This is a genomic window from Rothia sp. 11254D007BW (assembly GCF_053548195.1).
The window spans coordinates 1,030,598-1,261,283 of sequence record NZ_JBPWPK010000001.1 but is presented as its reverse complement, the minus strand read 5'-3'; the positions used below and the strand labels follow the sequence as shown (position 1 = coordinate 1,261,283).

Sequence of the window (230,686 nt, the reverse complement as noted above, 5' to 3'; positions counted from 1 at the left end):
GAAGCTGCCTGCTCAGCGAGAGCGGTACGCGGTGCAACGAATACCTTGACGGTGGTGTTCTCGCGGGCCATGAGCACAAGATGGTTGCGGGAGAACTTGAAACCCTCTAGGCGGACGTCCTCGCGGTGGGGAACCAGGGGAATCCAGCTAGCCTTGAAATCGGCAAAGGGCACGTACTCTTCCCGCAGGGGCGCCAGTACGATTTCACCGTTGGGGGCCTCGTGGTTATGGCCGATGACCAGATAGCCGGTGCCCTCCACGTCGATGATATCGGTGGAGTACTCGATACCGGCGTCCCGCTTCATAATGAGGGTGGGTTCTAGCTGACCAAGCTCATGAATGTTGATAATGCGGGTCTCTGAGTACTCAGAGTTGGATGAGGTAATGACCACGTGGGTACGGGAGGACGACATCCCAGCACCCAACCAGAGGCCGTTATCGTCTTCGCGGTAGAGGGCAAAATCTTCAGAGGCATTGGTGCCAATGGCGTGAGCGCGCACTTCGTAGGGGCGCCAGGACTCATCGGCTACCGAATAAATCAGGTGCTTGGCTCCAGAGGCGAAGAAGGCCCCTGCAAAGACGTCCTCAATTTTCTCTTCCAGAATCTCACCGGTATCGAGGTTCTTGAAGTACTGGGTGTAGCGCTCATCGCCTGAATCGTCCACACCGAAGGTCAGCAGGGAACCGTCGCGGGTGACCTGGAAGGAACCCAGGGAGAAGAAGGCCATATCACGGGCAAACTCGTTGCAGTCCAGCACCACCTGCTCGCCGTCGAGTGGTTCACCGGGGCGGACGACCGGCGGCCGGTAGCGCTCTTCCACACTGCCCTCGGTCAGGGCAGGGACGCGGCACATGACCGGGTACTGCTCACCGGCAACCGTGCGGTTAAAGTACCACCAGGCCCCGCGGCGGGAGGGCACCGACATATCGGTCAGCTGGGTACGCCCCTTAATCTCTTCAAAAATAGCATCGCGAAGGGGCTGCTGATCTTCAGTGACCGCCTCGGTAAAGGCGTTCTCAGCGCGCAGATGCTCTAGAACCTCATCGCTCTCTTTATCACGCAACCACTCATAGTGATCAATAAAAATATCGCCGTGATGGGTACGCTCAACCGGGACACGCTTGGCAAGAGGAGGAGTCAGAGACATCGTCAGCCCTTTCGTAATAACTCACTTCCCACCATTCTAAATGACGGCCATAGAACGTAACGTATGCAATACAAGGACACATGCTGAAACTTTAGAGCCCCATCTTGACGCTCCCCGGGCACTCAAGCCAGACTAGAGGCAGGTCAAGAGAACCAGCGCTAAGCCCCAGCTAGCTGGTCGGCAACCCTCCACTCGCGGTGGGGTGCCCTGGGTGAAGACCTGGCGTACCCACCGAGAACCAGGTACGCAAGCGCGGGACCGATGTGCCTCTATCTTCTGCGAGGGCATCAGATTCTTTTCCTCCTTACCCGGGCGGAAGATACGGCATGCGGCCCGTTTCAACTAAACACTGAGACAAACCTTCATTAAGGAGTAACCGCATGACCACCGAGAACACCGTTCCCACCCCCTCAAACCCCACCGGCTGGAAGTTCGAAACCCAGCAGATTCACGCGGGCCAGGAGCCCGACGCGGTAACCGGCGCTCGCGCCCTGCCCATCTACCAGACCACGTCCTTTGTCTTCAAGGACTCCGCCCAGGCAGCAGGCCGCTTCGCCCTCTCCGAGCTGGGCCCCATCTACTCCCGCATCAACAATCCCACCCAGGAAGCGGTCGAAAACCGCATCGCGGCCCTGGAAGGTGGCGTCGGTGCTCTGCTCCTTGCCAGTGGCCAGGCAGCCTCCACCTTCGCGATTCTGAATATCGCAGGAGCCGGTGACCACGTTGTTGCTTCCCCCTCCCTCTACGGCGGTAGCTTCAACCTGCTCAAGTACACCCTCAAGAACCTGGGTATTGAAACCACCTTCGTCGATGACCCCGCCGACCCTGAATCCTGGCGAGCTGCCGCCCGCGAGAACACCAAGGCCTTCTACGCAGAAACCCTGCCTAACCCCCGCGGCGATGTGCTTGATATTGAGGCTGTTTCGACCGTGGCTCACGAGGCTGGGGTACCGCTCATCGTCGATAACACCATTGCCACCCCCTACCTGCTCAACCCCATCAAGCACGGAGCTGACGTGGTCGTCCACTCAGCCACCAAGTACCTTGGTGGTCACGGCACCTCGGTCGGCGGCGTCATCGTTGATTCCGGCAACTTCGACTACGGTGCTTACCCCGACAAGTACCCCCTCTTCAACCAGCCCGACGAAAGCTACCACGGCCTGGTCTATGCCCGTGATCTCGGTGCAGATGGGGCTTTTGGGGTCAACCTCTCCTACATCCTCAAAGCCCGCGTCTCTCTGCTGCGCGACCTCGGCTCATCCATCTCACCGACCAACGCCTTCAATATTGCCATCGGTCTTGAGACCCTCTCCCTGCGCGTCGAGCGCCACGTAGAGAACGCCCTCAAGGTTGCCCAGTTCCTCAAGGACCACCCCCAAGTCGAATCGGTCACCTACTCCGGTCTACCTGATTCCCCCTACTACGACCTGGCCCAAAAGTACCTGCCCAAGGGGGCTGGCGCCGTCCTCGGCTTCACCCTCAAGGACGCCGACGCCGAAACCGCCCAGAAATTCGTGGACTCCCTCTCCCTCCACTCCCTGCTGGTCAACATCGGTGACGTGCGCTCGCTGGCCGTACACCCGGCGTCCACTACTCACAGCCAGTCCACCACCGAAGAGCTTGAAGCTATCGGCATCAACCCCGCCTTCATCCGCCTCTCGGTAGGTATCGAACACATCGACGACATCCTCGCCGACCTCGAACTCGGCTTCACCGCCATCCGCTAAGGAAAGGTAGCCCAATGACGACCGCCCGCCCCGCTGAGACCACCCCCACCCGCACCGATGGCGTCCTCACCTACGCCAAAGTCGGCGATCTGACCCTCGAATCAGGGGCAGTACTGCCCGACGTCACCATCGGATACGAAACCTGGGGAACCCTCAACGAGGCGGGCGACAACGCCGTTTTGATCCTGCACGCCCTGACCGGTGACACCCACGTCTCGGCAGGGCGAGTAGGGGCGGACGCCAGCGAGCAAGACCGAGAGGCCGCCGAAGCCGCCGGGTGGTGGCCCACCGCCGTCGGCCCCGGCCGTGTTATCGACACCGACAAATACTTCGTCATCTCACCCAATATGCTCGGCGGCTGCTACGGCACCACCGGCCCAGCCTCACCCGCCCCGGCCAGTATCGACCCCGAACAAAAACCCTGGGGCTCCCGCTTCCCCCTCGTGACCATCCGCGACGGCGTCCGCGCCGAAAAACGCCTGCTCGACCAGCTCGGCGTTACCTCCCTCCACCACGTCATCGGCGGCTCCCTCGGCGGTGCCCGCGCCGCCGAATGGGCCGTCACCTACCCCGAGCTCGTCCGCTCCTGTGCCGTCATCGCCTCCGGCCCCGCCGCCACCGCCGAACAAATCGCCTGGGGCCACATGCAAAACCTGGCGATCCGCCAAGACCCCGCCTTCGCCGGCGGCGACTACTACCCCGGCCCCGGCCCCGTCACCGGCCTGGCCCTGGCCCGCCGCATCGCCCACACCACCTATCGCTCCGCCGCTGAACTCCACTTCCGCTTCGGCCGCGACGCCCAAGACGGCCACAACGTCCTGCACCCCGTTTCCGCAGAACGCGGCCGCTACCAGGTCGAAAACTACCTCGACCACCACGGCACCAAACTCACCAACCGCTTCGACGCAGGCTCCTACCTGGCCATCAACGAAGCCCTACTCTCCCACGACCTCGGCCGCGACCGCGGCGGCCTCGAAAAAGCCCTTGCCCGCACCACCTGTAACTGGACCATCGCCTACGTCGACTCCGACCGCCTCTTCTTCCCCTCCGACTCCCACATCCTGGCAGCCTCCCTGCCCAACCCCGTAGAGCCAGCCGTTATCCACTCACCCTGCGGCCACGACGGCTTCCTCATCGAGCACGAACAGCTCGAAAGAATTCTCGCTACCAGCATCGAAACCCAGGACGCCGCCGACGAAGCAAAACCGCAGGGGCGCAAGCACCTGTGGGCAGTGGCCTAGGCTGGCTCTGCCGGTGGTAAGTTGGGGGTTATGAACCAGTACACTGTTGAATATTCAAAGGCAGAACCCTTTCGCCGGGGTACCCACCTGGTTGTCCTTCTGCACGGCTACGGCTCCCATGAACGCGACCTGCTGGGGCTCACCCCCTATCTGCCCAGCGAAAAGGTGACCTACGCGTCCGTCCGCGCGCCCCAGCCCGTTGGCTACCAGCTACCGGCCGATGCCGACTCCGCCTACGTTGAAGGCCCCGCCATGGGTTACCAGTGGTGGCCCCTCAACCAGCAACTAGAAACCGTGGGCTTTACCGCCATTGAACTGGCCGTTGACTACCTGCTGGGCTGGCTCGAACCCATTGCCGCTGACTACACCAGCGTGACCCTGCTGGGCTTCTCCCAGGGCATGGCCCTTGCCACCTCGGTGGCCCGCGCCCGCCCCGATCTCATCAAGGCCGTGGTGGGGCTCTCCGGCTACGCCGTGGCCGGGGGAGAGCACTACTTCAAGGACGCTCAGCTAGCGGATGAGCCCCTGCCCCTCTTCTGGGGCCGCGACGAAGCCGACCCCATCATCACCGCCGACAAAATCGCCTACACCCGCGAATGGGTAGCCGGGCACACCGACCTCACCGCCCACACCTACGCCGGCATCGGGCACGGAGTCGCCGCCGCAGAACTCACCCACATCACAGCCTTCCTCAATGAGAAAGTGCTTGCCGAATAATGATGTGTAAGGACTGCGGGCTCACCTTTAACGCGCTAGGAGAGCCCGCAGATCAAACGCGAAAATAATTGCCTGGGCCAGCTGTTTTTCCTGAGCCTCCGTGAGGTAACCAAGCGTCCGGCCAAGGGTATCCTGACGGACCGTCAGAATGTTATCCGCAGAAATAGCGCACTCGCGGTCAAGACCGTTAGCAGGCCCTAGCAAGACTTCGCTCGATAGCCCCTTAATCGTTGAGGTGATAGGAGCGATGGTCACCTTAGTCATCGCAAACCGCGTAGGCTCACGGGTCAAAACAACTGCCGGTCTTGTCTTATCGAGATGGACTAAACAAATTTCGCGCACGGTTCAACACCTACTGCTGAGACGAAGGTGTGCCGCTGGCCCAGTCCACTAACTCATCCAGGTCATCCTCTGGGCCCAGAGAAGCCAGAATAGCTGCATCAACTAAAGCCGCCCGGCGTCGCCTCTCATGCTCAAGAGCCTCAGCAACAATCTCAGCGCGGCTTCTAGCCTGGCCTTCCTCAACCTCATGATCAAGAAAGGCCACCAAATCATCGGGTAAACGGACTGCAATCTGAACTGTCATAACCCGAGAATACCAATATGGGATTCGCTTAGCTAGAGGTTATTCAACCTCCACCTGCACGGTCACGCCGTTCAGCTCAACGGTATCGCCAGCATGCAGCTGACGGCCGCGCTGCTCACAAATCTCACCGTTCACCTTCACCAGGCCGTCCTGAATCACCTCACGGGCATGCACCCCGTTCTCCACCAGATTCGCCAACTTCAAAAACTGGCCCAGACGAATCATCTCATCACGAATAAAAACAGACTCAATACTCATACCCACCACTCTACCCGCGCCAACACTCGCACCCCTACGTACGGTAGTCTTAAAGACGAGTGCGCCACCCGGCCCACTTTCTTTTTACATCCAAGCACGCCACAACCGGTGGCGCAGGCTCATAGGAGAAACCAAAAACCATGGCACCGAAGTCCAAACTCGACAACGTTATTTCACTGGCCAAGCGCCGCGGATTCGTCTTCCAGGCAGGTGAAATCTACGGAGGATCCCGCTCAGCATGGGACTACGGCCCGCTCGGTGCCGAACTCAAAGAAAACATCCGCCAGCAGTGGTGGCAGACCTTCGTACGCGGCCGCGAAGACATGGTCGGCCTCGACTCATCCATCATCCTGCCCAAGGCAGTCTGGGAAGCCTCAGGCCACGTCGCAACCTTCACCGACCCCCTCGTTGAATGCCTCTCCTGCCACTCCCGCCACCGCCAGGACCACCTCATCGAAGCCTTCGAAGCAAAGAAGGGCCGCGCCCCCGAAAACGGCATGGACGACATCGTCTGCCCCAAGTGCGGCACCAAGGGCCAGTGGACTGAACCCCAAAACTTCTCCGGCCTCATGAAAACCTACCTCGGCCCCGTCGACAACGAAGAGGGCCTGCACTACCTGCGCCCCGAAACCGCCCAGGGCATCTTCGTCAACTTCAACAACGTCGTCACCGCCGCCCGCAAGCGTCCGCCCTTCGGCATCGGCCAGATCGGCAAGGCCTTCCGCAACGAAATCACCCCCGGCAACTTCATCTTCCGAACCCGCGAGTTCGAACAGATGGAAATCGAATACTTCGTGCACCCCGACGACGCATCCCTCTACTACGACCAGTGGATTGAAGACTGCTGGAACTGGTTCGTAGACCTCGGCATCAACCCCGACAACATGCGCAAGTTCGACGTGCCCGAAGACGACCGCGCCCACTACTCAGCCGGCACCATGGACCTCGAATACCGCTTCGGCTTCCAGGGCTCCGAATGGGGCGAACTCATGGGCGTCGCCAACCGCACCAACTACGACCTCGGCGTACACAACGAACACTCCAACGCCAAGCTCGAATACTTCGACCAGGGCACCGGCGAACGCTACGTCCCCTACGTCATCGAACCCTCCTTCGGCCTGACCCGCTCCATGATGGCCTTCCTCGTCGACTCCTACGTCGAAGACGAAGCCCCCAACACCAAGGGTGGCGTCGACAAGCGCACCGTGCTCAAGCTCGACCCGCGCCTGGCCCCCGTCAAGGCAGCCGTCCTGCCCCTGTCCAAGAAGGAAGACCTCGTCCCCACCGCCAAGAACCTGGCCAACGGACTCCGCCGCAACTGGAACATCGACTACGACGACGCCGGCGCCATCGGCCGACGCTACCGCCGCCAGGACGAAATCGGCACCCCCTTCTGCATCACCGTCGACTTCGACACCCTCGAAGACCAGGCCGTCACCATCCGCGAACGCGACACCATGACCCAGGAACGCGTCTCGCTCGACCAGGTCACCGCCTACCTGGCAGCCAAGCTGACTAAGTAGGTATCTATAGGTACATAAAAGGACGGACGCGCGTTCGCCTGCTGACCCTCTTGGGGCTCGCGCTGGGGCGCTCACCCCAATTCACGCCAGCCCCGAGCCAGCAGGCTCTCCGCACGTCCGTCCTTTTCCTATACCTCCAACACCTTCGGCGCTAGATTTCTACCCTCTTCAAATCCAGCGTCAAGTGGCCCGATACCGAGCGGGCGGCCTCCCAGTCGCTGCGCAGAACCGACTTGATGACCGCATCGTGGTACTCGCCGTCAATCAGGAAAGCCTCGCGGCGGCGTCCTTCGGGCACAAACCCGCAGGAAGTGTACACGTGCTTGGCCCGCTCGTTGAAGTCCAGCACCTCAAGCTCAATGCGGTGCAGATCGAGCTTCTCAAAGGCGTAATCGACCATGAGCTTAGTAGCCTCGGTGCCGTAGCCCTTATTCTGGCCGGCCTGCCCAATCGCGATACGGTAGTTGACCGAGCCGTTATCGGGGTCGTACTCGTTGAAGGCAACCTCGCCCACGTACTTCTGCTGGTCCAGCGCGTACACCGCTAAATCGAGGCGGTTCTTCTTCTCGTTGCGGCGGGAGTACCACTCACGGGTCTTAGTCTCGTTGAAGGGGTGGGTCTCTGTTGAGCGAGAGTGAACGGTTCCGGTCTTAATCAGAACGTCGGGCTCCTGCAGAATACCGATCATGGCGTCAATGGCATCGGCGTCGAAGGGGCGCAGCTCAACGCGGGAACCTATGAGGGTGGGCTTGTGGGCAAGGGGAGAAGTCATAACACCACGCTAAACAATAGAGTCAAACAAACTTTAAGCCCTTAAAGTCTAGCCGGTAACGGGCCGGTGAAATCAAGGTGCCGCTCTGCCGGTTCACGCTCAGCGTTCAGATCTTCCCCGCAGCGGACGCCCGTAACTTAGGCAGGGGCGCTAAAGTAGATGGGTACACCCCACCGGCTACCCGAAAGGCACCACCGTGAGCACCGCCGAGAACACCTATACCCTGCGCCCCTGGCGAGAGGGCGACACCCTAGCCCTGCTCGAATACTGGCACGATGCCGAAAACCGGCAGGTAGCCGCCTTCCGCTCGTCCTTCGGACCCGACTCCGATAGCCGCTTCTCCCGCACCCTCATCGCCGAGCACCAGGGCGTTCCCGTAGCCGCAGGTACCGTTTACGAGACCGACCTGCACCCCAACAGGCTCTGGTCCTACATCGAAGTAGCCCCCGAGCATCGCCGGGCAGGCCTGGGCAGCCTGCTCCTAGAGGCCCTGAAGGACGCCGCCGCCTCATCTTCTCGCGGCGTTTCGGCTTTCCGCGCCACCGTGGAGCCAGAATCCACCGGCCTAGACTTCGCCTTAGCCCGTGGTTTCAAGGCTGCCCAGCGCTCGCGCATGGTGCGCATTGAGGCCGGGGCAGTGCCGTCCGTACCCCTGCGCCAGGATGACTCCGAACGCATCACCCAGGCCATCGAAGACCTAGCCACCGGGTCAGTGGAACTGACCCAGCGCTTCTGGGACTTCTACCGGGCTGTGCACACCTGGGATGAGCCCGCCGACCTGCCCATTGGCCGCGTTAACCGCCTCTTCCTCTCCGACGAAGCTGAAGCCCTGGGCGCCGTCGTGCTGCGCGACGATGTGCTGCGTGCCCAGGCCAACGGGAAGAAGGGCGACATTATCGCCTTTGCTGTGAGCTACCGCCCCATCGAGGTAGATGCTGGCCAGATGCCCGTCTCTGAAGATGATGCCACCGAAATTACCATCGGTTACCGGGTGGGCCACCCCGGCGCCCGCGAGGCTATCATGCAGCTGCTCTCGGTACTGACCGGCTCCTACGCTGTGCAGATCGAGGTCGATGACTCTATGGAGGATCTGGCCGTGCTGATTGACCAGTTGCTGAAGATGGGGGCTGCCACCGTGACCAGTGAGTCCCTGGTGCTGGTTGACGGCTAAGCAACCATGGACGATACACGTGTAGAGAGAATCTTGCGCGTGGTTGAGTGCGTGCCTGCCGGGCAGGTTGCTACCTACGGGGACGTCGGTGCGGTCGCCGGTGAATCGCCCCGGCTGGTGGGGCGCACCCTCGCACTCTGGGGGTCGAGCGTGCCCTGGTGGCGCATCTGCAACGCCCGCGGTGAGATACCGGGGCACCTAGAGCAGGCGTGCTCCCATTGGCAGGACGAGGGCACCCCGCTACGAGTGGACGGCCGGGTCGCTCTGGGTGCTGCCCGTATGGACGCGGACGCCCTTGCTCGCCTCTCTGCGCAGCGCTTAGCTGAGCTGGGGGAGGGCTAGGCAGGAGCTAGACGCCGATGTCGCGGGCTTTGCGCCTCTGAGCTGAAGCCTCTCGTTCACTGTAACTTGTACTGAGGTACCCAATGAGTGGCCAAGCAATAGCGTGTTGGACTTCCATATCCCACACGGTATTGAGAATCGCCCAAAAAACCCAGGTGAACGTTAGTGCCATGGCAAACAGTCCAGGTCGCCATATCACGGTACGGCTGCCCTTGGGGCGCAGGAACCACTGAGTAAGCACTGTTCCAACAGCTACGAGACCAACTGCCCAGAGGGCCAGGGCTAGTTCATGGCTGAGATACCAGGTGATACAACCGTGGAGACCCCACAGTCCCACCATGATGAGGGGGGCGTAGATGCTGTTACCAGGGGAGGGGCGTCGAGTCGTCATTGAAGATCACCAATCCTGTTACTTTGCGGGCTGAGTTGAATGAGAGTTGGCCGACCGGCTCTCCATGTTCGTGGCGCAGCCGGTAGGTGAGAGTAAAGCCGGAGCCTGCCTGCTCCACTACCGTTTTCTTGACTTCGACAAAGGGGCCATTTGCCTCAAGCACCTGCTGCCAGGTTTTTAGAATCTTGCGTTTAGACAGTAACCGGGTGGTCGTGTAGGTCATGTGGCTGTGTACATGCTCAATGTCTTCGTGGGCAAGTGCGGCGAAGAGGGCCTCGGTGACTTGTTCCAGTTCCACCTGAATCTGTGAGAGAGACCGGGCGTTGTAGACAGTCTCTGAAAAGCGCTGGGCAGCAGCTTGCTTAGTCACGCCGATAGCCGAGCCGATGAGCTGCCAGGTGGCACCGCCTGCGCGGGCTGCCTGCACAGCGTCCTCAAGCGCACGGGTAGCCTGGGTGACCTGCTTGTTGGCGGTGCGGACGGCAGTAATACGCGGGTCATCGGACTGCATAGGGCCTCCTCAACTAGGTTTCGTCAATGAGTGTTGACTTATCACAAGTCTCGGGAAAGAGTGTGGGGCTGTCAAGAGGATTTGACGATTCACGAGTATGGGCGGGGTGGTGTGCTCTTTGGGGAATGTAGATTGGGAAAATGTTTACTTTAAAACTAACCCCCTGTTATCTTCTTGTGTTTATCTGTCAAAAATGACATGACTAGGCATGCTATAGAATGACATGCCTAGTCAGGGTGGTTTTTAGTCTCAGAGTGAAATACTGTCTTTTTTCTTAAAAAGCTCGCTTACCACTTGCTTAGCCTGCTGAAAGTATGTAGGATTATGAATAGTTGCTCAGCCTACTGATGGCGCTCATAGGGAGTGCAGGGCTGACGTAACACCCCGTACTGAGAGTCGCAAAGAAAGGCAACAGCTCATGGCTACCAACGAAACCATCGAAACCCTGCGTAACAGCACTGTATTCGGCACTGATGGCGAAAAGATCGGTAAGGTAGGCGAGCTCTACCTCGATGCCCAGACCGGCGAACCCACCTTTGTCACCGTCAACACCGGTTTCTTCGGCACCAACGAATCCTTCATCCCCGTGAACCAGGCCCGCTACGCAGGCGAAGAGATTCACGTTCCCTACACCAAGGAATTCGTCAAGGACGCCCCCAACATCGCAGAAGACGGCGAACTCTCACCCGCAGAAGAGCAGCGTCTCTACGAGTACTACTCACTCACCGCAGATACCGCAACCGCTGGCACTGCCACCGCAGGTGTCGCTAACACCGAGCGTCCTGCCACCGACGCCCACGCAGCTCAGGCCACCGCAACTGCCGAGAACGGCGACGTCGTTGCCCACGAAGAGCGCCTGAACGTTGGAACCGCCACCAGCGCAACCCAGACCGGCCAGGTCCGCCTGCGCAAGGTCGTCCGCACCGAAAATGAAACCGTCGAGGTGCCCGTCCGCAAGGAAGAAATCGTTGTTGAGCGCACCAACCTCAAGGACGGCGAAGTTGTAGAAAACTACGACTTCGACTCCGCCGAGGCACAGGCAGACGTTACTGTCACCGCCCACGAAGAGCGCCCCGTTGTCTCCACCGAAACCGTAGCCACCGAGCGCGTCTCAGTTGGCAAGGAAGTACGCACCGACACCGAGCGCGTCTCAGCAGACGTCCGCAAGGAAGAAATCGTTGTAGAAGGCGACAACAAGTAAGCCTCGCTCTAAGCCCCTAGCGCTGAACCACAGCCTCATGAAGGGCCCCGGGAATGAACCACCCGGGGCTTTTGCTTACTCTCTACCCCTAAGGAAGAAAATGACCGAACTAATTGACCCCCGCAGCAAATACCCCGTCATTGCCCCTCCGAAGCAGACCCAGCCCGAACCCGGCTTAGACGCTGAAATGACCCCCAAAGCCGATTTGGGCATCGACACCTATCAGGGGGCAGGCCGCCTTAAAGGACGGCGGGCGCTCATCACCGGTGGCGATTCCGGCTTGGGCGCAGCGGTAGCCATTGCCTACGCCCGGGAAGGTGCCGACGTGGCCATCGCTTATCTGCCCGAAGAAGAGCCAGATGCCCGCGTCATCATCGAGCAGATCGAAAAAGCTGGCGTCAAGGCACTAGCCCTTCCCGGTGACCTGCGGGAACTTGAGCAGTGCCAGCTGGTTGTTGAGAAGACCGTTGAGGCCTTCGGCGGTCTCGATATTCTTGTCAACAACGCCAGCCGCCAGGTGTGGCACGAAAAACTAGAAGACCTCTCAGACGAGGACTTCGACGCCACCATGAAAGCTAACGTGTACTCGTCCTACCGGGTAACTAAGGCTGCGCTGCCGCACCTTCAGGCAGGTGCATCTATTATTTTCACCTCCTCGATTCAGGCCTACGAGCCCAGCGAAACCCTGCTGGACTACGCCCTGACCAAGGCTGCCCAGAACAACTTCAGCAAGGGTCTTGCCCAGGCGCTCACCCCTCGCGGTATCCGCGTGAACGCTGTTGCCCCCGGCCCCTTCTGGACACCCCTACAGCCCAGCCACGGCCAACCCCAGGAAAAGCTCACCCAGTTTGGGCAAGACACACCCCTGGGTAGGGCGGGCCAGCCCGCTGAAATTGCTGGTGCCTACGTCTTCCTGGCATCGGATGAGGCCAGCTACGTCTCCGGCGAAACCCTGGGTCTCACCGGCGGACGCCCCACCCCGTAGACGCCCAGCACGTCGCCTGAATTACATGGCGCCCGCTTCATCAGCCTCCCCGCCCCGTGCCCTGCCCGGTGCGGGGCAGGAAGGTGGGGCGGGCGTCCTTATCTTTGCTCTAGCTAACAGCGCACCGGGGCCGTTTGTGCCAGAATTGGAAGGTTATGACAGAAGAGACTTTAGAGACCGGCCGGACCCCGGCCCGCGCTAAGCAGCTGAAACTGCCGCCCCTACAGCTGGGCAAGCACACCATCGACACCCCGGTGGTGCTGGCACCCATGGCTGGCGTTACTAACAAGGCCTTCCGCCGGCTCTGCCGCGACTACGGTGGCGGGCTGTACGTGACCGAGATGGTCACAGCGCGGTCCCTGGTGGAGCGCAACCCCGAGTCCCTGCGCATTATTGACCATGACGGTGACGAAAAGATCCGCTCCATCCAGATTTACGGGGTGGACGCCGTCAACGTGGGTAAGGCAATCCGTATGGTGGTCGAAGAAGACCGCGCCGACCATATTGACCTGAACTTCGGTTGCCCCGTGCCCAAGGTGACTAAGCTGGGCGGCGGCTCAGCCCTGCCCTGGAAGACCGACCTCTTTACCGCTATCGTCCAGACCGCCGTGCGCGAGGCCTCCCGCGGGGACGTGCCCCTGACTATCAAGATGCGTAAGGGTATCGACGAGGACCACCTGACCTACCTGGAATCAGCCAAAATCGCTCGTGACGCGGGTGTTGCAGCGATTGCCCTGCACGGCCGCACTGCTGCCCAGCACTACTCAGGTAAGGCTGACTGGGACTCTATTGCCCGCCTGCGCGAATCTATCCCCGACGTGCCAATTCTGGGCAACGGCGATATTTTCTCAGCCGAGGACGCCATCGCTATGGTTGAGCAGACCGGGGTGGACGGCATTGTGGTCGGCCGCGGCTGCCAGGGCCGCCCCTGGCTCTTTGGCGACCTTCAGAACGCCTTTGAGGGCTCGGAAGAGCGCCACCGCCCCAGCGTGTCTGAGGTGGCCGATATGATTTACCGCCACGCTGAGCTGCTGGTAGAGACCTTCGGCGATGAGACCCGCGGCCTACGCGAGATCCGCAAGCACGTGGCCTGGTACTTCCACGGCTACCCGGTGGGCGGTAAGCTGCGCGCCAAGATGTCGACCGTGCCCACTCTTGAGGCCTTCCGCGAGTACCTGGCCGAGCTGGACCACTCCATCGGCTACCCCGGTGCCGCTGTTGAGGGCCCTCGCGGACGTGCTGGCAACCCCAAGAAGCCCCACCTGCCCGACGGCTGGCTGAACTCCCGCGTCCTGGGGGACGCCGAGCGCCTGGGCCTGGTGGACGCCGAGCTGGATATCAGCGGCGGCTAGGGGAGCGGACGCCCGGGCCCGGCTAATCCATGTCGGGCGGTGGAGGGTCGGTGGGGGTTTCGCCCTTCCACAGGTTCATGCCCCACATGATGGAGAAGGGACTCATCATATAGAGACTGTGAAAGACAGCTCCGCACTCTTCGCCGTAGATGTCGCTGGCTGGGTCTGAGGCAGCGATTGCCCGTACCGCCGTGATATTGAGGCAGATAACAAGAATCAGTAGGAGAAGCCCGAGTATCCACTCGTAGACGAGTAGGCTAGCGGCCGCCATGGTGAGAAGGAGTGTCGCCCAGCCTTTGAGAGTATTGCCCAGAAAGAACTCGTGGGTACCCAGGTAACCCTGCCAGCAAGCCATCTGGTAGGCCCTGGACTTGGTGCGAATAAGCCTCTCGTACCGAAAGCGCTCCAGGTCGCCGTAGTTGGGCACATACTTCTCACTCATAGATTATGACTGTACCGCCCGGTAGGTTCTAACACCACAGGTTACGTGAGTGCTTATCAGAATCGCGCAGGGCCCATGAGTGGCGTGGGCGCTGCGCGATTCTTGTGGACACTGGTTTTGCGAAATATAAGTGTGGAGAAATTTATTAACAGAAGCCAAGCGTGTAACCTGTGGCACATGAAGTATTCAGTGGTTATCGTGGGTCTTGGAGCGATTGGTTCGTATCTTGCAGGGGAACTAGCTGCTCGTGGGCATTCAGTGCTTGGAATTGAACAGTACGCCCCGGTGCATGACCGCGGAGGATACTCTGGCGAATCTCGACTTTTTCGTATGGCCTACCACGAGGGAGCTGAATATGTGCCGCTTCTCAAATATTCACGTAACTACTTCATCGACCTAGATACGCGTCATCCCGCAAAACTTTTTCACCAAACAGGGGCTCTTACAATCGGACATCCCAATGGTGCAGGGCTGATTGGTGTTCAAGACTCTATCAACAACTTTCATATTGATTTCGAAGCATACGATGCAGAAGAACTGAGGCGCCGCTACCCCCAACACGCTGATATCACAGATGAAATTGGCATTCTCGATAAGCAAGGCGGGGTGCTGTATTCAGACGCTATCGTGCACCAAATGCAACAAGAAGCGAAAGCGGCTGGCGCGGAGCTGCATACACACGAAGAAGTTGTAGGCTTCGAAGAAACTGCCCGCGGAGTTAAGGTGCGCACTGTCCGAGATACCTATAAGGCTGACCATCTCATCGTCTGTACAGGAGTATGGTCTAAGACCCTTGTGCCAGAACTAGACCCGTACGTGTCGATTGTTCCCATTAGCTTGGGATGGTACATCACTAATGGTGTTACGGACTATGCTCCCAGCTCTTTTCCTGGCTTTATTAGAGAATCAAATGGGTCCCATCTCTACGGTTTCCCTTGTCTCGATGGGATGACCGTAAAGGTAGGTAACGTTGGCAACCGTTCTGAGGTGCCTACCCCGCGGGAGCTTCCACCTCGAGCATCTGGCCCAGCTTTACGAGAACCTGCGCAATTAGTTGCCCGGTATCTGAAAGGGGTCACAGACGGACCTGCCCGCCACTCTATGCACATGGATCTATTTTCTCAAGATCATAGGCCGATTATCGATCGTCTTTCGGGGCGGATTATAGAGGCTTATTCAAAAGTCCCACCCGCAGCCAAAAACACCAACCCCCGCACCACCGCAAACACCCGCCCATACAACCCCAACGGCCGCCTAAACCCCGTATGAAGAATCCGCCAAGTCTTGATGTGAGCGATAACCCGCTCCACCACCGACCGCAGCCGATTCAGCACCCGATTATTCCGCCTCTGCTCCCGACTCAGCCGCTGACCCGGCTTGCGCCTGGCCGGGGTAGCCAACCCCAACCCGATATAGCCCTTATCAGCCACAGTGCTCTCATCAAGATATCTTTCCAAGCCATGATGTTTGAAGGCGTAAGCATCATGCCTGGCCCCGGGCACCGGGTCTGTGATAGCCAGCAACTTTCCATCCAAGGTGCAAATGACTTGGTGGTTGAATCCGGCTCGTTTGTGCTTTCCAGAGAAATTTGTTTTACCAAGTGAACGCCAATTCCACGTGGGTATCAGAGTCCCGTCAACTACTAAGGACCCGGGTGCTTTGAGGCTTTCTTTCAAAGGCTGAGTCAGCGGAGTGAGAATCTTCTCCAGGGCCTTTTCGATGATGTTGATAGCTCGTGAGACTGTCGATTGAGAGACAGCAAAAAGTTCTGCGAGGAGTTCTTCGGTGAGGTTGTGGCGGTGGTAGAGCAGGGTGATTTTGAGGGCTTGGGTGAGGGTTAGCGCTGGTGGTCTTCCGCCTGGTTTTGACCAGGTGAGGTGATGGGTGAGGGCTGTGTGTAGTGTGGCGAATTGCGTGGCTGTGAGGCCGGTTGTACGCTGGTGTAGCAACGGTCTTGTCCGGTATGGCTTGAGGTTATTTGTAGAGATTTAACGCTCATATTTTTGCCGCGGGTGGGGCCGTTGTCTAGTTGGTGGGTGTGGGGTGCGTGTCTACTTTTGAATAAGCCTCTTAGCACAAGGTATTGCTCTACTGCGCATTGTTGACCCGAAACTTAAGTCCCGCACGCTTGAAGATTATGCCTTACTCTCGATTTTTAATCAGAATGAGATTCTGGCAGTTACTTTTATTCCTGCTTTAGTCGTTGCTGGTGCTTCATGGACTGTTGCTGGAATCTGGGGGCTGGTCACAGTGGTTGCTATTGTTGCGCTCTTTATGTTGGCGAGGGGCGGGCATAACGCGCACTCGCGGATGAAGAGATAGCCCTGGAGCTAAGAACACCCTGGATAGAATCATGGTATGCAGATTGAACTGACCCGATTTCGGGTAAAACCGGGCAAGCGACATAAGGTCGATGAGTGGATGCTTTTCCTCAATCAGAACATGGAGGCTGTCAAAGAAACACTAGAGCCTGAGCACATGTATGTTGAGACAATCTTTGCTGAAACACTCGACGGAACCGATTACCTGTACTGGTATTCGGTGCGTGGGGAGGCCGGCTTGGAACAGAAGGTTACTGAGTCTGAGCACTGGTTGGACGAAAAACACGTCGAGTACTGGCGTGAATGTATCGACCCTACGTACCCACCCCAAGATCTGTCGCCGCGTGTGCACATGTTGCCTGACCGCGTCCTGGCATCCATGAAGCCGCTGTCCCAGTAAACAGCGCATACCAGAATCGCGCAGGGCCCACGAGCGGCGTGGGCCCTGCGCGATTCTGGTGGGCGGTAATATGTTGGGCGTTGAAGAGCATGGTCACTCTTACTGCCGATGGATGAGAGAATCAAACCGGTATTGCGAACTGTTTCCTTAGGTTTCCCCAGATGAACGTTATATTTACCGGTGCTAATGTCTGCACCTAGCATGGAGCACATGCTTATTTCAGGTCTCTTTGTGGGTGCCGCCCTAGGTTTTGTGCTTCAGCGCGGTCGGTTCTGCGTCACCGGTGCTTTCCGTGATGTTTGGGTTGCTAAAAATACCTGGTGGCTTGGAGCCCTTTTCGTAGCTATTAGCGTCCAAGCTATAGGACTAGCTCTTTTTAACAGCACGGGCTACCTGCCTACCGAAACCGTAGCTAGCGCCTTTGCTCCTTTCGCTACTGTGGTGGGTGGATTTATCTTTGGAATCGGTATGCTCCTTGCCGGGGGATGCGCGACGGGTACCTACTATCGCGCTGGTGAAGGCCTGGTAGGGTCTTGGTTTGCCCTCATCTTCTATGCTCTCTTTGCCGCTATTTTCAAGTTCGGGCCGCTAGGACAAAGCACAAAAACCGTGCAGTCCTGGGGCGTGACTGAGAATGCAACGATTTACCAGAGTCTTGGCGTTTCTCCCTGGGTTCTCGTTGGTATCTTGGTTCTTATCACCGGAATCTGGGTCTACCGTAACCTCACTCGGCCTAAACTGCCCGTCGCTACCCTGCCTGCCGAAAAGACCGGTTTAGCTCACATCCTCTTTGAAAAAGCCTGGAACCCTTACATCACAGGCGCTATCATCGGCCTCATCGCTCTTATTGCCTGGCCTTTGAGTTGGGCAACTGGGCGTCAATGGGGTCTTGGCATCACCGGCCCTAGCGCTAACCTCACAGCTTTCCTGACAACGGGTGACACCGATTATGTTGACTGGGGCCTTTTCCTTGTTTTAGGGATTCTCCTAGGGTCTTTCATTGCAGCTAAGGCAAGTGGAGAATTTAAAATTCGTGTACCTAGTGCTGACATTATCGTGAAATCAATTCTCGGCGGTGCCTTGATGGGGTGGGGCGCCGCATGGGCTGGAGGTTGCACGATCGGTAACGGCCTGGTTGAAACGTCTATGTTCTCGTGGCAGGGATGGGTAGCCTTTGTAGCTATGCTGCTGGGTGCTGGCCTTGCTTCAAAAATCTTTATCGTCAATCGCTTTCAACTTATCAAAGCCTAAGGAGACATCATGGCACAGCGAATTCTCGAAACAGATGGTCTGATTTGCCCTTTTCCCGTCCAAGAAGCCAAAGCAGCCATGGCTGAGCTTAGCTCCGGCGACGAACTGGTTATTAACTTTGACTGCACCCAGGGCACTGAAGCAATTCCGAGGTGGGCAGCTGAGAACGGTTACGGAACGAAAGACTTTGTTAAACGTGGCCCTGCTGAGTGGAGTATCACGGTCATCAAGGCATAACTGAGCTTATTCAGTTCTGATCAACTTCATCATAGGTATCTGTCGCCGCGCGTGCACATGTTGCCTGACCGCGTCCTGGCATCCATGAAGCCGCTGTCCCAGTAAACAGCGCATACCAGAATCGCGCAGGGCCCACGACGCTCGTGGGCCCTGCGCGATTCTTGTGGGCACTGAGTTCGTGAAGGGTAGGGGCGGGCGGACGCTGCACCCCGCTTCCCTGCCTCTGGGCAGGAAGAGAGGGGGAGGCGTCCGCCCCACTGAGCTGGGTGCACCCTCTAGACTTAAAACATGCACACCCACACCCTGAGCCCTGAAACCCCGGCCGATACCGCAGAAATTCGTGACCTGCTCCTGGCTGCCTTTGAGACCAGCTACGAGGCCGACCTGGTCGATGCCCTGCGCGGCAACCCCAACGCCTGGGAACCGGGAATCTCCCTCACAGCCCGCGACACCGTCACCGGTGCTCTTATCGGCTACATTCTCATCAGCCGCTGCTGGGTGGGGTCCTGGCCTGCCTATGCGCTCGCGCCCCTGGCCGTCCACCCCGATTACCAGGGCAGGGGAGCGGGCACCGCCCTGGCAGGTGAAGCTCTAGCCCGTGCGGCGGCGTCCGCCCAGGTCAGCAATGCACCCACCAGCCTGCTGGTGCTCGGTGAACCCGCCTACTACAGCCGTTTTGGGTTCGAGCCGGCAGCCCGCCACGGGGTACGCGCAGTCATCGAGGGTGTTGAGCCAAATGCCCTGGCAGAAGCCCTGCAACTCGTTAACCTCACCCCCGACTACCCGCCTATCTCAGGCGAGGTCACCTGGCCCGCAGAATACGGCCTCGACCAGGGCGATGACCTCTAAACTGGGATCCCAGGCCTAGATTGAACCGGTAGAGAAAAGACGAGATTCATGAGCAGCACCTTCACCCCAGAACAGGCCCCCACTCCCGGCTATAGCGCAGCGGACGCCGAACGCTGGGTTCCCGAACACCACAAGTTTGTCTACCGCTCGCCCTTTGAACGCGATCGGGCCCGCGTGTTGCATTCTGCGGCTCTGCGCCGTCTCGGCGCTAAAACCCAGGTGGTTGACCCCGATACCGACGACTTCGTGCGTACCCGCCTGACCCACTCCCTCGAAGTTGCCCAGATTGGCCGCGAGCTGGGGCGTATGCTGGGCTGCGACCCCGACGTGGTCGATACCGCCTGCCTCTCCCACGACCTGGGCCACCCGCCCTTTGGGCACAACGGTGAAACCGCCCTCGACCGGCTAGCGGCGGATGCCGGTGGTTTTGAGGGCAACGCCCAGACCCTGCGCCTGCTCACCCGCCTTGAACCCAAGGTGATTAGGCACGACGGCGGTTCTGCCGGGCTGAACCTGACCCGGGCGTCCTTGGACGCAACCTGCAAGTACCCCTGGACCCGCACCAACGCCCCCGCCCGAACCGACGGCAAGCCCAACCGCAAATTTGGCGTCTACACCGACGACCTGCCCGTCTTTGAATGGCTCCGTGCCGGGGCTACCGAAGCCGGGGCTGCCCCCACCCAAAAATGCCTGGAAGCCCAGGTCATGGACCTCGCTGACGATATCTCCTACTCCGTGCACGACGTTGAGGACGCCGTCTTCGGTGGGCACGTGCAGCTCGATGACCTGAAAAAGGCGGACGCCCGCCAGCAGGTTTTCGACAAAACCCGGCTCTGGTACCTGCCCGGGGTTGAGGACGCCACCCTCGACAAAGCCCTAACCCGCTTAGAGAACCTCAACCGCTGGGTGCCGAATATGACGGGGACTCGCTCGTCCATGGCGGCGTTTAAGGCCCTTACCTCTAAACTCATTGGGCGTTTTGCTGCCAGCGCCATGCTGGCAACCCGCGACGTCTACGGGGATGAACCGCTCACCCGCTACCAGGCCCAGCTGGTGGTACCCGAAGAAACTGAGCACGAAATCGCCGTGCTCAAGGGTATCGCCACGGCTTTTGTGATGGCTCCCCGCGATGCGGCAGCCGCTCAAACAACCGAGGGGAACCAGCAGGAGATCCTTGAATTCCTGGTGCACGCCCTCTTTGATAACCCCAACTATCTCGACCCGGTCTTTGCCGCCGACCTGCAGGAGCTGGGGCGCAATGACGATACTGCCCGCCTGAGACTGGTGATTGACCAGGTCGCCTGCCTGACCGATCGATCCGCGGTCGCCCTCTTCAAGCGAATCACAGGAACCCACTGGGCGGTTGGCGATAAACCGCTGTGGTAGATACACACTGCTAAGGACGTGACACATGAGATACAAGAAATCCTTCAAACAGATTTTCATGGCTGCCCTGGCGAGCCTGCTCATCGGCTTGCTCGCCGGGTCGCTGACCGGCCTGTGGATTGTGGGTGTAGGCTCCTTCATCGTAACCCTGTTAATTGCGCTCTCACCGGAATCCTTCGGGCTGGGGCGTACCCGCCCGGGGCCACTCGATGACGATCTCTACAGCTAAACATGTTGGTGCCCACAAGGCATAAAACTCCCGAGTCCCCGGCTTGACGCTCCCGACTAGAATTGAACCCGTGGCAGGCTTAATCAAACGAGAAGACATTGACGAGGTACGCACCCGTACCGACATCCGCGAAATCATCGAAGGGTACGTGACCCTCAAATCCGCCGGTATCGGCTCTTTTAAGGGCCTGTGCCCTTTCCACGATGAGCGCACCCCGAGCTTCCACGTGCGACCCCAGATGGGCACCTACCACTGCTTCGGCTGCGGTGAATCGGGCGATGTGATCAGCTTCCTCATGGAAATGGACCACACCTCCTTCACCGAAACCGTCGAAAAACTAGCCGCCCGCATCGGCTACGAGCTGCACTACGAGCAGGGAAGCGGCATGAGCCGCGAAGAGGTAGGCCGCCGCCAGCGTCTGCTCGATGCCCACAAAATCGCTGCTGAGTTCTTCCAGAAAAACCTCTACACCCCCGCCGCCGTGGAGGCTCAGAAGTTCTTAGGTGCCCGTGGCTTTGACCCGACTGCCACCCAAAAATTTGGGGTAGGCTTTGCCCCGCGCGGCTGGGATAACCTGCTCAAATACCTGATGAACAAGGGCTTCACCACTGACGAGCTCCGCGAGACCGGCATGTTCTCAGAGGGGCAGCGGGGCCTCTACGACCGCTTCCGCGGGCGTATCATCTGGCCCATCCGCAACATCACCGGCGAAACCATCGGCTTCGGCGCTCGCCGCCTCTTCGATGACGACCAGGGGCCCAAATACCTCAACACCCCCGAGACCGCCCTCTACAAAAAATCACAGGTTCTCTACGGGCTTGACCTGGCCAAACGCCCTATCGCCAAGAAGAAGCAGATTGTGGTCGTCGAGGGCTACACCGACGTCATGGCAGCCCAGCTGGCCGGCATCGACACCGCCGTAGCCACCTGCGGCACCGCCTTCGGTACCGACCACATCAAAATCGTCCGCCGCCTTATCTCCGACGACGGCACCGGCGGCGAAGTTATCTTCACCTTCGACGGGGACGCCGCCGGTCAAAAAGCTGCCCTGGCTGCTTTCTCAGAAGACCAGAGGTTCGTCGCCCAAACCTTCGTCGCCGTCGCCAAAGACGGCATGGATCCCTGCGACCTGCGCCTAGCCCGCGGGGACGCCGCCGTACGCTCCCTCATCGCCTCCCGGCGTCCGCTCTTCGAATTCGCCATCGACGCCACTCTCGCCAACTACGACCTGGGAACCCTCGAAGGGCGCGTGCGCGGCATGCGCGCCATCGCCCCCATCATCGCCGGAATCAAGGACGCCGCCCTGCGCCCCGCCTACGTACGGCAAGTATCCGGGCAGTTAGGGCTCGACGCAGCCGAAGTCCAACGAGCTGTGAGCGCTGCAGCAGCCAATCCGCAGGCGTCCGCCAGCCAGCGAGCCGAAGCAGCAGAAGCAGAACGCGCCGCCCGAATCGCAGCAGAAGAAGCCCCCGCCCCCGTAGAAGACCCCTACGAGCTACCCGACCTGCGAGACCCCGCAGCCCGCACTGAGCGCGAAGCCCTCGAAATTGTGCTGCAATACCCCCAGTACCTCTCCCTTGAACAGTGGCAGGAACTAGCCACCGTGCACTACCGCTACCGGGCCCACAGCGGCATCGCCCAGGGCATCATTGGAGCCGCCTCCACCATCGCCCCCGAACCCGGCGCAACCTGGGTCAATACTGTGCGAGCCCACGCACCCGAGCCCGTCCACCCCCTTATCGCAGAACTGACTGTCGCCCCCATCCCAGCCCGTACCGATGACCAGCTCAATCGCTACTCCCGCGACATACTCAACCGCCTCTTCGAACAAGAAATCACCCGGCAAAAATCGGACCTCCTCATGCAGCTCCAGCGCCTATCGCCCCAGGACAACGCCGAGGCCTACCGGGAGATCCAACAGCAACTCCTCACCCTCGAACTCCGCCGCCGCAGCAAAATGCAAGGCCAAGACTAAGGTGTGATGCAGTTAACTCAATCTCGATTTGCACGGGGTGAAAACCCCGTGTAAAGTTATTACTCGTTGCAGCGATGGAAACAAAGCAAACAGCATTCCCCCGTAGCTCAATTGGCAGAGCATTCGACTGTTAATCGAAGGGTTACTGGTTCGAGTCCAGTCGGGGGAGCAAATAAACAGCCCGGTCTTATGGCCGGGCTTTTTTGTATGCTTACGCTCTCTATCTGTGGCGCTGGTCCCCAAATGTGGGTTATAGGCAGAAAAGTGTGTCCCACCCCGGGCGCGTCACCCACCACGACCACCCCAACCACGCCGCACCACCACACCCTCACCCACAACAAACACACCCCGCACCTCATCCAAAGAACGCCCCACAGCAGCCTCCTTCCTCCGACCACCAAGAGCAACCACCGGCACCGGCTCCAACCTAATCACCTCATCAACACTGGCACCCCAAGCCGCATCCACCCACAAGAGCCACCCCACAGCCCGCCACTGATGCTCCACCGGCATTCCACGATGTTCCCGCAACATGGCACGAATTTTCGCGTTATAGCCTTCTATGTGATTCGTGGTACGAGAAATAGAACCCTCCCTGAGCAAATCCGGATCCAGAAAAGTAAACACAACACCTTGCTTCACCAAACGCTCAAGCCTCCTATAGGCAGTACGCACCCGGGGGTGCGTGTACTGCCAAGAACCATCAGCTAACCAGGTTCTCTCCTTGATAAAGCCTTGATACTGCCCGTGCCAGGAGGCTAAAGAAGCTGACCAGATTGCTGCCTCGTCCAAGCTGGTTACTCGTAGAAGAGCCCTAGAAATCTTCAGTAAGGACTTGCCAGCCTCAGTGCGTGGGGCGCTGGTGAGAAGGGTTTTAGTATTCCGGTACACATGCAATAGGCAGCGTTGAATCCGGGTATCTGGCCAACATGTTTTGGCGGCGCTGGCAAAGCCAGAACCGCCATCTACGATGGCTACATCTGGGGCTGGGATGCGTGAGAGTAAAGCTTGGTAGGCTGCGGTGTTCTCGCTTTTAGCCCATTGGTAGTCGATGACACCAACGGTTTGGTTGTAGGCGATGATGCAGACCATGCCGCTGATGTAGATACCGTCGAGTTGGATTTCGTGGTGGATTTGGCCTGTTTGTTTGATGGGTGGGGTGATGTTCCAGCACCAGGCGGTATTGGCGCGGAAGGTTCGTCCTGATATGTACTGGGTTCAGTCCACACCTTCCACCCACACCCCACCGGAAGGAATAATAAAACCATGCCCAACAAATACCCCCAAGAATTCAAAGAACGAGCGGTACGACTCGTCGGTGACCGACTGAACCACCCCGACGCCCCGTCCATAACCGCAGCAATCAAAGACATCGCCCCTCGGCTAGGAATTTCCCACAACACTCTGGCCCGCTGGTGCAACAACGCCGCCCTCGACACCGGCAAAGAAATCACTACTACGAGTGACGCGGCGGCCGAAATCAGACGCCTAAAACGAGAAAACGCGGAACTACGCAGGGCCAACGAGATTTTGAAAACCGCCTCAGCTTTTTTCGCAGCCGAGCTCGAGGCACCGGCCCGATGATGATCCGATTCATCAACACTTATAAGGATCTTTTCGGGGTCGAGCCCATTTGCCGAGTCCTATCCGAGCATCTTGATGGTGGCTTCATGACGGCTAGCGGCTATTACCGCGCAATGAGCCGTGTCGCTTCAGCCAGGTCACTCTCCGACCAGCTGCTCATCCCCGAACTGGTAAGAATCTACCAGGAGAACTATGGAGTCTATGGTGTGCGCAAAATGTGGCAGGCCATGAAACGGGCAGGCTGGGCTATTGGCCGGGACCAAACCTACCGGCTCATGCGTGCAGCTGGTATTCAGGGTGTGCATCGGGGCCGTAAGCCTGTGACCACCAGGGCTACCAAGGCTCCTGATCACCGCCCTGATCTGGTCAACCGCCAGTTCACCGCTAAAGCGCCGAACCGCTTGTGGGTCGCGGACTTCACCTATGTGCGCACAGGTAGTGGCTTCTGCTACACGGCCTTCATCACTGATGTGTTCAGTCGAAAGATTGTGGGTTGGGGTGTTTCCTCGAGTATGCATACGCTGGGGATGCCGCTGATGGCTTTGAAGCAGGCTTTGTTTGAAGCCAGGCGGTCAGGGTCTGATTTGACGCAGGTGGTGCATCACTCGGACCGTGGTTCGCAGTATCTTGCTGATGATTACACGCGTGAGTTGAGGCGGCTGGGTGTTCAGTTGTCTGTAGGATCTACTGGAGATTCATACGATAATGCTTTGGCTGAGTCGGTGAATGGGGCTTATAAAGCTGAGCTGGTGCGTGGCCGGTTCTTTGAATCTGTTGCTCAGTTGGAGGCTACTACGGCGGGTTGGGTGTACTGGTGGAATCAGCGGCGGTTGCATGCGTCTCTTGGTTATCGGACTCCGCAGGAGGTGGTTGATGGTGCGTTAGTCGATGTTGCGTAAAGTATGTGAATCTATTGGGTGGTGAGTGTGACCGAAAGCCAGTACATATCATCCAGCTCCTAGGGTGGTGTGGTGCTGGGTGTTTTTACTGGTGAGCCAGGTGATGAAGGCTGCTAGCTGGTGTTTTCGTGTGCTGGTGGGGCGTTTGATGGTTCTGCTGGCGCCGCAGTGGGTGCAGCGGTAGCGTGTGGTTCCTGCGCTGGTGGTGCCGTTGCGTTTGGTTCGTTGGTTGCATATCAGGCATGTGGGGTTTTTGGGCTCACTTGGTTTAGGTTAGCTTGTGGGGCTAACTTGTGGGGTTGGTTGCCTTGTGTTGATTGGGTTGTGGGGGTGTTGGGGACACACTTTTCTGCCTATTACCCCCAAATGTTACGGCGCCACTGCCACATCTGGGGATCGGTGCCACATTTACTTAAAGCCTTGTCTTGTGTCGACTAAGGGTGGTGGCTTCGCGCGAAGAGGCGTAGTATGTGAACTGTTACATAGTTCATAGATGAAGGAATAGGAAATGTCTGACCAGCAACTTCTAAACGACCTCTACGCCACCGCCGCTCGAAACGAGAAAGACGTCATCACCTGGCGTCACCACCTTCACCAGCACCCCGAACTTTCAAACCGCGAGACAAAAACAGCGGCCTACATCGTTGAATGCCTCAAAGATATGGGCTTCGCAGATACTGACATACAGCAAAACATCGGCGGAACCGGAATCATCGCTACCCTGCGAGGAAGTACCCACTCAGAAAAGGCTGTTCTCTTACGGGCGGACATGGACGGCCTGCCTGTCAAAGAAGAAACCGGCCTGCCCTATGCCTCTGAAGAAGTAGATGAAAACTACCCCGGTGGCCCTTTTCCCGTTGCCCACGCCTGTGGTCACGACTGCCACGTCGCCATGCTTTTGGGTGCAGCGCGTACCTTCGCAGAGCACCGAGAGGAACTCGCCGGAACAATCTACTTCGTATTCCAGCCAGCAGAAGAAGGTGCCCCGGTGGAAGAAGAGGGCGGTGCTGCCCACATGCTGACTGACGCGGCTTTTGACTCCCTTGACCCCCAGCCAACTCTGGCCTTTGGTATGCACGTGATTCCTGCACCAAGCGGCTATGTGGGGTGGGCCTCGGGCGTGCAGCACGCTTCATCTGAAATGGTCAAGATAACCGTGCGCGGTGAACAGGTGCACGGCTCATCGCCGTGGGCGGGGCGAGATCCGATGCCAGCAGCTGCAGACATCATCAGCGCCATGGGGCAAATCTACCGCCAGATAGATGCCAAAGATGCGTTTACTATTTCCATTGGCCATGTTGAAGACCAGGGGCGTTTCAACATCATCGGCGAAAAAGTAACCCTCTGGGGCACCGTGCGCTGTCTCAAAGACGGACTGATGGACGCCGTTAACACCAAGATAGCCCGTACCGCTACCCACATCGCAGAAGCCTATGACTGTACAGCTACCGTTGAGTTCTTGCAGCAAATTCCGGCTGTGGTTAACGCGCCTGAAACGGTCGAGGTCTTGCGCCCTGCTTTGGAAAGCGCAGCGGCAGACCCGGATCATGTCTTTGCAGCGCCAGCGTCACTGGGGTACGACGACGTCTCTGAGTTCATTAACCGGTACACCGGTATGTATGCCCTGCTCGGTGTGCAGGACGTGAAGTTCGGCTCGGGTGCAATGCCAGAACCTGTTGACGGTGGACGCGGGTTTGCTCCCAATCACTCACCGCGTTTCTACGCTAACGACGAAGCCCTCATCACCGGCGTCCGAATGCACCTTGCGGTTGCGCTGGCCCATCTTGAAACAACGCAAGACTAAGAACCAATAATCACATCACAAATCGGGGCGCAGTCGCCACAAGCCCCTAAAAGCCGGTAAACTTACTATTTGGTACACGTAATACGCAAGCACGCTTATCGACACAGAGAGAGGTGGCACATGACCACTCCTAACGACCTGAACGGCTCACGCCGGGCCCAGGGTCTGCGCGCCGGCTTCAACAACATCAAAGCTAGCGTGACGAACGTGGCTGACGCGGGCAAGGTGCTCACCAACCTAGCCCCTAAGCAGCTCAAAGACGAAATCCAGATTGCCAAGATTGAGGTCAAAGAAAAGGGCATCGCCCTGGGCAAGGGCGCCGCGGTTGCCGCAATAGCCCTGGTCTTCGCTCTCTTCATGGCTGTTGCCCTGGTCATCCTGGCCTACGTTGGCCTGGCCTCCATCATGCCTAACTGGGCGGCAGCTCTGGTTCTGTTCGTGCTTTTCCTGCTCCTTGCCGGCATTGCCGGTTTGGTCGGCTTCAAGATGATTAAGGCCCAGCTGCCCTTCAAGCCTGAATCAGCTATCTTTGGTCTGCTTTACGACCTGGGCGTGCTGAAGGAAGGCTCCGCCATGACTTCCAAGCGCCTCAAGCGCGAGCAGGCTGAGAAGGCCGAAGCCAAGAAGGCCGAGCAGAAGGCAGAGGAGAAGAAGGACGGCGGCGAGCAGCAGGCACCTGCTACCCCCGCCCCCAACAAGGAACAGCTCCTGCAGCGCACCAAGCAGCGCCGCGAGCACCTCAAGACCCTGCGCGACGACATCGAGACCTACTCACGCGACGTGCAGGCCGGTGCCCAGGGCCTGGTGCAGAACGCCAAGACCTCCGCAAAGAACGCTCCTGCTACCGCCGTTGACGGTGGCAAGAAGCTGGCCGCAAACGCCTCGAACCCCGAGACCCTGCAGGCCCACTGGAAGTCTTTTGCAACCCTGGCAGCTTCCCTGGGAGCCTTCTTCGTCTTCCTCGGCAAGCTCATTAGCCGCCGCAAGTAAGACCCTGCCCTGCCTCAGATGAGGCGGCACAAGCGTCCTTGCACCCAGGCCCGCCCCGGCAGAACCGCCGGAGCGGGCCTGGCTTTTTGGACCAGTAGGGGGCGCGGACGCCTGTGAGCCCCGCCGAATCCGCCGCCGGGCTGATGCAGAGCTACCGAAAACCCTGTAAGGTCAGTGTGACACTGAACGAAGAGACCTCGAAAGGGCCCCTGCATGGCTGATAAGCCCCTGACCGTCCTCATTGGCGCCGATACCTACCCGCCCGACATCAACGGGGCTGCCCAGTTCTCATCCCGCCTTGCTCACGCCCTCGTGGCTCGCGGCCATACCGTGCACGTGATGGCTCCCAAGCAGGAGAAAGGCGTGACCAGCCGTCATACGGTGGACGGCATCGTGGAGCACCGTATGCGCTCCCACAAGGTGATTACTCACCCCTACATGCGCCTGAACTTTCCCTGGGAGATTTACGCTGAGGCTGATCGTCTGGTGCAGGAGATTCAGCCCGACGTTATTCACATTCAGTGCCACTACATCATTGGGCGGGTGCTGGCCCGTATCGGCGCTAAACGCGGTGTACGAGTTATCGCGACCAACCACGTGATGCCCGAAAACATCACCCCCTTCTTACCGTTCGGTAAGGCTGGTAATGAGCTGGTGGTTAAGGCTTCGTGGGTTGATATGCGCCGGGTGCTCAACCGGGCTGCTGTGGTGACTACTCCCACCCAAATCGGTGCTGACGCCATGGAAAGCGCCGGTAAGTTCCGCCGCCCCGTGATGCCGGTGTCTAACGGCATTCAGAGTTCTGACTATGAGCTTGCGCCGGGGGAGACTGTTGAGAAGTCTGCCGGTGAACTGACGATTTTCTTTGCCGGGCGCCTGGCCGTTGAGAAGAATATCGATGTGCTCATTGAGGGTTTTTCGCTTCTTCCTGCTGAGCTGCGGCAAAAAACTGTGCTTGAGATTGCTGGAACCGGCGAGATTCTTTCTGACTTGCAGGCCAAGGCCGCAGAATGCGGTGTGGCTGACCGGGTGCGTTTCTTGGGGTATGTGTCCGATGAGGAACTTCGCGCGGGCTACCTGCGTGCCGACGTGTTCTGCCAGCCCGGTACAGCTGAGCTGCAGTCGCTTGTGACCCTCGAAGCTATGAGTGCTTCTAAGCCGGTGGTTCTTGCTAATGCTCTGGCGTTGCCGCACCTGGTGGATCAGGGCAAGAACGGTTACCTCTTTACACCGGGAGATACCGTTGAGTTGGCTGCCCGCCTTGCTGATGTCTTGAACTTGCCTGAAGAAGAGCGCAAAGCCATGGGGGAGTACTCCCACCAGATGGTAGCCCGTCATGCCGCTGAGAAAACCTGGGAGACTTTCGAATCCCTGTACGTGTCTGACAACTTGTATCGAGAGTTTCTTGACGGTAGGTGCTAGGTTTATCGAAGAAGCCTAGAAATACCATATAAACACACTACTAGAGGTAACCATTTTGTTCTCTCTCTCTCTCTCTCGTCTTAAGAAAGTAACCACTACCTTTGTAACGACTGGTCTGGCTGTTAGCGCTTTAAGCCTTGCACCAATATCAGAAGCACAAGCCGTAACTACGAATCGGACCTTCGCAACCTTTTCTGCTTACGGTACAAGCTCTCAATACCACGTCTATGCCAACAATATTGACTGGTCACGGCCGGTAGGAGTGGTTTTCTACCTTGATGGTGACTACTGGACTTCAGATCAGTCCAAAGTCTATTTCCCTAACAATGCGGATTTAACTGCGATGGCTCGGGTAGCTAACCAACGGAACATGGTCTTTGTTCCTGTTATCTCACCTGATAAAGACGCTTCAGGCGACGGCATAACCTGGTGGCAGTCGATGAACTACAACGGTGACTGGTTCCGTGCTTTCGCCAAGAACTTTATCGAGTCAGCCGGTATTGACCGGTCTAATGTCTGGACTATTGGCTATTCAGGTGGCGCCGAAATCACCGGTTTTGAACTATTAGCGGACCGGCAAGATTCATGGCGTAGCGGTGGCGGATCCATCATGGTCGGTGGCGGTAACAGCAACGGTATGCAGACGTGGCCTTCCTCCGGGGCAAAGAACTTTTCACTTCGATGGTACGTGGGCGAGCTAGATGGCAAAGGCGTTACCTGGCCAGCAACCTGGTCAGCTTTAGGTGCTGCTCAGGACGGGCATCGCGTGTATAAATCAGCTGGCTTCAATAACGCACAGCTCACAATTTTGCCAGGTACTACCCACTACAACTATAACTTCGCATCCATTCTTGATAACGCTCTTCCCCAGCGTCCTGCAAGTTCCCCGTACGCTCTCATCGGCGCTATCGGTGCCTACTACTACGCCCACGGAGCAGCCGGTACTTTTGGGGCACCCACAAGTGCTGAATTCCGTTTGCGCGATGGTGGTGTAGGCCAGACTTTTGCAAAAAACTACACTATCTACTGGACCCCGCGGACCGGGGCCTACCCTGTTTATTTCTCAGGTGGTATTGGTGCAAGGTACCGTGCCGGTGGTTATGAGAACGGGTATGGGTACCCGGTTTTTGCTGAGACTGCTATCACCGGTGGTGCGATGCAGAAGTTTGCCCTTGCTGATGGGCGTCGGTTCGCTTTCTATTGGACTCCTGAGCATCATCGTACTCATGTGGTGTGGGAGGCCGGTGGTATCGGTGGACGTTTTACTCGAGAGGGTGGCACTGGCACCTATGGCTTCCCCAGTGAGGACGAGACCGCCTATGCTTATGGGGCGCGTCAGACGTTCCGCCTTAACGGGAAAGAAACTCGTTTCTACTGGTCACCTGCTACCGGAACACGGACGATGAACGGCAAGGGTGCTATTTTTAGCCGCTGGGTAGGTTTGGGGCATGCTACCACTCTGGGCTTCCCGCTTACTGACGAAGAGGCTATTCCTGGGGGAGCGCAGCAGGTGTTCAGGGCGCAGAATGGTTGGGAGACTAGGTTGGTTTGGTCACCGGCTACGGGTACTCGTAAGGTGGCTGCTCATGGTGCGCTTTATTGGTATTGGGTCAATAATGGCTATACAAGTACCTTGGGTTTCCCTGTAACTGATGAGACTGTGCAGGCTGATGGTAGTGTGACTTTGAAGTTTTCTAGTGGTGTTGAGCTGCGATGGACTGAGGCTGGTGGGGTGAAACGAGTCCGCTAAGGCTCTCGCGAACCGTGACTTGCTGTTTTTGGTCTCTGCCTGACTTTTCGGTATTCTTAGAGGCAGTGCCAGTTCGCTAGAACCTGGCGCTGTGGGGCTGTAGCTCAGCTGGTTAGAGCAGGGGACTCATAATCCCTTGGTCGCGGGTTCAAGCCCCGCCGGCCCTACTATAAACGCCTTGCTTTTCAGTTTTCAGAAAGGCAAGGCGTTTTTTATGCCCTACCCAGGGCTTGACTACAGCCTACGAACCGTAAACCGGGTGAGGCGTCCTGCTGCCCCCCCATTCCAGGGCGTGGACGACACGCCCCGTTCACCGGCTATTCTCACGCAGTTCTCGCGCTCTTACCGGCCGGGTGCTACATTTGCTGAGGAAAGTTTTTACTTTCCATCACTCGCATCCCACCTAACATCAGAGGAAACTATGTCTTTTTCCCTCAAGCGCGCCGCCGCACCCGTCCTTGCCACCGGTCTGCTGGCTAGCTCCCTGCTCGTTGCTGGTACTACCAGTGCTCAGGCAACCACAAGCACCACCCAGTTCGCAACTTACACCTCAGAAGCTGGTGTGAGCTCTAACTACCACGTTTATGCAGAGAACATCGACTGGTCCCAGCCCGTTGGCGTTGTCTTCTACCTTGACGGGGACTACTGGCAGACTAACCAGTCCAAGGTTCATTCCCCTAATAACTCACAGCTGCTCGGTATGGCCGAGGTAGCGAATGAGCGCAACATGATTTTCGTGCCCGTCATCTCGCCCGATAAGGACGCAAGCGGTAACGGCATCACCTGGTGGCAGTCCATGGACGCTAACGGTGATTGGTTCCGTTCTTTTGCTAGCTCTTTCATTGCTGAAGCAGGCCTGGACTCCTCCAACGTCTGGACCATCGGCCACTCCGGCGGCGCTGAAATCACCGGCTTTGAACTGCTGGCTGACAGTCAGGACGCCTGGCGCACCGGCGGCGGCTCCGTGATGGTCGGTGGCGGTAACAGTAACGGCATGCAGACCCTGCCCTCAGAGACCGCCCAGGACTTCTCCTTGCAGTGGTATATCGGTTCTGAGGACGGCGTGGGCGCAACCTGGCCGATTGCCTGGTCAGCCTACGGGGCAGCAGAAAACGGCTACAACGTCTACGCAGCTGCTGGTTTCAACAACGTAGACTTCACCGTGCTACCTGGCATCCAGCACCACAACTACGACTTCCCTGTGATTCTGGAAGAGGCCCTCGACAAGGTTGAACCCAAGCTTATCGGCGGTATTGGCGCCTACTACTACGCTCAGGGTGGTGCCGATGTCTTTGGCGAGCCGGTAGCTAATGAATACAGCATTGAAGGCGGTGCCCAGCAGCTCTTCCGGTCAGCTGACGGAACCGAAACCCTGCTGGTCTGGTCAGCTGAGACCGGTGCCGTTACTCCGGTAGCTTACGCCCGCTCATAGAGCATGCAACCGGTAACTCCTTCATAACGTATGCTGTGTAGTAACACACACATTTGAGGGAGTAACCGTGGCACGTTCGTCGTTTTTCCAGTCCGTTGCAGGTACTTGTTCCTTGGTGCTTGCAACGGGTTTTTTATTCGCGACCCAACCCACTGTGGCCCAGGCAGCCCCGCCTCAGGGTGCAGGTGGCGACACTGCATTCCAGGGGCAGGTCAGCGGTGGCCCGTCTGCTGGCCCGGCAGGTGAGATGACCACCCGCTACCAGCCGACAGCTGAACCAGATACTGACCGTCTGGTGGTGAAATTTAAGGACGGGGTAGACGGCCAAGAACAGGCCCAGATTCTGAATGAGGTCGCTGATGCCACTGCGGCCGTAGACACCGCAGAGGTCTCCCATGAGACAGTTGAGCAGGCTCAGGTTGTAGATCTTCAGGAGATGATTGACCCGGTCGAGCAGGCTCAGGTTGTTGACTTACTCGAAGCTCAACCAGATGTTGAATATGCTGAACCTGATCTCATCATCACAACCGGCCAGGCAGCCACTCCCCGTAACCCGCCTAACGACCCCTACTTTGCTAGCCGCCAGTGGAATATGCGAGCTATCGACGCGCCCGGCGCCTGGCGGTACGCTACCGGTGAGGGCATCGTCATCGGTATCGCTGATACCGGGCAGACCTGGCACCCCGAGCTGGCTGCTAAAACCTTGCCCGGCTATGACTTTGTCTCGGCTGGCCAGAGCCGGGACGGTAACGGCTGGGACCCCAACCCCAACGATGAAGGCGACTGGGGGCCCCAGGTTCCCCGTTCCATGTGGCACGGAACCCACGTAGCTGGCATTGCTGCCGCCGCAACCGATAACGGGGCAGGAGTAGCCGGTGTAGCCCCTAATGCTCGCATCCAGCATTCCCGCATTATGGGTGTCAACGGCCGCGCCTACACTTCTGACCAGGCAGCGGGCATTGCCTGGAGCGCCGGTGTGCCTGTACCCGGAGCACCTGCTAACCCCACACCGGCTCACGTCGTTAACTACTCCGAGGGCTTCTACTCGGCAACCTGCCCCAGGGTCCTGCAGGACGCCATCAACGCGGCTCATGCACGGAACGTCCCGGTCGTTGCGGCCGCAGGTAACTTCGGGGCAAACGCGGTCGGTACCTCACCGGCTAACTGCCTGGGAGCTATCGTGGTCGGTGCAACCGCAAACGGCAACGTGATGACAGGTTACTCCAACTGGGGGCCCATGCTTGATGTGCTGGCCCCTGGCGGTGCGATTGGATCAGATGTCTGGTCAACTGTGAATACAGGTGCCTACACCCAGGTGGGGCCCGGGTACGGACCGCTCAATGGCACCTCAATGGCTGCCCCTCACGTGAGTGGCATTATCGCTATGATGAAGGAACGCAACCCGAACCTGACCGTAGAGCAGATTCGCACCATTCTTAAGGACACCGGATCAAACGTCAACGGGTACCGTTTTGTTAACGCTCCTCGTGCAGTTTCAGCTGTTGCAGATACCCGCGGTTTCCCGCTGATTGGTGCTATCGGAGCCTACTACTATGCCCACGGGGCAGCCGCTACTTTTGGAACGCCGACGAGTGCTGAATTTCCCCTACGGGATGGGGGAGCGGGGCAGAACTTCTCGCGTAATTTCACGATCTACTGGACTGCTCGTACTGGGGCCTACCCCGTGAACTTCTCGGGAGGTATCGGGGCAAGATACCGAGCCGGTGGCTACGAGAACGGGTATGGGTACCCGCTCTTTGCAGAGACTGCTATCACCGGTGGTGCGATGCAGAAGTTTGCTCTTGCTGACGGGCGTCGATTTGCCTTCTACTGGACCCCTCGACACCATCGAACCCATGTGGTGTGGGAGGCCGGTGCTATTGGCGGCCGGTTTACAGCAGCAGGTGGAACTGCACGCTATGGCTTCCCCGATACCGATGAGCAAGCTGTTCCCGGTGGCGGCGCCCAGCAGCGCTTTACGACGCCTTCAGGTGCAGGCACCTTGTTCGTATGGTCACCTACCACGGGCGCTAAGACTCTGGTGGCAGACGGTGGAATCTACTGGTACTGGGTCAATAACGGCTATACATCATCGCTGGGTTTCCCCACTACCGATGAGGTTTCCCACCCCGATGGGTCAGTGACGGTGAGCTTCACCAAGGGCACGGTTGTGCGGTGGACCGCCAAAGGTGGGGTACAGCGTATCCGCTAGGCAGAGAAATCATCGCCGATAGGCAGTAGCACGCTGGGCTCTTCAAGCCCCAGTAGGAGCAGGGGGTTCGTGTAATCGAGCCCCCTGCGTGCTGTTTCAGAGCCCGGGGCAGATTCCCTCACACCCCAGTGCAGGCAAAAGCGTGGGGCACAGTGCTGAACCTCAGAATCTAGCTGGGCGATGGCGTCCCCGGCCTGCACCCGGCTACCTACCGGTAGGGGGTTCATGACAGGCTCAAAGGACGACCGCCGCCCGTCCGGGTGCTCAAGGGTGAGCACCTGCCGATCCACCACGGTGCCGGCAAAAACTACCTCACCTTCATAAGGAGCAAGGACGTCCCCACCTGGCCCCAGCGCCAGATCAACCCCGCGGTGCCCGGAAGACCAGCGGACGGCGGGTTTCTCAAAGCCGCGCAGCACCTCAAGCTGGCCCTCCACCGGAGCCTGCCAGGGCGGCGTCCGCCCCTCAACAGCAGCAGGTGCCACAGCACCCACCAAGAACAGGGCACACAAGCAGACCCTCAGCACCCTCATACAAGCTCTCGAGGGCGATCCAAGAGCAGACATAGCAAAAACCTCCCGGTTGATTCCCGCCCCTTACCGCTGGCAGCGTCAACCGTCGGTTGCGACTATCTTTACCACTGGAAACCTGCCACCACAAGAGCCAAAACCCCGGTGATTAAAGCCCAATAATGCGGTATAGTTGTTGATTGCAGTTTGCCCCTGCGCCCTGCCCAAAAATAGGCAGTGCAAGGGCAAGGGGAATCCCTTTACATAGAGACCCCTCCTTGGCGAGCCGTTCACGCGAGCTTCACCCAGGGTCTGACGTCGCGTAACGCGAAGCAACTAGCCTTTAGTTGATAAGGAACTTTCGGTCCGGCACAGGCCGGTGAAGGTCTGAGACAGCTTCGTCACTCCAACGAAAAAGTCTGAGCGTTACCAGGGGAGCGGGCCTTGTGCCCACATGCTCCACATGTAAACCGATAACTACTATGCGCGGAGCGGAGCTAGCCTGGAATCAGGGGCCCGCCCGGCACCCCTAATACATAAGGAGACGACATGCCCGTCGTAACTATGCGTCAGCTTCTCGATTCAGGTGTCCACTTCGGTCACCAGACCCGCCGCTGGAACCCCAAGATGAAGCGATTCATCCTCACCGAGCGCAACGGCATCTACATCATCGACCTGCAGCAGTCACTGGCCTTCATCGACCAGGCTTACGAAGCTGTTAAGGCAACCGTTGCTCACGGCGGCACCGTTCTGTTCGTTGGTACCAAGAAGCAGGCGCAGGAAGCCATTGCTGAGCAGGCTACCCGCGTGAACATGCCCTACGTCAACCACCGCTGGCTCGGTGGTATGCTCACCAACTTCGCCACCGTTTCAAAGCGCATCGAGCGCATGAAGGAACTCGAGCAGATCGACTTCGACGACGTTGCAGGCTCACAGTTCACCAAGAAGGAACTGCTGCTTCTGCGTCGCGAGCACGAGAAGCTCGAGAAGACCCTCGGTGGTATCCGTAACCTCACCAAGGCTCCCTCACTGATCTGGGTTGTTGACACCAAGAAGGAACACCTGGCTGTTGACGAAGCTCAGAAGCTCGGCATCCCCGTAGTTGCTATCCTCGACACCAACTGCGACCCCGACGAAGTTTCCTTCCCCATCCCCGGCAACGACGACGCAATCCGCTCCGTCAACCTGCTCACCCGCGTCATCGCGGACGCAGTTGCTGAAGGTCTGCTGGAACGCGAAAACAAGAAGGCCGGCAAGTCAGCTAACGCTTCTGAAGAGCCCATGGCTGAATGGGAGCGCGAACTGCTCGAGCAGCATGAAGCTGCTAAGGCAGAAGCACCCGCTGAAGAAGCTAAGTAAAGCCTCATAAGAGAAACGGCACCCGCCCACATTCGGTGGGTGCCGTTCTCACCTCTTCTGCCGAAGATACCGGCAGGAACCCAATAGATTTCCCTAATCTGTTCAAAATATAAGGAGTTCACCATGGCGAACTACACCGCAGCCGACATCAAGGCTCTGCGCGAAAAGACCGGCGCAGGCATGCTCGACGTCAAGAAGGCCCTCGACGAGGCCAACGGCGACCAGCAGAAGGCAATGGAAATCATCCGCGTTAAGGGCCTCAAAGGCGTCACCAAGCGCGAAGGTCGTGCAACCGCAGAAGGCCTCGTTGCTGCACGCGTAGAAAACGGCGTCGGCTTCATGATCGAAGTTAACTCAGAAACCGACTTCGTTGCTAAGTCCGAGCCCTTCATCAAGTTCGGTAACGACGTCCTCGAAGCAGCAGTTGCCGCTAACGCTTCCACCCTGGAAGAACTCAAGGCAGCTTCTTACGAAGGTAAGACCGTCGACGAGCTCACCACCGAAGCAGGCGCCCTGCTCGGCGAAAAGATCGTTGTTCGCCGCGTAGCTCGCGTTGAGGGCGAGAACGTTGCAGTTTACCTGCACAAGACCTCCAAGGACCTGCCCGCACAGGTTGGCGTTCTGCTCGCAGTAGCTGGCGAGAACACCGAGGAAGTTGCTCACGACGTAGCCGTTCACATCGCTGCAATGAGCCCCAAGTACCTCAACTCAGACTCCATCTCAGCTGAGGACATCGAGGCCGAGAAGCGCGTTGCTGAAGAAACCGCACGCGGTGAAGGCAAGCCCGAGCAGATCATCCCCAAGATCGTTGAAGGTAAGCTCAAGGCTTTCTACAAGGAAAACACCCTGCTCGACCAGGACTTCGCTAAGGACTCCTCAAAGTCTGTAGCTGCAGTTCTCGAGGAGAACGGTGCAACCGCAACCGCTTTCGAGCGTTTCCGCGTCGGCGCCTAATACTCATCAGGTGTGATTGAGCACCAAAAAAGCTCATAGCTCAGGGGAGCCCCGCACAGGGGCTCCCCTTTGCCGTATGCTAGAAACAAAGCGCGCAACGGATGCCGCAAAAAATTTTTGACCTTTTCAGGAGGGCCACCATGGCAGAGTCAACCCGAACCATCCACCGCGACGACACCGGCCGTCGCCGCGTCCTACTCAAGCTCTCCGGCGAGGTCTTCGGTGGCGGCGAAGTCGGTATCTCCACCGAGGTCGTCCGCGGCATCGCAGAACAGATTGCCTCAACCATCGGCCAGGTCGAAGTCGCAGTCGTCGTCGGTGGCGGTAACTTCTTCCGCGGCGCAGAGCTCTCAGAGGCCGGCATGGACCGTTCCCGCGCCGACAACATCGGTATGCTCGGCACCGTCATGAACTCTCTTGCCCTGCAGGACTTCCTTGAGCAGGCCGGCATCGACACCCGCGTTCAGTCTGCCATCTCCATGCAGCAGGTCGCAGAAAACTACATCCCCCGCCGCGCTATCCGCCACATGCAAAAAGACCGCGTCGTCATCTTTGGTGCTGGCGCAGGTCTGCCCTACTTCTCCACCGATACCGTCTCAGCCCAGCGCGCCCTCGAAATCCACGCTGACGAGGTCCTCGTCGCCAAGAACGGCGTGGACGGCATCTACACCGCCGACCCCAACAAGGACCCCAATGCCGAGCGCCTCTACAAGCTCACCTACGACGAAGCCCTGAAGCGCAACATCCGTGTCATGGACCAGACCGCCTTCTCCCTCTGCAAGGACAACAACGTCACCATGCGCGTCTTCGGTATGCAGGGAGAGGGAAATGTGGCTCGCGCCATCCTCGGCGAGGAGATTGGCACCTTGGTTACTGCCTAAAGGCTCCAAGACCACTAGACTAGATAGAGACTACCTATACAGCGCCCACTGACGGGCACAACCCTAAAGGACTAACAACAGATGGTTGAAGAAACCCTGCTCGAAGCCGGCGAAAAGATGGACAAGTCCGTCGAGGCCCTCAAGAACGAATTTGCCTCAATCCGCACCGGACGCGCTAACCCCGCCCTCTTCGCAAACCTCACCGCAGACTACTACGGTGCACCCACCCCCCTGCAGCAGCTGGCGTCCTTCCAGACCCCCGAAGCTCGCACCGTCCTGATTACCCCCTACGACAAGAGCGCCCTCGGTGCCATCGAAAAGGCAATCCGCGACTCCGACCTCGGTGCTAACCCCGCTAACGACGGCAACGTTGTGCGCGTTGTCATGCCCGAAATGACCGAAGAGCGCCGCAAGGAATACATCAAGATGGCAGGCCACAAGGCTGAAGAAGGCCGCGTTGCTGTGCGCAACACCCGCCGCCACGCCAAGACTGCTCTCGACAAGCTGGTCAAGGACGGCGAAATCGGTGAGGACGAGGGCGCACGCGGTGAAAAGGAACTCGATGCCCTGACCAAGAAGCACATCGACACCGTTGATGCGCTGCTGAAGTCCAAGGAAGCTGAACTGCTCGAGGTCTAAATCCGAATGACTGTTCAATCTCAAGAACAGCCGCCCCAGGCCTCTAAAGCCGGCAGGAACCTACCCGCCGCCATCACCGTCGGCCTCGTGCTGGGCGCGTTGCTGGCGGTGGGTTTGTTTTTCGTCCCTCTTATCCTTGTGCTCCTGGCGGCTGCTGCCGTGTCGGTAGGTACCTGGGAGGTCTGCCACGGGCTCAACCAGAAACGCGGCATGGGAATCCCCGTTATTCCTGCCGTTGCAACAGCCTTTGTCATGCCCTTTGCCGCCTACTACGGGGGCGGGTCCTGGCTAATTTTTACCGTGGTCGCCTCGATTTTGGTGCTAATTGGCTGGCGTATCGTGGGGCACCGAGACGGCATGATTATGTCGATTATGGGCTCCATCTTCGTGATGTCATGGGTACCCTTCATGATTTCCCTGGCCCTGTTGCTCTACCGCGAAGAATCGGGCCCCGGTAAGGTGCTCATGATTCTGCTCATGGCTATCGGCAACGACACCTGGGGCTACATCGCCGGCGTGAAATGGGGCAAGACCCCCATGGCCCCCAAAATCTCCCCCAAGAAAACCTGGGAGGGCTTTGCCGGGTCGATGGTGGGCTCCATTATCGTGGGCATTATCTGTTCGCTCTTCATCGGTGACCCCTGGTGGTACGGCCTGATTGTGGCGATTTTCCTGGTCGTAGCTTCAACAGCGGGCGACCTGGGAGAATCCATGGTCAAGCGTGAAATCGGCATCAAAGATATGTCGCATATTCTGCCCGGCCACGGTGGCGTGATGGACCGCCTGGATTCCATCGTGTTCGCTATCGCCATCGGCTACGTGATTTTCTCGGTACTCTCAGCTCTCTTCTAAGAGGCAGAGGGCTGTCAGATATTTGGAGGCTCAATGAAACATCAGGCTGAATCTTCCGGTGAATTCCGCCGGGTTAGTTCCCACGAGAAGGGGTACTCGGTAGCTGCTGTAGATTCCTTCTTCACCCGCCTAGCCGACGACTATGAATTGATGCTTTCCGGCGCAGAGCTGGGCAAGGACATACATACCTCCCGGACGGTGCGTGAAGCCATCTTTAAGGGGGAGAGCGGGGGCTATGACCCGCAGGACGTCGATGCTGCCCTCGATAAGGTTGAAGACCGTTTCTGTGAGCTAGAGAAGCAACTGTATCTGCAGCGGTACGGGCAGCACACCTGGGATCAGGCGGTGCAAGAGTTACGGGAGCTCCTGCTCGGGCGTCTCGAGCGTCCTGCCGGCGAGCGCTTCCGCAGACCCGCTAAAAAGTTGACCAAGGGGTATTTCACGGCAGAAGTCGACGCTCTCTGTGACCGGCTTTTTGCTCACATGGAGGGGGCGGACATCCTCGCCCCCGCTGATATCAGGGCGGCAGCTTTTAGCCCGGCAACGGGGGATATCTGCTACGAGGAAACCCAGGTCGATGCCTTCTTGGATCGAGCAATTGAGTACCTCAAAGACACTGCCCAGTAGGTCAATGAGAGCTGTCGAGTGCGGATCACCTGAAATATTTCAGGTGGTCCGCACTTTTTAGTCTAGATACTTGTGTGTAATGCAGATAACAGGCTAATGTGTGTTCAGTTACACAAAGGAGGTAGTGATGGCACACACATCACCCGAGTCTCACCAGCCCGTTATTGACGCTGAGCACGTTGACTTCCGGGCCGCCCAGAATAGCGGTGAGTTTAAAGAGCTTCGCACAACCCACAGGTCCTTCGTTTTTCCTATGACCGTGGCCTTCCTTGTCTGGTACCTGCTCTACGTGATTCTGGCGGTGTATGCCCCCGGATTCATGTCGACCAAGGTGCTGGGCAACGTCAATATCGGCATCATCTTCGGTCTTTTGCAGTTTGTCACCACGTTTACCATCACCGGCTGGTATGTGGCTTTTGCAAACAAGAAGCTTGACCCGCGCGCAAGCAGCCTTCGCGCTGACATTGAATCAGGGCACTACGCCCATAAGACTCACTAAGGGGTGGATCTCATGACGTCAACAGGAACTCTGCTGGCTGCTGAAGCTAGCACTCAGACCGTGGGCACCCCCTGGGTGAACATGGCGGTTTTTGGGGCTTTCGTTTTGGCCACCATGGTGGTGGTGCTTCGCGCCTCTAAGAACAACAAGACCGCGGCAGACTACTACGCCGGTGGGCGATCCTTTAGCGGTACCCAAAATGGTCTTGCTATCGCGGGTGACTACCTCTCGGCTGCCTCCTTCCTGGGTATTGTGGGTGCTATTGCCCTGCAGGGGTATGATGGCTTCCTCTACTCGATTGGCTTCCTGGTTGCCTGGCTGGTAGCGCTGCTGCTGGTAGCTGAGCCCCTACGTAACACCGGTAAGTTCACCATGGCGGATGTGCTCTCCTTCCGTCTGCGCCAGCGCCCCGTTCGAATTGCTGCCTGTATCTCAACTCTGGCAGTTACCCTCTTCTACCTGCTGGCTCAGATGGCCGGTGCGGGTGCCCTGGTCTCCCTGCTGATGGGTATTAGCTCCAAGGCTGGTCAGTCACTGGTCATCATTATCGTGGGCGTGCTCATGATTGTGTACGTGCTCATCGGCGGCATGAAGGGTACCACCTGGGTTCAGATTATTAAGGCAGTTCTGCTGGTCTCTGGCGTTGCCATTATGACCATCTGGATTCTGGCTATCTACGGCTTCAATTTCTCTGCCATGCTCGGCTCGGCGGTTGAAACCTCCGGCAACCCGGCTATTCTGGAGCCCGGTCTCAAGTACGGTCTAAATGACTTGACCAAGCTGGACTTCATCTCTCTCTCCCTGGCTCTGGTCTTCGGTGCAGCTGGCCTGCCTCACGTTCTGATGCGCTTCTACACCGTTCCCACCGCCAAGGAAGCTCGTAAGTCTGTGGTGTGGGCTATCGTGCTGATTGGCCTCTTCTACCTCTTCACTCTGGTGCTGGGCTTCGGCGCTGCAGCTCTGGTGGGTGCGGATGCCATCAAGGCAGCTCCCGGCGGCGTCAACTCGGCAGCCCCCTTGCTGGCCTTCGAGCTGGGTGGTTCCCTGTTGATGGGTGTTATCGCGGCGGTTGCTTTCGCAACCATTCTGGCCGTGGTGGCGGGTCTGGCGATTACCGCGTCCGCCTCCTTCGCCCACGATATCTACACCAACGTTATCTGCAAGGGCAACGCTGACCCCGCCAAGGAAATCCGCGTTGCAAAAACCACCGTGGTTGTTATTGGCCTGCTGTCCATTGCAGGTGGTATCGGCGCCCAGGGGCAGAACGTAGCCTTCCTGGTGGCTCTGGCTTTCGCGGTAGCTGCCTCGGCTAACCTGCCCACCATCGTCTACTCCCTCTTCTGGAAGGGCTTCAAGACCCGCGGTGCCCTCTGGTCTATGTACGGTGGTCTGGGCATCTCGGTGATCCTGATTATCTTCTCCCCGGTGATGTCCGGTGCTGAGACCTCTATGATTCCCGGTGCTGACTTTGCCTGGTTCCCCCTGGCTAACCCCGGTATCGTAGCGATTCCTGCAGCCTTCCTGCTGGGCTTCCTGGGCTCACTCGGTGGCGATAAGGAAGATGAGGTCAAGCAGGCTGAGATGGAAGTTCGCTCTCTTACCGGTGTTGGAGCCGAAGGAGCTATCGACCACTAAGAGCCGGTAGGCCCGCGCCCGCTGTAAACCCCCATTGCTGGCCACCCGTGGCAGGGTTCGTCGGTGGTGGGGGTTTCTGTGTGAGGTCGAGGGTATAACGCGGGGAAATGGTAAGCCAACACACTTGTAGCTTGCTTAGCTTTATCTTGGAATTTGATATAAACTAGAAGCACACTGAACAATTCGGGCTCATCCCCGTAACCCTATGAAAGAAGGAAAACATGTCAATTTTCGGTTGGATTATCATTGGTCTCCTCGCAGGTGCTATCGCAAAGCTGATTATGCCCGGTAAGCAGGGCGGCGGCATCCTGGTTACCATGGTGCTCGGTATCGTAGGTGCTATGCTCGGTGGCTGGCTCGGTTCCTTCCTGCCCTTCCTCTCAGATGGTATGAGCGGCGGTGTCGGTATTGGTACCCTCTTCACCGCAGTTGTAGGCTCCCTGCTGGTCCTCTGGATCTACGGTGCTATCACCAAGAACAAGGCCTAAGCCCTAGCGGCCTAGCCCTTTAGTCTCTAAGCCCCGGCGGGCGTCCGTCCTTACCCAAGGCGAAGACGCCCGCCGGGGCTTTGTGCTACCCGCGTGGGCAAAAGAACACCGCTCCCTCAACCATGTGGGCGGACGCCGGGGGTAGGGTAGTGGGGCACCACAAGAACACCGGCAGGTAGGGATTTTCATGAAAAGTATCGCCAGAATCGTTAGAGCTACTCAAGAGCTGTGGCCCTACTTCGTAGGAATCATCATCTGTGCGGTGCTTACCAGCGCAACCTCCCTGCTGGCCCCCTTCATTATTTCAGGGGCAACCGATGCCGTCGTGGGGCACCTGAACGGTTCAGCCCCCACCACCGGCACAGCCATCGCCTGGTTCGCGGTTGCCTACCTGGCAGCCCAGCTGGTGAGCGTGCTGACCACCAACATTGGTGGCTACATTGGTGATGTGATGAGTCAGCGCATGCGTACTATCCTGTCGGTGCGCTACTACGAGAAACTGCTCTCCCTGCCCCTGTCCTATTTCGACACCGAGCTGACCGGCACCATTATTGCCCGTCTCAACCGCTCCATCACCGAAGTCACCAACTTCGTCAAGACCATGAGCAACACCTTTATTTCCCTGGTGCTCACTACCGTGTCGGTGATCGTGATTAGCTCCCTCTACTACTGGCCCCTAGGGCTGCTGCTCCTTATTATCTTCCCGGTCTACTTCTGGCTCACCAGCAAAACCAGCGAAAAATGGCAGGTCTGGGAAGGCAAGAAGAACGAGAACATCGACATCGCATCCGGCCGCTTTGCCGAAGTTATCGGGCAGATTCGCGTGGTCAAGTCCTTCGGCCGCGAGCGCCGAGAACTCACTGATTTCGGTGGCCGCTTTGAGAAGACCATCGGGCTCACCCGCGCCCAGTCTAAGTTCTGGCACTCCATGGACGTTGCCCGCCTGTCCTTCCTCAACCTCATTTTCTTCGCCCTCTACCTGCTGATTTTCCTGCGTACCCTGGCCGGGGACTTCACTATCGGCGACATGGTGCTGCTCATTCAGCTTCTGGCCATGGCGGTAGCTCCTATCAATTCGCTCTCCTGGATTGTGGATACCGCCCAGCGCGCTATTGCCGGTTCTAAGGACTACTTCGAGGTCATGGAACGGCAGTCGGACGCCCGCGCCCTGGCCATTACCGCCGGGGCTTCCGGGGCGCGTCCGGATTCCGCTACTGACGCCGCTGCCGCCAGCCTCACTGCTGAACCCGGGGCCGAACTCGTCCGCTTTGAGGGAGTAACCTTCGGCTATGAGGGCGAAGCAGATGTGCTGCACGGGATTAATCTGGCGGTGAAGCGCGGTGAGCGTATTGCCTTTGTGGGGGAGTCCGGCGGGGGTAAATCAACCCTCATGGCCCTACTCGAAGGCCTCTATGACCCGCGCGAGGGCCGGGTACTGGTTGATGGTATGGACATTGCCGGCAGCGACCTGGCGCAGGTGCGCTCGCTGATTGGCATGGTCTTCCAGGACGCTTCGCTTTTCTCGGGTACCATTGCCGAGAATATTGCCTACGGCCGCCCCGACGCTACCCGGGAGCAGATTATCGAGGCCGCCACTAAGGCGAACGCCCACGATTTCATCTCGAAGTTTGCGGACGGCTACGAGTCGCTGATCGGCGAGCGCGGTCTGAAGCTCTCGGGCGGCCAGAAGCAGCGTATCGCTATTGCCCGAGCCATGCTCAAGGACGCTCCGATTCTAATTCTTGACGAGGCTACCAGCGCCCTGGACACTAAGGCCGAGCGGGCTGTACAGAAGGGGCTGGAAGAGCTGATGGAGGGCCGAACCTCCCTCATCATTGCCCACCGTCTCTCGACCATCGCAACGGTGGACCGTATCGTCACCCTCAAGGAGGGGCGGATTGACGAGGTGGGCAGCCCTGCTGAGCTGGCGGCCTCCGGCGGTATCTACGCCGAACTGCTGGGCTTGCAGAACAGCGGCGGTAAGGCTAGCAAGAAGAAGCTGCAGAGCTTCGACATCGTCGGCTAAAAGGGGTAGGTACCATCTAGGTCAGAAATGACCATCAACTAGGTGGGTTTTTCTGACCTAGATGGTACCTACCGGGGTGTAAAACTTAAGGTATGAAGAAAACCACCCTCACCACCTTAGCCAGTGGGCTGGCCCTTGCCACCGCCGGTCACTTTACCTTTTGGGGCTACCAGCAGCACAAGTACGTCCACCCGGAGCTCCGCCACTGGAAGCTCTTTATCGCACCCCGCCCCGGTTACGTCGCCCTGAAAGGACGCCTGAAGCGCGAGCCTCAACGCGCCTTTGCCGTCGTTGCGCCCCCGGCCCCCGGCGTCCGCGTCGAGATGGTCGATGTGGCCCAGCCCGACCTACCCGGTGGCCTGCCCTGTTACCTCAATCTGCCCGAGCAGCGCCAGTATGACGGGGCCGTGCTCTGGATTCATGGGGGCGGGCACGTGCTCGGTTCCGCGGGCCCCGACCAGGCAAAAGTCTCCCAGTTGGCTGCCGACCTGGGCGTGCCCGTCCTCTCCGTTGAGTACCGCAACGCCGGTGAGGCCCCCTTCCCCGCCGACCTTGACGACTGCTACGCCGCCCTGCGTTGGCTGCAGACCCACGCTGAAAAGTACGGCATCAACCCCGCCAAGATTGCCCTGGCAGGTTCTAGCGCCGGTGGCGGCCTGGCTGCCTCCCTGGCCCAAAAAGCCCTGGATACCGGCCACCCGGTCGGCTTCCAACTACTGGCCTACCCCATGCTCGATGACCGCACCGACCGCCCCGCCCAGCCCGGCCAGGGCCGCTGGCTCTGGACCGCCCTCGATAACAAACTGGCCTGGAATACCTACCTGGGCGGACGCGCGGGCGCAGCTTCCCTGCCCGACTACGCCGCCCCTGCCCGCCGCCACAACCTGGCGGGCCTACCGGCAACCTGGATTAGCGTAGGCGATATCGACCTCTTCTACGCCGAGAACTCCTCCTACCACCAGCGCCTGCTGGCCGCCGGGGTCGAAAGCACCCTGTATGAGGTACCCGGCATGTACCACGACGCCCCCGGCCTGAAGCCCACAGCCCCGGTCGTCCGCGAACTTGAAGCTGCCCAGCGGGCCGCCCTGCGGGCCTTCTTCGAGGGCAACTAGGGCCTGTGAGAACATAGAATCATGCGATTTGGCTCAACTCAGCGCTTCGGCGCCTCCCGCGAAACCCTCACCGACCAGCTAGCAGACTTCCTGATAGGTGGGCGGACGGTCACCCTGCTCGGCTCCACCGGGTCCATCGGCACCCAGGGCGTGCAGGTCATCGACCACCTCAACTCCCTGGCAGGAACTTCCACCGGTAGCGACGACGCTCCCGTGCGCGTCCTTGCCCTCTCAGCCGGGTCCCGCTCCCTGCCGCTTCTGGCAGAGCAGGCGGCGCGTCTGCGTCCGCACCTGGTTGCCACCAGCGGCACTGAAGCGGACGCAACCACCCTGCGCTCGCTGTTGGCTGAGCTAGCACCGGGCTACAGCCCCCAGATTGAGTGGGGGGCGGACGCTGCCACCGCAGCTGCCCGGGCCGGGGCGGATGTCGTGCTCAACGGCATCACGGGCTCTATCGGTCTGGAACCCACCCTGGCTGCCCTACAGGCAGGCTCCCAGGTGGCACTGGCTAACAAGGAATCGCTGATTGCCGGTGGCGAGCTGGTTAAGGCCGCCGTGGATGCCTCACCCCTGGACCAGCCCATGGTCCCGGTGGATTCTGAGCATTCTGCCCTGGCCCAAGCCCTGGCTTCGGGCACCGACCGGGAGATTGACCGGCTGGTGCTGACCGCCTCGGGCGGGCCCTTTAGGGGCATGACCTACGAGCAGCTGCGGGAGGTAACACCGGCGCAGGCCCTGGCCCACCCCACCTGGGACATGGGCCTGGTGGTGACCACCAACTCGGCCTCTATGGTCAATAAGGCCCTGGAGGTGCTGGAGGCCCACCACCTCTTCGGCATTGATCTGGACCGCATTGATGTGACGGTTCACCGCCAGTCGGTGGTGCATTCTATGGTGCAGTTTGTGGACGGCTCGACCTTGGCTCAGGCGTCCCCGCCCACCATGCTGCTGCCCATTGCCTTGGGGCTAACCTGGCCCCACCGTATTCCCGGTATCGCGCAGCCCTGCGACTGGTCGCAGGCTACCGAGTGGACCTTCGAGCCCCTGGATAACAAGGCCTTCCCGGCGGTGGAGATGATTAAGCGGGCGGGTCAGCGGGGCGGTACCTTCCCGGCAGTTTTCAACGCGGCGAATGAGGAGGCGGTTGCTGCCTTCCACGCCGGCGCTATTCGTTTTACCGACATGATTGAGACGACCGGGCGGGTGCTCGATGAGCACGCGAGTTCATCGGCCCTGGCCGAATCAGGTTCTCTGACTCTGGAAGCGGTGCTTGAGGCTGAGCGTTGGGCCCGCACCCGTGCCAACGAGATTCTGGGGCAGGCCTAGACCTCCCCCTGCGTAGGCGTATCTAATAGAGATGACCCCCCTTGTTTTTCTCTTGACCCTGAGATAATCCATAGGGTGAAGAGAGAAACGAGGGGGTCATCGTTTGATGTATGGAGTCTAGAAGACGGTGAGGCCGCGGGCGCGGAAGATATCGCGGGCGGCTTCGGTGGCTTCTGTGCTGGGCGGGTGCACGTCCTTGAGCTTGTAGTCGTAGCCCAGGGACTCCCACTTGTCGGTGCCCATCTGGTGGAAGGGCAGTACCTCAACGCGTTCAACAACGTTGCGCCAGCGGCAGACGATGTCGGCGACCTTTTCGATATTGTCGGGGTCGTCGGTGTAGCCGGGCACCAGTACAAAGCGGATCCAGATTTTCTTGCCCAAGGCTGAGAGCCTGTCGCCAAAGTCGATGGTGGGCTGTAAGGCGCGGCCGGTGAGCTCCCGGTATACCTCTTCGGACCCCGATTTAACATCGAGTAGTACCAGGTCTACGTTATCGAGGAACTCGTCAGAGGCATGGGCTCCGAGAAAACCTGAGGTATCGATGCATGTATGGATTCCCAGGGATTTGGCGCTCATGAGGATGTTCTCGGCGAAGGGTCGCTGCATGAGAACTTCTCCGCCTGAGATGGTGATGCCGCCGCCGGTGGCTTTGAAGACCTTGCGCATGCGCTTGATTTTTTTGATGAGGTCGGCTGCCATGACGGGTTTACCGTCCTTCATGTTGAAGGTGTCGGGGTTGTGGCAGTAGAGGCAGCGCAGGGGGCAACCGTTCATGAAGATGGTCATGCGGGTGCCGGGCCCATCAACGGCAGTCACCAGCTCCCAGGAGTGTACTGAACCTAGCTGGCCTTCGCGCATGAGTTTGAGCTGGGCGCTGCGTTCGAGTTCTGTTAGCTCACCTAGGCCCCAGGTTCCGGCCCCGGAATGCCGGTCCGCCGGCGGAGCAAATGCTAGCTCGCCGGCGGTATCGGTTATCTCGTGAGAGATATCAAGTGACATGAAGAATCACTAGGCTCCGTGGTGGAAGGTGCGGGAGAGTACGTCCAGCTGCTGTTCGCGGGTGAGGCGCACGAAGTTGACGGCGTAGCCCGAGACGCGGACGGTCAGGTTGGGGTACTTGTCGGGGTTCTCCATGGCGTCCTCGAGGGTTTCGCGGTTGAGGACGTTGATGTTGGCGTGGTAGAGGCCCTTGGGGGCGGTCTTGTTGGCGCGGTTTGCCTTCATGGAAGCGAGGCGCTCTTCGTAGGTCTTGACGGCCATGATGTTCTCCTTAGTAGTGAGTTGATTGAAATAGGGCGGCAACCCAGGCTCGCGGCGAAGCTGCTGGCTCGGTGGCTGGCGTGAATCGCCTTGTGAGCGAAGCGAACCAGGCGAGAGGGTCGGCAGCGAGCGCGAACCTGGGGAGCCGTTCTGTATTAGTCCTCTTCAGGAATAAATCCTGCGTCCAAGATTCCGACTAGGTTGGTGACCTGTTCTTCCTTGGTGCGGCCGAGGGCGGTGGGGGTGATGGTGTTGGTCAGGGAGATGCCGTCGAGGGCGTCTTCGTAGTCCAGCTTGCCGACCGAGAGCATGGAGGCGACCATGCCGTGGGTGTCCATGCCGTTTTCGGGGTTGGCGCCGGGGGAGAAGGGGGTGCCTGCGCGGTGGCCGGAGGGGAAGTTGCCGGTTGCTTTGCCGTAGACCACGTTGGAGGTGATGGTCAGGACCGACTGGGTGGGGATGGCGTCGCGGTAGAGGGGGATGGCTTTGATTTTCTCCATGACGGTGTGGACGATGGTGGCGGCGATGTCGTCGGCGCGGTCGTCGTCGTTGCCGTAGGCGGGGAAGTCACCTTCGGTGATGTAGTCGACGATGAGGCCAGTGTCGTCGCGTACGGGGGTGACGGTGGCGTACTTGATGGCAGCCAGGGAGTCGGCGACGATGGAGAGGCCTGCGATACCGCAACCCATGGCGCGGATGATGTCGGAGTCGTGCAGGGCCATTTCGATCGCTTCGTAGGCGTACTTGTCGTGGCTGTAGTGGATGATGTTGAGTGCTTCAACGTAGGTGGCGATGACCCAGTCGAGCATTTCTTCGTATTTGAGCCAGACTTCGTCAAAGTCGAGGGGGCCGTCGCCCTTGATGGGTTCGTAGCCTTCGACGATGAGTTTGCCGGTCATTTCGTCGCGTCCGCCGTTGATGGCGTAGAGCAGGGCTTTGGCTGCGTTGACGCGGGCGCCGAAGAACTGCATCTGCTTGCCGATCTTCATGGGGGAGACGCAGCAGGCGATGGCGACGTCGTCGCCCCACTGTTCGCGAATCTGGGGGTCTGATTCGTACTGAATGGAGGAGGTTTCGATGGAGATGGCGGAGCAGAATTCCTTGTAGCCGGTGGGTAGGTTTTCGTCCCAGAAGATGGTGATGTTGGGTTCGGGGGCGGGGCCTAGGTTGCGGAGGGTCTGCAGGAGACGGAAGGAGGTTTTGGTGACGAGGGTGCGGCCGTCGTCGGCGAAGCCGCCGTCTGACCAGGTGGCCCAGTAGGGGTCGCCTGAGAAGATCTGGTCGTAGTCGATGGTGCGTAGGAAGCGGACGATGCGGAGTTTGATGACGAGGGCGTCAATCATTTCCTGGGCGTCGGTTTCGGTGATGAGGCCGGCTGCGAGGTCGCGTTCGAAGTAGACGTCGAGGAAGCCTGAGAGGCGGCCGATGGACATGGCGGCGCCGTCCTGGGACTTGACGGAGGCCAGGTAGGCGAAGTAGGTCCACTGCACAGCTTCTTGGGCGGTGCGGGCCGGGCCGGAGATATCAAAACCGTAGAGGGCAGCCATCTTCTTGAGGCGCTTCAAAGCCTTGATCTGTTCGGAGTGCTCTTCGCGGTAGCGTGCCCAGTGCTCTGAGAAGCCTTGGTCGGCAACGGCGTGCTTGGCGCGTTCTTTGTCGGCGATGAGGTTGTCGACGCCGTAGAGGGCTACGCGGCGGTAGTCGCCGATGATGCGGCCGCGGCCGTAGGCGTCGGGTAGGCCGGTGATGATGTGGGAGGAACGGGCGGCGCGGATGCGGGGGGTGTAGATGTCGAAGACTGCGTCGTTGTGGGTCTTGCGGTATTCGGTGAAGATTTTCTTGATGTTTTCGTCGGGTTCTTTACCGGCTTCGCGGATTGCGGTTTCGACCATGCGCCAGCCGCCGTTGGGCATCATGGCGCGCTTGAGGGGTACGTCGGTTTGGAGGCCGACGATGACGTTGTCGTCGTCTGAGATGTAGCCTGCGGGGAAGGCGTCGATTTCGGCGGGGGTGTGGGTGTCTACGTCGTAGACGCGGTTTTTGCGTTCGACGGAGAGGTAGTTCTTTTCGAGGGTGTCCCAGACGCGCAGGGTCTTGTCGGTGGGCCCGGCGAGGAAGGCGGCGTCGCCTTCGTAGGGGGTGTAGTTTGCAAGGACGAAGCCGCGCACGTCGATGCTGTCTTGCCAGGGGCCGGGGGTGAAGCCTTCCCAGGCGGCGGCGGATTGTTCGTTGACAAAGACTCCCGTAGTGGGGGCTTCAACCTGTGCAGTCATGATGAGTGCTCCTCGTGAAGTGATGGGGGTGGCGCCTTTGCTGAGGCGGCGCGCTTTCTTCTTTTATTCTGCCTAGTTTGCCCCGTAAAACAAAATAGGTATGGTAGATGCTTAAAAACACCAAGGTGTGCAATTGACTTGCATTTCTGCTGGTCATCGCAGATATCGAGGGGTCTTTCCTGCTTTCTGAGCACCTATCGCAGCCTAGATCAGGCCCCAGAAATCCCCTCTTTGACACTTTGTGACGTAAAGGCCTTTTTGACCCAAAAGTAAAGGTAAAAACCACCCCAAAGCCCTGCTCGCCCTCCCTCTTTGTGGGCAAACTCCAAGGCTATCTAAGGCGACAGCTCCCAGCCCCATGGCGTACTCTGGCAGATGACCTGCCCAACCACCACGGGCGCCGCATCTACAAGGAGCACCCCCGCGTGACCGTCCTACTGTTCATCATCGGTGTAGTGCTGATGGCCCTGGCTATCGCCGCATCTATTGCCCTACACGAGCTGGGGCACCTGGTGCCCGCCAAACTCTTTGGTGTGCGCGTACCCCAGTACATGATTGGCTTTGGCAAGACGATCTTCTCCTGGCGGCGCGGGGAAACCGAATACGGCTTCAAGGCCCTGCCCCTGGGTGGCTACATCTCTATGATTGGCATGTACCCGCCCGGCAAAGACGGAGCGGACGGGCGTGCCGGCGGCACCAGCCCCCTACAGCAGCTTGCCCGCGAAGCACGGGCGGCGGACGCTGAACGTATTACCGAGGCAGACCAGGGCAGGCTTTTCTACCAGCTGCCGGTCTACAAGCGCATCATCATTATGCTGGGTGGGCCTTTCATGAACCTGCTCATCGGTGTGGTGGCAACCATGGTGCTGGTTACCGGTTTTGGCTCCTATCAGCCGACCACCAGCGTCCAGACCGTTGCCCAGTGCGTACAAACCGTTGACTCCACCAACGCCGACACCGCTAACTCCACCGAGTGCGGGGCCGAAGACCCCCAATCTCCTGCCAATGCAGCAGGGTTGCAACCCGGGGACACCATTACCTCTTTCGCCGGGCAGGCCATCACCAGCTGGGACCAGCTCACCGAACTGATTCGTACCAACGCCGACACCGAGGTGCCTCTCACCGTTGAGCGCGCCGGGCAGAGCCTAGAGCTCACCATCACCCCCATGTTGACCGTCCGCCCTATCTACGATGAACTCACCGGAACCTACCTCACCAACTCCGACGGAAGCTACCAGACCCAGGAGGTCGGCTTCATCGGCATCGGCCCCACCAGTGAACTAACCCCCGGAACCATTGGCGAGGTGCTACCGACAGTAGGGGAGTCCCTACAACGGATCGGGGCCACCCTCATCAAGCTACCCGCCCGCGTCTACGGGGTAGCCGTCACCCTGGTCACCAACGGCGAGCGCGACGCCAACAGCCCGGTCTCAGTTGTGGGTGTGGGGCGCATTGCCGGTGAAATTGCCGCCCACGACCAGATTATTCTGCGCGATAAGGCAGCCTCCCTGGTGTCCCTGGTTGCCCAGATGAACCTCATGCTCTTTGCCTTCAACCTCATCCCCCTACTGCCCCTCGACGGCGGGCACGTTCTGGGCGCCCTCTGGGAGGGTATCCGCCGCAAGACCGCCAAACTGCTCGGACGCCGCGACCCCGGCCCCTTCGACCCCGTCAAGCTGCTGCCCCTGACCTACGTGGTAGCCGGAGCCTTCCTGCTGATGACCGTGATTTTGGTAGCCGCCGATATCTTCAAGCCGGTGAGTATTTTGTAGGGGATAGAACGGACGAGACGGGGCCGCCCTCTAGCCGACTAACCTTCTTGAGCTCGCGCCGGGGCGCTCGCACTTGAAAATTATTACCGCGCGGCATAAAGTTGGTAGTGCGGATCCCCTCTCCCGTACGTGGAGAATCAGGGGATCTAGCTGTTTAACGCTCTGGTAACTGGATAGGGGCCCTCCGTGGGTCTCTTGCCGCTAGATAGTCTTGGTACCAGTCCCAGGCAAACTCTTGACTTTCATGCCGGTTGATAGCGCTGTAAGCACTCCAGGCTACCAAATCAGCCATCTGAATTAGTTGAGAATTCTTGGAACTCAGCATTACCGGGTCTTCGATGATGTTTCTGTCCTGTAGCTTCAGCTCTCTATGTATGTGGCGATACATATCATCTTCACCATCTAGGTAGATTTGCCCAAGCGAATTATCAATCTTTAGCTGACCATCAATATCTGCTACAAGCAGCCTGTATAGGTCGGTTCTAGTTTGGGCAAAATCTTCTGGCTTCCCCTTGTGATAGCACGCGCCCACACGGATGCCGCGGATGCTAGAAATTTGTTGAAGACATTCTTGAGCAATGAACTTTCCGAAGTCTTTCTTGAAGGGGGTTCCGTCTGGGCCTCGAAATTCATCGGGAAATCTTTTTGACAGGTCGCCACGACCGTTGGCGAATTCAGTGGTATGGAGTTCTTTATCAACAGGAATCTTGTATTGACGCCAAAGATGTTTTCTGAAATTGAGCCAGGCTCTCATGACGTCATGCCATTCATACTGCGAAAATTCAATCCAGCCGTAAACGACCAACCCTGACTGTGGACGTCCAGAGTCATCGATATAAATCATTTTCGGCTCTGATCTAGCGCGCAAAGCACCTCCATCGAAGTGTCGAATATATATCCCATATAACCATATATTAGAACTTATGTTCGATATTTTTAGGTTGATACTTCCAGATCGCGATTTCAATGTTGAACGGCTTCACTTTCCGCCCTCTTGCCTGAGCGGCCTCTCTGCTGTGTGCTTTAGCTCAACCGCTCTTTGAGCTGAAGCGTGGCACAATAGATAGTTGAACAGGTGCGCAAGACCGCACCGCCAAAGAACCTTTGGAGGAAGATTTGACCTCGGTCGCCCTTGGAATGCCCGCTGCTCCGCCGCCCGTTTTGGCCCCGCGCCGTAAAACCCGCCAGTTTAAGGTCGGTAGTGTAGGCGTTGGCTCAGAATCTCCTATTTCGGTGCAGTCCATGACCACCACCAAAACCCACGATATTGGTGCGACCCTGCAGCAGATTGCCGAGCTGACGGCTGCCGGCTGCGATATCGTGCGCGTTGCCTGCCCCACCGATAAGGACGCAGAAGCCCTGCCCATTATCGCCAAGCAGTCCCAGATTCCCGTGATTGCCGATATTCACTTCCAGCCCAAGTATGTCTTTGCCGCCATTGAGGCTGGCTGCGGTGCTGTGCGCGTGAATCCCGGTAACATCCGTAAGTTCGATGACCAGGTTAAGGAAATCGCTGCAGCGGCTAAGGATCACGGCACCTCTATCCGTATTGGTGTGAACGCCGGATCCCTCGATAAGCGCCTGCTGGAAAAGTACGGTAAGGCCACCCCCGAGGCTCTGGTTGAGTCAGCTGTCTGGGAAGCCTCCCTCTTTGAAGAGCACGGCTTCCAGGATTTCAAGATCTCGGTCAAGCACAACGACCCCGTCATTATGGTTGAGGCCTACCGTCAGCTAGCTGCTGCCGGTGACTGGCCCCTGCACCTGGGCGTCACCGAAGCAGGTCCCGCTTTCCAGGGCACCATTAAGTCTGCGACCGCCTTCGGCGCCCTGCTCTCAGAGGGCATTGGTGACACTATCCGCGTCTCCCTGTCTGCACCCCCGGTTGAAGAGGTCAAGGTCGGCTCCCAGATTCTTGAGTCCCTGAATCTGCGCCCCCGCAAGCTCGATATTGTTTCCTGCCCCTCCTGCGGCCGCGCCCAGGTGAACGTGTGGGAACTAGCTGAAAACGTCACCAAGGGCCTTGAAGGCATGAAGGTGCCCCTGCGCGTGGCCGTCATGGGCTGCGTCGTAAACGGCCCCGGCGAAGCCCGCGAGGCCGACTTGGGTGTAGCTTCTGGCAACGGCAAGGGCCAGATTTTCGTCAAGGGCGAGGTTATTAAGACCGTGCCCGAAGAAGACATCGTGCAGACCCTGATTGAAGAGGCCAACCGCATCGCCCGCGAGATGGAAGAACGCGGCGAAATTGACCTTTCAGGCGAACCCACCGTCTCAGTCTCCTAAGTAGCTGAAGAAAAGCCCACCGTGACCGTCTTTTCACGTTTCTCCCGCGGGGCAGAAGATGCCCTGATCCGCCCCCTCACCATCGATGACCGGGCGGAACTTGAAACTATGATTGAGTCGGACCCGGTGGGCTTTCTCTTTGCCGCCGAGCACCTGCACCACTTCGGCCTACCAGCCCCTAGTACCCTGACGTCATTGAAAACTCCCCACGGTTTCATGGGCGTCTTTGTGCCCCGCGAAGTCCCCGGAGAGATGGGACCAAAGGACGCCCCCGCCGGGTCGGCTGCGCATCTCACCGAAACCGTGGGGGAGCGCCTGCCCGCCTGTGTGCGGTCCACCCTTGAGGGACTGTTTGCGAAGGCAACCGCCAGGGTCGGCACCTCAGCTGGAGCCCACTTTGCCGAAGAGGCAGCTGCTCCGCGCACCGCCATGCCAGGTTTGGCAGAGACTCTAGTGCCGACGTCCGCACGTACCCCGGCGGTTGCCGAACCCCGCTACTGCCTGGTGGGGGCCTTCTGGTTGGGAGCTAACTGCGTTCCGCTCACCCTGCCCGAGACCCACTACCGCCAGGTTGCGGCCTATATCTGGCGGCACAACCGGCGCATCGGCTCCATCTTTGGCCACCGCGAACCGGTCATGGGAATCTGGTCGCACCTCGCTTCGCGCATGCCCACCCCCTTTGACGTGCGCGAAAACCAACCCCTTCTAGAATTGCCCGTGACCGCTGACCTGAGCGAGCTCGTCCGCGCGCCCTTGGCCCGCCCCTCCCTCGGGGCTCCCGCCATCACAGAGCCGGTGCGCTGGGCCCGCACCGATGACAGACCCAGCCTGCTGCGGGCGTCCGTCGCTATGTTCACCGAAGAAGTCGGCTATGACCCCATGACGCGTGACCCTGCAGGCTACACCCGCCGTATCGACGAACTCACCCGTACCGGCCGCACCCTGGTGGCCGTCAATAGCGAGAACGTGGTCATTTTTAAAACTGATCTGGGCCTTGCCCACGACTCCACCTGCCAGCTACAGGGGGTATGGCTACACCCTGCCTATCGCGGCCAGCGCCTAGCCCCCGTGCTCCTGGCTCAAGCCTGCCACCTCATTCGCCAGCGCTTTCCCCACCTTTCTCTCTACGTCAATGACTACAACGCCCCCGCCCGCGCCCTCTACGCCGCAACGGGCTGGCAGCAGCACTCAACCTTCGCAACCGTCCTGTTTTAAACAGACATATCCCCCAGTGGGACCACATTTGTCCCCCAAAGGGGCGGTTTTTTACCTGAATGCAAGCTGGTAGTTTTGAGAGTGCACACTTTTTACTCTGCATCGCAGGTCTGAAACCCCACCCACCCTTTTCAGGCGCAGAGCACTTGATCACCACAAACTTTTAGGGAAAGCATTGAAGAGCCTCCGTACACCTCTTGGCGTATCCACTCTCCTCGGTCTCTCACTGACCATGGCGCCCGGCGCCTTCGCCGCAGAAGCCGTGACCGTAGATACCACCACCCCCATCGGCGCATACTGGGAAAAGAACAAGGACGTTCTCGGCGCAGCAACCGGCGAACAGCAGACCTTCGCCAACGGCTCCACCCAGCAGACCTTTGAAAACGGTGTTGTCACCCAGGGCAAGTACGGCGGTGTGCAGGCAGTTACCGGCACAGCCGGCGAAGCTTTCATGAAGGCCGGCGGCGCTGAGAAGTTCGGCAACGCTGAATCAGCCCCCTGGAAGCACAGTCACTGTGGTCTCTCCATCACCACCCACGACGGTAAGACCCGCTGGCTCGTTGTGCTGGACGAAAAGACCCAGGCAGGCTCCTACATCAACCTCAACTCTGCTGAGGCCAAGAGCTGGCAGGCAGAGCGTTCCAAGACCCGCGCTTGCTTCACCAACAATGCTGTTGTTGAAACCACTCCCGTGCTGCCTGAGGCCCCGGCAGAACCTGTCGCACCCGAGACACCCGCTGAACCCGAGACCCCGGTTGCCCCTGAGGTCCCTGCTGAGCCTGTAGCTCCTGAGACTCCCGCTGAGCCCGAGACCCCGGTTGCACCCGAAACCCCTGCTGAGCCCGAGACTCCTGCCGATACCAACTTCGGCGATGCTGCCAACAAGATTGCCGATGCCCGCGCAGTTGCCGCCGCTAACGGTGTTGCCGTAGCTGAGACCGGTGGCGAACTGACCCAGGCAACCGCTGACCTGGTCACCCAGGACTTCGGCGGCAACGTCTCTGCCATCTACTCCGTTGCCCAGGACCGTGCGCTCATGATCAATACCGATGCGCTCGCAGCCTACCTGGCTCAGCCCGCTGAGTACGGTACCTACCTCTACCAGAACGAGTACACCAAGCACTGGAAGACCGGTGCCCTCGAACTGCGTGCCCTCTTCTACAACACCACCGCTGAGAACTGCTCAACCCCCGTCACCTGGGATGACCACGGCTACGCCCTGTACTCCACCGGCACCGCAGTAATCTCCCACTACTTCATCCAGTACGACGACTACGGTACCTGCATCAACTGGGACAACCAGACCACCGCCTCTCCCGTCACCTGGGGTGCGGGTCTGATGGACCGCACCGCTACCGGCACCGAGATCGACACCACCTACGACTGGTCAGCTGCTAAGTACATTCCCCTGCAGCAGGTTCTCGAGCTTCGCGTAGACGCCAACAAGGTTGTCTACATCAAGGCTGACGCCCAGGGTAAGCCCCTGCCAGGTGCTAAGCCCGTTGAGTCCTCAGCCCTGACCGAGGCGCTCAACCTCTCCGACCGCGGCCGTTTCTCCTCCTACAACGACTGGGCAGCTGGCGGTAACTGGAACATCTGGAACGAGATGACCATGCTCGGTGCCCCCGTTGCTGAAGCAACCGAAGCAACCGCTAATGGCACCACTATCGTGACCCAGCAGTTTGAAGGTGGCACCCTGGTCTGGACCAAGGGAACCGCTTTCATGAACGCCGAGCTCAACGACCTGGGCCAGGCCAAGCTGGCTTGGTACACCGCCCTGGGTCTCTAAGCCCCTAGATCGAGCAGATTTTCCTGCGAGGACGCCGGTGCCCACCTACCTGCCTATGGGCAGGGGAGCGGGCGCCGGCGTCCTCTCTTTAAGGCGGGGTACACACCCCGCCGGTTGGCGGTAAACTGGTAGATAAGTATGCCCACCCCGGCCTGCACGGTCGGTGGACGGGCCCCGTACGAGAGAAGCGAGAAACCACTTGGTCCAGCGCCTGTCCCACCTGTTCCTGCGCACCCTGCGTGAAGACCCCGTCGACGCCGAAGTCGCAAGCCACAAGCTCCTGGTACGTGCCGGCTATATCCGCCGTGCCGCCCCCGGCGTCTACACCTGGCTGCCTCTGGGGCTGAAGGTGCTGGGCAAGATTGAGAGCATCGTGCGTGAAGAAATGAACGCGATCGGTGCCCAGGAAGTTCACTTCCCTGCTCTGCTTCCCCGCGAACCCTACGAAGCGACCAACCGCTGGGAAGAATACGGCGACAACCTCTTCCGCCTGCAGGACCGTAAGGGCGCAGACATGCTGCTGGCTCCCACCCACGAGGAAATGTTTACCCTGCTGGTCAAGGACCTCTACACCTCCTACAAGGACCTGCCGGTTTACCTCTACCAGATTCAGACCAAGTACCGCGACGAAGCCCGCCCTCGCGCCGGTCTGCTGCGCGGTCGCGAGTTCATCATGAAGGACTCCTACTCCTTCAACGTCGATGATGAGGGCCTGGAAGAGGCCTACCAGGCCCACCGCGCCGCCTACATCAAGATTTTTGAGCGCCTGGGTCTTGAGATCGCTATCGTCCAGGCCCAGTCGGGTGCTATGGGCGGCTCCCGTTCCGAGGAGTTCCTGCACCCCACCCCGATTGGTGAAGATACCTTCGTGCGCTCCGAGGGCGGCTACGCGGCTAACGTTGAGGCTGTGACCACCGTGGTGCCCGAGCCCGTAGATGCGTCAGCCACCCCCGCTGCCCGCGTTGAGCTGACCCCCGACTCACCGACCATTGAAACCCTGGTTGACCAGTCCAACGCCCTGCACCCGCGCGAGGGCGAGCCCTGGACTGCTGCCGACACCCTGAAGAACGTGGTGCTGGCTGTTATCCTGCCTGACGGCAGCCGTCAGCTGGTTGCCATTGGCGTGCCCGGTGACCGCGCTGTTGACCTGGGCCGTGTCGAGGTCAACGTTGGTGCCCTGCTGGGCGTTGGCGGTGAGGTCGAGGTCGAGGCTGCCAGCGAAGAGGACTTCAAGAAGTTCCCGCAGCTGGTTAAGGGCTACATCGGCCCCGGCCTGACCCTGACCGAGAAGCTCCTGGGGACCGAATCAGCTACCGGTATTCCCTACTTTGTTGACCCCCGCGTGGTTGAGGGTTCCGCCTGGATTACCGGTGCCAACGAAGACCAGAAGCATGTCTACGACCTGGTGCTGGGCCGCGACTTTGAGGCTGACGGCGTGATTGAGGCCTGCGAGGTGCGCGAGGGCGATCCCGCTCCGGACGGCTCCGGCCCCCTGATTGCTGCCCGCGGTATCGAAATGGGCCATATCTTCGCCCTGGGCCGCAAGTACGCAGAAGCCCTGGGTCTGAAGGTGCTGGACCAGAACGGCAAGCTGCAGACCGTCACTATGGGCTCCTACGGTGTGGGCGTGACCCGCGCCCTGGCTGCCATCGCCGAGGGCAACCACGACGATAAGGGCCTGATTTGGCCCCGTAACCTGGCACCGGCCGATGTTCACGTGGTGATGACCGGTAAGGGCACCGAGGTCGTAGACGGTGCAGAAAAGCTGGTTGCTGACCTTGAAGCTGCTGGGCTTGACGTCATGTTCGACGACCGCCCCAAGGTATCTCCCGGTGTGAAGTTCGGCGACGCTGAGCTGCTGGGCGTGCCCACAATCGTGGTAGTCGGCCGCGGTTTTGCCGAGGGCAAGGTTGAAATCAAGGACCGCCGCAGCGGCGTGGCTCGCGAGGTTGCCGTAGCGGACGCCGTGACCGAGCTGCTGGCCGAGATTCAGGGCTAACACCCGCAGTAGGTACCATCTGAGTCAGAAAAGACCACCAACGAGCTGGTCATTTCTGACTTAGATGGTACCTTGTGGTTTAACCGCACTCCCAGGAAGGCATCAGCGTGCTCGACACCCTCGGCTTTGACTCTCTCGGCCTTGAGCCGACCACGCTAGTTTTGTTGCTTCTGGCTGCCCTAGCCGCTGGCTGGGTGGACGCCGTTGTGGGCGGCGGCGGCATGATTCAGCTTCCTGCGGTTCTCATGGTTCCTGGGCTATCACCGGTGCAAGCCCTCGCCGTGAACAAGCTGGGGTCTGTCTTCGGTACCCTCACCAGCGCAGCAACCTACCTGCGGCGCACCCCGGTTGATGTGCGCACCACCCTGCCTGCGGCGTCCTTGGCCTTTGTGACCAGCATGGGCGGGGCCTTGGTCGCCACAGCCCTCCCCGAAGAACTCTTTAAGCCCATCATCGTACTGGCGCTGATACTGGTGCTGGTCTACACGGTGTTCAAGCCTTCACTCGGCGAACTGACCCAGCTCAAACACCAGGGCCTGAAACACCTGATGGTGGGTCTAGGCATCGGTGCAAGCATCGGTTTTTACGACGGTCTGCTCGGGCCCGGTACCGGCTCTTTTCTGATGATGGCTATGGTGTCTTTGATGGGCTATAGCTTCTTGCAGGCAACTGCCCAGACCAAGATTATTAATGCCGCTACCAATCTTGGAGCCCTGGTGCTCTTTGCGGTGGCAGGCCAGCAGGTCTGGGCTCTTGGCCTGCTTCTGGGTATGGCCAATATGGTGGGCGGCTACCTCGGAGCCAGAACGGCTCTGGCCCGTGGAAACGGCTTTATCCGCTGGATGATGATCGCGGTGGTGAGCGCCCTCATTATCAAGCTGGGTGCCGATATTCTGGGGTCCCTTTAAGCGGCAAGCTCCTGGCTGTCGAGGGCCAGAATGAGGGCGAGAGCTTCGATGTCGTCCGCCGAGGTGGCAAGCGTCTGGTCAGCTAGGGTTGCTCTCGCATTCTGCTCAAGAGCCGCGGTGAAGTCGGTGAGTTGCTGGGGTGCGTCCGCTGCTTCGGCGAGGGGGTAGGACGCCGCCGGCGCCTCAAAGGCCCCGTAGCAGGTCAGGACGGGGGCAGCTAGGTGCCCCATATCGGTGGTAGCTGTTGCTAGCTGAGCGGCCTGGGCTGCTACGTCCGCATAGCCCTGCTCGGCACGGGCAGCGTAGACCTCGCTGACGTAGTTGAGCTGATAAATACTCTGCTGCAGGGGCAGTAGGGAGGCGGGCTGTACAGCCTGTTCACTGCCTGAACTATCGGGGGCACCGGCAGCAAGCCCCTCGTCACCGCAGACGTAGCTGCTGATTTGTGCTACCTCATCGGCCAGAGCCTCGGGGTAAGCCGAGGTAGCCAGCCCGTCCTGGCGGGCAGCCTGCCACACATCCACAACGGCGGTGAGAGCCCGAGCCCGATCATCGGCGTCCTGGGCTGTAAAACCTATCTCAAGCAGGGCCGAAACCGTGCTCTGTAGCTGCTGTTCAACAGGCTCGTAGTCCGTGACGGTCACATCTTGAGCCGCAGGCGCAAGGGACTCAAGGGCGGCTTGCGCCGCCTGCCCCAACGCGTCCTGACCCGACTCATCAGCTGCCTGCTGCAGGGCGGTCAGCTGGGCGGCCATTGTGCTCTGGTCGCTAAGGTCAGCGCGTATCTGTTCAGCCTGACGCTGTGAAAACCAGCCCACAGCAAGGAGCACCACCAGCAGGCCAGCTAATAGAGCGGCCACAAGTACCGGGGCTAGACGAACAGAGCGATTCATAGGGAGCAACCTTCCACACGATAGAGGCGGGCTAAAGCCCACCTCCCATTCTGCCAAAAAGTCCTCGCACCTGCCCGCCCTCAGCGAATTCCCGGCGATGGGGGTAGGCGCGAGTGATAGGCTTGAATGAATCTACTTGCCCCTCAACGTCAGGAGTTACGCGCGATGGCATCACCCAAAGCCAGCAAAAAGGACGCCCCCAACGCCCGCGAGCGCCGGGCCGCTGCCCGCGCTGAGCAGGGCATTACCCAAAAGACTCCCGCAGGTAGCTTTGTGAGTGTTGAGGGTGTGCGCGAGGCCATCACCCAGGTCGTGGAGCAGGACTTCAAACTGGTGCTGGAGAAACTGACCGCTAAGGGAAGCGGGGCTAACCGCACCCTGGAGATTGTGGTGGACTACCCCGAGGACCGCACCGACGCCCTGTCACTCGATACTATCGCTGAGGTATCGCAAGCCCTATCGTCTGCCCTGGATGCGGCTGACGATGGCGAAGTGCCCTACTCATTAGAGGTTTCCTCCCGCGGTGTGACCAGCCCCCTGACTGAGACCCGCCACTGGAAGCGGTCTATCGACCGTCTCATCGAGATCACTGAGACCGGGGGAGAGAAGTACCTAGCTCGACTCGATTTTGTGACCGAGGAAGGCCCGGTCCTGCGCCGGAAGAAAGAAACCAAGAAGGGCCAGCCTGAGAGCTACCGCGATGCCGTCACCCTTCCCTGGGCCACAATTTCTGCCGCAAAGGTAGAAATTGAATTCAACCGCTAGCAAGTACTCGCTAGAATAAAGAAACAAGACCACAACTCAATACTTTTGAGGCCGCGTGCCTAGGCGCGCGAACATACACCGCAAACGGTGCCGGAGCTTTTTGCCCCGGCACCGTGTTACACGGAAGGGCCAACCATGGACATTGATTTGAGCAACCTCCGCCTGCTCGAAAAAGAGCGCGACATCTCAATCGACAACCTGATCCCGATGATTGAGAGCGCCATCCTGCTGGCCTACCAGAAGCAGCCCGGTGCCATCCGTGGCTCACGTGCAGAGCTTGACCGCACCAGCGGTAAGGTCACTATCTGGGCTCCTGAACTCGATGAGAACGACCAGCAGATCGGTGAGTTCGACGATACTCCCAATAACTTTGGTCGTATCGCGGCTTCTACTGCCCGTCAGGTCATCCAGCAGCGTCTGCGCGATGCCCAGGATTCAGCCGTGCTCGGTGAGTTTAAAGACCGCGAAGGTCAGCTGATTTCAGGCGTTATTCAGCAGGGCCCCAACCCTCGCATGATCCATGTCGATCTCGGCACCCTTGAAGCTGTTCTCCCTACCGCCGAGCAGGTACCCGGTGAGCGCTACGCCCACAACACCCGCATCCGCGCCTACGTACTAGAAGCCAGGCGTGGTCCCAAGGGTCCTTCCATCGTGCTTTCCCGCTCCCACCCCAACCTGGTGCGTCGCCTCTTTGAGCATGAGGTTCCCGAAATCGCCGATGGCTCAGTTGAAATCATGGCCATTGCCCGCGAAGCCGGCCACCGCACCAAGATTGCTGTACGCGCCACCAAGCCCGGTGTTAACCCCAAGGGCTCGTGCATCGGCGAAATGGGCGCCCGAGTTCGCGCGGTGATGGGTGAGCTCAACAACGAGAAGATTGATATCGTTGACCACTCCGAGAGCCCCGAAGAGTTCATTGCCGCAGCTCTCTCGCCGGCTAAGGTCAGCGAAGTCACCGTCACCGAACGTAAGACCTTCTCAGCCCGTGCTATCGTGCCCGATGACCAGCTTTCCCTAGCCATCGGCAAGGAAGGGCAGAACGCCCGCCTGGCCGCTAAGCTCACCGGCTGGCGTATCGACATCATCTCAGCCTCCAAATACGAAGCCGCAATGGCAGCAGCCCGAGCAGCCCAGGAAGAAAGCGCTGAAGAAGCGCCCGAATCTGACGCTGAATAAGAGAGCTGACTAACATATTTGCCGTTAGCCCCCGCAAGGGGGCTAAACTGGTCTATAGAGGTCACATCACTATAGAGTGCTCATGACTGGTCAGCAGCCAGCCATGCCTGCCAGCTCGCGCTAATGAGCTGGCAGTAAACAGGTCAACAACACGAAGGGAGCGCCCCAGCTGCACACCCCCGTCCGCACCTGCATCGGCTGCCGAACCACAGCACCCGCCCATGACCTCGTCCGTATTGCCCTGACCCAGACTGAACCACCGCGTGCAGTCTTTGACCGGGCCAAAAACCTCCCGGGGCGTGGAGCCTGGCTCCACCACACACCCGAATGCCTTGCCCAAGCGCTTAAGAAAAACGCGCTCGCCAGGGCCTTTAGAACCCGGGTCGAAGCCAATGAACTGGTGATCCCAGCATAATGGGGCACCGGTTCAACCCCGCCAGGGGTGGCGAACCAACAATGTCAACGAGTTTGACGACTTACTGTGTACGAAAGCGAGTCAGAAAACTGATGGAAACCCGATGAGTGCCGCGCAATGAGTACTTTCCTGTGCTCGCCCACCGGCAAAAACCCAGCTGCAACCCAGCTGATACCTCATACAAACTGAAGGTTCGCCCCTGTTCGGTGCGAACCAGAACAGGAGAAAAGTGGCTAAGCCCCGCGTTCACGAGATCGCTAAAGAACTCGGAATCCCCTCAAAAGAAGCTGTCGCAAAGCTTCAGGAACTTGGCGAGTTCGTCAAGGGTGCATCATCTACCCTTGAACCGCCCGTTGTAAAGAAACTCCGCGCCGCCTTCCCCAAGGCTGCCGCCTCTGCTGAGGCTCCCGCAGCCGAGAAGAAGGACGCCGCAGCCCCCAAGGCAGCAGCTCCCAAGCCCGGTGCATCCGCACCTAAGCCTGGCGCAGGTGCTCCTAAGCCCGGTGCCGCAGCTCCCAAGCCTGCCACCCCGGCAGCTCCTGCTGCCCCCAAGCCCGTAGCAGAGCCCGCCCCCGCCGCTGAGAAGAAGGAAGCCGCCGCTAAGCCCGCTGGCCCCCGCCCCGGCAACAACCCCTTCTCAACCACTCAGGGTATGTCTGCTCCTAAGCCGGCAGCTCCCAAGCCCGCGGCCCCCAAGCCTGCTGGCGCTAAGCCCGGCCCCCGCCCCGGCAACAATCCCTTCGCCCCCTCACAGGGCATGGGCAAGCGCAACGACCGCAATGACCGCGGCGAGCGTTCAGGCGGTCCCCGCCCCGCAGGCGGCCGTAACGCCCGTGGCAACAACCCCGGCGGCCCCCGTCCTGCCGGTGCCGGTGGCCCCCGTCCCGCAGGCGGACGCAACAACGCCCCCCGCCCTGCAGGCGCAGGTGCCGGTGGCCCCCGTCCTGCCGGCGGCGCACCCCGCCCCGCACCCGCAGGTGGCGGCAACCGCCCCTCACCCAACATGATGCCCACCAAGATGAGCGGTAACGTCGGCGCCCGTGGCGGCGCCGGTGCCCCCTCAGGTGGCGGCCCCCGTCGCGGCTCGGGCGGCCCCGGCGGCGGTAACGGTGGCGGCGGCTTCAACCGCGGCCCCGGTCGCGGTGGCCCCGGTGGCGGTCGAGGCAACGCCCAGGGTGCCTTCGGTCGCGGTGGCGGTAAAAAGAAGAAGGGCAAGACTAAGTCAGCTCTGCGTCGTGAAGAGCAGCTGCGTCAGCCTACCATCGGTGGCGTAGCCGTACCCCACGGCGACGGTACCACCGAGATCCGTATGCGTCGCGGTGCCTCACTGATGGACTTCGCCGAGAAGATTGGCGCAAACGCCGCAGCCCTGGTAACCGTACTGATTCACCTGGGTGAAATGGCAACCCAGACCCAGTCCCTCGACGAGGACACCTTCGAGCTGCTCGGCGCCGAACTGGGCTACGTCATCAAGATCGTTTCCCCCGAGGACGAAGAGCGCGAACTGCTCGAATCCTTCGACATCAACCTGGCTGCTGAAGCCGAGGCCGAGGACGACGAAGTACTTGAAGTACGCCCGCCCGTCGTGACCGTCATGGGTCACGTCGACCACGGTAAGACCCGCCTGCTCGACGCCATCCGCAACACCAACGTCATCGACGGTGAAGCCGGCGGCATCACCCAGCACATCGGTGCTTACCAGATCCACACCGAGGTCGAAGGCGAAGAGCGCTACCTGACCTTCATCGACACCCCCGGTCACGAGGCCTTCACCGCCATGCGTGCCCGCGGTGCCAAGGTCACCGACATCGCGATCCTGGTAGTAGCTGCGGACGACGGCGTTATGCCCCAGACCGTTGAAGCCCTCAACCACGCCCAGGCCGCAGGCGTACCGATCGTTGTTGCCGTCAACAAGATCGATAAAGAAGGCGCTAACCCCGACAAGATCCGCGGTCAGCTCACCGAATACGGCCTGGTACCCGAAGAATACGGTGGCGACACCATGTTCGTAGAGGTCTCAGCCCGCCAGGGTAAGAACATCGACGAACTGCTCGCAGCCGTCACCCTGACCGCCGACGGCGCCCTCGAACTGAAGGCTAACCCCAACAAGGAAGCCCGCGGCGTAGCCATCGAAGCTAACCTCGACAAGGGCCGCGGTGCCGTCACCACCGTCCTCGTCCAGTCAGGTACCCTGCGCGTCGGCGACGCCATCGTCGCAGGCTCCGCCTACGGCCGCGTCCGCGCCATGTTCGACGAAAACGGCAACAACGTCGAAGAAGCCGGCCCCTCACGCCCCGTGCAGGTACTCGGCCTCAACACCGTACCCCGCGCAGGCGACACCTTCCTCTCCACCGAAGAAGAACGTACCGCCCGCCAGATCGCCGAAAAGCGTGAAGCAGCCGACCGCAACGCCCAGCTAGCCAAGCGCCGCAAGCGCGTCACCCTCGAATCCTTCGACGCCGCAGTGGCAGAAGGCAAGATGGACACCCTCAACCTCATCATCAAGGGCGACGTCTCCGGTGCTGTTGAAGCCCTGGAAGAGTCCCTCATGAAGATCGAGGTAGGCGGCGACGAAGTTCAGCTGCGCGTCATCCACCGCGGTGTAGGTGCTATCACCCAGAACGACGTCAACCTGGCAACCGTCGATAACGCAATCATCATCGGCTTCAACGTCCGCCCCGCCGAACGCGTGGCAGAACTGGCCGACCGTGAAGGCGTAGAAATGAAGTTCTACTCCGTCATCTACCGCGCTATCGAAGAAGTCGAAGCAGCCGTCAAGGGCATGCTCAAGCCCGAATACGAAGAAGTCGAACTCGGCTCCGCCGAAATCCGCGAAGTCTTCCGCTCCTCCAAGTGGGGCAACATCGCAGGCTCTATCGTCAAGACCGGCATCATCAAGCGCAACTCCAAGGCCCGCCTGGTACGCGACGGTGCAGTTGTCGCCGACAACCTCACCATCGAATCCCTGCGCCGCTTCAAGGACGACGCCACCGAAGTCCGCGAAGGCTACGAGTGTGGTATCGGCCTGGGCTCCTTCAACGACATCAAGGAAGGCGATGTCATTGAAACCTGGGAGATGCAGGAAAAGCCCCGCGTCTAGGCTTCTACCTGGTTGATATTAAGGACGTCGGCGGGCGGGGCGCCCCACCCGCCGGCATCCCTTAACGCCAGACCCGGCCAGCCGGCTCTGGGGCGCCCCGCCCCGCCGGGTATGCCGGGTACATAACCTAGCAATCACGCTAAGGCACCCTAGGGTTCGCGCTTGCTGCAGACCCTCTCGCCTGGTTCGCTTCGCTCACAAGGCGATTCACGCCAGCCGCCGAGCCAGCAGCTTCGCCGCGAACCCTAGGGTGCCTTTACACTTAAACATAGAAACCTCTCTAGAGAAGGAGAACATCATGGCAGATCCGGCACGCGCCGCCCGCCTAGCCGACCGCATTAAGGTCATCGTTGCCCAGGCCCTCGAACGCCGCATCAAAGACCCCCGCCTCGGCTTCATCACCGTCACCGATGCCCGTGTCACCAACGACCTCCAGCACGCCACCATCTACTACACCGTCTTCGGCTCCGAAGAAGAGCAGGCCTCTACCAAGGCTGCCCTCGAATCAGCCAAGGGCATCCTGCGCTCAGAGGTCGGCAAGAACATCACCGCGCGCCTGACCCCCACCCTCACCTTCGTCCCCGACGAAGTACCCGTCAACGCAGCCCACATTGAAGATCTGCTGCGCAAGACCAAGGAACGCGACGCCGAACTGGCCGCCGCCCGCGAAGGCGCCGAATACGCCGGTGGCGAGGATGCCTACAAGAGCACCGAAACCGAGGAAGACGAAGCCTAAACCGTGGCCAAGAAAGCACCCACCGGGCCCTCGGGCCTCATCGTCGTTGACAAACCCGCCGGACTCACCAGCCACGACGTGGTCTCCAAAATGCGGTGGATCGCCGGCACCCGCAAAGTCGGGCACGCCGGCACCCTCGATCCCATGGCCACGGGGGTGCTCATCCTTGGCGTCAACAAGGCAACCCGCCTGCTCACCTGGGTCGTAGGGGAGACCAAGACCTACACCGCCACCATCCGCCTCGGCGTCTCAACCCTCACCGACGACGCGGACGGCGAAGCCACCGCCGTCGCTAACGACGGTGCGCTGGATAGTATCAGCGAGGACGCCATCAGGCAGCACATTGCCGCCCTCACCGGCGACATCATGCAGGTACCCTCCGCCGTCTCGGCCATCAAAGTCAACGGGGTACGCTCCTACGCCCGCGTACGCTCAGGAGAAGAAGTCGAACTCGAAGCCCGGCCCATCACCGTACACTCCTTCGACCTGCACGAGGCTCGCCCCACCACCGCCACCTACCAGCTGGGCGAAGAAGAGGTGAGCACCAGCGTCCTTGACCTCGACGTCACCGTCGTCTGCTCAGCAGGCACCTACATCCGCGCCCTAGCCCGCGACCTCGGTGCAGCCCTAGGAACCGGCGCCCACCTCACCGCCCTGCGCCGCACCGCCATCGGCGAAATCCGCGCCGAAGACGCCCACACCCTCGACGAACTCATCGCCGGGCGAGAAGCAGAACAAGCAGCCCCCCTGCTACCCATCGAAGAAGCAGCTCGCCGCCTCTTTGTCGTCCGCAACCTCACCGCAGCCGAAGCCACCGACCTCGCCAACGGCCGCCGTATCACTCCCACAGACGGAGCCATCGGCACTTCAACCCCCAAACGCGGGTCAGTCGGCGGGCACGACAAACCCACCACCACCGGCCTCACCGCCGCCTTCGCCCCCAACGGCACCCTCGTCGCCATCATCGAAAACACCCGCTTCCGCCGCGAAAACGTAGCCGCCCCCGTGCTCGTCTTCGAAGCCGGAACAACCTTCAAGGAAAACTAACCCGTCATGATGATCGCCGGACTCGACCTCTGGTTCTGGGCCATAACCGCACTCGGCCTAGCCTCCTTCCTCATCTGCCTCACCCGCTTCCTACGCGGAGCAGCCCCCGACGACTGGTCCCAAGGCTCCGTCATTCTTCTTGAAGCCTTCCTCATCATCTACCTGGTCGGCTCCATCATCATGCAGGTCACAACGGACGGCCCCAGCGGCGACTGGCTCGAATACTACGGCTACCTGCTCACCGCCATGATTATCCCCGTCGGCACCTTCATCTGGTCACTCTCCGAACGAACCCGCTGGTCAACCCTGGTGCTAGGGCTAACCGGGCCGGTGCTGATTATCATGGTGCACCGTATGAACATGCTCTGGTACTACTATTAGGTCGATGCACTGGGGTGCGGTAGAAAGTGAGCGCAGGGCGTGCGCTCAAGGCCAGAAACGCCAGTAAGAGCAGCATCAACATTGCTTGGGAGATGGAAGAAGACAATGAATCAAAAACAGAACAAAGCCTCCGCTACAAAAAATAGCGGCTTTGGCCGCCTGCTCGTCGTCATCTACGGCGTCTTTACCCTGTCGGCGGGGGCCCGGGCCCTCTACCAGGTCATCCGCAAGTTCGATGAAGCCCCGCTGTCTATCAGCCTTTCAGCGCTCTCGGCCCTCATCTACCTGGTTGCCACTATCGCTTTGGCTAAGAAGGGTGAGGGGGCCTGGAAAATCTCCCTGGCCGCCGTCAGCATCGAAATGGCCGGCGTGCTCATCATCGGCATCTTCTCCTACCTGCAACCCCAGCACTTTGAGCTAGCTTCTGTCTGGTCCCACTTCGGATCCGGTTACGGCTACATCCCCCTGATTCTGCCCATGGTAGGCCTCTGGTGGCTCAACAAAACCCTCCCCAGCCGCACCCGCTAACCAGCAGCGTCCGCCTACCCTCAGCAGAAGGCCCCAAATACGCGTAGTATAGACACGAAGCAACCCAACCGAGGAGCACAGTGAAGCGCTTTACCGATCTCGCCCAGATCCCCGCCGACTTCGGCCCCACCGTGGTCACCATCGGTAACTTCGATGGCGTGCACATCGGCCACCAAAAAGTGCTCTCCACCCTGGTCAACACCGCTAAAGTGCACGGCCTTTCCTCTGTCGCCGTCTCCTTCGACCCCCACCCCGCCCGCGTCCACGGCCCTGCTGGGGTGCACATCGAAATCATGGGGCAGGACGGCCGCCAAAAAATCCTCGCTGACCTCGGCGTCGACTACTACCTGCTGCTGCACTATAACCTAGCCTTCGCCGCCCAAACCCCCGAAGAATTCGTCAAACGAACCTTTGTCGATGCCCTCAACGCCAAATTCGTGGTCATCGGCGATGACGTCCGCTTCGGCACCAACAACTCCGGCGACCTCAACACCATGAAGGAACTCGGCCAAAAATACGGCTTTGAGGTACTCGTTGTTGAAGACCTGCTCGCCCACGATGACCGCCGCTGCTCATCGACTTCCATTCGGCAGTTGCTCGCCGAAGGACGGGTACGCGACGCCGCCTCTATTCTGGGCCGCAACCACTACATGAGCGGCGAAGTCGTGCACGGCGCTGCCCGCGGCCGCGAACTCGGCTTCCCCACCGCCAACATGGACGTCGACTCCGTCGGCCTCGTACCCGGTGACGGGGTCTACGCAGGCTGGCTCATCGACGAGGCAGGAACCCGCCACCCCGTCGCCGTATCGGTGGGCACTAACCCCACCTTCGAAGGCATCACCACCCGTCAGGTCGAAGCCCACGTCATCGGCCGCCCCGAAGAGAAGGTCGAAGACTTCAACCTCTACGGGCAGCATGTCACCCTGGAATTTGTGGACTATCTGCGCGGCATGGTCGCCTACACCGGCGTCGAAGCCCTCATTGAGCAGATGCACGCCGACGTTGAAAAGGCCAAAACTATCCTCGGCATCAGCTAGCGCACAGAGAAAAGTTCCCGGAATAAGAGGTCTTATTCCGGGAACTTTTTACGTGGGATCCTTGCTCTTGCGGGAAAGGGTGGGAAGGGCAGCAGGCTCACAGCGAAGCTGCTGGCTCGGGGCTGGCGTGAATCGCTTGTGAGCGCTAGCGAACCAGCGAGAGGGTCGGCAGCGAGCGTGAGGCTGCCGCCCTTCCGCCTTCTTCCTTCTCCTACATCTCTTCGTGAGTATTCGGGTCAAAGCCGCGGCCCACACCTGCTTCGAGCGCATCGATGCGGGCGACCTGCTCCTCGGTGAGCTCCCAGTCGAAGACCGCCAGGTTTTCTTCCATGCGCAGGGCCTGAGAACTCTTGGGCAGGGGCACCAGGTTCTTCTGGACCTCCCAGCGCAGGATAACCTGGGCCACGGTCTTACCGGCCTCAGCGGCGATAGTTTCGAGGGCGGCGTCCTTGAGCAGGTCGGTTTTGCGGCCCAGGGGCGACCAGCACTGGGTCAAAATGGCGTGGTCGAAGTTATAGGCGGCCCAGTCCTGCTTTTGGGAGTAGGGGTGCAGCTCAATCTGGTTGATGGCGGGGGTTACGCCGGTTTCTTCAATCAGACGGTCGATGTGCTCGGGCAGGAAGTTAGAGACGCCGATGGACTTGACCAGCCCCTCTTCCTGGGCTTTGATGAGAGCCCGCCAGGTATCGACATAGAGGCCCTGGGAGGGGTTAGGCCAGTGGATCAGGTAGGCGTCGAGGTAGTCAAAACCCATACGGCTCAGGGTGCCTTCGAGGGAACGGAGGGCGGGCTCGTAGCCGTGGTCGCGCCCCGGCAGCTTGGACTGCACGAAGATTTCATCGCGCGCAGTGCCTGAGCGCAGGACGCCGCGGGCAACACCCACCTCGTTCTCATAGTTCACCGCGGTGTCGATAAGGCGGTAGCCGCGGGCGATAGCCTCAGAGACGGCGACCTCGGCGTCTACGTTGTTGAGCGGGTAGGTGCCTAAGCCCAGGGGCGGGATTGAGGTGCCGTCGCGCAGGGTATGGTTTTGCATTGGTTTTCCTCTCGGGTGGAGCGGGGCGGACGCGGGTTAGCGGCTGAGCAGGTCAAGCACCAGGGTGGCGCTTCGTTCGGCCACGATGGGGGCGTCCATGTGGAAGTCCTGGTCGGCTGCAGGGCCGCAGAGGTCAGAGATACCGCGTACCGCGATGAAGGGCAGGGAACGACTGGAGCTAATCTGGGCCAGGGCGGTGGTTTCCATGTCGGTGGAAAGCGCCTGGGGGAAGAGCTGGCGGGTGTCTTTGACGTTGTGGGCGGTAACAAAAGACCCACCGGCCAGCATCTGCCCAAAGAGGGCGCTGCCTTCACCGGTGTAGGCCGCTGCGGCAGCGCGGGCCTTCTCAACCAGCGCCGGGTCGGTGGCGTAGGTTGCGGGCATGCCGGGAACCTGCCCGAACTCGTAGCCGAAGGCGGTGGCGTCCGCGTCCGTGTAGGTGTAGTCGGTGCCGATAGCCAGGTCGCCCACATTCACGTCGGCGCGCAGGCCGCCGGCGGTACCGGCAGACACAATGACGCGCGGGGTAGGCACCAGCGCCAGGGCAACAGACAGGGCCGTGGCGGCATTGACCAGGCCAATCTTTGAGCGCACCAGCAGAATCTTCAGCTCGTCAGTGCCGGTGGCAAGCACCCGGGGGTAGAAGAGGGCCTCACCCAGGGCGTAGGCCTCACCGACCGGCTCGGTCTTAGCGAGGAAGGGGGCAGCCTCTTCGTCCATGGCTACCTGCACGATAGCGGCGTTATCAAAGCCGCCAGGAAGAGCAAAAGCCGACACTAGGCCATCACCTGCTCCCACTCGTCCTTCTTCTCGAGGAAAGCACGAACCGCAGCCTGGGCCTCGTCGAGCGAGTGGTTAGCACCCCAACCGCACTGAACCTCGTTAGCGGCCGGAACCTCATCGGCCTGCAGCAGGTCATTCATCGTAGCCTCAAGAATCTGCATAAAATCGGCAGGCTCAACACCCAGGGTCAGGGCGTAGAAACCGGTCTGGCAACCCATAGGGGAGAAATCAATCAGAGCGTCGGTGTGATTACGCATGTGATGGGCGGTCATATGCTCAATCGAGTGAACCGCCTTCATGCCCAGGTGACCCTTGTTCGGCTGGGTGAAACGCACATCGTACTTAATCAGGACGTCCCCACCTGGCAGGGTCTTACGGTCAGCTACGCGCACGTAGGGGGCTGCCACAGCGGTATGATCCAGGTCGAAAGACTCAACATTAGTCTTCTGCTTCTCAAAATTCTCAGTGATTTGCATGCTTACTATTCTCTCGTACTTAGGGAACTCGCGCTAGCTGGAGGAGTAGGCTAAGACATAAGTGTTCACGAACGATTGGAGTACTTCCATGAACGTACTGATTCCCACCGCTGCTGCCTCAGCCGGCCTAATGGGCGGCTACAAGGTTGCCCGTGTTACAAACGTCCGCGCCCTGGGCGGGGTCGCCCTAGCCGCTGGCGGCGCTGCTGCCTTTGCCGGCTGGAAGAAGAACGCGGGAACCGGCACCGCCGCCGCCCTCACCGCCGTCTACCTCGGCGCCTTCGGCTACTCCCACGCCCTGCACAAGAAGATTGGCCCCTGGCCCGCTGTGTGCGCCGTTACCGGTGCTACCGCGCTCGCTTCCCTGGCCTTCGGCCGCGAAAAGAAGTAGCACGGGGAGCCCTCCCTGCCGGCTTGACCAGGTTTGTACCACGCCCTGCCCGCAAACGGTACTAAAAATGGGCCGCGCGCGGTACAAACTGGTGTTGCGGGCACGGCCAAGAGAGCGATGCAGGTGAGCAAGCTACCACCGGGGCCTCTCTTCCCGGTGGCTAGCTTGTGCTGTAGAGTTGACTATGTATGTGACTGCAGTCCGTGGCAGTTACCTGCAGCGGGAAAGCCGCCCACCGGCGTCCTTGCCCCTCAACCCGGCAGCAAAAATGTTGACCGGGCCGCACACGGCACTAACTCTAGGAGTTAACCCATGGCTCTTGATCCCAAGATCAAGCAGGAAATCATGAAGGAATACGCAACCCACGAAGGTGACACCGGTTCACCCGAGGTTCAGGTTGCAGTTCTGACTCGTCGTATCACCGACCTGACCGAACACCTCAAGTTCCACAAGCACGACCACCACTCACGTCGTGGTCTGATGATTCTCGTTGGTCGCCGCCGCAACCTGCTCGGCTACCTCAAGAGCGTCGACATCGAGCGTTACCGCGCCCTCATCGAGCGTCTCGGTATCCGCCGATAACACAAGGTTTGTGAGCGTGAGGGCGACACCGCAACCCGCGCATCCGGCTTAATAGTCGGACGCCGTTGGTCGAGGGTGACGCCCTCACCCACACCTACCACCCACAGAATAGAAATAAGTCGCCGCGTGCTTTGACGGTCCTCGGTAGCGGTTTACAGAAAGCCCTATTGGCGGGGTCTGTGAGCCTCAATCGATGACCGAAGGCGCGGCGCAGACAACAGAAATGGAGGAACCTTGGAAGGTCCCGAAATTCAGTTTGCAGAAGCAATCATTGACAACGGCAAGTTCGGTAAGCGCGTAGTACGCTTCGAAACCGGCCGCCTGGCCAAGCAGGCCGCAGGCTCTGCCCTGGTCACCATCGACGACGACACCACCCTGCTCTCCGCCACCGCAATTGGTAAGAGCCCCCGTGACGGCTTCGACTTCTTCCCCCTGACCGTAGACGTTGAAGAGCGCATGTACGCAGCCGGTAAGATCCCCGGCTCCTTCTTCCGCCGTGAAGGCCGCCCCTCAACCGAAGCGATCCTGGCTGCTCGTCTGATTGACCGCCCCCTGCGTCCTGCCTTCAAGAAGGGCATCCGCAACGAGGTGCAGGTCGTTGTCACCGTGCTCACCATTGAGCCCGACGAAATCTACAACACCGTCGCAATCAACGCGGCATCCTGCTCCACCACCCTCTCCGGTGCTCCCTTCGCGGGCCCCGTCGGCGGTGTGCGCATTGCCCTGATCGACGGCCAGTGGGTTGCCTTCCCCAAGTACTCCCAGCTTGAGAACGCTGTCTTCGATATGGCTGTAGCCGGTCGCGTTGTGACCAAGGCTGACGGCACCGAAGACGTCGCCATCATGATGGTTGAAGCAGAAGCTACCGATAACTCCTGGAAGCTCATCAAGGAAGACGGCGCCACCGCACCGACCGAAGAAGTTGTTGCTGAAGGCCTCGAAGCTGCTAAGCCCTTCATCGCAGCCCTCTGCAAGGCCCAGGCTGACCTGGCCGAGCGCGCCGGCAAGCCCGCCCTGGAGCTGCCCATCTTCGGTGAGCGTGCCGCAGAAATCGACGAAGCAGTCAAGGCTTTCGAGCCCAAGATCGTTGAGGTCTACTCCATCGCCGGTAAGCAGGACCGCGAAACCGCGTCCGCTGACCTGCAGCAGGAAATCGTTGAAACCCTGGCCGCAGAAGGCAAGGAATTCGAGGGCCGCGAAGACGAAGTCAACGCAGCCTTCAACGCCCTGACCAAGCACGTTGTGCGTCAGCGCATCCTCACCGACCAGGTCCGTATCGACGGCCGCGGCCTGACCGACATCCGTCAGCTCACCGCTGAGGTTGAGGTACTGCCCCGCGTCCACGGCTCTGCTATCTTCGAGCGCGGCGAAACCCAGATCATGGGCGTCACCACCCTGAACATGCTCAAGATGGAGCAGCAGCTGGACTCCCTCTACCCGGTCAAGTCCAAGCGCTACATCCACCACTACAACTTCCCTCCCTACTCAACCGGCGAAACCGGCCGTGTGGGCTCACCCAAGCGTCGCGAAATCGGCCACGGTGCTCTCGCTGAGCGCGCCCTGACCCCGGTTCTGCCCTCACGCGAGGAATTCCCCTACGCTATCCGCCAGGTCTCTGAGGCCTTGGGCTCCAACGGTTCTACCTCCATGGGTTCCGTCTGTGCCTCCACCCTCTCCCTGCTGAACGCCGGTGTGCCCCTGCGCGCCCCCGTCGCCGGTATCGCCATGGGCCTTGTCTCCGACGAGGTCAACGGCGAAACCCGCTACGCAGCCCTGACCGACATTCTCGGTGCTGAGGATGCCCTGGGCGATATGGACTTCAAGGTCGCAGGTACCTCCGAGTTCGTCACCGCTATCCAGCTGGACACCAAGCTCGACGGCATCCCCGCTTCCGTCCTGGCAGGCGCCCTGACCCAGGCACGTGAAGCCCGCCTGCACATCCTCGAGGTCATCAATGCAGCAATCGACGCTCCCGACGAGATGAGCGACTACGCACCCCGCGTCATCTCCGTTCAGGTACCCGTTGCCAAGATCGGTGAGGTCATCGGCCCCAAGGGCAAGATGATCAACCAGATCCAGGAAGACACCGGTACTGACATCTCCATCGAGGACGACGGCACCGTCTACATCGGCGCTACCGACGGCCCCTCCGCAGAGGCAGCCCGCGCAGCAATCAACGCGATTGCTAACCCGCAGGTTCCCGAGGTCGGCGAACGCTACCTGGGTACCGTCGTGAAGACCACCACCTTCGGTGCCTTCGTCTCACTGACCCCCGGTAAGGACGGCCTGCTGCACATCTCCGAGCTGCGCAAGCTCAACGACGGCAAGCGCGTGGACGACGTTGAGGACGTCGTCGGCGTGGGCCAGAAGGTCCAGGTCGAGATCTCCAAGATTGACGACCGCGGCAAGCTGTCACTGGTACCCGTCGTAGCCGAAGGCGAAGAGAGCGGCGACGAAGAGTAATGACCGCTCCGTAGCTTCTACCGTACGAAGCAGATAGAGGGGGCAGACACCCGGTGTCTGCCCCCTCTTACTCGTTCAATTTCTTACTTTCCCCATCAGAAAGACCTGACTGATATGCCCGTCCTTCTACCCCTTGAAACCGCTGACCTCACCGATGAGCTTAACTACCGCGTCGGCCGTCTCATCTACGCCGGTGGGGGAGGCAACGAAGTGCGCCGCTCCGTGCTGCCGGGCGGCGTCCGCGTCATCACCGAACGCATGCCATCCCAACGCAGCGTCTCCATCGGCTTCTGGGTAGGGGTGGGCTCACGCGACGAGCAGCCCGGCATGCTGGGCTCCACCCACTTCCTCGAACACCTGCTCTTCAAAGGCACAGAAAGCCGCAGCGCCCTCGACATCGCCCACGCTTTCGACCGGGTAGGTGGCGAATCCAACGCCCTCACCGCCAAAGAGCACACCTGCTACTATGCTCGCGTGCTCGATGAAGACACCCCCATGGCCATCGACGTTATCGCCGACATGGTCACCGGAGCCAAACTAGACCCCGCCCTACTTGAACAGGAACGCGGCGTCATCCTCGAAGAAATCGCCATGGATCAGGACGACCCCACCGACGTCGCCTTCGAGTCCTTCATTGAACAGCTCATGGGCAGCAACCCCCTGGGGCGCCCTATCGGTGGTACCCCGCAGGAAATCACCGACGTTGCCCGCGATAAGGTCTGGGAACACTACAAGAAGTTCTACACCCCCGACCGCTTGGTCATCTCCGCAGCCGGTAGTCTCAACCACTCAGAAATCGTCAACCTGGTCCTTGACTCCCTGGCCAACCGCGGCTGGGACCTGACCGAAGGTGCCCTACCTGCCCCGCGCCGCGTCCGCCAACAGAGCAACATCGTGCCCGGTGCCCGCGAAAAAACCCTCGAAAAGGGCTTTGAACAGACCAACATCGTGATGGGCTGCCCCGGCCTCATCGCCGGCGACGAGCGCCGCTACGCCATGAGCGTGCTCAACTCCGCTCTGGGCGGGGGAATGTCGTCCCGTCTCTTCCAGGAAATCCGCGAGAAGCGCGGCCTGGCCTACTCCACGTTCTCCTTCACCGGCTCTTACTCAGACGCCGGCTACTTTGGCATGTACGCCGGTTGCCTTCCTGCCAAGGCCGGGCAGGTTACCGAGCTCATGCGCTCTACCTTCGACGATTTTGTGCGCGACGGTATCACGCAAGAAGAACTTGAGAAGGTCGTTGGGCAGTTGGGTGGTTCCACCGTGCTGGGAAGCGAGGACGCCGGCTCCCGCATGAGCCGCCTGGGCCGGGCAGAGCTGGACTCGGGTAAGTTCCTCTCGATCGATGAGCTGCTCGATGGCGTTCGGTCAGTAACCGCCGACCAGGTCAACGACCTGGCCCGCTACCTAGCAGACCAGGAGTGGGTCACCACCATCGTCAAATAAACTTTAGGGAGGGCGCCTGCTTATCTGCGGGCGTCCTTCTTTTTTGCGCACTCTACGGGCAGCTCACCGCTTTGTACCGTGCCCTGCCCACTTTCGGGGCTAAATATGGGCAGCACGTGGTACAAAGTGAGGGGAAAGCAGAGCAGGGGGACGGGGCTCCTCCCCGAAACGGGTAAACGACAGCCGGTCAACCCCTGTGGATAGAAGGCGAAACAAAGCGTCTTCACTGCACCAAAAGAACGACCCAAAGACCCCTGGCTAGGCACAAGATTCCTATCTGCTATCCACAAGCTGCCGTATGGTAGAAAACCTCAGACACGGTGAGCCAAACTCACCCTATGCGGATCGCTGAACCTCTAACCTTCGTTTCCACCCGTGCCGAACTTGTAGCCGCCGGCCTATGCAACTCCACCATCACACGCAAAATGCACCGCGGCGAGCTCGTGCAATTACGCCCCGGCATATTCTGCCCAAGCTCTATCTATAACTCTCTGCGACCAGCCGAGCGATACCCCTACGCCATAGCTGCCTATGCAAAACAGAACCCTGATGCTATCTTCAGCCACAGGAGCGCTGCCTGGCTCCATGGCCTTAGCGTCATTGCTTCAGAGAACCTGGTCGATATTCTGGCTGGCTCGAATACTCGAGGCCGCGCTCAAGGAATCATCAAGCATTACACTGTAAAACCTTCTGTGCCTATCGCATACATATCAGGAACAGTGCGAGCAACTAGCCTGCTACAGACACTCGATGACTGTGCGAGATACCTGGAGCTGAGCGAATCGGTGTGCATTATCAACTCGGCTTTGAACCGGCAACTTACAACGAGTGAAGCTGTAGAAGAGCGGCTGTATAGACTCAAGGGCCGGGGAGCACGCCGAGCGCGGGCTACACTTCCGTATCTCAGTAGCCTGTGCGAAAGCCCCGGTGAAACTCTTCTATTGATCGCAATTATTGACGGTGGTCTACCGAGACCTGCACAGCAAGTAAACGTAGTGGTTGGAGGTAGGGTATATAGACCTGATTTTCTGTACGAGGATGAGAAGGTCATTGTTGAGTTTGACGGCCACATCAAATACACGGACTACGGGCCTACTGATCGGGCTGTTATGTCAGAGCGCAAGCGTGAGAAACAGCTGCAGAATCAGGGCTGGATTGTTCTTCGGTATAGCTGGGCGCAGGTGAGAAACCATCCGGAGCAGGTAGCCAGTGAAATTGCTGCAATGCTTGAACTGCGCAGAGGGGCACCGCTCTAGCTACTTTGTACCGCGCCCTGCTCACATTTGGGGCTAAATATGGGCAGCACGTGGTACAAAGTGAGGGGAAAAGCGGGCAAACGCGGGAAGGACGCCGGGAGCCGGGGAACAGCCCGTGACACGGCACAGACCTGACGGCCCGGCCCTGCACGACCTTATCCCGCCAGCGCCTTCGCCACCGCGTCCTTGACGGTCTGAGCATAGACAGTCAGCCCCTCACCCTGCGGGTGCACGCCGTCGGAGACCAGGTACTCGGGGTGGCCCTTGGCCGCTGCCTGCCAGTCGGCAATAAAGACCGTATCGGGGTTCTGCGCCGCGAACTCGCGAATCACCTGGTTAGAGGGCTCAATCCAGGTCAGGTTTGCCGGGCCAACACCGGTCACCAGCACGATCTTGCGCTCCCCGTTAGGCGACACCGATGCCTTGAGCTGTTCTAGCTGATCTACGGTGAAAGTAGAGTTAGCTGTTACCGAGAGTACAAGAACCTCGCGCATCTGACCCGAATCTACCATCTGCTCAATAATGGGCAGGGCAGCGGAGCTAGTGCGGGAAACTTCCGCATTGACCAGGGCCTGGGGCATAGCCTCACCCAGGGCAATCGAAGAAGCCAGCGTGACCGAGTCACCCACAATCGTCACCTGGGACCCATCAACAGCGGCCACCTTCGAAGCAGAAGCACTGGGGGAGGGGCTGGCGCTTTCCGTCGGTTCAGCCGAGGCGCTGGGGCTGTCAGAAGAGCTGGGAGCAGCTGATGCGGTAGTCGGCTGGGGTGCAGGCGCGGACGCCTGCGCGTAGTTGGCACCGGCTGCCACCACGGCTTCAGCCTGGGTCATGGCAGGTGCGGTACGCACTGCAAAAACAGTGGCAATGAGGGTTACACCGGCAAGGACGGCTGCGCCCACCGGCAGGGCCCGGCCAGTCGGTGCCACCATGGCTGAGAACCAGGCTGAGAGCGCCCCACGGAAGCCCAGCTTGCGCACGGGCTGCTCCACGTACATGTAGGAGAGCCCTGCAACGATCAGAGTCAGAAGTAGCACACCAAAGTTCACCCAGGGGGAGCGTGCTGCCCCAAAGGTGTAGTGGGCCAGCACCATCAGGGGCCAGTGCCACAGGTAGATGCCGTAGGAGCGCTGGCCGATCCAGCGCAGGGGAGCTAGAGACAGCAAACCCCGAAATAGCCCGGAGGTGCCGCCACGGACGTCCGGAAGCAGGGCCTGAATCATGCCCATACCCAGGAGGGAACCCACCAGCAGCCCCCAGGGCATTAGCCAGGAGCTGTGGTCTGACAGAGTCAAAGCATAGGGAACCACCGCAACCAAGCAGCCCCAGCCAACCAGCTGGCGGAGCCAGCCCCAGATACCGTTGCCATAACCTACTAGGGGGTAAAGCCGGTCGTCAACGGGCGGGTACATGGACCAGGGAATCATCATGGCCAGTAGCACGCCCAGCATGAGCCCGTAGAGGTGGGTATCGGTGCCGTAGTAGAGGCGGGTGCTAGAGGCACCCAATAGCCCCAGTACGACCGCAGCCAGCAGCGACAGGGCGCCCAAAACGCCAGGAACCAGAGCTCGCTGCCACCACTTAGCGGTAAACATAAAGACAAAGACCATCACCACGGGCCAGAACAGGTAGAACTGCTCTTCAACCGCCAGTGACCAGAAATTGGTCATGAGCTCAGGGGAGGTCTGCGTGAAATAGTCGTTACCGGCCCAGATCAGCAGCCAGTTCGACGAATAGGTAAAAGCACCGAGAATCTGACGGCCCAGGCCGACCTGCGCGTCGCCGCCCACGAGCAGGGCCAAAGAACCTACTACCAGGGTCAGCAGGGCAAAAGCCGGCACCAGGCGGCGCAGACGCCGCACCCAGAAAGAAACGATATCCATCTTGCCGGTGTAGGCACCCTCGCGCAGTAGTAGGGCAGTAATCAGATAACCCGAGATAACGAAGAAAATATCAACGCCAATCATGCCCCCGGGCAGGTACTGGGGCCAGAAATGGTACACCAGCACCAGCAGCACCGCGATAGCGCGTACGCCGTCGAGACCGCGCAGGACAAAGCGTCGCTGCCCCTCGTGGGGGTGCACGGCAGAGTAAAAAACGTGATCGTCTTTCATAGTTCCCTTGGGTTGGTGAGCTGGGGTGCAGGCGCACCTTTCTAGTGTAAGAGCTGGCAGGCTTATCTTGTGTCGCACCCGCCGGGTCTTTTAGCACTCAACGGGCCGAAGGCGGTTTCGGATGCTGAAATACCCCCGCCTACTTTCGGGTATTAGCGCAGGTGAAAGGACGCTTGGGTGCGGCAGAGCGTGCAGCGAGGCTACCCCGTTCGCTAGAGTAGTGTGATGTGGCTTGTTGATGCGATACCTGCGCCAGCCGGTGCTGTGCGCGTGAGCGAGTACCGCCAGGTGCCGCTCGGCACCCAAGCTAACGGACTAACTAAGGGGTATATAGAGGCATGAGCAAGATTTGGAAGGTCGCTGTTGTAGGCGCTGCCGGTCGTATGGGGTCAGAGGCAGTGAAAGCGGTCAACACCGCAGAAGACATGGATCTGGTAGCCGCCCTGGGCAACGGGGACTCCCTGGACCTGCTCGTTGAATACGGCGCCGGCGTCATGATCGACCTGACCGTTCCCTCAGCAACCGAGGCGAACGTACGCTTCGCTGTTGAGCACGGCATCCACGCGGTGGTTGGTACCACCGGCTGGAACGAAGAGCGCCTGGCTTCCCTTGAAGCCCTGCTCGCCGAGCACCCCCGGGTGGGCGTGCTGATTGCCCCCAACTTCGCCATCGGTTCTATCCTGGCCACCGAGTTTGCAGCTAAGGCCGCTAAGTTCTTTGAATCGGTTGAGGTCATCGAGATGCACCACCCCAACAAGGTGGATGCCCCCTCGGGTACCGCCGTCCACACCGCTCACAAAATTGCAGCAGCCCGCGCTGAAGCTGGCGTGCCCGCCTCACCCGATGCTACCGAAACCGATGAGGGCGGCTCCCGCGGCGCCAAGGTCGCCGGCGTCAACGTGCACGCCGTCCGCCTGCGCGGCCTGACCGCCCACCAGGAAATCCTGCTGGGAGACGCCGGCCAGCAGCTGGTCATCCGCCACGACTCCTTTGACCGCACCAGCTTCATGCCCGGCGTCCTGCTGGGCGTCCGCCAGGTCGAACAGCACCCCGGCCTCACCGTGGGCCTTGACCGCTACCTCAACCTGGACTAGCCCGTGACCTCGCTGCGCGCTTTTACCGCCGGGGCAATTACCCTGGCCGTCCTCACCGTGCTCATCCTGCCCCTACCGCTAGGAACCCGCCTCTTCTTGCTCGCGGTCGGTGTTTTCTGCGCGGTATTTATCGCGGTGGACGCCGGTGGGCGGGGGCGCGCCTTCGCCGCCCTCGTCACGGTGGCCCTGAGCCTCTACCTAGTGCTGACCGTTCAGAGGGGCTTCATCTTCCTGCAGAATGCCGGAACCCTGGGCGCACTGTTGGGCGGGGCTCTCATCGTACTGCCCGTCCTAGGAGCCTGGGCCATGGTGCGCGAAATTATCTTCGGCTCCCGCACCCAGTCACTGGGCCAAGAACTCGCCGCAACCGGGGAACTGCCCGAAGACACCCTGCCCCGCACAGAATCCGGCCGTATCGACCGAGCCGCCGCCGACGCTGAGTTCACTCGGGTTGCCGCAGCAACCGAGGCTGAACCCACCAACTGGAAAAACTGGTTCCACCTCTCCCTGGCCTACGACGCCTCCGGCGACCGAAAACGCGCCCGCAAAGCCATGCGCACCGCCATCGCCCTTCACCGCGGCAAAACCCCGGCCCAACTCTCTGTCTAGAAGCTGCCCGCGGGTGTCCGCCCCGCCAAGCCACCTAGCTTTAAGCAAACTCACCCCACCCCACCTAGCCAGATAAGGTAACGTAGTAGATATGTCTGAGACCGCACAGAACACCTCAACCGCAGCAGAACCCGTCTTCGGGCGCCTGCTCACCGCCATGGTCACCCCCTTTGCCGCCAACGGCGAAGTGGACGAACAAGCAACCGCAGCGCTCGCGACCAACCTGGTGGACCGAGGCCACGACGGTCTCATCGTCTGCGGCACCACCGGCGAATACTCCACCATGACCGATGAAGAAAACGAAAACGTCTTCCGCATCGTCAAAGAAGCCGTCGGCGACCGCGCCAAAATCGTAGCTGGCGTTGGCTCCAACGACACTGCCCATACCCTGCACCTGGCCTCCCGCGCCGAAGCTGTAGGTGTGGATGGTCTGCTTGTAGTTACCCCCTACTACAACAAGCCCACCCAGACCGGTCTTGAAGCCCACTTCCGGACTGTCGCTGACGCGGTTAAGACCCCCGTCATGCTCTACGACATCCCCGGTCGCGCCGGTATCCCCATCACCCCGGCCGTCTACCGTGCCCTGGCAGACCACGAAAACATCGTGGCAGTCAAGGACGCCAAGGCCGACTTCACCGCTGCCACCGAGGTCATGGAAACCACCGACCTGGACTACTACTCAGGCGACGATGGGCTGACCCTACCCTGGCTGGCTATGGGAGCCGTCGGCCTCGTCGGCGTTACCTCCCACGTAGCCCCCGAACACTTCCGCCAGCTGATCGACGCAACCGTCGCCGGCGACCTGGCAACCGCCCAGAAACTGCATCTCGACCTGGCCCCGGTCGTCCGCGCCGCTATGAGCCGCGTACCCGGCTGTGTTGCTGCCAAGCAGATTCTCACCTGGCAGGGCATCCTCGGCTCAGCCACCGTGCGCCTGCCGCACGTACTGGCTACCGACGAAGAAGCCGCCCTCATGCGCTCCGACCTCGAAGGCTCCATCATCGCCTCAACCCTGGTCAAGTAAAAACGTACTGCGGGTACCCGGCGGGCCCACCCAAAATCACGGCGATTTTGGGTGGCCCGCTTTGCCCGTATTCAGAAAAGAAAAACGAACGAAAGAGAAACTATGCAAACAGTTGAAAGCCCGCACCTACCTCCCAAACTGAAAAAAGACACTCTGCGCGTTGTGCCCCTGGGCGGGCTGGGCGAAGTCGGCCGTAACATGACCGTCTACGAGATCAACGGCAAACTGCTCGTTGTTGACTGCGGCGTGCTCTTCCCCGAAGAGTCCCAGCCCGGCGTTGACCTCATTCTGCCCGACCTCAACTACATCAAGGATCGCCTGCAGGACATCGTGGCCATCGTGCTGACCCACGGCCACGAAGACCACATCGGTGCTGTACCCTACCTGCTGCGTCTGCGCCCCGACATTCCCCTGGTTGGCTCCCAGCTGACCCTGGCCCTGGTCGAGGCAAAGCTGCAGGAACACCGCATCAAGCCCTACACCATGGACGTCGTTGAGGGCCAGGTTGAGCGTTTCGGCCCCTTCGAATGCGAATTCGTAGCCGTTAACCACTCCATTCCCGATGCCCTGGCAGTCTTCATCCGCACCAAGGCCGGTAAGTGCCTGCACACCGGCGACTTCAAGATGGACCAGCTGCCCCTCGACGGCCGCATCACCGACCTGCGTCACTTCGCCCGCCTGGGTGAAGAAGGCATTGACCTCTTCCTGCCCGACTCAACCAACGCTGAGGTTCCCGGCTTCACTCCCACCGAAAAGAACATCGGCCCGGTTATCTCTAACGTCATGCGCGACGCTAAGCGCCGCGTCATCGTTGCCTCCTTCTCATCCCACGTGCACCGCGTGCAGCAGGTGCTCGACGCCGCCGCCGAGCGCGGCCGCAAGGTCGTGCTGGTGGGCCGCTCCATGGTGCGCAACATGACCATCGCAGAGAAGCTGGGCTACCTGAACGTACCCGAAGGTATTCTGGTCGACCTCAAGAAGGTCGACGACTACCGCCCCGAGCAAATCGTGATGATGTGCACCGGCTCCCAGGGCGAGCCCATGGCAGCCCTCTCCCGTATGGCTAACGGCGACCACAAGATTCAGGTCGAAAAGGGCGACACCATCATCCTCGCCTCATCCCTGATTCCCGGTAACGAAACCTCCGTCTACCGCGTGATCAACGGCCTGATGAAGCTGGGCGCCAACGTGGTACACAAGGGCAACGCCAAAGTCCACGTCTCCGGCCACGCCGCCGCCGGCGAGCTGCTCTACTGCTACAACATCCTGCAGCCCAAGAACGTCATGCCCGTACACGGCGAAGTCCGCCACCTACTGGCCTCGGGCAAGCTCGCTATCGAAACCGGTATTAAGAGCGACCGCGTGCTGATCTGTGACTCCGGTACCGTGGTAGACCTGCGCGATGGCCGCGCCGATATCGTCGGTCAGGTACCCTGCGAATACGTCTACGTCGACGGTAAGTCCGTGGGGCATGTGACCGAGGACGACCTCAAGGACCGCCGCGTACTGGGCGAAGAGGGCTTCGTTTCTATCGTGACCGTGGTCGACCGCGCCACCAAGCGCGTAGTCACCGGCCCCGACATCCACGCCCGCGGCATCGCCGAAGACGACTCCGTCTTCGACGACATCACCCCCAAGATCACCGCAGCCCTCGAGGACGCCCTGCACCGGGCCCCCGAGAAGGTGCACACCACCCACCAGCTGCAGCAGATCGTCCGCCGCACCATGGGTGCCTGGGTGGCCCGCCGCCTGCGCCGCAAGCCCATGATCGTGCCCGTGGTCATCGAGACCCACACCCCCGAGGCTGAAGGTAACTAGCAACCTCTGAACATACCCGGCGGCAGTTTTACCTGCTGCCGGGTAAGCTATTTAAACGCATACCAACGTCAACCAGTATTGGGAAGAATGGCTCCGCGAAAGTCTGCATCGAGTAAATCAGCTCCCCGCTCTACGGGGAGCCGCTCCAAGACGTCCTCACGTCGCTCAACCTCCGCTCAAGGTCGAAGCCGCAAGACCACGTCAGCACCCCCTCAGGAGAGCAACGCCTTTGTACGCGCCCTGGTGGGAGCCTGGCAGCCTCTAGCCTTTACCGTGGGCGGTGCCGTACGCCGAATGGGCGAGCTCCGCACCGATATCGAACTGCACGAACGCCGTGACGGCGGGGCCCTGCTGGTGCTGGCTATTGGCCTGCTCACCGCGGGCGTGGAATGGTGGGGCTGGCGAGCTGACCCCGCTAACCTAGCCTGGTACGAGTGGCCCCTGCACCTGTGGCATATCGCCGTGGGCGGCCTCTTCGGTCAGGGCTCCCTGCTGATTCCCATTCTCTGCCTGATTTTCGCTATCAGAATCTTCCGCCACCCGCTGGAGGTACGCACCAATAACCGCATCGCCATCGGTTTTACCATCATGACGGTTTCGGCTTCCATGATGGGTGCCAAGGTCGCCGGCTACCCCTCCTTCTCATCGAGCTTTGATGAGTTCTGGGGCGGCGGCGGTACCGTGGGCGTCCTAATCGGTACCCCTGCAAGCCGTATCGTGGGCGGCGTGAATGTGCTCGAATGGCTTGTGATTGCCCTGGTCTTCCTGGCCGGTTTGCTGGTGGCAACCGATACGCCCCTGCGCCAAATCTGGCCCAAGGTCGTGCATATTTTCGGCCTGCTCCTGGGCGAAAAGCCCCACGGCTCTGTTGCCGACGCCGGGCGTCCTTCCCGTGCTTCCCGTACCCAGGACGATACCGAAACCCGCGTGCTGGATGGCGAGCACGACCGCTCCTATCTCTATGAGGACGCCCCCGCCCCGGCTCCCCGCCGCCGCGGTGGCCTGCTGAGCTGGCTGGGCTTTGGCTCCCGTGAAGAGAAGGACCGGAGGCTTGACCGCTACGAGGCAGATGAGGCCTACCAGACCGCTATTATCGAGGGCGGCTACGATGCCGAACCTGAAACCGCCCGCGTTGAGCAGGTTCCTGTTGCCCCCCGCCGCGCTGCCCAGAACGCGGCCCGCCCCGTAGAAGCCTTTGACGTTGAGGCCCCCCGCAAGCAGACCCGTAAAGAGAAGAAAGCAGCGGCTAAGGCCGCCAAGAAACAGGGCGAGCTCTTTGACCAGGGGCTATGGGAGAGCGAGGACGAGCTCGCGGCCAGCTACGCCGAGCAGGAGCGTTCGGACGCCCCCGCCCAGCGCCTCGACCAGGCCCGCCAGGCTGCCGCGGATCACGGCTATAGCCCTGAACCGGTAGAAGCAGACCGTGACGACTTTGAGCCCGAGACTGCTGCGCCTCAGCCTGTTAGCCGACCGGCTGCTGCTTCTGCATCAGCACCCGCCACCGCATCAGCCCCTGCTGTGCCCCGCCCCGGCAAGGGGAGCGCGTCCGCCCGCCTGCAAAACAACACCGTGGCAGAGCGAACCGAGCAGCCGCGTGGCGAGCTGGTCGTGGAGTCGTCGACCGGCTCCTACGCCCTGCCCACCGAGTCCATGCTCGAGGCCGGCCCGCCCGCCAAGGAAAGCTCCGAAGCCAACGAACAGGTGGTCGATGCCCTGACCAACGTGCTCCAGCAGTTCAACGTGGACGCCGAAGTCACCGGCTTCTCCCGCGGCCCCACCGTCACCCGCTACGAGATTGAGCTGGGCCCCGGCACCAAGGTGGAGCGCGTCACCGCCCTGTCCAAGAACATTGCCTACGCCGTGGCATCTGCCGACGTGCGCATCCTCTCGCCCATCCCGGGTAAGAGCGCTATCGGTATCGAAATTCCCAACACCGACCGCGAAATCGTGGTGCTGGGCGATGTGCTGCGCTCCGCCAAGGCCCACGCTACCGACCACCCCATGGTCATGGGCGTGGGTAAGGACGTCGAGGGCGGCTTCGTCATCGCTAACCTGGCGAAGATGCCCCACATGCTGGTGGCAGGTGCTACCGGTGCCGGTAAATCCTCGTTCGTGAACTCCATGATTACCTCGATCCTGATGCGCTCAACCCCCGATCAGGTGCGCCTGATTATGGTTGACCCCAAGCGAGTGGAGCTCACTGCCTACGAGGGGATTCCCCACCTGATTACCCCCATCATCACCAACCCCAAGAAGGCCGCCGAGGCCCTGCAGTGGGTTGTGCGAGAGATGGACGCCCGCTACGACGACCTTGCCCACTACGGCTACAAGCACGTGGACGACTTCAACAAGGCCGTCAAGGCTGGCAAGATTCAGCCGGAGCCCGGTTCCAAGCGCCAGATTAAGGCCTACCCCTACCTGCTGGTGATCGTGGACGAGCTTGCCGACCTGATGATGGTTGCCCCGCGCGATGTGGAAGAGTCCATCGTCCGTATCACTCAGCTGGCCCGCGCCGCCGGTATTCACCTGGTGCTGGCGACCCAGCGTCCGTCCGTTGACGTGGTCACCGGCCTGATTAAGGCCAACGTACCCTCCCGCATGGCCTTTGCGACCTCGTCAGTGACCGACTCACGCGTGGTGCTCGATCAGCCCGGCGCCGAGAAACTGATCGGCCAGGGTGATGCCCTCTTCCTGCCCATGGGCGCGTCGAAGCCCATGCGTGTGCAGGGCGCCTGGGTGGGCGAATCTGAGATTCACGAGGTCGTGGAGCACGTGAAGAAGCAGGCCCCCGCGGTCTACCGCGACGACGTGATCGCCGCTGCCCCCTCCAAGAAGATTGACGACGACATCGGGGACGACCTGGATGACCTGCTGCGGGCAGCTGAACTGGTGGTCAACACCCAGTTCGGTTCGACCTCCATGCTGCAGCGCAAGCTGCGCGTGGGCTTTGCTAAGGCAGGGCGCCTGATGGACCTGCTCGAATCCCGTGAAGTTGTTGGCCCCTCCGAGGGCTCGAAGGCCCGCGACGTGCTGGTCCAGCCCGATGACCTGCCCGCCGTCCTCGCTAAGATTCGGGGTGAAGAGCCCCCGGCCCCTGTAGACAGCGACCCCTACGGAGGGGATCCCGTAGCCCACATGAACGACGGGGTGCCGCAGGCCGTTGACTACTACGACGAGGCGGATGACCCCGACAGCGAAGACGCCTGGAACCTGACCGGCCGCTAGCCCTGCCCGCCAACTACCGCCCGCCGCCAGACCCAACCGACCGCGTCCGCCCCGCACACATCAGCGGGGCAACGCCACCCCAAGGAGAAGACCATGGCCGACCAGACCGCAACCGCTTCTAACTGGAACATCCCGAATGCGCTGACCGCCCTGCGTATTGTGATGGTTCCCCTGTTCGTCTGGGCCCTCTGGGCCGGCGGACCCCACGGCGAGGCCAACCTGAGCCTGCGCTGGTGGGCAGCCGCCGTGTTTGTGCTGGCCATGATTACCGACTGGCTCGATGGCTACCTGGCCCGCAAAAACAACCTGATTACCAGCTTCGGCAAGATCGCTGACCCCATCGCCGATAAGCTACTCACCGGGGCTGCCTTCGTGGTGCTGTCCATGCTGGGGGAGCTGTGGTGGTGGGTCACCATCGTCATTCTGGTGCGCGAGTGGGGTATCACGGTGATGCGCCTGTTCATCATCAAGTACGGGGTCATGGCGGCCTCTAAGGGCGGTAAGCTCAAGACCGTGCTGCAGACGGTGGCCCTGGTGCTGATGATTCTCCCGCTGGGGCAGCTGGGCTCCTGGGCTCTGTGGCCCGGCTACCTGGTGATGGCCGCTGTGGTGGTTGTGACCGTGGTGACCGGTATCGACTACGTCATCAAGGCCATGCAGCTGCGCCGCGACTACTTCGCGGCTCAGGGGAAGTAGCCCGGCATGGTAGAGACAAGTGCCCAGGACCTTGAGCGCGCAGCTGCCCGCCTGGTTGCCGCTGCGGTAGCTCGCTCAGCCGATGCGGCGCAGAAGGGGGCGGACGCCGGTGCTCAGCTGGCAACGGCAGAGTCCCTGACCGGGGGTATGGTGGGCCAGCTCATCTGCACCGTTCCCGGGGCATCTGCGGTGTACCGGGGTGGCGTTATCTCCTACGCTACCGAGGTCAAAGCCTCAGTGCTGGGGGTACCTGCCGGTTTGCTGGCTGAGCGGGGAGCGGTAGATCCGGACGTCGCAATCGCCATGGCTCAGGGAGCCGCCCGGGTCTGCGAAGCTGATTTCGGCGTAGCCACCACCGGGGCTGCCGGGCCGGAGCCCTGCGATGGCAAACCGGTAGGGCGCGTCTACCTGGCCGTAGCGCACCCGGCCAGCGGGGGCGTCCGCGTGCTTGAAAAAAACTATGCGGGCAACCGGGCAGAAATTCGCGCCCAAGCCGCCCACGATGCCTTGAACCTGCTTGCAGAGTTTCTTGCTGACACCGCTAAGTAAGCTCCCAGAAAATTTTCAGATGAATTTTTCAGCTAACGGGGAATGAAAGCACAGCCGCGTAGGTTTAGATAGATGTAACAAGAAAAAGTCGTAAGTAAACGAAATATTCTTGAGGTCAGCTGACGAAAGCGCGAACATGCGCTAGGCTGATAACACCCGCTCCTGATATAACGGGAGCATGACAACCAGGAGATTGGTATAAAAATGACTAAGCAGCCCGTATCCGTGAACGGTGTCGTCCGTTGGAAGGATGTGGGTCAGACTGAGAACGCTGCCCCCGCCCAAGACACCGGTAAAGTAATCCTGCTCCGCCACGCTATCGGCGAAGTTCTGCGCGATGTTCGCCAGCGCCAGGGCCGCACCCTCCGCGAAGTTTCCCACTCAGCCCGAGTGTCACTGGGCTACCTCAGCGAGGTCGAGCGCGGCCAGAAGGAAGCCTCATCAGAGCTGCTGGCTTCCATCTGTCAGGCACTGAACATCTCCCTCTCAGCTATGCTGGCCGAAGTCTCAGCCCGCATGGCTGTTGAAGAAGGATTCTCGGTACCTGATACCGTACCCGCTGAGTTCTCAGAACAGTTCAAGCGCGAATACGGTATCGCCGCAACCTCAAGCCGCGATATTCCCGCCGTCGAGCGCCCCCTGGCAACTCGCTAGACGATTCGCTCTTTAGGTAACTAAGAGATGGAGCCGGGCCCCGCAAGGGCTCGGCTCTCTTCGTGTTCTGTGGTGTCTGTGTACTGTGGAGGGAGGAAGAAGATGAAGCTCAGTGAATTTTGGGCGGCGATGGATCATGAGTTTGGTCCGGTCTATGCCCGCCATCTAGCCCGTGATCTGGTGCCTGGGGACTTCGGTGATTTGACGGCCCAGCAGGCTCTGGACGCCGGTGCCAACGTGCGCGAGGTATGGCTGGCTATCTGCCGGGTGCAGGACGTTCCTGTAGAACGGCAGCTGGGGCCCGATATTGAACCGCGGCCCTAGGCTAGAAAATCGTTCGTACTTAATAGAAAATGTGTTCGAATTCCTGTAGGATTGTGGACAAACGACCGGCAGCCCGCGACACATAACCGGGTTATCCACAGATTTTCAAAATCTTCGCGCTGAACCCTTAAAGTGTCAGCCCTAGGTATTACCGTGGTAGCCAGAGAAGAACTCTCGTACCGCGATAAGAAATGAGGAACATACATGGCAGCGAAAACTCGCATGCAGTCAGTAGGTCAGGTGCCCGCCGAAGGGCGCGAAAAGGCGCTTGAGGCCGTCCTTGCCCAGATTGATAAGAACTACGGCAAGGGCTCCGTCATGCGCCTGGGAGACCGCGAGGCCAGCAAGGTCGAAACTATTTCAACCGGCGCTCTGGCCCTGGATGCCGCCCTTGGCATTGGCGGCCTGCCCCGCGGTCGCGTGGTAGAAATCTACGGCCCTGAATCTTCTGGTAAGACCACCGTTGCCCTCCACGCTGTGGCTAACGTGCAGAAGGCTGGCGGTATCGCAGCCTTTATCGATGCTGAACACGCTCTTGACCCGGTCTACGCAGCCAAGCTGGGTGTAGACACCGACGCCCTGCTGGTCTCCCAGCCCGATACCGGTGAACAGGCCCTCGAAATCATGGATATGCTGGTGGGCTCTGGCTCCATCGACATTATCGTGGTTGACTCCGTTGCCGCTCTGGTGCCCCGCGCCGAAATTGAGGGCGAGATGGGTGACTCCCACGTGGGTCTGCAGGCCCGTCTGATGTCCCAGGCCCTGCGTAAGATTACCGGTCGCCTGTCAGCAACCAACACCACCGCTATCTTCATCAACCAGCTGCGCGAAAAGATCGGTGTTTTCTTCGGCTCACCCGAAACCACCACCGGTGGTAAGGCTCTGAAGTTCTACGCCTCGGTACGTATCGATATTCGCCGTATTGAGACCCTCAAGGACGGCGCTAACCCCATCGGTAACCGTACCCGCGCTAAGGTCGTCAAGAACAAGATGGCCCCGCCCTTCAAGCAGGCTGAATTCGATATTCTCTACGGTGAGGGTATCTCCGTTGAAGGTGGCATTCTTGACCTGGCTGTTGAACACAACGTGGTCAAGAAGTCCGGCGCCTGGTTCACCTACGAGGGCGATCAGCTAGGCCAGGGTAAGGAAAACGTGCGCCGTTTCCTCAAGGACAACCCCGAACTGACCGAAGAGATCAAGTACAAGACTATGGTCAAGCTCGGCATCATTGAGGGTGAAGAGGAAGAGCTGGACGAGATAGAGCCCAGCACCTCTGTTGACCCGCTCGATGATATCTCTGAGAACTTCTAAACTCATAACAGCGAGCTAGTAGCCGCCACTACCGGGAAAAGCCCCCGGTAGTGGCGGCTTTCGACATGACACGATGTAGGTAGTAGGAGGGGAATATGAGCGCAGAAAACCCACGAGCCGAAGATTTCCTTGCCCCTGAGGAGTACCCGGCCTGGCACCCGGCGGCACAGGGTCTGACCCAGGACCTGCCGGGGGAGTCTGGCGCCTACGCCAGCACGCAAACCGCTACCCCCTATACCGGCAAAGCATCAGCCGCAGCGGGTAGTAACCGTGACGGTGGGGAAGTCGCCGAGGCTGCGGAACCAGCCCGTCAGGGCAAATACACCCGCCGTCGTAACCCCAACCTCAAAAAAGGGTTCCGCAAGCCGCCCGCCAAATACGCTGCCCGCTCGCCCTTCGCACCCGCTATCGGGGCGGCGTCCGCCCCAGAGAACGAAACTCCCCAGCGCAAGCGCTCGCAGCCCCTCTTCCGTGAAGGCTCAGCCCTGAACGAGCCGGTCACCGACGAAGAGATGCTGGTACAGGGGGTCACTCCCATGCCCGAGAAGAGAGGCCGCGGCGGTAAGGAGCCGGAGAGTGAATTTACGCGGGCTAAAAATATTGTGCTGAATCAGCTTGCTGCGTCACCTAAGTCCCGGGCCATGCTGGAGAAAAAGCTGGTTGAGAAAGAAATCTCGGCCGAGGTTATTGAGGATATCCTGAACCGTTTTGAGGCGGTCAACCTGATTAACGACGCTGAGTTTGCCGATATGTATGTGCGTACTCGAATGAACGTGAAGAAGCTGTCGCGGTCGGCTATCCGGCGGGAGCTGAAAACCAAGGGGGTTGAGGGTGAGCTTGCCGAAATAGCTCTGGAGCAGCGCACCGAGGAGGATGAGCGCGCCGACGCCCACGAGCTGGTGCGCAAAAAACTGCGTCCCTCAATGGACCTGGGGGACAGGGCTGAGAAAGAGAAGGTCATGCGCCGCCTGGTGGCTATGCTGGGTCGCAAGGGCTACCCGGCGGGCCTAGCTTTTAGCGTGGTGCGCGAAGAGGTCGAGAGTTACGCTCAAGAGATGGGCATGACCGCACAGGATAGCTATTCCTACTATGACTAAAAACAGGGGCGTACGGTACAGAGGTATGTACCGTGCGCCCCAGTCTGATATGGCCTGCGGCAGGTTTACGACCAGCCGTTGGGCAGTAGACCAAAAATAGCGGCAACCGAGTAGATAAAGGCAACCGTATAGGTCACAATGAGAATCCCCTGGGCAATGGGGTGAGCTTGCCAGGTCACTGTCCAGACAGGTTCTAGCTCGCCCTTTTTACGGGCGGCTCGAAGCATGAGCACCGGGAGGATAGACATAGCAGCACCGGCAAAGCCGCCGGCGTATGACAGGGCAGAAACGAAACCGCCTAGACCGGCAATAGAGATAGCCAGCGGGGGTAAAACGGTCAGGCCAACAGCGGCGATACGAAGCGGTCCGTGTTCTTCCCAGCGAGTGATATCGAGGATATTACGCATAGCGGTGTAGCCGATAGCTACAAAAGAGGTAAACATTGCCAGCAGGGCAAAGATGTTAGCCAGGTAGTAGGCAAGAGGGCCCAGGGCTTCACCCCAGGAGAGCGTGACAACCTCAGAGACGTTATCACCGAGCAGGCCCAGCGCGACAAAGGGAACCAGAGCGAGGGTGAAACCGGTGGCTGACATGCCGCCAACGAGAGCGGTGGGGATAGCCTTGGGGTTGGCGTCGCCAAGTCCGCGTACCAGCTCAGGGACAACGTACTGAGCCATAAAGGTGAAGACCGCTAGGTTCATAATTGGCACGATGAAGAAGGGGTGCAACTCTACCAGGTTGGAGAGAGTAATGCCGGGGCCAAGAATAGTCCAGAGTGAGAGGGCAAGAATGATCGCTGCCATGCCCGTGGTAATGAGCCCTTCGACAAGACCGGTGGCGTGTAGACCCTTAAACATGATGAAGGAGCCAAGCGCGAAGAAAAGTAGGGTTCCAGCGAGCTGTGGTAAACCGGTGAGATTGTTGAGCAGAGAGCCTGAGCCTGCGGCGTAGGCTATGAGTGCACCGATGGAGTTGACCATGATAGCAGCGAAGATGACCCAGCGGCCGGCCTGACCCAGGTACTTTTCTGCTAGGCCTGAGAGCTGTAGTGGTTCTTTGGTGCGCTGAGAAACCTCGGCGATGTACATCATAGAGAAGGTAGTCAGCAAACCAGCAATGGTGAGGGCAATGGCGAGCGCCAGGAAACCACCGTTGCGGGCGGCGTAGGGCAGGCTGAGGATGCCCGCGCCAATATTGGTGCCGAAGATGAGGGCGATGCCTTGGAGGACACTGAGGGTTGGGGCAGGGCGCTGATAAGCGACTGACCCTGACGGAGCGGACGAGGACATGGAAATCCTTAGGGTAGGGGAACATAAGAAGGGTGCGTACAGTGTGAGGTACTGAAGTAGATAGTACTCCCGGCGGGGCAAAATAAGAGCTATTGTGACTGCTTATGCCCGACAGTTTGTTCCGTTAAGATTGCTTGGAGGGTGAGAACCGCCGAAGCCACGTGCTGATCGTGATCAAAAGCTGCCTGGGGCTGGGGTGAGACTCGCTCGTAGAATTCTTGGGTTTTTGTGTGCCAGGTCAGGCTGCTTAATACTGCTTGCGGTAGTGGCCCCTCAGGCCAGGACGGGAAGCCCAGCAGGAGCTCAGCCACCGGTAACGCCCAGTGGTGCCAGCAGGTGCCCTCAGCGTCGATACCGCGAACCCCCGACCCAGGGGCCGCCTGCTGCAGCAGATTGGCCGGAGAAAAATCGCCGGACGACAGCACCCTCTCACTCGGCGCCGGGTAGATAATGCCCTCCACGGCCTGCTCCATCTGCGTGAACTCAACCGACCCCACGGGCACACCTTCCCTCTCGACCAACAGGTGCAGGCCCTTGAAGGCAAGCTGGGGTGAGGGCAGGGACCCTGGTGCGGACGCCCGCGTGTCAGCGCTCGCAAGCTCAGCGGCAAAAGATGCCTGGGCGGCAGCCTGGGCGGGAGAGCCCAGAATGCTAGCCCAGGTATCTACCCAAGCGTCCAGGGCCTGCGGGGGTGCGGCGTCCGCCCCGGACGACAGCAGAAGCTCACCCAAGCTGATAGCGGATGAGGCGCCGCAGGTGACGTCCTCAAGAATCAGCAGACGGGCATCGTCGTCGGCAGCCAATAGGCGGGGGTAAAGCCCCGGTGCGACCTGCTCCAGGGCAGCAAGGCCGTGTTTTTCGCGCAGGTAGCCAAAACCGCCAGAGTTGCGGGCTGAGTCCTTGCGGCGAAAATACTTGAGCACACAGCTCGCCCCGCGATGACCCCGCACCCGAACCACCACCGACCGCATCCCGCTCGACAGAACCTCGGCATCAGTAACCTGAACGCCGGTCAGTTCCACAGACCGCTCTAAAAGCCCGGCCAGCAGACGCAAAAAAGCGGGGGAATCGACGGGCTGCTCCACCGCGCTAGGGGAGTAGGCACTCGCAGCCTGGGCGGCACGTGATGCAAAGAATGAGGGAGAAGGGCGAACCGGCATAGAGCCCAGAATAGCAACCTAGTAGACTGTACGGGTGAGTATTGACGTGAACACCGACAAGCCCGTGGCAGCACCCAAGACCCGCACCTACGAGGTGCGTACCTTCGGCTGCCAGATGAACGTACACGATTCAGAGCGCATGAGCGGCCTGCTCGAAGCATCAGGCTACGTGCCCGCAGAAGAGGGAACCACCCCCGACCTGGTCGTTTTCAACACCTGTGCCGTGCGCGAAAACGCCGATAACAAGCTCTACGGTAACCTGGGTCAGCTCGCCCCGGTCAAGCGTGAGAACGAGGGCATGCAGATTGCCGTAGGTGGCTGCCTGGCGCAGAAAGACCAGGACGTCATTCTGAAGAAGGCCCCCTGGGTCGACGTGGTGTTCGGTACCCACAACATCGGCTCCCTGCCCACCCTGCTTGAGCGCGCCCGTCATAACAACGAGGCTCAGGCTGAGCTGCTGGAGGCCCTGGAGGTTTTCCCCTCCACCCTGCCGACCAAACGCGACCACGTGTACTCCGGCTGGGTCTCTATCTCGGTGGGCTGCAACAACACCTGCACCTTCTGCATCGTGCCCTCTCTGCGCGGTAAGGAAGAAGACCGCCGCCCCGGCGAAATCCTGGCAGAAGTGCAGGCCCTGGTTGACGACGGCGCTATCGAAGTGACCCTGCTGGGCCAGAACGTCAACTCCTACGGTGTGGGTTTTGGCGACCGCCAGGCATTTTCGAAGCTGCTGCGAGCCTGCGGCGAGATCGAGGGTCTGGAGCGCGTCCGTTTTACCTCCCCCCACCCGGCCATGTTCACCGACGACGTCATTGACGCCATGGCCGAGACGCCCAATGTCATGCCCGTGCTTCACATGCCCCTGCAGTCCGGCTCTGACAAGGTGCTCAAAGATATGAAGCGCTCCTACCGCTCCAAGAAGTTCCTGGGCATTCTGGAGAAGGTGCGCGAGCGCATCCCCGATGCCGTCATCACCACCGACATTATCGTCGGCTTCCCCGGCGAAACCGAAGAGGACTTCCAGGAGACCCTGCGCGTGGTCGAAGAGTCGCGTTTCTCGTCCGCTTTTACCTTCCAGTACTCGATTCGCCCCGGTACTCCGGCAGCGACCATGCCCAACCAGGTGCCCAAGGCTGTGGTGCAGGAGCGCTACGAGCGCCTGATCGCCCTACAGGACCGCATTGCCGGTGAAGAAAACCGTAAGCAGCTGGGTAAGACCGTTGAGCTGATGGTGACCGCAGAATCTGGCCGCAAGGCCGAGGAGACCGGCCGCCTGTCGGGCCGGGCCCGCGACCAGCGCCTGGTGCACTTTACTGTGCCCGAAGGCTGCGAGGTGCCCCGCCCCGGCGACCTGGTCACCCTGCCCATCACCGAGGCTGGTTCCTTCCACCTGATTTCTGACCCCACCGCTGACCAGTACTCGGTACGCCGCTCCCGCGCCGGTGACGCCTGGGACCGTGCCCAGGCCGACTCCTGCGGTACCGGTACCACCCAGGTTCCCGGCACCCCGGTTTCCCTGGGCTTCCCCACCTTCAAGCCCGCCCTCTAACCCATGACAGAGAAGGACGCCGCCAGCAGCTCCCTGCCCATCATCGCCGTGGTGGGCCCCACCGGCTCAGGTAAAAGCGCCCTCGCTATCGAGCTGGCACGGGCTTTGGGAGGGGAGTGCGTCAACGCCGATTCCATGCAGTTCTACCGGGGTATGGATATCGGCACCGCCAAGGTCACTGCCGAAGAAATGCGGGGGGTTCCCCACCACCTGCTTGACACCCTCGATGTCACGGAGGAAGCCTCGGTCGCTACCTTCCAGGCTCAGGCTAGAGCTATCTTTGACGAGATCCGCGCTCGCGGGAACTACCCGATTCTGGTCGGTGGATCCGGTCTGTATGTGCGTGCGGCCCTGGACGTTCTGGAATTTCCCGAAACCGACCCGGCGGTGCGGGCTCGGCTGGAAGCTGAGCTAGCGGCGTCCGGCCCCGGCCCCCTGCTTCAGCGCCTGCGCGCGGTTGACCCCGAATCAGCTGAGCGGGTGAAGGACGACCGCCGCCTGGTGCGCGCTCTGGAGGTCTTTGAGGTGACCGGTCGCCCCTTCTCGTCCTTCATGCCCACCCGCACCTACCACCAGCCTGCCCTGCAAATTGGTCTCAACGGTGACCGTGCCCGGCTGCACCAGCGGCTGCACCAGAGGGTCGTTGCCATGGAAGAAGCCGGGCTGCTGGCCGAGGTAGAAGCCCTCGAAGCCAGGGGACTGCGCCGGGGCAAAACGGCCCCGGCCGCCATCGGCTACCGGGAATTTCTCAAGGTTCTGGACGCCTCCCGCGGCTTGCTGCCTGCCGGTGAGGAATATTCTGTCGCCCAGGCAGTTGAAGATACCGTCACCGCCACCCGCCAGTTCGCCCGCCGTCAGCTTACCTGGTTCAGGGCAGACCACCGGGTGCACTGGCTGGACTGGTCTAGCCCCACTCTGCTGGATGAAGCCCTGGCTCTTATCACCGACTAACAGCCACTAGACTAAGTAAGAAAAGCGCCCCACAACGGAAAGGCAAAACCCGTGGCAACCCACACCGTAGAAACCCCCGTCTGGGGCGATTTGACCGGCAAGACCCTGACCAAGGGCCAGGCAACCGGTAACGACTTTATCTTTGTGACCGATCCCGAAGCTAAGCTAGACCTGCCAGCTGAGCTGATCGCCAAGGTGACCGACCGCCACTTCGGCATCGGGGCCGACGGCTTTATTCGCGCGGTCAAGACCGAACACCTGGACTTTGCCTCCCACCTGCTAGAAGAGGCCCCCGAAGCTATCTGGTTCATGGACTACCGCAATGGAGACGGCTCCATTGCCGAGATGTGCGGCAACGGCGTGCGCGCCTTCGTTGACTACCTGCTGGCCGAAAAACTGGTTGAGCTTGAAGAGGGCGGACGCCTGCTGATTGCCACCCGCGCCGGTATTAAGGCTGTAGGGCGCACTGAGGACGGCTACGCCATCGACATGGGACCCTGGGGCTTCATCAACGGCGATATGGCCCGCGACAACGGCACCGACGCCCAGGTTACCGCCAAGGGCTTGCGCACCCCGCGCGGCGCTCTTTCCATCACCATGGGCAACCCCCACACCGTCGTCATGCTGGGTACCGACGGCAAGCTTGATGGGCTGAACCTGCACGAGGCCCCCAAGGTTTCACCCAACCCGCCTGAAGGCACCAACGTAGAGTTCGTCGTCCCCGAAGAAATCTCAGCAGAGGACGGCGACCCCGCCACCGAAAACATCGGCTCAATTCGCATGCGCGTGCACGAACGCGGCGTCGGCGAAACCCTCTCCTGCGGTACCGGCGCTTGCGCCGCCGCTGCCGCTACCCGCTTCTGGGGTGGCGAGGACGCCCCCGACGAGTGGCTGGTCCGTGTACCCGGTGGAACCCTCGCCGTCACCTTCGTGCTGGGCCCCGACAACCTCGAACACGTCGTCCTGGCAGGCCCTGCCGCTATGACCGGTAAGGTACTGCTGGGCTAAATGACTGAAAACCTAGAAAATTCTCGGGAACTCTGGAACGAGATTTACTCAGAGCGGGAACAGATGTGGTCGGACAAGCCCAACGCCTCACTCGTTACTCTGATTGGAGACCGCGCTCCCGGCTCCGTCCTTGACCTTGGCTGCGGCGAAGGCGGGGACGTGCTCTGGCTGGCAGCCCGCGGCTGGCAGGCTACCGGCATCGATATTTCGGACGTCGCGGTAGGGCGCGCTCGCGCCCGCGCGGCAGCCGAGGGGTTGGAGGCCAGCTTTATCGACGCTGATCTCACCGACTGGTCTACCGACCAGCGTTTTGACCTGATTGTCACTAGCTTCTTGCAGTCTTACGCTGACTTTGACCGCCTGCCCCTGCTTGCAGCGGCCCTGGATCTGCTGAAACCCGGTGGGGAGCTCATATCGGTAGCGCACGCAGGCGCTCCCTCCTTCGCTGACCCCGAGGACGCCCGTAAACACAAGGCCCGCATGGTCAAGGCAGCAGAAGAGGCCCGAGCTCTTACCCAGGGCCGGGATGATATTGAAATCGTACTGGCCGAAGAATGGATTCGGGATATCACCTCACCCGAGGGTGAGCCCGCAACCATTCCAGATGCCGCGATGGTGCTACGCCGGGCGGTGCACCTCTAGGATGCGGAAGCCCTTCGAGGTAGCGTAGCGGGCTACGTCTAGGTCGGGGAAAGTCTCAGCCAGCCACTTCTGTAGGGAGTCTGAGCCCAGGTTTTTCTGCACGACCAGGTAGGCGGTGCCGCCGGGAGCCAGGCGGGGGAGCCAGGTGTGCATGATGCCGTGTAGCACGTCCTTACCTACCCGAATAGGCGGGTTGGACCAGATGGTATCGAAGGTCAGCGACTCATCGAGGGCATCGGGGGCAGCTACCGTCACGTTGGTGAGACCCAGGCGCTCAGCGTTCATCTCGGTGAGCTGGGCAGAACGGGAGTTCACCTCGACCCCGTAGACCTCAGCATCGGGCGCTGCCATCGCCAGGGTCAGGGTAATCGGGCCCCACCCGCACCCGATATCGAGCATACGCGCCCCCTGCGGGGCGGGGGCCTCATCGAGGAGAATACGGGTTCCCTTATCAACCCCACCCGGGCTAAAGATGCCGGAAGCGGTCAGAACCTGCACCCGGCGTCCGCCCAGCTCAACAGTCACAGGCTGGGGCGAAAAATCGCCGGTGGGGTTTTCAGAAAAATAGTGCGCGCTACTCATAGACGTTCATTCTACGCTAAGCCCCTGCCCTTACCGCCCCGGAAAAGCTAGAATAGAAGGACGCCTCAACCCACCTCGAAAGGTACTATGACCGAGACTTCAACCCCCAGCAATGACCCCAAACTTCCCTCAGATGAACAGCTGAGACATACAGTAGACCGCGTGCTGGGGCGGGCACAGGGCAACGGTAGTGTGCTCGATGAGAGGGCCCGCGAACTCTCAGATAACCAGCGTGAACATTCCGAATACGACGGTGACCAGGTAGATCTCGAAGAGCGTCGGGCACTGCGCCGTGTAGCCGGTCTATCAACCGAGCTTGACGACGTTACCGAGGTCGAATACCGCCAGCTGCGCCTAGAACGCGTTGTGCTGGCAGGCGTCTGGTCAGAGGGCACTCTGGAAGAAGCCGAGAATTCCCTGCGTGAGCTGGCGGCTCTGGCTGAGACCGCCGGTTCTGAGGTTCTGGACGGCCTGGTGCAGCGTCGTCTGAAGCCCGACCCGGGTACCTACCTGGGCTCCGGCAAGGTGCTGGAACTCAAAGATATCGTTGAGGCGTCCGGCGCCGATACCGTGATTGTGGACGCCGAGCTAGCCCCCTCCCAGCGCCGAGCCATTGAAGATATCGTCAAGGTCAAGGTCATTGACCGAACCACCCTGATTCTCGATATCTTCGCGCAGCACGCTAAGTCGCGTGAAGGTAAGGCCCAGGTTGAGCTGGCCCAGCTCGAATACATGCTGCCGCGCCTGCGCGGCTGGGGTGCCTCCCTGTCCCGTCAGGCTGGTGGCCGTGCCGCCGGTGGTGAAGGCATTGGTTCCCGCGGCCCCGGTGAAACCAAAATTGAAATGGACCGCCGCCGCCTACGCGCCCGCATGGCCAAGCTCAAGCGAGAGATTGCGGCCATGGCTCCTGCCCGTGAAACCAAGCGCCTGAACCGCAAGCGTAACCGGGTGCCGTCCGTAGCTATTGCCGGTTACACCAACGCCGGTAAGTCCTCCCTGCTCAACCGCCTCACCGACGCCGGCGTGCTGGTCGAGAACGCCCTCTTTGCGACCCTCGACCCCACCGTGCGCAAGGCCCAGACTCCGGACGGCGTAGGCTACACCCTCTCTGACACCGTCGGCTTTGTGCGCGCCCTCCCCACCCAGCTGGTGGAGGCCTTCCGCTCTACCCTAGAAGAGGTATCGGACGCCGACGTCATCGTGCACGTTGTGGACGTCTCCCACCCCGACCCCGAGGGGCAGATCCACTCCGTCCGCCAGGTTATTACCGAGGTCGATGCCCAAAACATCCCCGAAATCATCGTGCTCAACAAGGCAGATGCGGCCGACCCCTTCGTCATTGAGCGTCTGCGGCAGAAGGAACCCAACCACGTTGTGGTCTCCGCCCGCACCGGTGAGGGTATCGAGGAACTACAGCAGAAGATTGCGGACACCATTCCCCGCCCCTCGATTGAGCTCAACCTACTGGTACCCTTCTCAGCAGGTGGCGTGGTGTCCCGTCTGCACGAGTGGGACGCCGAGATTCTGCGCACTGCCTTTGTCTCTGACGGCACCTATGTGCAGGCCCTGGTCCGCGAAGAGGTAGCCTCTGACCTTGCTGAGTACGTACTCGAAGAAGACCTCCTTGAGGTACTGCAACCTGAAATCGACGAAGCTATCGCATCAGGGGCAGTAGAGACCCAGCGCGCATGAACGACCACGTCACCGCACCCACCGGGCAGGAGCTAGAGACCCTGCCCGGAGCTAAGCCCGTCCTACAGCTCCTCGACACCGTCGTGGAGCGCTCCGGCGGCCAGAAGCGCGACGGCCAGCGCACCATGGCAGCCCACGTAGCCCGCGCCCTCGATACCGAAAAACACCTGCTGGTGCAGGCTGGCACCGGCACCGGTAAGTCCCTGGGCTACCTGGTGCCCGCCATTCACGCTGCCCAAACAGCAGAAAAACCTATCGTGGTGGCTACCGCAACCCTGGCCCTGCAATCGCAGATTGTTAATCGCGATATTCCGCGCCTGCTGGAATCCCTGGGCGATGAACCCGAGCACGAAACCGACGTCGCTATCCTCAAGGGCCGCAACAACTACGTCTGCCTGCACAAGCTGGAAGGTGGCTACCCCGAGGACGACGGCGACGCCCTTTTCGATATAGATGCCACTACCGGCGCCACCGGCCCCGCCGGAAAACTGGGGGAAGAGGTTGTGCGCCTTCGCGAATGGGCACAAACCACCGACACCGGCGACCGCGACGAGCTGCTACCAGGCGTAAGCGATAAGGCATGGCGGCAGGTAGCCGTCACAGCCTCAGAATGCCTGGGCAAAAAATGCCCCCTGGTCGAAGAATGTTTCAGCGAGATGGCCCGAACCAGAGCAGCTGAATCAGATATCGTCATTACCAACCACGCCCTTCTCGCTATCAACGCCTTTGAGGGCGCTGCGGTGCTACCCGACCACGACATCGCCATCATCGACGAGGCCCACGAACTGGCTGACCGCGTCACCGGTGCCGTCACCGGGGCACTATCACCGGCCGCTATTACCAAGGTTGCCCGCAGCCTCAAACGCCATACGGATGCTGATCATAAGGCACTGGAGCAGGCAGCGCTCGCCCTCGATGACTCACTCAACGGGGTGCCTGCTGAGATGATGCCCAAGGGACTACCCGACCGGGTGGCAGCTGCTATGGAGCGGGTGCGCGATGCTGCCCGCCAGGCCCTGACCGACACCAAGGGCGGGGATAAGGACGGCGACGCCGGACGTCAGATGGCCCGTGCGGCCCTGACCGAAGTACACGAAACCTCCGAGAAGATGTTGACCGCTGACCCGCTTTATCAGGTCATCTGGGTTTCTCGTACCGGCTCTTGGGAGCCCGGTAGGGGGTATGTGGCGGCAGCTGACGATGACCCCGCCACCCTGAACATCGCACCTATCTCGGTTGCCGGTTACCTGCGAGAGGGGCTTTTCGAAAACCGCACCGTGGTGCTGACATCTGCGACGCTGACGGTGGGAGAAAGTTTTGATGCCGCTGCTGGTGCTCTGGGGCTGATGGGTAAGGACGCTCCGCGCTGGGACGGTATCGACGTGGGCTCACCCTTTAACTACCCCAAGCAGGGCGTGCTGTATCTAGCCTCTGACCTGCCTAAACCTGGGAGGGGAGTTTCGGTAGAGCAGCTGGACCGTATCGTTGAGCTCGTGACTGCCTCGGGTGGCGGCGCACTGGGGCTCTTTTCCTCTAAGCGCGGGGCCGAGCTGGCTGCCGAGTACGTGCGGGAACGCACCGACCTGAACATTCTTCTGCAGGGGGAGTCGTCTCTGCGCGCCCTGGTGCAGGAGTTCACCGAGGACACCGATTCCTGTCTTTTCGGCACCATGAGTCTCTGGCAGGGCGTGGACGTTCCTGGCGACTCCTGCCGCCTGGTCATGATGGACCGCATTCCCTTCCCCCGCCCCGACGATCCGCTGTCGCAGGCTCGCACCCGGGCGGTAGCAGCTGCTGGCGGTAATGGCTTTATGGCTGTTTCTGCCTACCACGCGGCGGTGCGCATGGCCCAGGGTGCTGGCCGCCTGGTGCGATCGGTCGGTGACAGGGGAGTTGTGGCCGTCCTTGACTCCCGCATCGCTACTCAGCGCTACGGTTCCTACCTGGTGAAGTCCCTTCCGCCCTTCTGGACAACAACCCGCAAGGACGTTGTACTGGGAGCGCTCGAGCGCCTCAAACAGTCAATCGACTAGTGAGAGACTAGGTCTTAGAGACTGCGCAGTACGGAGACGACCTTACCCATGATGGTGGCTTTATCGCCCAGGATGGGCTCGTACTGGGTGTTCTGGGGCAGTAGCCAGGTGTGACCATCGCGCTGGCGGAAGGTCTTAACGGTGGCCTCGTCGTCGAGCAGGGCCGCGACGATGTCACCGTTCTGGGCGGTGTTCTGGGCACGCACTACGACCCAGTCGCCGTCGCAAATCGCAGCATCGACCATGGAGTCGCCCTTGACTCGCAGCATAAAGAGGTCGCCCTGACCTACGAGCTGGCGGGGGAGCGTCATGACGTCTTCAATTGCCTGCTCAGCGGCAATGGGTGAGCCCGCAGCAATACGGCCCACCAGGGGAACAGTAGCGAGGTTATCGTCGGTCTGCGCGAAGGTAGGCACAATCGGCAGCGTGATGACGCTGGTTTCAGGCTTTACTTCTTCGGGGGAGGTCTCGCCGGTGAGAACCTCAATGGCGCGAGGACGCTTGGGGTCGCGCCTAATATAGCCCATCTCTTCGAGGCGAGAGAGCTGATGGGTAACAGATGAGAGTGAAGCGAGACCAACAAGGTCACCGATTTCACGCATAGACGGCGGGTAGCCGTGCTCATCAATAGCGCTGGAAATGGCGCTCAAAATTTTTTTCTGGCGGGCAGTGAGGGGGCGAGAGCCCTTGTGGGGCGGGCTTGCCGGAGTCTGCGGAGTTCGTTCGCTCACGGTATCTCGTCTCTGTTGGTTCTTAAAATGTCAGCCACCCGGTGTTCACTATCAAGTGGTCTTCTAAGACTATGTCAAGCAAACAGGTTATTCAAACATTTGTTCTAATTTTTCTCGACTATGTTCGATTTTTCTGATAGAACATAGATACGAAGAATTTTTAGAACAAAGATTCGACTATTGGTTGAATGTTTGAGCGTGAATCAGGAGAAAGACTTATGAGCACCATCGCCTTGCCCGAGTTTATGGCTCGTACTTCTTTGAAGAAGCCCCTTGATCAGGCTGCTACTTTTACCGTCCGTCAGCACCCGCAGGTGCCCGCATCGGCCGGGGCACTGCGGCAACCCCAGTACCGCATTCGTTTTGCGGCACCTGTGTCTGCGCGTCCCGCACCTGTAGCTCCCCTACGGAATCTGTCTTCCCACCCTGCTGCTTCTACCCCGGCTCAGCGGCCTAGCGCGGTAGTAGAACCGCCTCAGAAAGCGAAGACGGGGCGTGGGAAAATCCGTCTGACCCGCCGGGGGCGCCTGGTTTTTAGGGGTCTGCCCCTACTCACCCTCGTGGCTCTTGTGGTTCTCGGTGCCCTGACTTTCCTTGCACCCGGCGAAGCCAAGAGTGCCACTGTTGAACCTGTCGTTCCGGCTAGCCAAACGGTCACCGTTGTGCACGGCGATACTCTCTGGACCATCGCAGCAGATGTGGCACCCGGTGAAGATAATCGCGATGTCATCAATCGCATCATGCAGATTAACGACCTCACCAGCGCACAGCTGGTTCCCGGTCAGGTTCTTGAGGTGCCTGTCTACACTCAGTCACAGTAAGAAAAAGAGCGGTACCCTATGCCAGACTGCGAAACAAGAATGCAGCGTACGGGGCTAGGTCGCTACACTAGGGGAGTGACCGAAACTACCACAGCACTCGAAGCCCTGCCCCTGCGCGAAGATTTGCGGGGCCGTTCACCCTACGGCGCACCCATGATTGATGTTCCGGTAACCCTCAACGTTAACGAGAACACCCACCCCATGCCGCAAGAAGTTATCGATGCCATCACGCGCGATGTAGCAGAGGCCGCCGTAACCCTGAATCGCTACCCCGACCGCGAGTTCGATACCCTCAGAGCGGAACTCGCAGACTACCTGGGGCACGGTCTGACCCCCGAAAACATCTGGGCAGCTAACGGCTCCAATGAGATTCTCCAGCAACTCATGCAGGTCTTTGGAGGCCCCGGGCGCTCGGTCATGAGCTTCGTGCCCACCTACTCTATGTACCCCCTGCTGGCAGACGGCACCAATACCGCTTTCATCGCGGGTACCCGCGCAGCCGACTACTCCCTCACCGCAGCTTCAGCAGTTGAACAGATTGAAGAGCACAAGCCTTCTATCGTTATTCTCTGCTCACCCAATAACCCCACCGGCACCGGCCTGGGGCTAGACGTTATCGAAGCGGTCTACGACGCGGTGGCAGCCTACAACGGTATCGTCGTGGTCGATGAGGCCTACGCAGAGTTTGCCCAAGACCGCACCCAGAATGCTCTCACCCTACTTCCCGGCCGCCCTAACCTGGTTGTCTCTCGCACCATGAGCAAGGCCTTCGCACTTGCAGGTGCCCGCTTGGGCTACTTTGCAGCAGATCCCGCTGTTGCCGATGCCGTCCGCCTGGTTCGCCTGCCCTACCACCTCTCAGCCGTCACCCAGGCAACCGCGATTGCAGCCCTGCGCCACCGCACCCAGCTGCTGGCCAACGTCGACGACATCCGCGCCCAGCGCGACCGCATCGTGGAACACCTCACCGGCCTGGGGCTAGAACCGGCTGTATCGGATTCTAACTTTGTGTTCTTCGGCGGGCTCAAGGACGAAAAAGCTGCCTGGAACTACCTGCTAGAACGCGGCGTCCTGGTGCGCGATAACGGAATCCCCGGCTACCTGCGCGTCACCGCCGGAACCGAAGCCGAGACCAGCGCCTTCTTAGACCACCTCACCGACTACGTGCAAACTTTCGAGCGCTAAGCGCAGCGCGTAGCCCCATCAATATCGGCAGACACCTTAGAAAAAGAGACAGACATGGCAGTACCTACTGAATCATCCACCGGCATCGGCCCCCGTATTGCAAAGATGGAGCGGGCAACCAGCGAGTCGTCCGTCAGCGTCGAAATTAACCTCGACGGCACCGGCGTATCAGACATCGACACCGGTGTGCCCTTCTACGACCACATGCTCACCGCCCTGTCTAAGCACTCCCTGATTGATATGACCATCAAGTGCTCTGGCGATACCCACATCGATGTGCACCACACCGTTGAAGATACCGGCATCGTGCTGGGCGAGGTACTCCGCCAGGCACTGGGCGATAAGGCAGGCATCCGCCGCTTCGGTACTGCCACCGTGCCCCTCGACGAAGCTCTAGCCTCTGCCGTGGTCGATATTTCTGGCCGCCCCTACCTGGTCCACACCGGTGAGCCCGAAGGCTTCGAATACCACCTCATCGGTGGGCACTTCACCGGGTCAATGGTGCGCCACGTCTTTGAGGCTTTCGCCTATCACGCCGGTATCTGCCTGCACATCACCCTGCTGGGTGGGCGCGACCCCCACCATATCGCTGAAGCCCAGTTCAAGGCTCTCGCCCGCGCCCTGCGTCAGGCAGTAGAGCCCGACCCCCGCCACGCCGGTATCCCCTCCACCAAGGGAGCTCTCTAATGAGCGAGACTCTACAGCAGAAGCCCACCGTCACCGTCCTTGACTACGGGGCAGGGAACGTGCGCTCAGCCGTCCGCGCCCTTGAAGAAGCCGGTGCCCGAGTGGTGCTGTCCCGCAAGGAGTCAGACGTTCTGGGTGCAGACGGCCTGGTCGTGCCTGGCGTGGGTGCTTTCAAAGCCGTGATGGACGGGCTCAAAGAGGCGGACGCTATCCGCATGATTGGCAGGCGCGTTGCGGGCGGACGCCCCGTACTCGGCATCTGCGTGGGCCTACAGGTCATGTTCGAAAAAGGCGTTGAGCACGGAGTTGAAGCCGACGGCCTGGGCGAGTGGCCCGGCACCGTCGAAAAGCTCAAAGCCGAGGTCGTGCCCCACATGGGGTGGAATACCGTCCGCGCACCTGAAGGGTCCATGCTCTTTGCCGGTATTGAGAACGAACGCTTCTACTTTGTGCACTCCTACGGGGTGCAAGAATGGACCTTCGATCAGAACAACGAAGCCATGCTGCCGCCCCAGGTCACCTGGGCTAACCACGGCGGCGACTTCATCGCGGCGGTCGAAAACGGGCCCCTAGCTGCCACCCAGTTCCACCCCGAAAAGTCGGGTGAGGCCGGCATCCGCCTGCTCAAGAACTGGATTAACTCCCTGCCCGTAACAGGGCGTCTAGACGGGGCGAAGTAGGGTATGTCAGCTACAACGTCCGGGCTACTGCTCATGACCGTAGGCATGATGTTCATCGGTGGAGCCTACTCCTTCTACAAGCAAAAAATTACCTGGGTGGCCCAGCTTGTACTGCTGCTGGTGGGCCTAGCCTTTGCCGGGTACGGCCTGTACGTCGTGATGAACTACAGCTAGCTAGCTACCCCATAGACCTAGATTTTTACCGTCCTACTCCCAAGGAGAGAACAATGACTGATCGTCTCGAACTGCTGCCCGCGGTCGACGTAGCCAACGGCCAGGCCGTGCGCCTGGTGCAGGGCGAAGCCGGATCGGAAACCAACTACGGTTCCCCCGTCGAAGCTGCCCTAGAGTGGCAGAACGCCGGTGCTGAGTGGCTGCACCTGGTCGATCTCGACGCTGCCTTTGGCCGCGGCGATAACATCGAGATTCTGACCGAGGTAGCTCAGGAACTTTCCATCAAGATTGAGATGTCGGGCGGCATCCGCGACGACGAATCCCTGGAACGGGCCCTGTCGCTCAACCCCGCCCGCATCAACCTGGGCACCGCTGCCCTCGAAAACCCCGAGTGGACCCGCAAGGTCATCGCCGAGCACGGCGATGTTATCGCTGTTGGGCTGGATGTCCGCGGGGACGTACTGGCCGCCCGCGGCTGGACCAAGGAAGGCGGCAACCTCTGGGAGGTTCTCGACCGCCTGAACGACGACGGCTGCGCCCGCTACGTCGTCACCGACGTCACCAAGGACGGCACCCTGCAGGGCCCCAACCTGGAACTTCTGCGCAAGGTCGCTGAACGCACCGACAAGCCGGTGGTCGCCTCTGGCGGTATCGCCACCCTGGACGACATCGCCGCCCTGCGCACCATGGTGCCCCACGGAGTTGAGGGCGCTATCACCGGCAAGGCCCTCTACGCCGGCAAGTTTACCCTCGCCCAGGCACTCGACGTTGCAGGTCGCCCCTAGTGACCGACTTTTCAGATCGCGTGCACCGCGCCCACACCCACGGGCATGGCAACCCCGGTAACCCCAGCGCACCCCGCCGGGAGCTACCTGCGCATATCGCTGCCCAGCTGGCGTCCGCCGGTCAAAAAACCGATACCGGCGGGCAGCCCTGGGAAGGGCGCAACCTGGGGGAAGGCACCAGTCACACCCACCAGTTCCCCGGCGACGACGGCAGAACCGACCCCGCCCTGCAAAAAGTTCTCGATGCTTTTGCCGCGGGCGAAGTCGATGAAGTCGCCGTGGTCGATGCCCTGCGCTCCGTGCGCATCTTTGCCCCGGTCGTAGCCCAGCTATCTCAAGCAGAAATCACCGAGCACGGCCTGGTATCAGACAAAGAATCGGATATGGCGCTGGTGAGTATTCAGGCTCCGGACGGACGCCGCGCCCTCCCCGTTTTCACCAATGTAGACGCCCTCACCGCCTGGCACGACCTAGCCCGCCCGGTTGCCGCAGATATGCGGAAAACCGCCCTATCAGCCGTTGAAGACGAGAACCAGCTGATTGTGGTAAACCCCGGTGCCGACCTCACCTTCGTCGTGCGCCGCCCAGCTTTCTGGGCAATCGCCAAGGGGGAAGAATGGGTGCCCTCCTACCGCAACCCCCGGGTCGCCGAAGAGCTCAGCAACATTGCAGCGCCCCTGTCTGCTGTAGTTGCGGTTGAAGCAGGTCCCGGCACCGGCGTGTACTCGCAGACCGCGAGCGGACGCGTACTGGCAGGTGGTGGGCACGGGCCAGAGCTGAAAATCATGCTCAAACTCCGCCCCGGTCTCACCCAGGAACAGGTCAACCAGACCGTGCAGACCTTCCAGCAGGGGCTCGCTCTCAATCAGGTCATTGCCGAGCAGGCTGACTCAGTGCAGATCGCCTTGGCCTCAGCCTAGAAAACCGGCCCGGTGAACTTTTCGCCGGGTCCCTTGCCGGGGGCGTCCGGGTAGGGGGAAGCCTCACGGAAGGCCAGCTGGAGGGAACGCAGGCCGTCGCGCAGGGGAGCGGCGTGCTGGGAACCAATCTCGGGCGCCGCAGCGGTAACGAAACCTGCCAGGGCGGTAATCAGCTTACGGGCCTCATCAAGATCTTTGAGGTCTTCGGCGTTCTCTTCAGCAGCCAGACCGCACTTGACGGCAGCAGCGCTCATCAGGTGAACAGCAGCGGTAGTAATGACCTCAACCGCGGGAACCTCAGCGATATCGCGCATCTGGGCGTTAACTTCTTCAACCTGCTCGGCAGTCAGGCCATCAGGTAGCGCCTCACCCTGCTCAGCGGAATCTTCAAAACGGTAGCTAGTTTCGTTGCTCATGGTTACTAGAATCTCACACCAACCCTACCGAGCGTGAATCGCCCGTCACACTCAACCCGGCCACCGGCGTCCGCCCCAAGAAAAACAGCCAAAACCCTTGAAAAACCGCCCCTAACCCAGTAATGTTAAGAGCTGTTTGCAAGTGGAACTTAAGTTCCCACCCGCTGCCGCCAACTCTGGCGACCGGGTCAGACCCAGGGGTCCGCAAGGGAAACCTTCGAAGGCTCATGGCGCCGACTATCGGCGTCCGCGCCTTCACCCTGGGTAGGTAACCTAAGCCTCCGCTTGCCAAGCCGCAACCGGGGGCTTTTTTCAACCCCCACAGAAATTCACGGGGATACCCCCACCACAAGCAACAGGAGCTTTGTCATTAGCGATCCACGCATCAACGACCGCATTCGCGTTCCGGAAGTTCGACTCGTCGGCCCCGGCGGTGAACAGGTCGGTATTGTCCGCGTAGAAGATGCACTGCGTCTTGCTCAGGAATCTGACCTCGACCTGGTTGAGGTTGCTCCCAACGCTAAGCCGCCTGTGTGCAAGCTTATGGACTTCGGCAAGTACAAGTACGAAGCCGCAGTCAAGGCACGTGAATCTCGAAAGAAGCAGGTCAACGCTTCTTTGAAGGAAATCCGTTTCCGCCTCAAAATTGACACCCATGACTACGAAACCAAGGTCGGGCACGCACGTCGTTTCCTCGCCGGTGGTGACAAGGTCAAGGCTATGATTCAGTTCCGTGGTCGTGAACAGCAGCGCCCCGAGATGGGTGTGCGTCTGCTTGAACGCATGGCAAACGACCTCACCGAGGTTGGCACCGTAGAGTCCAACCCCCGCGTCGACGGTCGCAACATGGTAATGGTTCTTGCTCCGCTCCGCGGCAAGCAGGAAGCCCGCCGTGAAAGCCAGAAGTCAGGTGGCCGCAAGGGTCGCGAACGCGTCAACACCACTGAGGCAACCCCTGTAACTAACTCCCTGGCAGATGCAATGCCCGAGGAGCTCAAGGCACAGGCGTCAGCCGAATAGGAGCTGTTTAGACAACCAGGCGCGAGCTCGTGTAGGGTTTCGTGCTTGGTCGTCGTTCGCTCTGCCGCTGTTCTTTATTGAAAGATAAGGGCACCGGTGGGCGGGCAGAACACCCTTAAAACTTCCCCGCCCGCCGGGGACGTTGAGTTTTTCAGTTCCTCACCCCGTAACCGGGGCGAGGGTAGAACGTAAGGAGAATCGGCTCATGCCGAAGCAGAAGACCCACTCTGGTGCTAAGAAGCGCTTCAAGCTCACCGGTACTGGCAAGGTTAAGCGCCAGCAGGCCAACCGCCGCCACTACCTCGAGCACAAGTCCTCCCGTCTGACCCGTCGTCTGGCTTCTGACCAGATCGTAACCGGCGGTCAGGCTAAGGTCATCAAGAAGATGCTGGGCAAGTAAGCTCCTTCTTTTTGAAGCTTCGCCCCGAAAGGGCGCACCAAAAGTAGATATTTTCTCTCCTGCACCAGCGCTAGAGTTTTAGCTGGGTAGGACATAGACGTTAGGAGACACACGTGGCACGTGTGAAGCGCGCGGTTAACGCGCACAAGAAGCGCCGAGTAATCCTTGATCGTGCATCAGGCTACCGTGGCCAGCGTTCACGCCTTTACCGTAAGGCTAAGGAACAGGTCACTCACTCACTGGTATACAGCTACGACCACCGTCGTAAGAAGAAGGGCGACTTCCGTCGTCTGTGGATCCAGCGTATCAACGCAGCTGCACGCGCTGAGGGCCTGACCTACAACCGCTTCATCCAGGGCCTGAAGGCTGCTGAGGTTGAGGTTGACCGTCGTATGCTGGCTGAGCTGGCTGTTAACGAGCCTGCTGCTTTCTCAGCTCTGGTTGAAATCGCTAAGAACAACCTGCCTGAGGACACTTCAGCTCCCAAGGCTGCCTAAGTCTTTTTAGGTTTGTCTTTTCCCCACCGAGCAGGTGGGGTGCGGACGCCGCCTCCCGCTTTCCTGCCCCTGGGCAGGGGGGTGAGGGGCGGCGTCCTTGTATTTTTTGCGGTATCTGTTGGGGCTGGAGCGCCGGGCACACAGTGAATGTCCACCAGACTCTCGCAGCGTCTATGAGTTTGATGGGCACAGCGAGAGTTTGGTGGACGGTCCAGGCGTAGCGGGTGTGAGCTACTAGGTTAAAGGCAGCAGAAGGAATGGGCAGAGGCCTTCCAAGTGTAAATTTTTGTGTAAAAAGCACACCCTGCTGCCGTCCTGGTACGGACGGCAGCAGGGTGGGCTAGACGCCGGAATTAGTACTCAAAAGAGGTCTGAATGGCTACCTGTATTGAGCAAGATGAGAACCAGCTGACCTTCAAAGCGTTCATATATAAGTAGCCAGTCTGGTTCGATATGGCACTCGCGAGTATCGGCGTAGTTTCCAGTGAGCGCGTGGTCTTTGTGTTTTGCGCTGAGTTGCTTGCCCTCGGCGAGAGCCTCAACAATATCGGTGAGTTTCTGAAGGTCTTTTCCACGCTTTTTAGCGGCTTTTAGACCCTTTTTGAAAGCATTGGTGGTGATGATCTCGTATCTCATAGGTCGTCAATGAGAGTTTTGAACTCCTCGATTGATGTAATTCGGGGAGTGTCTGGGTTCTGGGCGAGCCGACGTCCTTCTTCGATGGCAGCAATAGTCGTCGCATTGGGGTAGGGGTGCCCAACGGTGAAAGGTATTCTTCTTTCGCGCAGGGCCTGCTTCATGAACATATTGATTGCTGTAGACATGTTTAGACCTAGCTCGTTGAAGAGTTCCTCTGCCTGGCGTTTAGTCTCTTCGTCGGTTCTAACGCTAATGGTGGTGCTCATAGCCGCTCCTTTCCTACATTTGTGCGACATGGTTCTACATTAGCAGGAACTCATTAATAATTGAAGAGTCATCAGGTTCGAGAAAATAGGTGAGCGGAAAGCAAGTGCGAGATGGTCGAGACACCTGGGCATGGTGTGCCGAGGCTTGCCTGCTTACAAAACAGCCCACCCCGCTTTTGTCCGTGGGCGGACGGCGGCGGGGTGGGCTTTTCTTCGTTACTTGAAGTGTGCGGTGGGCTGGGGCCCTGTTAGTTGACCCAGGTAATGACCTCTTCTGCGGGCTTGCGGGTCTGGGGCCAGGGGAGTTCTTCGGTACGGTAGCCGAGAGCGAGCATAGAGACAATGCCTTCGGTTGCGGGATCGATGATGCCGTGTTCAGCCAGGAGGGCGTTGGCCTTGTCAGCGTTGAAGCCTTCGATGGGGCATGAATCGACGCCGATGAGTGCGGCTGCGGTCATCATGTTGCCCAGGGCGATGTAGGTTTGCTTTGCGGCCCAGTCGAAGAGGGCGCGGTCTGTAGTGAGCCCCATGTCGTTGACCTGGAAGCTCTTGTAAGTTTCGAGGGCCTTAGCGTGGTCTTCGGGGGAGAGGTTACGGGAGGCGAGTGACGCCTGCATGTGGGGGCCGTCGTGCTGCATGTTGCGGTTGGCCAGGAGCAGGATGAAGTGGCTTGCGCCGCCGAGCTGGCGGGCTGCACCCCAGCTGAAGGGCTTGAGTGCTTCACGGATTTCGGGGTTCTGAAGGACGACGAAGCGCCAGCCCTGAGCGCCGACGGAGCTGGGGGAGAGACGAGCAATTTCGAGGATGTAGTTGATGTCGTCGTCGCTGATTTTCTTCTCGGGGTCGAAGAACTTGATGGCGCGACGGCGGTGGGCTGCGTCAAGGACGAGCTGCTTGATGTCTTGGTTCTGCACGGTCTGTACCTTTCGTGATAGGCAGAGGACTGCTTCAGTGGCAACAAGCGAGAGAGTAGAGTTATTCCGGACTGTAGATAAAATTGGAAGCTCATTTGCGAGCTAACGATCCCCGTAGTGAGTTCGACAGGCATAAATAATCAGAACGGTACGCCCGTCAAGCTCAGTAACCTCATAGACCAGTCGATGCGTCTGATCAATTCGTCGCGACCATAGCCCAGAGAACTCCCCTCGCAAGGGCTCAGGTTTCCCGATACCAGAAAATGGTCCGTTCCGTGTGATGTCCTTGATGAGGGCATTGATACGTTTGAGAGTCTTTCGATCTTCAGACTGCCAGTAAACATACTGCTCCCAAGCTTCATCTGACCACAGTTTATTCATCAATAAGCTCGCGTTCTGTGAGATTACCTCCCTTAACCTGAGCAACCGACCGGCGCAACATACTCACATTAGCCTCGGAATAAAACGGATCAATCGATACCTCAAAGGGAATCCTCTGCTCCCTAGTCATTTTCTTCGCAAACATCGAAAAGGCAGCAGAAACCGTAATTCCCAGCTCCTGACACAAGATCTCAAGGTCCCTCTTAGTCTGCTCATCCAAACGAACATTCACCACACTAGTAGCCATAACGTCCACCTTTCGTATATTCAACGTGTACTCATTGTATGTCTTACCAGTGGTAACTGGAAAGGGCGCGGCCCATACCTCCTTCTCCTTTCCACTCCACCGCGTCCTTCCCCACAAACCGCTAGAAAGAGGTCTTGCAGGCTGTCCCAATTCGGTGCGCTCTTGCACGGTCGCGCGCTCCCGTCCGTGCACCTCATCGTGAGACAATAGACCCTATGGACTTCAAAGAACGCCTCAGCACCCCCGTCGTCATGGAAAACCCCCAGGCAGACCGCGTCAAAGACATCGCCAAGCTTGCCACCCGGGCAGCCCGCACCAAGACCGGGCACTTCCTGGTCGAGGGGCCGCAGGCCGTCCGCGAAGCCCTCAAAGCCCACCGGATCAAGCCCCTGCTCGACGCCGTCTACATCACCGAACGCGCCTTCGACCGCCACCCCGACATCGTTGATCTGCTCGAAGAAGTGCACGGCAGCCCCACCCCTGAGCCTGGCCGCAAGGTCTTCATGCGCATGGTGACCGAGCCCGTCCTCGCGGCCATGGCCGAATCCGTCAGCCCCCAGGGCATCATCGCCGTCGCCTTCCAGAACGACATCGCCCCCTCCGACATCTGGGGCGAGGGCGCCATCAACCCCAAGCTCATCGCCGTCCTCGCCCGTGTTCAGGACCCCGGCAACGCCGGCACCATCCTGCGCGCCGCCGACGCCGCCGGCGCCGACCTCATCGTCACCACCAAGGGTGCAGTTGACCTCTACAACCCCAAGGCAGTGCGCTCCACTGCAGGCTCCCTCTTCCACGTGCCCGTGATCCAGGGCATCGACCTCGAGGACTTCGCCGAAGATGCTAAGGCCCAGGGCATCGGCGTGCTCGCAGCGGACGGCTACGGTCGAGTCTCCCTTGACGACCTCCAGGACGCCGCCTTCGCCCTGCGCAACGGCGTCGAACCGCGCAAGAAGGTTAAGTACGACCTGGCCAAGCCCACCATGTGGCTCTTCGGCAACGAGGCGGCTGGCCTGAGCGACGAAGAAAAAGCCGCCGCCTCCCTGCGCGTGGCCGTGCCCCTGCGCGGTGCCGCCGAATCGCTGAACGTCGGCATGGCAGCTGGCGTCTGCCTCTTTGCCTCGTCCCTGGCTCAGAACCGCAAGGGCGACTAATGGGGGAGCACACCAACACCGTCTACCCGGTGCAAGTCGTCGGGGCTGCCATCGTCGATTCCCTGGCTACCCCCACCCGCCTGCTGGTCGGCCAGCGCTCAGCCCCGCCCGCGCTCGCGGGCCTCTGGGAGTTCCCCGGCGGTAAGGTCGAACCCGGAGAGGCCTGCGAGGACGCCCTGCTGCGCGAACTGCGCGAAGAACTGGGCATTACCGCCCGGCTCGGAACCGAAATTACCGGCCCCCACCGCCAGGGTTGGGTGCTGAACGAGAAGGCTGCCATGCGGGTCTGGTTTGCAGAAATTACGGACGGACGCGCCACCGCCCTACAAGACCACGCTGAGTTACGCTGGGTTCAGCTTGATGCCACGGTGCTGGAGCTTCCCTGGATTCCCGCTGACTTTCCTATTGTTGAGGAGCTGCTGGCGGGCGTCCGCGCCGCTTAATCTGTAGCGAAGCGTAATAGAACTCGCCTCGGTGAGAATATAAGGTGTCTGACTTTTATCTCCGGTATGATGCGTAGTACGCAACATATCTTTTACATGGAGGTTTAGACATGTCGCAGACACCCTACGGAACTAATGATTACTCCGCACCGAACGACACCCAGGCCATGTATATGGGCGGTCAGCCCGGATTTGGGCAGCAGCCGGTAGCTCCCGACGCTGAGCAGAAGCACAAACGCTCACAGGTCATTCTCTTAGCTACAGCTGTTGTTTACCTGCTGGTGCAGGTACTGGGCTACGTGCTGGCACCCGCAACTATCGATGTGCTCGGTGAGACCGTGCCCACCGACCAAAACCCCGTGACCACTGTGGCGGGAACCGTTATTGGTCTGGCACTTTTTGCTCTGGTGTACTTCCTCATGGCTAAGTACAAAAAGGCTGGTCGTATCACCGGCTATGTTTTCGCGGGTCTGGGAATTCTTGGTGCAGCCTTCTCGGCGCTGGGCTCAATCTATATTTCGATTATTGTTGTTGCACTCTGCGTTCTGTGGCTGGTTCTGGCCATCGTCTGGATTGTTGCGGTATCGAATAAGTCCGTTGCTTCAATCTTGCGCTAGACCTTATCTTCTAGCTGTGATGGGCCCTCCGGTTGACCCGGAGGGCCCATTTCTGTGCGAGCTTCATAATCTTGAACCGTGACCGGCTGGTCGTTACCCTAAAAGAAAGGAGGCTGATGATTTATGAAAGACAAAGAGAAACAGCAACTGGCCTTTAGTAGGGGAGAAGTGCCCACGGTCATCCGAGTAATGCAGGGCATGTTAGTGCTGTCGGGTATCGCTTACCTGACGCTAACGGTTACTTCCCTTGACATCAGCGGCACACGAGGAATCGTGAGTGCTGTTATTTCAATCGCCCTCACCTCCTTGTTATATATCTGGGTTATCCGCCGCACCGGCACCTGGCAAAAAGCAGGAGCCGCTAATCTGCTCGGGTTTGTCTGTACCGTCATCAGCACCGTGTCGCTTCTTTCACTTATCTGGACTATGCCCTCCGATGTAAATCCGGGAATTATGGCCTGCTTCTTGACGTGGTCTCTAGCCAACCTCACCTGGCTTGGCCTAACCTTCACCCCTGTTGCCCGTGCCTTCTTTGAACGGGTTGATGTTATTCCAGCGCCCTAACTGCCTGCTAGCGGTCATTTACCTGCGGGCAGCGTCCGCTCCTTTCCCATCGAGCGCGAGCTTGCTTCACCTTTTTGCACTAAACTATTGTCTTGATGCCCTGGGTGCGGTAAGCGCCCGAAACCCACATTGTGAAGAGAAGTGCAGATGACTGATTCTTTGCCCGAGGCGCCTGAGAACCCCACACCCTTCCAGGTGCTGGCTAATATTCGCGCCATTCTAGAAAAAGACCCCGAGAACGGTCTGGCGACCGTCCGCGAAGCCTTCACCGCCGAGTTTGAGCGGGCTCAGAAGGAAATCGCCGAGAAGACCGCTGACTTTGAAGAACTCAAGCGTGTGCGCCTGGACTTTACCGGCGAAAAGGCCGGTTTTACTCTGGCCAATAAGCAGATGCGCGATCTGCGCAAGGAGCACAAGGCTGAGGTGGGTAAGCTCATGGGCCAGGTGCGCGGACGCCTGACTAAGGCTCTTGAGGTCCGTAATGCTGAGCTGGAAGAAGAGCGTGACGCCCGTATTCTGGTTGAAGAGGCTGTGGACGTCACTGCCCACACTCCCCGCCGCCGTATTGGCGGCCGCCACCCCATCAGCGTCCTGCAGGAGCAGATGTGCGATATCTTCGTGGGCATGGGCTGGGAGATTGCCGACGGCCCCGAACTTGAGTCAGAGTGGTACAACTTTGATTCGCTGAATTTCAAGCCTGACCACCCGGCGCGTGAACTGCAGGATACCTTCTTCGTGGAGCCTACTAGCGCCCACCTGATGCTGCGCACCCACACCTCACCGGTGCAGATGCGTTCCCTGCTGTCTCGTGACCTGCCCCTGTATGTGGTCTGCCCCGGCCAGGTCTACCGCACCGATGAGCTCGATGCCACTCACACCCCGGTCTTCCACCAGATTGAGGGCCTGGCCGTCGATAAGGGTCTGACCATGGCTGACCTCAAGGGCACCCTGGAGCACATGGCCCGTGCCATGTTCGGCGAGGAGGCAAAGATTCGTCTGCGCCCCAACTACTTCCCCTTCACTGAGCCTTCGGCCGAGCTGGACGTCTGGCACCCGGACGCCAAGGGCGGCCCCCGCTGGATCGAGTGGGGCGGCTGCGGCATGGTCAACCCCAACGTGCTGCGAGCAGCCGGTGTTGACCCCGAAGTTTACTCAGGTTTCGCTTTTGGTATGGGCATCGAACGTACCCTCATGTTCCGCAATGGCGTGCAGGATATGCGCGACATGATTGAAGGCGACGTCCGTTTCTCACAGCAGTTCAAGATGGAGATCTAACCCATGCGCGTACCCCTTTCCTGGCTGCGTGAATACGCACCCGTTCCGGCCGACGCAAGCGCCGAAGATGTTATGGCTACCCTGGTCACAGTTGGCCTTGAAGAAGAAGACGTTCACCGCCCGACCGATGAGCTGACCGGCCCCATCGTGGTGGGTCAGGTGCTCTCGATGGAGCCCGAAACCCACTCCAACGGTAAAACCGTTAACTGGTGCCAGGTGCGCGTTGTGCCCGAGGGGCAGAAGCAGACCCTGACCGGTAAGGGCATTGAAGAGTCCGGCGTGCAGGGCATTATCTGCGGCGCCCACAACTTCAAGCCCGGGGATAAGGTCGTTGTCACCCTGCCCGGCGCTGTACTGCCCGGCGGCTTCGCTATTACCGCCCGCAAGACCTACGGCCACAAGTCAGCCGGTATGATCGCCTCCGTCAAGGAGCTCGGCATCGGTGAAGACCACGGCGGCATTCTGGTGCTCTCCACCCTGGGGCTTGACCCCGAGGTCGGCACCGACGCCATGGACCTGCTGGGCCTCTACGACGAAGCCGCTGAAGTCAACGTAACCCCCGACCGCGGCTACGGCTTCTCCATTCGCGGTATCGCCCGCGAATACTGCCACGCCACCGGTAACGACTTTGATGACTTCGTCCTCGACCTGGCCGCTAAGGCACCCGCTGCCAACGGCGCGGGCCTGCCCGTCACCCTGACCGACTCAGCTCCCATTCACGGTAAGGACGGCGCCACCCGCTTTGTTGCCCGCTCGGTCAGCGGCGTCGACGCAACTGCCCCCGTCCCCACCTGGATGTCCTCCCGCCTGCGCCTGGCGGGCGTCCGCTCTGTCTCCCTGCCGGTTGATATCTCCAACTACGTCATGCTCGAAACCGGCCAGCCCCTGCACTTCTACGATGCAGACAAGCTGACCGGCGGCATCACCGTGCGCCGCGCCGAAGCTGGCGAGAAGCTCACCACCCTGGATGAGAAAGAGCGCGAGCTCAACGTCGAAGACCTGCTAATTACCGACGAGTCCGGCCCCATCGGCCTGGCAGGTGTGATGGGTGGGGCTTCCACCGAGGTCTCTGACTCAACCACCCGTATCGTCATTGAGGCAGCCCGTTTCGACGAGGTCTCCATTGCCCGCACCGCCCGCCGCCACAAGCTCTCCTCTGAGGCATCCAAGCGTTTTGAGCGCGGCGTTGACCCCCAGATTCAGGCCGCTGCCGCCCAGCGCGCCGTTGACCTGCTGGTAGAGCTGGCAGGTGCAACCGTCGATGAGGGCGTGACGGACGCCGGTGGCAGCTTCGAGCCCACTGTCATCTCCCTGCCCACCGACTACACCGCAGGCCGCATTGGCATCGACTACACCGAAGAGCAGATTGTTGGCTCTCTGGAACAGATTGGCGCCAGCGTTGAGGTCGCCGAGGGGGCCTACGAGGTTACCGTGCCCTCATGGCGCACCGACCTGGGCGCCAAGGAAGATTTGACCGAGGAAGTTGCCCGCCTGGTGGGCTACGATAAGATTCCCTCGACCCTGCCCGTGGCCCCTCCCGGTCGCGGTTACACCGTCGAGCAGACCCTGCGCCGCCGGGCTCTGAACGCCCTGGCAGCATCGGGCCTGACCGAGGTCTTTGCCTACCCCTTCGTCTCTGATGAAGACAACAACCTCTGGGCGTCCCCTGTCGCCGGTGAAAAGGTGGATTCTATCCGCCTGGCTAACCCCATCTCGTCCGCCCAGGGCTGGATGCGCCGCTCCCTGCTGCCGGGCCTGACCGAGGTGCTCTCCCGCAACCTCTCCCGCGGCTTCAAGAACCTAGCCATCTACGAGACCGGCTCCGTCTTTATCCCCGGCACCCAGCTGGGGTCAGCCTCCATTCCCGGTCTGGGCGTTAAGCCTGCCGATGAGGTTCTGGCAGATTTGAACGCCGGTATTCCCGACCAGCCCCGCCACATCGCCGGTCTTTTCGCCGGTGCTGAGCACGAGGAAACCCCGGGCATTACCGCCCGTGCCTTTGACTGGCGCGATGCCCTGGACTCCGTCCTGCTGGTAGCCGATGCCGCAGGCGTGAAGCTCACCGTTGCAAACGGCGAACACCAGGCCTTCCACCCGGGCCGCACCGCCGTGCTCAAGAACGCAGCCGGTGAGGTCATCGCCTACGCCGGTGAACTGCACCCCAAGCTGCTGGCCAAGCTGAACCTGCCCGAGCGCACCAGTGCCTTCGAACTCAACTTCACCGCCCTCATCGCCCAGGCAGGCGAGGCAGTGCAGGCCACCGGTATTTCCGGCTACCCGGCAGCCAACCAGGACGTCGCCCTGATTGTGGACGCAGCAATCCCGGCTGCTGACCTTGCCGCAGCCCTGGCTGAGGGCGCCGGTGAACTGCTCGAGGACGTCCGCGTCTTCGACGACTACCGCGGCACCGGCATCGAAGAGGGCAAGAAGTCCCTGGCCTTCGCCCTGCGTTTCCGTGCCACCGACCGCACCCTGACCGCTGACGAGGCCTCCGCGGCCCGTGAAGCAGGTGTTGCCCTGGCTGCCGAACGCTTCGGCGCGGTACAGCGAGCCTAAGGCCCGCACAAACCCCAGATTCGGGTAGAGCCCGGCGGACGCGCGTCCGCCGGGCTCTTTGTCTGCGCAACTGGCCTGCCGGGCAGCCGCTTGAGCGAGGACGGGCAGTTTTCTGGGCGGCGGCGCTGAAAAGGCTGGGCGGTCGGTGAGACAGATAAGCCTTTTGGGAGCTGACGCGGTAGAATGGACTTCCGCCTTTGTATAGGCAATCACCCACAACCTCTGGAGATGCACCGTGAGCGATCAGCGCTACCTCGAAGACCACGACAACTTCGACGAAGATGACCGCACCGACGACTTCTTCACCTTCGCAGAAGAGGAAGAAGACTACGAGGAACCCCGCGGCCCGCTCGGCCCCAAGCTGGCAGCTGCCGGCATCATGATTCTCGCGTCAATCTTCGCGATTATCCTGCTGATTGGCGGTATTCGCACCTTCAACGAGGCCCGCGCTAACGAGGGCTACGAAGGTCGCTCCTGGGTGATGACCGGTACGTTTGAAAAGGTCACTAGCGACTTGCAGGGTGATAACAACGTTGCCATCTACACCGGTATTCTGCCCGATAACACCGCTATGACCGGTAAGACCTTCATCTCTGATATTGCCGACCCGGCACAGGTTAACCCGGGCTCTACCGTGGAGTTCCGCGGCTCCCAGACCGGCACCGTCAGTGCTGACTTCCCCGAGACCGTTGATGCCCTGCTGGTGCAGACTGACGATAGCCACCTGACTGTGGCCCGCACCGGTGAAGAGGGGAGCCTGGTGCCGGTGACCGAAGATACCGTTGCATCGCAGAAGCGCAGCGCCATGCTGCGTCTTGCCGGTGCGATTCTGGTCTTTGGCGCCGGTGTCGCCGGTACCTTCATGATGATCCGCAAGCGCAAGAACACCGAGATGCTCGACTAGGTTGAGCTGGTCCCCCTCACCTTCAACACCAAGGGGACCGCATTTTTAAAAAGGGACCGCACATTATGCGGTCCCTTTTTGGTTTTCAGGTCCCCTTGCGGGGGATGGGTAAGGATGGGTGGGCGGGCGGACGCGTGTGGCCGGCTTGGCGCTCGCCGGTTCACATTGCGAAACGTAGTGCATAAATATTTACTGCTATGCAAAAAAATGCAAATATAGTGCTATGACTATTACCGTAGCTGTCACAGGAGCCACCGGGTACGCCGGTGGCGAGATTTTGCGCCTACTGGCTACCCACCCCCACGTTGAGGTAAAAACCGTGGCCGCGCACTCGTCCGCAGGTTCCCGCCTGGGCGATCTCGCCCCCCACCTTCGCGCCTACGCCGACCTGGTCGTTGCCGACACCACCGCCGAGGCCCTGAGCGGGCACGATGTTGTCTTCATGGCCCTGCCCCACGGGGCCAGTGCCGAGGTCGCGGCCCAGCTGCCCGAGAACACCCTGGTCATCGACGCCGGGGCAGATCACCGCCTTGACAGCGCGGACGCCTGGGAAAAGTTCTACGGTTCTGCACACTCCGGCACCTGGCCCTACGGCCTACCCGAACTGCCCACCGCCACCGGCAAACAACGCGATAAACTCGTGGGCACCAAGCGGGTTGCGGTGCCCGGGTGCTACCCCACGGCGTCCATCCTGGCTCTAGCTCCCGGTTTTGCCGCCGGCCTGCTCGAACCCACTGATGTGGTCATCGTTGCCGCTTCAGGTACCTCAGGGGCAGGGAAGAGCCTTAAACCCCACCTGCTTTCAGCCGAAGTTATGGGCGGCATGAGCCCCTACGGGGTCGGCGGCTCCCACCGGCACACCCCCGAAATCGAAGAGAAGCTCACCCACATCGCGGGGGAGCAGGTGCAGATTTCCTTTACACCCACACTGGCCCCCATGCCCCGCGGCATCCTCGCCACCGCAACCGCGCGCGTCCGCCCCGGAGTGACCGAAGCCCAGCTCCGAGAAGCCTGGCAACAGGCCTACGCCGACGAAAAGTTCGTGCACCTGCTCCCCGAAGGGCAGTGGCCCACCACCAAGAGCGTGCAGGGCTCCAACCACGCCGAAATGCAGCTAGCCTTCGACGCACACGCCGGGCGCGTGATTGTCACCAGCGTCATCGACAACCTAGCCAAGGGCACCGCCGGCGGCGCCATCCAATCCATGAACATTGCCCTCGGGCTCCCCGAAAACGCAGGTCTGCTCCAGGAAGGACTCGCACCGTGACCGACACTATCCACCAGATCGAAGGCATCACCACCCAGGGAGTCACCTTCCCCCGCGGCTTCCGCGCCGCGGGCGTCCGCGCCGGAATTAGCGCCATCGAGGGTAAAAAGGACGTCGCTCTGGTCGTCAACGACGGGCCTGTCAAGCACGCTGCCGCCGTCTTCACCAGCAACCGTTTCGCCGCCGCCCCCGTGCTCTGGAGCCAGCAGGTTATCAGCGACGGCCGGGCCGACGCCGTCCTGCTCAACTCCGGCGGCGCTAATGCCTGCACCGGTGCCCCCGGCTTCCAAGACACGCACGCGTCCGCTGAACTCGTTGCTGACCTGCTCGGCGTCTCAGCCGGCGACGTGCTGGTGTGCTCCACCGGCCTCATCGGCGAGCGCCTGCCCATGGACAAGCTCACCGCGGGTGCAAAGGACGCCGCAGCCTCCCTGGGCGTGAGCTCCGGCTCTTCGCTGGCGGCGGCTGAAGCTATCATGACCACCGATACCGTCTCAAAGCAGGCCGCTATCGGCGTGGAAATCGAAGAGGGCGGCTCCTACCTCATCGGCGGTATGGCCAAGGGGGCAGGTATGCTCGCCCCGGGGCTGGCTACCATGCTGGTGGTCATCACCACCGACGCTCTCATCTCACCCGACAACCTCGATACCGCCCTGCGCGAGGCCGTTCGTCTGAGCTTCAACCGGGCCGACTCCGACGGCTGTATGTCCACCAACGACACCGTGATTCTGATGAGCTCCGGCGCCTCCGATATCGAGCCCGACCTGGGCATCTTCACCGAAGCCCTCACCAAAGTCTGCCAGGATCTTGCCCTGCAACTCATCGGGGACGCCGAGGGCGCCAGCCACGACATCCACGTGCGCACCCTGGGCGCCGCCAGCGAAGCGGACGCCGAAGAAGTCTCCCGGGCAGTATCCCGCTCCAACCTCTTCAAAACCGCCATCTTCGGCAACGACCCCAACTGGGGCCGCATCCTCTCCGAAGTCGGCACCACCTCAGCCACCTTCGACCCCGACAAGGTCAACGTCACCATCAACGGCGTGCAGGTCTGCACCGGCGGCGGCATCGGCCAAGACCGCTCCCTCGTTAACCTCGCTGCAGACCGCAAAGTAACCGTCGACATCGACCTGGGCGCAGGCCAGCACGAAGCCACCATCTGGACCAACGACCTCACCCACGACTACGTCCACGAAAACTCCGCCTACTCCAGCTAACCGAAAGATCCCCATGGCAGAGCAAAAAAACGCCCACGCCCGCTTCGACACCGCCCAACAAAAAGCCAAAACCCTCATGGAAGCCCTACCCTGGATCCAACAGTTCCGGGGCAAAATCATGGTCTTCAAATACGGGGGCAACGCCATGATCTCCGAAGAGCTGCGTGCCGCCTTCGCCGAAGACATGGTCTTCTTACGAACCATCGGCATCTGCCCCGTCGTCGTGCACGGCGGCGGCCCCCAAATCACCGCCATGCTCACCAAACTCGGCATCGAAAGCGAGTTCCGCGGCGGCCTGCGCTACACCACCCCCGAAGCCATGGACGTCGTCCGCATGGTACTCACCGGCCAAGTAGCCCGCGAACTCGTCTCCCTCATCAACGCCCACGGCCCCTTCGCCGTCGCCATGAGCGGCGAGGACGGCGGGCTCCTACGCGCCCGCCGCATCGGCACCGTGGTGGACGGCCAAGAAGTCGACCTCGGCCTTGTCGGTGAAGTGGTCGGCGTGAACACCACCGCCATCATGTCCATGATCCAGGCCGGCAAAATCCCCGTCATCTCCTCCGTCGCCCCCGAAATGCACGACCCCGAAAAGTACCCCGAACACAACCACGGGCTTGCCGGGCTCACCGGAGAAATCCTCAACGTCAACGCAGATACCGCCGCCGCAGCCGTCGCCGCCGCCCTCGGAGCCGAAAAACTCGTCGTCCTCACCGACGTCGAAGGCCTCTACGCCAACTGGCCCGACAAAGACTCCCTCATCTCATCCCTCACCGTCAGCGAACTACGCGAGATGCTCCCCAGCCTAGTCTCCGGCATGATCCCCAAAATGAGCGCCTGCCTGCAGGCGGTAGAGCAGGGCGTGCCCAGAGCCTCTATCGTCGATGGCCGCCTGGCCCACTCGCCCCTACTTGAAATCTTTACCGACCGCGGTATCGGCACCCAGCTCACTCCCGACGATGTGGACGACACCCCCTGGCACCACCCGGCCCCTGACTTCCAGGTCAAGCCGGTGACTTATTAGGACTACCCATGACACAAGAAAACCTCCTAGCCGACTACCGGAACGACCTCCTGGGGGTCTTTGGCGACCCCTCCCTGGTGCTGGTCTCTGGGCAGGGCTCACGCGTGGCGGACGCCGACGGGACCACCTACCTTGACCTACTCGGCGGTATCGCCGTCAACGCTCTCGGCCATGCCCACCCCGCCTGGGTAAAAGCCGTCAGCGAGCAGGCCGCAACCCTAGCCCACGTCTCAAACTTCTTCACCACACCCCAACAGATTGCTCTGGCCCACCGCCTGCTGGGCTACCTGGGCACCGAGTCGGGCCGCGTCTTCTTCTGCAACTCCGGCACCGAAGCCAACGAAGCTGCCTATAAACTTGCCCGCCGCCACTGCAACCTCCACGGCAAAGGCACCATCCTAGCTCTGGACCACGGCTTCCACGGGCGCACCATCGGTGCCCTGTCCCTCACCTGGAAACCCGCCTACCGCCAGCCCTTCGAACCCCTCCCCACCGGCATCAAACACATTCCGGCAACCCTCGAAGCCCTGGAAGAAAACCTCACCGATGATGTCGCGGCCCTTATCGTTGAACCCATCCAGGGGGAAGCTGGCGTCCTGCCCCTGCCCGCAGGTTACCTCACCCGCGCCCGCGAACTCACCCGTGCTCGCGGTGCCCTGCTCATCGTGGACGAAGTCCAAACCGGCATGGGTCGTACCGGCCGCTGGTACGAACACTCCCGTGAACTAACCGGCGACAACCTGCCCGACGCCATCACCCTCGCCAAGGGGCTGGGTGGAGGCTTCCCCATTGGCGCCATGATCGTGGTCGGCGACGACAATGTCCGCACCCTCGAAGCAGGCATGCACGGCACAACCTTCGGCGGCAACCCCCTGGCCACCGCAGCAGCCACCGCAACCCTCGAAACCATCGAAGCTGAGCACCTCCTCGACTCCGCCGCCCAACGCGGCTCAACCTTCAGGGCCGCTATCGAAGAAGTAGACGGCGTGGCAGAAACCAGGGGAGCGGGCCTGCTTATCGGCATCGTCCTCACCGACGACACTACCGACTCTGGCGCGCCCCTGGCACCAGCCTTCGTGACCGCCGCCCGGGCAGCCGGCTTCATCGTCAACGCCCCGGACACCCGCACCGTCCGTATCGCCCCCGCCCTCACCATCACCGACGCAGAACTAGCAGAGTTCACCGCTGCCTTCCCCGTGGTTCTGGCTGAGGCGCGACAGCAGTAGATGCACGCTGCGGACGCCCTGTACCTCTATCCATCTATTCACATACTGCATAACTATCAGTAACTATGCATATAATGAAAGGTCAGCTGAAACGCTGCCCCTACCCCTAGGAGAAAACCGTGGTCCGCCACTTCCTCAAAGACACCGACCTCACCCCCGCCGAGCAGGCGCAGGTGCTCGATTTGGCTGCCTCCATGAAGGCGGACCGCTACGGCTACAAGCCCCTGGCTGGTCCCCAGACCGCAGCCGTCATCTTTGATAAAACCTCGACCCGCACCCGCTTCTCCTTCCACGCAGGTATCGCAGAACTCGGCGGCAACCCCCTGATCGTCAACCCCGGCGAAGCCCAGCTTGGACATAAGGAAACCATCTCAGATACCGCCAAGGTCATCTCCCGTATGGTCTCCACTATCGTCTGGCGCACCTACGCCCAGGCGGGGCTCGAAGAGATGGCTGAGCACTCCCGCGTGCCCGTCATTAACGCCCTCTCCGATGACTACCACCCCTGCCAGATTCTCGCCGACCTGCTCACCATCCGCGAGCACAAGGGCAAGCTGGCCGGCCTCACCATGGTTTACCTGGGCGATGCCGCCAATAACATGGCTAACTCCTACCTGCTCGGTGGCGCCACCGCGGGCATGCACGTTCGTATCGCTGGCCCCGAGGGTTACCTTCCCGCCGACTCCATCGTCGCAGAAGCCCAGCAGCGAGCAGCCGAAACGGGCGGCTCAATCCTGGTCACCACCGACCCCGACCAGGCCCTGGCCGGCGCTGACGTCGTCATCACCGACACCTGGGTCTCCATGGGCCAAGAGGACGAAAAGGAAGCCCGCGCCCAAGTATTCAAGCCCTACACCGTCAACACCGAGGCTATGAATAGGGCTGATTCCAACGCTATCTTCCTCCACTGCCTTCCCGCCTACCGCGGCTACGAAGTCACCGCCGATGTCATCGACGGGCCCGCCTCCGTCGTCTTCGACGAAGCAGAAAACCGCCTCCACGCCCAAAAAGCCCTCATGGCCTTCCTGCTCGCCGAGTCCAACCTAGCCACCGACGTCCGCACAGCCCTTAGCTAAACCGACCAGAAAAAGAGAAGAAACAATGGCGATTCCCTCCACCAAAACCGCGCGGCAAGCCCGCATCATCGAGGTGCTCCAAACCCACCGCGTGCGCTCGCAGGCCGAACTAGCCCAGCTGCTCACCGACGACGGGCTCAAAGTCACCCAGGCGACCCTCTCCCGTGACCTGGTGGAAATCGGGGCCGAGCGCGTGCGCGACGAAAAGTCGGGGCTGATCTACGCCGTGCCTAACCACCCCGTCCGTCGTAGTACCCAGGAAGGCCCCGATGCCCGCCTTGTTTCCCTCTTCAAAGAACTGCTCGTGACCGCCGAGGCCTCAGCCAACCTGGTCATCCTGCGTACCCCGCCGGGAGCCGCCCAGTTCCTCGCTTCAGCTATTGACCAGGCAGGGCTAGAGCCCCTGCTGGGATCCATCGCGGGCGACGACACCGTCATGGTCATTACCCGCGACCCCAACGGCGGTGAAAAGGTCGCTTCCCTCTTCCTGGAGTGGGCGGCCTAACCCCGCTGGGCAGGCACCGCACACCACAGTTAAGCCCCGGTCTTCATCGTCGAAGACCGGGGCTGAATTAACGGGGTGGGCGTAGGTAAACCCGGTAGTGATACCGGTCTAACCCATTACCCCTCAAAAAGTTTCTTTATCTCGTCAAGGTCGAAGAACTCTGCCACATCAGCGGGAGTTTGCGACCCCAGGGTTTCGTCGGCGCCAGCATCGAGAAGCATGCGGGCAATCGGAAGGTTGTTACGGAAAGTAGCGCAGACAAGGGCGGTCTGGCCCCGCTCATTGAGACGGTCAAGGTCGGCCCCCTCATTGATCAGGAGCTGAACCATGTCAGCGTGTTCGTGATAAGCGGCCAAAATGAGCAGGGTATCGCCCTTGGCGTTGGTGAGGTCAACAGGTACGCCCTGGTCAAACAGCGATTTGAGGGCTACCGGCTTGTTGTCACGTGCCAGGTCGAACACCGAGTTAAGGAAGTCGATGTCCTGCTCGGTCAGGCTATGGTTCACATCTGTCATACTTTCACTTTCTCAAAAAGTGAGGCACGTTAGCAACCCTGTCTAGACCACCCTACAGCTCATGCCCGCCTTATTTATAACTTTTGTTCAGAAGTTTTGAGGTAGAAGGTGTGAAAGAATGGGCAGGGCTAGCTAGGCTCGAAGAAAGGCAGACCTGTGGATACCAAAGACGCTGACCAGACTCTCGTCGCATCGCCTCAGCACAATATTGCAGCCCTACTTTCGGAGCGGGCAGATGATGATTCCCTAGCCTTAACCTGGGCGGGTGGAACCTTTACCTACCGTCAGCTGAACCTGCTGACGGCTTCTGCTCGTGAATGGCTCCTTCATCGCGGTGTTGAGACCGGCGACCGGGTTGCGCTGGCGCTACCCAACGTACCGGCTATGGTGGGCCTTTACTACGGTGCCTTGTCGCTGGGAGCGATTGTGGTGCCCATGCACCCGCTCCTATCAGCCCGCGAAGCGGCTTATCAGGTTCAGGACGCCGGTGCGCGGCTTTTGGTGGCAGCGGCTGGGACCCGGGTTGGGCAGGAACTAGACCAGGTATCTGCTGAGGTAGGAGCTTCGCTGCGCATCGAGTCTATAGCGCCCGAGGAAACCTTCGAGGTAGATACTCCCACCTTGGGCTCTTGGGCTCCGCAGGCGGTCGCCGGGGATGACCCTGCTGTTATCCTCTACACCTCAGGTACAACAGGTGCTCCTAAGGGCGCTACCTTGACCCATACCAATATGCTGTCGAACGCTAGAACCTGCGTTGACGTTTTTGGCTTCACCGCAGACGACGTTATCTTCGGTGGCCTCCCTCTGTTCCATGCCTTTGGGCAGACCGTATCGATGAATGCGGTACTCGCAGCGGGCGCCGCCATTGCCCTGCTCCCGCGCTTCACCCCGGGTGGGGCAGCCCAGCTGTGCGCCACTGTCGGAGTTACGGTGTTTGCTGCAGTTCCCACCATGTACAGTGCCCTGGCTACCTATCTGGGCACCGACCCTGCTTTGACCGACCAGCTGCGGGGGTGTATCCGCTTCGGCATATCGGGCGGGGCTGCCCTGCCCGCCTCCGTCCACGCTGATATTGAGCGTCTGGTGGCCTTCCCCATCTACGAGGGGTACGGGCTGAGCGAAACTGCACCCGTTGTGTCCTTCAACCGGGCTGAATACGGCCTGGTCATTGGTTCTGTCGGCAGGGCCCTACCCGGGGTAGACGTGAAAGTGGTCGATAGGCAGGGCCAGTCGCTGGCTACCGGTGAAGCTGGCGAACTGTGGGTGGCTGGGCCCAACGTCATGGCCGGGTACTGGGGCCGCCCCGAAGCGAGCACCGAGGTGCTCAAAGGCCGCTGGTTTGCCACCGGTGATGTGGCCCGGTTCGATGAGGCGGGAAATATCTTTATCGTTGACCGCCTCAAAGACATGATCTTGCGTAACGGCAACAGCGTCTACCCGCGGGAAATTGAGGACGTCCTCTACACCCACCCCGCTGTCCAGCTGGCAGCCGTGGTGGGGCAGCCCTCTGAGACCGTGGGCGAAGAAATTGTGGCGGTAGTGGTGCCGCGCGAACCCCTGGACGCTTCGCAGCAGGCTGAGCTGACCGCGTCCCTCGATCAGCTGGCCCGCCGGGAACTTGCCGCCTACAAGTACCCGCGTCGCTATGTTTTCAAAGAGGAGCTGCCGCTGGGGCCCACCGGCAAAATCTTGAAGCGGGTACTGGCAGAGGCCCTCACCCAGGAAGCCTAGGGGAGAGCCTCTACCGTTCACCCGTTAGGTTAGGCGGCGGCCAGCTGCGCCCGGCGGGACTGCATGGACGCCGAGAGCGAAGCACCCAGCAGAATCATGCGGAAGGTGCGCTCTGCCGAGTCGGTCAGCAGCTCTTCACCGTTGACCAGGGCATCTTCAAGGTCCATGGGCAGGGGGATAATCGAGGCGAAAGCGTCGATGCCGGCATCGTGCACGCGGTAGGCCTTCTTACCGATAGAGCCAGCCAGCGCGAGTACCGGGGCGCCCGAACCCTGGGCGCGGGCGGCGATTTCTGCAGGAACCTTGCCCTTGGGGGTCTGGAAGTCGATAGCGCCTTCTGCGGTAACGACCAGGTCAGCGTGGCGGATTTCTTCATCAAGGTTGATGCCGGCCAGGCCGGAGTCGATGAGGGCCTCAAAGCGCGGGGTAAGCTCAGCACCGATGAAAGCCAGCCCTGCCCCCAGACCGCCGGAAGCGCCGGTGCCTGCGCCGGTGTGGAAGTCCATGTGCAGCTTGCCATCGGTCATGGCCTCGTAGGTCTCTTCCAGCAGGTTGGCCCAGTGGGTTAAGGCCGCATCCAGCTGTTCAACCTGCTCGGGGGTTGCCCCCTTCTGGGGGCCAAAGACGCGGGCAACGCCCTTGGGGCCGGTCAGGATGTTGTGCTGGTTGAGAGCCAGGACGATGCGTACCTGGGAAAGGCGGGGGTGTAGACCGGAGTAGTCGATGGACGCAGCCTCGGTCAGGTGGGCGCCGCCCAGGGGGATTTCTTCTCCGGCCTCGTTGAGAATACGGGCACCCAGTGCTGAGAGGGCACCGGCACCGCCGTCTGAGGTGCCTGAGTCGCCGCAGCCTACCAGTACGGTGTGTACGTCTTCGTTATCGAGTGCCGCAGCAATGAGCTGCCCCACTCCGTAGGTGGTGGTTTCAGCGGGGTTACGCAGATCCTTAGGTACCAGGGAGAGCCCTGCGGCCGCTGCCATTTCAACGACCGCGACGCCGTCCTGAGCTCCGCCGAGCAGAGCGTAGTGGGAACGAACCTGCTGGCCTACCGGGCCGGTGACCTTGGTGTGTACGAGCTTGCCGCCGGTGGAGCCAGCCAGCATCTTTGCGGTGCCTTCGCCGCCGTCGGGAATCGGCATGGTCACGGTGTTGACGCCGGGAATGACGCGGCGGATACCGGAAGCAATGGCGTCCGCTACAACATCAGCTTCGAGAGAGCCCTTGAAACCGGAAGGGGCGATTAGAATACGCTGGGGAATGGACATGGTCATGGTGTTTCTCCTTGTAAAGGTGTGGTGATTTAGAGGTAGAGCGGCAGACCCAGGGCCGGCCAGATGAAGAAGGCGAAGCCGGCAATGAGCGCTGCGTGGAGCGGTGCCAGCCAGGCCGAAAGCTTGAGAAGGTCGGACGGGGTGTAGGTGGGGCGGCCGTCAATGGTGGCAAAGAGGGCTACCGGCTTAGCGCTGGAAGTTAGCGTGTGGCAGAAGCCTGCGGCTGCGGTTGAGATAAAGGCGGCTGCTACCGGGTTGACCCCCAGGGGGATGGCGGCGGTGATAATCAGGGGGACGAGCACAGCCGAACGGGCAGAGCGGGACTGAATCACCAGGTGGGCCACCGTCGAGAGGGCAATGACGAGAAGTACAAAGGCTGCCGCGCCACTGCGTCCTAGCCCTGAAACCGGGGCGAAGATTGACTCTGCCAGCCAGGTCGCTGCCCCCGACTCCGAGAGAGCGGTACCGATGGCCAGGGTTGTGGCCATGAAGATGAGCATGGGCCAGGGAGCCTTTTTGAGAGCAGCAGCCAGCTTGACCGAACCGAAACGGGGAGCGCTGGCAGCCAACGCGCCGAGCACAGCCACAATCACCGGGTCTACCCCGTGAAAGGACTCTGTACACCAGAGCAGAATCGCAATGCCGAGTACCAGCGCGATGTTTTTCTCTGCCTGGGTGAGGGGGCCTCGCACAGGAGTGCTGCCTTCGGATTCGAAGTCTGCCAGGTCGATATGGAGTTTTGCCGGGGCGTCATCGCGGGTGGGGAAGAGGATGAAGACCAGCTCGGTGACCAGGAGTGAGGCAAGCAGGCCTAGACCCGAGCCCAGAATGATCCATTCGAGGAAGCCGATGGTTTCTAGCCCGTAGGCCACCAGGATTTCGGCGGTGACCAGGTGGGCACCTGCACCGATAAACGAGGCAACCGCTGAGACCAGGATGGTGGAGGGCGCCAGGATTCCCAGGGCCTTGACCAGCTTGGGGCGGTCGGGCATAGCTTCTGCCATGGCCAGGTAGATGGGCAGGGCGAGGGCTGCTCGGCCTGAAGGTGAGGGGACTAGGTAGACGGTCAGAAAGAGGGCTAGGTTGTAGAGGTGGGCGAGCTGGCGCGGGGTGCGGGCCAGGGCCACAAGTCGGGCGGTGAGACGGCGGGTGAGACCTGAGGCAGTCAGAGCCTGGGCCATCACCACAGCTGCCACCAGCAGCCAGACAGCCGAAGTGCCCAGTGAAGCGGTGAACTGGTCGGTGCTGATAATGCCGGTCAGCACCAGAGCTACCGCAGCTGCGAGTGAGACGTAGGTGTCTGACAGCGGGCTGAACACCCAGGCCCAGATTGCCAGGATGAAGATGGCAAGGGTGAGGGCGCCCTCAATGGAGAGCTCGGTGGAGGTCATCCCGGTGACGGTAGTAGCACCGATGAGGAGCACCGCAACGAAGAACGAGATGAGTAGCTTACCGGTGATGAAACTGGGCTTGACGATGGTCAGCGGCGCGGTATCTACTGCCGGTTCGTGGGCAGGTGCATTGGTTGATGAATATAGAAGTTTCATACGAATCGGTACCCTGCCCCTCGGACGGTGGCGATATAGTCATCACCAATTTTTTTGCGGAGTGCGCGAATGTAGACGTCGACGATGTTGGAGTTAGGGTCAAAGTCCATGCCCCACACCTGGCCCAGGAGCTGCTCGCGCGAGAGCACCTGGTTCTTGTGCCTCATAAAGGTCTCAAGCAGGGCGAATTCACGGCTGGTGAGTTCAGCGATAGTGCCGTTGACGGTGACCTGGCGGGTCAGCACGTTGAGCTCAAGGTTGCGGTGGGCCAGGGTCGAGGCGTTATTTTCTTCGCGGTTGGTGTCGAGCAGACGCAGACGGATGCGGGCTAAGAGCTCAGCGAACTGGAAGGGCTTGGTCATGTAGTCGTTGGCGCCGTTTTCAAGACCTTCGAGGGTGTCTGAAACGGAGTCACGGGCGGTGAGCATGATGATAGGGGTGGTGATGCCTTCAGCCCGCAGGGACTTCATGATGGTAAAACCATCCATACCGGGAAGCCCCACATCGAGGATGATGAGGTCGAAGTCGCTGACCTTAGCCAGGGCGTAGGCTGAGCGGCCTTCGTCGATGAGGGTTGAGGTGTAGCCTGCTGATTTCAGGCCCTTGACGATGAAGGACGAGATGCGCGGGTCATCTTCAACAATCAGGATATGGCTCATGGCGGGGCTTCTTTCTGATGGTGCGGTCGGGTCTAAGAGTTTTATTTGGTCCAGCTGGGGTAGCGTACGCTGGAGACGCTATCTGCTAGGGCATCGGTGTCGTCCTTACCGCTATCCGCTGCGGCAGCTGCTGGCAGGGTGATGCCGAAGATAGCGCCGATGCCATCGTCCGGCTGGGCAATCCAGACGGACCCCTCGTGGGCTTCTGCGATGGAGCGGACGATCGCCAGCCCCAGCCCGGCCCCCACGGAGTGCTTCTTGGCGGTGGCGGGGTTCTTGGCGTTGTTGCGCTTGAAACGTTCAAAGAGGGTAGCCGCGTCTTCTTCGCTGACGCCTGGGCCCTGGTCTCGGACCCAGAGCTTGAGTTCGCGCTGGGGGCCGGTTCCCTCGAAGGTCGAGCCGATGGAAATGGTGGTTCCTTCGGGGGAGTACTGGGCGGCATTGGCGCAGAGCTGCACCATGGCCTGGGTGATGCGCTGTTCATCGAGGTCAGCTTCACCTTCGGCGATGTCGGAAATCATCCAGCGGTGGTCGGTGAAGGCCTGTACCTTTGAGTCGAGAGTAATCATCAGGTCTGCGACATCTACCGGGTGCGGTGAGACAAAGTCCGGACGCTCTGACTTAGCTAGGGTGAGCAGATCCGATACGATTCGCCCCATGCGTTCTAGCTCATCGTCGACTAGCTGCAGGGTTTGGTCCTGTTCTTCGGTGCGGTCCATGAGCTCAAGGTGACCACGCACGATGGTGATGGGGGTGCGCAGCTCGTGGCTGACGTCGTCCATAAACTGGCGTTCAATCATGGCTGACTCCTCCAATCTGTCTAGCATCTGGTTAAAGGTGCGGCCCATGGCGGCCACATCATCATCGCCTTTGACGGCGACTCGACCTGAAAAGTTTTTATCGTTGATGGCTTGGGCTACGGTGCGAAGGCTGCGGATGGGCTTGGTGATGCGGCCTGCGACCAGCCAGGCAATGACCAGGGTGGCTACCAGCCCGCCGAGGCCTACCCAGATCATGGTGACGATGGTGTGCTGTACAGCATCGAGTTCAGGCTGGATATATTCCACAACGATCAGGTGCCCGGTTTGGGTCCCAGCATCGGTGTTGAGACTGACGTGAACTTTGCCCCAGTGCACCGGGCCTGCCGGGGTCTGCTCAATCCCCGACGTCCGTTCATACCCTGTGATGAGGGCTAGTAGGTCTTGGTCCTGGTGGAGCCTGTAGCCGGTTTCTTCTGCGTAGTCCTGCTGTTCATCGATGATGATGACCTGGTTGCTGGTAACGCCAATGAGCTGCTCTGCGTAGCCGGTGAACTGGCGGGACACAAAGGCTGTGAGCAACTGGTCCAGATCTTCGAAGGGGGCAGCGGTGGTGGGGTCTACACCGAGCTCAGCAAAGGTGCGGAACTCTGAGATTTCGCTTTCGGTACTTGCTGCGGCGTTGGTGCCGACCTCGCTGATGAGGATCTCGCGAACCGTGAAGATGAGGCCTGTGATGATAAAGGCTGTCACCAAAACCATCCATGCGACAATGCGAAGTCGTACCGACCCTGTGCGTTGGTTGTTCAGGCGGGAAGAGTCGCTAGAACGCCGCTTGGCCCACAGCTTGGTGAGAGGGTTAGTCATCGTCGCCATCGTCATCGACCTCGTAGTCATCATCAAAGTCATCGTCGTCGGCAGGTGCGGGGGCGGGTGCCGGTGCCTGTTCTACCACGACGGGTGCCGGTGCAGGTGCGGGAGCCTGCTCGACTACAACAGGGGCAGGGGCCTGCTCAACCACTGCGGGGGCCGGGGCTTCAACGATAGCCGGCGCCTGCTCGGCGGGGGCTTCTTCAACCGGGGCTGCTTCCTCAGCCGCTGGCTCTTCGGTGGGCTCAGGGCTGGGGCTCTCGCTGCTAGCTGACGGCGAGGGGGTTGCAGAGGCGGACGCTGACGAGCTGGGGGAGGTGGTGCGGTCGAGGACGATGGGGTCTACCTCGTCACCGAGCTGGCCGCGGAAGCTCATCAGTAGAGCGAGAGCAGCGACCATTCCAACAGCTGCCAGGAGCAGGATTCCGAACATGTATTTCTTGAGCATGTTTCTAGTGTGGCAGTTGTCTTTAAAGGTTCTGTGAGTATTCCATTAAGGTTTTTTCATTTTTGGGCGCGCGTTTCTCTTGCTGGTTCCGGGGCGGCGCGCGATGATAGTAGCGCGTATCACTGGCCGATACGTTTTGCATAATTATGTTTGAGTGTGCATAATTATTTATAGAACCTGCGGGGACCTCCCGCCCCTGAACGTAATATCTCAAGGAGCACCATGAAAGAGCGCATCGTCCTGGCCTACTCAGGCGGTCTAGATACCTCAGTTGCCATCGGCTGGATCGGCGAAGCAACCGGCGCAGAAGTTATTGCCGTTGCCGTTGACGTAGGGCAGGGCGGCGAGGATCTTGAGACTATCCGCCAGCGCGCCCTCGACTGCGGTGCCGTTGAAGCCTATGTGGCGGATGCCCGCGATGAATTCGCCAATGAGTACTGCATGCCGGCTCTCAAGGCCAATGCCCTCTACATGGACGCCTACCCCCTGGTATCGGCTGTGTCCCGCCCCGTCATCACCAAGCACCTGGTAGCAGCAGCCAAGCAGTTCGGCGCCACCACCGTTGCCCACGGCTGCACCGGCAAGGGCAATGACCAGGTCCGCTTTGAGGTCGGCATCCAGACCCTGGGCCCCGAGCTCAAGTGCATCGCTCCCGTGCGCGACCTGGCCCTGACCCGTGAGAAGGCCATCGACTACGCAGAGAAGAACAACCTGCCGATCGTCACCACCAAGAAGAACCCCTTCTCCATCGACCAGAACGTCTGGGGCCGCGCTGTTGAGACCGGCTTCCTCGAAGACATCTGGAACGGCCCCACCAAGGACGTCTACGACTACACCGACGACCCCACCTTCGCTCCTACCCCCGATACCGTCGTCATCTCCTTCAAGGAAGGCATCCCCGTTGCTATCGACGGCCAGGCAGTTACCCCGCTTGAAGCTATCGAGATTATGAACCGCCGCGCAGGTGCCCAGGGCATCGGCCGCATCGACATCGTTGAAGACCGCCTGGTCGGCATTAAGTCCCGCGAAATCTACGAGGCTCCCGGCGCTATGGCTCTCATGGCTGCCCATAAGGAACTCGAAAACGTCACCATCGAGCGCGAGCAGGCCCGCTTCAAGAAGATCGTTGGCCAGCGCTGGACCGAACTGGTCTACGATGGTCAGTGGTTCTCACCGCTGAAGAAGTCCCTGGACGCCTTCATCAACGACACCCAGAAGATGGTCAACGGCGATATCCGCATGGACCTGCACGGTGGCCGCGCCGTTGTTACCGGCCGTAAGTCAGAGACCTCCCTCTACGACTTCAACCTGGCCACCTACGATGAGGGCGACACCTTCGATCAGTCCATGGCCCGCGGCTTCATTGAGCTGTTCGGCATGTCCTCCAAGGTCGCTTCAGCCCGCGACCAGCGCCTGGGCCTCTAAAACTAGCCCCGCTTCAGCCGCCCAACCCCGCGCGTCCTTACCCCACGAGAAGGTAAGGACGCCGGCGGGCGGCTTTTGCCTTACCCCGCACGATTTTCCCAACCCCGCAAAGGTAAAACTATGTCAGCTGAAAAGCACGGTACCAACGATGGCGCTCTCTGGGGCGGACGCTTCGCAGGCGGCCCCTCTGAGGCTCTTGCCGCCCTGTCGAAGTCAACCCAGTTTGACTGGCGTCTAGCGCCCTACGATATTGCAGGCTCCCGCGCCCACGCCCGTGTGCTGGCTAAGGCCGGTCTGCTCACCGACGATGAGCTCACCGGCATGATTGCAGCCCTTGACCAGCTTGAAGCCGACGTCCGTTCTGGCGCCTACACTCCGGCGGAGTCGGATGAGGATGTGCACGGTTCCCTCGAAAAGGGCCTCATCGAACGTGCCGGTGCTGAGCTGGGCGGTAAGCTGCGCGCTGGCCGCTCCCGCAACGACCAGATTGCCACCTTGGGCCGCATGTATCTGCGCGATCACGCCTCCATCATTGCTACCGGCGTCATGGACACCATCGATGCTCTGATTGCCCAGTCCGAGGCTCACCCCTACGCCCCCATGCCCGGCCGTACCCACCTGCAGCACGCCCAGCCCGTCCTGCTCTCCCACCAGCTCCTGGCCCACGCCTGGGCCCTGTCCCGCGACCTTGACCGTTTGCTGGACTGGGATAAGCGCGCCGCTGTATCCCCCTACGGCTCCGGGGCGCTCGCGGGCTCTTCCCTGGGGCTGGACCCCGAAGCTGTAGCCGCTGACCTGGGCTTCAACTCAGCAACCCACAACTCTATCGACGGCACCGCCTCCCGCGATGTCTACGCCGAGTTCGCCTGGATTGCCGCCATGATTTCGGTAGACCTCTCCCGTATCTCTGAAGAGGTTATTCTCTGGGCAACCAAAGAATTCTCCTTCGTAACCCTGCATGACTCCTTCTCCACCGGCTCATCGATCATGCCGCAGAAGAAGAACCCCGATATCGCTGAACTTGCCCGCGGTAAGGCCGGCCGCCTGATTGGTGACCTCACCGGTCTGCTGGCAACGCTGAAGGCTCTGCCCCTGGCCTACAACCGAGACTTGCAGGAAGATAAGGAGCCCGTCTTTGACGCCATTGACCAGCTGGAGGTCCTGCTGCCCGCAGTCTCCGGCATGATTGCCACCCTCACCTTTAACACCGACCGACTGGCTGAACTGGCCCCCCAGGGCTTTGCCCTGGCGACGGACGTTGCCGAGTGGCTGGTGCGCGAGGGCGTGCCCTTCCGTGTAGCCCACGAGCTGGCCGGTGAGGCTGTACGCGTCTGCGAAGAGAAGGACTGCGAGCTGTGGGACCTGACCGACGAAGACTACCTGGCCATTTCCCCGGCCCTGCACGCGGGCGTCCGCGAGGTACTCACCGTTGAAGGGTCGCTGAATTCTCGTAGCGCCCAGGGTGGCACTGCCCCGTCCGCTGTCGCAGCCCAGCTGGAAACGCTCAAGAGTGAGCTAGAACCTGCGCGTGCTTTCGCGGCCCGCCCCCAGGTCATTTCTTAGGGGCCGGGGTAAGACAAGAAGGAAGGGACTTGGCCCAGAGAATTTCTCTAGACCAAGTCCCTTCCTCCTTGTTCTCCACTATTTATTTGTCACCGTGAAGGGTCACAAAGTCAATGTATTTCCGGTGACCGGGGACGTGCTCAGTGACGTCAACATTGATTACTCGAGGGTGCTCCTGAGAAAAACCTCTAAAGCCTGCTGCTGTCTTGCCGAAAGACCCAACCTTATACAGTTTTCTCAATACCTCATCGTTGAGTGAATGATAGTTGAAAACTATGCCGTTGACGCCGTTAGCAAGAGATTCGGTCGCGGTGTTAGCAGGGTAGGCGGCACCGAGGAGATGCACACCAACGACCGGTGTCTGCTCATCACCGTTGGCAAGAGCAGCTGCAGCGGTTGCCATCAAGGCACCGCCAAGGCTATGGCCGATGAGGATAAACCCGTGCTGATGTTCAGTTCTTGCAAGGATGGAGGCAAGAGCAGAGCCTGCCTGCTTGGCTCTGTTTGAAGCTGTGGTCCAAGGGTTGGTAACCAGGCCCAGGGCCGCATTTGCTGCCCCTAGCCCGCCGAGGTTTTTTGCGGCTCGTTTGATGCCCTTAGCAGCAAGCCCCTGTAAGCCCAGGCCGCCAACACCACCAAGACCGCCCATGCCCAGGTACACGCCGAGGTCCTTGAGCTCCTTGGCACCCCAGTAAACCCTGTAGACGGGGTTGTTGGGGTATTCGGTGTCGATTACGCGCTTCCACCGGGCCCACTTCTGGTCATCTTCGGTGGTGAATCCAGAGGCGAAGACTACTGCTGGGCCCTCCCCACCACGGATTGATTCGATGTTGAATGAAGAATCCTTGGACATATAGGCCGATGCGACTCTCATACCGGCAACACCGCCAAGTCCGGAGCCGATTGCGGTAATAACGATCTGGCCACCGGCCATACCCATACCGCCTGCCGCAAGGGAACCACCGCCCAATAGTGCAAGGCCGTGGTTCGCAGCGGCAACGCCATGTAATCCCTTTGCAACGCCAACAGCTGCGCCGATACCGGGGGCCGCAACGTAGGCAAAAGGAATCGCAAGGCTTGCGACGGTGGCAATGGTTGCCCCTCGCTTCGCTACCTTTTTGATATCAGACTTTTCGTACTCAAACAGGGTGTCCCAATGAGAAAGGTCGCTGAGGGTTGCTTTTGCCCGTTCGAAACTGGGTATCTCGTGAGTGTGTTCAGCACACAGAGGAAGCGAAGCTGCCCTCATGCCTGTGCGTCCATAACCTCTGAGGGCGAAGTGCGAGCACCCGGGAACTGAACAACCCACTGTAACCACGTTGCAGTTTTCGCAGACGAAGGCACCTGTCCAGGTCCTCGGGGTTGCTAGTTCCTGATGGTGGGTAAATTCAACACAGGCAGAGCAGTAAGCCTCGTGGAAGCTGTCCTTTTTGGGTCCGAAGGCTAGAAGCTCAGCTAGTTCTAGGAGAGTTTCTTCTGCCTTTTTGGTGTCTTTCCGGAGATTGGCTAGCTTTTCTTCATAGGTCTTTTCAGCAGCTGAGTCGTCCTGGAAATTCGCGTGCTCTTCGTCTGCAGTTTCTTCCCACCGGGGTAGAACATCCTCAGCCGCAGCTTTTTGCTGAGCTTTTTTGTGGATAAGGTAGTCAAAGAATGCAGCTTTAAAAAGGCTATTGTGGATGAAGAATGCATCGCCAGTGAATTGGGGATCTGAGCTTTCGCCCTCCCACATTATGTTGATTGCGGTTGAGGGCGGTACTTGGAGTTCAGCGCTTGCGCCCTCTATTCCCTCGTTTTTGAAGAGCAGGCGTGTTTTTCTGTAGATGGTCGAATTCATTATTACCCTTTAGTGAGTAGCTGGCAGTGCTAGGTTGGTAGTTCCAGCTTACTGACGTAAGAGCGAGCACTTTAACTTCTTGACTATAATTTGGTCACTATTAATAACCAATATGCTATGCGTATACTAGCTGGTGACGTTTTTTGCGTATGAGCGCAACCACTGATGATTGAAGGCGTAACCCTGTCCATGATTAAGCCCGTTGATTCTTCCTTGCCCCTTGAGAAGCAGATTCCTGCTGCCTGCGCGCAGATTCAGGACTACCCCAAGGAGGGCATCCTCTTCTACGACGTGACCACCCTGTTCGCTAATCCGCAGGTGTTCCGGGCGTCCATGGAGGAGCTTGCCCGCCGTTTCGAGGGCCAGTTCGATATCGTTGCCGGTGTTGAGGCGCGTGGCTTCCTGATGGCCTCTGCTATTGCCTACATTGCAGGTACCGGCGTTATGACCGTGCGCAAGGCCGGTAAGCTGCCGCGCGATACCTACATGAAGGAATACTCCCTGGAATACGGCCAGGCTGCGATTGAGATCCATAAGGACGATATCCCGGCAGGTTCGCGGGTGCTGATTGTTGATGATTTGTTGGCTACCGGCGGCACCCTTGAGGCGGCCACCCATCTGATGGAGATGGCTGACCTGAAGGTCGCCGGTATTGGCGTGCTCCTGGAGCTTGAGGGCCTGGGCGGACGCGAGATCCTGGCCGGCCACCGCCTGGAGGCTCTGTCGCTGGTCGCTGAATAGAGAGAGCCTTTACCGTAGTACCCCGGTTTTTGTGCATGTACCCCAGTTTTTACCTGGGGTACATGCACAAAAACCGGGGTATTTTGCCTTCTAGGTCTTAGGCCGGATTATCTGAAGAAACCCTCCCAGTGTTTTGGATAAACTGGTGGTATCACTGTTACCGCACACACATTTTGAGGTTTTCATGGCTAGTAAGCTCCTTGTTTCCTGTACGGCTGTTGCTCTGCTTGGGCTGGTTGCCTGCGGCTCTAACGGCAACCAAGCCGAACCTAGCGAATCGCCCACCACCACGGTTTCTAGCTCAGCGAGTGCATCGGTTTCTACTTCCTCTACGACTTCTGCGCCAGAAGTAGTCAGCAGCTCTGCTGCTGCGTCAGATGAGGAGGAAGTTTTGGCTGAGGCTTCATCTTCTGCACCATCTGAAGACTCTGACCCAATAGCATCTCCCGGTACAAACTGTGGTTTTACAAGTGATGACGGATATGAGTTCAGTCCACGCACATATGTATTTGGGGGTCCTGTTAGCTGTAAAGAAGCCCTTGACACGGTTCGAGAGTATTGGGAAATTCGAGTTGCTACCGGTGCTGACTGGACGCAGACTTTCAGCGTTGGGAACTATAGCTGTACTGGAAACGAACGAATGAGCCCTGTTACCGGTACAACGGTAAGGTGTATTGACCCGGTAAACGGTGGCTATATTCACGAACGTTTGGGTGTAGAACCGATTCCTGGCTATATCGCTGAGCCTGATTCATTTTATGTTGGGCAGAAGGACTCTGATTTCTACTACGCGTGGTCTGCTGATATTACATCAGGCACTCTGGCTTGTGGCACACAGTCTGGAACAGAAGTAACTTGCGAAGTCATTCAGCGAAATCCTGAGGCCAGCGGATATCTGAAGACATGGAAAGTTGTGTTTGGATCAACTGGGGAAATAGATATATCAGAGGGCGGTACACAGGATTCTTTGGCCGGTTTGTACAGTGCTCAGCCCCTAGATATCGGTACGTCTCTGAACTTTATCGGCCTTTCCTGTCAGCCTCAGTCTACAGACATGATGCGTTGCTTGGGAGATAATGGCGCAGGTTTCACCATTTCACCTGACGGCGTGACCCAGCCTTAGCAGCATTTCTGTGCGGACGCCCGCCCCTTCCCTTGCTAGGGGAGAGGGCGGGCGCCCTTTCTTTTTGCCCTAGTGTACGGGTAGAATGGAGGGCTTGAATTTTCCGCGATGAAGGGTTCCCTCTTGACTGAGAACACAACCGCAACCGGTGAGCAGACTGCCGCTGAAAAAGCCTATGAGGCCCAGCTGGCAGGAGAACGAGCTTACGTGGCTAAGCTATACGCCCGCCTTGATGAGCTCCGAGAGATGAATGAGAAGAAGCTCAAGAGCACCCGTAAAAACCAGGCGGTTGGTAGCCACCAGAACCGTTCAGAGCGTGATGCCTACGCCCAGCACTATGAAGACCGCCTGGCCCAGTACAACGCGGTTGACCACCGCCTAGCCTTTGGCCGTCTTGACCTCGATGACGAGGCTATCCGCTACATCGGCCGTATTGGCCTGGCGACCGAAGACCATGAGCGCCTGCTTATTGACTGGCGCGCCCCCGAAGCGGGTACTTTTTACCAGGCCACAGCCTTCAACCGCCAGGGTGTGCGCCGCCGCCGCCACCTCATGCTTGAGCGTCGCGAGGTCACCGGCTTCGAAGATGACGTGCTCGACTCAGCCATGCTCGATGAGGGGGATGAGAACCTGCACGGTGAAGGTGCCCTGCTGGCTGCCCTCAACCGTAAGCGCACCGGCCGTATGGGCGATATCGTTGCCACTATTCAGGCGGAGCAGGACGCCATCATCCGCGCCGACCTGGCGGGCGTCCGCGTCGTGCAGGGCGGCCCCGGTACCGGTAAGACCGCTGTTGCCCTGCACCGCGCTGCCTACCTGCTCTACACCTTCCGCGAGCGTCTGAATAACGCCGGTGTACTGGTCGTTGGCCCATCCGCCTCCTTTATGTGGTACATCGAGCGTGTTCTACCTTCACTGGGTGAAACCGGCGTGGTCATGTCGTCTCTTGCAACCCTGTACCCGGGTATCAAGGCCGTACCCGAAGCCGACCCCGCTGTTGCTAGGGTCAAGGGCGATTTACGCATGGCCGAGGTTATCAAAAAGGCAGTAGCCGACCGTCAGAAAGTACCGGCCAAGCCCGTGAAGATGTATGTGGACTCTACCGCCATCGAGATGACCCCCGGCATGGTCAAGCACGCCCGCAACACGGCGCGTTCAACCGGCAAACCCCATAATGAGGCTCGGGAAACCTTTGTGAAGGTGCTCCTCAAAGAGCTCACCGTCCAGCTCAACGAAAAGCTGGATACCGCCGCTGGCCACGCGGTTGACCGCCCCTACCTGGAAGATGACGTTCGCGGGTCCCTGGACGTCCGCCGGGCCATCAACCTGGCTTGGATGCCCCTGTCACCCGAGACCCTGGTGCGCTCGCTGTTTTCCAAGCCAGAGTACCTGCAGAGCGCAACCGCCGGCGTCCTGACCGATACCGAACGCGATACCCTAGTCCGCGCCGCTAACCTGCCCTTTACCGAGTCCGATGTGCCCCTGCTTGATGAGGCAGCTGAGCTGCTGGGTGATTTTTCCAAGGTCGCCGGTGCCGGGGCTGCTGCCCGCGCTGAGGCTGCCCACCAGGCTAACCTCGAAAATGCGCGTAAGGCTCTGGAGAACGTGGATCAGCAGCTGGCCGATATGGGTGTCGATGGTGTGGTCACCGCCGAGCAGATTGCCGAGCTGAACGAGGAACGCGGCGAGCGTATGACCGCCGCCCGCGCTGCCCAGGCTGACCGCACCTGGGCCTACGGGCACGTGGTAGTTGACGAGGCCCAGGAGCTTTCCCCCATGCAGTGGCGCCTGCTCATGCGCCGCTGCCCCATGAAGTCCTTTACGATTGTTGGCGATATCGCGCAGGCATCTTCGGCAGCAGCGTCGCAGTCCTGGGCGCAGGCTCTTGAGCCTTTTGTGGGGGAGCGCTTCACCCTGGACGAGCTGACCGTCAACTACCGCACCCCCGCCCAGATTTCGGACGCCGCCGTTCAGGTTGCCCGTGCCGCTGGTCTGGATATCTCTGCCCCCCGCGCCGTGCGCGAGGGCAAGTGGGCGCCGTCCGCCCGTATCGTGGGTGAGGACGGCCTCTACCCGGCTGTGGTGAGCACCGTCAGCGATGAGCTGGAGCAGGGCGCCGGCGGCCTTATCGGCGTGATTGTCAGCGAGGAACGCTACCGCGAGACCGCCCTGGCAATTGCTGCCGAGCACAAGGGTAAGCTGGGCACCTCGGCCTCTGCCCTGGAACACCAGGTACTGATTCTGACCCCCTGGGAAGCCAAGGGTCTAGAGTTCGACACCGTGATTATCGTTGAGCCTGCCGACCTGGTGCGTGCAGCTAACGGTTCGGTAGGCGACCTGTATGTCTCCATGACCCGCCCCACCCAGCGCCTGCACCTGCTCGCTTCTCATGAGCTGCCCGCGGGTATCGCCCCTACCGAGTAGCCTGCACGAGAACCCGTAGCGCAAGGACGCTCCCACCCCCCCTTCCTGCCCGCGGGCAGGGAAGCGGGGGAGGGGCGTCCTTTCTCTTTCTCTCAATCAGAGAACACCGGAAGTGCCCGCTGCCCGTCCCGGCGGTGAACTGGTACCTTTGTAGAGGTGGCTTTGCCACTGCTTTTTGTTCATTACTAACCATGGAGTAACCGTGTCTGAAGAGACTCTTGCAGCTCAGCACAACGATGATTCCTTCGAGAATATCTGGCAGGAATTGAAGTGGCGTGGCTTTGTGCACGTCAGCACCGATGAAGAAGCCCTTGAGAAGGCGCTGGCTGAAGAGACCGTGAACTTCTATATCGGTTACGACCCCACCGCAGCTTCCCTGCACCTGGGGCACCTGGTCCAGCTGCTGCTGATGCGTCGCCTGCAGCTGGCTGGCCACCGCCCCTTCGGCCTGGTTGGCGGTGCTACCGGCCTGATCGGGGATCCCCGCCAGACCTCTGAGCGTGTGCTCAACTCCCGCGATGTAGTTGAGGGCTGGGTAAGCCGTCTGCGCGGCCAGATTGAGCGTTTCTTGTCCTTTGAGGGCGAGAACGGGGCCCAGATGGTCAATAACCTGGACTGGACCAGCGAACTGTCTGCCATCGATTTCCTGCGCGAAATCGGTAAGAACTTCCGCGTGGGCACCATGATTAAAAAGGAAATCGTGGCCAAGCGCCTGAACTCTGAAGAGGGCATCTCCTACACCGAGTTCTCCTACCAGATTCTGCAGGGCAATGACTTCCTGGAGCTTAACCGCCGTCACGGCATCACCTTGCAGTGTGGTGGCTCTGATCAGTGGGGCAACCTGACCAGTGGCACCGAGTTGGTCCGCAAGGTGACCGGTAAGTCTGTGCACGCCCTGGGCACCCCGCTCATTACTAACTCTGACGGCACCAAGTTCGGTAAGTCTGAGGGCAACGCTATTTGGCTCGACCCCGAGATGTGCTCCCCCTATGCCTTCTACCAGTTCTGGCTGAATACTGCTGACGCTGACGTAGCTGACCGTCTCAAGGTCTTCACCTTCAAGACCCGCGACGAAATTGCTGCCCTACAGAAGTCTGTGGAAGAAGAGCCCTTCAAGCGCCTAGCCCAGAAGACCCTGGCCTATGAAGTGACCTCTCTGGTACACGGTGTTGAAGCTACCGAAAAGGTAATCGCTGCTTCTGAGGCTCTCTTCGGCAAGGGTGATTTCGCTGCCCTGGACGAGGCCACCCTCAAGGCCGCTACCGCTGAGCTGCCCCACGCTGTGCTTTCAACTGACCAGCTGGACATGGTGACTGTGCTGACCGAGACCGGCCTTTCTGCCTCTAAGTCCGAGGCCCGCCGCACACTTAAGGAAGGCGGTGCAGCAATCAACAACATCAAGGTACAGGGCGAGGACGCCGCCCTCACCGATTCCGACCTGCTTCTCGGCAAGTACGCGGTAGTTCGCCGCGGCAAGAAGAACATGGCAGTTGTTGAGGTTGCCCAGTAAGTTCTGTTGTTGAAAAGCAGGCTCGCGCTCGCTGCGAGCCTGCTTTTCCTTTACCTTGTAGACATGCCTCAGCAAGAACAGCTATTTAGCTATTTGCCCTGGTCAGAGAGGTGAAAGCGAATGAAACCGGAGACAGGGCAGGGTGAGGTTTTGCGAGGCTAGGAAAGTTTTTCAAAATATTTTTGAGAAAATTTAACCCGCTGTTTACTAGGGGAAACATCTTCGTTTGGGTGGGTTTAGGTGGTGTTTTGAGGGAAAAAGAGCCCTGTTCGGGTTGCATGCTTCAAAAAACCTGCGTAAAGTATAACGAGTCGCTGAGGCGCGGGGAACCGGCCGAAAGTGAAAAATAATCGAATAGTGCACCACAAGTTGAGTCGATAAAGACTCCCAGGGAAAGTTGATTGAACTGGTTTTCGGGTTTGAAGCTAAGGCTTTGAAGTAAAGAAAAGAGCTTGTGGTTATCGTCACGCTCTAACGAGTTGCGATGATGAAAAAAGCATTATAGACTGTATGAGTTGCCTAAACGGGTAACACAAAAACTGAGAATGACCGATACGAAACACCGGCCAACATCTGGCTAGGGTTGAGAATGCGGTTTGTTGCTTGAAAACTCAATAGCGTACCAATGTTATAAATAACATTCTTATCGTCCACACTACACACTAGTGTTCACACATGAACACCAGGTAGTGCGGAAATTGAACTGATACCAAATATTTATACAACAACACCATAACCATGTTGTGGTGTTTGAATTTGATAATCAATTGGTTTCAGATTCGTCAGCTCGAACCACACCACCCCGTGGTGAATGGTTCGCTAACAATCAGAGACCAGGATCATCAACTACTTCATTTTTTCAACGGAGAGTTTGATTCTGGCTCAGGACGAACGCTGGCGGCGTGCTTAACACATGCAAGTCGAACGATGAAGCCCAGCTTGCTGGGTGGATTAGTGGCGAACGGGTGAGTAATACGTGAGTAACCTGCCTTTAACTCTGGGATAAGCCTTGGAAACGAGGTCTAATACCGGATACGACCAGTTCCCGCATGGGATGCTGGTGGAAAGGGATATGTACTGGTTTTAGATGGGCTCACGGCCTATCAGCTTGTTGGTGAGGTAACGGCTCACCAAGGCGACGACGGGTAGCCGGCCTGAGAGGGTGACCGGCCACACTGGGACTGAGACACGGCCCAGACTCCTACGGGAGGCAGCAGTGGGGAATATTGCACAATGGGCGCAAGCCTGATGCAGCGACGCCGCGTGAGGGATGACGGCCTTCGGGTTGTAAACCTCTTTCAGCAGGGAAGAAGCGAAAGTGACGGTACCTGCAGAAGAAGCGCCGGCTAACTACGTGCCAGCAGCCGCGGTAATACGTAGGGCGCGAGCGTTGTCCGGAATTATTGGGCGTAAAGAGCTTGTAGGCGGTTTGTCGCGTCTGCTGTGAAAGCCCGGGGCTTAACCCCGGGTTTGCAGTGGGTACGGGCTAACTAGAGTGCAGTAGGGGAGACTGGAATTCCTGGTGTAGCGGTGAAATGCGCAGATATCAGGAGGAACACCAATGGCGAAGGCAGGTCTCTGGGCTGTAACTGACGCTGAGAAGCGAAAGCATGGGGAGCAAACAGGATTAGATACCCTGGTAGTCCATGCCGTAAACGTTGGGCACTAGGTGTGGGGGACATTCCACGTTTTCCGCGCCGTAGCTAACGCATTAAGTGCCCCGCCTGGGGAGTACGGCCGCAAGGCTAAAACTCAAAGAAATTGACGGGGGCCCGCACAAGCGGCGGAGCATGCGGATTAATTCGATGCAACGCGAAGAACCTTACCAAGGCTTGACATATACTGGACCGCTCTAGAGATAGAGTTTCCCTTCGGGGCTGGTATACAGGTGGTGCATGGTTGTCGTCAGCTCGTGTCGTGAGATGTTGGGTTAAGTCCCGCAACGAGCGCAACCCTCGTTCTATGTTGCCAGCACGTAATGGTGGGGACTCATAGGAGACTGCCGGGGTCAACTCGGAGGAAGGTGGGGATGACGTCAAATCATCATGCCCCTTATGTCTTGGGCTTCACGCATGCTACAATGGCCGGTACAAAGGGTTGCGATACTGTGAGGTTGAGCTAATCCCAAAAAGCCGGTCTCAGTTCGGATTGGGGTCTGCAACTCGACCCCATGAAGTCGGAGTCGCTAGTAATCGCAGATCAGCAACGCTGCGGTGAATACGTTCCCGGGCCTTGTACACACCGCCCGTCAAGTCACGAAAGTTGGTAACACCCGAAGCCGATGGCCTAACCCGTTTGGGAGGGAGTCGTCGAAGGTGGGATTGGCGATTGGGACTAAGTCGTAACAAGGTAGCCGTACCGGAAGGTGCGGCTGGATCACCTCCTTTCTAAGGAGCTTCAACAATAGTTGAGCCACGCCGGACGCGAGTGTCGTTTGGGTGGTTTGCTCATGGGTGGAATGTTAGTTCAGGTACTGTGCTTACTCTTTGGAGTTGGTGCTGTGTGCTGATAAGGATTGTGTGTAATGTTGGTGCGCTTTTGGGTTTTGAGGTAACAAGCCATTAGGGTTTGTTGCTCTCAGGTTCCCGGCATGAGAGTAGTGGTCAGGTTTTCTCCTGGTTGCCTCGAGTGGTATCGGGTTGTTGTTTGAGAACTGTATAGTGGACGCGAGCATCTTCGAATTTATTTGAAGAAATCTCAATTCAATTTTTGGATTGTGTTCTTTTGATACTTTTGATTTTGTACTTAGTTAGTCAAGGTTAATATCTTTGATTTTATCTGTGTGTAAGTTATTAAGGGCACACGGTGGATGCCTTGGCACTAGAAGCCGATGAAGGACGTGTGAATCTGCGAAAAGCCTGGGGAAGCCGATAACAGGGCGTTGATCCCAGGATGTCCGAATGGGGAAACCCAGCAAGCCATCATGGTTTGTTACCACCAGCTGAATGTATAGGCTGGTTGGAGGGAACGAGGGGAAGTGAAACATCTCAGTACCCTCAGGAAGAGAAAATAACTAATGATTCTGTGAGTAGTGGCGAGCGAAAGCGGAAGAGACTAAACCTGTGGTGTGTGATACCGGTTGAGGGTTGCATCATGGGGGTTGTGGGAGTACGCATAACAGTTTCAACCGGCTGTTGACGTGATGTTCTAGCATGTAGGTGAACGCCTTGGGATGGGCGACCGGAGAGGGTGAGAGTCCTGTAATCGTAATGTGTTAGACCGCGTGTGTGCCACCCGAGTAGCACGGGGCTCGTGGAATCTCGTGTGAATCTGCCAGGACCACCTGGTAAGTCTAAATACTTTCTAGTGACCGATAGTGAATCAGTACCGTGAGGGAATGGTGAAAAGTACCCCGGGAGGGGAGTGAAATAGTACCTGAAACCGTGTGCTTACAAGCCGTTGGAGCCTTTTGGGGTGACAGCGTGCCTTTTGAAGAATGAGCCTGCGAGTTAGTGTTCTGTCGCGAGGTTAACCCGTGTGGGGAAGCCGTAGCGAAAGCGAGTCTGAATAGGGCGAGTGAGTGGCAGGATCTAGACCCGAAGCGGAGTGATCTATCCATGGCCAGGTTGAAGCGACGGTAAGACGTCGTGGAGGACCGAACCCACTTCAGTTGAAAATGGAGGGGATGAGCTGTGGATAGGGGTGAAAGGCCAATCAAACTCTGTGATAGCTGGTTCTCCCCGAAATGCATTTAGGTGCAGCGTTACGTGTTTCTTGCCGGAGGTAGAGCTACTGGATGGCCGATGGGCCCCACAGGGTTACTGACGTCAGCTAAACTCCGAATGCCGGTAAGTGAGAGCGTAGCAGTGAGACAGTGGGGGATAAGCTTCATTGTCGAGAGGGAAACAGCCCAGACCATCAACTAAGGTCCCTAAGCGTGTACTAAGTGGGAAAGGATGTGGAGTTGCTTAGACAACCAGGAGGTTGGCTTAGAAGCAGCCACCCTTGAAAGAGTGCGTAATAGCTCACTGGTCAAGTGATTCTGCGCCGATAATGTAGCGGGGCTCAAGTACACCACCGAAGTTATGGCAATCAGTTTTTATGACTGGTTGGGTAGGGGAGCGTCGTGTATCCAGTGAAGCTGCGGTGTAAACCAGTGGTGGAGGGTACGCGAGTGAGAATGCAGGCATGAGTAGCGAATCACGGGTGAGAAACCCGTGCGCCGGATGATCAAGGGTTCCAGGGTCAAGCTAATCTGCCCTGGGTTAGTCGGGGCCTAAGGCGAGGCCGACAGGCGTAGTCGATGGATAACGGGTTGATATTCCCGTACCGGCGAAAAACCGCCCATACTGATATTTTGATGCTAACTGTGAGAAGCCGTTTGTAACCTGCACCTTCGGGTGTGGGAGCTTGTGGTGGACTGCAGGACCCGATTTTTGGAGGTAAACGTATTAACAGGTGTGACGCAGGAAGGTAGCCAAGCCACGCGATGGTTGTCGTGGTCTAAGCGTGTAGGGTATCCGGTTGTTAAATGCGCCGGTGTTGGCCTGAGACGTGATGGGACCCCGTTTGTGGGGGATTTGGTGATCCTATGCTGCCGAGAAAAGCATCGACGTGAGGTTTTAGCCGCCCGTACCCGAAACCGACACAGGTGATCAGGTAGAGAATACTAAGGCGATCGAGAGAATCATGGTTAAGGAACTCGGCAAAATGTCCCCGTAACTTCGGGAGAAGGGGAGCCTTGAGCGTGACCCACCTACGCGGTGGTGAGCGTGTATGGGTCGCAGAGAATTGGGGGAAGCGACTGTTTATCAAAAACACAGGTCCGTGCGAAGTCGTAAGACGATGTATACGGACTGACTCCTGCCCGGTGCTGGAAGGTTAAGAGGATTGGTTAGCCCTTTGTGGGCGAAGCTGAGAATTTAAGCCCCAGTAAACGGCGGTGGTAACTATAACCATCCTAAGGTAGCGAAATTCCTTGTCGGGTAAGTTCCGACCTGCACGAATGGAGTAACGACTTCCCTACTGTCTCAACCATGAACTCGGCGAAATTGCAGTACGAGTAAAGATGCTCGTTTCGCGCAGCAGGACGGAAAGACCCCGTGACCTTTACTATAGTTTGGTATTGGTGTTCGGTGCGGCTTGTGTAGGATAGGTGGGAGACTGTGAAGCATGGACGCTAGTTCGTGTGGAGTCGTTGTTGAAATACCACTCTGGTCGCTCTGGATGTCTAACTTCGGCCCGTGATCCGGGTCAGGGACAGTGCCTGATGGGTAGTTTAACTGGGGCGGTTGCCTCCCAAAAAGTAACGGAGGCGCCCAAAGGTTCCCTCAGCCTGGTTGGCAATCAGGTGTTGAGTGTAAGTGCACAAGGGAGCTTGACTGTGAGACTGGCAGGTCGAGCAGGGACGAAAGTCGGGACTAGTGATCCGGCGGTACGTTGTGGAACGGCCGTCGCTCAACGGATAAAAGGTACCTCGGGGATAACAGGCTGATCTTGCCCAAGAGTCCATATCGACGGCATGGTTTGGCACCTCGATGTCGGCTCGTCGCATCCTGGGGCTGGAGTTGGTCCCAAGGGTTGGGCTGTTCGCCCATTAAAGCGGTACGCGAGCTGGGTTCAGAACGTCGTGAGACAGTTCGGTCCCTATCCGCTGCGCGCGTTGGAAATTTGAGAAAGGCTGTCCTTAGTACGAGAGGACCGGGACGGACGAACCTCTGGTATGTCAGTTGTACCGCCAGGTGCATGGCTGATTGGCTACGTTCGGGAGGGATAACCGCTGAAAGCATCTAAGCGGGAAGCCTGTTTCGAGATGAGATTTCCTGGTGGTTTTTGTGCCACGTGAGGATCCCTATAGATGATGGGGTTGATAGGCCAGGTATGGACGCGGGGAATGCCCGTGGAGTTGACTGGTACTAATAGTCCGAAGGCTTACACTTTTATGACTGAGTTTGTTTGTTGTTTGCGTCCACTGTATGGTTTTGAGATAACAACCCTGTTGGGTTTGTTATTGCTGCCCCTGCTTGTGTGTGGGGTGGTCATCGTTGGTTTACGGTGGTTATAGCGAGAGGGAAACACCCGGTTCCATCCCGAACCCGGAAGTTAAGGCTCTTTGCGCCGATGGTACTGCACTGGTGACGGTGTGGGAGAGTAGGTCACCGCCGGTTTTTGATTGGGATACAAGAAGAGCCTGAGCTTTATAGTTCAGGCTCTTTTTGTTTATGGCTCGGAGCTATCGCTCCGAGCCATTTTTTGTTTTAAAGCTACAGGTAAGCGCGGAGCTGTGTGCCTGAAAACGCACCGGTAAGACCAGGCAGCCCCTACGCAAGGTACCCCAAGCCAGATAGACTAGAACCTAGCATTAAAAACAGGGCAGAAAAGAGCCCAACCCCCACCACAAACACCATAGAGGAGCTCACTTGGCTGAATACTCACGTAACCACTCAGATAAAAACCGCGGTGGCTACAAGAAGAACAACGACCGTAACTCCTCACGCCCCTACCGCAGCGACCGCTCCGACCGTAACGAGAGCGGCTACACCAGGCGCGAGGGCGACCGCCCCTTCGGTGACAAGAAGAAGCCCTTTGATAAGAACCGTGGTGGCGGAAAACGTTTCGATGACCGTAAAAATAACGGTACCGGTCGAGGTGAGCGTTCTTTCGACCGCAAGGGTAACGGCCCCCGTAAGAACTTTGACCGCGACCAGAACAAGCGTGGTGGCTATCAGGGCGACCGCAAGGACCGCAACTTTAGCGGTGAAGCGAAGAACCCCAGCGGTGACTACCGTCCGTCAAAGAATGCACCCGAGATCGACACCGACGTCACCGGCAAGGAACTCGAAAACTGGACCCTGCGTGCCCTGCGCCAGCTAGAAGCCCAGAACGCAGACACCGTAGCCAAGCACCTGGTCATGGTCGGCCGTTACCTCGACATCGACCCCGACTTCGCCCTAGAACACGCTGTTGCTGCCTCAAAGCGCGCAGGCCGAATCGGCGTCGTCCGCGAGGTCGTCGGTATCGCAGCCTACGCTGCAGAGGACTTTGAACTGGCCCTGCGTGAACTGCGCACCCACCGCCGTATCTCGGGCTCCAACGAGCACCTCGCGCTGCTCGTAGACTGCGAGCGTGCCCTGGGGCGTGTCGAAAAGGCCCTGACCCTGGCTGAAGAAGCGAAGAACGAAGAGGTACCTGCGGCCGTCCGCTCTGAGGTCGCTATCGTTGTCTCCGGTATCTACAGTGACCAGGGCGAGCTGAAGAAGGCTCTGAAGGCCCTTGAGATTCCTGAGCTGAACCCCAAGCGTGGGTTCGACTACTCACCCCGCCTCTTCAATACCTATGCTGAACTGCTGGAGCAGGACGGACGTAGTAAGGAAGCAGCTCGCTGGGCCCGTCTTGCCCTGATGACCGAGGCCGCTCTAGGCCAGGGCGACTTCGTTGAACCTGAAATCTTCGATATCTTCACTGAGCAGGACCTGCTTGAACCCGAAGAACCCTCCGTTGACCTTGAAGCTGCTGAAGCCCAGGCACCGGCTGCTGAGACTGTAGAGGCAGACGCGGAAGCAGACGCTGCTGAAGCCGCCGAAACTGAGGCTGTCGATGCAGTAACCTCCGAAGAGCCTGAAGCCAGCGAAGACGGCGCCCTTTTTGAGGTCGACGAAACCCTGACGACCACTGAAACCGTAGTAAGTGAAGACCAGGCAGAGGAAGAAGCCCTCTTCGAGCTGTCTGCTGAAGCTGCTGAGGAGGACCGCGACTAATGCTGCTGGCAGCCCACGACGCTATTCTCTCTGACCTTGACGGTGTAGTGTATGCCGGACCCCTCGCTATTGAAGGAGCCCCGGAGGCTCTGAACAGGGCACAGGATGCCGGGGTACCGGTAGCCTTCGTGACCAACAATGCCTCGCGCAGCGTCCAGGCCGTTGCTGATCACCTGGTGGAACTCGGCGTCAACACCGATGCCGACCATGTGATTAGCTCAGCCCAGGCTGCTGCTGAGCTGCTGAAGGCCCAGCTCCCTGCGGGGGCTAAGGTGCTGATTACCGGGGCGCAGGCTCTCGCCGATTGCGTAGCGGCTGCCGGGCTAACCCCCGTCAATAGCCAGGCTGATGAGCCGGTAGCTGTGGCCCAGGGCTTCAATCCCAAGATCGTGTGGGAAGATCTCGCTGAAGCCGCCTACACACTGGCCGATGAGAAGGTGCTGTGGGTTGCCTCGAACACCGATTTCACTATCCCGAAGGAACGTGGCATCGCCCCCGGTAACGGCACCCTGGTGGGGGCTGTAGCGACGGCTACCGGGCGCACCCCGCAGGTAGCTGGTAAGCCGGAGTCGCCTATTTTCGTCACCGCCGCCCAGAAGCTGAACTCTCAGCGTCCTGTGGTGGTGGGTGATCGCCTAGATACCGATATCCAGGGTGGTAACCGGGCTGCGATGGCGACGGCCGTGGTCATGACCGGGGTGGAGACCTACCAGAGCATTCTGGCGGCTATTCCGGTGGAGCGCCCCACCTATATTCTGGAAGATCTCGCCGGTTTCTTTGAGGACTACCCCCAGATTCAGGTGCAGGCAACCGCAACAGGTATGAGCGCCCGGGGCGCAGGCTGGTTCGCTGAGGCAACCGACACCGAACTCACCATCACCGGTGAGGGTAGCGAGATTGATAGCTGGCGTGTGGCCTGCGCAGCCTGGTGGGCTGCCCACCCCGATGCGTCCGCCCCGGTGTCTCCTAGCCAGGTGCACCGTGGCTAAGGGCGCGGACGGGAGCGCCCAGAGCCTCGAAGAAAAGGCCGTTTCGGGGCTACCGACTGAAGAAGCCGAGGCCCTTGACCCCGAGTTCGAGGCGGCGCTGACAGCTGCCCTGGCCCTGGACGCCACCGAACGCATCGAGAAGCTGGGCCAGCTGGCGTCCGCCCTCAAAGAAGACCTAGATTCAAGCCGCTAGAGCCGAGTGCGGAGCGGGAAGGAAGAACATGCGACTGGACCAGTACATGGTGCAGGCAAAGATTGCCCGCTCCCGCACGCTGGCGGCCAAGATGGTTGAGGGCGGGCACATCAGCGTGAACGGCCGTACCGTGACGAAGCCAGCCCAAAAGCTGAAGGAGGGGGACCGCGTCCGCGTCCGCCGCAGCGAGCTAACCGAGTACGTGAGCCGCGCCGGGCACAAGCTGGCCGGGGCGCTGGACGCCTTCCCCGAGATCACCGTTGCCGGTAAATTCTGCCTGGACGCGGGCGCTTCTACCGGCGGTTTTACCGACGTGCTCCTGCGCCGGGGTGCCAGCCGGGTTGCGGCGGTTGATGTGGGGCACGACCAGCTGGTCGAGCAGATCAGGAATCACCCGGCCGTTGACGTTTATGAGGGCATGAACGTGCGGCACATGAGCCCCGAAGATATCGGCGGGCAGGTAGCCCTTACGGTCTCAGACCTGAGCTTTATCTCCCTGACCAAGGTCGTTGAGCCGTTGGCTCGGGCAACGGCCGCAGGCGGGGACCTGCTGCTCATGGTCAAACCCCAGTTTGAGGTGGGCCCGGCCCGCATCGGCAAGGGCGGGGTAGTGACCGACCCCCAGGCGCGAGCGGACGCGGTGGCGTCCGTCCGCGCGGCGGCGCAGGACGCCGGGCTGCACGTGCTCGGGGAGCAGGAAAGCCCCCTGCCCGGGCAGGACGGTAATGTGGAGTTTTTCCTCTGGTGCCGTAAGCCGGCGGCGGAGGAATCTGCCGCTCCCTTCGCACCTGAAATCGAATAAATATTCGAAAAATTACGGTGTGTTGGGGGCCGAAAAACAGCAAAATGCTCCGAGGTCAGCTAGCCTAAAAGTGTGAACGCAAGACCTGACACCGCACAGCACCTCCACCAGGCCAAGGAGCCAGGAGAACGCAACATTCTTGTCTTTGCCCATACCGGGCGCCTGGAGGCCAGGAATGCGGCGCGAGCTACCTGTACCCAGCTCCACCGTGCCGGCCTAGTGCCCGTGATGAATCGCGCCGACCTTGAAGCCCTGACTGAAAAATGGGAAAACCCTGTTCCTGTGGCAGTGGCTCACGAGTCTGTGGCTCTCAAAGACATTGAACTGGGCATGGTGCTCGGCGGTGACGGGTCAATTCTGCGAGCCGCCGAGATGATTCGTCACACCCAGATTCCTCTGATCGGTGTGAACCTGGGGCACGTAGGATTCCTGGCAGAAGCCGAGGAATTCGACCTGACCGAAACAGTAGAGCGAGTAGTCTCAGGGGACTACACGGTCGAAGAACGTATGGCTATTGACGTCAAGGTCTGGGACGGCAGCCAGAAAATTCTCGAAACCTGGGCGCTGAACGAAGCTAGCGTGGAAAAGGGCAATCGAGAAAAAATGATCGAGGTGGTCATTGAGGTTGACCGGCGTCCCCTATCGTCCTTTGGCTGCGATGGGGTAGTGCTGGCAACCCCCACCGGCTCAACCGCCTACGCCTTCTCCGGTGGCGGCCCGGTCGTCTGGCCCAGCGTCGAAGCTATGCTCATGGTGCCCCTATCTGCCCATGCTCTCTTTGCCCGCCCCCTGGTCACCGCACCGACCTCCATGATGGCGGTAGAACTTATCTCCACAAACGGGGCAGAAGGTGTGCTCTGGTGCGACGGACGCCGTACCCGAGACCTGCCTCCCGGAGCCCGCGTCGAGGTGACCCGTTCGTCCAAGCCCGTCCGCCTGGCCCGTATGCACCCGGCCCCCTTCTCGGAGCGTCTGGTCAAAAAGTTCGAGCTACCCATTGCGGGCTGGCGCGGCCCCCACACCCCCGGGCCTGCGACCAGCGCCCTGACCGTCATCCGTAACGACTAACCTCGTCAAGAAAGTTTTCCCACGTGATTGAAGAAATTCACCTGCGCGATTTGGGTGTTATTACCGATGCCCGCCTGCCTCTTGAACCCGGCTTCTCGGTGCTGACCGGTGAGACGGGTGCCGGTAAAACCATGGTCGTGACGGCTCTGGGCATGCTGTTGGGCGCTCGCTCCGATGCCTCTAGCGTGCGCAACGGCGCTAAGAACGCCCTGGCTGAGGCCGTTATCCGCCTGCCTCAGGGGCACCGCGCCCTAGCCCTGGCCGAGGACGCCGGTGGTTCGGTTGAGGAACTCGACGGCGGTTCTGCTGAGCTGCTTCTGGCCCGCACCGTCAGCGCCGCCGGTCGCTCCCGCGCCCACGTGGGTGGTGTCTCTGCCCCTATCGGCACGCTGGCAGATATCGGCCATACCCTGGTTGCGGTTCACGGCCAGTCCGACCAGCTGCGCCTTAAGGACGCTGCCGAACAGCGTCACGCTTTGGACTCCTACGCCGGGAAAAAACTTGAAAAGCTTTTAGCGGCCTACACCGTCAACTACGAGCGCTACCGTCAGGCCGCCGGGGAACTTCGCGACGTCCGCGAAAATACCCGCGCTCGCGCGCTGGAAGCTCAGACTCTGCAGGGGGCTTTAGCAGAAATTGATTCGGTGCAGCCTGCCGAGGGCGAAGATGAGGCCCTGCGGGCAGAAAGCCAAAAACTGGCCAACGTTGAGTCCCTGCGTCTAGCTGCGGCGACGGCGTCCACCGCTCTGTCGGGCACCGAATACGGGGACTCGGACGAGCCCAACGTGCTGGGGCTGCTCGATGCCGCCCGCACCGCCCTGGCCGCAGAAGCAGATGCGGACGCCGACCTAGCAGCTCTCGCTGGACGGCTGAACGAGGCCCTGATCCATGTGACCGATATTGCCGAAGAAATCTCGGCCTATACCTCGGGGCTAGATACCGAGGGGCCGGAACGTCTCGCTGAGGTCGAGCACCGACGGGCCCAGCTCAAGAGCCTGACCCGCAAGTACGGGGCTGATATTGCAGAGGTGCTGGCCTGGGCAGAAGAATCCCGAGCCCGCCTGGAAACCCTCTCCGACGACCCGGCCCGCCAGGAGGCCCTGGAAGCCGAACTGCGTCAGCTGCGCGAGACCCTGGGAGAGCAGGCTGCGGAGCTCACCGACCTGCGCACCAAGGCAGCCCGCAAACTGGCTGCTGCCGTCAGCGAAGAACTCTCAGCCCTGGCTATGCCGAACGCCTCGCTGGTGGTTGAGGTAGAAGAAACCGAAAAGTTCCACCGTTACGGTAAGGACGCGGTGACCTTCATGCTGGCTCCCCACGCCCAGGCCGTCCCCCGCCCCCTGGGCAAGGGTGCCTCGGGTGGTGAGCTTTCCCGCGTGATGCTGGCCCTCGAAGTGGTGCTCTCAGAAGTAGACCCCGTGCCCACCTTCATCTTTGACGAGGTGGACTCCGGCGTCGGCGGTAAAGCAGCCATCGAAATCGGACGCCGCCTGGCCATGCTCGCTAAGAACGTGCAGGTACTGGTGGTCACCCACCTGCCCCAGGTAGCAGCCTTTGCCGACCAGCACATCCTGGTGCGCAAAAACGATGATGGCTCCCTCTCTCGTGTGCAGGTTCTCACACCCGAGGAACGAGTTGTAGAGCTTGCCCGCATGCTCTCTGGTCACGACCAGTCGGCAGCAGCCCAGGAACACGCCCGAGAGCTCCTGGCCGACGCCGGTCAGATCTAGCCCCTGGCAGGTGCCCTACCTGCTCAGCAGAAGCCGGGGCAGGCGTCCGCCCACCGGGCCCTGCCCCGCAGCGTTTACACGCGCGAAACAGAAACGGTGATAGGCTGGAATTCCGTGTTAGATACAAACGCATCAAACAACGGTAAAGTCACCCGCCAGATTTTCGTCACCGGCGGCGTAGCATCATCTCTCGGCAAAGGCCTCTCAGCCTCATCTCTCGGCCGACTTCTTCGCTCCCGCGGTCTCTCCGTGACCATGCAGAAGCTCGACCCCTATCTCAACGTCGACCCCGGCACCATGAACCCCTTCCAGCACGGTGAAGTATTCGTCACCGACGACGGGGCAGAAACCGACCTCGACATCGGCCACTACGAACGCTTCCTCGACGAGAACCTCTCCCAGGCAGCAAACGTCACCACCGGCCAGGTCTACTCCCACGTCATCGCTAAGGAACGCCGCGGCGAATACCTGGGCGATACTGTACAGGTTATTCCCCACATCACCGACGAAATTAAGCGCCGCATGCGCCTTCCCGCTGAAGGCGAGAACGCCCCCGACATCATCATCACCGAAATCGGTGGCACCGTGGGCGATATCGAATCCCTGCCCTTCCTCGAAGCCGCCCGCCAGGTCCGCCGCGATGTGGGCCGCCGCAACGTCTTCTTCTTGCACGTGTCTCTGGTACCTTTCATTGGGCCGTCCGGCGAACTGAAGACCAAGCCCACCCAGCACTCCGTTGCTGCCCTGCGCGGCCTGGGTATCATTCCCGATGGCCTGATTCTGCGCTGTGAGCGCGAAGTGCCCGAATCCCACAAGATCAAAATCGGCCACGCCTGCGACGTTGAGCCCGAGGCCGTCATCTCCTGCGCAGATGCCCCCAGCATCTACGACATCCCCAAGACCCTGCACAGCCAGAACCTGGACGCCTACATCCTGGACTACCTGGGCATCGACGCCGAGCCCGTTGACTTCACCCAGTGGGATAAGCTGCTGAGCGCCGTCCACACCCCCAAAACCGAGGTCAACGTTGCCCTGGTCGGTAAGTACATCGACCTACCCGACGCTTATCTCTCGGTCACCGAGGCCCTGCGCGCCGGTGGCTTTGCTAACGACGCCAAGGTCAACATCAAGTGGGTTGCCGCCGACCTCTGCGCGAGCCGCGAGGACGCCGCCCACCAGCTGCGCGGCATGGACGCCATTCTCGTGCCCGGCGGCTTCGGCATCCGTGGCCTCGACGGCAAGATTGGCGCCCTGCGCCACGCCCGTGAACACAAGATTCCTACCCTGGGTATCTGCTTAGGGTTGCAGTCCATGGTGCTTGAATACGCCCGCAACGTACTCGGTATCAAGGACGCCTCATCCACCGAGTTCGACCCCGAGACCGCCTCACCGCTGATCGCTACCATCGAAGAGCAGAAGGCCTTCGTGGACGGCGCAGGTGACCTGGGTGGTACCATGCGCCTGGGCCTCTACCCGGCGACCCTGGCTGCCGGTTCCCTGGCTGAAAGCGTCTACGGGGCAACCGAGGTAGCGGAGCGCCACCGCCACCGCTACGAGGTCAACAACGACTACCGCCAGCAGCTGGAAGAAGCCGGGCTGGTAATCTCCGGCACCTCTCCTGATTCCTCCCTGGTGGAGTTCGTAGAGCTTCCCGTGAGCGAGCACCCCTACTACATCGCCACCCAGGCTCACCCCGAATACCGCTCCCGTCCCACCCGCCCCCACCCCCTCTTCGCCGGACTGATTAGGGCGGCGCTTGAGGCCCGCAAGAACGGCTAGTACTGTTCTAAGGTATGCAACAGAATCTCTCGTATGAGGTGGGGGACGCCCCCCGCCTCGATGCCCCGGCACTCGCCGCAGCCCAGGAAACCATCGCCGATATCGCTAACCCCCGCTATATCACCAGCCGCACCACCAAATTTGAGGGCTACGTCTGGGACGTTATCCGCGAGGGGATAGCACTGGATGAAAGCGCCGAGCCTTTCGAACGAGATTTTCTGTTGCATCCCGGGGCGGTTGCCGTCCTGGCTCTCAACGACAAGAACGAGGTACTGCTCATCAACCAGTACCGCCACCCCGTGCGCGCCAACCTCTGGGAAATCCCAGCGGGCCTACTCGACATAGACGGGGAAGACCCCGTCCATGCAGCTGCCCGCGAACTGGCAGAAGAAACCGACCTCCAAGCCGCTCGGTGGGATACCCTCATGGAGTTCTATAACTCACCCGGTGGTATGGGAGAAACCTGCCGAATCTACCTGGCCCGCGATCTCAGCGAGATTCCTGCCGAAGAGCGCGAAGAGCGGGTTCACGAAGAATCAGAAATCGTGCAGCGCTGGGTGCCCCTCGACGAGGCAGTGCGCGCCGTGTTGGCAGGGCGAATCCACAACGCAGCCTCCACCAACGCGATCCTCGCCGCCGACGCAGCTGCCCGCCGTAACTTCGAAACCCTCTACCCGGCGTCCGCCCCCTTCACCGCCCACCCCGCCCTGCGCGAGGCAAACTACCGCGGCGAAATCCGCCCCGCCGAAGGCCTCTAAGGTGGCCCCCAGCGCCCCGACTGCATCCACCCCGCTCGACAGGGCCATCGAGGCCTACCTCAACCACCTGGCCATCGAACGCGGCCTAGCTGCCAATACCCAGGCAGCCTACCATCGCGACCTCACCCGCTACAGCAGCTACCTGGCAGGCCAGGGCGTCATCGCCCCGGGTACCATCACCAAAAAACACGTGCGAGACTTCGCCGCCCACTGTTCTGCCCCGGGTAAGGACGGGGGAGCAGGCCTCGCAGCGAAATCGGTCGCCCGCATCATCAGCGGCGTGCGCGGCGCCCACTCCTTCTGGTACCGCGAAGGCACCACACCCACAGACCCCGCGGCGACCGTCCGTCCGCCCACCCCCGCCGCCTGCCTGCCCAAGGCTCTACCCTTAGCCGACATCACCCGCCTGCTGGAAAGCCCCGACCCCGCCACCCCCGCGGGGCTACGAGATAGGGCCCTGCTCGAATTCCTCTACTCCACGGGTGCCCGCATCAGCGAAGCCATCACGGTTGATATCGATGACCTGGTCATCGACCGGAACCCCACGGAAGAAAACCCCCAGTTGCCCGCCGTCGTAAGACTCTTCGGTAAAGGCAACAAGGAGAGAGTAGTGCCTGTTGGCTCCTACGCTGCCCGGGCTATCGACGACTACCTGGTGCGCGGACGCCCGGCGCTCGCCTCCCGCGGCAGGGGAAGCGCTGCCCTCTTTCTCAACGCGAGAGGCGGGCGTATCACCCGGCAGGGGGCCTACCTTATCCTTAAAAACCACGCTGAACGGGCGACAATTCGGGCTGAGATTTCTCCGCATACCCTGCGCCACTCCTTCGCAACCCACCTGCTTGAGGGCGGGGCCGACATTCGCGTGGTGCAGGAACTTCTGGGGCATGCTTCGGTGACAACAACCCAGGTCTATACCAAAGTCACCGCCGATACCCTGCGCGAGGTCTTTGCAGCTAGCCACCCCCGCGCCCGCTAGATATACGAGAGACAACGATGAATACTACCCCGCAGACAGACCAAGCCCGCTTAGATACCGCTACCTTTGATGTACTGGTTATCGGCGCTGGCCCGGTGGGAGAGAACCTTGCCGACTACGCCACCCAGGGCGGGCTGAACGTTGCCCTGATTGAGCACGAACTTCTGGGCGGGGAGTGCTCCTACTACGCCTGTATGCCGTCTAAGGCCCTGCTGCGGCCCTTGCAGGTAGCTCAGATTGCCCAGCACCTGCCCGGCCTCACCGGAACCACTGTGAACGCAGATGACCTGCTGAAACGGCGTGATGCCTGGGTCTCTCGCTACCGGGATGAGGGGCAGGTACGCTGGGCTGAATCGGCCGGTATCACCGTGGTGCGCGGCCACGGAGAACTGACCGGTGATAAAACCGTCACGGTAACCTCCGCTAACGGAGCCACCCGGGTTCTCAAGGCCCGCCGGGCCGTTGTGCTGGCAACGGGGTCACAGGCTCGGGTGCCTCATCTCTATACGGGGTTAGAGGCCTGGGATAACAGGGACGCTACCGGCGTAGTTGAGATACCGCGGCGACTTACCATCGTGGGTGGCGGTGTAGTTGCGGTAGAAGCTGCCACCTGGATGGCCGCCCTGGGCAGCGAAGTGACCCTGCTGGTACGCGGGCAGCACCTCTTGGGCAGGCTAGGAGCAGAGGTCGAGGGGCTCAGCGATATGATTGCTACGGCCCTGACCGATGCCGGCATCACCCTCCGCTACGGTGCCCGGGTTACGGACGCCCGCCGCGAGGCCCCCAGCGCCACAGGGCTCGGTAGGGTGCACGGTGGGGAAGTTACGCTCACCCTTGATGACGGGCAGACCCTGGTCAGTGATGAACTGCTGCTAGCGACCGGGCGCACCCCTGCCTTAGAAGCGGTAGGGCTCCACACTATTGGTCTCAGCCCGGAGGCGGCCCTGGCCGGTGAGGGGCCCGACTGGCTCCACCTGATTGGGGACGCCGCCGGGCAGGTACTACTCACACACCAGGGTAAATACCGGGCACGGGTTCTAGGGACCGCCCTCGCCGGGCAGGAAGAGTACGCCCCAGAACAAGAAGCTCCAGTACCCCAGGTAATCTTCAGCCAGCCCCAGGTAGCCCAGGTCGGACTCACCGCTCCTCAGGCCACCCAACAGGGCCATAGCGTGATTACCAGCCGGGCCGCCATGAACGAGGCCGCCGGTACTTCCTTGCTGTCTGACCTCAACCGGGGCTTTGCCGAACTGACCGTTGATGCTGACACCGGCGTCCTACTGGGTGCCGTCTTTGTGGGGGAGGAAGCTGCCGAGCTCCTGCACGCAGCTACGATTGCCGTCACCGCCCAGCTACCCGTTAAGCTGCTGCGGCACGCGGTACCTGCCTACCCAACGTCCTCAGAAATCTGGCTGCGTCTGCTTGAAAAACTCCCTAGGGAGCTGCGCTAGTACTGCCAGATAGGTAAATAGCACAAAGTCGGCTGGCTGAGGAACGAGAAGCTTCTCAGCCAGCCGACTCAGCGAGTCGCTGCTAAGGGTGGAGACTTAGCTCAGGTGGCGCTCGTCCACACCGTTGTAGGCAGAGAGCGGGCGGATCAGCGAATTCGCTGCGCGCTGCTCCAAGATGTGGGCGGTCCAGCCGGTGATGCGGGAAGCCACGAAGATGGGGGTGAAAGTGGGGGTATCAAAGCCCATCAGGTGGTAGGTGGGGCCAGCGGGGTAATCCAGGTTGGGCTTGATTCCCTTAGCCTCGTCCATTGCTTCAGCCAGCCCCTGGTAGAGACCGATAATGTCGTGGCGGCCGTAGTATTCGACCATGTCGAAGAAGGACTTCTGCATGGTGGGCACACGGGAGTCGCCGTTCTTGTAGACCCGGTGGCCGAAGCCCATAATCTTCTTCTTCTCTGCTAGGGCGGCCTCCATCCATGCCTTTGCACGGGCCTTAGCGTCCGCCTGGGACTCACCCTCAATCACACCGATTTCATCGAAGGTGTGCTGCACGGCCTCGTTGGCGCCACCGTGCAGGGGGCCCTTAAGGGCACCGATGGCGCCGGTGACGGCTGAGTGCAGGTCTGAGAGGGAGGAGGTAATGACGCGGGCAGTGAAGGTAGAGGCGTTGAAGGAGTGCTCGGCGTACATGACCATGGAGACGTTGAAGGCGGTCTTGACCTCGGGGGCCGGGACTTCGCCGAAGGCCATGTAGAGGAAGTTATCGCAGTAGTCCAGGTCTTCGCGCGGGGCAATGATGTCCTGGCCCCGGCGGCGACGCTGGTCGTAGCAGACGACAGCCGGCATGACCGCGAACAGTTCCTTGGCCTTGAGCAGTTCGGTCTCGGGGGAGAGATCCTCGCTCTTGGGGTCGGCTGCGCCCAGGAAGGAGGTCGCTGTGCGGCAGACATCCATGGGGTGGCAGTCGGTAGGCAGGGCGTCGATCACTGCCTTCAACGCTGCCGGTAGCTCACGGTGGGCTCTCTCGAAAGCGGTGAACTCTTCCAGCTCTTCGTCGGTGGGTAGCTCCCCGTTCCAGAGCAGCAGGGCTACCTTCTCAAAAGGAACAGTCGCCAGTTCCTGTACCGGGTAGCCCCGGTAGAGCAGGGAGTTGGTTTCTGCGTTGACCTTTGAGATGGCGGTATAGTCAGCAACTACACCGGCCAGACCTTTTTTGACCTCGTTGTCGCTCATGTCTGTTTCTCCTTGTGCGTTTAGGCTTCGAACTTACCGGGAACCTCGAAGTTGAAGATGCCGGTGTCGAACTGGTTGTAGGCCTCGTAATCGACCAGGTCGTAGAGGCGGGAGCGGGTGAACATCTGGTCCACGTAGGCCTCCTGGGTACCGTCACGCTCGATGGTTTCCAGGACGCGTTCCATGGCTCCCAGCGAGGAGCGCAGCAGGGTGACAGGGTAGATAATCATTGAGATACCCGCTTCAGCCAGCTGTTCCTTGGTGTAAAGCTCGCTCTTACCGAACTCGGTCATGTTGGCAAGAACCGGCACGTCTACAGCGTCGCAGACAGCCTTGAACTCGTCGAGATTCTTCATGGCCTCGGGGAAAATCGCATCGGCGCCGGCATCGACCAGAGCCTTGATACGGTTTATGGTTTCCTCAAGGGAAGAGGTACCGCGCAGGTCGGTGCGGGCCATAATCAGGAAGTTCTCGTCCCGGCGGGCCTCGGCTGCCGCCTTGATTCGCTTGGTCGCGGTTTCAAGGTCAACCATGTTCTTGTTGTCGAGGTGGCCGCAGCGCTTGGGGTTGAACTGGTCCTCGATGTGGCAGCCTGCCAGGCCGTATTCTTCGAATTCCTGGATGGTGCGGGCCACGTTCATGGGTTCACCAAAGCCGGTGTCGGCATCCACAATGGCGGGCAGATTGGTGATGCGGGCAATCTGCCCTGCGCGCTGGGCTACCTCGGAGAGGGTGGTGAGGCCGACGTCCGGAAATCCCAGCTCGTTGGCCAGCACTGCGCCCGAGATGTAGATACCGTCAAAGCCTTTTTCCTCGATTAGGCGGGCTGAGATGGGGGTGTAGGTGCCGGGGAACTGGCGAATCTGGTCGCTAGCCAGCATCTCGCGCAGGTCCTTGCGCTTTTCGGTTGCGGTTTTTGAAGCGTACAGCATTAGAAGATACCCTTCTTGCCGGTTTCAAGGTCGATGGAGGCGGTGATGTTGAGGGCGTCCAGCTCACCTGCACCCAGGTTAGCCAGGTTCTCGGCTGCCTCGATGAAGCGGTTCTGCTCTTCTTCAGAGACCTTGCCCTCGGCCAGCTTGCGGAACTTGCCGATGTAGTCCTCGCGGGCGAAAGGACGGGCACCGAGCGGGTGGGCGTCCGCCACAGCGATTTCTTCGCTGAAGGTCTCGCCGTTAGCCAGCTTGATTTCAACGCGGCCACCGAAGGCCTTTTCTGCGGGGTCGTTGGAGTGGTAGCGGCGGGTCCACTCGGCATCCTCAGCGGTGGTGACTTTGTGCCAGAGGGCTACGGTGTCTTCGCGCTGGGCACGCTCGGGGGCGTAGGAGCCGACGTGGTCCCACTCGCCGTCCTGCAGCATAACGGTGAAGATGTAGGGGATGGAGTGGTCCAGGGTCTCGCGGGTGGCGGTGGGGTCGTACTTCTGGGGGTCGTTGGCGCCAGAGCCGATGACGTAGTGGGTGTGGTGGGAGGTGTGCAGAACAATCGACTCGATGTTCTCGGGGTTGGCGAATTCGGGGTGTTCGCGGTGCAGCTTGCGGGCCAGGTCAATCCATGCCTGGGCCTGGTACTCAGCGGAGTGTTCCTTGGTGTAGGTGTCGAGGATCGCTCGCTTGGGCTCGCCAATTTCGGGCAGGGGCACTTCGTAGTGGGCGTCGGGGCCGTCCAGCATCCAGGCGATGACGCCGTCCTCACCCTCGTAGATCGGCACGGGGGAGGTCTGGCCGCGCATAGCTCGGTCAACCGCTTCAACTGCCATCTTGCCTGCAAAGGCGGGGGCGTGGGCCTTCCAGGTGGAGATTTCGCCCTTGCGGGACTGGCGGGTTGCGGTGGTGGTGTGCAGGCCCTGACCGATGGCCTGGAAGATGGTTTCGGTGTCCAGGCCCAGCAGGGTGCCAATACCGGCAGAAGCGGACGGGCCGATGTGGGCGACGTGGTCAATCTTATGCTTGTGCAGGCAGATGGCCTTGACCAGGTCGACCTGGACCTCGTAGCCGGTAGCGATACCGCGAATCAGGTCGCGGCCGGTGGAGCCCACGTGCTGGGCTACTGCCAGAATCGGGGGAATGTTATCGCCGGGGTGGGAGTATTCGGCAGCCAGGAAGGTGTCGTGGTAGTCGAGTTCACGCACTGCCACGCCGTTGGCCCAGGCTGCCCATTCGGGGGAGACCTTGGTGCTGGCGGGGACGCCGAAGATGGCTGCGCCCTTTCCATTGGGGGAGTGGGCGTGGGTAAGAGCCTGGTCGCGGGCGGAGATGATGGGGCCGCGGTTGAGAGAAGCGATAGCGACAGAGGCGTTGTCGATAATGCGGTTGATGACCATCTCTTCGACCTCGGGGAGCACCTCAACGGGGTCGGTGGCTACCTGGGCGAGCTTGTAGGCGAGCTGGTCTTCGCGGGGCAGGTTTTCTTCGGACTTATAAACTCGAACGGAGTGCAGCTTGGTCACTGATGTTTCCTTTCAGGTTGTTCCTACCGGCAGCGGCGCCGGTGAGGGGATTCTTAGGCTGTTGGTTCTGGATGGTTGAAAAGACTGTGTTGGCTCTGAGAGGCTGCGGCCTCTTCGATGGCGTAGAGCGCGTTGGCCAGGTGCAGGCGGGTAGCGGCTTCAGCAAGCTGCGGGTCGCCGGAGGCGATGCAGCGGGCAATCTGGGCATGCTCTTCAGCCGCCTGCTCTAGCCGGATGGGGTTGGCTTTAGAAAGCTTGCGGATGCGGGTGAGCTGGGTGCGCAAGGACGTCTGTGCTTGGTGCAGGTAGCGGTTGTTGGCTGCCGCGTCGATCGCGGTATCGAGCTCATCCACTAGGGAGTAGTACTCCGCCAGTGAGGCTTCTCCGCGGTGCAGGGCGAACGATGCCTCTTCAAAGGCCTGTGCCAGCTCTTTGAAGACCTTGGAATCACCCCGCCGTGCTGCAAGTGCTGCCGCAGTGCTGTCGAGCGAGGTGCGTAGCTCAAAGAGGGCGTACACATTCGCTAGAGAAATCGGTGCAACGATAACGCCGCGGCCCGGTGCCGGTTCGGCAAGACCCTCGGCGAGAAGGCGGGATATAGCTTCGCGGACGGGGGTGCGAGAGACCCCCAGGCGCTCTGACTGTTCTACCTCTGCAATCACAGAACCGGGAGCGAGCATTCCCTCCATGATGTCGCTGCGCAGGCTCTGATAGGCCAGTTCACCAGCTCTCATTCGCTCTCTCCTTTCACAGTTTTGTGATGTGTTGCACTGAAATTGGCGGTTGTGACCACTCTAAAACACCGACCCGAGTTTTGTATACAAAAGGGGAAAATTTTTCGGACTGTGCATGAAATAATGTGTCATTTTTACCAGTTTCACAAATTTTTGTATACAAAACCTTGCCAAATGTGACCCCTCGCACTAGGTTGGAGTCACTCCCTCATGACAACCCACCACCGGCGTCCGTAAAGGAGCACCCCACATGGCAACATACGCTGACACCTACACCCGCAGCATCGAAAACCAGGAAGAATTCTGGCTAGAGCAGGCACAGGCCATTAGCTGGTCAATCGAACCAACCCGCGCCCTCGATAGCGATGCTGCCCCACTGTACCGCTGGTTCCCCGACGGCACCCTCAACACCTGCTACAACGCCGTTGACCGCCACGTAGAAGCCGGCCACGGCGATCGCACCGCCATCACCTACGACTCAGCCATGCTCGGCACCCGCCAGAACATCACCTACTCAGAACTCAAAGGCGAGGTAGAGAAAATTGCTGGGGCGCTCGCGTCCGCCGGGGTCGAAAAAGGCGACCGCGTGCTCATTTATATGCCCATGATTCCCCAGGCTGCCATGGCCATGCTGGCGGTTGCCCGCCTGGGCGCCGTGCACTCGGTGGTCTTCGGCGGCTTTGCCCCCAACGAACTAGCTAGCCGTATCAACGACTGCTCGCCCACCGTCGTTCTGACCGCTTCTGGCGGTGTGGAACCCAAGCGCCGCATCGAGTACATTCCCGCCGTCGAAAAGGCTATTGAGCTATCACAGACCAAGCCTGCGACCGTGCTGGTCTTCGAACGTGAGGGCTTTGAGAATTCAGTATCTGATGCGGTGCGCCGAGCTGAAGAGAACTCCACCGGCGTGACCTGGCTCGATTGGGGGCAGGCCGTTGAGGTAGCCCAGCCATACGCGCCTGTCGAGGTGAAGGCCACCGACCCTCTCTACATTCTGTACACCTCCGGCACGACCGGCTCTCCCAAGGGTGTAGTGCGCGATAACGGTGGGCACGCCGTGGCTCTGACCTGGACCATGAAAAATATTTACAACGTGGGCCCCGGTGAAGTGATGTGGTGTGCCTCGGATGTGGGCTGGGTTGTGGGCCACTCCTACATTGTCTACGGCCCTCTGCTGGCCGGGGCAACCACCGTGCTCTATGAGGGCAAGCCCGTGGGGACCCCGGACGCCGGTGCCTTCTGGCGCGTCGTCCAAGAATCTGGTGCCAAGTCCCTCTTTACCGCTCCCACCGCCCTGCGAGCTATCCGTAAGGCTGACCCTGAGGCAGAACTGCTGGGTAACTACGATATTTCCTCGCTACAACTACTCTTTGTGGCCGGTGAGCGTCTGGATCCCGAAACCTACCACTGGGCCACTGAAAAGCTGGGCGTGCCCGTCATTGATAACTGGTGGCAGACTGAGACCGGTTGGGCCATTGCCGCTAACCCCCGCGGTCTAGAAGCCCTGCCGCTGAAGCCCGGTTCCCCCTCTGTGCCCTCACCCGGTTACAACTTGCAGGTGCTCGACCCCTTCGGTGAGCCCGTCGGCCCCGGCGAAGAGGGTAACCTGGCTATCAAGCTGCCCATGCCCCCGGGTACCCTGCCCACCCTCTGGGGCAACGACGACCGCTACATTTCCTCCTACCTCGACGCCTTCCCCGGCTACTACACCACCGGCGACTCCGGCTACATCGACGAGGACGGCTATGTCTTCGTCATGGGGCGCACGGACGACGTCATCAACGTATCGGGTCACCGCCTCTCAACTGGTGCTATGGAGCAGGTGCTCGCAGGCCACCCGGCTGTTGCTGAATGTGCTGTGATCGGTGTGGCTGACCAGCTCAAAGGTCAGCGGCCCGCCGGCTACGTGGTGCTCAAAGCCGGTGCCGACATCACCGAAGAGCAGCTGGCTGCCGAACTCATCGCCAGCGTGCGCAATGACATCGGTGCGGTAGCCGACTTCAAGGACGTCAAGATTGTGGACGGCCTGCCCAAGACCCGCTCCGGCAAGATCCTGCGCAAGACCATGCGCCAGATTGCCGACGGCGAGCAGTACACCGTGCCCTCCACCATCGAAGATATGAGCGTGCTGGACGATATTGCTAAGGTGCTGCGTAGCTAGCGGCACATTTTCGGTGCGGACGCCGCCCTCCGCTTTCCTGCCTAGAGGCAGGGGAGTGGGGTGCGGCGTCCTTTTGCGTTCGGCGAGTGGGGAACGTCATATACTGGTGGGTTTGGTATGGGTGTTCCATCAACTAATCTTGTATTTGTATCAAGCACAAATACAAAATTGGGAGAGGGATATGGATACCAAGTTCTCGGTCGCCGTACACACCCTGGTCATGCTCTCAGAGTCTGACGACAAACTCACCTCCGAAACCATCGCGGCCAGCGTAGGAACTAACGCCAGCTACATCCGCAAAATCATTTCCCTGCTTAAGAAAGCAGACCTGCTCGACCGCGTCCCTGGCAGCTTCGACTACCAGCTAGAAAAGCCGAAAACCGAGATGACCCTGCTCGATATCTACCGGGCCGTTAACCCCAACATCCACATTGATACCCACCAAAACGCCAACCCGGAATGCCCGGTAGGGGGCCACATTAATTCGGTGCTCGACCCCATCGCCGCCCGCGCCGAACAGGCCATGACCGACCAGTTAGCAGGAATCACCCTGGATGCGGTCATCGAAGATATCAGGGCCAGCTACCTAGCAGCCCACCCCGACGCTCAAATTTAACATCACCATCATCACCCACCCGAAAGAGAAATCCATGAAAGCATTTACCCTCACCTCCTACGCCAACGGCGGTGCCACCCAGTGGGCGGACGTCCCCGCCCCCGTCGCCGGGCCCGGCCAGGTGGTTGTTTGCGTCCGCGCCGCAGGCCTCAACCCGCTTGATGCCATGATCTCCCGCGGTGATTTCAAGCAGCTCCTGCCCTACAAGCTCCCCCTCATCCTGGGGCAGGAAGTCGCCGGGGACGTCCTCGCCGTCGGTAGCGGCGTCACCGACTACGCGGTGGGGGATAAGGTCTTTACCCGCCTGCCCATCGACGCTATTGGTGGCTTCGCCGAGCAGGTCGCTATAGACGCTGCCCAGGTTGCGCCCATGCCTGCCAACCTGACCTACGCTGAAGCCGCTGGCCTGCCCCTCGTCCTGCTGACCGCTATCCAGGCCTTCACCGAAAAGGCTCCCATCAAGCCCGGCGATAAGGTCTTCATCCAGGGCGGTACCGGCGGGCTGGGCTCTATCGCTATCCAGGTTGCCAAGCACCTGGGCGCAACCGTCGCCACCACCGTCAGCACCAAGAACGTAGAGCTGGCTAAGACCCTGGGCGCCGATGTGGTCATCGACTACCGCACCCAGAACTACGAGGAGCACATCTCGGGCTACGACATCGTGCTCGACACCCTGGGCAAGGGGGAAACCACTCGCTCCATGAAGGTGCTGGCATCCGGCGGCACCCTGGTGACCGTGGTCGGGGCGCCCGATACCGACTTCGCCGCCCAGCTCGGCAAGAAGGCCCTGACCCCGGTCATGTGGTTCCTCAGCCGAAAAGAGCGGGCTGCTGCCAAGAAGCTCGGCGTGACCTACAAGTTCCTCTTCATGCGGGCCGAGGCAGACCAGCTCAAGAGCTATACGCCCGCTATCGAATCCGGCGCTATTAAGCCCCTGGTCGCCCAGACCCTGCCCTTTGACCGCCTGGAAGAAGCTCTCGACCTGCTCGCCGCAGGTAAGGGCGGCCCCGGCAAAATCGTCGTTGAAATGAACTAGAAGGTGATGACTTGCACCCACCAGCTAAACTGGTAGGTAAAAGTCTTGAACCCAACCAAAGGTGAAACACAGTGACTGAAACCGGCGCTGAGCAGCTCGGCCCCACCGGCCGCCCCCTGCGCATCTACCCCGACCCCGCCCCCCTCTCCACCCACGGGCCCGCCCGCATCATCTCCATGGTCAACCAAAAGGGCGGCGTCGGAAAAACCACCTCCACCATCAACCTCGGTGCCGCGCTCGCAGAAGCCGGACGCCGCGTCCTACTCGTCGATTTCGACCCCCAGGGCGCGCTGTCCGCCGGTTTCGGCGCCAACCCCCACGAACTCGACCTCACCGTCTACAACGTCATGATGGACCGCAAGGTCGATATCCGCGAGGTTATCCAGAGCACCGAATTCGAGAACATCGACCTGCTCCCCGCCAACATCGACCTCTCCGCAGCCGAAGTGCAGCTGGTCAACGAGGTCGCCCGCGAGCAGGTTCTCGCCAGCGCCCTGCGCAAGGTCGAAAACGACTACGACGTTATCCTGATTGACTGCCAGCCCTCCCTGGGCCTACTCACCGTCAACGCCCTGACCGCCAGCCACGGCGTCATCATCCCGCTCATCTGCGAGTTCTTCGCCCTGCGCGCGGTAGCCCTGCTGGTGGACTCCATCGAAAAGGTGCAGGACCGCCTGAACCCCAAGCTCGAAATCGACGGCGTGCTCGCCACCATGTTCGACTCCCGCACCCTGCACTCAAAAGAGGTACTGGCCCGTATCGTTGACGCCTTTGGAGACAAGGTCTTCGACACCGTCATTAAGCGCACCGTTAAGTTCCCCGATGCCTCCGTATCGGCAGAACCTATCCTGTCGTACGCCTCGAACCACCCCGGTGCCGAGGCCTACCGCCAGCTAGCCCGCGAGCTGATCTCCCGCGGCGGCGCCCCCTAAACGCACCTGCCCCTATGCTCTAGGCTACTTTTGCCCGTCTGCCCTTGAAGAACCTCGGGGCAGGCGGGCACAATGGTTAAAACACAGAAAAAGAACGGCTCATGAGAAGCCGCCGAATCCTGGCTCAAAGACCCACAGGAGACTCGCTGCCGTGACGGTACCGAACACACTTACCCAGAGCGCCCCTGCGCCCTTTACGCTCACCCTAAGCAACTTCGAAGGACCCTTCGACCTGCTGCTCACCCTGATTTCCCGCCGTAAACTCGATATCACCGATATCGCCCTGGCCGAAGTCACCGACGAATTTCTCACCTACATCCGCCCCCTGCTTGAAAACGGCAGCGACGCCGCCCTCAACACCGCAAGCGACTTCCTCGTCACCGCTTCCACCCTGCTCGAACTCAAAACAGCGCGACTGCTCCCGCGCAGCGACAAAGCTCTAGCCGCTAACCCCGACCTGCTTGAAGCCCGCGACCTGCTCTTTGCCCGCCTGCTTCAGTACCGGGCCTACCGCGAGGTTGCAAGCGTGCTCGAAGAGCGATTCACCGCAGAAAACCAGCGTTTTTCCCGCACCGTCGCCCTCGAACCGGCCTTCACCAAGGTACTACCCGAGCTGGTCTTCGACCTGACCCCGCAGGCTTTTGCAGAGATTGCCGCTCGCGTCCTGCGCCTGCACGAAGACCCCGACATCGAGCCGGAACCCGAACACATCGACACCGGCCACATCTACACCCCGGCCACCACCATCGCCGCCGAAGAAGCGATACTGCTGGTCAAGCTGGGCGAGAGCGGTGGGCAGTTGAGCTTCGCCGAGGCCTGCGCGGACGCCGCCAGCCGCGAAGTCGTGGCCGTCCGCTTTCTTGCGGTGCTAGAACTCTATAAAGAGGGCAGGCTCGCCGTAGAACAGGGCCAGGCCCTGGGCCCTATCACCCTGCGCCTTGAAAGCCCAGCAACCGCCCACCGGGAAGGAGAGACAGAATGAGCGGGAACCCCGACTACACTGACGATGACCTTAAGATTCTGCTCTCTGGCAGCTGGGAGGCTGAACCGGAGCAGGAGCCCAAGTCTGAACCAGCACCGCAGCCCGAGCCAGCACCAGAAGAAACCTCCCCGGTAGCACCCCAACCCGCTACCAAGCCTACGAAAGCCACCCAGCCGGTGGCGGCGTCCGCCCACGAACTCAACCGAGTTGAGCTCCAGCCCGGCGGCGTGAAAGCCGCTATCGAGGCGATTCTGGCGGTTGCCGATGTGCCGGTGAGCGTGCGCGAGTTTGCCGCCGCCCTGATCGTTTCAGAGCGGGCTATTGAAACAGCCCTGGACGAGCTCCACCGGGACTACGAGGGCTACGACGACGCTACCGGAACCCACGAACCGCGCGGTTTTGAACTGCGGCAGGTTGCCGGTGGCTGGCGGCTCTACGCCCGGGCCGACTTCTCCCCCTGGGTGGGTCGCTTCGTGGTGGGAGCACAGACCGTCAAACTCACCAAGGCAGCCCTGGAAACCCTGGCCGTCATTGCCTACCAGCAACCGGTAACCCGGTCTTACATCGCCCAGGTACGCGGAGTTTCCTCCGACGCGGCGGTGCGCAACCTGCTCCAGCGCGGCCTCATCACCGAGACCGTTCCCGATGAAACCGGGGCAACCCAGTACATCACTACCGACACCCTGCTGGAAAAGCTCGGCCTGAACTCGCTCGACGAGCTACCGGCCCTAGCCCCCTACCTGCCCGACCCCCACGAGGTGGGTAGCAGCACCACCCTAGACTTGGATGACCCCAGCTAGCGCACGAGCTAGCTGCGGCATCACCAGAAACTACGACACAGAGGAAAGAGAAAAAGAAATGGCATACGGAAACAACTCATCACGAGGTAACTCAAACCGCGGCGGCCGCCCCGGTGCAGGCAAAGCAGGAGCCGGACGCGGCGGCAAGGGTTTCGCCGGCGCTGGCAAGGGCGGAGCCGGTAAGGGCGGCTCAGGCCGCTCAGGTTTCGCCGGTAACAAGGGCGCTAAGCCCGGCACCCCCGGTGGCCCCCGCAAGGCTGGTACCGGCAAGGGCCCCAAGTTCCGCTCAGGCCAGCCCTTCGCTAAGGAAATGGGCGAGTTCCGCCCCGCTAACCGCGGCTCCAAGAACTTTGGCCCCCACCGTCCGCGCCGCCCCAAGAACGCACCCGTCGACCACTACCCCTTCTACGACCACGAGGGCGTCCGCCTACAGAAAATCATGGCCTCAGCCGGTGTAGCCTCCCGCCGCGTCTGCGAAGAAATGATCGAAGAGGGCCGCGTGACCGTCAACGACGTCCTTGTAACTGAACTCGGCGTACGCGTTAACCCCGACCAGGTCACTATCCAGGTCGACGGCATGACTATTCAGACCAACGACAAGCTGGTCTACATGGTGCTCAACAAGCCCGCCGGCGTCGTCTCAGCCATGGACGACCCCGATGGCCGCCCCAACATCTCCAACTTCCTGCGCTCCTCCATGACCGAACGTGTCTTCCACGTGGGCCGATTGGATGTTGAAACCGAAGGTCTGCTCCTGCTGACCAACGACGGCGAACTAGCCAACCGCCTGACCCACCCCTCCTACGAGGTACCCAAGACCTACCTGGTGCAGGTACCCGGCCCCATGGAACCCGGCATCGGCGCAGCCATGAAGAAGGGACTACGCCTGGAGGACGGCGTCACCCGCGTCGACGAGTTCAAGCTGGTGGACTCCACCCCCGGCCACGTGCTCGTTGAGGTCACCATCCACTCCGGTAAGAACCGCATCATCCGCCGCATGTTCGAGCATGTCGGCTACCCCGTCGAGAAGCTCGTGCGCGTAGAGATGGGCCCCATCCACATCGGCTCCCAGAAGCAGGGCACCGTACGCAACCTGTCCAAGGTCGAAATCGGTAAGCTGCTGGCCTCGGTAGGTATGTAATGAGCGGAGCAACCCCCGCTTTTGACTCCCACCTGCACGGCCCCGTCCTGGTTATCGGGGCGGGTCTGCTGGGCGCCTCCATCGGGCTGGGCCTGAGCCACCGCGGCTACACGGTCTATATCTCTGACATCTCACCCACCACCGAAGCCGTCGCCGAAGACATCGGTGCCGGTACCTCCCTGCGAGCCCTAGCCACCGAGTGGCAAGGGAAAACAGGAGCGGACGCCCCCGACCAGCTGGAACTTACCCCTCAGCTGGTTGTCGTGGCGGCACCCCCGGACGTCACCGCCGACCTGGTGGTGCGCGCGCTCGCCGACTACCCGGCGTCCTTTGTCATCGATATTGCCTCGGTCAAGTCGGGAATCTTGAGCGCAGTGCGAGCTTCTGGGGCCGATGTGAGCCGCTACCTGGGTACTCACCCCATGGCTGGGCGCGAGAAATCTGGCCCTGTTGCCGCCCGCGGTGAGCTGTTTTCAGCCCGTCCCTGGGTACTCTGTGACCACGAGACGGTGCGCCCCGAACTGGTTAAGGTGGCCCAACAAGTAGCCACCGAGCTGGGCTCAACCATCACCCATATGGATGTGGAAGAGCACGACCGCACCGTCGCCCTGATTTCCCACGTGCCCCAGGTAATGAGCTCTCTGCTGGCCTCTCGTCTGCAGGATACCCCCCTCTACGCGCTCGGCCTGGCCGGGCAGGGCCTGCGTGATACTACCCGTATCGCAGCCTCAGACCCCGGGCTGTGGGTGCAGATCCTTTCGGCCAATGCCGAGCCCGTGGTACAGACCCTTTACGGGGTGCGTGAGGACCTAGAGCGCCTCATCAGCACCCTGGAAGCCCCCACCGCTGCCGGGGCTAGGCTCGATATCGCCCAGCTGATGAGCGAGGGTAACTCGGGCGTGGCCCGCATACCCGGCAAGCACGGCGGCTCACCGTCCGCCTTTGCCCAACTGACCGTGCTGGTGGATGACACCCCCGGTACCCTGGCCCGCCTACTGGTTGAAATCGGTGAACTGGGCGTCAACCTGGAAGACCTGCGCCTGGAACACTCACCCGGTGCCCAGGTCGGCATGGCCGAAATTTCGGTCAACCCCAATGAACACGAAAAACTCATCGAAGACCTCACCAGCCGCGGCTGGAAGGTCGTCAAGTAAGGAAGAAAACTATGTCTGACAAGCTCGTGATCGCCATTGACGGCCCTTCTGGCTCCGGCAAGTCCTCGGTCTCTAAGGCCGTGGCCCGCCACTACGGGCTCGAATACCTGGACACCGGCGCCATGTATCGTGCCCTGACCTGGTACTGCCTAGACACTCAGGTCAACACCGAGGACGCCGCAGCCCTGGTTGCTGCAGCCCGCAGCTTCCCCTACGTGCAGGGCACCAGCCCCGACGAAGAGATCATCGAGGTCGGGGGAGTAGACGTGCGCGAGGCTATCCGCGAACCCCGCATCTCTGAGGCGGTTTCTGCTGTTGCCTCGAACATGGACGTCCGTCAGATCCTAATCGACCTGCAGCGCGACTTCATCGCCCGCTCCACCACCGGCATGGTGGCAGAAGGCCGCGACATCACCACCGTCGTTGCCCCCGACGCCGACGCCCGCGTCCTACTCACCGCCAGCGAAGAAGTCCGCCTTGCCCGCCGCGGCCTGCAGCTGGGTGGCACCCAGAACTCCGAGCAGCTCGCAGCCCAGGTCTCAGCCCGCGACGCCAAAGACTCCAAGGTCACCAGCTTCACCGAAGCCGCCGAAGGCGTAGCCCTCGTTGACTCATCAGAACTCAACTTCGAAGAAACCATCGCAGCGGTTATCGAAGCCGTCGAAGGTCAACTCAAGCGCTAACGACCGGGCGGCGTGCAGGCGTCCGCCCCACCGTCAACTAAACTTATCTACCAACGCACCGGCACCCGCCGGAAACCACCACAGGAGGTATCGCCCATGAGCGACGAACTCACCCCCCACGACGACTACGAGGTCAAGTTCCTCGGTGGCGGCGACGATGACGTATCGGACCGCCTAGCCGACATCGATGACGAAACCGCCAACCAGCGCGCAGAAGCCCTGCTGGCCGGCCTCGAAGACTACGACCTGGACGAAGAAGACCGTGCCCTGCTCGGTTCCTGGGGCTTCGACATCGACGAGGACGACAACCAGGAAGCTGACCCCGTCGTCGCCATCGTCGGCCGCCCCAACGTCGGCAAATCCACCATTATCAACCGCATCCTCGGCCGCCGTGAAGCCGTGGTTGAAGATAAGCCCGGTGTCACCCGTGACCGTGTCTCCTACAAGGCTGAACACAACGGCAAGGACTTCACCCTGGTCGATACCGGCGGTTGGGAAGCCGACGCCAAGGGCATCGACGCCCAGGTAGCTGCCCAGGCAGAAATCGCCGTCGCCCATGCGGACGTTGTACTGCTGGTTGTCGACGCCATGGTCGGTATCTCAGCCACCGACGAAGCTATCGTGCGTATGCTTCGCCGCGTCGACAAGCCCATCCTGCTGGTTGCCAACAAGGTCGATACCGAACACCAGGAAGCTGAAATTCACGCGCTCTGGGCACTCGGCATGGGCCAACCCCACCCCGTCTCAGGTGTCCACGGCCGCGGCCTGGCCGATATGCTCGACGCCATGATGGAAGTACTGCCTGAGCACTCTCAGTACGCCGAGCCCGAGGCCCTGGGTGGCCCCCGCCGTATCGCCCTGATCGGCCGCCCCAACGTGGGTAAGTCCTCCCTGCTCAACAAGCTGGCAGGTGAAGAACGCGCCGTGGTTAACGACCTGGCTGGCACCACCCGCGACCCCGTGGACGAAATCGTCGAACTAGGCGGCCGCCCCTGGCGCTTCGTTGATACCGCAGGTATCCGCCGCCGCCAGCACATGGCCAAGGGCGCAGACTTCTACGCCTCCCTGCGCACCCAGACCGCTATTGAGCGTGCTGAGGTTGCCGTGGTGCTCCTGGATGTTTCTGAGCCCCTGAGCGAGCAGGACGTTCGCATCGTGCAGATGGCTGTTGACTCCGGCCGAGCCATGGTGCTGGCCTTCAACAAGTGGGACACCCTCGACGAAGACCGCCGCGAGATGCTCGAACGCGAGATTGAGCGCGACCTGGCCCATGTGAAGTGGGCACCTCGCGTCAACATCTCAGCCAAGACTGGCTGGCACAAGGACAAGCTGGTTCCCGCCCTGGAACACTCCCTGGAATCCTGGGACTCCCGCATCCCCACCGGTCGCCTGAACGCCTTCCTAGGCGAAATCGTGGCAGCCCACCCCCACCCCCTGCGTGGCGGTAAGCAGCCCCGTATCCTCTTCGGCACCCAGGTGTCCTCCCGTCCGCCTAAGTTCGTTCTCTTCACCACCGGCTTCCTGGACCCCGGCTACCGTCGCTTCATCGCTCGCCGCCTGCGTGAAACCTTCGACTTCACCGGTACCCCCATCGACATCACCATGCGAGTGCGTGAGCGCCGCAGTCTGGGGGAGCGCCAGAGCGGTAAGTCAGGTAAGGGCGGACGCCGCTAATACCGGCCTGCTTGAAGTGTGACCTAAAACGCTCCAAAAAAGCCCTAAAAACCCGGTTTTCGATTTTGCACTTCCTCAAAGAGGTGTGTATAGTTATACGAGTGCTCAAGGGAACGGCAAAGTTCACGAGAGACAATCGGGTTGTGGCGCAGCTTGGTAGCGCACTTGACTGGGGGTCAAGGGGTCGCAGGTTCAAATCCTGTCAACCCGACAGATAAAGCTCCGGCTACTAGGGTAAAACCTAGTGGCCGGAGCTTTTTTGTTGCCTGAAGAGCGGGGCTAGCTGGTGAAGCTGCCCTGTGGATATCGCTTACCGGGCGTCATAGTCGCGTCACGGCTCCACCGTTTTCGGAGAGGCGCGGACGCCCGCACCCCGGGTTTTCCTGGAAAATACGGGGTAGGTGCGGTTACATGGTTATCCACAGGCTGCCCCTGCCTGTACTGGTCAGCCCTGGTTTTTCTAGCCTAGTGGCATGACTCAGCTAGAAGAACTCAACCAGAAACTGCTCACCTGCCAGCAGCTCACCGCCCGTTACCCTAACCGTTACCAGTTTGAGGCCGCAATAGCGCGGGGGCTCTACCGGCGGGTAGCACGCGGTTTTTACCTGCATCGCACCGACTGGGATAGTCTCACGCCGGAAGAAGTCTATCTTGCCCGGGTACTGGCCCTGGCGGCGTCCTACCCCGGAATTATCTTCTCCCACCAGACAGCCGCCCTGCTCCACGGGCTACCCCTAGAAAACCTGCCCGAGACGGTACATGTCTACTGCTACCACCGTACCCGCGCCAAAGACTACACCGTGCACCACGGGGAGCTGCACCTGCCTACCGATACCACCGTGCTCGCCCCGGGCATCCGCATCACCAGCCTGGAGAGAACCCTAGCTGACCTGGCAGAAAAGCCGAGCGCGCAACGTTACCGCATCAAACTATAAAAATGTTGTGAACTCGCTAGAGGAAAAGCTCAACTGATGACTCTGAGGGGAACTTGCGTGCTGGAATGTGAGGTTCTGTGGGTTTCATACGGTAGGTGTGGCTATGGCAGTAGAAACTGTTGCAGATGTAAGCAAGTCCACGGCGTTAGGGTAGGTGTGTTTCTAACTGAAATGGAACATGTTGACTAGGTGTGAAAATATACTTTTGACTAGGTTATATATAAAAATTTCACTCGGTTTGCACTCGTGAGATGTAGACAGGCTCCCTTAGGTTATTTTTGACCTTTACAGACGCCCTCTCGCACGGTTTGTTTTCATGAGTTTTGTGTGTGAATTAGTGGTAATTTAGGAGGTAGAAAAGTGCAAATAGCACACAAAACCAACCGCGGAACACGCCTCCGCAGCGAAGGAACCCATCCTCATGTGGCAGCAGGTCTACGACCCACTGAACAACCAGGCACTCTCAGCCCTCGTGGCGGCAGTGCCGATCCTCGTCTTCCTCCTAGGGCTCACCGTCCTGAAAATGAAGGGTTTGCACGCAGCCCTCGTATCCCTGGCCTCAGCCGTGGCACTGGCCGTCCTCGTGTTCGGTATGCCCTTTGCCTCCTCCCTCTCAGCCATCGGCTACGGCTTCCTCTCCGGCATGTGGCCCATCGGCTGGATTGTGCTCATGGCCGTCTGGCTCTACCGCATCACCGTCCGCGCCGGTAACTTCGAAGTGATCCGCGGTTCGGTCTCAGCGATTTCTGCTGACCAGCGCATCCAGGTTCTTCTGATTGCCTTCTGCTTCGGTGGCTTCCTCGAAGGTGCCGCGGGTTTCGGTATTCCGATTGCTATCTGTGCCGCCCTGCTGGTAACCCTCGGTTTCGAACCCGTCAAGGCATGTCTCCTGGCTCTGGTCTCCAACGTTGCCTCCGGTGCCTACGGCGCTATCGGCATCCCTGTCCTCACCGGCTCCACTGTCTCCGGTGTGCCCCAGGCTGAACTGAACTCCATGATGGTCTGGGTCCTGCAGATCATCACCATCTTCACCCCCGTTCTGCTGGTCATGATGCTGGACGGCATCCGCGGCCTCAAAGAGACCGGTCTGGTTGCCCTGGGCCTAGGCGTGGTTGTCTCCGCTGCCCAGGCAGGCGTCCTGCTGGCTATCGGCCCCGAACTCGTAGACATCATCCCCTTCCTGCTTGGCCTGATTCTGCTGGCCGTCACCATGATGAAGTGGCAGCCCGCCCACATCTACCGCGAACCCGGCGCTCCCTCCCTCGAAGAACTTAAGAAGAGCCCCAGCGCCTTCACCTTCTCCGGCGTCGTCAAGGCATGGAGCCCCTTCATCATTCTGTCCATCATGATTCTGCTCTGGTCGACCCCCCTCATTAAGGCCCTGGTTAAGGCTGAGACCGAAACCAGTGCAGCGGGTGCCCTGAACTGGACCACCATCCCCGTCCAGATGCCCGCCCTGCACGGCCAGATTTCCCAGGTCGCCCCCATCGTGGCAGAAGAAACCGCCATGAAGGCAGTCTGGAACTGGACCCTCTTCGGCGCATCAGGTACCGCTATCCTCTTCGCCGCCCTCATCACTATCGCCATCTCTAACATCAGCTGGAAGGCCGCCTTTGAAGAACTCGGCGGCGCCTGGAAGCAGCTCTGGCAGCCCATTCTGCTCATCTGCCTGGTCATGGCTGTTGCTAACGTGATGAACTTCGGCGGTATGTCCTCAGCCCTGGCTCTGGCCCTGGCAGCTGTCGGTTCCATCTTCCCGCTCTTCTCGCCCATCATCGGCTGGATTGGCGTGTTCGTCACCGGCTCCGTGGTCAACAACAACACCCTCTTCGCCGGCCTGCAGGCCACCACCGCAAGCCAGATTGGCGCCAACTCCGGCCTGCTGGTTGCAGCTAACACTGCCGGCGGTGTGATGGCTAAGGTCGTTTCACCCCAGTCCATCGCGATTGCGGCGGCATCGGTGAACATGTCTGGCCAGGAATCAAAGATCACCAACGCAGCTATCAAGTACTCGCTGGCCCTGTTGGTTATCCTCTGTGTCTGGGTCTACGTACTCTCGCTGATTATGCCTGCCTAAGGCTGGCGACAGCCCTCGGCGCTGATATATCAGGACGCCCGCCCCACCACCCTGCCACCGGGCAGGGGAGCTGGGGCGGGCGTCCTTTTCTTGCCCCGGCAAAGTGAAGGCCAACTCGCCTGACTACCTGGTCTAAATACCCGCTGAAAGAAAGTAAACTGTTGGTATGAGCATCACACCCGTAAAAAACCTATTGAATGACCAGCTGCCCAGCTTCATCAAGCAGGGCTACCTCTTTATGTCGCACCAGCGCCGCAAGGCCGGGGTCTCCGCAGAGTCGCACTGCCCCGTCACCTTCTCCGCTCTGGGTGGCACCGCAACCCTGATTCGTGGCGAAGAAGCCGTGGACTTCTTCTACGACGAGTCCAAGATTAGCCGCGGAGGCGCCATGCCCGCAGCAATCCAGGGGCCCCTCTTTGGCGAAGGTGCCGTTCACACCCTCGACGGTGAAGCCCACAAGGTTCGTAAGGCCAAGATGGCTGAAATGGCTTACGCCGACGAGCGCGTTGAGGCTTTTAAGGGCTTCGTTGAAGAAGAAATGAAGGCCCTTATTGAACGCTGGAAGACCAACCCCGGTAACATCTACGACGATGTTGCTGTAGCCTACGGCCGCGCCGCCTTCCGCTGGGCCGGGGTGCCCGCGTCCGACCGCGAGCTCAACAAGCGCGCCACCCAGATGAGCCACCTGCTCGACACCTTCGGTGAGCTTAAGCAGAACGTGCTCTCCTGGATTGACCGTAAGAAGCTGGACGCCTGGGCCGAAGAGCTCATCGAAAAGGTCCGCTCCGGCGAACTGACCGTCGAACCCGACTCGGTAGTGCGCCACATGGCTGACCTGCGCGACGAAAAGGGTGAGCTGGTCACTGCCAAGCTGGCCGGTATTGAGCTGCAGAACCTTACCCGCCCCACCGTGGCTGTCTCCCGCTTCGCCGCTTTCGCAGCCGTCGCTATGGTCGAGAACCCCGAGTGGGCTGCTAAGGTCAAGAAGGCAGTGGAGGACGCCGATGGCCGCCTAGTCAACATCCCTGAAGCCGTTGCATTCGCCCAGGAAACCCGCCGCAAGTACCCCTTCGTTCCCATGCTCCCCGCCATGGTCAAGGAAGATACCGAGCTTTCGGGCTGCCCAATTCAGAAGGGCCAGCGCGTGCTGCTGGACATTCTGGGCACCAACACCTCACCCCAGCTCTGGAAGAACGCCACCAGCTTCGACCCCCAGCGCTTCCTCGACCAGCCCGACTACGAAGCTATCAAGGGCTTCATCCCCCAAGGTGGCGGCGATGTGCTCACCGGTCACCGTTGCCCCGGCGAGAAAATCGCGGTGGCTGCGCTGTCCTCCACCATCGCAGCGCTCTCAGCAGATAATGTCACTATCTCTGAAGACGCTGAAGACACCACCTTCAGCATGACCCAGCTGCTGACCCGCCCCAAGACCGGCGTACGCGTCACCGTCAGCTAGGGCAGGCGTCCGCCCCGCTCGGTAGAGAATACATCAGCCAGGTCCCGGCTCCCCACCCGCACGGTGGGAAGAAGCCGGGGTCTAGCTATTTTAAGGACGCTCCCGCTCGCCTTTCGCTGCTCACTGCGGGTTTGACGCCACAAGACCAAGAAATCGTCGAGGGCGCCCTGCACTAGGTGGTAGGTTTCGGGGTCAAGCCCCTGCGCTTTGGTGCGCATGAGCTGGATGAAGGGAACAATGTTCTGGCCAATAGCTAGCAGGCTGGTGTAGCCTTCATCCATGGCTAGGCCAAAACAAATATCCACCACCTGCTGCACCTCTTCGGGAGAGTGGCGCTCTAGCCAGGCCCTGGTGACCGTCTCAACCCGGTCGCTGGCGGGCGTGGGGTGCTCGGCCAGCATGAAGTGCCCCCGAGCATCAGCATGCCAGTTAAAAATGGAATGCTGAACCAGGCCGAAAAAGCTGCTGGCTACCACCTGCGGGCTGCCCTGCTTGAACATCAGGCGGCCCACGATGCTATCGACCGGGATGTACTCCACCGTTTTACCCAGGGTACGCCGGTAGCCGGGGTGGTTGAGAAAGTCGGGAACAAAGCCCGGGGAGTCAAAGGTAATCAGCTCGTCAATACGATTCTGGGCCTGCTCGCTCTGCATGCTGGCTGCGTGTACCGCCAGGTGCCCGCCCTTAGAATGGCCGGTGACATACAGGGGCGTCTTCGGCGCCCGGGCCAGGGCACGTGAGAGGTAATCAACCGCCAGTGCCTGGGCTGGGATCTGCTGCCGGGCAGCCAGATGAAAATCCTCTTTCCAGCCGGTCAGCGTATCGTCGGTGCCGCGAAAAATAACCTGTTTGAGCACCCCGGGGAGCACCAGGGTGAGAGCCGCAAACTGAACCTGCTCGGCGTCGTCCTGCCGCGCCTCATAACTGTAGAACTTGAGCCCGGCAAAGCGGGCGGACGCAGCCACCAGCCTGAGTAGCTGCAGCCGCTGGGCGGTAGCCAAGAACCAGTTAGCACGCAGCTCGCTGTCGCTGTAGAACTCCTGGTAAATCTGCGCCACACCTAGCCCGTAGGCAAACCCGGCATGGTGCTCTGCAATCACATCAAGGGGGAGGTAGGCCAGCTCATTGAGCAAGCAGAGGTCAACGTGGGTGAGCGGACGCTCCTGCGGAGTGTCGTGCAGATGTTTTTGGGCGTAAGCGAGTAGGTTCATAGGCTCACTACAGTTGGTTCAAATCTATCTTGCCCATGCTCAGCCGCAGCGCTCGGCGTCCGCAACCTGCGAAAGCACCGACCAAGCCCCATCAATCCCCGCCTGATCCTGATAGAGCAGGGTTATAGAAACACTCGGGTCAAAGGTGAAGTCATGGAAGGTGCCCGCATCAATAGCGGTGAAGGTTTCGCCGCCCATCGTAAAGGTGGTCATCTGCACCGCCTCGGGTTCGAGATATGAGCCCTCACCGTGGCGGGTTAGGCTCAGGCGCTCGCCGCCGAGTAGCTGCATCCAGGTGTTGGTGGCTTCTTCGCACTTGCCGTGAGCTGCGTTGCCAAACATGAAGCAGGGCGTGAAGAAAGGCAGGTCGCTGGGAGTTTCTTCAAGGAAGAGCTGCCAGGTGAAGCCGTAGCGGTCGCGCACCCAGGCAAAAAGCGGAGCGAAGGGGTAGGCCTGCAGGGGCATGAGCTCCCCGCCCTCACCGATAGCGCTATGGGCGTGGCGCAGGGCCTGCTCGGCCTGCTCTAGGTTGCCGAACCGGTCGGGGCTAAAACGCAGGAAACCCGAGATGGATGGGTTGGGGGAGTAGGTGGCGTCCGCTCCCAGCAGGAGCAGGTCGGTGCCGTCTATGCTGAGGGTGCTCATACCGGGAGCCGGGGCGGACGCAGTCAGCGGCAGGGCTTGTGCATAGTAGGTGGCAGCCTCGGCGGCATCACCGTTAATCCAGACGCAGGCGGTGGGAGCTGAGGCGGGAGGGAAAGTGGAAGTCATAGCTCCTATCTTCGCACAGGGGAGTGAATAGATGCCTGCGGAGATGAAGCGCCAGTGACTCATCATAAATAGGTTATAAAAATATAACTTAATTGCCCTGGTGGCCTTGTCTTGTTTTGGCCTACCTCATTATTATATTTAGGCACCCAAACTTATTTATAAGGTAGCCCTAAGTAAAACGTAATGGGCTGCTGGTGCTCTCCCTACACACCACCTCATCAAGGACGACTGACGTGAAGCCACTACTTGCTACAACCGCTCTCACTACGGCGCTCATTATGGGCGGAGCCGCAGCTCCCACCGCCAGTGCCACACCCACTGCTACTGACCTACCCGCCACCTTTGCTAGCGTTGATAGCCTGCCAGCCTCGGAAGAAAACCGCCTGGTAGCAGGTAGCGCCAACTGGAACTACGTCAATAGCTGGCGGAGCTATCTGGGGGCTAGCTCAGAAAACTTTCTCGACGGCGCAGGTCTAGTAGCCGGTACTAAAGACATCGAATGGCAAGCAAAACCCGGCCAAACCTTTGACCCCGAGAACCCCGGCAAACTCCATTTCACCGGCCACGTGCACTGGAGCAAATACGACGGCTACCTCGATGTACATTTCAAAAACCTGACTATTGATTTCGCCACAAAACAACTTCTTGTCGATGCCTCAACCGCTAACACCATGGCAGGCACAGGCCCCGCAAACGCAACCCAAGAAGCCATCGCAGACCTCCCCGATTTAGCCTGGGAAATTCGCGGCAATACTCTGCTGGTCTACTCACATACCCCGGTGATTACCCAGCTCTCAGAACGCATCGTCGGCTTCTACTCCGGCGATAAAGGTGCGCCTTTTGTCGCCACCTTTGAAATCTATACCGGCGACCCCCAGGCGCCTGAGCGTCCTCTCCCTATCTTCTGGAAGCTGTTTCCCGACCGCTACGAGGACCCCTTCTACCGTCCGCCCCTGATTGATCCTGATGAAGAAACCTTCGAAGTTAATGTTCCTGACCCCACCCTGCGAAGCTGCATCTTCTCAACCCTGGGTATCCCCGAAGAAACGGCTATCGTCAACAAGGTACTGCAGCAGCTCCAGACGGTACCCTGCATTGGCTACAACGTACCTGAAGACCAGAAAATCAAAGATTTGACCGGCCTTGAGCATGCCCGTAACCTCAGCTGGTTGCGCATTCCCTATCACGCGGTAGAAGACCTTTCCCCTCTATCCGGTCTTACCAAGCTGCACAGCATCGATATTTCGCATAATCAGGTAAGGTCTTTGGCCCCTTTAGCCAAGGTGACTTCTTTACAAAGCATCACCGCTGACAACAACAAAATCAGGACTATTGACTCTCTCACAGAGCTAACTGATTTGCAGACTCTCTCGGTGAATAATAACCGTCTCACCAGTCTGAAAGGCCTGCCCTACCATATCTACACTGTGCGGGCAGATAACAACCGCGTGAGCGATATGAGCGGAACCTCTTTCTCAACTACTCCCTATCTGCGCACGCTGTCCCTGCGCCATAACCGAATTACGTCGGTCGACCCCCTCACTACCCTAGAAACCATTGAAAGCGTTGATCTTCGCAACAACTTCATTGGCGACCCTTGCCCTATGAAAGTCTGGGAAGAAAATACCAGCCTGACCAGCCTGCGGCTCCAGTACAACCTCTTTGATGACTGGAGCTGCCTGAGCGGAATTAGTCGAACCGATGTGGCAGACCCCGCCTGGGGCGAAATCAATGAGACTAACCCCGAAAAGCTAGAAGACCTTCTTGCCCAGGACGCAGCCGAGGACGCCCTAGACGCTGAAGAGCCTCTACCCGAAGAGTCTCCAAATCCCAGCGACGAGATTGACGAAACACCCATTGCTCAACCGGTTCCTGACCCCGTAACAACACCAGAGCCAGCTCCCGAAACAACCGAAACCCCTGCACCCGAAGCAACCCAGGAGCCCAGCCCTGAGGTGGCGCGCGACCCTGAGCCATCAGCCTCAGCTACTCTTGCTGCTCCGGCACCTGCCCCTAGCACTTCGGCTAGCTCTAGGGCTGAGCAGCAAGCAGCCCAGACTCGACCCTCCCACGGGGGCACAGGGGCTACGGCGAATACCACTGCCGCACCTCAGATTGTAGGTTCTGCAGAACAAGCTACAAGCAGTGCAAAGATACAGGCACACCAAGAACAAACAAAGCCTTCAACAGGTCAGCTTGCCTCCACCGGCGTCGCCCCGGGCCTGGCAGCTATAGGGCTGTGTGCCCTGCTACTGGTGATTGGAGGCGGAACCACCGTCGTACGTTCTCGTCGCTCCTCATAAAATTCAGTTTGATAAGCTATGAGCCCCGTAGCCTATGTGCGGGGCTCATAGGTTCTAGCTGGACACGGGGTGAAGCCTACGCAGGTTAGCTCTCGGCAGCTCCTATACAGATAAAGAAGCAGTTCAGTAAACTTTAAGAACGGTCACCAGAACTATCTCAGCTTGACCTACTGCACCAACTAGAGGGCCTGATACATGAATACACTGCTTCAACGTACAGAAAATGTACGCACCTCAACGCTTCAGCGCATAGGTCTAGAAAATCTGAGTGAATTTGAGCAGTTCTTCACGCCCATTGCGGTAGCGGAAATTATGGCAGACCTGGTAGACGTCTCACCATTAGCAGAGAAAAAAGAAATCAGAATTCTTGATCCCGGTGCAGGTATTGGCGTATTGGCCATTGCAGTAGGTCAACGTATTCGAGAAGCTTTACCCCAGATGCCTATCCACGTTGTAGCTATCGAAAAAGACCCTTCGCTGTTAGCAACTCTCGAAGCCGCTCTTGCTGATGCTGAGGCTCACCTGGGAGATTTCACCTACACCGTCCAGCAGCAAGATTTTGTGTATTGGGCGTACCAGGACCTAATGAGCTCGGGAGACCCACAGGAGCAGGACTTTGACGTGGTCATCATGAATCCCCCTTATGCGAAGATAGCTGCGTCAAGCGCTGAAGCAAAGCATCTGAGAGTGCATGATGTAAATGTTCCTAACTTGTATGCTGCATTTGTTGCCCTTGGCGCACAGATGCTTTCACCTGATGGGCAGCTTATCGCTATTACTCCCCGCTCATGGATGAACGGTCCCTATTTTCAACAGTATCGAGAGCTTCTGCATCGTACCTGTTCACTTACCCATATCCATACCTTTAAATCCCGGAAAGAAGTATTTAAAGACACCGGAGTACTTCAAGAATCGGTCATCACTAAGTTTGAGAATAAGCTGCCAACCGAACACGTGCTGATTAGCAGCTCAGTAGCGCAAGGGCAGGAAACCAAGACCCGAACCGTTGCTAGAGAAGCAGTTGAGTCGCAGGGAGTAATCTTCGTTCCTGCCCGTCAAGAAGATGAAGAGATTATCGCTTGGATGGCACGGGCTACTCATCACCTCAGCGATATTGGACTGCAAGTGTCAACTGGAAAAGTTGTTGACTTTAGGAATAAAGATAAACTTCAACTCAAGCCGAATAAACTAACCGTTCCCTTGGTGTATCCAGCGCATTTTACAGCAGGAAATCTGCAGCACCCGAAAGCAGATCTGAAGAAACCTCAGTATTACCAAACAACAGCAGAAGATAAAAACACTGTTGCTCCTGGTACTTTCGTGCTGGTTAAACGTTTTAGCGCTAAAGAAGAAAAACGTAGAGTTACAGCAGCGATCTGGTCGTCGAAAGAGATGGCTGCTTTTGATAATAAGACAAATTACTTTCACAGTCAGGGGGAGGGGCTTTCGCAGGATCTAGCTCTAGGGCTAACACTGTGGCTGAACTCAAGCTACGTCGATAGATACTTTCGTATTTTCTCTGGCCATACTCAGGTGAACGCTACCGATTTACGGATGATGCCCTACCCTTCGACACAGCAACTAAGAGATATAGCGCGCACCGGGCTTGACCCCGATGCAGCTGTATACGAAGTGCTAGGCAACAAGGACAAAGTGCATGCCGCAGCTTAACGACGCACAAAAACTTCTCACTACGCTAGGGTTTGATAGGCAGCGCACTAACGTAATGGCCGCAAGAACCCTTCTAGCTTTAGCCCAGCTTAATTTTGAGCAAGACTGGGCCGAAGCAAGCAACCCTCGCATGGGTGTCCGCTCGATTATGGACTGGATGCGGCAGGAGCTAGATTTTCAGGTTGCTGAAAATACGCGAGAAACTATTAGACGATTTGTGCTGAAGCAGTTCGTTGAAGCGGGGTTTTGTCTACATAATGATGATGACCCTGAAAGACCCACAAATTCATCAAAAAATGTTTACCGTCTTTCTGATGAAGCGCTCGCAGTCGTCCGCTCCTACCAGGGCGATAGCAGTGGAAAAATAATAGAAAAATATCTAAAGTCCAAGGTCGTTCTTACCGATAAGTACGCTAAAGCTAGAGAGCGGTCGAGATTTAGAGGCTTATTCAAAAGTAGACACGCACCCCACACCCACCAACTAGACAACGACCCCACCCGCGGCAAAAATATGAGCGTTAAATCTCTACAAATAACCTCAAGCCATACCGGACAAGACCGTTGCCACACCAGCGTACAACCGGCCTCACAGCCACGCAATTCGCCACACTACACACAGCCCTCACCCATCACCTCACCTGGTCAAAACCAGGCGGAAGACCACCAGCGCTAACCCTCACCCAAGCCCTCAAAATCACCCTGCTCTACCACCGCCACAACCTCACCGAAGAACTCCTCGCAGAACTTTTTGCTGTCTCTCAATCGACAGTCTCACGAGCTATCAACACCATCGAAAAGGCCCTGGAGAAGATTCTCACTCCGCTGACTCAGCCTTTGAAAGAAAGCCTCAAAGCACCCGGGTCCTTAGTAGTTGACGGGACTCTGATACCCACGTGGAATTGGCGTTCACTTGGTAAAACAAATTTCTCTGGAAAGCACAAACGAGCCGGATTCAACCACCAAGTCATTTGCACCTTGGATGGAAAGTTGCTGGCTATCACAGACCCGGTGCCCGGGGCCAGGCATGATGCTTACGCCTTCAAACATCATGGCTTGGAAAGATATCTTGATGAGAGCACTGTGGCTGATAAGGGCTATATCGGGTTGGGGTTGGCTACCCCGGCCAGGCGCAAGCCGGGTCAGCGGCTGAGTCGGGAGCAGAGGCGGAATAATCGGGTGCTGAATCGGCTGCGGTCGGTGGTGGAGCGGGTTATCGCTCACATCAAGACTTGGCGGATTCTTCATACGGGGTTTAGGCGGCCGTTGGGGTTGTATGGGCGGGTGTTTGCGGTGGTGCGGGGGTTGGTGTTTTTGGCTGCGGGTGGGACTTTTGAATAAGCCTCTTAGCATAACTCTGCCGCAAGGGGAAAAGGTCTCGTTAAAGCGAGGCGGGCAAAACCAGCTGATTGAAAAGATCATCACAGACTTTTGCCCTCAGTTCATTCCTGACGCTCAGGTTCTCTATATCGGCGATGCTGATAGTAAGGAAGGCACATACGATAGGGAACGGCTTCGTGAGCTAGGTATCGAACTCCCGGAACATGGAAAAATGCCGGATCTTATCGTGTATCAGCCCGATAAACATTGGCTGTTTCTTATAGAGGCATGCTCAACGCACGGCCCTGTCGACCATTGGCGTTATTCAGAGCTCGAATCTCTATTTTCACAGACTTCTGCGGGGCTGGTATATGTTTCTTGTTTCCCAGACCGCGCAACGCTTCGGAGGTTTATTGCTGATTTGGCGTGGGAGACCGAAGCCTGGATTGCTGAAGAGCCAACTCACATGATGCATTTGAACGGTTCACGATTCATGGGTCCTTATAACTGATGTTCTAGAAGCTTGCTTGGCCATTGAATCTGGCTCCCCGCATACGGAGTTTCAGTTTCGCCGCGTGCCGTCCTCGCTCCACAGGCCTGAGATGCCGCGGCGGTGGGAGGTCACCAGGTGCGTATCGAGCACCCCGATAGCCTCCATCATGGCGTAGGCACTGGTGGGGCCGATGAACTTGAAGCCCAGCTTCTTCAAGGTTTTAGAGAGTAGTAGGGAGTTCTCATCCTGCGTGGGTATATCGGAGAGGACGGCCGGGGTGGGGGTATGCTCGGGCTGGAAAGACCAGATGAGGGCTGGCAAACCGGCTTCAACCTGCTGGCCTGCTGCCAGCGTCCGCGCGCCTAGGTCGATAGTGGTTCCGCCGGGAGCTACTAGCTGACCAGCCGATCGTAGAGCAAGTGTGGCCTGGGCGTTGCCGATAGCAGCCCGGATCTTGCCACGGTGGCGAATAATGCGGGCGTCCGCAGCTAGCCGCTCCACGTCGTCCTCGGTGAAAGCCGCAACCTTCTCAACCTCAAAGCCCTCAAAGAGCTCGCGGAAGGCCTCGCGCTTGGTCAAGATAGTGCGCCAGGAGAGCCCGGCCTGAAAACCTTCGAGGCAGAGGCGCTCAAAGACTCCCTGCTCGTCGGTGACGGGCACACCCCACTCGGTATCGTAATAGGCCTGCATATCACCATCGTCTGCGGCCCAGACCGGGCGCGCTAGCCCGTCGGTACCTACCCGGGTATCGGTCATTAGAAGAGCCGTCCTTCAACCTCGGCGCTGGGCTCTTCGAGGGTCAGCAGAAACTCTTTACGTTCCAGCCCGCCCGCGTAGCCGGTGAGCTTGCCGTCTGAGGCTACCACCCGGTGGCAGGGGATAAAAATGGTGACCTTATTACGGCCCACGGCCTGGCCAACCGCCTGAGCCGGGGCACCCGGCCCCACAATCTTGGAAATAGCCCCGTAGGTGGTGGTGTAGCCGTAGGGAATCTCGCGCAGGGCCGCCCACACCGCCAGCTGAAAATCGGTGCCGTCAGGAGCAATCGGCAGCTCAAAAACGGTCCGTTTCCCGGCAAAGTATTCCAGCAGCTGGGCCTGGGCGTCGGTCAGCACCTCGCAGTCGCTCACCTCAATGCGGTGCCCCAGCTCTTCCTGCTTGGGGAAGTGGGCCTGGCCGGTAAACCAGGCACCGGTGAGGGCCTGCCCGTCGGAGGCCAAGATCATTTCACCCAGCGGGGTAAGGGTATGGGCGTGGTAGGTCATGTATTTAGTCTAGTTTGGCGGCATATAAATAGCCCTGCACCTCACCGATAGGTGACGATGCAGGGCTATTGTTTCAGCGCAAGACAGCTATCCTAGCGCTAGATTGCGACTTAGCCGGGTGCTTAGTCCTGTTCGACGTCCTCATCGACCCAGTCCAGGGTCTTAGAGACAGCCTTCTTCCACAGGCGGTACTGGCGCTCGACCTCGTCCTTGTCCATCTGGGGTTCCCAGCGCTTGTCTTCGGACCAGTTGTCGATGACGTCCTGCTCGCCGTCCCAGAAGCCGACGGCGATACCTGCGGCGTAGGCGGCGCCCAGGGCGGTGGTTTCAATGACCTTGGGGCGGATGACGGGTACGCCCAGCAGGTCAGCCTGGAACTGCATGAGGAACTCATTGGCGGTCATACCGCCGTCAACGCGCAGTTCCTCCAGGGAAACCTTGGTGCCGGCTGCCTCGGCGTCGGCATTCATGGCATCCAGTACTTCGCGGGTCTGGAAGGCGGTTGCTTCGAGAGCAGCGCGGACGATGTGGGCGCGGTTGACGTAGCGGGTCAGGCCAACGATGACGCCGCGGGCATCTGACTTCCAGTGGGGAGCGAAGAGGCCGGAGAAGGCGGGGACGACGTAGGCGCCACCGGAGTTCTCAACGCTGGTGGCCAGTTCTTCTGACTCGGCGGCGTTGTCGATCATCTTGAGGTTGTCGCGCAGCCACTGGATCAGGGAGCCGGAGACAGCTACGGAGCCTTCGAGGGCGTAGACGGGGTCGGCGTCGCCCAGCTTGTAGGCCACGGTGGTGAGCAGGCCGTTTTCTGAGATAACGGGCTTGTTGCCGGTGTTCATGAGCATGAAGTTACCGGTGCCGTAGGTGTTCTTGGCCATGCCCTTTTCGAAGCAGGCCTGGCCGAAGGTGGCTGCCTGCTGGTCGCCCAGAATACCTGAGATGGGGGTGCCGTTGAGCAGGCCCTTGGAGCGGCCGTGACCGTAGACTTCGGAGGAGGACTTGATCTCGGGCAGCATGCTCATGGGAATACCCATGTCGGCTGCGATGGATTCGTCCCATTCCAGGGTCTTGATATTCATCAGCAGGGTACGGGAAGCGTTGGTGACGTCGGTGACGTGCACACCGCCCTCAACACCGCCGGTCAGGTTCCAAAGGACCCAGGTGTCGGTGTTACCGAAGAGCAGGTCGCCTGCTTCTGCCTTCTCGCGGGCACCTTCGACGTTGTCGAGGATCCACTTGATCTTGGGGCCTGAGAAGTAGGTGGCCAGGTTGAGGCCAACGATGTCGTGGTACTTGCCGGGGCCTTCTTCGCCGCCGAGCTCGTCACAGATTTTCTGGGTGCGGGTATCCTGCCAAACAATGGCGTTGTAGACAGGCTTACCGGTGTTCTTGTCCCAGACGACGGCGGTTTCACGCTGGTTGGTGATGCCGACGGCTGCGATTTCGTGGTGGTTGACCTCTGCCTTGGTCAGGGCTTCACCCACGGACTGACGCACGTTTTCCCAGATTTCCATGGGGTCGTGCTCAACCCAGCCGGCCTTGGGGAAGATCTGCTCGTGTTCGTGCTGGCCGACGCTCTTGATTTCACCGGACTTGGTGAAGAGAATGGCTCGGGAGCTGGTGGTGCCCTGGTCGATGGAGAGCACGTACTTCTTACGCTCGGGGAGCTGTGACATGGTTTTTCTCTTTTCGTGTGCGCGCCGTCTTTGGCGCGGTAAGGGGTTGTCTTTAGTTTAGGGCGCGGACGCCGGTGGCCGGCTTAGACCAGCAGAGCGGGGACGAGGATTGCGGCTGCGGAGGCACCGATGAGGGGGCCAACAACGGGAACCCAGGCGTAGGCCCAGTCAGAGGAGCCCTTGCCCTTGATGGGCATGAGGGCGTGGGCGATGCGGGGGCCGAGGTCGCGGGCGGGGTTGATGGCGTAACCGGTGGGGGTACCCAGAGAAAGACCGATAGCGACAACGATGAAGGCTACAGCCAGGGGGCCCAGACCCGAGGGGGTGCTGCCGGAGGCCAGTACGAAGCCAACCAGAACGAAGGTGCCGAAGGCTTCGGTCAGGGTGTTCCAGCCGTAGGAGCGAATGGCGGGACCGGTGGAGAAGATACCCTTGGTGGTTCCGGGCTCAGCTTCGTCAAAGTGCTTCTTGTACACCAGGTAGGCACCCCAGGCACCCAGGAAGGCGCCAATCATCTGGGCGGCTACATAAACGAAGAAGTTACCAACGGTGGGGGCGATACCGGGGGCAAAGTCACCACCGGAAATCAAAAGACCCAGGGTAACAGCGGGGTTGAGGTGAGCACCTGAAGGGGCAGACATATAAACGGCCGCGAAAACCGCAAAACCCCAACCAAAGGCGATGGTTAGCCAGTCGGTGTTCTTAGCGGCTGACTTGGGCAGGGTAACTGCGGCACACACACCAGCACCCAGCAGAATTAGAATGCCGGTACCGATAACTTCAGAAACAAAAGCGCCGAGCAGGGTCGCATTGCCGTCTGCTGAGATAAGGGCGCTTGCCTGGACGCTAGCTTCAGCGCCAGCTACCAGTAGTGAGCTCATCGTTGACCTCGTATTTTCTGTGCGGGCCGGGTGCCCGAAACGGGCACCCGGCGGTTGTTAGTGATTAATGATGTTTTAGTGGAGAGTAGTGACAGGACGTCGGGGAGCCACGTGGGTTGCCCCGAGAACCTCAGCCGCGGCGTCCGCGTCCTCGGTATGGGTTTCAGCTGCGGCGATAGCCTCAACCCGCTCGGCGTAGATTGCCTTTTCGCGGGCTACGGTGGCTTCGTCCCAGCCAAGTTCAGCGGCCATAATCTCAAGGATTTCGTCGGCGGCTGACAGGCCGCGGTCGGTAGCCTCAAGGTCCAGGCGGACGCGGCGTACCAGCACGTCCTCCAGGTGCAGGGCACCTTCGGCTCGCACCGCCATGACCACATCGGCCCGCAGGAACTGGGGCGCCTGGGCCAGGGGAGTACCCAGGGCGGGGTCTTCCTGAATCAGGGAGATCACATCGGCCAGCTCAGCGCCGTAGCGCTCCAGCAGGTGCTCCACCCGGTCAGTATCCCAGCCGTTCTCGGCGGCCAGCGCGTCAGCCCGGGCAGCTAGAGCCTCAAAACCTTCAGCACCGACCAACTTGATGCTCTCGGTAACAGAGGGCAAATCCTTGGCGCGGTCGCCCAGGGCGAAGTCCACGGCGTCCTCGGCCATCACTCGGTAGGTGGTCAGCTTACCACCGGCGATAGCGCTCATGCCCGGGGCAATCTCCATGACGGTGTGCTCACGCGAGACCTTGGTGGAGGCGGCATTCTCGCCCTTCTTAGCGACCGGCTGCAGCAGGGGGCGCAGGCCAGCGTAGGAGCTAATAATATCGGCCTCGGTGAGCTCATCGGCAATCAGCTTATTAGCCTGGTCGAGCACGTAGCGGATATCTGCCTTGGTGGCGACGGGGCGCTCGCGGTCCTCGGTGTAGGGGGTGTCGGTGGTGCCGATGATCCAGTAGCGCTGCCAGGGGATGATGAAGAGCACGGACTTTTCGGTCTTGGTGAAGATACCGCTGGTGGCCTTGATGCGGTCGCGGGGCACGGTGATGTGCACACCCTTGGAAGCCAGCACCTTCAGGCCCTGGTCCTTAGTGGCCATGGACTCTGATTCTTCGGTCCACACGCCGGTTGCGTTGATGATGTGGGTGGCCTTGACGGTCTTTTCGTCGCCGGTTTCTAGGTCAACAATCTGGGCGCCGATTACCCGCCCGGCGGCGTCCTTGTTGATAGCGGTGACCTGGGTGCGAGAAGCTGCCAGGGCCCCGTAGCCTGCGGCGGTACGGACCAGGTCGATGACTAGGCGGGCGTCATCAACTCGGGCGTCGTAGAACTGGATAGCGCCGGTGAAGGCGGAGTCCTTGATACCGGGGAAGACCTTCTTGGTACCTTCCTTGGTGAAGTGGCGCTGGGCGGGGACGGTACGGTGGCCGCCTGCCCCGGCGAAGGCCATGGTGTCGTACATTCCGATACCCACAGCGGAGTAGGCGCGTTCGATAACGGGCATCTTGAGGGGCCAGAGGAAGGGCTGGGCCTTGACCAGGTGGGGGGCGGTGCGCTCAAGGAGCAGGCCGCGCTCCTTGAGGGCTTCGGCTACCAGCTTGAAGTCCAGGTTGTAGAGGTAGCGCAGGCCGCCGTGCACGAGCTTGGAGGACCAGGCGCTGGTGCCTGCTGCCCAGTCGCCTGCCTCGACAATGGCGGTGCGCAGGCCTCGGGTGGCGGCGTCCAGGGCGATGCCAGCGCCGGTGACACCGCCGCCGATGATGAGGACGTCTACGCCCGCTGCATCGGTCATAGCGGCTAGGGCCTGGGTGCGGGTTTCTGCTGAGAGGTGGGACTGGGTGGTGAAGGTGGCAGTCATGGGGATCTTCCTTGCGACGGGTTGCCTGGTTAATGTCTTGCTAACTATTTCAACCGTGCGCACAAATAACTGCCAGCTCTGTGAACAAATGTTCAGTTAGAATCGCACTATGATGAACAGAAGTCAGAATCAGGTCGTTGAGGCTGCCCAGCTTTACTACGGGGAGCATTTGACGATGTCAACTATCGCTGCACGCTTGGGGGTCTCCCGCCCTACCGTCTCTCGCCTGCTCAAAACTGCACGTGAAACCGGGGTTGTGACGATTCACCTTAATGAAAAGGCATATAATTCTGACCCGCTCGAAAAGCGCCTGTCTGACCTCTATCGGGTGCGGGTGACGGTGGTGCGCGCCCCCGAACACGCTACAGAACAAGCTCGCATGAGGAGGGTGGCAATAGCCACAGCAAATCTTGTGGACTCCCTCATGGTGCCCGGCACGACACTAGGTGTTGCCTGGGGCTCAACCGTAACCGAGGTGGCCCAGTTCCTGCCTAAACGCCCGCTGACCGGGGTGACGGTGGTTCAGCTCAACGGGGCGGGCAACGCTGTGCAGACGGGGATTCCCTACTCGGGTGCGATTCTGGGGCAAGTGTCTTCTGCTTACGGGGCGCAGATGGTGCATTTCCCGGTGCCTGCCTTCTTTGATTTTGCCGATACCAAGGCGGCCATGTGGCGGGAGCGGTCGATTCGCGGTGTGCTGGCGGTGCAGCGTAGCGCCGATGTCGCCCTGTTTGGTGTGGGTGCTTTTGGTGGGGAGCTCAAGTCGCATGTTTATAGCGGAGGCTATTTCAATGCGGAGCAGATGCGGGAGTTGCAGGGGCAGGGCATCGTGGGGGATATGTGCACGGTGCTACTGCGGGAGGATGGCACCTGGGCTGATTTGGCGCTGAATCAGCGGGCGACGGGCCCTACCCCTGCGGAGCTGGTGAAGATAGGACGACGGGTGTGCGCGGCTGCTGGCCGTCACCGCGCTGTTGCCCTGCGCGCCGCCCTAGTCACCGGCGCCATCACCGACCTAGTGGTGGATGCGGACCTAGCGGAGAGACTGCTCTAGGGATTTGCTGCATGTTTCTACCCTAGCTTGATACACACGGAATAGGGCTGTAGGTCAGATATTCTAAACCGTCTACACCTCCTTTGCCTAGTATTATTGAGTCACCTGCACCATAAATCGGAGGCGTATCATCAAAATATGCATCCTGAACCGCGATTAGATAATTTTCATATTGAGAATAAACATCTAATTCTTTAAGTTTATCTAACGCTTTGTATTCAGTAAGGTAAAAATTATCATCAGGTTCCGAATATACATTTGATTTATCTATAGGGGTTGTGGGTGGGGATTCTGAGGAAAGTGTTGAGCTGTCGACAATTTCTTGTAAAAGCCCTGTGCTTCCTTTAAAATACCATTTCCCTGAAGGTGCTTGAAGCACGAGATGGAACTCTTTTGTAAATCCGGGAGAAATGTTTGTTATTTTTTCGACATTATTTGAATATTCACCGCTATAGTACTTGAAGAAATCCCAGTTGATTGTAGCTGCAGTACACGATCCTAATGGTGCTATGGCACCTGTTGTGTCAAAAACTTCGAGGGTATCCTCTTTGCGAATCAAGAACCAGTATGCTATTGATTTTATCGGAATCTCCGAAGAGTTTTCGATTTTGATACCTTCATCAGAAGGGGAGATATTTATTTTGGCAAGATATGCTAAATCTTGACTTCTGATAAGTGATTCGTTTTGTTTATCTGAAATCTGAGTTTGTTTTTGAATCTCATTGGTCTGAAGTGTAATGTAAACTAGGCTTGCCGCTGTTGCTATAGATGCTATTATGGCGAAGATATCCCTAAGAATTCTCCACAGTTTATTGTTTTTATGGTTTACGCTCTGTTTATCTGAATTTTCTAATTTTACTATTCTAATTTTTAATTCTTCAATTTCTCTCTTTATATATTTTTTACTTCTAAGCATGGGGGGAGATTCCCTTAAATTGGGTAAAGTGAATTATGGTCAAATACAATATTTATCTTTCTTCTCAATAGCTAATGATTCAATTTTTCGCAGCTATTTGGGTCATTGTACCTCACTGCAAGGAGGGTTCCGGTCGTGCGCAAAAACTCATTCCGCAGTCAATTGCTCAACATGCGGCGACTCTGTTGTTTGTATAACAATGTCCAATGTGAGTCAATATGTGTATAACGCCGAGGATATCGCTCACCTTGGACTTCCCGGCGTCACCACCATGCACGGTGATGCCTAAGCCTCCGGCTGCACCCCCTTAACTGGGTCAGGTGCACGCCCCTGGCAGATTACGAAAACCCCGCTAGGTGGGGTCTGTTCTACGATTCTCGTCGGTACCGACGAATTCGCGCAGGTACTCTACCCCAGGTCTTTTCGGAAAAAGTAGAGATGTTGGTGCCCAAAATCGTCATCCTGCGCCCGAACGGTACCGAACTCGCTAAACTCGACCTGCACATAGGTGCCCTGCTGAGAGGTGTCTAAGACTACCTTGGCCAGAGCAACAGCAGGGTCCTAGTTGACGGCACCAACACCCTCATTCGGCTGGTCTATTCTGCCGACGGCCATCACATTTGGGTAAACTTCCGCACCGGCCTGACCGGCATACTCTCCCTGGCGCCCAGTAACCAGGTTTGTCGGCCTGGTTCCCGATTGGCAGGACCGCGTCTGGGTAGCCTCAAAGAGCGAGGCTATGGCGTGATTGACGGAGGGAACGGATGCATCCGCGCCAGCCTGCTACGCGCAGACAGGACTAGTGGGGTAGACCGCATTGATAACTCCATCTCGGTATGCTCCGCTGGCCTCAGTGTCGTAACCTCACACGCCACCTACATGCTAACCGCCGATGCTGCTGGAGCCCCAAAAATTCTCTGGAGCCACATCTACAACTGTGGTAGTGCTCGCAAACTGGACAAGCTGGCCTACGGTTCTGGGGGCGTCCCCTCACTTTCTTTGACCCAAACGGATCCGACTATGTCATGCTGACCGATAACGCCGATTGTCAGGAAAACGTACTCATCTATCGCACAGTTGACGGTACTCTGACGGGGCAGCGGTCTCTGTGCCAGTATTGGTCCTTCTCGCCTTGGAACGGGAACACTGGGATGTGGCACCCATCAACCTACACCAGGACTGGAGCCGCCAATTCAGCCGTTTTCCGCTACTCCCACCGCCGAAGGTATCATCAACACCTGCGAACACCGCACTCCGCAGTGCTCGATACTGCTAGTCCCGTGTCGGGTGCATATTTGATTGCGGCCCTTAAGCTTTGCTTGGATGGAACATTGGACGTAGTGCTGAATACGCAGAATTAGCTGGCAGCATGCGGTCGCATCAGCCACTGGTATTGAGGCTATGAAGAAGAATAAGTCTCTTGAATAGGTAGTCACAAGTCTTTAGAAAAATACAAATATCTGCCTTGGTCGAGGCCTCAATCCGAATCTAATCTGTATAGCCCATGGTCTAAATCCAAGTATTTTTGCTGGGTATCTATAATTTAATTTCTTTCTTTTTTCGATATCTATGAAATTGAGAAATTGATAAATGATAATTTATTTTTGAAATTTTATATCAAAAAGCAGGAGGAATTTAAAAAATGGTTAATAAAAATCTGATTTAATATTGTCAATTTTTGATCTATTTGAGGTATTTATCTTCAGGTTTTTCGTCGGGTTTAAAGGTTGTTCTGAGAAGAAAGGCTGTGCAGTCAGACCTTTTCTTCTGGCATATGAGGTATGGGTGGGACTCGTTTTCTGGTAGAAACTCACTGGATTTCACTCGAAATTTCGTTAGTTCTGAGTCGATTTTATCCTCGTCAATATTAACTATAGTTTCAGACGGCTCACTTGTTGTGGAGTAATAAATAGTTTGCCCATCCAAAGAGGGGGTATTTTTGTAAACTCCTTGAAAAATTCCTTGACTTACTTGAATCTGCTGAATATATATTTTTTTCTCATGAGTTTCCGAGCATCCAGCTAATACGAACATGGGAATCGCAAGAGCGGGAATTAGTAGTGATTTTTTCATTGTTAACTCCTGGGGTGTACTTTAATTTTGATTCTAATATTCTGAGGTGTTCATTTTTTTGTTAGGTGTGTGTCGCGTAGAGTTTAATTATGGGTAATTTTATCCTTAAATTGATGAAATTGTAAATTTGCATGTTTGAGTGCATTCTTCACCGCCCTAATTGCGGGCTGGCCTGTACTTTCGGTGCGGGTAGCCACATAAATCTCGCGGTAGGGGGCACCTGGCAGAGGAATAGCCTTCACCCCGTGCGCCCCTTCCAACTCGCTACCAGCGGCAGGCAGCGCAAATGACGGCATAATAGCCGCCGCACCACCTGCTGCTAGCTGTAGGTGGGTGTTCAAATCATCAATCACGTAGCGCACCTGCGGCTCAAAACCCGCTGCCCGGCACTGGTTAATACCCCAGGTGCGGGAAGTATTGTGCTCACCCTCAAAAACCCAGGGAAGACGGGCGGCGTCGTCCAAGTTCTCAACCTCAGAACCTGCGGCAACCACCAGGTTAAGGGCGTCCTCGGTCAGAAGCTCGGAGGTGAGCTCAGGGTATTCGGGAATGTAGTGGTGGGGGTAAGACTCTGCAATTACCAGGTCGAACTCCCTACTGCGGGTCAGGGATAGACCGGTCTCCGGGTCAATCTGAACCACATGCAGCTGCACCTGCGGGGCATGCTCCGCAAGATGTGCCAGAGCGCCAGGCAGCAGGGCCTTGGCCGCCGACTGGAAGATCGCCAGTCGTACCTGCCCGGCAGGTACCCCCTCCAGCAGGGTGATGCGGGTGCGGGCGGCGTCCAGCTCCTTCAAAATATTGCGGGTGCTCTCCACCAGAATTAGGGCCTCGGTGGTCAGCTCCACTCGGCGCCCCACCTTACGCAGCAGGGGAGTGCCCACCTCTTTTTCCAGGGTGGTTATCTGCTGGGATATAGCGGAGGACGTCAGGTGCAGGGCTTTAGCTGTAGCGGCGAGCGTGCCTCGCTCGTGGATCTCAAGCAGCATGGCCAGGCGGCGCAAATCGTACATGGGGCACTCCTTAGGAAGGGGTGAATGGCGTCACGAATACAGATTAGCAGAACTAAACGTACTGCCTAAATAATATTCATTTTTTCTAATAGTGTAACTTACACCTAAAGATGGTGAAATGGATAACAAGCAACAAATTCACCCCGCCCTTGTGCGGGCTAGCAGGAGGTACCACCCTTGGCACAGCCTTTTAGCGATACCCACCATCAGCAGCTAGCTGACCAGGCCGTCCAGCTCGTCGCGGACTGGGTCAAAGCAGCCCAGAACATCCCCGCCGACCCCGCAGCAGAGAAGCTGGCAGGCGTCCTGAAGGACCCCAACGGCCTTGAATTTACCGTTGGCTTCGTCGACGGCGTGGTGCGCCCCGAAGACCAGGCTGTTGCCGGTAAGAACCTGGGTCGTATTGCCCCCATCGTCCCCTCCTTCCTGCCCTGGTACATGAAGAGTGCCGTAGGCCTGGGCGGCAAGCTGGCCGCTAAGGCCTCCTGGCCCACCGTGCCGATCGCCCGCACCGTCCTGCGCCAGATGGTCGGCCACCTGATTGTCGATGCCCGCGACGAAAAGCTGGGCCCCGCCATCAAGCACCTCACCTCAACCGGCAACAAGCTCAACATCAACCTGCTCGGTGAAGCAGTGCTCGGCGACCGTGAAGCAGAGCGTCGCCTGACCGAAACCAAGCGCCTGCTGGCCCGCGACGATGTCGACTACGTCTCCATTAAGGTTTCCTCCGTTTCTGGCCCCCACTCCCACTGGGCCTTCGAAGAAGTCGTGGACGAAGCCGTCCGCCGCCTCACCCCCCTCTACGAGCTGGCCGCTAACTCTCCCGCCCAGAAGTTCATTAACCTGGACATGGAAGAGTACAAGGACCTCGATATGACCATCGAGGTCTTCACCAAGATCCTTGACCAGCCCCACCTGAAGAACCTTGAAGCCGGTATCGTGCTCCAGGCCTACCTGCCCGACACCCTGGCTGCGATGCAGCGCCTGCAGGAATGGGCAGCTAAGCGTGTTGAGGCCGGCGGTGCCCGTATTAAGGTCCGCCTGGTTAAGGGTGCCAACCTCTCCATGGAAAAGGTTGAAGCCGCTGTACACGGTTGGCCCCTGACCACCTGCGACTCCAAGCAGGACTCAGATACCAACTACAAGCGCATCCTCAACTACGCCCTGCAGCCCGAGCACACCAAGAACATCCGCCTGGGCGTTGCCGGCCATAACCTCTTCGACGTAGCCTTCGCCCTACTGTTGGCCGAAGATCGCGGTGTTGAAAAGGACATCGAGTTCGAAATGCTCATCGGCATGGCATCCCAGCAGGCCGAGGTTATCCGCCAGCGTGTGGGCCACCTGCTGCTCTACACCCCCGTGGTGCGCCCCGAAGAGTTCGATGTCGCTATCTCCTACCTGGTTCGCCGCCTGGAGGAAAACGCCTCAAGCGAGAACTTCATGAGCGCGGTCTTCGACCTAGACTCATCTCCCGCCCTCTTTGAGCGCGAGAAGAACCGCTTCCTGCGCTCCCTGAACGAGGTCACTGACGAGGTGCAGCCCCCGCAGCGCACCCAGAACCGTCTGGAAGAAAATGAAGACAACGTCTTCAAGCCCGCCGACGGCACCTTCGAAAACACCCCCGATACCGACCCTGCCCTGGCCGGTAACCGCGAGTGGGGCCGCGCCATCCTGGAGCGTTCAAAGACCACCCAGATCGGTATTGAAACCCTGGCCGCCAATGAGTTGGGTTCTGCCGAGGACGCCGAAACCCTGGTTGCCGAGACCGTGGCAGCTGGCGAGGCGTGGGGTGCCCGCCCCGCTTCAGAGCGTGCTGAGATTCTGCGTAAGGTAGCTGTAGCCCTGGCAGTACGCCGCGGCGACTTCATGGAAATCATGGCCCACGAGGCTGGCAAGACCCTGGACCAGGGCGACGTTGAAGTCTCAGAAGCCGTTGACTTTGCCTACTACTACGCCATGCTGGCAGAGCGCCTCGACTCGGTAGACGGCGCCCAGCATCACCCGGTTAAGCTGACCCTGGTCATCCCGCCGTGGAACTTCCCCACCGCAATCCCCGTCGGTGGCGTTATCTCAGCCCTGGCAGCGGGTTCAGCGGTTATCTTCAAGCCCGCCTCCAACACCGCCCGCATCGGTGCTCTCATTGCTGAGGTGCTGTGGGAAGCTGGTGTACCCCGCGAGGCCCTGCGCCTGGTCAAGGTCACCGACCGCGACGCCGGTTCAAAGATGATTGCCCACCCCGCCGTTGACCGCCTGATTCTGACCGGTGGCTACGAGACCGCCGAGATGTTCCGATCCTGGCGTAAGGACCTGCCCCTCTTCGGCGAGACCTCCGGCAAGAACTCCATCATCGTCACCCCCAATGCCGACCTCGACCTGGCGGTCAAGGACGTCGTCTACTCAGCCTTCGGCCACGCAGGCCAGAAGTGCTCGGCGGCCTCCACCGTGATTCTGGTTGGTTCGGTCGGGGAGTCCAAGCGCTTCTACAACCAGCTGGTTGACGCCGTGAAGTCCCTGCACGTTGCCCACCCCCAGGACATCGAATCAGAAATGGGCCCCGTCATCGAGAAGCCCGAGGGCAAGCTCAAGCGAGGTTTGACCACCCTGGGTGAGGGTGAAACCTGGATCATCAAGCCCGAACAGCTCGATGAGACCGGCCGCCTCTGGTCACCCGGCGTTCGCGCAGGCGTCAAGCCCGGCAGTGAATACCACCTGACCGAGTACTTCGGCCCCATCCTGGGCGTCATGAAGGCCGCTACCCTCGAAGAGGCTATCGAACTGCAGAACGCCACCGACTACGGTCTGACCGCTGGCTTGCACTCCCTTGACTCCGGCGAGCTGGAACTCTGGCTCTCCAAGGTCCAGGCAGGTAACCTCTACGTCAACCGCGGCATCACCGGCGCTATCGTGCAGCGTCAGCCCTTCGGTGGCTGGAAGAAGTCAACCGTAGGCTCCGGCACCAAGGCCGGTGGCCCCAACTACCTGGTTGCCCTCTCTAACTGGGAGACCGCAGAGTCCACCGCCACCACCGCCCCCTCACACGCGGGCGTCCGCTCCATCCTGGCTGCCCTGCGCGAACCCACCGCCACCAACGACGGCTCCCTCGACATGCTGGCCCGCGCGGCCAGTTCCGATGCCGAGGCCTGGGCCACCGAGTTCGGTGTGGGGCACGACCCCAGCCAGCTGGGCGTTGAGCGCAACATCCTGCGCTACCTGCCCACCACCGTCCAGGTGCGTCTGGATGAGAACGGTGACCGCGACCGCGCCTTGCGCGTCCTGCTGGCAGGTGTAGCAGCCGGTGCCACCATCGAGTTCTCCACCGGCCAGAGCATCCCGGTAGCTGTTGCCGGCGCCCTGCGCGGTGCGGGTGTCCCCCTGGTTGAGCAGAGCGACGCCGCCTACCGTGCTTCGCTGGCCAAGATTGCAAAGACCCCCTCAAAGCAGCTTGAGGGAACCGCCTTCGAAGGTGCCCGCATCCGCTACATCGGTAACGACGCCACCAGCATCTACGAGGCACTCGACGGCCGCCCCGACATCGCGGTCTACTTCCAGCCTGTTACCGAAGCCGGCCGCATCGAGATGCTGCCCTTCGTCCGCGAGCAGGCAGTCTCCATCACCGCCCACCGCTTCGGCAACCCCTACAAGTTCTCTGAGGGTGTTATCTAAGAGGTCTAGGTAAGGACGCCCCACCCGCTTCCCCTGCGCAGGGAAGTGGGGTGGGGCGTCCTTTTTATTTAAGAGAAAACCCGGCCGTTTCGGTGGCGCCCGCCACCAGCACCTGTACCCTGTGTCATATAATCGTTAGGTGAGAGCTCCTTCTCCCTCGTCGGAGCTCACCTCGTCGAGTTTCACGCACCTCGATCGGCACTCCCACAAAAGTCCCACAAAAGAAAAGGACACCTCCGATGAGCAACGTTCCTGCAGAACTCAAGTACACCAAAGAGCACGAGTGGGTCAGCGAACTCACCGCTGATGGCACCGTCCGCATCGGTGTTACCGACCACGCACAGAGCGAACTGGGCGACGTCGTCTACGTCGACCTGCCCGAGGTAGGCGAAACCATCGACGCAGAAGCAACCTTCGGCGAAATCGAATCCACCAAGAGCGTCTCAGACCTCTTTGCCCCCATCGCCGGTGAAGTTGTTGCCGTCAACGAAGACCTGGCAGATGCCCCCGAAACCGTGAACTCAGACCCCTACGGTGCGGGCTGGCTCATCGAGGTTCGCCCCAGCGACGCAGCAGACCTCGAAGGCCTGCTTTCAGCTGCCGACTACGAGGCAGAAATCGCCTAAAACCGGCTAGAACGCCCGGTTGCGACCGCCTGCGAGGGCCGCCTTTTCTATGGGAAAGGGCGGCCCTTTTGCGTTCGGTAAAAATCAGGAAAATTTGGTGAGAGAACACGGCGTGAACCGGGCAGAATAGGAGCGAAGTGGCTAAGATTAAACGAACGGTTCACTGTTTACCATTTTGTGACCTTGAGCCGCCCACAGCACATCACACATAACGTTTGGATAACAGGCACAGGACGGGCGTAGACCCGGCACCCGAAGATATAAGGACGAGACCGTATGGCCCAGCATGAAGCACACCCGCCCACAAACACCATTGCCATGGTAGCCCTGGGTGTTTCCCAGTCCCATAACCCCACCGCCGAAGAGCGTGACCTGCTGGCAACCCTGCCTGCCGGTTCCGCTGTTCTGATTGGCCTGGATGGCCAGTTCAAGGGTGCCCGCTTCCTTCTCAACCCCGAAACCGATGAAGACGGCCTTGACCAGCCCATCATCGCCGGCCGCAGCCCCGAATCAGACATTTACCTGGACGATGTGACCGTCTCCCGCCGCCACGCCCTCTTCATCCCCAACGCGGGCAGCTTCATCCTGACCGATGCTGACTCCCTGAACGGCACCTACGTCAACAAGGACCGCGTGGACGAGGCCTACCTGCGCAACGGCGACGAAATCTACATCGGCAAGTTCCACTTCGCCTTCTACCAGGGCCAGGGGCAGTAACCATGGCTCAGGCTCACTCTGCTGAAACTGCTGGGGCAAAAAATAAGACCATCGGTCAGGTGCTCAGCGCCCTTGAAGGGGAATTTGAGGGCATTAGCGCCTCGAAGATTCGCTTTCTTGAAGATAAGGGTCTGGTGAGCCCGCAGCGTACCAATACCGGCTACCGCAAGTACTCCGAAGAAGATATTGAGCGCCTGCGTTTTGTGCTGCAGCTGCAGCGCGACCAGTACCTGCCGCTCAAGGTGATCCGCCAGCGCCTGGCTGACATCGACGCGGGGCTAGCACCCGCCCCCGGTAGCGAACCTGCCGAGGGGCAGGGGAGCGGGGCGGCCGCGTCCGCGCAGCCGGGTGCCGAAGAGCTGCCGAGTGCCCGCCCGGCAGCCGAGGCAGAACCGGCCCGCACCTACACCCTGCGTGAGCTGGGCCAGGCAGCCGGGGTCGATATGCCCCTGCTACGTGAGCTCATGAACTACGGTCTGCTGGCAGACAACAAAGAAGAGTACGACCAGTACGACCTGGCTGTTACGAGGGTGAGCGACCAGCTCACCGCCCACGGCCTGCACCCGCGCCACCTGCGAGCCTTCCGGGCCGCTGCCGACCGCGAAGTCGACCTGGTTGAAACCGCGGTGGGCCCTCTGGCCCTGCGTAAGGACGAAGAGTCCCAGGCCCGTGCGGCCGAACTCGCCGGTGATATTGCCCAGCTGCTGCTCCGCCTGCACATGGCCCTGGTAGCCGGGAGTATGCCCAGCTTCGACTAACCCCACCTAACCTTGCGCGAGGGGCACCGGGTGAACGTGGTCTGTCTTAATGACCAGAACCACGTTAAAACGCCGGTGCCCCTGCCGACCGATTAACCGGCAAAAGGGTGGCCGGGCAGGTAGGATAAGAGAGTCCATGATCAGTTCAAGGGAAGGAACCTCAAACCGTGACACAGTACAACGGTGAACATAGCGCCCCCGCCGCGCTGCGAGGCGTACCTGCCCCCATGGATCAGCCCCTGCTGGGCTTTGAAGATGTCATGCCCCGCACCTCCCCGGTGGGTGAGCAGGGCGTTCTCTTTGACGACCCTGTTTCTCTGGTTGATGAGAACCTTGGCTACCGCGGCCCCACCGCCTGCAAGGCAGCGGGCATTACTTACCGCCAGCTCGACTACTGGGCTCGCACTCACCTGGTGGAGCCCACCGTCCGCTCGGCCCAGGGTTCTGGCTCCCAGCGTCTTTACTCTTTCCGCGATGTGCTGGTGCTCAAAATCGTTAAGAGCCTGCTTGATACCGGCGTATCCCTGCAGCAGATTCGCACCTCGGTCGACCACCTGCGCTCCCGCGGCGTTGAGGATCTTGCCGGAATCACCCTCATGTCCGACGGTGCCTCGGTCTACGAATGCACCTCGGCCTCTGAGGTAATTGACCTGGTGCAGGCCGGCCAGGGCGTCTTCGGCATTGCTATCGGCCGTGTCTGGCGCGAACTGGAAGTATCGCTGAGTGAACTGCCCGGCGAAAGCACCGCCCAGGAAATCCAGGCAGAGACCGAGATCCACGACGAACTTTCGGCCCGCCGAGCCCGCAAGGCCGGCGCCTAAAGAACATAGAAAACTACCCCGCCTCGCAGATGCGAAGGCGGGGTAGTTTTTTGTTGCGCTAACGGGGAGGGCACGGGCTCACAGCGAAGCTGTTGGCTGGGGCTGGCGTGAATCGCGCCTGAGCGAAGCGAAGCTGCGAGAGGGTCAACAGCAAGCGTGAGCTCCGTGCCCTCTCCCCTACATTCCTATCTATCAGTACCTGCGTCGTACAGACCGGCCAGCAGCGCGGTGAAGGCGCTAGCGAGTTCCTGGGCTTCTTCTTCGGGCCAGTAGTGCACGGGGTAGGCGGACCCCTGAATGCGCTGGAGCAGGTGCGTCTCGGGCAGGATAGTCTCAGCGACCAGGTCGCCGAAGAGCACCTTCATTTCCTCGATGCGGTAGTCGTGTTCGGGGTCGCCTGCACGTACCTTATTAATCACGATAGAGGCCGACTCCACAGCATAGGGGGTATTGGCTTCGAAGCGGGCAATGGCGCGCAGGGTGCGTTCGGAGCCCGCGACAGAGAAGAGTGAGGGCTCAGCGACAGACAGCACCCGGTCAGAGGCAGCCCACGCCATTTCGGTGAGACGGCCCAGGGTAGGTGGGCAGTCGATGAGAATCAGGTCAAAGCTCTCGCGCACAGGTTCAAGGAGGTCTGCTAGGCGGGGGAGTAGGGCGGCTGAGTCGAGCTGTTCTAGGGCGGTGAGACGGGCGGACGCGCGCCCAACCCAGGTGCCTGCGTCCAGTCCGGTGCGGGAGGCGTTGCCCAGGCTGCCGAGGGCGGCCCACGAAGCGGGGGCGAGCTCGTCCGCCAGGGAATAATCGGAAGGGGCGAGCAAAATGGTGCCCATGTCGGTGCCTTCAGCGGTGTTTACGCCGAGGCCGGTTGAGGCGTCCCCGTGGGGGTCGAGGTCGATGACGAGGGTGCGCAGGCTGCTTGCCTGAGCAGCGGACGCCAGCCCCAGCACGACCGATGTTTTGCCCACGCCGCCTTTTAGACTGCTGATACTTACCACGCTGCTCATTGCCACGAAAGCCTCTCGAATTCGGCGGATACACACTGACCTTCTATGCTACCGAAGAGGTGTACCAGCTACCGCCAAGCGGTGCAGAAAGTCAGGCAAGCTCACAGCGAGCAACAAGGCACTGTGTAGCCATGCTCACAATAAAATCTTTTCGTTACGTCCCGCATCACAAAAAATGAGACAAAACCAGGTGCTTTAGGAAGTCTAAAGATATATTTGAGGTGTTCACACACGAACTGTGGCTTAGCCTCACCGCACCCCGCTGTGCTGGGTGGGGCGGAACGGAAGAAAATGTTTTCAAAGATTCTGGTCGCTAACCGCGGCGAAATCGCAATCCGCGCTTACCGCGCGGCCTACGAGCTCGGCGCTAAGACCGTCGGCGTCTTCCCCTACGAAGACCGCCACTCCATTCACCGCCAGCAGGCCGATGAGGCCTACCCGATTGGTGAAGAGGGCCATCCCGTCCGTGCCTACCTCGATGTTGAGGAGATTATTCGCGTCGCCAAAGAAGCCGGCGCTGATGCTATCTACCCGGGTTACGGCTTCCTCTCGGAGAATCCTGATCTAGCGCGCGCCGCCGCGGACGCCGGTATCACCTTCATCGGCCCCCCGCCGGAGGTTCTGGAACTGGCCGGTAACAAGGTTGAGGCGCTGAAGGCTGCCCGCCGTGCCGGTATCCCGGTACTCAAGTCCACTGAACCCAGCGCAGATGTTGAGAAGCTGCTGGCTGAGGCTGAAGAAATTGGCTTCCCCATCTTCGTCAAGGCTGTTGCCGGTGGTGGTGGCCGCGGTATGCGCCGCGTTGAGAAGCGTGAAGACCTGCGCCCCGCTATGGAAGCGGCTATGCGCGAGGCCGATACCGCCTTCGGTGACCCCACTGTCTTCCTTGAGCAGGCAGTGCTGCGCCCCCGCCACATTGAGGTGCAGATCCTGGCCGACGGTGAGGGCAACATCGTTCACCTCTTTGAGCGTGACTGCTCCCTGCAGCGCCGCCACCAGAAGGTCGTTGAGATCGCCCCCGCTCCCAACCTCGATGAAGAGATCCGTCAGGCCCTCTTCCGCGACGCGGTCAAGTTTGCCAAGGAACTGGGCTACGTGAACGCCGGTACCGTGGAGTTCCTGGTCGATACCGCCGGTGAGCGCGCTGGTCAGCACGTCTTTATCGAGATGAACCCCCGTATCCAGGTTGAGCACACCGTGACCGAAGAGGTCACCGACGTTGACCTGGTACAGTCCCAGATGCGCATTGCTGCCGGTGAGACCCTGGAAGACCTTGGCATCCGCCAGGAAGACCTGCGCGTGCGCGGCTTTGCCCTGCAGTCCCGCATCACTACCGAAGACCCGGCGAACGGCTTCCGCCCCGACGTTGGCAAGGTTACCTACTACCGCTCAGCCGGTGGCTCTGGCATCCGCCTGGACGGCGGTACCGTCTACACCGGTGCCCAGATTTCACCCCACTTCGACTCTATGCTGGTGAAGCTCACCTGCCGTGGCCGCACCTTCGAGGACGCCGTCCGCCGCGCTTCTCGCGCCCTGGCCGAGTTCCGTATTCGCGGCGTCGCCACCAACATCCCCTTCATCAAGGCGGTACTCGAAGACCCCACCTTCCGCGCTGGTGATGTCTCCACTCCCTTCATCGATGAGCACCCCGAGCTACTGACCAAGAAGCCTTCAGCCGACCGCGGCACCAAGGCCCTGCAGTACCTGGCAAACGTCACCGTGAATAAGCCCCACGGTGAGCGTATCGAGGGCCTTGACCCCCGCTTGAAGCTACCTGCCTTCCCCGGCGATAAGACCGAAGAGCCCTACCGCTCACCCTTCGACGCTTCCACCCACGAACCCCCGGCAGGCTGGCGTCAGCGCCTGCTCGAACTGGGCCCCGAAGGGTTCGCCAAGGCTGTACGCGACACCAAGGAAGTGCTGATCACCGACACCACCTTCCGTGACGCCCACCAGTCCCTGCTGGCCACCCGCGTCCGCACCCGCGACCTGCTAGCCGCCGCGCCCGCAGTAGCCCACGTAACCCCCGAGCTCTTCTCCGTAGAAGCCTGGGGCGGTGCAACCTACGACGTCGCCCTGCGCTTCCTCTCCGAGGACCCCTGGGAGCGCTTGGCCCACCTGCGTGCGGCCATGCCCAACCTGCCCATCCAGATGTTGCTGCGCGGCCGCAACACCGTGGGCTACACCCCGTACCCCACCGAGGTCACCGATGCATTCGTCAAGGAAGCAGCTGAGACCGGCGTCGATATCTTCCGTATCTTCGACTCCCTCAACGACGTCTCCCAGATGACCCCGGCTATCAAGGCCGTGCGTGCCACCGGCACCGCAGTTGCTGAGGTCGCTATCTGCTACACCGGCGACATGCTGGACCCTGCAGAGCAGACCTACACCCTGGACTACTACCTGAACCTGGCTGACCAGGTGGTAGAAGCCGGCGCCCACATCCTTGCCATCAAGGACATGGCCGGCCTGCTGCGTCCGGAAGCTGCCCGCCGCCTGGTCACCGCCCTGCGCGAGCGCTTCGACCTGCCCGTGCACCTGCACACCCACGACACCGCAGGCGGTCAGGTCGGCACCCTGCTTGCCGCTGTTGAGGCTGGCGTGGACGTTGTTGACGTGGCTTCAGCCTCCATGGCGGGTACCACCTCCCAGCCGTCCTTCTCAGCCCTGGTCGGCGCCCTCCAGTACACCGACCGCGCTCCCTCCATCACCTTGGAAGCTGCCTGCGCGCTGGAACCCTACTGGGAGGCCGTCCGCACCATCTACAAGCCCTTCGAGATGGGTCTGTCATCGCCTACCGGTCGTGTTTACACCCACGAAATCCCCGGTGGCCAGCTCTCCAACCTGCGCGCTCAGGCAACCGCCCTGGGCCTGGGGGAGCGCTTCGAGGACATCGAGGATATGTACGCAGCTGCTGACCGTATGCTGGGGCATATCGTCAAGGTAACCCCCTCATCGAAGGTGGTTGGCGACCTCGCCTTGCAGCTGGTTGGCATGGGCGTCTCACCCGAGGACTTCGAGAAGGACCCGCAGAAGTTCGATATCCCCGACTCGGTGATTGGCTTCCTCAACGGCGAGCTGGGCACCCCGCCCGCCGGCTGGCCCGAGCCCTTCCGTACCCGTGCCCTGGAAGGCCGTAAGCTCTCCAAGCCCTCGGTCAACGACCTGTCAGCCGAAGACCTGGAAGCTCTGAACGGGGACTCAGCTACCCGCCGCGCCACCCTCAACCGCCTCCTCTTTGCCGGGCCCACCCGCGACTTCGAGAAGGCCCGCGAGGAATTCGGCGACCTGTCGATCCTGCACACCCGCGACTTCCTCTACGGCATGATGTTCAAGCGCGAACACGTGATTTCGCTGGGTAAGGGCGTGCGCCTGATTGCAACCCTGCAGGCTATCTCAGAACCCGACGAAAAGGGCATGCGCGAGGTGATCTGCACCCTGAACGGCCAGCAGCGCACCGTCAACGTCCGCGACACCTCTGTGGAGTCCAACGTGAAGGAAGCTGAGAAGGCGGACGCTTCTAACCCCGGTCACATCGCAGCCCCCTTCGCTGGTGGCGTGTCTATCTCGGTCAAGCCCGGCGACGAAATCTCAGCCGGCGACCAGGTAGCCACCATCGAGGCCATGAAGATGGAAGCCTCCATCACCTCAGCGGTCTCAGGCACCGTCGAGCGCGTTGTCTACAACGAGGTCTCCCAGGTAGCTGGTGGTGACCTGCTGATCGTGGTCAACGTCAAGTAACCCCGTATCAGGAATACCCAAGGGGCGGACGCCCGCACCCGGCTTGCGTAAGCTGGGGCGGGCGTCCGCTCTTTTGCTCCCAGTAGGGACCAGAAAAGTGCCGATTGTATGTGCTGTGCAGAAGGATTTAGGGAGGAATCTGGTCCCTACCTGTAGGCTAGGAAGCATGAACGTAACTCACCTGATGATTATTGGTTTTGGCGCGATTCTGCTGCTAGCTGGGGTTCTTGCTCCGCAGGGCGGCTGGAATATTTATGTGATGATTCTGGGCTTCCTGCACATCGTGGTCGGTAACGTGCTGGTTTTCCGCCAGATGCAGAAGAACTTCCGCGATAACGCAGAAGCTGCAGCACAGGCACGCAGTGGAGCTGACAGCCGGGAATGAAACCTTAGCCTATCCCGTTGAAAACCACAGACGTACCCCGCACGAAAGGTAGCCCCATGAGCTCACCCCGCCACTACGACCTCATCATTATCGGATCTGGCTCCGGTAACTCCCTGCCCAACGAGGACTACGAGGGCAAGAAGATTGCCATCATCGACGGCGGCCGCTTCGGCGGTACCTGCCTCAACGTGGGCTGTATTCCCACCAAGATGTACGTCTACCCGGCCTCTACCGTTGCCCGTGCCAAGGAGGCTGCCCGTCTGGGCGTAGAGCTAGAGCACAAGCACACGGCCTGGCGGCAGATTCGCGACCGAATTTTCGGCCGCATCGACGCTATTAGTGAGGGCGGGCTGGCCTGGCGGAAGTCCCTTGAGAACGTGGATGTCTACGAGGAGTACGTTAAGCTGACCGGCCCCCGGAGCGTGGTTACTGCGTCCGGCCTTGAGCTGACCGCCGACCAGCTGGTGCTTGCTACAGGCTCCCGCGTTACCCTGCCGCAGGTCCCCGGTATCGACCTGCCCCAGGTGCATACCTCAGATACCGTCATGCGCATTGATGAGCTACCCGAGCGCGTGGTGGTCATCGGCGGTGGCTTCATCGCAGCCGAGTTCGCTCACGTCTTCTCGGGTCTGGGCGCTCAGGTGACCCAGGCTGTGCGCTCAGACCGCCTGCTCCGCAGCCACGACGATACCATCGCAGAGATCTTTACCGGCGAGGCCGCCCGCCAGTGGGACCTGCGCACCAACCACGGCCTGAAGGCTATCGAACCTGCCGACGACGGGTCTGTGACGGTGGTATTTGAGGACGCCGGTGAGCGGGTTACCGTGCCCGCTGACCTGGTGCTGGTGGCAACGGGCCGCACCCCCAACTCTGATACCCTCGATGCTGCCACCTACTTTGATGTGGATGAGCGGGGCCTGGTGCAGGTGGATGAGTATCAGCGGGTGCTCTCTGGTGGCCAGCCGGTCAAGGGCGTCTGGGCCCTGGGCGATGTGAGCTCGCCCTTCCAGCTCAAGCACGTGGCGAACGCCGAGATGCGCACCGTGCAGTGGAATATGGTGCACCCCGACCAGCTGCGGGCCACCGACCACCGTTATGTGCCCGCTGCCGTGTTCACGCACCCGCCCATTGCCGCTGTGGGTCTGACCGAAAGCCATGCACGGGAGCAAGCTGCGGCTGAAGGATTTGAGATTACCGTCAAGGAGCAGAAGTTCGGCGACGTAGCCTACGGCTGGGCTATGGACGATAGTGAAGGCGTCTGCAAGCTCATTGCCCGCAAGGACACCGGTGAGCTGCTGGGTGCCCATCTTATCGGTGAGGAGTCACCCACCCTGATTCAGCCCCTGATTCAGGCCATGAGCTTTGGCTTGAGCGCCCGCGATATGGCCCGCGGCCAGTACTGGATCCACCCAGCCCTGACCGAGGTCGTGGAGAACGCCCTGCTGGGGCTTGAGCTCGACTAGCCTTCGACCCGACTAACGCACGACCCCCGCTCCTGATAACAGGAACGGGGGTCGTGTACTTTACTGGGAGTCTTTTTCTGCCTCGGTGACCTCTACCCAGTCACTAGCGGCCTTCTCAACCTGCTCGTCGGCATCTGAGTTGCTGGCGGCGTCCTTGTCCTTCGCTCCGGGTAGGGGAGCGACCTGCTGGATCTTATCTGCCAGCTCGTGTAGCTTCTGCCCCTGGGTCTCGGTGAACTCCTGAATCTTCTCAGCCTGCACAGCCTTGAACTGGTCCCATTTCTCGGTCTGCTCGGCACGCAGCTCCTGAACACGCTCAGCGGTATGCGCGGCGGTCTCGGTCACGGTGGACTTGGTGCGGTTGTACATATCTTCAACATAGGAGTTGAAGTCAGCCAGCACCTGCTTGCGGCGCACCTTCATAGAGGGGGTCAGATGCCCCTCGGCCTCGGTGAAGTCCTTATCAAGAATGCGGAACTCGCGGATAGACTCGGCCCTCGACACAAAGGCGTTGGCGTCGTCGATGAACTTCTGGATAGCCTCACGGACGCGGGGGTTGGTGGAGGCCTCCTTGAGGGAGAGGGTGCGGGGCAGCCCGATGCGCTCGAGCTCATCGGGCAGGACGTCTGGGTCCAGGGTAATGAGTGCCGAGATGAAGGGCTTCTCGTCGCCCACCAGCATGGCCTGGGAGACGAAGGGGGACTGGCGCAGGCGGTCTTCGGCGGGTACCGGCATGACGTTCTTACCGCCGGCGGTCACAATGATTTCCTTCTTGCGGCCGGTAATAAAGATTTTGCCGTCATCGTCGATACGGGCCAGGTCGCCGGTGCGGAACCAGCCGTCCTCGGTGAAGGCCGCAGCGTTCTCTTCGGGGTTGTTGAGGTAGCCAGAGATAAGGCCGATGCCCTTGAACTCGAGTTCGCCGTCCTCAGCGATACGGGCAGAGCCACCGGGAATCAGGGTACCCACGTTGCCGATATCAAAGTTGCGGATGCGGCCAACGGCCAGGGGAGCGGTGGTCTCGGTCAGGCCGTAGCCCTCAACGACCTCGATGCCCACAGCGTGGTAGAAGTGGCCGTAGTGGGGGGCCAGGCGTCCGCCGCCGGATACCGCGAAGCGTACCTTGCCGCCCATGGCGTCGCGCAGCTTGGAGTAGACCAGTTTGTCATAGAACCTGTGCTGCAGGGTAAGGGCACGGGTCATCTTGCCCGCAATCTTGGCCTGGGACCACTTGATAGCGACGTCCACTGAGCGCTGGAAGAGCTTGGCGTTGACCTTACCGCCCTTCTCGGCTTTCTTGATAGCCCCCTCGTAGACCTTTTCAAAGACTCGCGGTACAACCAGCAACATGGTGGGCTGGAAGGAGGCCAGGTCGGTGGAGAGGTTCTTGATGTTGGGAGCGTGGCCTACCGTCAGGCCCGCATCGAAGGCCAGCAACTGAATCAGGCGACCCAGCACGTGGGCCAGGGGCAGGAAGAGCAGAGTTGAGTTGGTCTCGTTGGCAATCTCAGGGATGGTGAGCTTGGTATTGGCAGAGAGACGGACGAAGTTACCGTGGGTAATCGGGCAGGCCTTGGGGCGGCCGGTTGTGCCGGAGGTATAGACGATGGTTGCCACGGTATCGAGGTTGGCGAGGGAACGGCGTTCTTCCACGTCCTCGTCAGAGATAGAAGACCCACCGGAGACCAGGGTGGGGAGAATCGAATCGTCGATGACCCAGACGTCCTTGAGGGCCTCAAGGTTCAGCTCGGGGTTCTGCAGGGCGCGGGCCTCAGCGATGACGCCTTCCAGTTTGCTGTTCTCAACGAAGACCGCCTTAGCGCCGGAGTGGGAGAGGGCCCAGGCGGCCTGGGCGGGGGAGGACGTCTCATAGACCGGCACAGAAATAGCGCCCGCATACCAGATGGCGAAGTCAATTAGGGTCCACTCGTAGCGGGTGCGGCTCATAATGCCAACGACGTCACCCGCCCCAATACCTGCGGCCATAAGACCCTTGGCTAGATCAATGACCTGGCGGCGGAAGTCCTTTGCTGTAACGGGCACCCAGTTGCCGGTCGACTTCTGTACCCGGTAGACCAGAGGATTACGGCTGTCCTGAGCGCGGCGTTCCACCATGTCGGTGATGTTGACTGCCGGATCAACAGTAACAATCTGGGGGGAGTGAATTTCTTTCACGGTGTTACCTTGTCTCTAACGGGCCTCGGCGGCGGGGGAGGGCTAAGGTGCGCAGGCAACGATGCCGGGCACGCGGTTCTTCCTGGTCATTTTACAGCCCGCCCCCGGCTAAAACCCCACTTTTTGCGGGTGTGACGCTCTGAGGGGAATAGCTTCACCGCCAGCGTAGTTTACTCATACTGACTAGTTCAGATAAGAAGCTGGGGTGAAGCAGGCTCGCAGCGAAGCTGCTGGCTGCGGGGCTGGCGTGAATCGCTTGTGAGCGTCAGCGAACCAGCGAGAGGGTCGGCAGCGAGCGCGAGCCTGCTTCACCTCGTTGGGGAGGGCTTGTAACTCCTGTTTCTGAGCTGGTCGCACTCGGGCATACAATATGTAGTGGAAAGCCGCTCGCTGACTGCTTTAGCCACGAGACCCCTGACATTGCTCTATCGCAAGGAGAGACACCATGTATATGCAGCTACGCACCGTGCTCAAGCCCTTCTTGCAGCGGGCCTATCACCACGAGGTTGTGGGGGCTGAAAATATCCCGGCAGCAAGCGGCGCTATTTTGGCAAGTAACCACGTGTCTTTTATTGACTCTATTTTCTTGCCTCTTGCGGCACCGCGTCAGGTGTTCTTCTTGGCTAAATCAGATTATTTCACTACGCCCGGAGTTAAGGGGCACCTGATGAAGTGGTTTTTCACCTCGGTGGGTCAGCTACCTATTGACCGCTCCGGTGGCGCTAAATCAGCTGAATCTCTGGCTGCTGCCGTTGCCGCCCTACGAGAGGGAAAGCTGGTGGGGATCTACCCCGAGGGGACCCGTAGCCCCGATGGACGTCTGTACCGCGCCAAAATTGGTGTGGCTCGCCTAGCTCTAGAGGCCGGTGTCCCCATTATCCCCGTTGCCCAGTTTGGTAACGAGGATGTGCAGGTTCCTGGCTCCAACCGCCTGCGCCTGCGGAAGGATGGCAAGCCGATTCGGGTGAAGACCGTCATCGGCGAACCCATTGACGTGGCCCCCTATCTGGGGCGGGACGACGAATGGGCCGCCCAGCGGGAACTGGCAGACCTGGTGATTGATCGGATTAGCCAGATGACCGGCCGCCCCATCACCCCGGTCTATGCGGCCGACGTTAAGAAGCTTATGACGGCTGAAGGAATCAGTGCGGACGAGGCCACCAACCGTCTGCTTGAGACCCGCTCCTAGCTCGTCCGCCCCCGTTCTAAGAGCCGTATGTCACATGGTGGACACAGCTTTGAACCCTACACCTAAGCCCCAATACTTTTGAATAAGAGACAAGAGCCTAACCCTCAGCTAGGCTCTAGCGACCATATACAAAGGAGTCACCCCGTGACCAACCCCGGCGCCGTACCCACCCCGAACGACTTCCCCGAACTCGAAGAGTGGCGCTCCCTGCACATCGATCAGCACCCCCAGTGGGCTGAGCACCCCGACTTCACTGCCGTCATCAACGAACTGAACAGCGTTCCTCCGCTGGTTTTCGCCGGTGAAGTTGACCAGATGCGTGCCGACCTAGCACGCGTTGCAGAAGGTGAAGCCTTCCTGCTTCAGGGCGGCGACTGCGCAGAAACCTTCGCAGGCGCTACCGCCGATAAGATTTCAGGCCGCGTACGCACCCTGCTGCAGATGGCGGTTGTGCTGACCTACGGTGCGTCCATGCCCGTGGTCAAGATGGGCCGTATGGCAGGTCAGTTCTCCAAGCCCCGCTCATCGAACGATGAGACTCGTGACGGCGTCACCCTGCCCTCCTTCCGCGGTGAAATGGTTAACGGTTTTGACTTCACCGAAGAGTCCCGCGTGCACGACCCCAATCGCATGCTCCAGGGTTACCACACCAGTGCAAGCACCCTTAACCTGATTCGTGCCTTTACCAAGGGCGGTTTTGCTGACCTGCGTTCGGTCCACTCCTGGAACAAGGGCTTTACCTCGAACCCCGCCCACGCCCGCTACGAGTCCATCGCCGGCGAAATCGACCGCGCTATCAAGTTCATGGAAGCCTGTGGCACCGACTTCGGCCCCCTGAAGACCACAGATGTCTACACCGGCCACGAGGCCCTGCTTCTGGACTTCGAACGCGCTATGACCCGCGTTGACTCCCGCACCCACCTGCCCTACGACACCTCCGCCCACTTCCTCTGGATCGGTGAGCGTACCCGCGGCCTGGATGATGCCCACGTCAACTTCCTCTCCAAGGTTCGTAACCCCATCGGCGTGAAGCTTGGCCCCACCACGACCGCCGACGATGCCATGGCCCTGATTGACAAGCTGGACCCCAACCGCGAGCCCGGCCGCCTGACCTTCATTACCCGTATGGGTGCCGGCAAGATTCGTGAAAACCTGCCCGCCATCGTTGAGGGCGTGCAGAAGGAAGGCGCCAAGGTCGTGTGGGTTACCGACCCCATGCACGGCAACACCATCTCTGTACCGTCCGGTTACAAGACCCGCCGCTTCGACGACGTCATGAACGAGGTTCAGGGCTTCTTCGAGGTACACGAGGCTCTCGGCACCTTCCCCGGCGGTATCCACGTAGAGATGACCGGTGACGACGTCGCTGAATGCCTGGGCGGTTCTGACCCCATCGAAGAAGCAGCTTTCGCTGACCGTTACGAGACCCTCTGCGACCCCCGACTGAACCACCAGCAGTCCCTGGAAATCGCTTTCCAGGTTGCCGAGTACCTGGCCCGCCGCTAAGTCTAAGGCCTCCAGGGTACAGAGCAAGCCGCCGTCGCCTTCTCTTGAACACAGGTTTCAAGAATAGGGCCACGGCGGCTTTTCTATGCCCGGGTTTTCCCCTTGGGTTCTGTACTGGAGTGAGGGCGCCTGCGCTAGAGAATAAGGCTTGCCAGCCACCAGCCCACAAGACCTGCTGCGACAAAGCCCAACAGAACCAGGGCAAGAATCAGGACTAAAGAAACCGGGGAGAGGGGCGGGCGCCACCTCTCAGCCGGGGTCCGGCGCTGGGCTTCGGTCCACTGGGCGGGGTTGGCGGGGCGCACCGGCGTTGGTTTCGGCGCGGACGCCGGTGCTGCGTCCGCGCGTACACTGCGGTGGGCGGTAGCCCGCTGCCGGTTATACTCTGCAGAAATTGATGGCTGTTCTACTACCGCCGGGTCTTGGGCAGCGTCGTGCTCAGATAGTTGGGCATCGAGGACGGCCTGGGTTTCGGTCTTGGGGCCAACTCCGGGGAACTCTGTGGGGGCATAGATCTCGACGGGGGCGTCCGCGGCTGAACGTACTGCCTGCTCGTGCTCACTGAGCGGGACTGAGTAGCTTCCATCGAGCAGGTCGTCAGCGGCTCCAAAACCGGTGATAGCGGTCTGCTCGTGGCGCACGCGCCCCGACTGCTCAGCAATATCGGTAACATCTTCCCACAGGGTTGTTGGCTGATCCGCCTGACCTAGCCGGTAGTCCTTCTCCTGCTCGCTGGCGCGGGCCTCAATATCGCGCAGGGCCCGGTAGAGCTCAGTGGCGTCTTGGGGGCGGTCGCGGGGGCTACGGCGGGTGCACCAGCTCACCACACCCGCGATGTCGGAAGAGATACCCTCAGCCAGGTGAGCGAGGGAGGGAATATCGGTGTTCATGTTGTGGTAGAGCACCTGCTGGTCGTTATCGGCCCCGGCAAAAGGCATACGGCCGGTGAGCATACGGTACATCATCACGCCCAGGGCAAAGATATCGGCAGACGGGCCCACTGGAGAAGCAACGTCAAGAATCTCGGGAGCCACAAAGGACGGAGTTCCCATGAGCTGGCCGGTTGCGCTCTGATCGGCTCTTCGCGTCAGGCCGAAGTCAGAGAGCTTAACGCCCTCTGTATCGGCCTCTAAGAGAATGTTGGCGGGCTTGATATCGCGGTGAATCAGATGGTGGGCGTGCACCTCAGATAGGCCCTCAACCGCAGGAATCATGATATCGAGCATCTCGCCCACCGAGAGCACCGGTCGTAGCTGCGTCAGCTGCGCCAGGGTACACCCGTGCACGTACTCTAAGACCAGGAACATGACCTGCTGGCCGTGAACTACCTCGGTGCCCTCGTCGATGACGCCTACAACGTTCTCATGCTGAATCTTCTTGAGTGCCGAGCCCTCTCGGAAAAACTTCTGTTGCTGAGCAGGGTCGGTAGAGAGGTGGGGGAGTAGGACCTTGAGAGCCACCGGGTTATCTGACCACAGGTCAACCGCATGGTACACCTCGGCCATACCACCGCGCGCAATCAGGTGGCCCACCTCAAAATGGCCCTTGAATATTTCCCCGGTCAGCCAGGGAGCAGCAGAGAAGTCATCAGTCATCCTCACTATTGTACGGGCAGCTCCTGGGAAGAGACCGAAAACGAAACTCGTCGTGCCCCTGCCGGTACTACCTACCGATTCCCCGGTTTCTGGGGCACAATGGATAGGTGACTGATGAAAAAACTACACCTGAAGTAATTGCTCTGGTTGGCGACTGGCTGACCATCCCCGATATCGCAGAAGCCCTTGACCTCAAGGTCACCCGCGTCCATAATCTGCTGGCTGACGGAACCCTACTGGCCGTGCGCGATCCCGAAACCGGCGTCCGTAAGGTCCCCGCCCTCTTCATGCGCGAAGACCGCGTGCTTGAGCCCCTCAAAGGCACCCTGAGTGTACTGGCTGATGCCGGTTTCACCGCAGAAGAAGCTATTGTTTGGCTCTACACTGCTGACGACACCCTGCCGGGCCGTCCTATCGACGCCCTGATTGACGGTCGCAAGACCGAAATCCGCCGCCGCGCTTCAGCCCTGGCCTGGTAAGGCCTTCAAAGGTTTAGATAGAGAACAGCAGGCTCACACTCCGGTGTGAGCCTGCTGTTCTATTGCCTGATAAATGCTAGCGCTACCCTAGAAGGAGCGGTGCAGGGCCTTGGCTGCAATGGCCCGCAGGGCCTGCTGCACGGATGCTTCGAGGTCGAGGGCTTCAAGGGCGGCTAGGGCCTCGTCCCCCTTGGCTTGAATCATCTCTTCAACGGCCTGGAGGGCTCCGGAGTCTCGCATGAGGCGCTGAAGCTCTTCGATGGTTTCTGCCCCCAGGGTAGGGGAACCCAGGGAGCCTTCGAGGAAGGCTCGCTGGTCGGCGTTACTCTTCATGGCTGTAAAGGCCGTGAGGACGGTGCGCTTGCCCTCGCGCAGGTCATCGCCAGCGGGCTTGCCGGTGGTTTCGGGCTCACCGAAGACCCCCAGCACGTCATCGCGCAGTTGGAAGCCCTCGCCCAGGGGTAGGGCAAAAGCCCGGTAACCGGCAACCAATTCGGAGGTCTCCCCGTGCTTCAGGCCAAGACCCAGGGCCCCGCCCAGGGCAATGGGGTGTTCACAGGAGTATTTAGCAGCCTTGTAACGAATCACGTTCTTGGCCCGCTCAAGGGCAACTTCTGGCTCTTCTTCGGGCACGACTTCGCCCACAATATCGAGATACTGGCCGGCCATGACCTCGGTGCGCATCAGGTCAAAGATAAAGCGGGCTTCGCTGGCGGCGGTGAGCTCAGGAATGGACGAGAACACCATTTCTGACCAGGACAGGCACAGGTCGCCGGCCAAAATTGCGCTTGATACACCGAACGACTCAGCGCTGGTCTTATACCCCAGCTCCCGGTGCATGGCCTCAAACTGGCGGTGCACGCTGGGGGCGCCCCGTCGGGTGTCAGAGGCATCGATAATGTCATCGTGAATCAGGGCAGCGGTCTGGAAGAGCTCGATCGCTACACCCGCCCGAACGATGGACTCGGTCACTCCCGCGCCACCAGCTCCGCGGTAGCCCCAGTAGGCCAAGAGCGCTCGAAGACGTTTACCGCCGGTGGAAAGGGCACGGACGGACTCCAACAGGGGCAGGGTCTCAACCGAGACGGTTGCCATGAGTTCTTGCTGGGTATCAAAAAAGCGGCCCATCTCGGCTTCGAGAGCCTCAAGATAGGCTGCGGATTCCTCGGGGCCGGTAGCGGGGGCTGGCTGGGGGGTCATGACGTCCTTGGGTCTGGGGATAGCTCTGCACACCAGTCTAGTAGATACAGGTCGGCACCTAGTCAAAACTTCCCTGCTCATCTAGGATAGATTAGAACATAGTTTCGATAAACGGGGGTGGGGTAGATGAGCCAGCAGGCTACTCAGGGCGTGCGTGCGGACGCCCCTGCCCGCATCATCATGCACCTCGATATGGACGCCTTCTTCGTCAACGTTGAACTTCTTACACAACCCCAGCTACGCGGGCGTCCGCTCATCGTTGCCCGCAACTCGCCGCGCTCGGTCGTCCTCTCCGCCTCCTACGAAGCCCGCCGCTACGGAGTGCGCTCAGCCATGCCCCTGGCCCGCGCCCGCCAGCTCTGCCCCGCTGCCCTGCTGCTGGAGCCGTCCGCCCACTACCGCAGTTACTCCGCTCAGGTGATGGCTATCTTAGGTACGATTACCGACCGCCTAGAGCAGGTTAGCGTTGATGAAGCCTTCCTTGACCTCACCGGCGCCGTCCGAGCCCAAGGGAGCCCCGTCGATATCGCGCAACAGGCCCGCGACCGCATTAAAACCGAGCTGGGTCTGCCGAGCTCCGTAGGGATTTCATCGAGTAAATTCGTTGCCAAGATGGCGTCCGCCGGTTCTAAGCCCAACGGTCTCTGGGTGGTCCCACCCCAGCGGGTGCAAGAATTCCTGGACCCCCTACCGGTCGGTAATCTCTGGGGCGTCGGGGCTAAAAGCGCTGCCTTCCTCGAAGGACTTGGAATCCATACCGTCGCCCAGTTGCGAGAATACGACCTGCCCTGGCTTCAGGGGCGCTACGGCCAGGCCGCAGGTCTGCACCTCTATGAACTTGCCCGCGGTATTGACCGCCGCGAGGTCACCCCAGAGCGTATCGAAAAATCAATCGGTGCCGAGCACACCTTTACCACCGACCAAACGAGCGCCGAGGCTATCACCGCAGAAATCTACAGCCTCTGTCTCGCCGTTGCTCGAAGACTGCGAGCCGCCGGTCGCCAAACCCGCACCCTCAGCCTCAAAATTCGCTACTCAGATTTCGAAACCCTCACCCGCTCCTGCCCCCTGCCCCTTGCAACCGTATCCGGCCGTATCATGTTTGACGCCGTTATTGCCCACCTCAAACAGTTAGAAGTATTGCAGCCCGATGGCTCATCACACCGGCCGATACGGCTGCTGGGCGTCCGCGCAGAAAAACTTGAAGGGCGGGAAACCGGCGTGCAGATGCAACTCTTCGCCCCAGCTTCACCCGGTGCTACAGGCGGCACGACCTTACCGACCCAAGATACCCTTGCCGAAGAATGGGAAGGAGCCGAAAACGCTATGGACACCATCAACGCCCGCTTCGGTACCCACGGTCTTCTCCCAGCAAGCCTTATCACCTCCGAGGGGCGAAAACGATAGGTAAATTCGAGGTCATTTTCAGGGTGTATCTAGGCTGCACCCAAAAGCTACCGGTAAGATGAGTAGACAACCTAACGCGCGCTCGCTTCCGGTGCTGCTCGCCCCACCTGCGCGTTTAGGCTCACCGCACAAGCTAAGGAGACACCATGGCGCTTTCAGAACGGGAACAGGAACTTCTTGCCCAGCTCGAAAAGCAGCTCAACGAAGACCCCGCCTTTGCGTCAACCATGACCGGCCCCCAGCCCCTTGTGGCTCCGGCTGTCTCGTCATCACCCCGCAACCTGGTGATTGGCGCCCTCGTTGCTGTGGTGGGTCTGGGCATCATCATCGCTGGAGTCTCTACTAAGCTCATCCTGTTGGGCGTACTGGGTTTTGTCGTAGCAGCTGCTGGCGTGTATTTCGCTACGACTGCCCCCAAGGGAAAAGGCGCTAAAGCTGCCGGTGGGGCATCTGCCCGCCCGACTCCCTCAAAAAACAAGGGAAATTCTCGCTTTATGCAGAACCTCGAAAACAAGTGGGATGAGCGCCAAGGCGGCTCTCGCTTCTAGCCCCTCCATAGATTAACGTTTAACCGCCCGGCCTGCACCGGGCGGTTTTTGTATGCCTTCAAAGTTATATATGGGAGGTGCAAATTGGCTGCCCGGTGGGTGCTTCATGAAGCAGAAAATTTTGTAACCATCTCATTCTGTGTGAAAACACTCAAAAACCCGGTAAAAATTCCGTATTTGGTACATTCGGTGGGGCGTAGTGGAGTAAAGTGGAGGGGATAGAACAACACTGATGTAGTTTCCCCGCTTGCTAGGGGAGCACAGGCGACAGGTAGAGGCGGTGGTGCCGTGTTTCTTGGAACTCACACCCCGCGTCTGGACGCCAAGGGGCGCCTGATTCTTCCCGCGAAATTTCGCGAGCAGTTAGAAGCAGGTCTGGTGCTCACCCGCGGGCAGGAACGCTGCCTCTACGTCTTCACCATGACCGAGTTCGAGCGTATTCACGAACAGTTACGCACAGCTCCGCTGTCGTCGAAGCAGGCGCGAGACTACATTCGAGTTTTTCTATCGGGGGCCTCCGACGAGGTACCCGATAAGCAGGGGCGAATCACCATACCTCAAAACCTCAGAGACTACGCTGGGCTGGAAAAAGACCTCACGGTCATCGGCGCAGGCTCACGAGCAGAAATATGGAGCACCGAAGCCTGGGAGGCCTACCTGAAAGAACAGGAAGAAGCCTTCTCAGGCACCGACGATGAGATCCTGCCAGGGCTCATGCTCTAACCCACCCAACTGACAGCGGATCACAAAACCACCAACGCGAGGAGCACCCCTTGACTCAGGTAGAGAACCTCTCACCCGGCAAGGACGCCAAAGACAGGCACGTGCCGGTCATGCTTGACCGTTGCCTCGACCTCCTCGCGCCCGCAATTTCTCGCCCCGGCGCCGTCGTGATTGACGGAACCCTGGGCATGGGCGGTCACTCTGAAGCCATGCTCGAGCGCTTCGAAGACCTCACCCTCATCGGCATTGACCGGGACCTCATGGCTCACAAGCTCGCAGGTGAGCGCCTGGCCCGCTTCGGCGACCGCTTCATCCCTGTGCACGCCGTGTACGACGAAATTCCTCGCGCTATGGCAGAAGCCGGTGTAACCCAGGTTGACGGTGTGCTCTTTGACCTGGGCGTATCGTCCATGCAGCTTGATGAGCGTGAGCGCGGCTTTGCCTATTCCTACGATGCCCCGCTCGATATGCGCATGGATAACACCGAAGAACTCACAGCCGCTATCGTGGTGAATACCTATGATGAGGCTGAGCTGCGCCGCATTATCCGCCAGTGGGGCGAAGAGAAATTTGCCGCCCGCATTGCTTCCCGTATCGTAGCGGCTCGCGCCGAGCGTCCTTTTGAAACTACCGGTCAGCTGGTCAAAGCAATTCAGCAGGCTGTTCCCGTAGCCGCCCAGCGCAAGGGCGGGCACCCCGCCAAGCGTACCTTCCAGGCCTTACGCATCGAGGTCAACCACGAACTCGATGCTCTGGAACGCGCCATCCCTGCAGCAATCGACGCTCTCAACCTGGGCGGACGCTGCGTGGCCATGAGCTACCACAGCCTCGAAGACAAAATCGTTAAACGAGCATTCACTGCTCGGGCAACCTCCAGCACCCCCAAGGGTTTTCCTGTCGAGCTCGAAGAACATAAACCCGAACTCAAAATCATCACCCGCGGTGCTGAACCACCCACCGAGCAGGAGATTGAAGAGAACTCGCGGGCAGCGTCCGCAAAACTGAGGGCAGCAGAAAAAATCAAGACACCAAAGGCAACACGATGAGCGCGGAACCCCGTTTCCCCACCTCAACCGACGACGGCGGGCAGCTGAACAAGCCCCGCCTGTCTGTGGTGCGCGATGAACCCCAAGAAGCAGCCCCCGCCCGCCGTCCTCTCTCACGCTCCCGGGCCCTGCGCGCTACCTCCAACCGCTGGCGTGTCTTCGTGGCCCTGGGCGCCATGCTCGTTGCCCTGCTCACCGTGCTGGTGCTGAGCATCGTCATGGCCTCCCGCCAGTACGACCTGGTTGAGCTACGAGCTCAAGAGCAGGCCCTCATCCAGCAGAATGAGGCCCTGGCCCAGGAAATCGAATTCCACCAGGCCCCCCAGGACCTGGCTATCCGCGCAAGCCAGCTAGGGCTGGTAGCTGCCTCTAGCCAGGCCACCCTTGACCTTCAAACCGGTGAAATTACCGGTACCCCTCTGGCAGCTGTCGAGGGTGAAGCCAACAGCAAGAACCTGATTGCACCCCCTGCCCTGGCCGACACCCAGGCCTACGAAGAGGCCAGCGCCCGGGCCGAGGAACAGCGCAAGAAGGAAGAAGCCGAAGCCAAGGCCTCAGCAGAAGCATCAGCCAGCGCGGCCGCTTCAGCAAGTGCCCAGGCCTCAGCTCCTGCCAGCGCCTCACCCGCGGCCCAGACCTCAGCCCAGCCGTCCGCTGCGGCGAGCGCAGGCGGTCAATAGCAAGCGCGTGATACGGTGCCTGCCCTGGTGGTGGGCACCTGTTCGCCTTATGGGGTAGCGGGGCTAGCGCGCGGCGCGCGGGCCACAGTAAAGAGTGAACCACAGCGGAAGAGAAATAGGGGACGATGAGCGGCACTGAGCAGAATGAACCCGTCCAGGGCATCAAGCGCACCGTAGGGAGGCGTGGCTTTATCGCCGGCACCCTGGGCATCGGTGGCCTGGGCCTGGTGGGCCTGCGTCTTGCCTGGTTGCAAGGCCTTGACCCCAAGGGCCTAGCCGATGCAGCGAAGGCTCAGCGTACCCGTAAGCAGACCATTCCGGCCCTGCGTGGAGAGATTCTCGATATTAACGGCAACGTGCTAGCGCGTAGCGTGCAGCGCTACAATATCACCGTTGATCAGTCTGCCGTGGCTAACTTTAAGCGCTACACCGAAGAAAGCCGTGACCCGGTCGAGGTAACCCCCACCGAGCTGGTGTATGAGCTGGCCGATATTCTTGAAATGAGTGACGCCGATGTGAAAGCG

203 protein-coding genes, 3 tRNA genes, 3 rRNA genes, 1 pseudogene and 1 riboswitch (2 of these 211 cut by a window edge) are annotated in these 230,686 nt (G+C 59.9%); of the genes and pseudogenes, 155 read left to right on the top strand and 55 right to left on the bottom strand.

Features of this window, described 5'->3' with window-relative positions; genetic code table 11:
• On the bottom strand, positions 1 to 1,148 hold the 5' portion of the coding sequence (locus ACEE43_RS05640; RefSeq protein ID WP_449108203.1) for a S9 family peptidase. 1,033 nt of this gene lie to the left of the window's left edge; only the first 1,148 of its 2,181 coding nucleotides appear in the window; its start codon is at positions 1,146 to 1,148; the stop codon falls past the left edge of the window.
• 141 nt (positions 1,149 to 1,289) lie between these two features.
• Positions 1,290 to 1,407, top strand: a riboswitch (SAM riboswitch).
• Between the two features lie 121 nt (positions 1,408 to 1,528).
• Here ACEE43_RS05640 and ACEE43_RS05635 point away from each other — a divergent pair.
• Genes ACEE43_RS05635 through ACEE43_RS05625 form a run of 3 tightly spaced genes read left to right on the top strand, consistent with a single transcriptional unit; the run spans position 1,529 to position 4,833 of the window.
• Positions 1,529 to 2,875 carry an O-acetylhomoserine aminocarboxypropyltransferase/cysteine synthase family protein gene (locus ACEE43_RS05635; RefSeq protein WP_449108204.1) on the top strand — a complete coding sequence of 449 codons (1,347 nt, stop codon included), beginning with the start codon at positions 1,529 to 1,531 and terminating at the stop codon, positions 2,873 to 2,875.
• A gap of 14 nt (positions 2,876 to 2,889) precedes the next feature.
• Positions 2,890 to 4,116 (top strand): homoserine O-acetyltransferase MetX, encoded by a 1,227-nt coding sequence (gene metX, locus ACEE43_RS05630; RefSeq protein WP_449108205.1) that lies wholly within the window; start codon positions 2,890 to 2,892, stop codon positions 4,114 to 4,116.
• Positions 4,117 to 4,146: 30 nt separating this feature from the next.
• The gene (locus tag ACEE43_RS05625) at positions 4,147 to 4,833 is read left to right on the top strand and encodes an alpha/beta hydrolase (protein WP_449108206.1); all 687 of its coding nucleotides are present in this window, start codon (positions 4,147 to 4,149) and stop codon (positions 4,831 to 4,833) included.
• A gap of 27 nt (positions 4,834 to 4,860) precedes the next feature.
• On the opposite strand, the gene ACEE43_RS05620 is transcribed toward ACEE43_RS05625, so the two are convergent.
• The 3 genes from ACEE43_RS05620 to ACEE43_RS05610 are packed head-to-tail and all read right to left on the bottom strand — an operon-like array spanning position 4,861 to position 5,677.
• Positions 4,861 to 5,175, bottom strand: a complete 315-nt coding sequence (locus tag ACEE43_RS05620; RefSeq protein WP_449108207.1) for a type II toxin-antitoxin system PemK/MazF family toxin — start codon at positions 5,173 to 5,175, stop codon at positions 4,861 to 4,863.
• Positions 5,176 to 5,185: 10 nt separating this feature from the next.
• Positions 5,186 to 5,419 carry a ribbon-helix-helix domain-containing protein gene (locus tag ACEE43_RS05615; protein ID WP_185173332.1) on the bottom strand — a complete coding sequence of 78 codons (234 nt, stop codon included), beginning with the start codon at positions 5,417 to 5,419 and terminating at the stop codon, positions 5,186 to 5,188.
• Positions 5,420 to 5,458: 39 nt separating this feature from the next.
• Positions 5,459 to 5,677 carry an RNA-binding S4 domain-containing protein gene (locus ACEE43_RS05610; RefSeq protein ID WP_237206731.1) on the bottom strand — a complete coding sequence of 73 codons (219 nt, stop codon included), beginning with the start codon at positions 5,675 to 5,677 and terminating at the stop codon, positions 5,459 to 5,461.
• A gap of 140 nt (positions 5,678 to 5,817) precedes the next feature.
• On the opposite strand from ACEE43_RS05610, the gene ACEE43_RS05605 reads away from it, so the two are divergent.
• A complete protein-coding gene (locus ACEE43_RS05605) occupies positions 5,818 to 7,200 on the top strand; it encodes a glycine--tRNA ligase (RefSeq protein ID WP_449108208.1) in 1,383 nt (460 codons plus the stop codon).
• 151 nt (positions 7,201 to 7,351) lie between these two features.
• Here ACEE43_RS05605 and ACEE43_RS05600 read toward each other — a convergent pair whose 3' ends face one another.
• Entirely contained in the window at positions 7,352 to 7,972 is a 621-nt protein-coding gene (locus ACEE43_RS05600; RefSeq protein WP_449108209.1) for a GNAT family N-acetyltransferase, read from the bottom strand.
• Between the two features lie 196 nt (positions 7,973 to 8,168).
• Here ACEE43_RS05600 and ACEE43_RS05595 point away from each other — a divergent pair, with 196 nt between their 5' ends.
• Both ACEE43_RS05595 and ACEE43_RS05590 read left to right on the top strand, forming a co-directional pair.
• A complete protein-coding gene (locus ACEE43_RS05595; protein WP_449108210.1) occupies positions 8,169 to 9,143 on the top strand; it encodes an N-acetyltransferase family protein in 975 nt (324 codons plus the stop codon).
• A gap of 6 nt (positions 9,144 to 9,149) precedes the next feature.
• On the top strand, positions 9,150 to 9,485 hold the full coding sequence (locus ACEE43_RS05590) for an MGMT family protein (protein WP_449108211.1): 336 nt from the start codon (positions 9,150 to 9,152) through the stop codon (positions 9,483 to 9,485).
• A 362-nt stretch (positions 9,486 to 9,847) separates the two neighbouring features.
• Here ACEE43_RS05590 and ACEE43_RS05585 read toward each other — a convergent pair whose 3' ends face one another.
• Positions 9,848 to 10,387 carry a hypothetical protein gene (locus ACEE43_RS05585; protein WP_449108212.1) on the bottom strand — a complete coding sequence of 180 codons (540 nt, stop codon included), beginning with the start codon at positions 10,385 to 10,387 and terminating at the stop codon, positions 9,848 to 9,850.
• A gap of 418 nt (positions 10,388 to 10,805) precedes the next feature.
• Between ACEE43_RS05585 and ACEE43_RS05580 the strand changes: the two genes are divergently transcribed.
• The 3 genes from ACEE43_RS05580 to dusB all read left to right on the top strand — a co-directional run bounded on the left by ACEE43_RS05580 (position 10,806) and on the right by dusB (position 13,925).
• The gene (locus tag ACEE43_RS05580) at positions 10,806 to 11,588 is read left to right on the top strand and encodes a DUF2382 domain-containing protein (RefSeq protein WP_449108213.1); all 783 of its coding nucleotides are present in this window, start codon (positions 10,806 to 10,808) and stop codon (positions 11,586 to 11,588) included.
• A gap of 100 nt (positions 11,589 to 11,688) precedes the next feature.
• On the top strand, positions 11,689 to 12,573 hold the full coding sequence (locus ACEE43_RS05575) for an SDR family oxidoreductase (protein ID WP_449108214.1): 885 nt from the start codon (positions 11,689 to 11,691) through the stop codon (positions 12,571 to 12,573).
• Between the two features lie 155 nt (positions 12,574 to 12,728).
• Entirely contained in the window at positions 12,729 to 13,925 is a 1,197-nt protein-coding gene (gene dusB, locus ACEE43_RS05570; protein ID WP_449108215.1) for a tRNA dihydrouridine synthase DusB, read from the top strand.
• 22 nt (positions 13,926 to 13,947) lie between these two features.
• Here the strand turns inward: dusB and ACEE43_RS05565 are convergent, their stop codons facing one another.
• Complete coding sequence (locus ACEE43_RS05565) at positions 13,948 to 14,367, bottom strand: hypothetical protein (RefSeq protein ID WP_449108216.1); 420 nt, start codon at positions 14,365 to 14,367, stop codon at positions 13,948 to 13,950.
• 132 nt (positions 14,368 to 14,499) lie between these two features.
• Here ACEE43_RS05565 and ACEE43_RS05560 point away from each other — a divergent pair, with 132 nt between their 5' ends.
• Positions 14,500 to 15,636 (top strand): FAD-dependent oxidoreductase, encoded by a 1,137-nt coding sequence (locus ACEE43_RS05560; RefSeq protein ID WP_449122303.1) that lies wholly within the window; start codon positions 14,500 to 14,502, stop codon positions 15,634 to 15,636.
• Here ACEE43_RS05560 and ACEE43_RS05555 read toward each other — a convergent pair.
• Complete coding sequence (locus tag ACEE43_RS05555) at positions 15,540 to 16,316, bottom strand: transposase family protein (RefSeq protein ID WP_449122295.1); 777 nt, start codon at positions 16,314 to 16,316, stop codon at positions 15,540 to 15,542. The two genes, ACEE43_RS05560 and ACEE43_RS05555, sit on opposite strands and share 97 nt — an antisense overlap.
• A gap of 409 nt (positions 16,317 to 16,725) precedes the next feature.
• On the opposite strand from ACEE43_RS05555, the gene ACEE43_RS05550 reads away from it, so the two are divergent.
• From ACEE43_RS05550 to ACEE43_RS05515, 8 genes are all read left to right on the top strand, one after another.
• Positions 16,726 to 17,088, top strand: coding sequence for a DUF6176 family protein (locus tag ACEE43_RS05550; RefSeq protein ID WP_237197326.1), 363 nt, complete (start codon positions 16,726 to 16,728; stop codon positions 17,086 to 17,088).
• A 231-nt stretch (positions 17,089 to 17,319) separates the two neighbouring features.
• Entirely contained in the window at positions 17,320 to 18,339 is a 1,020-nt protein-coding gene (locus tag ACEE43_RS05545; protein WP_237197324.1) for a YeeE/YedE family protein, read from the top strand.
• 9 nt (positions 18,340 to 18,348) lie between these two features.
• Complete coding sequence (locus ACEE43_RS05540; RefSeq protein ID WP_237197321.1) at positions 18,349 to 18,576, top strand: sulfurtransferase TusA family protein; 228 nt, start codon at positions 18,349 to 18,351, stop codon at positions 18,574 to 18,576.
• 288 nt (positions 18,577 to 18,864) lie between these two features.
• Positions 18,865 to 19,425, top strand: coding sequence for a GNAT family N-acetyltransferase (locus ACEE43_RS05535; RefSeq protein WP_449108339.1), 561 nt, complete (start codon positions 18,865 to 18,867; stop codon positions 19,423 to 19,425).
• A 48-nt stretch (positions 19,426 to 19,473) separates the two neighbouring features.
• Positions 19,474 to 20,811 (top strand): deoxyguanosinetriphosphate triphosphohydrolase, encoded by a 1,338-nt coding sequence (locus tag ACEE43_RS05530; protein ID WP_449108340.1) that lies wholly within the window; start codon positions 19,474 to 19,476, stop codon positions 20,809 to 20,811.
• Between the two features lie 25 nt (positions 20,812 to 20,836).
• Positions 20,837 to 21,040, top strand: a complete 204-nt coding sequence (locus ACEE43_RS05525) for a hypothetical protein (protein WP_237197309.1) — start codon at positions 20,837 to 20,839, stop codon at positions 21,038 to 21,040.
• A gap of 70 nt (positions 21,041 to 21,110) precedes the next feature.
• Positions 21,111 to 23,015 carry a DNA primase gene (dnaG, locus tag ACEE43_RS05520; protein WP_449108341.1) on the top strand — a complete coding sequence of 635 codons (1,905 nt, stop codon included), beginning with the start codon at positions 21,111 to 21,113 and terminating at the stop codon, positions 23,013 to 23,015.
• A gap of 96 nt (positions 23,016 to 23,111) precedes the next feature.
• Positions 23,112 to 23,184, top strand: a tRNA-Asn gene (locus tag ACEE43_RS05515).
• A gap of 116 nt (positions 23,185 to 23,300) precedes the next feature.
• Here the strand turns inward: ACEE43_RS05515 and ACEE43_RS05510 are convergent.
• Positions 23,301 to 24,224, bottom strand: coding sequence for an IS1249 family transposase (locus tag ACEE43_RS05510; RefSeq protein ID WP_449108342.1), 924 nt, complete (start codon positions 24,222 to 24,224; stop codon positions 23,301 to 23,303).
• A gap of 57 nt (positions 24,225 to 24,281) precedes the next feature.
• Here ACEE43_RS05510 and ACEE43_RS05505 point away from each other — a divergent pair.
• Positions 24,282 to 25,498 (top strand): IS3 family transposase gene (locus ACEE43_RS05505; RefSeq protein ID WP_449122302.1). Its coding sequence is split into 2 segments (ribosomal slippage): positions 24,282 to 24,561 and positions 24,561 to 25,498, totalling 1,218 coding nucleotides; the frame shifts between segments, so codons are not numbered across the junction.
• Between the two features lie 48 nt (positions 25,499 to 25,546).
• Here ACEE43_RS05505 and ACEE43_RS05500 read toward each other — a convergent pair.
• Positions 25,547 to 25,735 carry a transposase-like zinc-binding domain-containing protein gene (locus ACEE43_RS05500; protein WP_449107870.1) on the bottom strand — a complete coding sequence of 63 codons (189 nt, stop codon included), beginning with the start codon at positions 25,733 to 25,735 and terminating at the stop codon, positions 25,547 to 25,549.
• Between the two features lie 271 nt (positions 25,736 to 26,006).
• Here ACEE43_RS05500 and ACEE43_RS05495 point away from each other — a divergent pair, with 271 nt between their 5' ends.
• From ACEE43_RS05495 to ACEE43_RS05465, 7 genes are all read left to right on the top strand, one after another.
• On the top strand, positions 26,007 to 27,302 hold the full coding sequence (locus ACEE43_RS05495) for a M20 metallopeptidase family protein (RefSeq protein WP_449107867.1): 1,296 nt from the start codon (positions 26,007 to 26,009) through the stop codon (positions 27,300 to 27,302).
• A gap of 120 nt (positions 27,303 to 27,422) precedes the next feature.
• On the top strand, positions 27,423 to 28,292 hold the full coding sequence (locus ACEE43_RS05490; RefSeq protein ID WP_449107866.1) for a phage holin family protein: 870 nt from the start codon (positions 27,423 to 27,425) through the stop codon (positions 28,290 to 28,292).
• A 213-nt stretch (positions 28,293 to 28,505) separates the two neighbouring features.
• On the top strand, positions 28,506 to 29,714 hold the full coding sequence (locus ACEE43_RS05485; RefSeq protein WP_449107865.1) for a glycosyltransferase: 1,209 nt from the start codon (positions 28,506 to 28,508) through the stop codon (positions 29,712 to 29,714).
• 262 nt (positions 29,715 to 29,976) lie between these two features.
• Positions 29,977 to 31,464, top strand: a complete 1,488-nt coding sequence (locus ACEE43_RS05480) for an LGFP repeat-containing protein (protein ID WP_449107864.1) — start codon at positions 29,977 to 29,979, stop codon at positions 31,462 to 31,464.
• A 93-nt stretch (positions 31,465 to 31,557) separates the two neighbouring features.
• Positions 31,558 to 31,631 (top strand) — tRNA-Ile (locus tag ACEE43_RS05475).
• A 254-nt stretch (positions 31,632 to 31,885) separates the two neighbouring features.
• Positions 31,886 to 32,896 carry a hypothetical protein gene (locus tag ACEE43_RS05470; protein ID WP_449107863.1) on the top strand — a complete coding sequence of 337 codons (1,011 nt, stop codon included), beginning with the start codon at positions 31,886 to 31,888 and terminating at the stop codon, positions 32,894 to 32,896.
• Positions 32,897 to 33,143: 247 nt separating this feature from the next.
• Positions 33,144 to 35,108 carry a S8 family serine peptidase gene (locus ACEE43_RS05465; protein ID WP_449107862.1) on the top strand — a complete coding sequence of 655 codons (1,965 nt, stop codon included), beginning with the start codon at positions 33,144 to 33,146 and terminating at the stop codon, positions 35,106 to 35,108.
• On the opposite strand, the gene ACEE43_RS05460 is transcribed toward ACEE43_RS05465, so the two are convergent.
• Positions 35,105 to 35,593, bottom strand: a complete 489-nt coding sequence (locus tag ACEE43_RS05460; RefSeq protein WP_449107861.1) for a M23 family metallopeptidase — start codon at positions 35,591 to 35,593, stop codon at positions 35,105 to 35,107. The two genes, ACEE43_RS05465 and ACEE43_RS05460, sit on opposite strands and share 4 nt — an antisense overlap.
• A 573-nt stretch (positions 35,594 to 36,166) precedes the next feature.
• On the opposite strand from ACEE43_RS05460, the gene rpsB reads away from it, so the two are divergent.
• The 12 genes from rpsB (at position 36,167) to dxr (ending at position 48,015) form a co-directional block, all read left to right on the top strand.
• Positions 36,167 to 36,976 carry a 30S ribosomal protein S2 gene (rpsB, locus tag ACEE43_RS05455; protein ID WP_185173307.1) on the top strand — a complete coding sequence of 270 codons (810 nt, stop codon included), beginning with the start codon at positions 36,167 to 36,169 and terminating at the stop codon, positions 36,974 to 36,976.
• A gap of 123 nt (positions 36,977 to 37,099) precedes the next feature.
• Positions 37,100 to 37,930, top strand: a complete 831-nt coding sequence (gene tsf / locus ACEE43_RS05450) for a translation elongation factor Ts (protein ID WP_185173306.1) — start codon at positions 37,100 to 37,102, stop codon at positions 37,928 to 37,930.
• A gap of 140 nt (positions 37,931 to 38,070) precedes the next feature.
• Positions 38,071 to 38,811: a UMP kinase gene (gene pyrH, locus ACEE43_RS05445; protein WP_135012806.1), complete on the top strand. Its 741-nt coding sequence runs from the start codon at positions 38,071 to 38,073 to the stop codon at positions 38,809 to 38,811.
• An 81-nt stretch (positions 38,812 to 38,892) separates the two neighbouring features.
• Positions 38,893 to 39,450 carry a ribosome recycling factor gene (gene frr / locus ACEE43_RS05440; RefSeq protein ID WP_185173305.1) on the top strand — a complete coding sequence of 186 codons (558 nt, stop codon included), beginning with the start codon at positions 38,893 to 38,895 and terminating at the stop codon, positions 39,448 to 39,450.
• A gap of 6 nt (positions 39,451 to 39,456) precedes the next feature.
• On the top strand, positions 39,457 to 40,302 hold the full coding sequence (locus ACEE43_RS05435) for a phosphatidate cytidylyltransferase (RefSeq protein WP_185173304.1): 846 nt from the start codon (positions 39,457 to 39,459) through the stop codon (positions 40,300 to 40,302).
• Between the two features lie 33 nt (positions 40,303 to 40,335).
• Complete coding sequence (locus ACEE43_RS05430) at positions 40,336 to 40,929, top strand: DivIVA domain-containing protein (protein WP_449107860.1); 594 nt, start codon at positions 40,336 to 40,338, stop codon at positions 40,927 to 40,929.
• Positions 40,930 to 41,056: 127 nt separating this feature from the next.
• Positions 41,057 to 41,428, top strand: coding sequence for a DUF485 domain-containing protein (locus ACEE43_RS05425; RefSeq protein WP_237198475.1), 372 nt, complete (start codon positions 41,057 to 41,059; stop codon positions 41,426 to 41,428).
• 12 nt (positions 41,429 to 41,440) lie between these two features.
• Entirely contained in the window at positions 41,441 to 43,063 is a 1,623-nt protein-coding gene (locus ACEE43_RS05420) for a solute symporter family protein (protein WP_449107859.1), read from the top strand.
• 221 nt (positions 43,064 to 43,284) lie between these two features.
• A complete protein-coding gene (locus ACEE43_RS05415; RefSeq protein ID WP_135012796.1) occupies positions 43,285 to 43,551 on the top strand; it encodes a GlsB/YeaQ/YmgE family stress response membrane protein in 267 nt (88 codons plus the stop codon).
• 187 nt (positions 43,552 to 43,738) lie between these two features.
• Positions 43,739 to 45,577, top strand: a complete 1,839-nt coding sequence (locus ACEE43_RS05410; RefSeq protein WP_449107858.1) for an ABC transporter ATP-binding protein — start codon at positions 43,739 to 43,741, stop codon at positions 45,575 to 45,577.
• Between the two features lie 92 nt (positions 45,578 to 45,669).
• The gene (locus ACEE43_RS05405) at positions 45,670 to 46,689 is read left to right on the top strand and encodes an alpha/beta hydrolase (protein ID WP_449107857.1); all 1,020 of its coding nucleotides are present in this window, start codon (positions 45,670 to 45,672) and stop codon (positions 46,687 to 46,689) included.
• Between the two features lie 93 nt (positions 46,690 to 46,782).
• Positions 46,783 to 48,015: a 1-deoxy-D-xylulose-5-phosphate reductoisomerase gene (dxr, locus tag ACEE43_RS05400; RefSeq protein WP_449107869.1), complete on the top strand. Its 1,233-nt coding sequence runs from the start codon at positions 46,783 to 46,785 to the stop codon at positions 48,013 to 48,015.
• A 117-nt stretch (positions 48,016 to 48,132) separates the two neighbouring features.
• Here dxr and pflA read toward each other — a convergent pair whose 3' ends face one another.
• The 3 genes from pflA to ACEE43_RS05385 all read right to left on the bottom strand — a co-directional run bounded on the left by pflA (position 48,133) and on the right by ACEE43_RS05385 (position 51,548).
• Positions 48,133 to 49,014: a pyruvate formate-lyase-activating protein gene (gene pflA / locus ACEE43_RS05395; protein WP_237197280.1), complete on the bottom strand. Its 882-nt coding sequence runs from the start codon at positions 49,012 to 49,014 to the stop codon at positions 48,133 to 48,135.
• A 9-nt stretch (positions 49,015 to 49,023) separates the two neighbouring features.
• Complete coding sequence (gene grcA2 / locus ACEE43_RS05390) at positions 49,024 to 49,275, bottom strand: autonomous glycyl radical cofactor GrcA2 (RefSeq protein ID WP_083093496.1); 252 nt, start codon at positions 49,273 to 49,275, stop codon at positions 49,024 to 49,026.
• A 155-nt stretch (positions 49,276 to 49,430) separates the two neighbouring features.
• Complete coding sequence (locus tag ACEE43_RS05385) at positions 49,431 to 51,548, bottom strand: pyruvate formate lyase family protein (protein WP_449107856.1); 2,118 nt, start codon at positions 51,546 to 51,548, stop codon at positions 49,431 to 49,433.
• Between the two features lie 461 nt (positions 51,549 to 52,009).
• Between ACEE43_RS05385 and ACEE43_RS05380 the strand changes: the two genes are divergently transcribed.
• Complete coding sequence (locus ACEE43_RS05380; RefSeq protein WP_449107868.1) at positions 52,010 to 53,320, top strand: M50 family metallopeptidase; 1,311 nt, start codon at positions 52,010 to 52,012, stop codon at positions 53,318 to 53,320.
• Between the two features lie 154 nt (positions 53,321 to 53,474).
• Here the strand turns inward: ACEE43_RS05380 and ACEE43_RS05375 are convergent, their stop codons facing one another.
• Positions 53,475 to 54,164: a DUF3800 domain-containing protein gene (locus ACEE43_RS05375; protein ID WP_449107855.1), complete on the bottom strand. Its 690-nt coding sequence runs from the start codon at positions 54,162 to 54,164 to the stop codon at positions 53,475 to 53,477.
• Positions 54,165 to 54,436: 272 nt separating this feature from the next.
• On the opposite strand from ACEE43_RS05375, the gene ispG reads away from it, so the two are divergent.
• The 5 genes from ispG to ACEE43_RS05350 all read left to right on the top strand — a co-directional run bounded on the left by ispG (position 54,437) and on the right by ACEE43_RS05350 (position 61,511).
• The gene (ispG, locus tag ACEE43_RS05370; protein WP_185173294.1) at positions 54,437 to 55,600 is read left to right on the top strand and encodes a flavodoxin-dependent (E)-4-hydroxy-3-methylbut-2-enyl-diphosphate synthase; all 1,164 of its coding nucleotides are present in this window, start codon (positions 54,437 to 54,439) and stop codon (positions 55,598 to 55,600) included.
• Positions 55,601 to 55,621: 21 nt separating this feature from the next.
• Positions 55,622 to 56,815, top strand: coding sequence for a GNAT family N-acetyltransferase (locus tag ACEE43_RS05365; RefSeq protein ID WP_449107854.1), 1,194 nt, complete (start codon positions 55,622 to 55,624; stop codon positions 56,813 to 56,815).
• A 262-nt stretch (positions 56,816 to 57,077) separates the two neighbouring features.
• On the top strand, positions 57,078 to 58,604 hold the full coding sequence (locus ACEE43_RS05360; RefSeq protein ID WP_449107853.1) for a hypothetical protein: 1,527 nt from the start codon (positions 57,078 to 57,080) through the stop codon (positions 58,602 to 58,604).
• A 199-nt stretch (positions 58,605 to 58,803) separates the two neighbouring features.
• Positions 58,804 to 60,603 carry a proline--tRNA ligase gene (locus ACEE43_RS05355; RefSeq protein ID WP_449107852.1) on the top strand — a complete coding sequence of 600 codons (1,800 nt, stop codon included), beginning with the start codon at positions 58,804 to 58,806 and terminating at the stop codon, positions 60,601 to 60,603.
• Positions 60,604 to 60,710: 107 nt separating this feature from the next.
• Positions 60,711 to 61,511: a TSUP family transporter gene (locus ACEE43_RS05350; RefSeq protein ID WP_449107851.1), complete on the top strand. Its 801-nt coding sequence runs from the start codon at positions 60,711 to 60,713 to the stop codon at positions 61,509 to 61,511.
• Here ACEE43_RS05350 and ACEE43_RS05345 read toward each other — a convergent pair.
• Positions 61,508 to 62,404, bottom strand: a complete 897-nt coding sequence (locus tag ACEE43_RS05345) for a hypothetical protein (protein WP_449107850.1) — start codon at positions 62,402 to 62,404, stop codon at positions 61,508 to 61,510. The genes ACEE43_RS05350 and ACEE43_RS05345 overlap by 4 nt on opposite strands.
• Before the next feature lie 165 nt (positions 62,405 to 62,569).
• On the opposite strand from ACEE43_RS05345, the gene ACEE43_RS05340 reads away from it, so the two are divergent.
• The 9 genes from ACEE43_RS05340 to ACEE43_RS05300 all read left to right on the top strand — a co-directional run bounded on the left by ACEE43_RS05340 (position 62,570) and on the right by ACEE43_RS05300 (position 71,589).
• Positions 62,570 to 63,169 carry a ribosome maturation factor RimP gene (locus tag ACEE43_RS05340; RefSeq protein WP_449107849.1) on the top strand — a complete coding sequence of 200 codons (600 nt, stop codon included), beginning with the start codon at positions 62,570 to 62,572 and terminating at the stop codon, positions 63,167 to 63,169.
• Positions 63,170 to 63,304: 135 nt separating this feature from the next.
• Positions 63,305 to 64,345, top strand: coding sequence for a transcription termination factor NusA (nusA, locus tag ACEE43_RS05335; RefSeq protein ID WP_237197266.1), 1,041 nt, complete (start codon positions 63,305 to 63,307; stop codon positions 64,343 to 64,345).
• Positions 64,346 to 64,514: 169 nt separating this feature from the next.
• A complete protein-coding gene (locus ACEE43_RS05330) occupies positions 64,515 to 64,760 on the top strand; it encodes a YlxR family protein (RefSeq protein ID WP_336603566.1) in 246 nt (81 codons plus the stop codon).
• A gap of 229 nt (positions 64,761 to 64,989) precedes the next feature.
• Complete coding sequence (gene infB / locus ACEE43_RS05325) at positions 64,990 to 67,860, top strand: translation initiation factor IF-2 (protein ID WP_449107848.1); 2,871 nt, start codon at positions 64,990 to 64,992, stop codon at positions 67,858 to 67,860.
• Between the two features lie 298 nt (positions 67,861 to 68,158).
• Positions 68,159 to 68,596: a 30S ribosome-binding factor RbfA gene (rbfA, locus tag ACEE43_RS05320; RefSeq protein WP_185173286.1), complete on the top strand. Its 438-nt coding sequence runs from the start codon at positions 68,159 to 68,161 to the stop codon at positions 68,594 to 68,596.
• A 3-nt stretch (positions 68,597 to 68,599) separates the two neighbouring features.
• Entirely contained in the window at positions 68,600 to 69,643 is a 1,044-nt protein-coding gene (gene truB / locus ACEE43_RS05315) for a tRNA pseudouridine(55) synthase TruB (RefSeq protein ID WP_449107847.1), read from the top strand.
• A 6-nt stretch (positions 69,644 to 69,649) separates the two neighbouring features.
• Positions 69,650 to 70,024 carry a hypothetical protein gene (locus ACEE43_RS05310; RefSeq protein WP_237212103.1) on the top strand — a complete coding sequence of 125 codons (375 nt, stop codon included), beginning with the start codon at positions 69,650 to 69,652 and terminating at the stop codon, positions 70,022 to 70,024.
• Between the two features lie 105 nt (positions 70,025 to 70,129).
• Positions 70,130 to 70,552 carry a hypothetical protein gene (locus ACEE43_RS05305; protein ID WP_449107846.1) on the top strand — a complete coding sequence of 141 codons (423 nt, stop codon included), beginning with the start codon at positions 70,130 to 70,132 and terminating at the stop codon, positions 70,550 to 70,552.
• Positions 70,553 to 70,632: 80 nt separating this feature from the next.
• Positions 70,633 to 71,589: a bifunctional riboflavin kinase/FAD synthetase gene (locus ACEE43_RS05300; RefSeq protein ID WP_449107845.1), complete on the top strand. Its 957-nt coding sequence runs from the start codon at positions 70,633 to 70,635 to the stop codon at positions 71,587 to 71,589.
• Between the two features lie 211 nt (positions 71,590 to 71,800).
• Here ACEE43_RS05300 and ACEE43_RS05295 read toward each other — a convergent pair whose 3' ends face one another.
• Genes ACEE43_RS05295 through ACEE43_RS05285 form a run of 3 tightly spaced genes read right to left on the bottom strand, consistent with a single transcriptional unit; the run spans position 71,801 to position 73,884 of the window.
• Positions 71,801 to 72,625, bottom strand: a complete 825-nt coding sequence (locus ACEE43_RS05295) for an aldo/keto reductase (RefSeq protein ID WP_449107844.1) — start codon at positions 72,623 to 72,625, stop codon at positions 71,801 to 71,803.
• A gap of 36 nt (positions 72,626 to 72,661) precedes the next feature.
• Positions 72,662 to 73,423 (bottom strand): 5'-methylthioadenosine/S-adenosylhomocysteine nucleosidase, encoded by a 762-nt coding sequence (mtnN, locus tag ACEE43_RS05290; RefSeq protein ID WP_449122301.1) that lies wholly within the window; start codon positions 73,421 to 73,423, stop codon positions 72,662 to 72,664.
• Positions 73,402 to 73,884, bottom strand: a complete 483-nt coding sequence (locus tag ACEE43_RS05285) for an S-ribosylhomocysteine lyase (protein WP_237237462.1) — start codon at positions 73,882 to 73,884, stop codon at positions 73,402 to 73,404. The genes mtnN and ACEE43_RS05285 overlap by 22 nt, the downstream gene beginning before the upstream one ends.
• An 88-nt stretch (positions 73,885 to 73,972) precedes the next feature.
• Here ACEE43_RS05285 and ACEE43_RS05280 point away from each other — a divergent pair, with 88 nt between their 5' ends.
• The 5 genes from ACEE43_RS05280 to ACEE43_RS05260 all read left to right on the top strand — a co-directional run bounded on the left by ACEE43_RS05280 (position 73,973) and on the right by ACEE43_RS05260 (position 80,022).
• A complete protein-coding gene (locus ACEE43_RS05280) occupies positions 73,973 to 74,275 on the top strand; it encodes a hypothetical protein (RefSeq protein WP_237186860.1) in 303 nt (100 codons plus the stop codon).
• Positions 74,276 to 74,587: 312 nt separating this feature from the next.
• Positions 74,588 to 74,857: a 30S ribosomal protein S15 gene (gene rpsO / locus ACEE43_RS05275; RefSeq protein WP_135012745.1), complete on the top strand. Its 270-nt coding sequence runs from the start codon at positions 74,588 to 74,590 to the stop codon at positions 74,855 to 74,857.
• Positions 74,858 to 75,091: 234 nt separating this feature from the next.
• Positions 75,092 to 77,320, top strand: coding sequence for a polyribonucleotide nucleotidyltransferase (locus ACEE43_RS05270; protein ID WP_449107842.1), 2,229 nt, complete (start codon positions 75,092 to 75,094; stop codon positions 77,318 to 77,320).
• 114 nt (positions 77,321 to 77,434) lie between these two features.
• Positions 77,435 to 78,766 carry a M16 family metallopeptidase gene (locus tag ACEE43_RS05265; RefSeq protein ID WP_449107841.1) on the top strand — a complete coding sequence of 444 codons (1,332 nt, stop codon included), beginning with the start codon at positions 77,435 to 77,437 and terminating at the stop codon, positions 78,764 to 78,766.
• 692 nt (positions 78,767 to 79,458) lie between these two features.
• Positions 79,459 to 80,022, top strand: a complete 564-nt coding sequence (locus ACEE43_RS05260) for an endonuclease domain-containing protein (protein ID WP_449107840.1) — start codon at positions 79,459 to 79,461, stop codon at positions 80,020 to 80,022.
• A gap of 155 nt (positions 80,023 to 80,177) precedes the next feature.
• On the opposite strand, the gene ACEE43_RS05255 is transcribed toward ACEE43_RS05260, so the two are convergent.
• The gene (locus tag ACEE43_RS05255) at positions 80,178 to 82,136 is read right to left on the bottom strand and encodes an acyltransferase family protein (protein ID WP_449107839.1); all 1,959 of its coding nucleotides are present in this window, start codon (positions 82,134 to 82,136) and stop codon (positions 80,178 to 80,180) included.
• Between the two features lie 338 nt (positions 82,137 to 82,474).
• Between ACEE43_RS05255 and dapB the strand changes: the two genes are divergently transcribed.
• The 11 genes from dapB to ACEE43_RS05200 all read left to right on the top strand — a co-directional run bounded on the left by dapB (position 82,475) and on the right by ACEE43_RS05200 (position 94,537).
• On the top strand, positions 82,475 to 83,230 hold the full coding sequence (dapB, locus tag ACEE43_RS05250) for a 4-hydroxy-tetrahydrodipicolinate reductase (protein WP_449107838.1): 756 nt from the start codon (positions 82,475 to 82,477) through the stop codon (positions 83,228 to 83,230).
• Positions 83,231 to 83,233: 3 nt separating this feature from the next.
• Entirely contained in the window at positions 83,234 to 83,839 is a 606-nt protein-coding gene (locus ACEE43_RS05245) for a hypothetical protein (RefSeq protein ID WP_449107837.1), read from the top strand.
• A gap of 91 nt (positions 83,840 to 83,930) precedes the next feature.
• A complete protein-coding gene (dapA, locus tag ACEE43_RS05240) occupies positions 83,931 to 84,863 on the top strand; it encodes a 4-hydroxy-tetrahydrodipicolinate synthase (RefSeq protein ID WP_449107836.1) in 933 nt (310 codons plus the stop codon).
• A gap of 102 nt (positions 84,864 to 84,965) precedes the next feature.
• Complete coding sequence (locus ACEE43_RS05235) at positions 84,966 to 86,681, top strand: ribonuclease J (RefSeq protein ID WP_449107835.1); 1,716 nt, start codon at positions 84,966 to 84,968, stop codon at positions 86,679 to 86,681.
• Positions 86,682 to 86,768: 87 nt separating this feature from the next.
• A complete protein-coding gene (locus ACEE43_RS05230) occupies positions 86,769 to 89,906 on the top strand; it encodes a DNA translocase FtsK (protein ID WP_449107834.1) in 3,138 nt (1,045 codons plus the stop codon).
• 93 nt (positions 89,907 to 89,999) lie between these two features.
• Positions 90,000 to 90,602 carry a CDP-diacylglycerol--glycerol-3-phosphate 3-phosphatidyltransferase gene (gene pgsA / locus ACEE43_RS05225; RefSeq protein WP_237186850.1) on the top strand — a complete coding sequence of 201 codons (603 nt, stop codon included), beginning with the start codon at positions 90,000 to 90,002 and terminating at the stop codon, positions 90,600 to 90,602.
• A gap of 6 nt (positions 90,603 to 90,608) precedes the next feature.
• The gene (locus ACEE43_RS05220) at positions 90,609 to 91,151 is read left to right on the top strand and encodes a CinA family protein (RefSeq protein ID WP_449107833.1); all 543 of its coding nucleotides are present in this window, start codon (positions 90,609 to 90,611) and stop codon (positions 91,149 to 91,151) included.
• A 204-nt stretch (positions 91,152 to 91,355) separates the two neighbouring features.
• Positions 91,356 to 91,805: a helix-turn-helix domain-containing protein gene (locus tag ACEE43_RS05215; RefSeq protein ID WP_237222233.1), complete on the top strand. Its 450-nt coding sequence runs from the start codon at positions 91,356 to 91,358 to the stop codon at positions 91,803 to 91,805.
• A gap of 102 nt (positions 91,806 to 91,907) precedes the next feature.
• Positions 91,908 to 92,129, top strand: a complete 222-nt coding sequence (locus ACEE43_RS05210; RefSeq protein WP_185173269.1) for a DUF3046 domain-containing protein — start codon at positions 91,908 to 91,910, stop codon at positions 92,127 to 92,129.
• Between the two features lie 204 nt (positions 92,130 to 92,333).
• Positions 92,334 to 93,440, top strand: a complete 1,107-nt coding sequence (gene recA / locus ACEE43_RS05205; protein ID WP_449107832.1) for a recombinase RecA — start codon at positions 92,334 to 92,336, stop codon at positions 93,438 to 93,440.
• Positions 93,441 to 93,535: 95 nt separating this feature from the next.
• A complete protein-coding gene (locus ACEE43_RS05200) occupies positions 93,536 to 94,537 on the top strand; it encodes a regulatory protein RecX (protein ID WP_449107831.1) in 1,002 nt (333 codons plus the stop codon).
• 65 nt (positions 94,538 to 94,602) lie between these two features.
• Here ACEE43_RS05200 and ACEE43_RS05195 read toward each other — a convergent pair whose 3' ends face one another.
• The gene (locus ACEE43_RS05195) at positions 94,603 to 95,826 is read right to left on the bottom strand and encodes an aromatic amino acid transport family protein (RefSeq protein WP_237236293.1); all 1,224 of its coding nucleotides are present in this window, start codon (positions 95,824 to 95,826) and stop codon (positions 94,603 to 94,605) included.
• Positions 95,827 to 95,915: 89 nt separating this feature from the next.
• Positions 95,916 to 96,986 carry a hypothetical protein gene (locus tag ACEE43_RS05190; protein WP_449107830.1) on the bottom strand — a complete coding sequence of 357 codons (1,071 nt, stop codon included), beginning with the start codon at positions 96,984 to 96,986 and terminating at the stop codon, positions 95,916 to 95,918.
• Between the two features lie 34 nt (positions 96,987 to 97,020).
• Between ACEE43_RS05190 and miaB the strand changes: the two genes are divergently transcribed.
• From miaB to ACEE43_RS05170, 4 genes are read left to right on the top strand one after another with little or no spacing between them, the layout of a single operon-like run.
• Positions 97,021 to 98,535, top strand: coding sequence for a tRNA (N6-isopentenyl adenosine(37)-C2)-methylthiotransferase MiaB (miaB, locus tag ACEE43_RS05185; RefSeq protein WP_185173265.1), 1,515 nt, complete (start codon positions 97,021 to 97,023; stop codon positions 98,533 to 98,535).
• Positions 98,536 to 98,538: 3 nt separating this feature from the next.
• Entirely contained in the window at positions 98,539 to 99,486 is a 948-nt protein-coding gene (miaA, locus tag ACEE43_RS05180; protein ID WP_449107829.1) for a tRNA (adenosine(37)-N6)-dimethylallyltransferase MiaA, read from the top strand.
• Between the two features lie 51 nt (positions 99,487 to 99,537).
• On the top strand, positions 99,538 to 100,494 hold the full coding sequence (gene dapF / locus ACEE43_RS05175; protein WP_449107828.1) for a diaminopimelate epimerase: 957 nt from the start codon (positions 99,538 to 99,540) through the stop codon (positions 100,492 to 100,494).
• Positions 100,495 to 101,136 (top strand): class I SAM-dependent methyltransferase, encoded by a 642-nt coding sequence (locus ACEE43_RS05170; protein WP_449107827.1) that lies wholly within the window; start codon positions 100,495 to 100,497, stop codon positions 101,134 to 101,136.
• On the opposite strand, the gene ACEE43_RS05165 is transcribed toward ACEE43_RS05170, so the two are convergent.
• The gene (locus tag ACEE43_RS05165; RefSeq protein WP_449107826.1) at positions 101,113 to 101,718 is read right to left on the bottom strand and encodes a class I SAM-dependent methyltransferase; all 606 of its coding nucleotides are present in this window, start codon (positions 101,716 to 101,718) and stop codon (positions 101,113 to 101,115) included. The two genes, ACEE43_RS05170 and ACEE43_RS05165, sit on opposite strands and share 24 nt — an antisense overlap.
• 87 nt (positions 101,719 to 101,805) lie before the next feature.
• On the opposite strand from ACEE43_RS05165, the gene hflX reads away from it, so the two are divergent.
• Both hflX and ACEE43_RS05155 read left to right on the top strand, forming a co-directional pair.
• Positions 101,806 to 103,410 carry a GTPase HflX gene (gene hflX / locus ACEE43_RS05160; protein WP_449107825.1) on the top strand — a complete coding sequence of 535 codons (1,605 nt, stop codon included), beginning with the start codon at positions 101,806 to 101,808 and terminating at the stop codon, positions 103,408 to 103,410.
• Entirely contained in the window at positions 103,407 to 105,443 is a 2,037-nt protein-coding gene (locus ACEE43_RS05155; protein WP_449107824.1) for an ATP-dependent DNA helicase, read from the top strand. The genes hflX and ACEE43_RS05155 overlap by 4 nt, the downstream gene beginning before the upstream one ends.
• 14 nt (positions 105,444 to 105,457) lie before the next feature.
• Here the strand turns inward: ACEE43_RS05155 and lexA are convergent, their stop codons facing one another.
• On the bottom strand, positions 105,458 to 106,174 hold the full coding sequence (lexA, locus tag ACEE43_RS05150) for a transcriptional repressor LexA (protein ID WP_237222223.1): 717 nt from the start codon (positions 106,172 to 106,174) through the stop codon (positions 105,458 to 105,460).
• Between the two features lie 218 nt (positions 106,175 to 106,392).
• Between lexA and ACEE43_RS05145 the strand changes: the two genes are divergently transcribed.
• The 7 genes from ACEE43_RS05145 (at position 106,393) to ACEE43_RS05115 (ending at position 111,426) form a co-directional block, all read left to right on the top strand.
• A complete protein-coding gene (locus ACEE43_RS05145; protein WP_449107823.1) occupies positions 106,393 to 106,995 on the top strand; it encodes a LysM peptidoglycan-binding domain-containing protein in 603 nt (200 codons plus the stop codon).
• A 75-nt stretch (positions 106,996 to 107,070) separates the two neighbouring features.
• Positions 107,071 to 108,180 carry a histidinol-phosphate transaminase gene (locus ACEE43_RS05140; RefSeq protein ID WP_237186837.1) on the top strand — a complete coding sequence of 370 codons (1,110 nt, stop codon included), beginning with the start codon at positions 107,071 to 107,073 and terminating at the stop codon, positions 108,178 to 108,180.
• A 54-nt stretch (positions 108,181 to 108,234) separates the two neighbouring features.
• Positions 108,235 to 108,867 carry an imidazoleglycerol-phosphate dehydratase HisB gene (gene hisB / locus ACEE43_RS05135; RefSeq protein ID WP_185173257.1) on the top strand — a complete coding sequence of 211 codons (633 nt, stop codon included), beginning with the start codon at positions 108,235 to 108,237 and terminating at the stop codon, positions 108,865 to 108,867.
• Positions 108,867 to 109,547 carry an imidazole glycerol phosphate synthase subunit HisH gene (gene hisH, locus ACEE43_RS05130; RefSeq protein ID WP_449107822.1) on the top strand — a complete coding sequence of 227 codons (681 nt, stop codon included), beginning with the start codon at positions 108,867 to 108,869 and terminating at the stop codon, positions 109,545 to 109,547. Before hisB ends, hisH begins: the two co-directional genes overlap by 1 nt.
• 3 nt (positions 109,548 to 109,550) lie before the next feature.
• The gene (locus ACEE43_RS05125; protein WP_167752239.1) at positions 109,551 to 109,721 is read left to right on the top strand and encodes a hypothetical protein; all 171 of its coding nucleotides are present in this window, start codon (positions 109,551 to 109,553) and stop codon (positions 109,719 to 109,721) included.
• Between the two features lie 53 nt (positions 109,722 to 109,774).
• Positions 109,775 to 110,506 carry a bifunctional 1-(5-phosphoribosyl)-5-((5-phosphoribosylamino)methylideneamino)imidazole-4-carboxamide isomerase/phosphoribosylanthranilate isomerase PriA gene (gene priA / locus ACEE43_RS05120; protein WP_237186834.1) on the top strand — a complete coding sequence of 244 codons (732 nt, stop codon included), beginning with the start codon at positions 109,775 to 109,777 and terminating at the stop codon, positions 110,504 to 110,506.
• Positions 110,506 to 111,426, top strand: coding sequence for an SseB family protein (locus tag ACEE43_RS05115; protein ID WP_237205531.1), 921 nt, complete (start codon positions 110,506 to 110,508; stop codon positions 111,424 to 111,426). The genes priA and ACEE43_RS05115 overlap by 1 nt, the downstream gene beginning before the upstream one ends.
• Here ACEE43_RS05115 and ACEE43_RS05110 read toward each other — a convergent pair.
• Positions 111,423 to 111,842 carry a DUF1844 domain-containing protein gene (locus ACEE43_RS05110; protein ID WP_237205532.1) on the bottom strand — a complete coding sequence of 140 codons (420 nt, stop codon included), beginning with the start codon at positions 111,840 to 111,842 and terminating at the stop codon, positions 111,423 to 111,425. The two genes, ACEE43_RS05115 and ACEE43_RS05110, sit on opposite strands and share 4 nt — an antisense overlap.
• A gap of 285 nt (positions 111,843 to 112,127) precedes the next feature.
• On the opposite strand from ACEE43_RS05110, the gene infC reads away from it, so the two are divergent.
• From infC to rplT, 3 genes are all read left to right on the top strand, one after another.
• On the top strand, positions 112,128 to 112,862 hold the full coding sequence (infC, locus tag ACEE43_RS05105; protein WP_423817200.1) for a translation initiation factor IF-3: 735 nt from the start codon (positions 112,128 to 112,130) through the stop codon (positions 112,860 to 112,862).
• A 205-nt stretch (positions 112,863 to 113,067) separates the two neighbouring features.
• Positions 113,068 to 113,262, top strand: coding sequence for a 50S ribosomal protein L35 (rpmI, locus tag ACEE43_RS05100; protein ID WP_135011425.1), 195 nt, complete (start codon positions 113,068 to 113,070; stop codon positions 113,260 to 113,262).
• A gap of 113 nt (positions 113,263 to 113,375) precedes the next feature.
• Complete coding sequence (gene rplT / locus ACEE43_RS05095; RefSeq protein WP_135011424.1) at positions 113,376 to 113,759, top strand: 50S ribosomal protein L20; 384 nt, start codon at positions 113,376 to 113,378, stop codon at positions 113,757 to 113,759.
• 360 nt (positions 113,760 to 114,119) lie between these two features.
• Here rplT and ACEE43_RS05090 read toward each other — a convergent pair whose 3' ends face one another.
• The 5 genes from ACEE43_RS05090 to ACEE43_RS05070 form a co-directional block, all read right to left on the bottom strand.
• Entirely contained in the window at positions 114,120 to 114,395 is a 276-nt protein-coding gene (locus tag ACEE43_RS05090) for a type II toxin-antitoxin system YafQ family toxin (RefSeq protein WP_449107821.1), read from the bottom strand.
• Positions 114,392 to 114,664: a type II toxin-antitoxin system RelB/DinJ family antitoxin gene (locus ACEE43_RS05085; protein ID WP_449107820.1), complete on the bottom strand. Its 273-nt coding sequence runs from the start codon at positions 114,662 to 114,664 to the stop codon at positions 114,392 to 114,394. Before ACEE43_RS05085 ends, ACEE43_RS05090 begins: the two co-directional genes overlap by 4 nt.
• 248 nt (positions 114,665 to 114,912) lie before the next feature.
• Positions 114,913 to 115,578, bottom strand: coding sequence for an NAD(P)H-dependent oxidoreductase (locus ACEE43_RS05080; protein ID WP_449107819.1), 666 nt, complete (start codon positions 115,576 to 115,578; stop codon positions 114,913 to 114,915).
• A gap of 102 nt (positions 115,579 to 115,680) precedes the next feature.
• The gene (locus tag ACEE43_RS05075; RefSeq protein WP_431464958.1) at positions 115,681 to 115,959 is read right to left on the bottom strand and encodes a Txe/YoeB family addiction module toxin; all 279 of its coding nucleotides are present in this window, start codon (positions 115,957 to 115,959) and stop codon (positions 115,681 to 115,683) included.
• A complete protein-coding gene (locus ACEE43_RS05070; RefSeq protein WP_449107818.1) occupies positions 115,952 to 116,206 on the bottom strand; it encodes a type II toxin-antitoxin system RelB/DinJ family antitoxin in 255 nt (84 codons plus the stop codon). The genes ACEE43_RS05075 and ACEE43_RS05070 overlap by 8 nt, the downstream gene beginning before the upstream one ends.
• Before the next feature lie 215 nt (positions 116,207 to 116,421).
• On the opposite strand from ACEE43_RS05070, the gene ACEE43_RS05065 reads away from it, so the two are divergent.
• From ACEE43_RS05065 to ACEE43_RS05005, 13 genes and pseudogenes are all read left to right on the top strand, one after another.
• Positions 116,422 to 117,357 (top strand): TrmH family RNA methyltransferase, encoded by a 936-nt coding sequence (locus tag ACEE43_RS05065; protein ID WP_449107817.1) that lies wholly within the window; start codon positions 116,422 to 116,424, stop codon positions 117,355 to 117,357.
• Entirely contained in the window at positions 117,357 to 117,800 is a 444-nt protein-coding gene (locus ACEE43_RS05060; protein WP_449107816.1) for a (deoxy)nucleoside triphosphate pyrophosphohydrolase, read from the top strand. Before ACEE43_RS05065 ends, ACEE43_RS05060 begins: the two co-directional genes overlap by 1 nt.
• Positions 117,801 to 117,910: 110 nt before the next feature.
• Positions 117,911 to 118,417, top strand: a complete 507-nt coding sequence (locus ACEE43_RS05055; protein ID WP_449107815.1) for a hypothetical protein — start codon at positions 117,911 to 117,913, stop codon at positions 118,415 to 118,417.
• Between the two features lie 123 nt (positions 118,418 to 118,540).
• Positions 118,541 to 118,981 carry a hypothetical protein gene (locus tag ACEE43_RS05050; protein WP_449107814.1) on the top strand — a complete coding sequence of 147 codons (441 nt, stop codon included), beginning with the start codon at positions 118,541 to 118,543 and terminating at the stop codon, positions 118,979 to 118,981.
• A gap of 147 nt (positions 118,982 to 119,128) precedes the next feature.
• Positions 119,129 to 120,256 carry a phenylalanine--tRNA ligase subunit alpha gene (gene pheS / locus ACEE43_RS05045; protein ID WP_449107813.1) on the top strand — a complete coding sequence of 376 codons (1,128 nt, stop codon included), beginning with the start codon at positions 119,129 to 119,131 and terminating at the stop codon, positions 120,254 to 120,256.
• Positions 120,257 to 120,259: 3 nt separating this feature from the next.
• Positions 120,260 to 122,812, top strand: coding sequence for a phenylalanine--tRNA ligase subunit beta (gene pheT / locus ACEE43_RS05040; RefSeq protein WP_449107812.1), 2,553 nt, complete (start codon positions 120,260 to 120,262; stop codon positions 122,810 to 122,812).
• A 235-nt stretch (positions 122,813 to 123,047) separates the two neighbouring features.
• Positions 123,048 to 123,716, top strand: coding sequence for a hypothetical protein (locus ACEE43_RS05035; RefSeq protein WP_449107811.1), 669 nt, complete (start codon positions 123,048 to 123,050; stop codon positions 123,714 to 123,716).
• Positions 123,717 to 123,939: 223 nt separating this feature from the next.
• Complete coding sequence (gene argC, locus ACEE43_RS05030) at positions 123,940 to 124,983, top strand: N-acetyl-gamma-glutamyl-phosphate reductase (protein ID WP_449107810.1); 1,044 nt, start codon at positions 123,940 to 123,942, stop codon at positions 124,981 to 124,983.
• The gene (argJ, locus tag ACEE43_RS05025) at positions 124,980 to 126,197 is read left to right on the top strand and encodes a bifunctional glutamate N-acetyltransferase/amino-acid acetyltransferase ArgJ (RefSeq protein ID WP_449107809.1); all 1,218 of its coding nucleotides are present in this window, start codon (positions 124,980 to 124,982) and stop codon (positions 126,195 to 126,197) included. Before argC ends, argJ begins: the two co-directional genes overlap by 4 nt.
• A 13-nt stretch (positions 126,198 to 126,210) precedes the next feature.
• Positions 126,211 to 127,221, top strand: coding sequence for an acetylglutamate kinase (argB, locus tag ACEE43_RS05020; protein ID WP_237198533.1), 1,011 nt, complete (start codon positions 126,211 to 126,213; stop codon positions 127,219 to 127,221).
• An 8-nt stretch (positions 127,222 to 127,229) separates the two neighbouring features.
• Entirely contained in the window at positions 127,230 to 128,447 is a 1,218-nt protein-coding gene (locus ACEE43_RS05015; RefSeq protein ID WP_449107808.1) for an acetylornithine transaminase, read from the top strand.
• A 119-nt stretch (positions 128,448 to 128,566) separates the two neighbouring features.
• Positions 128,567 to 129,523, top strand: a complete 957-nt coding sequence (gene argF / locus ACEE43_RS05010; RefSeq protein ID WP_449107807.1) for an ornithine carbamoyltransferase — start codon at positions 128,567 to 128,569, stop codon at positions 129,521 to 129,523.
• A 16-nt stretch (positions 129,524 to 129,539) separates the two neighbouring features.
• Positions 129,540 to 130,028: pseudogene (locus ACEE43_RS05005) on the top strand (arginine repressor); the annotation flags it as partial.
• 116 nt (positions 130,029 to 130,144) lie between these two features.
• On the opposite strand, the gene ACEE43_RS05000 reads toward ACEE43_RS05005, so the two are convergent.
• A complete protein-coding gene (locus tag ACEE43_RS05000) occupies positions 130,145 to 130,543 on the bottom strand; it encodes an ankyrin repeat domain-containing protein (RefSeq protein ID WP_237198536.1) in 399 nt (132 codons plus the stop codon).
• Between the two features lie 156 nt (positions 130,544 to 130,699).
• On the opposite strand from ACEE43_RS05000, the gene ACEE43_RS04995 reads away from it, so the two are divergent.
• Positions 130,700 to 132,274 carry an AMP-binding protein gene (locus ACEE43_RS04995; RefSeq protein WP_449107806.1) on the top strand — a complete coding sequence of 525 codons (1,575 nt, stop codon included), beginning with the start codon at positions 130,700 to 130,702 and terminating at the stop codon, positions 132,272 to 132,274.
• Between the two features lie 29 nt (positions 132,275 to 132,303).
• Here ACEE43_RS04995 and ACEE43_RS04990 read toward each other — a convergent pair whose 3' ends face one another.
• The 5 genes from ACEE43_RS04990 to ACEE43_RS04970 are packed head-to-tail and all read right to left on the bottom strand — an operon-like array spanning position 132,304 to position 137,827.
• On the bottom strand, positions 132,304 to 133,545 hold the full coding sequence (locus ACEE43_RS04990; protein WP_431464971.1) for a glycerate kinase family protein: 1,242 nt from the start codon (positions 133,543 to 133,545) through the stop codon (positions 132,304 to 132,306).
• A gap of 29 nt (positions 133,546 to 133,574) precedes the next feature.
• The gene (locus ACEE43_RS04985) at positions 133,575 to 135,092 is read right to left on the bottom strand and encodes an SLC13 family permease (RefSeq protein ID WP_449107805.1); all 1,518 of its coding nucleotides are present in this window, start codon (positions 135,090 to 135,092) and stop codon (positions 133,575 to 133,577) included.
• Positions 135,089 to 135,751 carry a response regulator transcription factor gene (locus ACEE43_RS04980; RefSeq protein ID WP_449107804.1) on the bottom strand — a complete coding sequence of 221 codons (663 nt, stop codon included), beginning with the start codon at positions 135,749 to 135,751 and terminating at the stop codon, positions 135,089 to 135,091. The genes ACEE43_RS04985 and ACEE43_RS04980 overlap by 4 nt, the downstream gene beginning before the upstream one ends.
• Positions 135,752 to 135,792: 41 nt before the next feature.
• The gene (locus ACEE43_RS04975) at positions 135,793 to 137,376 is read right to left on the bottom strand and encodes a sensor histidine kinase (RefSeq protein WP_449107803.1); all 1,584 of its coding nucleotides are present in this window, start codon (positions 137,374 to 137,376) and stop codon (positions 135,793 to 135,795) included.
• The gene (locus ACEE43_RS04970) at positions 137,369 to 137,827 is read right to left on the bottom strand and encodes a hypothetical protein (protein WP_449107802.1); all 459 of its coding nucleotides are present in this window, start codon (positions 137,825 to 137,827) and stop codon (positions 137,369 to 137,371) included. The genes ACEE43_RS04975 and ACEE43_RS04970 overlap by 8 nt, the downstream gene beginning before the upstream one ends.
• A 222-nt stretch (positions 137,828 to 138,049) precedes the next feature.
• On the opposite strand from ACEE43_RS04970, the gene ACEE43_RS04965 reads away from it, so the two are divergent.
• Entirely contained in the window at positions 138,050 to 139,252 is a 1,203-nt protein-coding gene (locus ACEE43_RS04965) for an argininosuccinate synthase (RefSeq protein ID WP_135011410.1), read from the top strand.
• A 120-nt stretch (positions 139,253 to 139,372) separates the two neighbouring features.
• Positions 139,373 to 140,815, top strand: a complete 1,443-nt coding sequence (argH, locus tag ACEE43_RS04960) for an argininosuccinate lyase (RefSeq protein WP_449107801.1) — start codon at positions 139,373 to 139,375, stop codon at positions 140,813 to 140,815.
• A gap of 82 nt (positions 140,816 to 140,897) precedes the next feature.
• Here the strand turns inward: argH and ACEE43_RS04955 are convergent, their stop codons facing one another.
• Positions 140,898 to 142,649: a DUF726 domain-containing protein gene (locus tag ACEE43_RS04955; protein WP_449107800.1), complete on the bottom strand. Its 1,752-nt coding sequence runs from the start codon at positions 142,647 to 142,649 to the stop codon at positions 140,898 to 140,900.
• Positions 142,650 to 142,838: 189 nt separating this feature from the next.
• On the opposite strand from ACEE43_RS04955, the gene ACEE43_RS04950 reads away from it, so the two are divergent.
• The 17 genes from ACEE43_RS04950 (at position 142,839) to ACEE43_RS04870 (ending at position 165,890) form a co-directional block, all read left to right on the top strand.
• Positions 142,839 to 143,390 (top strand): adenine phosphoribosyltransferase, encoded by a 552-nt coding sequence (locus tag ACEE43_RS04950; protein ID WP_237212092.1) that lies wholly within the window; start codon positions 142,839 to 142,841, stop codon positions 143,388 to 143,390.
• A 184-nt stretch (positions 143,391 to 143,574) separates the two neighbouring features.
• Positions 143,575 to 144,513 carry a hypothetical protein gene (locus ACEE43_RS04945; protein WP_449107799.1) on the top strand — a complete coding sequence of 313 codons (939 nt, stop codon included), beginning with the start codon at positions 143,575 to 143,577 and terminating at the stop codon, positions 144,511 to 144,513.
• 123 nt (positions 144,514 to 144,636) lie between these two features.
• Positions 144,637 to 146,937: a HelD family protein gene (locus ACEE43_RS04940; protein WP_449107798.1), complete on the top strand. Its 2,301-nt coding sequence runs from the start codon at positions 144,637 to 144,639 to the stop codon at positions 146,935 to 146,937.
• 202 nt (positions 146,938 to 147,139) lie between these two features.
• Positions 147,140 to 148,447: a tyrosine--tRNA ligase gene (tyrS, locus tag ACEE43_RS04935; RefSeq protein ID WP_449107797.1), complete on the top strand. Its 1,308-nt coding sequence runs from the start codon at positions 147,140 to 147,142 to the stop codon at positions 148,445 to 148,447.
• 859 nt (positions 148,448 to 149,306) lie between these two features.
• Positions 149,307 to 150,834 (top strand): 16S ribosomal RNA (locus tag ACEE43_RS04930).
• 395 nt (positions 150,835 to 151,229) lie between these two features.
• Positions 151,230 to 154,326 (top strand): 23S ribosomal RNA (locus tag ACEE43_RS04925).
• 111 nt (positions 154,327 to 154,437) lie between these two features.
• Positions 154,438 to 154,554, top strand: a 5S ribosomal RNA gene (gene rrf / locus ACEE43_RS04920).
• The 16S, 23S and 5S rRNA genes sit together here, the layout of an rRNA operon.
• A 252-nt stretch (positions 154,555 to 154,806) precedes the next feature.
• A complete protein-coding gene (locus tag ACEE43_RS04915) occupies positions 154,807 to 156,144 on the top strand; it encodes a hypothetical protein (protein ID WP_449108294.1) in 1,338 nt (445 codons plus the stop codon).
• Positions 156,144 to 157,133 carry an HAD-IIA family hydrolase gene (locus ACEE43_RS04910; protein WP_449108295.1) on the top strand — a complete coding sequence of 330 codons (990 nt, stop codon included), beginning with the start codon at positions 156,144 to 156,146 and terminating at the stop codon, positions 157,131 to 157,133. Before ACEE43_RS04915 ends, ACEE43_RS04910 begins: the two co-directional genes overlap by 1 nt.
• On the top strand, positions 157,126 to 157,326 hold the full coding sequence (locus ACEE43_RS04905; RefSeq protein ID WP_449108296.1) for a hypothetical protein: 201 nt from the start codon (positions 157,126 to 157,128) through the stop codon (positions 157,324 to 157,326). Before ACEE43_RS04910 ends, ACEE43_RS04905 begins: the two co-directional genes overlap by 8 nt.
• Positions 157,327 to 157,354: 28 nt before the next feature.
• The gene (locus ACEE43_RS04900; protein WP_449108297.1) at positions 157,355 to 158,128 is read left to right on the top strand and encodes a TlyA family RNA methyltransferase; all 774 of its coding nucleotides are present in this window, start codon (positions 157,355 to 157,357) and stop codon (positions 158,126 to 158,128) included.
• Positions 158,129 to 158,200: 72 nt separating this feature from the next.
• Positions 158,201 to 159,196 carry an NAD kinase gene (locus ACEE43_RS04895; protein ID WP_346874254.1) on the top strand — a complete coding sequence of 332 codons (996 nt, stop codon included), beginning with the start codon at positions 158,201 to 158,203 and terminating at the stop codon, positions 159,194 to 159,196.
• A 23-nt stretch (positions 159,197 to 159,219) separates the two neighbouring features.
• The gene (recN, locus tag ACEE43_RS04890; RefSeq protein WP_449108298.1) at positions 159,220 to 160,926 is read left to right on the top strand and encodes a DNA repair protein RecN; all 1,707 of its coding nucleotides are present in this window, start codon (positions 159,220 to 159,222) and stop codon (positions 160,924 to 160,926) included.
• Between the two features lie 96 nt (positions 160,927 to 161,022).
• Positions 161,023 to 162,705, top strand: coding sequence for a CTP synthase (locus tag ACEE43_RS04885; RefSeq protein WP_449108299.1), 1,683 nt, complete (start codon positions 161,023 to 161,025; stop codon positions 162,703 to 162,705).
• 14 nt (positions 162,706 to 162,719) lie between these two features.
• Entirely contained in the window at positions 162,720 to 163,463 is a 744-nt protein-coding gene (locus ACEE43_RS04880) for an NUDIX domain-containing protein (protein WP_449108300.1), read from the top strand.
• 1 nt (position 163,464) lies between these two features.
• Positions 163,465 to 164,439: a site-specific tyrosine recombinase XerD gene (locus ACEE43_RS04875; protein ID WP_449108301.1), complete on the top strand. Its 975-nt coding sequence runs from the start codon at positions 163,465 to 163,467 to the stop codon at positions 164,437 to 164,439.
• A gap of 17 nt (positions 164,440 to 164,456) precedes the next feature.
• A complete protein-coding gene (locus ACEE43_RS04870) occupies positions 164,457 to 165,890 on the top strand; it encodes a dihydrolipoyl dehydrogenase family protein (protein ID WP_449108302.1) in 1,434 nt (477 codons plus the stop codon).
• A 96-nt stretch (positions 165,891 to 165,986) separates the two neighbouring features.
• Here ACEE43_RS04870 and ACEE43_RS04865 read toward each other — a convergent pair whose 3' ends face one another.
• The 4 genes from ACEE43_RS04865 to ACEE43_RS04850 are packed head-to-tail and all read right to left on the bottom strand — an operon-like array spanning position 165,987 to position 170,306.
• The gene (locus ACEE43_RS04865; protein ID WP_449108303.1) at positions 165,987 to 167,123 is read right to left on the bottom strand and encodes a bifunctional 2-methylcitrate synthase/citrate synthase; all 1,137 of its coding nucleotides are present in this window, start codon (positions 167,121 to 167,123) and stop codon (positions 165,987 to 165,989) included.
• A 20-nt stretch (positions 167,124 to 167,143) separates the two neighbouring features.
• The gene (prpB, locus tag ACEE43_RS04860; RefSeq protein WP_237207233.1) at positions 167,144 to 168,055 is read right to left on the bottom strand and encodes a methylisocitrate lyase; all 912 of its coding nucleotides are present in this window, start codon (positions 168,053 to 168,055) and stop codon (positions 167,144 to 167,146) included.
• Positions 168,055 to 169,572, bottom strand: coding sequence for an MmgE/PrpD family protein (locus ACEE43_RS04855; protein WP_237212194.1), 1,518 nt, complete (start codon positions 169,570 to 169,572; stop codon positions 168,055 to 168,057). The genes prpB and ACEE43_RS04855 overlap by 1 nt, the downstream gene beginning before the upstream one ends.
• Positions 169,573 to 169,625: 53 nt before the next feature.
• Entirely contained in the window at positions 169,626 to 170,306 is a 681-nt protein-coding gene (locus tag ACEE43_RS04850; protein WP_185173207.1) for a GntR family transcriptional regulator, read from the bottom strand.
• 250 nt (positions 170,307 to 170,556) lie between these two features.
• Between ACEE43_RS04850 and ACEE43_RS04845 the strand changes: the two genes are divergently transcribed.
• The 14 genes from ACEE43_RS04845 to ACEE43_RS04780 all read left to right on the top strand — a co-directional run bounded on the left by ACEE43_RS04845 (position 170,557) and on the right by ACEE43_RS04780 (position 185,953).
• Entirely contained in the window at positions 170,557 to 172,467 is a 1,911-nt protein-coding gene (locus tag ACEE43_RS04845; RefSeq protein ID WP_449108304.1) for a propionyl-CoA synthetase, read from the top strand.
• Between the two features lie 181 nt (positions 172,468 to 172,648).
• A complete protein-coding gene (locus ACEE43_RS04840; RefSeq protein WP_449108305.1) occupies positions 172,649 to 173,083 on the top strand; it encodes an Rrf2 family transcriptional regulator in 435 nt (144 codons plus the stop codon).
• A gap of 34 nt (positions 173,084 to 173,117) precedes the next feature.
• Positions 173,118 to 174,119, top strand: coding sequence for an NADP-dependent oxidoreductase (locus ACEE43_RS04835; RefSeq protein WP_449108306.1), 1,002 nt, complete (start codon positions 173,118 to 173,120; stop codon positions 174,117 to 174,119).
• A 71-nt stretch (positions 174,120 to 174,190) separates the two neighbouring features.
• A complete protein-coding gene (locus ACEE43_RS04830) occupies positions 174,191 to 175,051 on the top strand; it encodes a ParA family protein (RefSeq protein ID WP_237185541.1) in 861 nt (286 codons plus the stop codon).
• A 151-nt stretch (positions 175,052 to 175,202) separates the two neighbouring features.
• The gene (locus tag ACEE43_RS04825) at positions 175,203 to 176,033 is read left to right on the top strand and encodes a segregation and condensation protein A (RefSeq protein ID WP_237198337.1); all 831 of its coding nucleotides are present in this window, start codon (positions 175,203 to 175,205) and stop codon (positions 176,031 to 176,033) included.
• Positions 176,030 to 176,833, top strand: coding sequence for an SMC-Scp complex subunit ScpB (gene scpB, locus ACEE43_RS04820; RefSeq protein WP_449108307.1), 804 nt, complete (start codon positions 176,030 to 176,032; stop codon positions 176,831 to 176,833). Before ACEE43_RS04825 ends, scpB begins: the two co-directional genes overlap by 4 nt.
• A 58-nt stretch (positions 176,834 to 176,891) precedes the next feature.
• Positions 176,892 to 177,974 carry a pseudouridine synthase gene (locus tag ACEE43_RS04815; protein WP_237198339.1) on the top strand — a complete coding sequence of 361 codons (1,083 nt, stop codon included), beginning with the start codon at positions 176,892 to 176,894 and terminating at the stop codon, positions 177,972 to 177,974.
• Complete coding sequence (locus tag ACEE43_RS04810; protein WP_449108308.1) at positions 177,974 to 179,128, top strand: prephenate dehydrogenase; 1,155 nt, start codon at positions 177,974 to 177,976, stop codon at positions 179,126 to 179,128. The genes ACEE43_RS04815 and ACEE43_RS04810 overlap by 1 nt, the downstream gene beginning before the upstream one ends.
• A gap of 11 nt (positions 179,129 to 179,139) precedes the next feature.
• Positions 179,140 to 179,811 (top strand): (d)CMP kinase, encoded by a 672-nt coding sequence (gene cmk / locus ACEE43_RS04805; RefSeq protein WP_449108309.1) that lies wholly within the window; start codon positions 179,140 to 179,142, stop codon positions 179,809 to 179,811.
• A 96-nt stretch (positions 179,812 to 179,907) separates the two neighbouring features.
• Complete coding sequence (gene der / locus ACEE43_RS04800; RefSeq protein WP_449108310.1) at positions 179,908 to 181,485, top strand: ribosome biogenesis GTPase Der; 1,578 nt, start codon at positions 179,908 to 179,910, stop codon at positions 181,483 to 181,485.
• Between the two features lie 137 nt (positions 181,486 to 181,622).
• A tRNA-Pro gene (locus ACEE43_RS04795) sits at positions 181,623 to 181,696 on the top strand.
• Between the two features lie 262 nt (positions 181,697 to 181,958).
• The gene (locus ACEE43_RS04790) at positions 181,959 to 182,420 is read left to right on the top strand and encodes a hypothetical protein (protein WP_449108311.1); all 462 of its coding nucleotides are present in this window, start codon (positions 181,959 to 181,961) and stop codon (positions 182,418 to 182,420) included.
• A 421-nt stretch (positions 182,421 to 182,841) separates the two neighbouring features.
• Entirely contained in the window at positions 182,842 to 184,497 is a 1,656-nt protein-coding gene (locus ACEE43_RS04785; RefSeq protein WP_449108312.1) for an L-lactate permease, read from the top strand.
• Between the two features lie 166 nt (positions 184,498 to 184,663).
• Positions 184,664 to 185,953: a cytochrome P450 gene (locus tag ACEE43_RS04780; RefSeq protein WP_185173193.1), complete on the top strand. Its 1,290-nt coding sequence runs from the start codon at positions 184,664 to 184,666 to the stop codon at positions 185,951 to 185,953.
• Here the strand turns inward: ACEE43_RS04780 and ACEE43_RS04775 are convergent.
• Both ACEE43_RS04775 and ACEE43_RS04770 read right to left on the bottom strand, forming a co-directional pair.
• Complete coding sequence (locus tag ACEE43_RS04775) at positions 185,950 to 187,164, bottom strand: Mbeg1-like protein (protein WP_449108313.1); 1,215 nt, start codon at positions 187,162 to 187,164, stop codon at positions 185,950 to 185,952. The two genes, ACEE43_RS04780 and ACEE43_RS04775, sit on opposite strands and share 4 nt — an antisense overlap.
• A 39-nt stretch (positions 187,165 to 187,203) precedes the next feature.
• Positions 187,204 to 187,935 (bottom strand): VOC family protein, encoded by a 732-nt coding sequence (locus ACEE43_RS04770; protein WP_449108314.1) that lies wholly within the window; start codon positions 187,933 to 187,935, stop codon positions 187,204 to 187,206.
• A gap of 233 nt (positions 187,936 to 188,168) precedes the next feature.
• Here ACEE43_RS04770 and ACEE43_RS04765 point away from each other — a divergent pair, with 233 nt between their 5' ends.
• The 5 genes from ACEE43_RS04765 to ACEE43_RS04745 all read left to right on the top strand — a co-directional run bounded on the left by ACEE43_RS04765 (position 188,169) and on the right by ACEE43_RS04745 (position 193,737).
• Positions 188,169 to 190,238, top strand: a complete 2,070-nt coding sequence (locus ACEE43_RS04765; protein WP_449108315.1) for a leucine-rich repeat domain-containing protein — start codon at positions 188,169 to 188,171, stop codon at positions 190,236 to 190,238.
• Positions 190,239 to 190,433: 195 nt separating this feature from the next.
• Entirely contained in the window at positions 190,434 to 191,909 is a 1,476-nt protein-coding gene (locus ACEE43_RS04760; RefSeq protein ID WP_449108316.1) for an Eco57I restriction-modification methylase domain-containing protein, read from the top strand.
• Positions 191,896 to 192,582, top strand: coding sequence for a hypothetical protein (locus ACEE43_RS04755; RefSeq protein WP_449122300.1), 687 nt, complete (start codon positions 191,896 to 191,898; stop codon positions 192,580 to 192,582). The genes ACEE43_RS04760 and ACEE43_RS04755 overlap by 14 nt, the downstream gene beginning before the upstream one ends.
• Positions 192,471 to 193,247 carry a transposase family protein gene (locus tag ACEE43_RS04750; protein WP_449122291.1) on the top strand — a complete coding sequence of 259 codons (777 nt, stop codon included), beginning with the start codon at positions 192,471 to 192,473 and terminating at the stop codon, positions 193,245 to 193,247. Before ACEE43_RS04755 ends, ACEE43_RS04750 begins: the two co-directional genes overlap by 112 nt.
• The gene (locus ACEE43_RS04745) at positions 193,240 to 193,737 is read left to right on the top strand and encodes a BsuBI/PstI family type II restriction endonuclease (protein ID WP_449122299.1); all 498 of its coding nucleotides are present in this window, start codon (positions 193,240 to 193,242) and stop codon (positions 193,735 to 193,737) included. The genes ACEE43_RS04750 and ACEE43_RS04745 overlap by 8 nt, the downstream gene beginning before the upstream one ends.
• 51 nt (positions 193,738 to 193,788) lie before the next feature.
• Here the strand turns inward: ACEE43_RS04745 and ACEE43_RS04740 are convergent, their stop codons facing one another.
• The 5 genes from ACEE43_RS04740 to ACEE43_RS04720 all read right to left on the bottom strand — a co-directional run bounded on the left by ACEE43_RS04740 (position 193,789) and on the right by ACEE43_RS04720 (position 199,380).
• Positions 193,789 to 194,475, bottom strand: a complete 687-nt coding sequence (locus ACEE43_RS04740; RefSeq protein ID WP_449107299.1) for a DNA-3-methyladenine glycosylase I — start codon at positions 194,473 to 194,475, stop codon at positions 193,789 to 193,791.
• The gene (locus ACEE43_RS04735) at positions 194,475 to 194,984 is read right to left on the bottom strand and encodes a methylated-DNA--[protein]-cysteine S-methyltransferase (protein WP_449107300.1); all 510 of its coding nucleotides are present in this window, start codon (positions 194,982 to 194,984) and stop codon (positions 194,475 to 194,477) included. The genes ACEE43_RS04740 and ACEE43_RS04735 overlap by 1 nt, the downstream gene beginning before the upstream one ends.
• 122 nt (positions 194,985 to 195,106) lie before the next feature.
• Entirely contained in the window at positions 195,107 to 196,660 is a 1,554-nt protein-coding gene (glpK, locus tag ACEE43_RS04730; protein ID WP_237195254.1) for a glycerol kinase GlpK, read from the bottom strand.
• A gap of 83 nt (positions 196,661 to 196,743) precedes the next feature.
• Complete coding sequence (locus ACEE43_RS04725) at positions 196,744 to 197,541, bottom strand: MIP/aquaporin family protein (protein WP_237195255.1); 798 nt, start codon at positions 197,539 to 197,541, stop codon at positions 196,744 to 196,746.
• 75 nt (positions 197,542 to 197,616) lie between these two features.
• Entirely contained in the window at positions 197,617 to 199,380 is a 1,764-nt protein-coding gene (locus tag ACEE43_RS04720) for an FAD-dependent oxidoreductase (RefSeq protein WP_449107301.1), read from the bottom strand.
• A gap of 109 nt (positions 199,381 to 199,489) precedes the next feature.
• On the opposite strand from ACEE43_RS04720, the gene ACEE43_RS04715 reads away from it, so the two are divergent.
• Positions 199,490 to 200,434 carry a sugar-binding transcriptional regulator gene (locus ACEE43_RS04715; RefSeq protein WP_237211960.1) on the top strand — a complete coding sequence of 315 codons (945 nt, stop codon included), beginning with the start codon at positions 199,490 to 199,492 and terminating at the stop codon, positions 200,432 to 200,434.
• A 22-nt stretch (positions 200,435 to 200,456) separates the two neighbouring features.
• Here ACEE43_RS04715 and ACEE43_RS04710 read toward each other — a convergent pair whose 3' ends face one another.
• From ACEE43_RS04710 to ACEE43_RS04700, 3 genes are all read right to left on the bottom strand, one after another.
• Entirely contained in the window at positions 200,457 to 201,350 is an 894-nt protein-coding gene (locus tag ACEE43_RS04710) for a hypothetical protein (RefSeq protein WP_449107302.1), read from the bottom strand.
• A gap of 1,683 nt (positions 201,351 to 203,033) precedes the next feature.
• A complete protein-coding gene (locus tag ACEE43_RS04705) occupies positions 203,034 to 203,423 on the bottom strand; it encodes a hypothetical protein (protein WP_449107303.1) in 390 nt (129 codons plus the stop codon).
• Between the two features lie 83 nt (positions 203,424 to 203,506).
• A complete protein-coding gene (locus ACEE43_RS04700) occupies positions 203,507 to 204,436 on the bottom strand; it encodes a LysR family transcriptional regulator (protein ID WP_449107304.1) in 930 nt (309 codons plus the stop codon).
• Positions 204,437 to 204,613: 177 nt separating this feature from the next.
• On the opposite strand from ACEE43_RS04700, the gene ACEE43_RS04695 reads away from it, so the two are divergent.
• The 5 genes from ACEE43_RS04695 (at position 204,614) to ACEE43_RS04675 (ending at position 211,021) form a co-directional block, all read left to right on the top strand.
• Positions 204,614 to 208,099, top strand: coding sequence for a proline dehydrogenase family protein (locus ACEE43_RS04695; protein ID WP_449107305.1), 3,486 nt, complete (start codon positions 204,614 to 204,616; stop codon positions 208,097 to 208,099).
• A gap of 239 nt (positions 208,100 to 208,338) precedes the next feature.
• Positions 208,339 to 208,725 (top strand): glycine cleavage system protein GcvH, encoded by a 387-nt coding sequence (gene gcvH / locus ACEE43_RS04690; protein ID WP_185173178.1) that lies wholly within the window; start codon positions 208,339 to 208,341, stop codon positions 208,723 to 208,725.
• Between the two features lie 276 nt (positions 208,726 to 209,001).
• Positions 209,002 to 209,442 (top strand): FHA domain-containing protein, encoded by a 441-nt coding sequence (locus tag ACEE43_RS04685; RefSeq protein WP_449107306.1) that lies wholly within the window; start codon positions 209,002 to 209,004, stop codon positions 209,440 to 209,442.
• A 2-nt stretch (positions 209,443 to 209,444) separates the two neighbouring features.
• A complete protein-coding gene (gene ftsR / locus ACEE43_RS04680) occupies positions 209,445 to 210,200 on the top strand; it encodes a transcriptional regulator FtsR (RefSeq protein ID WP_449107307.1) in 756 nt (251 codons plus the stop codon).
• 227 nt (positions 210,201 to 210,427) lie between these two features.
• On the top strand, positions 210,428 to 211,021 hold the full coding sequence (locus tag ACEE43_RS04675; protein ID WP_185174822.1) for a MerR family transcriptional regulator: 594 nt from the start codon (positions 210,428 to 210,430) through the stop codon (positions 211,019 to 211,021).
• 185 nt (positions 211,022 to 211,206) lie between these two features.
• Here ACEE43_RS04675 and ACEE43_RS04670 read toward each other — a convergent pair whose 3' ends face one another.
• On the bottom strand, positions 211,207 to 212,025 hold the full coding sequence (locus ACEE43_RS04670; RefSeq protein ID WP_449107404.1) for a ParA family protein: 819 nt from the start codon (positions 212,023 to 212,025) through the stop codon (positions 211,207 to 211,209).
• Between the two features lie 291 nt (positions 212,026 to 212,316).
• On the opposite strand from ACEE43_RS04670, the gene ACEE43_RS04665 reads away from it, so the two are divergent.
• The 3 genes from ACEE43_RS04665 (at position 212,317) to ACEE43_RS04655 (ending at position 217,614) form a co-directional block, all read left to right on the top strand.
• The gene (locus tag ACEE43_RS04665) at positions 212,317 to 215,766 is read left to right on the top strand and encodes a pyruvate carboxylase (protein ID WP_237195273.1); all 3,450 of its coding nucleotides are present in this window, start codon (positions 212,317 to 212,319) and stop codon (positions 215,764 to 215,766) included.
• Between the two features lie 166 nt (positions 215,767 to 215,932).
• Entirely contained in the window at positions 215,933 to 216,151 is a 219-nt protein-coding gene (locus tag ACEE43_RS04660; protein ID WP_237241756.1) for a hypothetical protein, read from the top strand.
• 56 nt (positions 216,152 to 216,207) lie between these two features.
• A complete protein-coding gene (locus tag ACEE43_RS04655; RefSeq protein ID WP_449107308.1) occupies positions 216,208 to 217,614 on the top strand; it encodes a mycothione reductase in 1,407 nt (468 codons plus the stop codon).
• 60 nt (positions 217,615 to 217,674) lie between these two features.
• Here ACEE43_RS04655 and ACEE43_RS04650 read toward each other — a convergent pair whose 3' ends face one another.
• Positions 217,675 to 219,789, bottom strand: a complete 2,115-nt coding sequence (locus ACEE43_RS04650; protein WP_449107309.1) for an AMP-dependent synthetase/ligase — start codon at positions 219,787 to 219,789, stop codon at positions 217,675 to 217,677.
• Positions 219,790 to 220,234: 445 nt separating this feature from the next.
• Between ACEE43_RS04650 and ACEE43_RS04645 the strand changes: the two genes are divergently transcribed.
• Both ACEE43_RS04645 and ACEE43_RS04640 read left to right on the top strand, forming a co-directional pair.
• Positions 220,235 to 220,978: a lysophospholipid acyltransferase family protein gene (locus ACEE43_RS04645; protein WP_449107310.1), complete on the top strand. Its 744-nt coding sequence runs from the start codon at positions 220,235 to 220,237 to the stop codon at positions 220,976 to 220,978.
• A 144-nt stretch (positions 220,979 to 221,122) separates the two neighbouring features.
• Positions 221,123 to 222,484: a class II 3-deoxy-7-phosphoheptulonate synthase gene (locus tag ACEE43_RS04640; protein WP_237195290.1), complete on the top strand. Its 1,362-nt coding sequence runs from the start codon at positions 221,123 to 221,125 to the stop codon at positions 222,482 to 222,484.
• 134 nt (positions 222,485 to 222,618) lie between these two features.
• On the opposite strand, the gene ACEE43_RS04635 is transcribed toward ACEE43_RS04640, so the two are convergent.
• Positions 222,619 to 224,079: a serine/threonine protein kinase gene (locus ACEE43_RS04635; protein WP_449107311.1), complete on the bottom strand. Its 1,461-nt coding sequence runs from the start codon at positions 224,077 to 224,079 to the stop codon at positions 222,619 to 222,621.
• Between the two features lie 107 nt (positions 224,080 to 224,186).
• Between ACEE43_RS04635 and ACEE43_RS04630 the strand changes: the two genes are divergently transcribed.
• Positions 224,187 to 224,558: an Rv2175c family DNA-binding protein gene (locus ACEE43_RS04630; protein ID WP_185173169.1), complete on the top strand. Its 372-nt coding sequence runs from the start codon at positions 224,187 to 224,189 to the stop codon at positions 224,556 to 224,558.
• A gap of 87 nt (positions 224,559 to 224,645) precedes the next feature.
• Here the strand turns inward: ACEE43_RS04630 and ACEE43_RS04625 are convergent, their stop codons facing one another.
• On the bottom strand, positions 224,646 to 225,758 hold the full coding sequence (locus ACEE43_RS04625) for a polyprenyl synthetase family protein (RefSeq protein ID WP_449107312.1): 1,113 nt from the start codon (positions 225,756 to 225,758) through the stop codon (positions 224,646 to 224,648).
• Positions 225,759 to 225,884: 126 nt separating this feature from the next.
• Here ACEE43_RS04625 and dinB point away from each other — a divergent pair, with 126 nt between their 5' ends.
• The 6 genes from dinB to ACEE43_RS04595 form a co-directional block, all read left to right on the top strand.
• Positions 225,885 to 227,165 carry a DNA polymerase IV gene (gene dinB, locus ACEE43_RS04620; protein ID WP_449107313.1) on the top strand — a complete coding sequence of 427 codons (1,281 nt, stop codon included), beginning with the start codon at positions 225,885 to 225,887 and terminating at the stop codon, positions 227,163 to 227,165.
• A 146-nt stretch (positions 227,166 to 227,311) separates the two neighbouring features.
• The gene (locus ACEE43_RS04615; protein WP_449107314.1) at positions 227,312 to 227,713 is read left to right on the top strand and encodes a DUF3040 domain-containing protein; all 402 of its coding nucleotides are present in this window, start codon (positions 227,312 to 227,314) and stop codon (positions 227,711 to 227,713) included.
• Positions 227,714 to 228,001: 288 nt separating this feature from the next.
• Complete coding sequence (mraZ, locus tag ACEE43_RS04610; RefSeq protein WP_135011380.1) at positions 228,002 to 228,436, top strand: division/cell wall cluster transcriptional repressor MraZ; 435 nt, start codon at positions 228,002 to 228,004, stop codon at positions 228,434 to 228,436.
• Positions 228,437 to 228,486: 50 nt separating this feature from the next.
• Complete coding sequence (gene rsmH / locus ACEE43_RS04605) at positions 228,487 to 229,482, top strand: 16S rRNA (cytosine(1402)-N(4))-methyltransferase RsmH (protein ID WP_449107315.1); 996 nt, start codon at positions 228,487 to 228,489, stop codon at positions 229,480 to 229,482.
• Positions 229,479 to 230,162: a hypothetical protein gene (locus ACEE43_RS04600; protein WP_449107316.1), complete on the top strand. Its 684-nt coding sequence runs from the start codon at positions 229,479 to 229,481 to the stop codon at positions 230,160 to 230,162. The genes rsmH and ACEE43_RS04600 overlap by 4 nt, the downstream gene beginning before the upstream one ends.
• A gap of 125 nt (positions 230,163 to 230,287) precedes the next feature.
• Positions 230,288 to 230,686: the 5' end (the start) of a peptidoglycan D,D-transpeptidase FtsI family protein gene (locus tag ACEE43_RS04595; RefSeq protein WP_449107317.1), read on the top strand. The gene runs 1,455 nt beyond the window's last position; only the first 399 of its 1,854 coding nucleotides appear in the window; its start codon is at positions 230,288 to 230,290; its stop codon lies beyond the right edge, outside the window.

Coding starts and splice junctions, on each gene's coding strand:
- ACEE43_RS05585 (WP_449108212.1), bottom strand. CDS start 10,387: ATGCAGTCCGATGACCCGCGTATTACTGCCGTCCGCACCGCCAACAAG.
- ACEE43_RS04645 (WP_449107310.1), top strand. CDS start 220,235: ATGTATATGCAGCTACGCACCGTGCTCAAGCCCTTCTTGCAGCGGGCC.
- ACEE43_RS05085 (WP_449107820.1), bottom strand. CDS start 114,664: ATGAGCACCACCATTAGCGTTAGAACCGACGAAGAGACTAAACGCCAG.
- ACEE43_RS05380 (WP_449107868.1), top strand. CDS start 52,010: ATGGCCCTGGCTATCGCCGCATCTATTGCCCTACACGAGCTGGGGCAC.
- ACEE43_RS04850 (WP_185173207.1), bottom strand. CDS start 170,306: ATGAGAGCTGGTGAACTGGCCTATCAGAGCCTGCGCAGCGACATCATG.
- ACEE43_RS04740 (WP_449107299.1), bottom strand. CDS start 194,475: ATGACCGATACCCGGGTAGGTACCGACGGGCTAGCGCGCCCGGTCTGG.
- ACEE43_RS05000 (WP_237198536.1), bottom strand. CDS start 130,543: ATGACAGATGTGAACCATAGCCTGACCGAGCAGGACATCGACTTCCTT.
- ACEE43_RS05530 (WP_449108340.1), top strand. CDS start 19,474: ATGAGCAGCACCTTCACCCCAGAACAGGCCCCCACTCCCGGCTATAGC.
- ACEE43_RS04965 (WP_135011410.1), top strand. CDS start 138,050: ATGAAAGAGCGCATCGTCCTGGCCTACTCAGGCGGTCTAGATACCTCA.
- ACEE43_RS05055 (WP_449107815.1), top strand. CDS start 117,911: ATGTCGCAGACACCCTACGGAACTAATGATTACTCCGCACCGAACGAC.
- ACEE43_RS05565 (WP_449108216.1), bottom strand. CDS start 14,367: ATGAGTGAGAAGTATGTGCCCAACTACGGCGACCTGGAGCGCTTTCGG.
- ACEE43_RS04785 (WP_449108312.1), top strand. CDS start 182,842: ATGTGGCAGCAGGTCTACGACCCACTGAACAACCAGGCACTCTCAGCC.
- cmk (WP_449108309.1), top strand. CDS start 179,140: ATGTCTGACAAGCTCGTGATCGCCATTGACGGCCCTTCTGGCTCCGGC.
- pheT (WP_449107812.1), top strand. CDS start 120,260: ATGCGCGTACCCCTTTCCTGGCTGCGTGAATACGCACCCGTTCCGGCC.
- ACEE43_RS05340 (WP_449107849.1), top strand. CDS start 62,570: ATGGCATCACCCAAAGCCAGCAAAAAGGACGCCCCCAACGCCCGCGAG.
- ACEE43_RS05265 (WP_449107841.1), top strand. CDS start 77,435: ATGCCCGTCCTTCTACCCCTTGAAACCGCTGACCTCACCGATGAGCTT.
- ACEE43_RS04710 (WP_449107302.1), bottom strand. CDS start 201,350: ATGCTTAGAAGTAAAAAATATATAAAGAGAGAAATTGAAGAATTAAAA.
- hflX (WP_449107825.1), top strand. CDS start 101,806: ATGACCGAGACTTCAACCCCCAGCAATGACCCCAAACTTCCCTCAGAT.
- ACEE43_RS04715 (WP_237211960.1), top strand. CDS start 199,490: ATGATGAACAGAAGTCAGAATCAGGTCGTTGAGGCTGCCCAGCTTTAC.
- ACEE43_RS04900 (WP_449108297.1), top strand. CDS start 157,355: ATGCGACTGGACCAGTACATGGTGCAGGCAAAGATTGCCCGCTCCCGC.
- ACEE43_RS05280 (WP_237186860.1), top strand. CDS start 73,973: ATGAACGTACTGATTCCCACCGCTGCTGCCTCAGCCGGCCTAATGGGC.
- ACEE43_RS05375 (WP_449107855.1), bottom strand. CDS start 54,164: ATGATTTATATCGATGACTCTGGACGTCCACAGTCAGGGTTGGTCGTT.
- ACEE43_RS04670 (WP_449107404.1), bottom strand. CDS start 212,025: ATGAGCAGCGTGGTAAGTATCAGCAGTCTAAAAGGCGGCGTGGGCAAA.
- ACEE43_RS05550 (WP_237197326.1), top strand. CDS start 16,726: ATGCAGATTGAACTGACCCGATTTCGGGTAAAACCGGGCAAGCGACAT.
- dapA (WP_449107836.1), top strand. CDS start 83,931: ATGTCTGAGACCGCACAGAACACCTCAACCGCAGCAGAACCCGTCTTC.
- ACEE43_RS04760 (WP_449108316.1), top strand. CDS start 190,434: ATGAATACACTGCTTCAACGTACAGAAAATGTACGCACCTCAACGCTT.
- scpB (WP_449108307.1), top strand. CDS start 176,030: ATGAGCGGGAACCCCGACTACACTGACGATGACCTTAAGATTCTGCTC.
- ACEE43_RS04625 (WP_449107312.1), bottom strand. CDS start 225,758: ATGACCCCCCAGCCAGCCCCCGCTACCGGCCCCGAGGAATCCGCAGCC.
- ACEE43_RS05495 (WP_449107867.1), top strand. CDS start 26,007: ATGTCTGACCAGCAACTTCTAAACGACCTCTACGCCACCGCCGCTCGA.
- ACEE43_RS04865 (WP_449108303.1), bottom strand. CDS start 167,123: ATGAGCGACAACGAGGTCAAAAAAGGTCTGGCCGGTGTAGTTGCTGAC.
- ACEE43_RS04955 (WP_449107800.1), bottom strand. CDS start 142,649: ATGAATTCGACCATCTACAGAAAAACACGCCTGCTCTTCAAAAACGAG.
- ACEE43_RS04990 (WP_431464971.1), bottom strand. CDS start 133,545: ATGACCATGTCCATTCCCCAGCGTATTCTAATCGCCCCTTCCGGTTTC.
- prpB (WP_237207233.1), bottom strand. CDS start 168,055: ATGCTGTACGCTTCAAAAACCGCAACCGAAAAGCGCAAGGACCTGCGC.
- ACEE43_RS05605 (WP_449108208.1), top strand. CDS start 5,818: ATGGCACCGAAGTCCAAACTCGACAACGTTATTTCACTGGCCAAGCGC.
- ACEE43_RS05195 (WP_237236293.1), bottom strand. CDS start 95,826: ATGTCCTCGTCCGCTCCGTCAGGGTCAGTCGCTTATCAGCGCCCTGCC.
- ACEE43_RS04880 (WP_449108300.1), top strand. CDS start 162,720: ATGCAACAGAATCTCTCGTATGAGGTGGGGGACGCCCCCCGCCTCGAT.
- ACEE43_RS04845 (WP_449108304.1), top strand. CDS start 170,557: ATGGCAACATACGCTGACACCTACACCCGCAGCATCGAAAACCAGGAA.
- pflA (WP_237197280.1), bottom strand. CDS start 49,014: ATGTCACTTGATATCTCTCACGAGATAACCGATACCGCCGGCGAGCTA.
- rpmI (WP_135011425.1), top strand. CDS start 113,068: ATGCCGAAGCAGAAGACCCACTCTGGTGCTAAGAAGCGCTTCAAGCTC.
- ACEE43_RS05575 (WP_449108214.1), top strand. CDS start 11,689: ATGACCGAACTAATTGACCCCCGCAGCAAATACCCCGTCATTGCCCCT.
- ACEE43_RS05485 (WP_449107865.1), top strand. CDS start 28,506: ATGGCTGATAAGCCCCTGACCGTCCTCATTGGCGCCGATACCTACCCG.
- ACEE43_RS04720 (WP_449107301.1), bottom strand. CDS start 199,380: ATGACTGCCACCTTCACCACCCAGTCCCACCTCTCAGCAGAAACCCGC.
- ACEE43_RS04700 (WP_449107304.1), bottom strand. CDS start 204,436: ATGTACGATTTGCGCCGCCTGGCCATGCTGCTTGAGATCCACGAGCGA.
- ACEE43_RS04770 (WP_449108314.1), bottom strand. CDS start 187,935: ATGACTTCCACTTTCCCTCCCGCCTCAGCTCCCACCGCCTGCGTCTGG.
- ACEE43_RS05015 (WP_449107808.1), top strand. CDS start 127,230: ATGACACAAGAAAACCTCCTAGCCGACTACCGGAACGACCTCCTGGGG.
- ACEE43_RS04655 (WP_449107308.1), top strand. CDS start 216,208: ATGAGCTCACCCCGCCACTACGACCTCATCATTATCGGATCTGGCTCC.
- ACEE43_RS05090 (WP_449107821.1), bottom strand. CDS start 114,395: ATGAGATACGAGATCATCACCACCAATGCTTTCAAAAAGGGTCTAAAA.
- ACEE43_RS05155 (WP_449107824.1), top strand. CDS start 103,407: ATGAACGACCACGTCACCGCACCCACCGGGCAGGAGCTAGAGACCCTG.
- ACEE43_RS04780 (WP_185173193.1), top strand. CDS start 184,664: ATGAGCATCACACCCGTAAAAAACCTATTGAATGACCAGCTGCCCAGC.
- ACEE43_RS05415 (WP_135012796.1), top strand. CDS start 43,285: ATGTCAATTTTCGGTTGGATTATCATTGGTCTCCTCGCAGGTGCTATC.
- frr (WP_185173305.1), top strand. CDS start 38,893: ATGGTTGAAGAAACCCTGCTCGAAGCCGGCGAAAAGATGGACAAGTCC.
- ACEE43_RS05305 (WP_449107846.1), top strand. CDS start 70,130: ATGAATCAAAAACAGAACAAAGCCTCCGCTACAAAAAATAGCGGCTTT.
- pgsA (WP_237186850.1), top strand. CDS start 90,000: ATGGCCGACCAGACCGCAACCGCTTCTAACTGGAACATCCCGAATGCG.
- ACEE43_RS05220 (WP_449107833.1), top strand. CDS start 90,609: ATGGTAGAGACAAGTGCCCAGGACCTTGAGCGCGCAGCTGCCCGCCTG.
- ACEE43_RS04950 (WP_237212092.1), top strand. CDS start 142,839: ATGATTAAGCCCGTTGATTCTTCCTTGCCCCTTGAGAAGCAGATTCCT.
- ACEE43_RS05295 (WP_449107844.1), bottom strand. CDS start 72,625: ATGCAAAACCATACCCTGCGCGACGGCACCTCAATCCCGCCCCTGGGC.
- pyrH (WP_135012806.1), top strand. CDS start 38,071: ATGGCAGAGTCAACCCGAACCATCCACCGCGACGACACCGGCCGTCGC.
- gcvH (WP_185173178.1), top strand. CDS start 208,339: ATGAGCAACGTTCCTGCAGAACTCAAGTACACCAAAGAGCACGAGTGG.
- ACEE43_RS05230 (WP_449107834.1), top strand. CDS start 86,769: ATGGCTCCGCGAAAGTCTGCATCGAGTAAATCAGCTCCCCGCTCTACG.
- ACEE43_RS05075 (WP_431464958.1), bottom strand. CDS start 115,959: ATGAATAAACTGTGGTCAGATGAAGCTTGGGAGCAGTATGTTTACTGG.
- ftsR (WP_449107307.1), top strand. CDS start 209,445: ATGGCTCAGGCTCACTCTGCTGAAACTGCTGGGGCAAAAAATAAGACC.
- ACEE43_RS05465 (WP_449107862.1), top strand. CDS start 33,144: ATGACCACCCGCTACCAGCCGACAGCTGAACCAGATACTGACCGTCTG.
- ACEE43_RS05580 (WP_449108213.1), top strand. CDS start 10,806: ATGGCTACCAACGAAACCATCGAAACCCTGCGTAACAGCACTGTATTC.
- ACEE43_RS04660 (WP_237241756.1), top strand. CDS start 215,933: ATGAACGTAACTCACCTGATGATTATTGGTTTTGGCGCGATTCTGCTG.
- ACEE43_RS05345 (WP_449107850.1), bottom strand. CDS start 62,404: ATGAATCGCTCTGTTCGTCTAGCCCCGGTACTTGTGGCCGCTCTATTA.
- ACEE43_RS05490 (WP_449107866.1), top strand. CDS start 27,423: ATGACCACTCCTAACGACCTGAACGGCTCACGCCGGGCCCAGGGTCTG.
- ACEE43_RS05170 (WP_449107827.1), top strand. CDS start 100,495: ATGACTGAAAACCTAGAAAATTCTCGGGAACTCTGGAACGAGATTTAC.
- ACEE43_RS04975 (WP_449107803.1), bottom strand. CDS start 137,376: ATGACTAACCCTCTCACCAAGCTGTGGGCCAAGCGGCGTTCTAGCGAC.
- ACEE43_RS05235 (WP_449107835.1), top strand. CDS start 84,966: ATGCAAACAGTTGAAAGCCCGCACCTACCTCCCAAACTGAAAAAAGAC.
- ACEE43_RS05165 (WP_449107826.1), bottom strand. CDS start 101,718: ATGAGTAGCGCGCACTATTTTTCTGAAAACCCCACCGGCGATTTTTCG.
- ACEE43_RS05430 (WP_449107860.1), top strand. CDS start 40,336: ATGAAACATCAGGCTGAATCTTCCGGTGAATTCCGCCGGGTTAGTTCC.
- ACEE43_RS05210 (WP_185173269.1), top strand. CDS start 91,908: ATGAAGCTCAGTGAATTTTGGGCGGCGATGGATCATGAGTTTGGTCCG.
- ACEE43_RS05215 (WP_237222233.1), top strand. CDS start 91,356: ATGACTAAGCAGCCCGTATCCGTGAACGGTGTCGTCCGTTGGAAGGAT.
- ACEE43_RS05470 (WP_449107863.1), top strand. CDS start 31,886: ATGTCTTTTTCCCTCAAGCGCGCCGCCGCACCCGTCCTTGCCACCGGT.
- ACEE43_RS04635 (WP_449107311.1), bottom strand. CDS start 224,079: ATGACTGATGACTTCTCTGCTGCTCCCTGGCTGACCGGGGAAATATTC.
- ACEE43_RS05420 (WP_449107859.1), top strand. CDS start 41,441: ATGACGTCAACAGGAACTCTGCTGGCTGCTGAAGCTAGCACTCAGACC.
- ACEE43_RS04835 (WP_449108306.1), top strand. CDS start 173,118: ATGAAAGCATTTACCCTCACCTCCTACGCCAACGGCGGTGCCACCCAG.
- dinB (WP_449107313.1), top strand. CDS start 225,885: ATGAGCCAGCAGGCTACTCAGGGCGTGCGTGCGGACGCCCCTGCCCGC.
- metX (WP_449108205.1), top strand. CDS start 2,890: ATGACGACCGCCCGCCCCGCTGAGACCACCCCCACCCGCACCGATGGC.
- ACEE43_RS04755 (WP_449122300.1), top strand. CDS start 191,896: ATGCCGCAGCTTAACGACGCACAAAAACTTCTCACTACGCTAGGGTTT.
- ACEE43_RS05190 (WP_449107830.1), bottom strand. CDS start 96,986: ATGCCGGTTCGCCCTTCTCCCTCATTCTTTGCATCACGTGCCGCCCAG.
- ACEE43_RS05635 (WP_449108204.1), top strand. CDS start 1,529: ATGACCACCGAGAACACCGTTCCCACCCCCTCAAACCCCACCGGCTGG.
- ACEE43_RS05435 (WP_185173304.1), top strand. CDS start 39,457: ATGACTGTTCAATCTCAAGAACAGCCGCCCCAGGCCTCTAAAGCCGGC.
- ACEE43_RS05255 (WP_449107839.1), bottom strand. CDS start 82,136: ATGAAAGACGATCACGTTTTTTACTCTGCCGTGCACCCCCACGAGGGG.
- ACEE43_RS05200 (WP_449107831.1), top strand. CDS start 93,536: ATGAGCGCAGAAAACCCACGAGCCGAAGATTTCCTTGCCCCTGAGGAG.
- ACEE43_RS04985 (WP_449107805.1), bottom strand. CDS start 135,092: ATGAAACTTCTATATTCATCAACCAATGCACCTGCCCACGAACCGGCA.
- ACEE43_RS04815 (WP_237198339.1), top strand. CDS start 176,892: ATGGCATACGGAAACAACTCATCACGAGGTAACTCAAACCGCGGCGGC.
- der (WP_449108310.1), top strand. CDS start 179,908: ATGAGCGACGAACTCACCCCCCACGACGACTACGAGGTCAAGTTCCTC.
- argC (WP_449107810.1), top strand. CDS start 123,940: ATGACTATTACCGTAGCTGTCACAGGAGCCACCGGGTACGCCGGTGGC.
- ACEE43_RS05525 (WP_237197309.1), top strand. CDS start 20,837: ATGAGATACAAGAAATCCTTCAAACAGATTTTCATGGCTGCCCTGGCG.
- argH (WP_449107801.1), top strand. CDS start 139,373: ATGTCAGCTGAAAAGCACGGTACCAACGATGGCGCTCTCTGGGGCGGA.
- ACEE43_RS05050 (WP_449107814.1), top strand. CDS start 118,541: ATGAAAGACAAAGAGAAACAGCAACTGGCCTTTAGTAGGGGAGAAGTG.
- ACEE43_RS04980 (WP_449107804.1), bottom strand. CDS start 135,751: ATGAGCCATATCCTGATTGTTGAAGATGACCCGCGCATCTCGTCCTTC.
- argB (WP_237198533.1), top strand. CDS start 126,211: ATGGCAGAGCAAAAAAACGCCCACGCCCGCTTCGACACCGCCCAACAA.
- ACEE43_RS05385 (WP_449107856.1), bottom strand. CDS start 51,548: ATGACTGCACAGGTTGAAGCCCCCACTACGGGAGTCTTTGTCAACGAA.
- ACEE43_RS04810 (WP_449108308.1), top strand. CDS start 177,974: ATGAGCGGAGCAACCCCCGCTTTTGACTCCCACCTGCACGGCCCCGTC.
- pheS (WP_449107813.1), top strand. CDS start 119,129: ATGACTGATTCTTTGCCCGAGGCGCCTGAGAACCCCACACCCTTCCAG.
- ACEE43_RS05405 (WP_449107857.1), top strand. CDS start 45,670: ATGAAGAAAACCACCCTCACCACCTTAGCCAGTGGGCTGGCCCTTGCC.
- ACEE43_RS05145 (WP_449107823.1), top strand. CDS start 106,393: ATGAGCACCATCGCCTTGCCCGAGTTTATGGCTCGTACTTCTTTGAAG.
- glpK (WP_237195254.1), bottom strand. CDS start 196,660: ATGTCACAGCTCCCCGAGCGTAAGAAGTACGTGCTCTCCATCGACCAG.
- ACEE43_RS04870 (WP_449108302.1), top strand. CDS start 164,457: ATGAATACTACCCCGCAGACAGACCAAGCCCGCTTAGATACCGCTACC.
- rbfA (WP_185173286.1), top strand. CDS start 68,159: ATGGCAGATCCGGCACGCGCCGCCCGCCTAGCCGACCGCATTAAGGTC.
- ACEE43_RS04705 (WP_449107303.1), bottom strand. CDS start 203,423: ATGAAAAAATCACTACTAATTCCCGCTCTTGCGATTCCCATGTTCGTA.
- hisH (WP_449107822.1), top strand. CDS start 108,867: ATGAGCGAGACTCTACAGCAGAAGCCCACCGTCACCGTCCTTGACTAC.
- ACEE43_RS05065 (WP_449107817.1), top strand. CDS start 116,422: ATGGACTTCAAAGAACGCCTCAGCACCCCCGTCGTCATGGAAAACCCC.
- recA (WP_449107832.1), top strand. CDS start 92,334: ATGGCAGCGAAAACTCGCATGCAGTCAGTAGGTCAGGTGCCCGCCGAA.
- ACEE43_RS05610 (WP_237206731.1), bottom strand. CDS start 5,677: ATGAGTATTGAGTCTGTTTTTATTCGTGATGAGATGATTCGTCTGGGC.
- tsf (WP_185173306.1), top strand. CDS start 37,100: ATGGCGAACTACACCGCAGCCGACATCAAGGCTCTGCGCGAAAAGACC.
- ACEE43_RS04615 (WP_449107314.1), top strand. CDS start 227,312: ATGGCGCTTTCAGAACGGGAACAGGAACTTCTTGCCCAGCTCGAAAAG.
- ACEE43_RS05425 (WP_237198475.1), top strand. CDS start 41,057: ATGGCACACACATCACCCGAGTCTCACCAGCCCGTTATTGACGCTGAG.
- rpsB (WP_185173307.1), top strand. CDS start 36,167: ATGCCCGTCGTAACTATGCGTCAGCTTCTCGATTCAGGTGTCCACTTC.
- dapB (WP_449107838.1), top strand. CDS start 82,475: ATGAGCAAGATTTGGAAGGTCGCTGTTGTAGGCGCTGCCGGTCGTATG.
- ACEE43_RS05615 (WP_185173332.1), bottom strand. CDS start 5,419: ATGACAGTTCAGATTGCAGTCCGTTTACCCGATGATTTGGTGGCCTTT.
- ACEE43_RS04735 (WP_449107300.1), bottom strand. CDS start 194,984: ATGACCTACCACGCCCATACCCTTACCCCGCTGGGTGAAATGATCTTG.
- ACEE43_RS05125 (WP_167752239.1), top strand. CDS start 109,551: ATGTCAGCTACAACGTCCGGGCTACTGCTCATGACCGTAGGCATGATG.
- ACEE43_RS04790 (WP_449108311.1), top strand. CDS start 181,959: ATGACTCAGCTAGAAGAACTCAACCAGAAACTGCTCACCTGCCAGCAG.
- ACEE43_RS05060 (WP_449107816.1), top strand. CDS start 117,357: ATGGGGGAGCACACCAACACCGTCTACCCGGTGCAAGTCGTCGGGGCT.
- rpsO (WP_135012745.1), top strand. CDS start 74,588: ATGGCTCTTGATCCCAAGATCAAGCAGGAAATCATGAAGGAATACGCA.
- ACEE43_RS05310 (WP_237212103.1), top strand. CDS start 69,650: ATGATGATCGCCGGACTCGACCTCTGGTTCTGGGCCATAACCGCACTC.
- dusB (WP_449108215.1), top strand. CDS start 12,729: ATGACAGAAGAGACTTTAGAGACCGGCCGGACCCCGGCCCGCGCTAAG.
- ACEE43_RS04675 (WP_185174822.1), top strand. CDS start 210,428: ATGGATCAGCCCCTGCTGGGCTTTGAAGATGTCATGCCCCGCACCTCC.
- ACEE43_RS04685 (WP_449107306.1), top strand. CDS start 209,002: ATGGCCCAGCATGAAGCACACCCGCCCACAAACACCATTGCCATGGTA.
- ACEE43_RS05625 (WP_449108206.1), top strand. CDS start 4,147: ATGAACCAGTACACTGTTGAATATTCAAAGGCAGAACCCTTTCGCCGG.
- ACEE43_RS04600 (WP_449107316.1), top strand. CDS start 229,479: ATGAGCGCGGAACCCCGTTTCCCCACCTCAACCGACGACGGCGGGCAG.
- ACEE43_RS04840 (WP_449108305.1), top strand. CDS start 172,649: ATGGATACCAAGTTCTCGGTCGCCGTACACACCCTGGTCATGCTCTCA.
- priA (WP_237186834.1), top strand. CDS start 109,775: ATGACTGATCGTCTCGAACTGCTGCCCGCGGTCGACGTAGCCAACGGC.
- ACEE43_RS04775 (WP_449108313.1), bottom strand. CDS start 187,164: ATGAACCTACTCGCTTACGCCCAAAAACATCTGCACGACACTCCGCAG.
- ACEE43_RS05110 (WP_237205532.1), bottom strand. CDS start 111,842: ATGAGCAACGAAACTAGCTACCGTTTTGAAGATTCCGCTGAGCAGGGT.
- ACEE43_RS04945 (WP_449107799.1), top strand. CDS start 143,575: ATGGCTAGTAAGCTCCTTGTTTCCTGTACGGCTGTTGCTCTGCTTGGG.
- ACEE43_RS05285 (WP_237237462.1), bottom strand. CDS start 73,884: ATGCAAATCACTGAGAATTTTGAGAAGCAGAAGACTAATGTTGAGTCT.
- ACEE43_RS04725 (WP_237195255.1), bottom strand. CDS start 197,541: ATGAGCTCACTACTGGTAGCTGGCGCTGAAGCTAGCGTCCAGGCAAGC.
- grcA2 (WP_083093496.1), bottom strand. CDS start 49,275: ATGGCCGTCAAGACCTACGAAGAGCGCCTCGCTTCCATGAAGGCAAAC.
- ACEE43_RS05540 (WP_237197321.1), top strand. CDS start 18,349: ATGGCACAGCGAATTCTCGAAACAGATGGTCTGATTTGCCCTTTTCCC.
- nusA (WP_237197266.1), top strand. CDS start 63,305: ATGGACATTGATTTGAGCAACCTCCGCCTGCTCGAAAAAGAGCGCGAC.
- miaA (WP_449107829.1), top strand. CDS start 98,539: ATGACAGAGAAGGACGCCGCCAGCAGCTCCCTGCCCATCATCGCCGTG.
- ACEE43_RS05600 (WP_449108209.1), bottom strand. CDS start 7,972: ATGACTTCTCCCCTTGCCCACAAGCCCACCCTCATAGGTTCCCGCGTT.
- ACEE43_RS04910 (WP_449108295.1), top strand. CDS start 156,144: ATGCTGCTGGCAGCCCACGACGCTATTCTCTCTGACCTTGACGGTGTA.
- ACEE43_RS05590 (WP_449108211.1), top strand. CDS start 9,150: ATGGACGATACACGTGTAGAGAGAATCTTGCGCGTGGTTGAGTGCGTG.
- hisB (WP_185173257.1), top strand. CDS start 108,235: ATGGCAGTACCTACTGAATCATCCACCGGCATCGGCCCCCGTATTGCA.
- ACEE43_RS05535 (WP_449108339.1), top strand. CDS start 18,865: ATGCACACCCACACCCTGAGCCCTGAAACCCCGGCCGATACCGCAGAA.
- ACEE43_RS04970 (WP_449107802.1), bottom strand. CDS start 137,827: ATGCTCAAGAAATACATGTTCGGAATCCTGCTCCTGGCAGCTGTTGGA.
- ACEE43_RS04665 (WP_237195273.1), top strand. CDS start 212,317: ATGTTTTCAAAGATTCTGGTCGCTAACCGCGGCGAAATCGCAATCCGC.
- ACEE43_RS05070 (WP_449107818.1), bottom strand. CDS start 116,206: ATGGCTACTAGTGTGGTGAATGTTCGTTTGGATGAGCAGACTAAGAGG.
- ACEE43_RS05410 (WP_449107858.1), top strand. CDS start 43,739: ATGAAAAGTATCGCCAGAATCGTTAGAGCTACTCAAGAGCTGTGGCCC.